Genomic DNA, 219,472 nt, shown 5'->3' with positions numbered 1-219,472 from the left:
TACCCGCCGGGGTCGAGTGGGCGGTTTTTGAAGTCTGCGACCATGTCGTCGAGTTCTTCCGACATGCGTGAGACTTGTGATTTCGACAGGTTTGAAATCCCAATCGTTGCCACTAGATCATTCATCCTGCGGGTAGAGACCCCTTTGAGGTAGCAGGTGGCGATCACGGTCGATAGTGCCCGTTCTGCTCGTGAGCGTCGCTCTAACAGCCAGTCTGGGAAGAACGCGCCGTGGCGCAGCTTCGGTACTGCCACGTCGATCGTGCCGACACGGGTATCAAGGTCGCGGTGGCGATACCCGTTGCGGTGGTTGACCCGCTCGGCAGAAGCGACCCCGTATTCAGCCCCGCAGACGGTGTCAGCCTGGGCGGAGAGGATCTGGTTGATAAACCCTTGCAGCATTTGGCGCATCAAATCTGGAGATGCTTGGGCGAGCAGATCGTCCAAATAGGTTGTCGGGTCGATAGAATGCGGTGCAGCGGTCATCGTCATGTTCCTTTCGGCGAGATGTGGTAGTTGAGTCGAAAGGTTACTGGCGGTGGCCGCCCCTGTATTTCCCAGGGTCCACCATCAGCAAGCGTTACACCACACTAAGGGACGCAACCTGGCACGCTTGTTGAAGGTGTCTCGATCTGGCTACTACAAATGGTCCCACACGCAGCAGCAACGACGCTTAGGTAACGATGATCGGGCAGCGTTTTATGACGATGTTGACCGCAAGATCCACCAGATCTGGACAGACTCCGATCAGGTCTACGGTGCACCGCGCATTACCGCAGAACTCGCCGAGCGCTACGGCATTGCGCTCAACCGGAAGACCGTGGCCAAGCGGATGCGTCTGATGGGCATTGAGGGGATTTCACCGCGTGCCTTCGTCCCGGTGACCACGATTCAGTCCAAGCGTACGTCCACGCTTCCTGACCTGGTCAAGCGCATGTTTGATGCCGGTGGGCTGAACCGGGTGTGGATGTCGGATATTACCTACCTGCGCACCGGTGAAGGCTGGTTGTACTTGTGTGCGGTCCGTGATGGTCATTCCCGCCGGGTGCTGGGCTGGGCTATGGATAGTGTGCAAGATACTTCCCTGGTCGAACGGGCCCTGCGGATGGCGTATACGCTACGCGGTGAGGTTCCTGATGGCCTGGTGTTTCACGCCGACCGTGGAGCACAGTTTACAAGCGAGCAGCTCTGGGACGTCTGCCGCGAGATGGGCATTGCCCAGTCCGTCGGGCGTACCGGGGTGTGCTTCGATAACGCGATGGCCGAGTCCTTCTGGTCGACGTTGAAGACTGAGTTCTACGACCGGCAACGCTGGCCTACCCGGGATGCTGCACGCACGGGTGTCGCCCGCTGGATTGAAGTGGTCTACAACCGCCGTCGGCGCCACTCCGCGCTCGGTATGGTCAGCCCCGTCGACTTCGAGCACCAGATCACCCAGACCACCAACGGAAAAGAAACAGCTGCCTAACCATGAGGTAGCTCCACTACGTGTCCACCATTTGCGGGCAACCCCATAGTTCCGATGGCGAGCTTCCGAGGACAAACCGGTCATCACGTCCCGCTGATTCTAACAAGTCAATCACCGGTGATGGGTACGTGTGGGTGAACGATCCCGCTTCCGGAGAACTATGCGGGCAGATCGTGCTTAGTGCAAAAGTTGGTCAATCCGAACATCAGCAACTGCTCGTTAAAGCGAAGTTTGAGTTCGTCGTGACAGACCTCGCGAGATCCCCGCAAGAGATTGTTGACCCAGAGACCGGTTCGGTGAGCGGAGTGGCAAACCAAACTCTTTACGGGCAACGGACCTGGCAGGGGCACACTTCCTCGCCCCTGCTCTACGCTGGCCAGTACTTTGATACAGAATCTGGCTGGGCTTACAACCGGTACCGCTACTACCACCCGCACGCGGGTATATACAATGCGCAGGACCCCCTCGGAGTGGCACCGCGTCTTGCCTCTGCTCAAGGTTATGTCGACCATGCGGCGCATTGGTTCGATTATCTCGGACTGCACAGTGCTCACGATGCCCTACCAGGCCCTCATCCGATCTACGAAGGACGAAACGCTAAGGGGCAATTCACGGGCACGAATCCGGACGCAAGGTACGGAACCAATGTACATAAACGTTATTCCGGTGTAATGGAAGCCAATGGCTTTACTGTGGATAGGCAGCTACCGGGATCCAAAGGAAAGTTCCGGCCAGATGCCCACACAGCCAACGAGCAAGGATTCATCACCGAAGTTCGAGAGTTTAAGCCGGATACGCCAAGCGGAAGGGCCAAAGGGAAGGCTCAGTTAGCGAAGTACGAACAGTATGCTGAGAGCTACAACCGAGGCATCGCCGAGCAATATGGGGCAACTCCGCCGACTGTTCAATACGTGCTCGATTTCTATAAGCCGTGACGAATGAGAGGATGAGCGATGAAATCTAAATGCTTTCGGGATGTGTTGCTTGATTGTTTGGACGAGCATTTTTCGCGGGTAGATAGTTCTCTTGTGGGTGGTTCGTTTGTGTGGTCGATGCGATCGGGAGAGTTGGTCTGGTTCGTGCGAATGGATTATGACAACCGGGTCAAGGAGTTTTCTTTCCTCGGTGTCTCATTCGCTCCTGTCGCGTGGGTAAATGAGGATTATTCGAACACGAAACGAGCCCCGGGCGTGTTTCTTTCGCAGTTGGTTGATTTTGATTCCTTGGATTTCGTGGTTGACTATAGTGAGTTGCCTGGTCAACGGTTGTATTCTTTCTTCGAATCGGGGCTTAATGATCAGCATGTGGAGTACCGACGTCAGGATGTTCCTGAGTACTTCGGTCTCGATGTCCGGCGACGGGACCTTGATACTTTCTTTAATGCGTTGAAGGCGAGTATGCAGGAGTTGACCTCATTGGATCAGATCAGCGTGTTGCGGTACGGCGACAATCCGGAGATGACACCTGACAAGATTGAGCAGGCGTGGCAAAAGCACAAAGCGATGATGGACAGCGAGTCCTACTAGCCCGCCTGAGACGGGGTTGCCCGCAAATGGTGGACGTGTAGTCGAGCTACCTGATGGTTAGGCAGCTGTTTCTTTTTCGTTGGCGGTCTGGGGGGTGTTAGGAAGTTTGTGTGTGAGGCTCTGATTCAGAAGGAGTTTCACCGATAATGACTACGGTGTCACCGAAGAAAAACTATGACCAGGACAAGGTCAATGAGATCAGTGCAAAGCTGATGGATAACCCTGAGATCGCCAAGCTGATTGGTGAGCTGTCGACTTCTGCCGATGATGCTAGCGATTTGGTCAAAGGGCTTTTGCAGGCCTCGATCAACGCTGGTTTGCAGGCGGAAATGGAAGCTCACCTGGGCTATGAGCATTCGGATCGTAAAGCGAAAGCCCAGATGGATGCTGTTGGTGCGGCGAACTACCGCAACGGGTCCTACACCGAAACTGTCGGCTCTGCTTATGGTGTGCGAGATATCACCATGCCACGGGATCGTGCTGGTACGTTTCGCCCGCAGATGGTGCCAAAAGGTGCCCGTAGGCTCACTGAGCTCGATGACATGATCATCTCGCTGTACGCCGGCGGGATGACGGTGCGTGATATCCAGCACCACCTCGCGACCACGCTGGGGGTGGATATGAGCCCGGATACGATCAGCACGGTGAAGCGTCCTGGTTTTCGTTCCGCTTATTGAACGCCCAACGGCTGGGCGTGTGATTGTTGATAGTAGGCGTCTTCCATCTCTTGTGGGGTGATGTATCCCAATGACTCGTGCAGGCGGTGGTTGTTCCACCAGTACACCCAGCGAAGGGTCGCGATTTCGACTTCCCCAACCGACGTCCACGGCCGGTGGGGATAGATCAGCTCGGTCTTGTAGAGACCGTTGACCGTTTCCTCCAACGCGTTGTCGTAGGAATCGCCGACGGTGCCAACGGACGGATCGATCCCAGCTTGAGCGAGCGCCTCACCGTAGCGGATGGACACGTACTGCGAGCCGCGATCGCTGTGGTGGACTAGTCCTTCAGCACGAAGATCACCTGCCTGATAAGGAGCGTGCTCAAAAGCCTCAAGAGGCAGCTCATCGGTGCGCATGCTCGCCCTGGTGGCAACCCCGACAATCTTGCGGGAGTACACATCGGTGATGAACGCGGTGCACGCAAACCCCGACAGGGTATGCACGTAGGTGATGTCAGCGACCCACAGCCGGTGCGGCGCTGACGCGGTGAAGTCACGATTCACCAGATCAGGGCGACGATCCAGGACATCAGCCCGAAGCGTTGTGATCGGAGTGCGGCCCCTTCTGCGGCCTTGGATGCCGGCGAGTTTCATCAACCGTGCCGTCTGATCCCGACCGATGTCCCAGCCAGCGCGCTGCATGGCCTTCCACATCTTGCGTACCCCGTACACGCTGAAGTTGTCCTCGAAGACTCTCACCAATTCGGGGATAAGCAGCGCGTCTGACAAGCTCCTGGCCGACGGGGCTCGTGTTTTCGCTGCTCGGTAGCCGCGAGAGGTGATAAACCCACATTCTGTCTGCCTTAACGTGCGACAGATGGCCTCGACCCCGAAGCGATCGCGATACGTGTCGATGTATTCGATCATCTTCTGGTGGGACGGTCGAGTTCCGCTGCGAAAAAAGCTGACGCGGTCTTTAAGATCTCGTTCGCTCTGCGCAGCTCTTTGTTCTCCTGCCGCAGACGCTTCAGTTCGTCGTCAACCGACTCGCCAGTGCTCCGCTGAACGTCGGGGGACGCTTTGACAGGTTTCAACCAGTTGTTGAACGTGTGCGCCGAGACGCCGAGCTTCTCGCCGATCTCCTCCGCCGCCGCCCACTTCGAACACCCCTCAAGCTCAACGAGCTCCTCGGCCAACCTCACCGCCTTGTCCTTGAACTCGTCACTGAACTTCCTAGGCATGATCCAATCCTCCTCTAGAAACGATCGGAACTAAACCCAGGACACTTCAGTAAGCGAGATTGAGCAAAACCCTGCTAAGTGCGGACTATTAGAGCCACGGTTCATTCTGATCACAACCGACTTGGCAGGTTCTCCGCAAGAACTGATTGACCCTTTGTCAGGCCAGGTCGTTGGACAAGCAACCCAAACTCTTTACGGTGTGCGCATTTGGAACGGATCAGCCTCGTCACCACTCTTGTACGCTGGCCAGTACATGGATACCGAGTCGGGCTGAGCTTACAATCGCTATCGATACTACAATCCGAAAGCTGGCGTCTACAACGCCCAAGACCCACTAGGCGTTAGGCCTGGGATCGCTTCGGCTCAAGGCTACGTCGACCATGCCTCCCACTGGTATGACTACCTCGGGTTGCACGATCCGCACAAAGCGCTTGCACGGAACTCAACACCCACAGAAAAATACCGAGATCGGCGTTGGAAAGTGGGTGACCATCACGCTGACGTCATGAAAAACGGTGATGCACCTAGCAGAAGTACGCAGCGAGCGCGGTTCTGGAAGAACGAAGCCGCCTTTAACGCCGACGCATATGGCAAGGATGCAGTGGAGCGGATGCGGAAGGGGCAAGGACCACAGCGAGTCAATAGTAAAAAGCAGGATGCCATGCCTGACAGTGGTGGTTGGGAAACCATGGAGGTCAGTCATGAGCCGATTCCTTACCGTGATGGAGGGAAAGAATTGGTTGCTCGTTGGTCCCAAGATCATGCAGCAATCGACCCGTATCGTCACCCTGGGTACTGACCATATCGCCGAAATAGAGAGGAAGACCATGTCAAAGACTTTCAATGAGATGTTTATGGAGGCCACGTCCAAGGATCCACGGGCGAGGACTATTGAGTTTGAGGGGAAGACTCTGCATCTGGGCTTGCGGGTGTTTCCGGAGCCGGGGGTGGAAACCCTGATTGAGTGGGAGTTTGATTCCCCGCATCCTGTAGGTGAGGTTGCTATCCAGTTGAGTGCAATTCGGTGTAGTTTTCGGTTCACCGGTGTTGATAAAGCCGAGACTGTTATTGGGGTTCATGGGGAGGCTAACCGGGGGTGGATTATTGTTGACAAGCTTGGTGATGACCCGGTGGTGTTGGTGACAAACGCGTGGCTTGATCCTCGTCTTGGGGACCAGTTCGAGTTTAATTATGGCAATCAGGCGATGCTTATTGATGAAACGCAGCCCGGCACGTATGTCATCCGGGCGAATAATGCTGTAACGGATGATCGTATGGCGTTTAGTGATTTCACTGCGACGGTGAAGGTGACCACGCTTGGTGCCTCTGCGGGCTATGAGCCCGGGTATGGGGAGATTCACCCTGATTATCCGATTGAGAATTATCGTTATGTTGATACTGGTGGGCAGGCGTTGAGTTCCGAGAGGTATCAGGCGATGAGTTTTGATGCTGATGATTCTGCGGTGTTGACGGATGCTATTGCGATGGTTACGCACCGTTGGGATGATGTTGCCACTGTGCTCGGCCGTGGCAGGAACTTTGTGGATTTACGTTTGAATCTTGAAGATGATTCGATGAGTGAGTTTGGTATTCGTGATGAAGCGAAGCTGTGGGGGCTTGCAGCGGTGCGTCTAAGTGATGGCACGATCTTGGAAGATGGCACCATCCGGTACCAAAATCCCAACCAGCCTTATTAGCGTTGTAACACTAGGGCCAGGTTAGACACTGCGAGACTGTTGTGGCTGTTTCCTTCCAGTTGCTAGAAAGTGTGTTCTATGAGTGAAAGCATTGCAACAGAAGTTGCCCGTTTGGTGGGGATTAAGTCCTGTGAAGATAGTGTTTTCTGAAGACCATGATCACCTGATTTTGAAAAAGGATGATGGTAATGACCTTGCCTGACATTATTGCGGTTGAGCCAACTGCAGAGAAGCTTTTGTTGCCTAGTGTGCCGCAGCGTTTGGCGCTGCCGCCTCGTTCTACTCCGGCGTTGGAGCGCTTCGGTGAACAAGTCCTTGGTGAGTACATCCCTAGTTTTGAGGTCATTGGGGATGGGATTATCGGGTTGACTGTCAACCACCCATACCCCAGTTCACTTGCAAAGAATCGGGATAAGATTGCCATTGAGAACCATGTGTGCCTTGCGGTGCCCAAATTTAGTTACGTTGTCACCCGTGGTACGGAACGTCCCACTCATCGCATTCGCACCTACGAAGATGATCTGCCGTATTATTCCCCGGAACTGGTTGATGAGAGGCTCGAGTTCATGACCAACATCACCATCCCTAAAGGGAGTGAGAGTTTTATTGTTGTTTCTCAACGCAACAGTGATGATGAGGAGGATGATTATGATGATGTGCGTACCAGTCATATCCGTGCGCGGTGGGAGGCTGAGAACCAGGACTGGGCTGTAGAATACCGCAATGCGGATACAGGTGAACAGTTCTTCACTTTCACTCCGTCGAGTGATGAAGTTGCACGTTTGATTAAAGGGTGGGTCGCCCACCAAAAGGATATCGCCAGCTTGACTACGTGGACACCACGCCAACGATAAACGCACTTGCACTGAACTGCTGTGAACTGCGCCCCATTAGTTGCCATTAGGGGGGGGAGCTTTGCCCGGTCGCGTGCCCTCAGCTCCCGGGAATTGTGAACATGGGGCCAGCGGGGCGTCGTTTAGCGGGGGCGGGGTCCTGCTCATAAGATCGACGTATGGCTCTTCAGGCCCGGGCGCTGACATTCAAGCGCCAGAAGGAACAGTCGGCGGCAGTGCGCCTCCTGCACGCTGACCATGCGCCTGTGGTCCTGGCCTTGATCGCTGATTACTTCCCGCGCGGCGCCGAGCCGAGGCCTGCCAGCGAAGTCTATGAGCGGATGGCCGCCGATTTTTCGCTGCTGCGCGACACCTTTGACCTGCCGAAGACCCCGCAGGCGTACTGCAATGATTGGGTGAAGGCGGGGTGGCTGGTCCGCAAATCGGGCACCCAGGTGACGGGGGAGACGCTGGAGCCGAGCGAGGACGGGCTGTTGGCGCTGCAGATGATGGACCGGGTTGGGGGTCCGTATTCGGCGGTGACGGCGAGTAGGGTGGCGTCGATAAGCAATGCTTTGCAGGACCTCGCGCGGGACACGGACCCGAATATTGCGACGCGTCTGGAACATCTGTATCGGCAGCGTGAGCGCGTGGATGAGCTGATCGCGAGCGTGGAGCGCGGCGAGTTTGAGCTGCCTTCGAATGCGAGCGTGCAGGAGCGGGTGGGCGATATTTTGGGCATGGCGTCGGCGATCCCGAGTGATTTTGCGCGTGTGCGGCACCAGTTGGAAGTGCTGAACCTGGATTTGCGCAGGCAGCTGCTGGATCCGGAGGGTAACCGGGGTGATGTGCTGGAGGAAATCTTCGCCGGTGTGGATGTGATTTCGGAATCAGATGCCGGGCGGAGCTTCAACGGATTTTACCGGCTGGTGGTGGACGCGGAGCATGGCGCGTGGGTGGAGTCCTGGATCGCGGAGATCTTGGAACGCGTTGATGGTGGTGTGCTGGACCAGGAGACGCGTTCGCAGTTGAGGAATCTTTTCCGCAACCTGGAAGACGCAGGTTATGAGGTTAATCGGATGATGACACGGCTGGCGCGGAACCTGCGCAACTACGTGTCGAGTGAGCAGTTCGCGGAGGACCGTCGGATGATCGAGCTGTTGCGAGACACGCGCAAGCTTGCGGCGGATGCGGCGGAGGCTGAAGAGCTTTCGCCGACGAAGCGGATGGATACACCGCTGCAGCGGATCGGCATGGCTGTGAATTCTGTCGCCCAGATCAAGTTGGCGGATCCGGGGGCGGAGGTGATCACGTCGGATGTGGAGCGCTTCGAGGCCACGGAGGGGGATGCCGAGGCGTTGCTTGAACTCGTGCGTGAATCGGAGATTGACCTTGAGGAGCTTTCCGACGCAATCGCTGAGGCCGTCCACAAACAGGGCAAACCCTCTATCGCGGATGTGCTTAGACGCCACCCCGCGACGCAGGGCCTGGCATCGGTGGTGGGGACGGTGTACCTGGCCATGCAGTTTGGTGTTCAGTTGGATGGGCGTGAAACAGTGCGCTTTGAGGAAGATGATGGGTCTGTGCGCGTAGCGGCGATCCCGCTATGGACCTTCGATGCCACATCAGTAGAGGAGATGCGATGACGGAAGCATTGTGGAGCGGGGACACGGGAACGTTGTCCTATGAGTCGCGCCGGGCGTTGGTGGATTTGCTCAAAGGGCCGCTGATCAGTGCAGACAGGAAGAAGGACACGTGGAACGCCATCTTGAGCGACAAGGAGGCGTTGCGCAGCTGGCTGCACGATGTGTTCTTGGAGTTGGTCATTGATGAGGAGGCCGGCATCGCGTTCACCCGGCACGTGCGCCCGGATAATGATGATGTGCACGTCCCGCCGGTGCTGCGCACGGATGCCCTGACGCACCTGCAAACAGCGATCCTTCTGCAGCTGCGCCATGAGCTGGGCATGAGTACGCCCGGTGAGCGCGTGGTGGTGGGTGAGGATGAGCTGTACACCGCGATTGGGTACGTCCGGGCGGTGGATAACCGCGATGAGGCTGGGTTTAAGCGCCGTTTTGATGCGGCGATCAACACGATCAAGAACAAGTACAGCCTGCTCACGGAGACAGAGACAGACGGCCGCTACGTGGTCTCACCGGTGCTACGCCATATTTTTGACGCGGACACTGTTTACGCGCTGCGCGAAGAGTACCTGCGCCTGGCTGGAGCAGAAGAGGCTGAGGGAGAAAATCAGTGACCGAGCAATTCAGGTTGGCCCGCGTACAGCTGGTGAACTGGGGGACGTTCCACGGGTACTTTGACATTCCCGTGGGCCAGAAAGGTTTCCTCATTACAGGTGCGTCGGGTTCGGGCAAGTCCACGCTTATCGACGCTTTCTCCACCATCCTCGTCCCCCAATCCAAAATCCGTTACAACGCTGCGGCGCAGCAGGATACGAACCGGGATAAGGGCCGCAGCCGCGTGTCCTATATACGTGGTGCCTGGCGGAGGAGCGAAGACCCGACCACGGGGGAGATCCGGAGCCAGTACCTGCGGGAAGGTGCTACCGCGACTGTGGTTGCGATGACGTATCGCAGCAAGAGCGAAACATACACGTTGGTGGCAATTTTCCGCCTGAATGCAGGACAGAACTCTGAAGCCCAGGTAAAAACGCTTTACGGGATTTTCCCAGACGAGGTGGACGTGGATACATTCATGCCACACCTGGTGAACTCGCTGGATAAACGCAAGCTGGAACAGCAGTTCAAAACACCAAGCAACGGTGTGACGTTCACGGACCAGTATTCGGTGTTTGCTAACCGTTTCCGCGCGCGCCTGGGCATTGATGGTGAGGATGCGCAGATGCTGCTACATCGCACCCAGTCCGCGAAGTCCTTGAGCAGCATGGATGAGCTGTTCCGGGACTACATGCTGGAGCGGCCGTCAACATTTGAATTAGCGGATGAGGCCGTGGCCACGCACGGTGATTTGCGGTATGCCTACGAGCGCCTGGAGGACCTCAACCGCCAGATTGACGCCCTGGCCCCGCTTCCGGGTTTGCAGGCCACACTCGAGGGTGCACAAGTTGAGCGCGCCCACGCGGAGGCATTAGCGGCCGCGCTGCCCTCTGTACGCCGTGCGATTGAGGCCGCTGAGCTGCGCGATGCCATCACGACATATAAGGCCCAACGAGAGGCCGTCAAGGTTGAGGAAAGTGCACTTACCCAGCGTAAAGAGGCGCAGCAGGAAGCGAAGCAACGGGCTTACGCGAAGCTTGGGGGTTTTCAAGGAGAGGGTGTCACGGCCCTCCGTGAACGCATCGACCGTGAGCAGGAGGTGCTTCAGGCGCGCACAACGAAGGCCACGCAGCTGCAGCAGATCCTTGGTGTTGATGAGCTGACCACAGACACGTTCGCGGAGCTGAAGGCGCAGGCGCGCCGTGAGGTTGAGGAAGCTCCTGCGGAGCGCGAAGTTTTAGACGCTGCGTGGTCGGATGCACGCGCCCACAAACAGCAGCTTGAATACCAGGAACACGTAATCGAGCAAGAGCTTATGGGCCTGGGGAAGCGTGAGAACAACATTGACCAAGGCTTCATTGACCTGCGCGCGCAGATGTGCCATGACACGAACATCGCTGTCCACGAACTGCCCTTCGTGGGCGAATTGATTGATGTAGTGGCGCACGAGGCGGAATGGGAGCCCGTGATTCAGCGGCTGCTGTCCAACTTTGCCATCACACTGCTGGTGCCTGAGGAACATGAGCGGGCAGTGAACAGTTGGGTCAACAGCCGACGTTTGGGCCGCAGGTTGGAGTACCGCACGGTGCCGCCCGGTGCGACGCACCCAAGGCGGCCGAAGAACACCGCCAGCCTCTTCCACAAGATCACTGTGGTGGACGGTCCAATGCAGCCTTGGCTGGAGCAGGTCCTGGCCAGCACGTTTGATTACGCGCTCGTTCGTACCGTCGAAGAGCTGGAGCAGCAAACCCAGCGCGCTGCCACCATCGACGGCTTGGAGCGCAACGTGCGCGACCGCACCATGTCCACGCGCTACATCAAGGATGATCGCCGCCCGCTCGGCCAGCGCCGTGATTACCGTCTGGGTTCCTCGAACCACGCCAAGGTGGAATCGCTACGCAGCTCGCTGAAAGAGGCCCGCCAGGAAACAACAGCAGCCTTAAACCGAGTCCAGGAACTGCAGCGCAAGCGCGATAGCCTGCAGCATCGCCTCGAGCAGGTGAAACTGATTGCGGAGACGGAGTGGGGGGAGGTGGATAAGGGGAGCGTCGAGAAACAATTGGTGCTGTTGCGAGGGGAGCTGGAGCTTCTCACATCCTCGCCCGAGGCGCGGCAGTTGAGCGAGGCCTACGAGCTTGCGCGTGCCACCTCGCAGGCCACCGAAGCGGAGCTGCAGGAGGTACAGCGCCAGATCACGGTTGCGGACACGAACATCGCTGCAGCTCAGGCGCGACTTGCGGAAGTTGAGCTCACTGACATCGAGGTCGACCCGGAACTTTTCCACGAGTTGGAGGACAAGCTGAAAAGCCGCAAGCGCCGCCTCACACGCGAGAACATCAATTCGCTTTCCGACGAAGTCCAGGCCGAACTCGACTCCACCCTCAAACGCGCCGCCCAAGCCATAACCAGCGCGAACACCAAGATTGGCAATATCTTGACCAGCTACCTCGCCGGGTGGCCCTCCGAATCCGCTGAACTGCGCGCCGAACCGGAGTTTGCGGGCGAGGCCATCAACCGCCTTGAAGCGCTACGTGCAGACCGCCTGCCGGAATTCCGCGGCCGCTTCCTCGAGCTGCTCAACGGTCAGTCCGTCATGCACTTGAGCCACATATCCACCCAGCTAGCGCGGGCGAAGGGCGATATTGAAACGAACCTTGGCCCGATCAACGCGTCCTTGAAACGGTCCCCGTACACCCCCGAAGGCGGCGGCCGCTACCTGCAAATCGAGGTCCGCGATAACCGTGGGCCGGAAGTCCGCGAATTCCAGCAAGACCTACGCGACGCAACCGCCGGCAGTCTGAGCGCCGCGGATGAAAGCGAAGCGATCGAGCGCTACCACCGGCTGGCAAAGATCATGGACCGGCTCGCCTCCTCTGAACGCGCGGATACCCGCTGGCGCAACCTGGTTCTGGATACCCGCCGTCACGTGAAATTCGTGGGCAATGAAATCGATGCGGATGGTGAGGTGTACAACACCCACGTCGACTCCGCTTCTCTGTCCGGTGGGCAGGCGCAGAAACTCGTGTTCTTCTGCCTCGCCGCCGCCCTGCGCTACCGCCTCGCCGGCGTGGACGCTGGCGTGCCCACCTACGCCACCGTTGTCTTGGATGAGGCCTTTGACCGCGCTGACCCCACCTTCACCCGCACCGCGATGGACGTGTTCACCAGCTTCGGGTTCCACATGATCCTGGCCACGCCGATGAAGCTGATCAAGACTTTGTCGCCGTACGTCGACGGGACCATCGTGGTCAACTACACCGAAACGCCACAGGCACGGTCCACCTTCGAGTTCATCGATACCCACGATGGGTAGTGCCTGATGCGTTTACCTGATCAGCTTCCGTTGAGCCTCAACATTGAGCGTGCGCTGTTGGGATCTGGCTTGCCCGGATCGATTCCCCTGCACCCGCCGACCGCCAAGAGTGTCCTGGCGGACCCTGCTTCCGCCACCTTGTTTGTCCGCGCCTGGCAAGCATACGAGCCTCAAGCCGAAGTGGAATGGGCCACCCGACGCTGGGCGCACCTGGGGCAGCAGCGCATGCCGGTACGCGTGAATATTGGCAGTTGGGAGCGGGTAGCGGAACTCACCGGGCAGGCTGACACGTTGGCGTTGGCGCGTTCGCGCTTTGCCGCACTTGTGGCGCTGTTCCCGTATTCGCCGGGTTTGCCCGGTTTTCGGGTGGCCGCCGCGCGCAGTCACAACGCGTGGCTGCCCATGGATGATGCGGACTTCACCCGCATGCTCAGTGTCCTGACCTGGCTGTATGTCCACCCTGCCTCTGGCCTTCGCCCGCGCGCCGTGCCCGTCGAAGGTGTGGACACCAAATGGATCGACCGCCACCAGGGCCTCCTATTGCGCCTGCTCAAACCGCTCGGCTACGCCAGTTTGGGGCTCTCGCTGACTGACGCCACCCTCCGCCTCCGCTTCCTCGACCCCTCCCTCGCCCCCACCCCTGATCTCCTGGACATCGCTGTGCCGGTTAACGCCCTGCGGCTCCCCCACGGTTTGACGGTGGTGGTCGTGGAGAACAAGGAGACCTTCCTCGCACTGCCGCAGGCCCCTGTTGGGTCCAACGCCGTCCTTGTGTTTGGCGCTGGGTACAGCGGGGCACAGTTGGCGGAGCTGGATTGGATCCGCACCGCCAACGTCCTGTACTGGGGTGATGCGGATGCGGACGGCTACGCCATCCTCAACGCGCTACGCAGCCACATGCCAGTACCGGGGGCTGTGAGGAGTGTGGGGATGGATAGTGCGACCGTCGAGAGGTTTTTGCACCTGTCAGTGGAAGATCCTGGCGATCCCACCCGCCACCTGCCGCACCTCACCGAGGAGGAGGAATGCGCCCGTCGTCTCCTGGTCACCCGCGGCAACCGTCGGCTGGAGCAGGAGCGAGTGGCGCTGGACTGGGTCCTCGCCCAAGATGCCTTCGCCGCGATTTGGGGCTAGTGGGGGCGGGCGCGGGCGTCGTTAAGCGAATGCACCAAGCGTTCGACGAGAAAGTGAACCGTCGTCGAAGCAGTCCCCCGCCCAACGGTGGCATCGAGCTCGGCCAAACTGACAAATTCTTCCGGTACACGCGATCGAGCGCGAGAGATCGCAGTTTTAATGTCGGTCTCAGAGAAAGACATTGGCACGTTCTTTCTGTACCCCGGCAGATAGCGCTCTAACCGGTGAAGTACCTCGGATTTCGTGCCTACGCCACGGCCGTCCTCAAAGTGGAGGAGAAGCCAATACTCGAACTGTGGAATGCAGAGCCCAACTCCTCTATCCCCTTTTTCGCTCCGCTCCCGCGACCACCGGAATACCTCTTCGAGTTGGGCATCCGCCCAGTCGTCAGCGTCGAGTACCACCCACATCTGATCCCCACTTCGTAGCTCTCCGCCACGCTTCAATTCCTCGATGAGCGCGTCAGCTGCGCGAGCTAATGCAGGTGGATCATTGGGTTTACCGGGATTGACCATCACTTTGACTGAAGGTTCATGGAAGTAATCCATGTCGAAGTAGCGTTTCTCCGTTTCCCCTTCGACCACAATGCCAAACAACGAACGGATTTTCCGGGTGCCAGACGAATGAGTTTTCCGCCCGAGCTTGTCACGGCGCCGCTGTCTACCGGACACGCTCCTTTTCCGGCTAACCATGTGCAAACTCCAGCGGATCCAGCGCGGGAACTCCTCCGAAACGCCCCTGTAAGTAGCTCTTGCGGAGGTCGGCGTCTTTGCGGGCCCCCTCGTAGTCAGAAAGCGCCGTTGCAGAAGTTTGGCCGCGGTGATCTTTTTCGATCAGCCAGATCTCGTCGCGGCGGAGTATCTGCGGATCCATAAGTAGCAGATCGTGTGTGGTGAAAATCAACTGTGCTCTGCTATCTGGCTCGCATGTGTTGAGGAACCCGCGGATGAGTGCGCGGGATAGTTCGGTGTGAAAACTACGGTCAATCTCATCAATCATGAGAACTCCGCGCGCACCCTTTGCTGCTAAGACGGAAACCAATTCCAGCAAGCGGGCTGCCGCTTTCGTCCCGTCGGATTCATCTGACCATTTCAGACGCACAGGCGTGTTTGTGCCGTTGTCGTGCTCCAGTGTCATCCGGTGCACCACCAAATTGTCCCCTTTTAGTGCTACCCGGAATCGGCCGTGTTCGTTTTCCGCCTCGATGGGCGCTGGGTAGCGTTCGAGTGCTTGCCGGTACTCACGCAAGTACTCAGGGCTCACGCCCATTGCGGAAGGTTCCACTTCCTCGGCATGGACACCGGCAATGCCAGCGTCGATGTGCGTGATGGTTTTCTGCCAGTCTCCAACACCGAACTGTCCCGTTGTCACATCCACCGCGCCTGCAGGTACTACCAGCACTGCCTTTAGGAATTCGCTCACTGCCAGCAGAGGTTCGAGCATTTGCTTATCGACGTCCCCACCAAAATTCACCTCCGCCACATACGACGCTAGTGGCACCTTCTTTGGTACGGCTTCAAGCAATGTCCGTACTTTCTCCGCGCCGGAGTCCTCTTGGTCGAGATACGGAAACGAAAACGTGTCGCCTTCCCGGGCAAACACTTCTTGATCCACGCGAGAAAGCAGCTTGGTCAGGTATTCTTCGACGACAGAATGCGCGTTGAAGCAGAGCACGTACTCATACATCATCCCGTTCCACTCAAACAGCAATTCAAACGAGGTTGGTTGCTTCGAAGCGGAGTGCTCCAAGGCGAAGGGATCGTAGGGCATCGGCTCGTTTGGGCGGGGAGGGTTAGAGACTAAATCTTTCAGCGTTTGCATCGCTTTGAGGAAATTTGACTTTCCCGCAGCGTTCGCGCCAAAGAGACCAGCAATAGGGTTGAGGGTTTTCTGGTACCGCTTCGAGAGCACCGGGTTTCGTTCCCGTAAGTGCTGTTCACGGGTGGCAACCATGTTCAGTGAGGCGGGCTGATAAATGGAGCGGAAGTTAGCAACGGTGAAGTCTAAGAGCATGAAATCATAATAAATACTCTCGGTGAAGATGCAATAGTTCTGCGTCTTCTTGTTTATATGAGAATCGTGCATGCAGCCGGGTCAGGCGGCTGGCGGGCGGAGGACGAGCACCAGGTTCGACACCGCGAACTCACGCAGGACGGGAACGTGGGTGACCCACCACGCCCAGCGCGGGTGATAGCGGGGGAAAGCGGCGACGAGTTCGGCGCGGCCGGTGGCGTCCATATGGCGGGCCCAGGACAAACCCTCGCGGGCGGAGACGGCAAAAAGGGAGGTGCCCCACACATTCTTGGGGGGATGGCCGTGCTTCTTCTCGTAGTGGCGGCGAGCAAAGTCACCGCCCACGTAGTGCTGCCACAGGCCGGTTTCGTGGCCGCCGAAGGGGCCGAGCCAGACGGTGTAGCTGAGGATAGTCAGTCCGCCCGGTTTGGTCACGCGGAGCATTTCTTCCCCCATGGCCTGCCAGTTGGGGATGTGTTCGGCGACGTTGGAGGAGTACACCACGTCGAAGGAGTGGTCCCGGAAAGGCAGCGCGGTGCCGTCACCGCGTACGGCGCCGTAGCCGGTCAGGCCGGCGGCGGACATCTCCGACACGTTGGGTTCCAGGCCGATGTACCAGGTGTCCGCAAACGCATCGGTGAAGTAGCCGGGGCCGCCGCCCACGTCCAAGACGGAACGGGTGGGGAGAGGGTGGGGGGTGTCGGCCAGGAGGGCGTCGATAAGCATGCGCGTGTCTTGGGCGAGAGCACCGTAGAACTTCGCGGGTGCGCTTTGCTCGTGGCGGAAGGAGGCGAGCAGGCGCAGGGAACGCCGCAGGGTGGCAAAACGGCGGGTCCGTGGCAGGGGCATTGGGTGGAGTATACGCGGTGCTACCATCGACAGGCGATGAAGATTCTCCTCCTCTGCTGGCGTGACACCACCCACCCGCAGGGCGGCGGCAGTGAGCGCTACTTGGAGCGAGTGGGCGCGCACCTGGCCGCGCGGGGGCATGAGGTGGTTTATCGCAGCGCAGCGCACACCGACGTCCCGCGTCGTGCCGTGCGTGATGGCATCCGTTTTGAGCGTGCCGGTGGCAAATACACCGTCTACCTGCGCGCACTGTTTGCCGTGTGGCGGCATCGGCCCGATGTGGTGGTGGATACGCAAAACGGGATTCCGTTCTTTGCGCGGCTGTTTACGCGCGCGCCGGTGGTGCTGCTCACACACCATTGCCATAAGGAGCAATGGCCGGTGGCGGGGCCGATCATTGGGCGGTTCGGCTGGTTCCTGGAATCGCGCGTTGCGCCGCGCGTGTACCGTGACGCGCCGTACGTGACGGTGTCGCAGGCCTCCAAGGCTGACCTGGTGGCGCTCGGTGTGCGGGCCCGTGACATCAGCATCATTGAAAACGGGGTCGATCCGGTGCCCATGCGCTTGCCAATGTTGCTGCCGAGTGGCCAGACCCACATAGTCACCCTCTCCCGCCTCGTCCCGCACAAACGCATCGAGCAGGCCATTGATGCGGTGCGGGACCTGCCGGGGGTGGTGCTGGACATCATTGGTTCCGGCTGGTGGGAGGACCAACTGCGTGCCTACGCTGCCGACCTGGGGGAGCGGGTGGTGTTCCACGGGCACGTCGGCGATGACCTGAAGCACGCCCTCCTTGCCCGCGCCTCGCTGCACCTCATGCCGTCTGCCAAGGAAGGCTGGGGCATCGCGGTGGTGGAAGCCGCCCAGCATGGGGTGCCCACCGTGGGCTACCGGTCAGCGGGTGGTCTCAGGGATTCCATCATTGATGGCGAGACGGGCGTGCTGGTTGACAGCGAAGCTGAGTTCACGGAGGCGGTGCGGGAGCTCATCGCTCAGCCGGAGTCTCTGGCACGTCTGGGTGATCGCGCTCGCGCCTGGTCAGGCCGCTTTTCATGGGCGGAGACGGGGCGGAAATTCGCGGAGCTGATCGAGGGGCTCTAGGGACTTTGGGCTTTAGGGCTTGCGGCGGTCCAGCAGCGCCAGCAGCGGCACCGCGAACCACAGGCTGAGTAGCGCCAATCCGCTCAGGGGCAGAGGGCGGGCCGGGATGCCGGTGTCCTCGACGATGTACCCGCCACGCCCATCCGGCCGCGCGACCAGGCCCACCTGCGGGTCGGAGAAGTACCACTGGGCTTTTTCCGGGGCTTCAGGGGAGAGCATGCCGTTGTTGAACAACACGTCCGCCACCTGCCAGCGCGGCGGCGGCCCATCCACTTCCACCCCGTCCACGGTGAGCACCCCGGATTCCACCACGTTCATGGCCTTGGTGGCGGGATCCACCACGGGCACGCCATCGGTGCGGGTGAGCAGGGTGGGTCTGTCGGGGAAGAAGACATCGCGGCCCTCGTGCGCGATGGCAGGCACGGTGACCTCCACCGGTGCGAGCACCGCCAGCGCCCGGGGCGCGTCCGGGACTTGGAGGAGCGCCAGGCCAAGTGCGGCGCCAGCCAGGTCATTGCGGGACAGGCGTGCGGCGGCGAGAACATACGCCGGCACCGCCAAGGCCAGGAACTTCTGTGCATCCCGCACGAGCCCACCACCGGGGACGTGGCTGACAATCAAGGCCTGCACGCCTGGAAGCAACCAGGACACCAGCGGCACAGCGAAGCCGATACAGGCGAGGACCAGCATCGAGCGGGGCACTCGGCGCAGCGCGAGAGCCAACACTAGGAACAACACGATCCCAGCGAGAGCGAAACCAGCCGAGCGGGAGGCCGGCACCGCATCGGCGTTCCAGATCCCGCCCAGGCCGAGGAGGGCGCCGAGCGTGCCGGTATAGGTTTCCGCACGCGGGGCGAAAGCAGCAGCAGACGAAGCGGAGGCAGCGCCGTCCACGACCTGCAGCACCGTCGCCCCCACCCACGGCAGACACGCCAACGCGGCGGTCCCCACGGCGAGCTTTGAGCGCCGCACCAGCAGTACTGTAGCCAGGGCAAACAATCCACCGGTGGGGGTCAGCGAACATCCCCAGACAGCCAGAAGACGCCCGGGACCACGGCAGAACGCCACCGCGGGCAAGAGCCACGCCACCAGGGCCAGGGACCACTGGCCCTGCAGGAGGCGTTCCACCGCGAAGGGGTTCCACACTGCCACCGTCATGGCAGCGGCGCGAGTCCAGGGGGATGAGCCTAAGCGTGAACCCATCCACGTCGCCGCCCCTGCAGCAGCCGTGACCGCGATGGCCACGAAGAACGTCGCTGGCAGAACCATCCCCACCACCGCCAACACGGCATCCTGCGGGACATTCCGGGCAGCCAAGTCCCCGAAACCCAGGGATGCGTGGGTGAGATAGGGGTGGGGCAGCACCATCATGTCGCGGGCAGCTAGAGCCGCGCCGGGTCGCGCGAAGACCAACCAGAATGGCCAGGTGAGTGCCCCAACGAGGAAGGTCCCCCAGGCAACTGTGAGGGAACGACTAAACCCGCCGGACAAGAATGATCAACCCCATGACAGCAGCCAGAACAGCAAATACTCGTCCCGCGAGGGCGAGGAATTGCAGCCACCACAGAATGCGGACGCGGGAAGCGGCCTCACGGACCAATTCATCTTGGGTACTCGCAGCAAGGGTGACCTCCCCGTCAGCGGTCGTGCGCGTAGCGGCCACGACACCGCCGGTGCGGCGCTCCACATCAAAAGTGCGGGTTACTCGATCAGGAGAGTCAGAAGAGTCAAGAGAGTCAGCCGAGCCAAACTCGCCTGAGAACCGCAGCGCGCGCAGCCCATTCACTTCCACTGGCCCAACGTAATCAAGGGGGGCGGTGGTGGCGGTGGAGACGTCGTAAAACGCAAAACTACGGTGCTCCGGCTCCCACGGGAAGAAAAACACGAGGCCTTGCGGTGTTTCCATGGAGAAGCGGGAGATTTCCATCTGCTCATCGCCCACCGTCACCATGGCATCTTTCTTAGGGCCGGTGACGTTGAACACCTCGCGGGTGCCGTCGCTCCATTCCACAACATGTTCACCGTTGGCCAGCGGTTTCATGGAGCTGATTACCGGGGGTGCCACAAAGTTGCCCAGCGCCACGCTGATCACAAATACAGCCAGGCACCACCACAGTCGCTTCATGGGTCTCCTTTACACTTGGAGTATCTCGAACCCTAGCACGCGCCTACCGGAGCTCGAGGGCCTGCGGGCGGTCGCGGCCCTCGGGATCGTCATCACGCATGTTTCCTTCCAGACGGCGCTCGGTGCCGCGATTTTGGAACGCTTCGATTACTTCGTCGCGGTCTTCTTCGCGCTGTCCGCATTCTTGCTCGCGCGCGGCACGCATGGGCGGGGCTACTATCGACGGCGCCTGGCCCGCATCGCCCCTGGTTACCTCGCGTGCGTGAGCGTGGTCATGGTGGCGTTGCCCGCGCTGAGCGGCATCACGCGCACCCAAGTATTAGCCAACCTTTTCCTCGTGCAGGTCTACGTCCCAGACGGCCTCGTCGCGGGGTTGACCCACATGTGGTCGCTGTGCATCGAGGTCGCGTTCTACCTCATTCTCCCCGCGTATCTCGCCCTGCGCACGCGAGGCCGCATCATCGCTCTCATAGTTGCGGTTGTGTGCAGTGTGCTGTGGCCTTGGCTTATCGACGCCCCCTTTCCCCTCAACCTCCAAACCACCCCACCCTCCTACATCCCCTGGTTCGCGGTGGGCTTGGTGTGCGCGGAGGTGGAGCGCTACCGCCTTGTCCGGCCGGTGAGGAACCTGCGGTGGCGGTGGATCGGGCCCGTGCTTGGCTTGGCCGTGGCATGGCTGGCTAGCCGCGAGTGGGTGGGCCCGCGTGGGTTGGTGCATCCGAGCCCGGCTGAGTTCAACGCGCGCATTCTTCTGGGTGCGGTGTTTGCCGCCTGCTTCCTGGTGCCGTTTGCGCTGTGGCCGGTGAAGACGGGGCAGCGGACTGTCCTGTCGGGTGCGGTGGCAACCGCACTCGGAAGGTGGTCCTATGGGATCTTCCTGTGGCACGTGGCGGTGTTGGACATTGCCTTCCCGGCGCTGGGTATCCGCGTTTTCTCGGGCCGGCCGGTGGACTTTGTTCTCGTGCTGGCGTTCACCGCCACCGTGTCTGTGGCGGTGGCCTACGTCAGCTACGAGCTGGTGGAAAAGCCTGCTGCGCGCTGGATCCGGCAAGGCTGGCCAACACCACGCACCCAGCCAAAGCAATCGCGAGGGAATCCCCCGCATAGTTCCCAGCCGGCCACGGTGCCCGGGCGAGCCACAGCCCCATAACCACCGCCGCACCCCAGCCAAGGAGCCAGGTGGGGATGAGAGTGAACCGCTTGATGGCCATCCCCGCTGCCCAGGCGACCAGGCCGAGGACACCCGCGCAGACACCCGCGGCCACGAGGGTGGCGGCGGCGGTGAGGTAGGGGGCCTCCACGGGTGCGGCTTCGGTTGCTTGGGGGTGGCGCCGCGAAATAAAAATGCAGAAGACTAGCGTGAGTGCGCTGAGTGCGCCACCGCCGAGCAAGCTGGCGCGGTAAAAACTTGAACCCGCGAAGCTCAAGGTGAATTCGCCGGCCACACCCGCCGGGACGATGAAGCCCTGCATGCCGGAATCCACCTTCACGGGTTCCAGCGGGGTATCGCCGATCGTGCCACGCAAGCCCTCGTTGAACGCGCGGGTGGTCAGGATGATCTGCTCCTCATCGCTGGCATTGACGGTGCCGGTGAAAGGCGCCCACGTGTCGGCTGGGACGGGTGCGCGGGTCAGCGTGACTGTCTCCGCATCACTGACCAACTCGTGGCGGCCGGAGGGAAGGGTGAGGGGGCCGGGGGGATGGGGGGTGCCGTCGATAAGCGAGTGCGCACTGAGCTCCCACTGGGAGTCCGCGGTGGTGGTGAAGGCGCGCTGGAGCACATCCGTTTCGGGGAGAAGTCGCTGGAAGAAGTACGTGTCGCCGGTGCCGGGGACCTCGACGATGCGGCGGACCGGTGCGTCGAGGCTCAATCCCACAGGGTCGTGTGGGAAGAGGGTGGCAGGGCCGGTGACGGTGACCGGTTCATTTGCGGTGAGGGACAGCTCTTCCTCGCCGTCGAGGCTGGTGACGGTGAGCTGCGTGTCCTCGGTGGCGGTGATGGTGATGGGACCTGGTGCGGCGACTTCTAACCACGGGGCCGCATCGCCCGGCGCGGGGTGCCAGAACGTGTCCTCCAGGCCGTCGACTGCGGCGGTGAGGGACTGCGCCGGGATGGCGCCGCCGAAGCTACCCGCATCCGCCGCGGAACTGGACGCGCTGACGGTTCCGCCCGTTTCCCGCACGCCTACGCGCTGGCCGGCGGAGGGGTAATCCACCTGTTTGTTGCGCACATTGCCGCCCTCGCGCGGGCTGGCGGGATCCGGCGGCAGGTGGGCGGAGACCGGGCCGCGCAGCGTGCCGTAATTGCGCTTCACCAGGGCGGGGGTGTCGGTGATGATGTCCGCTTCGTTGTCGTCGGTGAGCATGCGCGGCTGGTAGCCGATTTCCTTGTCCAGCAGTGGCAGAACCTCCCCGCCGCCGTTGACGGTGATGAGGGCGCTCGTGGGGGCGATCATCATTCCGCGGGTGGAGTCGAGGACGTGGATGTCAATGTCGCCGAATGTCACCGTCGGTTCCCCGAAAGCGTCGGTGGGTTCTGTGGGGGCCTGTTCTGGGTCGAGGTCCTTGCGCACCACCACCGCGCCCACTCCGATAGCGCGCAGGGCCTCCGGCGACAGGGCCGTGACCTGCCCGTCCAGGCCACGGATGGCCTCCGGGTCTACGAGGGGCACGGCGTCACGCACCGCGAAGGGGACGTGGGTGAGCGCCTGAATCGGCTCATCGCGTGTCCACCCCCAGGTCTGCCGGGCGAAGGAGGCCTCGGGCACGACGAGCGTCCGCGTCCCAGCCATGTTGTTGTCCAGGTACTTTGCCGCTGCCAGCCAATTCGGGGAGACCTCTTTCCACGTCCCAGTAGGCGCCAAGCGCAGGGACCACGCCGGGGCCACCGCGATGATCGCTGCGAGTCCTACCGCAACCGCTTGTGGCAGTTTCACGCGGGCGAGCACCGCCGCCACACCGATGACCAGTGGCAGGCGCACCAACGGGTCGAGCTTGTGCAGGTTACGGAAGGGCGCGCCAGGTCCGTCCAAGAAGCTGAGCCAGGCCTGCTCGAAGGGGCCATGCGCCGCACCCATGAGCGCCACACCGAGGCACAGCAACACCACGAAGTAGCCGCGCCAAGGGGAGTGCCACGCGACCAGTCCGACGATCCCGACTGCCGCGACAGCCATGGTCGCCAGCACAAAGACAGGTTCCGCGACGAGGAGGTGACCGGCGGTACGCTCCGTATCCACGAAGGGTGCCCACGAGGTTGTGCCCCGGAAGATCTCCGCCAGGTTGAGCCACCGAGTGGTCACGTAGGAGGACTCGATGAAATCCGTAAACGGCGCCGAATACTTCCCCAACACCAACAATGGGCCAATCCACCAGGCACTCACCGCAGCGGCACCGACCAGCCAACCAGCCAGGTGCTTCCACGCCCTGCGCCACAGCAGAAGCACGAAGGCGGGCAGGCACGCCATCATCGTCGCGGTGGCGTTCACAGCGCCCATCAGAGCAATGGGCACGACCGACGCGGCAACATCACGCCACGTCAATTTCGTGGTACCGAGGAGCGGCAACAGAGTCCACGGCACCAAAGCAACAGGCCAAGCTTCCGAAGAAATCGCGGTCAGCGTGGTGAGCACTCGCGGGCTCAACGCGTACAGCAGCCCCGCTGCCCAGGCCGGCCACGGAGTGAAGCCGAGCTTGCGCGCCACTAGGTATGTGCCGGAGAAACCCACCCCCATGACCACGGTCCACCACAGTCGCTGCGCCACCCAGTCCGGCAGCGGGTCCGTCAGCAGGAAGAACAGGCCGTGGGGGAACAGGTACCCGTAGGCCTGGTTCTGAATCTGCCCCAAGGTGAACGTATCGGTGTACGCGTGCCCCGCCGCAGCCAGGAAGCCCGCCGGATTCACCAGCAGATCAAACTTGGTGTCCGCTGCTGTGCGGCCAGGGGCCTGCAGGAACGCCAGCAGCCCAAGTATCAGCCACGTATATACATGCGCGCTACTGGCGCGAGCCATACTCCGGGCCACCAAGAACCGCCTGGTCAGCGGGCACAGCATTGCCGGTGGGCACACGGTTCTGCCCGGAGAAACCCGCGATGCCCACGACCGCCACGATGCCCAGCACCACGCCCGTTACGGCGCTGGCAAGAACGGGGCCGAGCGTGCGGCGCGGCCACGATGCGGTGCGGTTTGTCATGCTCACAGACCATACCAGCCGCGGGGAGTTAGGATGGAACCGTTTTCCACGTACTCCAAGGACTTTTCATGCGCGCAGTCATCACAGCCGTTGTGGCGTTGTCTGCTGCGCTCATGCTCAGTGCGTGTGCGCCCACCACGTCAGAGTCCGCGCCGGAGACATCCACTGCCACCGTGACCAACACCGTCACAGAAACGCCCGTGAGCGAGGCGCAACAGCGCGTGCCGGAGGATCTTCGCATGCGGGTGGCATCACTCATGGTGGTGGGGGTTTCTACTTACGACGACGCCCGCGCCGCCCTCGAACAAGGCGTCGGCGGCCTGATCATCCCCAGCTGGGCGGACCCAAGTCTGCTCACCGAAGAAGGCCGTAACATCAATGCGCTGCGGGAAGAGTTCAAGCGCCCGTTCATCGTCGCCATCGACTTCGAAGGCGGCCGTGTGCAACGCCACTCGCAGATCCTCGGGTCCTTCCCCAGTCCGCGTGAGCTGGCTCAACAACCCAACAGCGTCATCCAGGGTACCGGCTACGACATTGGTAATCGCCTGCGCCAATACGGCATCAACGTGGACTACGCGCCGCTGCTGGATCTTGATGTCACGGACCTCAACATCGTGGGCGACCGCGCTTTCGGCCCCTCCCCGGAACGCGTCAGCGAGGTAGCTACGCTCTTTGCGCAGGGGCTTGTCGACGCGCACGTGGCCCCCACCTTCAAACACTTCCCCGGCCACGGCCGCGCCAGCGGCGACACCCACCACACCCTTGCGGTGACCCCGCACGTGGACGAACTGAATGGGTTTGACCTTGCCCCCTACGCCACCGTGCTGCCGAAATTCCCTACCTCCTCCGTCATGGTCGGCCACATGGTCGTCCCTGGAGTAGGGGAGGACGGTACTCCTGCTTCTCTCAATCCCGCCATTTACGAGCTCTTGCGCTCCGGTTCGTACCCCGGCGGGTCTCCCTTCAACGGGGTCGCAGTGACCGATGACCTCTCCGGTATGCGTGCCATTACGGACCACATGTCCACCCCCGAAGCCGTCCGCCGGGCCATCGCCGCCGGTGCTGATCAGGCGCTGTGGTCATCCGGTACAGATCTGCCCGCGGCTATCGACGGAGTGGTCGCCGCGGTCAACAACGGCGACATCCCCGAAGAGCGCATCACCACCGCAGCCACCCGTGTCCAACAACAATTCATTGACACTGAATTTTGATCATCAACTACCCTGGATCGGGTGAGTTCCAAACAAACATCCACGAACTGGTCCGGCGGTTCCCGTGGTGGCAAGATCGCCGCGGGGTTCTTCGTCGGCTTCTTCGTGCTTCTGCTTGGCCTATATCTCGCGGATGTAGGGTTCAACCGCGGCACCGTGCCACGTGGCACCACGGTCGGTGGAGTGGAAATTGGAACAATGCAGCCCGCGGCGGCGGTGAGTTTGTTGGAGGGGGAACTGGGGGACGTCGATAAGCGTCCTGTAGTTGTGCATGCCGGCGAGATGGAGGAGACCTTCACCCCTGAAAACGCTGGTCTTGGCGCTGACTGGCAGGCAACTGTCGATGCGGCTGGCGTGGAATCCCTCAACCCGCTCTCGCGCCTGCTCGGCTTCTTCCGCACCAACGAGGTGGATATCGTATCGACGATCGACGCCGAGAAACTCCAACCCGAAATCGACCGTCTATCTGCAGCTTTGGCGCGCGAACCGAAGGATGGGACTTTGGCGCTGGACAATGGTGAGGCCAAGGTTGAGGAGCCCATCGACGGCCAACACGTCATGCGCGATGACCTTGAACGCGCGATGACGCTGAACTGGATCAACCCGGATGGCGTCACCGTTGAACCGAAGACCACTGCGCCGGCGATTAACGACGATGTGATCAAGCAAGCCGTCGATGGACCCGCGGCCGCGGCACTCAAAGGGCCGCTGACCCTGCGCGGCGGCCAGGGCGAGGAGAAGGTCGACGCCGTCATTGAACCTTCGCGCATGGGTGAGATTGTCACCTTCCGCAACGAACCGGAAAACAAAACCATCGTCCCCGAAGTCCACGCTGACAAGGCCGAAGAAATCTTCGGTGAACAGCTCAAAGACACCATCACGCAAAGCCAGAACGCCACGATTTCAGCCTCCGGTGCGGTGACCCCCTCCCAGGATGGCAACGAGATCGCCTGGGACAACGTCCTGCGTGATCTTGATCGCCGCGTGCTTGGCGGCGAGCCCCGCGAATGGGACGCCGAATACCGCGACGTGCCCGCCACCTTCACCACCGAGCAAGCGAACAATGCCACCTTCAACGAAGAAGTCGGCTCGTTCACCACCGGTGGCTACTCCGCCGCATCCGGCACCAACATCGAAATCGTGGCGCGCACCGTCAACGGCGCTGTGGTCAGCCCCGGCCAAACCTTCTCCCTCAACGGCTACACCGGCCCGCGCGGAGTGGCGCAAGGGTATGTGGAATCCGGCATCATCATCAACGGCCGCGCTGGCAACGCCGTCGGTGGTGGCATCTCCCAATTCGCCACCACCCTCTACAACGCCGCCTACTTCGCCGGCATGACCGATGTCGCCCACACCCCGCACTCCTACTACATCTCCCGCTACCCAGCCGGGCGCGAAGCCACCGTGTACGAAGGCTCCATCGACCTGGTGTTTAAGAACGACACCCCGTACCCCGTGAAGATCGTCACCGAATTCGGCGGCGGCCAAATCACCGTCCGCATGATGGGTGTGAAAGATCGCACCGTTGAATCCATCAACGGCGGCCGCTGGGCACAAACCTCCCCGTCCCCACAGACCGTCTCCGGTTCCGGCTGCATCCCGTCTGGCGGCGCCCCCGGCTTCACCACCTCTGACACCCGCATCGTCCGTGACCTCGCGGGCAACGAGATCTCCCGCGAAACCACCACCACCGTGTACAGCCCCCAACCGATCGTCCGCTGCGACTAAAACGGTGGGGTGGTCTCACCCAGTTCCCGCTCCAAACCCCAGCGGGTCAGTCGCGCGATCTCCATATCTCGTGGCATAAGAGGGTGCAGTGGTGCGCCCGGGATCTCAAGATTCACCACATCCGCGCCGTCCACAGACTCAAGCATGGAGGTACTCATCGGCGTCACAATATGATCCCGCCGCGAATACAACGACGTGTACACCACATCCGGGTGCGTATCCGGGACCACCCGTGCCAGCAACCACTCCGAACCCACCAAGTGCTGCGTGACGCTCTCCCCGAAAAGGCGGTTCACCACGGTTTTCTGTTTGTTCAATAGCGGGGAAATAAGTGCAGCGCGCCCATCCAAGTCCGTGCCATGGAACGGCGAACCCATCGTGACCACCCGCCGCACCTTCTCATGCCCACCGGCCGCAATGAACAACTTGGTCACCGTGCCACCCTGCGAATGCGCCACGATGTCCACCTTCTTCGCCCCCGTCGCCGTGAGCACCTTGTCCACATTGGCGGCCAACTCGTTGACCAGCTCATCCAAGTCCCCCGTGCCATACAACCCCGGTACCCGCATCCGGCCATAATCAAACCCCCACACCCAATAACCATGCGCGGCAAGATACCGAGCCTGTCGCGTAAAAGCACTGGTCCTGCCCTGAAAACCATGCACGAACAACACCGGTGTGGGGTGATCCACCGGTGTGGGGTGATCCGGTGTGAAGTTCGGGTTGTTGAACACGGGTTTAGGCAAGCGCACACGCGCCACGCTAGCAGGTTGAGCCTCGGGTGAGTCCGAGAAATCTGACCGGGACGCTGCCCTTGTGCGGTAAATCCCCAGGTCGAATTTTGTTGGTCGCGAGATTTCTCGACCAGCCCCCTGGAACACCCCCACTTGGAGCCGGCGACGAGAATCGAACTCGCACTCTCAGCTTGGGAAGCTGATGTTCTACCACTAAACTACGCCGGCGCAGCCACAATGAATGCAGCGGGGAACATCGTAACACCGCCACCCCTCATGCCCCCAAATGCGCGGGGTTAAGATTGGCATGTGCTTCTTTCAGATCGTGACATTTCCTCCGCCATCGAGTCCGGCCGCCTTCAGATCGACCCGTTCGACCCGGATCTGATTCAGCCATCGAGCATCGACGTGCGGATTGACAACCTCTTCCGCGTGTTCAACAACTCCAAATACACGCACATCGACCCCAAAGAAGAAATGCCGGACCTCACCACCGAGGTCGCCGTCCCCGAAGGTGAGCCGTTTGTGCTGCACCCCGGCGAATTTGTGCTCGCCGCAACACTAGAGCACTTCACGCTTCCCGACGACCTCGCCGGCCGCCTCGAAGGCAAATCCTCCCTCGGCCGCCTGGGCCTGCTGACCCACTCCACCGCCGGATTCATCGACCCGGGCTTCTCCGGCCACATTACCCTGGAACTTTCCAACGTGGCCAACCTGCCCATCACCCTCTGGCCCGGGATGAAGGTCGGCCAGCTCGCCCTGTTCAAGATGAGCTCCCCAGCCCAAACCCCGTACGGCTCCAGCAAGCTCGGCTCCAAGTACCAAGGTCAGCGTGGCCCGACCCCGTCGAAGGCGTACCTGAACTTCCGCTAGGGCCAAAGCGGACTGGCCCATCCGTTAGGGCCCATCCGTTAGGGCCCATCCGTTAGGGCCCCATCCGAGATTTCTCACATCCCCTTTTCCGCGACCTGCCCGTTTAGGTTCTGCAAACGGAGATTGTGTGAGATTTCTCGAATCCGCCATTTCATCCCACTTTTCCTGCGGCTTGCACTGCCCTGAATAGGATCCAGGGCAGCTTCCGCAGCGTCCCTGCGGAGAATCTCAGAACAGTCCAGCCCTGCAGTTGGCATTCAAGGTTGATGTCAAAGTCTTTATCGCGCTGACTTCTAGCGAGATGGTGTTCCCCGTCATACATCAGAGCAATTCTTAGCTCTGGGATAGCCAGGTCAAGCACGGTGACAAGTTGGTTGTCCAACGTGACCGGCATTTGCTCTACAAGCTGGAGTTTCAATGGTGTGAGTGCATCCACGATGTAATCCCACTGCGGCCGGAAAGCTAATGGAATGTGGCCCAGAACCGCCATGCACATGAGACGCATTTCGGTCTCCTTCGGAGACTCTGCGAGTGGGCTGGACAGACGCATTGCTTGGGTCATCCATCGTTTATTCACCCGGTAGTGTGACGCCTTGAGCAGCAGCGCTGGGGAGAGGGAGAGACGGTGGCAAGCAGCGTCAATGAGCATGACGGCCCAGTAGGTGGGACCGTCGGTGATCCAGCGAGGCTTGGGCCACATGTGAAATCCCGCACGTATGTCTTGCAACGCTTCCGTCACGGCTTCATGTGGCTCACTGACAGGCAGGTCAATGCCACGCCAAGTGACGTTCCAAGGGGTGCGAGTCTCTCGGCGCCTCACTATGACACCGGTGTCTTCTCGCTTGTAGGTGGGTGAGTTGAGCGTGGTGTCACATGAATTCACTAGGTAAGGCACGCCATAGAGCGCTAGCGCGCTAGTCCCCGCAATTGCACAGTGTGGATGCTCCAGTGATTGGGCGATGGCACGAAGGTTTGCAGGCACCTCGAAACCCCGGCCGCGTGGGTGGGCTTGAGCTTCTAATCGGGTGATCTCAGGAGGGCGGGGCGCAAACCCTGAGGCCAGGTACTTTGCTGATGCGTGTTGGCCCGAGCCAGGCACGTCCGCAGGGTGGAGATGGCCCTGTACTAGGTAAGTGATGTCCATGAAGTCGTGGACTTTCGGAAAAATAAGTTTGTTCATATTGACTTAGACTGCTGAAACTCTCGTTCGGTTCCCTCACAGTCGAGATTTCTTCCAAGCGGTTGTCTGCCACCTGCGCCTTTAATACCGACTCCTGCACCAAAGCGTCAGATTTCTCGAACGCCTTCTCGCACTCACCCTGCGTAACCTCCCCGCACGGGTCATAATGGCCGGTATGCGCATGACTGTGATTGGCACCGGTTACCTCGGCGCGACGCACGCCGCTTGCATGGCGGAACTCGGCCACGAGGTACTGGGAATCGACGTTGACCAGGCAAAAATCGACACTTTGAAGGCGGGGAAGGTGCCCTTCTTCGAGCCTGGTTTGCCGGAAGTGCTGGAGCGGAACCTCGCGAATGGTCGACTGCGTTTCACCACGGATTACAAAGAGGCCGCTGAGTTCGCCAACGTGCACTTCATCGGCGTGGGCACCCCGCAGCTGCGCGGAAGTTACGCGGCGGATACCTCCTATGTTGAGGCGGCAGTGGATAGCCTCGTGCCGCATTTGCAGGGAGAGCACGTGATCTTTGGCAAGTCGACGGTGCCCGTTGGCACAGCTCAAGCCCTCCAAGAGCGGGCTAATAAGCTTATTAATGCCCCCGCCACCATCGAGATCGCCTGGAACCCCGAGTTCCTCCGCGAGGGCTACGCGGTCAATGACACGATCACGCCGGACCGCATCGTCCTCGGCGTCCGCAGCACAAGCGACACCGAGAAACCCGCTGAAAGCCGCGCCGAAGAAATCGCCCGCGAAGTATACGCAACCCCGCTGGCGGATGGGGCACCGTTCATCGTGACGGATTTGCAGACCGCTGAACTGGTCAAAGTCTCCGCCAACGCCTTCCTGGCCACGAAGATTTCCTTCATCAATGCGGTCTCAGAGGTCTGCGAAATCGTCGGAGCGGACGTCACCCAGCTTGCTGATGCCATCGGCCACGATGAACGCATCGGCCGCAAGTTCCTCGGCGCTGGCCTCGGCTTCGGTGGCGGCTGCTTGCCCAAGGACATCCGTGCGTTCATGGCCCGCGCTGGCGAACTCGGTGCTGACCAAGCTCTGACTTTCCTCCGTGAGGTCGACGCGATCAACATGCGCCGCCGTGAGCGCGTCGTTGATCTGTCGCGCGAGATCCTCGGATCCCTCATCGGCCGTCGCATCACGGTTCTTGGTGCCGCGTTTAAGCCGAACTCGGATGATGTGCGTGATTCGCCCGCGCTCGCTGTCGCCGGTCAGCTCAATCTCGCCGGCGCGTCCGTGCGCGTCTACGACCCGGAGGCGATGGACAACGCCCGCAAGGTCTTCCCAACGCTGGATTACGCCGACTCGCTTGATGATGCGCTCACGGACGCTGAACTCGTCATTCTCGCTACCGAGTGGGACGAGTTCAAGAACCTCGATCCAGAACATGCAGGTCAGCTCGTAGCAACCAAGACGCTTATCGACGCCCGCAACGTCCTCCCCGTCCCCACCTGGCGCACCGCCGGCTGGAACCTCCACGCCCTCGGCCGTTCCCTCTAGCCACACCGCTCCCTTGAAGAATGTCGCTCCCTTGAACAGCTAATGTTTCGGCCCTGAAGAGCGAGCTCTTACGGAAAGTCCTTTTGAGCAAGCCCTTTTGAGCAAGCCCTTGCGAGGAAGCTCTTACAAGGGAAGCCCCGACAAGGGGGCGGGAGGTATGTCGGCGGGGCATGCGGACAAATCTGTCCCTTTGGTACCTGCGCTGCAGGTCAGAGCAGGTATCAAGTGTGGACGCACAGTGCGTCCACATGTAAAAGGACTATCTTCCCAGCGCAAGGGCTATCGCTGAAGACGTGCGGACAGATTTGTCCGCACCTCACAATGCCCTATATGGCGCTGGGGATTAGTGCTGGTGGTAGTCCGAGAGGAAGTTGCCCAAGCGCTCGATCGCGTTCTCCAGCTGGGATGCCCACGGCAGAGTGACCACGCGGAAGTGATCTGGCTTCGGATAGTTGAAGCCGGAGCCGCCAACCATGAGGATTTTCTCGCTCTTGAGAAGGTCGAGCATGAAGCGCTCATCGTCGTGGATCTGGTACATGTCCACATCGATCTTCGGGAAGGCATACATGGCGCCCTTTGGCTCAACAACGGAGACGCCGGGGATCTCGCGCAGCTTCTTCACCGTGATGTCGCGCTGCTCCTTCAAACGGCCACCTTCACCGGTGAGGGCGTAGATGGACTGGCGTCCGCCAAGAGCCACCTGGATGGCGTGTTGGCCAGGGACGTTCGCACAAAGGCGGGTTCCGGCGAGCAAATCCAGGCCTTCAATGAATCCGGTAGCGCGGCGTCGTGGGCCGGTGATGACCATCCATCCAGCGCGGTAACCGCACACGCGGTAGGCCTTAGAGAGGCCGTTGAAGGTGCAGGTGACCAGGTCGGGGGCGATGGTGGCCATGGAGTGGTGGACGGCGTCGTCGTAAAGCACGCGATCGTAGATCTCGTCGGAAAGCACCATGAGCTCATACTCGCGCGCGATGTCGGCGATGCCTTCGAGGATTTCCTTGGAGTAGACCGCGCCTGTTGGGTTATTCGGGTTGATCACCACGATGGCTTTGGTGCGCGGGGTGACTTTGGAGCGGATGTCCTCGAGAGACGGGTTCCAATTGTCCTCCTCGTCGCAGACGTAGTGGACAGGTTTGCCGCCGGCGAGAGAGGTCGCAGCGGTCCACAGCGGATAATCGGGGGAGGGGATGAGCACCTCGTCGCCGTTGTTCAGCAGCGCCTGGGTGGTCATGGAGATGAGTTCGGAGACTCCGTTGCCGAGGTAGACATCGTCGATATCAAAATCCGGGAAGCCCTCGATCTCCTCGTAGCGCGTCACCACAGCGCGGCGAGCCGGGATGATGCCCTTCGAAGTGGTGTAGCCCTGCGACGTTGGCAGCGCGGCAATCATGTCGCGCATGATCACATCGGGTGCGTCGAAACCGAAAATAGCCGGGTTGCCGGTGTTCAGCTTGAGGATGGAGTGCCCATCGCGCTCCATCTCCTCCGCCGTCGCCGCAACGGGACCGCGGAGGTCATACGCTACGCCTTTCAGCTTGTCCGCCTGATCAAAGTGGCGGTGCTTCTTAATACGGGGGGAAGATTTCGTCTCGGGTTGGTCGGTCATGGGGGCCATCCTACTCATCTGACTTGCGGGTCATTTTGTATCTCTCAAGGGTCCTTTGTGCGAGGTCCATCGCGGACCCTGATATTTCGTCGAGTTTTGCGGAACGTAAGGCTTTTCTGCGTTCCTCTTCTACACGTCGTTCAGCCTGAATTTCGCGGAGTCGTTCGCGCTCAAGCTGCCGTGGGCTGGGTGTGTACCAGCTGTCCGGCCCGACCTTCATCACGTAGAGCAGGATGAACAGAGTGGGAATGATGAGGAAGATGAGTGCACCAATCCCCGGAAAACCAGCTTGACCTGCCACCGATGTGAGCGCGATGGTGCCAATCGACCCGAGGCTGAAAATACCCAAACGGGTGCGTTGCCCGCTTGCCCGCGACTGTTCGATTTCGCCGCGCGTGTACACCTGGACTTCCTTCGACTGGACTGCCGGTGCGGAGGTGTTCTTGCTTGGGAGGTCCCGGAAGAGCGGGATGAGATCCCCGTGGATGGTGGCCTCCGCAACGGCATCGCAACGCCGGTCGTACTCGGCCAGATCTAGCCGGCCCTCGCCATAGGCGAATGTGAGACGAGAGAACGCGTCTGCACGGTCGGTGTCCGATAAACGCAGCTGAAGTTTCGATGCTGGCGTGTTTTCTGGCTGATAATTCACAACTCACATAATAGTGAGAAACCCCTGCTCTGGCCTAGTGGGGCACGGTCGAGGGAAGGGAACGGGAACTATCTAGGCATGGTGTGAGTGAAACTTTTTCCACGCATATGTCCGAATGTTCGATACTGTAGTGGGTATGACTAATCCGAATGATCCACAAAATGGCTACAACAGCACCGGGGGCACGGGCGAGAACCCGTACGGTGGTAACTACGGAAACCAGCAGTTCCCCCAGTACGGCAATGAAGGGGAAAGTGGCCAGTACGGTCACTCTGAGCAGTCCGGCTACGGTCAGGACCAGGGCTATGGCCAGAACTACGGCCAAGAGCAGGGCTACGGCCAAGGCCAGAACCAGGGCTACGAGTCCTACAACTCGTACGCTTCGCAGGACTCCTACGGTTCCGGCTACGTGAACCCGAATGCTGCTTCGCAGTCCGGCCAGCCGCTGGTGACCAATGCTGGTCCGCTGCCGGTCATGGAAGCGCTGTCCTTCGGCTTCAAGCGTGTGTTCACCAGTCAGTGGCACGTGTACCTGGGCTTGGCAGTGATCCCGATGGTGGCGGCCCTGCTCGGCAGCGTTCTCGTGGCTGGCCCATTGGTGGCCGCCGCCATGCAGGACCCCGAGAACTTTGTTCCGGGTGCAGGCACTTTCGTTTCGATTGGTCTGTTCGTGGTCATCGCGGCCCTTGTGACTATGGCTTTCCAGATTGTGATGGCCAAGGTGGCGCTGCGTGACACTGCGGGTGAGGCACCTGCGTGGGACAAGGCATTCAAGGATGTGCCGTGGGCTGCAGGTTTCCTGGTGTACATCCTGGTGGGCTTGGCCTTCAGTGTCGTTTCCTTCGTGGCAATGATCATTCCGATGCTGGTCCTCGCATTGGTGTCCCCGCCACTCGGTGTGTTCCTGGTGCTGGTTGTGGGTATCGGTCTCATCTTCCTGTACCCGTTCACCGCGGTGATCCCGCTGTACGCGATTGATGGTCGTACGTCTGTCACGGGTGCTTTCTCCGCTGCGATCAACGACATTAAGCCGCAGTACTGGCGCGTGTTTGGTGCACTGGCTCTGGTCGGGTTGATCTCGTTTGTTGCAAGCTCGATCACCCAGGGTTTGTCCAGCCTCATCATGTCGCCGGTGACCGCACTGGTGTCGGTGTTCGTGTACCGCTGGATCAGCACTCGTCATGAGCAGCCGACCCAGCAGGACGGCTACATGAGCATGTACTAATCTTCGCCGCTGAACTGGGATTGGTTCAGCTCGAAGTACGTTCCTCGCCGGGCAAGGAGTTCCTCATGGGTCCCTTGCTCGGCGATTTTTCCGTTTTGCATGACGATGATGAGGTCGGCGTCACGGATCGTGGATAGGCGGTGCGCGATGACGAAGCTGGTGCGATTGTTGCGTAGCGCGTTCATCGCCTTTTGGACGAGGACTTCGGTGCGAGTGTCTACGGAGCTGGTGGCTTCGTCGAGGATCAGCAGCGCGGGTTGCGCCAGGAAGGCACGCGCGATGGTGATGAGTTGGCGTTCGCCGGTGGAGATGGAGCCGGCGTCTTGGTCGATTTCGGTGTCGTAGCCATCGGGGAGTGTGCGCACGAAGCGGTCGACGTAGGTGGCCTTGGCTGCGGCGATGACTTCTTCATCGGTGGCGTCGAGGCGGCCGTAGCGGATGTTGTCCATGATGGTGCCCTTGAACAGCACAGCGTCCTGCAGCACCATGCCTACCTGTGAGCGGAGGGCGGCGCGGGACATATCGCGGATGTCGGTACCGTCGAGGCGGATCACGCCGGCGTCGATGTCGTAGAACCGCATGATCAGGTTGACCAGGGTGGTTTTGCCGGCGCCGGTTGGCCCGACGATCGCGGCGGTCTGACCCGGTTCCACGCGCAGGTTTAGGTCCTGAATGAGTGGCTCGTCGGGGTTGTAGGAGAAGTCCACGTGATCAAATTCGACGAGGCCGTCGGATACTGCGGTGCCACCATCGACGGTGTCGGGGTGTTCCTCGTCAGCGTCGAGAAGCTCGAAGACACGCTCCGCGGAAGCGACACCGGATTGGAGCATCTGCATCATGCCGGCGACTTCACCGAGGGGGTGGTTGAGCTGGCGCGAGTATTGGATGAAGGCGGTCGCGTCACCGAGCGTGAGCTGGCCGGATGCGACCTTGAGGCCACCGAGGACAGCCACGGCGACGTAGGACAGGGACCCGATGAACTGCATGATCGGGTGCATGGCATTGGCCAGGAATTGGGCCTTTTGGGCGGCAGCGGCGAGTTCTTCGTTGCGTTCGCGAAACTGCGCGCGGATCTGGTCAGAGCGCCCAAAAATGGTGGTCACGTCATGGCCGGAGAAGGCCTCTTCGACGTGGCCGTTGAGGTCGCCGGTGGCCTTCCACTGGGTAACAAACTGTTTCTGGGAGCGGGTGCCCACCAGACCCATCACGGCGCCGGTGAGTGGGATGGCAAGTAGCGCGACGAGGGCGAGCTGCCAGGAGATGACCACCATCATCGCCACGATGCCGACGATAGTCAGCAGCGCGTTGAACAGCGAGGACAGGGACTGTTGCAGGGCCTGCTGCACGTTGTCCACGTCATTGGTCGTGCGGCTCATCACATCGCCGCGCTGCCGCGAATCGAAGTAGCGCAGTGGCAAGTGGTTGATCTTCGCTTCCACGCGTTCGCGCAGGGTGTACACCGCGCGCATGGTCAGTCGGTTCAGAATCGCACCCTGCGCCCACATGAGGAACGAGGCCGCGAGATACAGCGCGAGCACCAGCGTGATCAGTTGGCCGAGCCTGTCAAAGTCAATGCCACGCCCAGGGGTCAGCTCCATCGCCGCGGCCATGTCGGCGAAGCGGTCCTGCCCCGCGGCGCGCATCCCTTCCACGGCCTGTTCCTGGGTCATGCCCTCCGGAAGCTCGCGCGACATCACGCCGGAGAAGATCACGTCCATGGCCTGCCCCATCACGCGCGGCGCCCACACAGCCAGCAGCACCGATACCGCGTTCATGAGGAACACCAAGGTCAGCGCGAATTTATAGGGCGCCAGCAGGCCTAAGAGTCGCTTCGCGGACGGCCAGAACTGCTTCGCTTTGCGGGGAGCCTTGCTCGAGTAGTCATCGCCGGACATGGAGGCTTCGTATTCGGCCAATTGCTCGTCGTTAAGCTGCTCGCTCATGCCGTCACCTCCTGCTGGCTCGCCGCGATCTCACGGTACGTTTCACTCGTGCGCAGCAGCTCCGCATGGGTTCCGCGCGCCACAATATCGCCAGCTTCCATCACAAGGATCTGGTCAGCATTGCTTATCGACGCCACCCTCTGCGCCACCACCAACACCGTCGCCCCCTCGGTGTACGCATGCATGGCCTCTTGGAGTCGGGCTTCGGTGAGGGCGTCGAGGGCGGAAAATGAGTCGTCGAAAAGCAGCACATCCGGCTTAGCCACGAGCATGCGCGCAATGCACAAACGTTGGCGCTGACCACCGGAAACATTGGTGCCGCCCTGGGAGATGGGCATGTCTAAGTCTTCCACGAAGTGAGCTTGGGCGACGCGCAGTGCTTCCCAGAGTTCCTCATCGGTGGCCTCCGGGTTGCCCACGCGGAGGTTAGTGGCCACCGTGCCGCGGTACAACCAGGGCTTTTGGGGGACCATGCCCACTTTTCCGCCGACGCGAATGTGACCGGACGTGGGGTAGTAGAGCTCCGGGATGAGGCCCATGAGGGTGGACTTTCCGGATCCTGTGGAGCCGATGATCGCGGTGAACGTGCCTGGTTGTGCGGTGAAAGAGATATCCCCCAGCACAGGTTCTTCCGCGCCGGGGTAGCGGTAGGACACGTTCTGGAATTCCACGACACCGGGTTCCACATTGGTGCTCATCGCATGGTCAGGACGACGGGTGTGCTCATAGCGCACGACCTCGCTGATGCGGCGGGCACAGACGAGCGCGCGGGGCAACATCATGAGTGCGAACACGCCCATCATCACCGCCATGAGAATCTGCATGAGGTACTGCATGAACGCGGTGAGTGAGCCAACTTCCACGAGGCCTTCATCCACGCGCTGCCCGCCGAACCACAGCACTGCTGCGGTGGCCAGGTTCAGGATGAGCATGATCACGGGGAACATGGTTACGAACACCCGCCCGATGTTGAGGCTGAGTTTGGTCAGATCTGCATTCGCGTCGCGGAACCGCTTCTCCTCGAACTCTTCCCGCCCAAAGGCGCGGACAACGCGGATGCCTGCGATCTGTTCACGCAACAGGCCGTTGATAGCGTCCAGTTTGACCTGCATCTTCCTGAACATCGGCAGCAGCAACGCGGCTGTGATGGCCACCGCCACGGCAAGCGCCAGGACCGCAACCACCACGAGCCACGACATTCCTGCATCCTGGCGCAGCGCCATGATCACTCCGCCAACGCCCATGATGGGTGCGGCAACCATGAAGTTGAGCAAAAGTAGCGTGGTCATCTGCACCTGCTGCACGTCATTCGTTGCGCGCGTGGTCAACGTGGCCGGCCCAAAGTGGCTCATGTCCTCAGCGGTGAACCGGCTGACGTTGTCATAGACCGCTCGGCGAATATCCCGGCCCGTGCGCATCGCCGCCGCGGAGGCGAACCACACCGCCGCCACCGCTGCCGCCACCTGCGCCAGGGACACCGCGAGCATGACCAGCCCGACGTGCCGGATGTACGCCACGTCCGCCTTAGCGACACCGTTATTAATGATGTCCGCGTTCAAATCCGGCAAATACAACATGGCCAGCGTGGACACCAGCTGCAGCACCACAACCGCAGCGATGAAAGGGGTGTAGGCCTTGCCATACTTCCCAGTGAGTCTGATGAACTCCACGAATTTACTCCCTGATCTAGGTTTCGCAGCCATACTAGACCCCGGGTGCGACACGCGCCTATCTCTATGGATTCCGCCAGAAACCCGCCCCAACTAGACCTTGTTTACCAGCGGAAATAACTCCTCATGTCGATTTTGGGGGAAAAAATCGACATATCGCGCGGATATGTTTATTCTTTCGACATGTCCGAGAAAACCCCGCCTGGATTCGACCCGAATCGGCCGTTTAATGATCTGCCGTCTTTGCCCCCACAGGAGGAGCTGGAGACTGCAAGGGTGCTCAAAGCTGTCATTGACGCACGGAGTGAGCTTGCCGCATTGAATACGGCATGCCGGTTGATTCCGAATCCGGAGATCATCACGTCAACGATTCCTCTGCGCGAGGCTCAGGCCTCCACGGAGATAGAGAACATCGTGACCACGAATGATGAGTTGTTTAGAGCGCAGTGGAGCGTGGATCTTGAGCCCACGCCGGCAACCAAGGAGGCTCTCCGCTACCGCGACGCGTTGCGGCGTGGGGTTGAGTTGGCAGAAGAACGGCCTGTTTCGGAGAAAGTTGCGCTGGAGGTGTGCTCGGTCCTGCAGGGAAATCAGGCTGTGGTGAGATCAACCCCGGGCACTTTCATTGGTGATCCAGTAACGGGTAAACGTGCATATACCCCACCTGAGGGGCAGGACGTGATCCAGCGACACTTGGCGGCGTGGGAGCGTTACCTCTATTCGGATCATGGCCTTGATCCGCTGGTGTTGATGGCTGTTGCGCATTACCAGTTTGAGGCGATCCACCCGTTTTATGACGGCAATGGCCGCACGGGTCGTATCCTCAACATTCTTCTCTTGTTGCAGGAAAACGTTCTTTCCTTGCCGGTTCTCTATTTGTCCGGAACGATCGTGGACAACAAGGAGGAATATTACAGGCTGCTCAGTGCAGTCACATCACGTGGTGCATGGGAGGACTGGATCATTTTCATGGTCAATGCGGTCGCCGAGTCCGCGCGCAGCACAAGCCTGCTTATCGACGATCTCCAAGACCTCCAAGACATCACCACCTCCCGCGTGCGTGCTGCAGGTGTGACACCGGCAGCCGAGCTGACGGAATTGTTGTTCGTGCAGCCCTATATCCGCATCTCTGATGTGATCGATGCCGGTTTGGCGCAACGACAGACCGCATCGCTGTGGCTCTCCCAGTTGGTGGATGCTGGTGTTTTAGATGAACAGAGAATTGGTCGGTCGAAGGTGTTCTTGAATCAGGATGCGTTGGGGATCTTGACCCGCCGATAATCTTATGACTGCCAGCGTGCATTCGGCCCGGCGGTGCGGTCGGCGTAACGCTTCTGCGCGGCTGCGTAATCCTGCTCAGGCAGCTGGTAGAAGTACACGCGCGGCATGACGGCCTCCGCGTGCTCGAGATAGGTGGTGACAAACTTATCCACGTCTTCCCGCTTCGCCGCCTCCTTGTTCACGTAGATGAACAGCGGGCGGGCGAGCGGGTAGTTGCCCTTCTTCGTCTCATCTGCGGTGGGGGCCACGCCATCGACGTTGACGTTGTCAATGAGTTTCAGGCTGTCCTCTTCGGTGGCCAGGTAGTTGCCGATGCCCATGAAGGACAGTGCGTTCTTATCCTCCGCGACCCACGTGGACAGCTCCTGGATGTCGTCGGTGGCCTGGTAGTCCTCGCGGATTTCGTCCCCCTTGAGCACCAGATCCTCGAACACGCCGAGGGTGCCGGAGCCATCCGGGCGACCATAGAGAGTGATCTCCTCATCCGGCCAAGACGGGTCAATGTCAGACCACTTCGACACCGCGGAATCCTTGGCCCAGATGTCATGCAGCTGGTCGATGGTCAGGTCCGTGGCAAAGTCATTGTCACGGTGCTTGACAATCGTGATGGCATCGAGACCGATCGGCAGCTCAACATACTCAACCTTATTGTCGGCGCACTGCTGCTGAAATTCGCCCGGAATAGCTATCGACGAATCATTGATATCAGCCTCACCGCCACAGAACTTCTCAAAACCATCCGTGGAACCGACCGCCTCAATATTGACGTCGAAGTTGTAGCGCTTAGCGATGTAGGAGGTGATCGGCTCCACCGTCGCGGAACCGGTGACCTGGATGGCGTTCTCACTCGGGGTGGTGTCCGAGGAGCAACCGGCGGCGAAAACAGCGACGGCAGTCAGGACGGCGACGAGGGATACTCGAGTTCTAGCCATCGTGCTTGCCCCCTTGCATCTCAGCGCGGAACTCGCGGAGCAGGCGGAAGAGGTTCTTCCAGGAACCATGCGAGGTGCCCCAGTACTTAGCGAAGGTCTCGTCCAGCTCCGCCTGTTGCTCAGGGGTGACGTTTGGGTTGATCTTCTTGTGCCGGTGGTGCCCATCTTCGGCGTGGTCTGTAGCGGTGTCAGTCTCCTGGTCCGCCGTCAGACTCTCCTTGTTGCGGCCACGTGCGCGCAGTTCGACGCGGAGTTCGTTGGCGGTTTCCTCGAGCTCGTCGAGAAGCGCGACGAGTGCTTCGTCTGGAGCCTCATTCTTGATGAGGTCCTGGGCCATCGGGGACAGATCTGGGGTCTCGTTCGGGTTCGTCATCGAAGGCTTCCTTACATAAGGGAGTTGGAAATGAACACGGCCAGCAGCGGGAGAGCAAAGAACACGCCGCCGATGTAGATGAAGATGTACAGCTTGTTCTTCTCGGCCAGGCCCGCCAGCCAGTCAGAGCACCTCGGCGGGACGTCGCGCAGGAAGGGCAGACCGAGAATGAGGATGGCGGCGAAGAGGTTAAACATCGTGTGCACGAGTGCACCAGCCATGGCGGCTTCGGCCTCCGCGCCGGACGCAGAGAACGCCGCGATGAGGCCGGTCACGGTGGTACCGATGTTCGCGCCGACCACGAACGGGAACAGTGTGCGCACGGAGAACTTGCCGGACGCAGCCAGCGGAACCGTCAGCGCGGTGGTGGTCGAGGAGGACTGGACCAGGGCGGTGATCAGGGCGCCGGAGAGGACACCGAAGAAGGAGTTCTTGCCCAGTGCGGCGTACAGGATCTCTTGAGCCTTACCGACGAGCAACGCATTCAGCAGCTTGCCGATGAAGCTAATGGACAGCAGCACCAGTGTGACGCCGATGATGGCAAGGAGGATGCCACCCCAGACGCTGCCAAGCGGAGAGACCAGCGCCCCCGCGACCCCGACGAGAGGTTCGGTGATGAGGTCAATGAAGTCGCCGAGCGACTCAAAGATGCCAGCAATAACACCATCGCCTGAACCGGAGAGGGACGGTGCAACCGCGGAGGCCGTCTTGCCCAGGAATCCCGTGAACATCTCCAGTGTGAAGAAGAACGTGATACCGATCAGGTTGAAGAAGTCATGCACGGTCGCCATAGAGAAACCGTTGCGGAACTGCTGCTTGTTGCCCGCCAGGCCTAACGCCACCAGCGTCGAGGTAACGGAGGTGCCCATGTTGGCGCCGAACAGCATCGGGATAGCAATCTCCAGTGGCAAGCCACCCGCGATCATGCCCACCACAATCGAGGTGGTTGTGGACGAGGACTGGATAATCGCCGTGGTCACAATACCGATGGCCAGACCCACGAACGGGTTCTCCGCAAAGGAGAACAGCTCTTTAGCCTGGTCGCCGGCGGCCAGCTTGAAGCCGTCGCCGATCATGCCCACGCCGTTGAGCAGCAGCCAGACGCCGACGAACACGGCAATCCAGTTAACAACCTGCTTAGCGGTGCCGGTGAACGGCAGAAACCCCAACGGGTCCTTCATCTGACCATCATCCTCATGGTCAGTAGCCGTGCGCGTTACTGCGTTGTCCTGGCCTTCAACCTCGGCTGATTCAGAATCTATCCGGCTGCGGTCGATGACACCCACGTCTTCTCCTTCATTAGGATCATGCTCATCGGTGAGCCCGTGGGAAAGACCCTCGCTGCTCATGAGTTCTCTCTTCTACGTACTGATAAGCCCTGACAAGGTTAGCCACAGGTTCTTGCCAGTAAGTAAACGAAGGTTGAACTCGGTGAGAACCTTTGGCATAACCAGGGGATATGCGGTGTCAAACCGAGGTGCCTGGGGGGTGGCTTGCCGCCCCTTAGAGCACTGCGGGAACCGATGTCGCGGCCGCAACTATCGCGGACCATTGCGCGATGCTCACGGTCCCGGCCGCGTGGGTGTTCGGTGTGTGGGTTGGCGTGCTCGCCTGTTTGAATGCTGGCCGGTGCCAGCCGGTCCAGGTAGTAAATGGCAGGCCACGCTTTTCCAGGAAAGCAACAATCGCCCCCGGCTGGTTCGCGGGGGACGGGTCGCTGACCACAGGAGTGCGGCTCACGGTCACGTTGTTGCCCCTGCTCAGGTGCTCGTACACGGTAACAGTTTCTGGGCTGGTGCCCACGATGGTGAGCTCCGGGCCCTCAGTGTCTTCAGTAGCAACGATTACAGTGTCGTAATAGCGGGTCAGCTCGCCGATGGTGATGTCCGTTCCTACACTCACGTTTCCAAAGAGGCGCAGGCGCGGCACCAGGGAGCCGCCGGGTTGGGTGCTCGCTGGGCGGTGTTGGCTGGCAAAGCGCAAGAGACCGATTGGTGCCGGCGCTGAATCAAAAAGATCCACAAAGAACGTGTGGTCCCCCATGCAGATCAAGGCGTCCGATGCATGAATGCCGGCTGGGCCGGCGCCGACGATGGCCACGCGGTGTGCGCGGAACTCGTGCGTCATGATGACTCCTTTGATCAGTTGGTACAGACTGCTTGGTCTGTAAATGTACGCGCTCCAGGTGTCGTGTCAAGGGGGCCGGGGGGATTATATTCACCGCAAATGGACTATGACGTGCTGAATTGGTGAGCGTGAGGAGGAGGGGTCTCGGTCTAACCGGGTATGAATGGGCGCTGCGCACGAAACAGACCGAACGGTCTGGCAATTTGTTGTGTGGGAGGGGACCTGCGGGGGCGGGTGAAGGATTTTGCACTCGATCCCGGAATGCTTGGTGCGCCCCACTTTTCACCTGCGGGTTTCCCGGATAGTGGCGGAAGGGCCACGCAAATCCTTCACCCGGCCCCGTGTAATCACCACCAAAGCCCCAGAACTGAACTGGTCGGGCTAGACTGGCCCAAGTTCATCCGCTAGACCCGCTAGTTGAAAGACAGTTGAAAGACCATCAACCATGCTCGTTAGTGAAGCACTGTTTCTCTTGCTCTCAAATAAGTCCGCACACCCGGAACTGGGAGTGAGTCACCAGCGCGTTGCCTTGAATGGTGCGTTGCTGTGTGACCTCGTGGCCACGGGCTTGGTAGAGGTCCATGGTGGTAAAAGCCCCACGCTGACCGCTGTTCCCGGCGCAACCGCCCGAGCACAGTCTCATCCGGCACTGGCCCACGGCGTTGAAAGGGTGGAGCGCAAGGGGCAGCCCACTTTGTATTCGGCCCTCAATTCACGGAAGTTCGCTGCTAAGGAAGCGATTGCGGAGCGCCTCATTGAGGAAGGCGTGCTCGATGAGGAGCGCGCTGGTTTCCTGGGGTTGAAGTGGTCCCGCTTCCCTGAGAAGGACGAGACCATTGAGGCCGCCATGCGCCAGCGCTACCGGGACATCTTCCGTGGCAAGGCGGAGCCCCGCCCGGAGGAAGCCATGCTGATTGTGCTGCTGCGCAATACTGGTGAGCTGCGCCGTCAGTTCCTCGAGGAGATTGAGGGCATCCCGTTTGATGCGCTGCGGGTGCGCGTGTATGAGATTGATAAGAATGTCCTGGACGCCGCCACGTATGAGAACGCCGAGGGCATCAACCTCATCCTCGACGGCGTAGCCAGGGTTGCCGCGATCGAGGAAGAGGCGGCCTCCAGCTAAGGCACGCGGTAGGTCCACTCGTCGGTGCTGAACTTTTCAGCCACGAGTTTTTCAGCCGCCGCCAGATCCTCATCAGACAAAGATCCCAGCTGGGAGGGGTAGCGCGCCATGAAGGTGCTGATCAGCGCGTCGATGACCTCTGAACGTGCCACACCTGTCTGGCGGCGCAGCGGGTCCACGCGCTTGGCGGCAGACTGCACGCCTTTGGAGGATAGTTTCACCTTGCCCACGCGCAGGACTTCGAGCATCTTGTCGGCGTTGATGTCGTAGCTCATGGTGGTGTGGTGCAGCACCGCACCGGGGATGCGCTTTTGGGCGGCGCCGCCGATTTTGCCGCCGTCGGAGGTGATGTCGTTGATCGGCACATACCAGGCGTTCACACCTAGGGACTGCAGGCCGGCGAGTACCCAGGTGTCCAGGTACTGGTAGCTGTCCACGTAGCTAAGTCCCGCCACCACATCGTCGGGCAGGTACATGGAGTAGGTGACGCAGTTGCCGCCCTCCATAAACATGGCGCCACCACCAGAAATGCGGCGCACCGGCACGATGTCGTGCTTCTTGATCCCTTCCGGGTCCAACTCATTTTGGAAGGACTGGTAGGAGCCGAAGACCACGGCCTTGTCGTCCCATTCCCAGAAGCGCAGGATCGGGCCCTTGCGTCCGGCCGCGACTTCCTCGAGAAGGTACTGGTCCAGCGCCACATTCACAGGGGTGGGCAGGACCGGGCAGTGGATGACAGTCCAGTCATAGTCCGTCAGGTCCTTCGCATCGAGCAGTGCGCGTCGCGCGACCACGGCCACGTCGCGGGTGGAAAAGCCGTGCAGGGAGACGGGGCCGAGGGGGGCCAGGGCGTCGTCGATAAGTTTCTGCAACTCGTCTGTACTTGCACCAACGGGTGCTCCGATGAGGGCGCCGTTGATTGCGTCGAAGGCTTCCTCAGGCTCGAGGAAGAAGTCGCCGGAGATGCGGGCGTCGGTGATATGCGCGCCGTCGTCGTCGATGTCTGCGACGACGAGCTTGCCGCCGGCGACCTTCACTTCAAAGTGGTGCTTCACTTAGCAAACTCCTCGACGATCGCCTTGTTGAATGCCGGCAGATCATCCGGAGTGCGCGAAGAAATAATTCGCTTATCCGCGACAACCTCCTCATCCACCCACTCCGCCCCCGCATTCTTGAGGTCGGTCTTCAGCGAGGGGTAAGACGTCATGCGAACGCCCCGCAGCGCGTCCGCATCGGTGAGAATCCAACCACCGTGGCAGATCACACCAACCGGCTTGCCTGCCTGGGTCAGCTCGCGGACGAAGGCGACAGCGGCCTCGTCCATGCGGATGTGGTCGGCGTTACCGGTGCCGCCGGGAAGAATCAGGGCGTCAAAGTCCGCGGCGTTGGCCTCAGCCGTAGTCAGGTCGACGTCTACGTTTGCGCCCTTCTTGCCCTCAATCGTGCCGGCCTCCGGGGCAACAACCACAGCCGTTGCGCCAGCGGCCTCGACCGCCTCGCGCGGGCCAGTCAGCTCTGAATCCTCAAAGCCGTTGGTGGACAGGATGGCAACCTTCTTGTTCTGCAATGTGTTTTCACTCATGCGTCCCTAGGGTAGAGAAAAACACCAACCCATGTGTTGCAGAAGGTCTAGGCGTCCTGCTCGGCTTCGTCCTTCTTGCGGCCGATGGACAGCATCCTGTCACGCACGGCTTGGTACGCCTCGCGCCCGTCCATGCCCTGGCTTTGTTGGGTGGCAAGCTGAATATCATCCGCCGTGATCTCCCCGGTGCGCAGGGACACCATCTCCGCCCAGTAGCGGAACCACACCGCGAAGACAGCTGCGATCGGCACAGCCAGGAACGCGCCCACAATGCCAAACAGCGTGCCACCCACCGCGACGGACAGCAGCACGATCGCGGCGTGCATGTTCATCGAACGGGACTGCAGGATCGGGGACAGCACGTTGCCCTCCAGCTGCTGCACCAAGATGACCAGGCCGAGTACCAACAGCGCATTGGTCAGGCCGTTAGACACCAGCGCCACCACCACGGCGAGGGCACCCGCGGTGAACGCACCGATGATTGGGATGAAGCCACCGAAGAACGTGAACACCGCCAGCACCGGCGCCAGTGGAACGCCAAGGATGACGAGGCCGACGCCGATAAAGACGGCGTCGACAAGCGAAACGATCGCCTGCGTCCGAATGAACCCCGCGAGCGTATTCCACGAACGCATTAGCACCTCAGAAAGATGCCAACCCGCCCGCTGACCAGCGTATTTGCGTAGCCACGGCAAGAAGCTGTCGCCGTCTTTGAGGAAGAAGAAAGTAAGCACCAGCATCAGCAGAAGCGTCGTGCCTATCGACGTCACCGCCCCCACACCCGTCACCACACCCGACGCAATATTGGAAGCCTGGCCACGGACAAACTCCCCGATCCTCTCCACAGCTTCCTGAATCTGGGCCGTATTCACATCGAAGGGCGAAGACGTCTCAATCCACCCCAGGATCCGCCGCACACCCTCCTCCGACTGGCGATACAAATCCACCGACTGCGTCTTGATCATCGGCGCCATCGCCGCAAACAACCCACCAATCGCACCAAAGAACGTGATGAGCACCAAAAACACCGCCAACGCCGACGGCACCTTATGGTTCCGCAGCCACCGCACCGGCGGCCACAACACCGTGCAGAAAATCAGCGCCAACAGCAGCGGCAGCACGCCCACCCACACGTAGCCGATGATCTTGAACAGAAACACCGACGCAATCACCACAACAATGAAGCGCAGCGCCCACGCCGAAGCCGCCTTGCCGTCCCCGGCAATCACCTTCGCGCGGTCAATGCTCTCGCCCCGGTTCACGGGCTCCTGCTCGCGCTCTTTATCTTGAGCTTTGTCTGGCTCTTGCTTCTGCGCTTGCTCTCGCGCTTGCGCCTCTTCGCTTGGCTTCTGCGCCTCTTCGCTTTGCTTTTCGCTTTGCTTATCGACCGAATCGATCAACGTCTCAGCAAAATCCTTCGCACCCTTTTCAGTCACAAAGGTGCATTCTGCCAGACATGCGTGAAAAGCAATACCAGCAATGCTGTTGTGCAGCAGGTTTGGGGCCAGGTTTGAGGGTCAGGTTTGAGGGGCAGGTTTGCGGCCGGGTTTATGGGCCGGGGTTTCTGGGACCGAGGTTAGTCGCGTGTGACTTTTGAGTCACTGCAGTTACATCCGACCTGGCCTTTTCTCAAGCTCGTTTCAGACGCGACTAACCGCGCCGGAATGAAGGCGGGTTCCCTGAGGGGGAAAGCACAAGAAACTGGGAATTTCCCTGACAAATAAATGGCAATTGCGTAGCATTCCTTATCGATCCGAAGTTTTCCCCCTGAAAGGAACCCCTGTCATGAAGGTGTCCCGTTTTTCACGCGCTGCAGCCACAGCGGCGCTAACTGTTGCGGTTGCTACTGGCGCAACCGTCGCTCCTGCGAATGCGTGGGAGAACACCTACCAAACCTATGAAGAGGTCGGGAACAACGAAGGCCTGTGCACCCTGGAGTTCACGGCCGACGAGGTTCAGCGCATCAATGACGCTTACAAGTTGATGTTTGAAACAATGGCGGATCTCTCCGCTGAGAAACTTCAGAATAGGGAGAGCGCGGACATTTGGTACCCGTGGGCGAAGGAGAACCCAGACAAGAATCCTTTGGCATGGCACCTTGGCACCAAGTACAAGGGCAAGGACGTCGGTAATGCGCAGCGGAAGCTGGCGACAATCCATCCCAGTAAGAACTCTGGCCCGTACTTCATGGCTGGCAAGTTCCTGCAGCAGTCTCGCGAGCCGATTCTGACCAACGAGACGCTGAAAGTCACCCCCTCTCAGGCTAAGGACATGAAGGGGGCCGGCGCTGTTAAGACAGGCGGTCTCATCGCGCCGGGTCTCTGGGGTCTTATCACTGGCAGCCTCAAGATCAATGACGCCACAGGTATGGCCGCTGAGGCTCTGAACAAGCTGGGGCCGCGCATCCAGCCGACGATTAAGACCTACGAAGAGGCACTCACCGCGTGCGAGGAGCGTCGCAGCACCAAGGGCCAGATCAGCAAGGGCTCCAGTCTCGATACGGACCAGTTCATTGGTGTTGTCGCCGGTGGCATTCTCGGCGGTCTTGCGCTGCTCGGCCTTATCGCTGTTGCGGTTGGCCCGCTGGTCAACGACTTCTTCACTAACTTCTGGAAGAACGCCGGCGTCCTGCGCTAACCCCCACTCAACGAAGTGCTCCCCGTCAGCTGGAACTGTCCAGCCAGCGGGGAGTTTTTCGTGGTTAGCGCCTAGTAGCGGATGCCCATCTGCTCGAACCATTGGCGAACCGGGGGCGACTGAAGCACCACCGCGGCCAGGGCGCCGAGCAGCAGAGCGAGCAGGCTGCCGCCAATCGCGAAGGAGATGGCACGGTTGTTCTCCGAGTTCGAGGCATCAGTGCTTGTCGACGATCCCCCGTCCCCCGGAGTATCTGGAGTATCCGGAGTGGTTTTCTCCGCAACAGTCACGGTGAGAGGTACGGAGCGCTCTCCCTCGGTGCCGTCCTCAGCGAGGACGTAGGCACGCACCTCGTACTGCCCTGGCTTGTCAAAGGTGTGCTTGAAGCGGGCGGTGCCGTCGGGGTCGATGGGGGCGTCGCTGAGCTTGGTGCCGTCGGAAAGCTCAAAAACCATGCGACCTTTTGTCTTCGGCGACGTGCCTGCCGTGAGCGTGATTTCGCGTCCGTCGGTGGTTTCGATTGCGCGGGAGGCGTCCACCGCGGGTGCGGCCGGAGCCTGCTTTTCAGGCTGTGCTGTGGCGGTGGCGGTGACGGTCACCGATTCGGTCGTGGTGGTGTTCACCGTGGTTGGAACAGTGGTTGTGACGGTGGTCGGCTCCACCTGGGTCGTGGTCTCGCGAACTGTTTCACGTTCAGTCTCAACCACGGTGGTGGGCTCGACCTGGGTGGTCGTGTTGGTCACGGTGACGGCGGGTTTTTCGTCGGCGACGATGGCGGAGTGGGTGGATTCGGAGGGGTTGAATGCTGCGGTGTCGGCGGGGGTGAAGGTGGCTTTGAACTGGTAGGAGCCCTTCGGCAGGTCCTTGATGGTGAAGGTGGCTTTGCCGTCCATGACGGGGGCGGTGCCGATGATGTCGGTGCCGTTGTGGAAGGTTACGGTGCCGGCGGCATTGGCGGGGGTGACAAGGGCGGTGAGGTCGATGTCCTCACCGGTGGTCACCTTGGAGGGGCCGGCGAGGAGCACGGCGGTGTCGTGTTTTTCTGGGGTGACGGGTGGTGCCGGATTGACGGTCACGGTGGTGGTGCCGGTGGAGCCGTTGTGGGTGTCGGCGGCGCCGTCGGTGGGGACGTATTCGGCCTTGATGGTTTTAGGGCCGTCGGTCTTCGGGGTGTAGGTGAAGGTGGCGGTGCCGTTGGTGACGGGTGCCCAGCCTTGAACGCCGTTGTCATCGGTGTAGGTGACTAGGCCGGTGGTGGCGCCGGCGATGGTGGCGGTGACCGTGGTGCTTTCACCAAGCGTCAGTTCGTTGGGGTTGGCGGCGAGGTCGAGGGTGGTGTCCTTCTTGTCGCGTGAGCCGATGACCAGGGTGTGTGTTGCTTCGGCCGGGGAGTAGGTGTCGCCGGCGGTGGGGGTGAACACGGCGCGGAGGTCGTGGCGGCCGGTGGGGAAGGTGTCGCTGATGGTGGCAGTGCCAGACGCGGTGCCAGACGCAGTGCCGGTGGCGGTGTCCACGGGGCTGGTGCCCAGGGACTGGTCGCCGTTGAAGAACTCGACGGTGCCGTCCACCTGCGGGGTGACGGTGGCTGTGATGGCTACGTGGTCGCCGCCCTTCTTGTTGTCCTCGGCGGTTAGTTGCAGGGTGGTTGCTTGCTTCTCCACTTCGAGTTCAAACGTGGTTTCAGAGCCTGCGAACGCGTCTGCGTCGGCAGGGGTGAACACGGCTTTGAAGGACTTGGTGCCGGTTGAATCCGGGGTGTAGGTCGTGGTGGCCACGCCGGATTCGGGTTGGGTGGGGTCGGAGAGGGGGGTGGGGGTGGCGTCGATAAGCTCGAAGAATTGCACGGTGCCCGGGGTGTCCGGGTTGACCTTGACTTTGAGCTGCGCGGGCTTGTTCACGGTGCCCGCGCGGTCGCCCATGTACGTCAGGGTCGTGGCGGTTGCGGGAAGCTTTTCGACGTTCACCGTCGTCCCCTTCCCCGTCGCCGGCGTGAACGTCGCTGGGTTGTCTGGCGTGAACTCGGCGGTGATCTCGTTGGCGCCCAGGGGCAGGGTGTGGGTCAGTTCGGCGGTGCCGTTAGCAACGGGGACGGGGTTGCCGATGTTTTCACCGTTGTTCTTGAACTGGACGGTGCCCGCAGCGTTGCCCGGGGTGATGGTCGCGGTGAGGCGCGACTCGGTGCCCTCGGTGACGGTGCCTTTGTCCGCGTTGACGGTAAGGCTGGTCTGTTCCGCCGGCAGCTCGTTGCGTGGCGGGAGTTCCTTCGGTGCGATCTTGAAGGCGGCCTCGTTCATGGGTACGAGGACGTGGAGGTTTTCCATGTACTTGTAGGCGGCGTACTGCGGGATGTGGATGCCGGGGACATCTGGTGCGATGAAGTCACCGCCGAGTTCCCAGGTTGTGCCCTTGGTGACGGTATACGAGCTCTTGTGCTGGAAGCCGATGTATCCTTCGTTGACCGTCGGCCAGGTTTGGCCATCGGTGGTCTGGCCCCACCCCGGTGCTTTAACGAGGGAACCAGACTCTGTGATGGACAAACCGTTTTCATCAGCGCGGGTCTTTACCGCTACGGAGCTATCCGCGTTGTCTGAATCAGCGTGGTAGCGCGCACCAGTGCCTTCAACGTAGGTGGAGCCGGGTGCGGGGTTGAGGCCGACCTCGAAGAGGCGACCTAACTTGGCGGTGGTCATTCGGCCGTTCAGGGTGTAGGTCTCACCCGGCTGGAGTTCGATGGGGTTGTCGGGGGTGCTGACCTGCTTGTTGATGGTGAAGCCGTCGTAGGTGTCCCCGTCGGTGCCGGTGTTACCCTTGCCGTCCATTTCGAACTTGGTGGGCAGCGGGGTGGTGAAGGTGGTGGTGCCGTCGGGGTTGACGGTGTAGTCCTGGCCATCCTTAGTGGTTAGGTACCGGCTGGTCAGGGTGTGTTCGCCGTAGGACTTCGGGGTGATCTCGGCGGTAGCAACGCCTTCGCCGTTCACGTCGGTGGTGGCTACCAGGACGCCGTCGAGGAAGAACTGCACCTTGCCAGTGGTGGCGCCTGGGACAGTGGCGGTGAAGGTGGCCGGCTGCTTCGCGGCAACGGTGCTCTCGCCGGTAACGGTCACCGCCTCAGCGGCCTGGGCGATCGCCGCAGCGATGATCGAGTTGTTCGCTGGGACGACAACAGTGGGTGTGGCAACCGCGAAGGCCGTCAAACCAGCAATAGCAATATGGAAGGGAAAACGACGGGACACGTTGAAAACCTCAAGGTTGAGGCCCTCTTTTGGGCAGAGAGCAGGGGGACAGGGGAGAGATGTAGACAGGATTCTACAATTGTTTGAACATTTCCGGGCAGTTTTAGTTGAAATTGAAAGGTTTTCCTGTCTTGAAGCTTCGTCATGTCGCCATCGCGGTCGCCACCGCCACCGCTGTTGCTAGTGCCACGCTGAGCGTTCCCGCGCACGCGTACACCGTCAGTTATGACGAGGAGACCCACAAGTGCACAATCTCCTTCACCGAGCAGGATCAGGCTCGCGTCAATGATGCCTACAAGAACGTCTATGGGCGGCTTGCGGATCAGCTAGTGCAAACGCTGAGTGAGAAGGAGTCCACCAGTTCGTATTCGCAGGAGCAGCGCAAGCAGGACCTGGATATGTACGTGGCGTGGGCGAAAACGGTGGATGACCCCAACCCGTACTCCGATGACCCTGAGGTGAAGGAGGCGCAAAAGCGTCTGTGGCGCTATGAGCGTCAGAACTACAACATCTTTGTCGCGCTGACCAGGGCGTCGAAGAAGGATATGATCACTGATTCTCAGATGGAGCTCACCCGCGAAGAAGCCAAGAAACTCGGGGAGACCCTGGGGCTGGATCTGAGTACCGTCCTTGGTGGCGGTGGTCTCGGTGGGCTCCTGGGCAGTGTCCTTGGCGGTGTGAGTGACATCAGCCATTCGGTGAAGATCATGATGCGCGAAGATGCCCTGAAGCTTGCCGGCCCCATTGCTGGCTACAACAAGGCCCTGACTTCATGCGCGGAAGGCGCGAGCGACTCCAGCTCCGTCCCGGCCGGTTCCTCTCTGTCATTCACCGAGATGTTCGGTGTGCTCATCGCCGGAATCGTTGGCCTCGTGCTCGTTGCCGCGGGCATCGGCTATGCGGTACGGCCAGCGGTGGATGACTTCTTTAGTTCGCATTAAAGGCTCCTAACCCGACCCTTAAAACCTCACTTGGCCTGCTTTAATGAAGAAAGTTGAGCGGAGTGGGAACAACTTTAAGCGTCGCGCCGTTGTAAGGATTGAGTCAGTCAGGCTCAACCTTGCGACACTGAATTCCCTTTGAGTGGTACAGTGGCTCGCAGAAGTTGAGTCGAAGGGACTTAACTTGAGAAACGAAGACACTAAAACACTTAGGAGGACATGAATTATGGGACGCGCAGTAGGTATTGACCTTGGTACGACGAACTCCGTCGTTTCCGTTCTGGAGGGTGGCGAGCCGGTAGTTATCGCCAACGCGGAGGGTGCACGCACGACTCCGTCGGTCGTCGCTTTCGCGAAGAACGGTGAGATCCTTGTTGGCCAGTCTGCAAAGAACCAGGCGGTGACCAACGTTGACCGCACCATCCGTTCCGTGAAGCGCCACATGGGCGACAACAACTGGAACGTTGACATTGATGACAAGAAGTACACCCCGCAGGAAATTTCCGCTCGCACGCTGATGAAGCTGAAGCGCGACGCGGAGGCTTACCTGGGTACTGACGTCACCGACGCGGTGATCACCGTGCCGGCATACTTCGAGGACGCACAGCGTCAGGCAACGAAGGAGGCTGGCCAGATCGCAGGCCTCAACGTCCTGCGTATTGTGAACGAGCCGACGGCAGCTGCCCTGGCTTACGGCCTGGACAAGGGCGAGAAGGAGCAGACCATCCTGGTCTTCGACCTGGGTGGCGGTACGTTTGACGTCTCCTTGCTGGAGATCGGCGACGGCGTTGTTGAGGTTCTGGCTACCGCTGGTGACAACGAGTTGGGTGGTGATGACTGGGATCAGCGTGTGGTGGATTGGCTCGTCGATAAGTTTAAGAGCCAGCACGGCATCGACCTGACGAAGGACAAGATGGCTCTGCAGCGTCTGCGTGAAGCTGCTGAGAAGGCAAAGATTGAGCTGTCCTCTGCACAGCAGGCTTCCATCAACCTGCCGTACATCACGGTGGATGCGGACAAGAACCCACTCTTCCTCGACGAGAGCCTGTCCCGCACCGAGTTCCAGAAGATCACTTCTGACCTGCTGGATCGCACCAAGCAGCCGTTCAACCAGGTGATCAAGGACGCTGGCCTGTCCGTCGGCGACATTGATCAGGTTGTCCTGGTTGGTGGTTCCACCCGTATGCCGGCTGTGTCTGACCTGGTCAAGGAGCTCACCGGCAAGGATCCGAACAAGTCCGTCAACCCGGATGAGGTCGTGGCACTCGGTGCTGCACTCCAGGCTGGCGTGCTCACCGGTGACGTGAAGGATGTGCTTCTTCTCGACGTCACTCCGCTCTCCCTCGGCATCGAGACCAAGGGTGGTGTGATGACCAAGCTGATCGAGCGCAACACCACCATCCCGACGAAGCGTTCGGAGACCTTCACCACGGCTGAGGACAACCAGCCGAGCGTGCAGATCCAGGTCTTCCAGGGCGAGCGCGAAATGGCTTCCGCTAACAAGCTGCTCGGCTCCTTCGAACTCGGCGGCATCGCACCGGCACCGCGTGGTGTCCCGCAGATCGAGGTCACCTTCGACATCGATGCCAACGGCATTGTCAACGTGACCGCGAAGGACAAGGGCACCGGTAAGGAAAACACGATCAAGATCCAGGAAGGCTCTGGCCTGTCCCAGGAGGAGATCGACCGGATGATCAAGGACGCCGAGGCTCACGCTGACGAGGACAAGGCTCGCCGCGAGGAGCAGGAGACCCGCAACAACGCGGAATCCATGGCGTACCAGACCCGTAAGTTCCTGGACGAGAACTCGGACAAGGTCACCGAGGACATCAAGTCCAAGGTCACCGCTGCTGCCGATGAGGTCGACGAGGCTCTCAAGGGCACCGACATCGACGCCATCAAGGCCGCAGTGGAGAAGCTGTCCACCGAGTCCCAGGAGATGGGTAAGGCCATCTACGAGGCGGAGGCCAACGCTGGCGCCGCTCAGGCTGACGCCCCGGCCGATGACAATGTCGTCGACGCCGAGGTTGTTGAGGACGACGCTGACGCTGACAACTCCGAGGACAAGTAAGGAGCTGCCACCATGACCAACCCGAACCAGCCCACGCCTGAGAACCCGGAAGCTACTGAGGCGACTGACGCTACGGAGGAGTTCGTAGCCGACGAGCTTACCGACACCGAAGGGCTCGACCCCCAGGTCGACCCTGACGTGGACGGCGATGGGGAGGTCTCTGACCTGGAGCTTCAGCTTGCTGAGCGCACGGAAGACCTCCAGCGCGTCAGCGCCGAGTACGCCAACTACCGTCGCCGCACGGACCGCGAGCGCACTCAGATCGCTGATCTAGCGAAGGTCAAGATTGTCTCGCAGCTGCTCCCGCTTCTCGACGATTTGGAGCTCGCCCGCCAACACGGCGACCTGCAAGAAGGTCCCCTGAAGGCATTCGCCGACAACCTGGCCGGGGTTCTGACCGGCCACGGTGTGGCTCCCTTCGGTGATGAGGGTGATGCCTTCGACCCGGAGATCCACGAGGCAGTGCAGGATTTGTCCTCCGGTGATGACAAGGTCATCGGAACGGTTCTGCGCCGTGGCTACAAACTGGGTGACAAGCTGATCCGCAACGCGATGGTGATCATCGCGGATCCTGCAGAGTAATCGCCCAGGCTGACCATGGGGGCGGGACGGGGAACCCCGCCCGCCCCTTTTGCTCGGCGGGGTCGAGAAATCTGGCACCCGAAAAATCGGCTCTTTCGGGCCTAAGGCTCTGACCAGTACTTTTAGTAACTCAACAAAATTGGCTCCCGATGGGGGCGTTAGATATATCGAATTAGTTCCGAAAGCTTCCTATTTGGAAAGGAGGAGGTGCACATGGCTATGCAACAGGAATGGTCCAACAAGGACTACTACGGTGATTTGGGTTTGAGTAAGTCGGCCACCACCGCTGAAATTAAGAAGGCTTACCGCAAGCTGGCTAGGGAGAACCACCCGGATTCGAACCCCGGCAATAAGGCAGCGGAAGAAAAATTTAAGCGCGTGGCTGAGGCGTATGACGTGCTCGGCGATGAGGCTAAGCGCAAGGAATACGACGAGTTTAAGTCGATGATGGACTCCGGAGGCTTCATGCGCTTCGGGGGGAGGGGAGGCTCGGGTTTCCCGGGTGGGTTTCGCACGACGGGCTCCCAAAACTCCTCGGACTTCAGCGGAGGATTCGACGACTTCGGGTTTGGACAAGGCGGAGGATTTTCTGCGGAAGGCGGTCTTGGTGACATCTTCGGTGGCCTCTTTAACCGCGGCGGCAATGGTGGCAGGAATGCTCGGCCGACGCGGGGGGCCGACGTCGAAACGCAAATAACCCTTGACTTCCGTGAGGCGGTGAAGGGCACGACGATCCCGGTGGAACTCACTGGTGAGGCGCCGTGTACGGATTGCCATGGCTCTGGTTCGAAGGACGGCAAAACCACGACGTGCCCGGATTGTTCCGGGAGCGGTTTTGTCAGTGAGCAGCGGGGCGCTTTCGGGATGTCCCGGCCGTGCACTCGCTGTGGCGGCACCGGGCAGATCGTGGAACACCCGTGTGGCACGTGCCACGGTGGTGGGACGGTGCGAAAGACCCGTTCGATCACGGTGCGTATTCCGGCTGGTGTGATTGATGGGCAGAAGGTCCGTCTGGCTGGCCAGGGTGAGGCGGGCCCGAATGGGACGCCGGCGGGTGACCTGTTTGTCAACGTGACGGTCCGCCCGGACAAGGTGTTCACGCGCACCGGGGATGACCTAGAGGTGACGGTGCCGGTGAGCTTCAGCGAGTTGGCTTTGGGCGGCACGGTGACTGTGCCCACCTTGGATAACCCGGTGAAGGTGAAGGTGCCTGCTGGTACGCCGAATGGTCGGACGCTGCGCGTGAAGGGCCGTGGTGTGCCACGCCGATCGGGCACGAATGGTGACCTGATGGTTACGGTGCAGATTACGGTGCCGAAGAACCTGGACACGGCAGCGACGAGTGCGCTGCGTGCCTACGCCCAGGCGGAGAAGGACTCTGGCTTCAACCCGCGTGCGGGTTGGGCCGGGGCGGTCTAAGGGGTGAGCGAAATGGCTAGTTCGGAACAGTATTCAGGCGAGTACTTTGTCATCTCCGTTGCCGCTGAGCTCACCGGCATGCACGCCCAGACCCTGCGCACGTATGACCGGATGGGGTTGGTTAGTCCTGTGCGTACCTCCGGTGGCGGTCGCCGCTATTCGGAGCGCGACATCAAGCGCCTGCGCCAGGTTCAGCACCTTTCCCAGGAGGAGGGTGTGAACCTCGCGGGGATCAAGACGATCATTGAGCTTAGCGAGCGGATTGATCAACTTGAGGATGAGAATGCACAGCTCAAGGAGCACCTCGCGCAAGCACGTGTTGCTTCTCGACGAGGTGGTGAACTCGTCCACGTTCCCCGCTCCACCGCGCTGGTGGCGTGGTCCCGTTCGACTCGTCGTGAGCGGGGCTAGGGGAAGCTGATATTTCCTGGCCACACTTGTGCGTGGTCGTGTGTGTTTGCCTCCTGCGTTGTTTCTGGCAAGATCAGTTACAGGTATGCCCTTTCGGGGCATGAAAAGAGAAGAGGACGCACCGTATTGAGGTCTGCACACCGCCGGATCACGGCCATCGCTGTCGCTATGACAGTGGGGCTTTGCGTTCCTTCGTTCACGATGCATGTCGGTGGGCCACACGGCTTTGGTCCAGCTGTTGCCCAGGCGCAGCAAGCTGAACCCCGTGTTGTGTACATCGGGGACCGCGTGGTGCTCAGGCCGATTGATTACACGCCGACGAAGCAGGAGTGGGTTGTCGGCGGAACCGTGGTGAAAAGCTGCGAGTTCCCCAACGGTTTTGATGCTTCCTCGTGTGCGCTGCGCATTGATTATCCGGCGGGCACCCGCATTGATTTGGTGAGCTATTCGCCCACGCATGAGAGCACCATCCCGCTTGTGGTGAAGGACCCCGCAGCCGGGTTTGGCTTCGCAGGTACGCAGGAGACGACGGTGAGCCGTGAGGTGGGGGAGACCGTGGCTTTGCGGGTGGACGAAGAGTTGCCGCCAGCGGCGAACACGATTGTGTGGCGCCGGGGTGCTCAGGTGGTGAAGAAGTGTCAGGTGGCTTCCGCTGCTGACGTTGCCGCCTGCTCTTACACACTCGGTGCGGAAGACGAAGGCAAGGAGGTCACCGTGGACCTTCTGTACCGCAACCGCGCTGTGTCCACTCTGACTATCAACGTGGGTGCAGTGACACCGGAGCCGGGGGAGGATGAGCCGGAGGATGCCACGTTGGCGGACACGCATGAGCCGGTGTACCCGCCGTCCTTTGCCCATGTTGGCCAAGGCGGGAGTAGTCATGCACCCACCTTCAATGTGGTCCATGGGGGTGTGACTTTTAACCGCCAGCCCACACCAGAAGGCACGAGCTTTGAGGTCGTGTCTGGGACTGCCGTCGTGGATGCGGAAGGCAAGCTGACGGTGCTTACTCCGCCGGGCATGCAGGTGGGCGAAAAAATCCCCGTGACGGTGAAGGTGACCTACGCAGACGGGTCCTTCGACACGGTGGTCGTGGAGTTCTTGCTGGTGGGCGACCTCATGGCGGAGAAGTACTCCCCGGCGTATGAGGAGAACCGCACCGCGGCAAAGGGCAAGACGATCACCGTGCACCAAGTCGGGGAAGCCAGCATGCCCGAGGTGGAGTACTTCGTGGTGGAACCCGCGGAAGGATTCCGTGGCTGGCTGGTGGGCATTGATAAAAACACCGGTGCGCTCCGCCTCACCGCACCTGAAGAAGATGCCACCCCACTGACCGTCACCGTTCATGCGGTGTACCCCGATGCATCAGTCGATGAACTTACGGCCACTGTCCGCATCAACCCTGAGGGCAGCGACGCCAGCCAGTTCCTGCCATCCCAGCCTGTCCCGATCATCGTTGCGCCGGGTGAGGCCGGAAGTTTCACCCCACAAGGGTTGCCTTCGGGAACAACGTTTGATTCTGTCAGTGACGGTGGCCTGGAAAATCTCACCGTTGACCGTGGGACAGGGCAAACTGACTTCACCATGCCGCGCGATGCTGTTCCAGATGCGCTGTACCTTCCCACCATGGATGTGCTGTACTCGGATGGCTCGGACAACCGCATTGCTACTCCGGTTCACGTTTCCTCCCTTGCGCAAAAAGCGCGGCCGAAGTGGGGCGCAATCACGGTTCGCGCAGGTCGAAGCGCCAGCGCCGCACAGACCGGCACGGTTCCTGCCGGCACCACTTTCGCGTTACCACGCAGCTTCACGCCAGAAGGGTGGCACGTGCGTATCGACGCGACCACGGGCCACCTCACCGTCACCACCACCCGCAACGCCACCCCGGAAAACCACATCACCATCCCCGTGATCGTGACCTATTCTGATGGTTCCCATCGGGAGGTAGCGGTTGAGGCGGAGATGACGGGTGGGGGCCAGGGGTCGTCGATAAGCGATAGGCTGAGATTGAGCACTCTGGACTGGGTTGGTCTGGCGATGACTCTCCTCGTGGGGATTCTGACGACACTGGCTGCGTCTCAGCGTGCACTGCAACTTGTTGAGAAAATCAACCGGCAACTGCAAGCGAGGTAACAATGCGTGCGATGCTCCCAAGACTGATAGCTGCAGCAACAGCCGTCACGCTGGCGCTCAGCGGGGCAGTTTCTCCTGCACACAGCCAAGAGATCGCACAAACTGAGACCTCACGCGCGACCGCGAGCAGCGGCAGCTTGGTTGGTGCGAAACTCCTGCCGACCAATAAAGACAGTGCTGAACTGACCTGGCGCTCCAGCGCGGGCACGCTGCTGACGCGACTGGATTCCACCGTGTACCTCAATGGCATTCCGCAACGCAGTGCTGCTGATTCTGTGACCACCCGCCGTGAAGGTGCAACCGAAATCTTTAACGTGCGCAGCATCGATCACGCAGCCGGCTCCAATACGGGCATTGAAGTCCTGCGCACCTACCGCATCGACGGCACCACCGCCACACTTGATGTGACACTGCGCAACACCACATCGCGCGAACAGAGGCTTCAGGTGGACCTACGCCACGCCGGGGTTCATTCCAGCCCGAACTTCACCGCCATGTCTGCCGACAACACGCTGGTAGCCACCACCACGCGCCCGGACTACACCGTCAGCGTGGACTTTGACGGCAACCCGCAAGCAACCGGATTCTCCGGCGACGGCACCTGGCCCGACGTGGCCTATGGTGTCGACGGCGCCAAAGGGCAGCGCGGCAGCGGTAGCGCGCGCTACCAAAACGGACGCTGGTTCAAGCCTCTACAACCGGGTGAAACGTTCACAGGCTCCATCAGTGTGACAGCCGTCCCGGCTGTACGACCCACGGACGCTGACGGTGATGGCATCCCCGACGAATGGGAACGCCACGGCTTTAAGCCCACCCCCAACGAACACTTGGACTTCCCCCGCTGGGGCGCATCCCCCGACACACGCGATGTGTTCCTCCAACTCAACTGGATGCAGCCCGAAGTGGACTCTAAATCCTGCGCACCTGGTGGCCGTTACGCACGAACGCCCCGCGGCTACACCGACTTCCTCGAGTGCGCGGAGGCCAACAAGAACGAATACCGGCCCTCCAAAAAGGCTCTCCGGGACCTCATTGACCTGTTCAAAGACAAAGGCATCAATCTGCATATCGATGCCGGAGAGTGGTTCAACACCTTCACCACCAACCCCGCCGAGATGAAGGGCGGACCGACGGTGCCGTACCGCGTCCCGTACTACGCATCCGAGGACACCATCAGTCCCACCCTCTTTGCGGACCGCGCCGACTACCTTGGCGCACGTGACGGTATCTTCCGCCTGGGCATCATCGGCGATCAGCTACTGGCCGGCGACTACTCCTCCGGTGTATCCACCACTCCCGGCGGCTCCTTTTACGTGGCGAAACAGTCCACCATGACCAGCGACGAGCAGGTACGCAACACCATCCTGCACGAGCTTGGCCACAACCTTGGTCTCACCCACGCCGGCACCTCCACCGTGCCAGCCAACCATGGTCTATCTAACCTGCCCAACTACCTGTCCACGATGAACTACCTGTACCAGTTCTCCCACTTCGGGTACTCCGACCGGGAATACCGTGATGGTGGTGCGTTGCCTTTGGTGTGCCTGGTGAAGACCTGCTACGAGGGCCCCTACACCGTGCCGGCTGACTGGGACAACCTTCTCCTCGCGGACGGCCTTGGCGGTTTTGTCATTCCTGACACCGACCAGCATGACCACCACCAGGAGGACTCCACCGTCCGCGACCTGGAAGTGATCGCCGCCGACAAGAACTCTGGCAAGGGTGGCTTCCGCCTCACCCAGGACCCGGACATCCACAACGGCATCATCCCCGCGCTGCCCGCGAACGCTATCACCGGGGAGATCACTAACCGCGGCCGGAAAGAACAAACCTTCATCCTCGAAGCCACCTACCCCGGTGGCCCCATGTGGCGGGAAAGATTCCGGGTTGAGGGCATCCCAGAGGACCTGCCTGAGGATGACTCCACCAACCCCACAGCCGGCAAACTCCCGGTGACCATCCCGATTGAGGTTGACCGGACCTTCACCGGCTCCTCTTTGCCCGTAACCATCCGCCTGTTCAACGCGGCAGGGGTGGAACAGTTCAACGAAACTTTCTCCATCCCGGTGCTGGATTACACCGCGGAGGATATCTCTAACGTTTTGACGGAGGTTCTCGCCGACCCCACCATCGACCCCAAGGTCAAGCAGGCAGCAGAACAAGCTCTCGCCAGCCTTGGCAGCGCCGACGGCGACAGTGGCGACAGTGGAGATGCTGGCGACACTGGATCAGAGCCCAAACCGGGCACGAACCCTGGCAGTGATCCCTGGGTGAATCCGCCCGCCCCAGGCACGACGACCACACCCCCGCTACCGGGGGAGGAGGGCTTGGGGTGGAAGATTCCGCTCATCGTCCTCGGATCCCTCCTCGGCCTCGTGGGATTGATCGAGGGGCTGCGTTGGATCTGGGAACAGTTCGTGGAGTTCTAGAACTCGATCGCCGCCGCACCCTTGATGTTGCGGAGGTTAGAGCGGGCAAGGGTGACCATGTTGCCAATCCCGCCGTCGAGCACCGTCTTCACCGCGGACTCCGTGAAGCCCTTGATCATGGACCAATCAAAGTTCGGCGGCAGGGACAGTGCATTCGGGTCGGTGACAATGTCCACCAACACTGGGCCGTCGTGTGCCAAAGCCTTCTTCAGGGTCTTCTTTAGATCCTGTGGCTTTTCCACACGGAAGGACGTAATGCCCGCTGCGGATGCAATATCTGCAAAGTTGACGCCCTCGTGGGAGGTACCAAACTCCTTCAGGCCAGCCACCATCATTTCGAGTTTGACCATGCCCAAGGTGGAGTTATTAAACACCATCATCTTCACCGGCAGGTTGTGTTCCTTCACCGTGATGAGCTCGCCCAGCAGCATGGCCATACCGCCGTCGCCGGAGAATGTGATCACCTGGCGGTCACGGTCCGCAGCCTGCGCACCAATTGCTTGGGGTAGCGCGTTGGCCATGGTGCCGTGGCGGAAGGAAGCCAACTCGTCCTTCTTGCCGTTCGGGGTGATGTAGCGGGCAGCCCACACGTTGCACATGCCGGTGTCGACGGTGAAGAGGGCGTTGTCGTCCGCAAGCTCGTCGATAAGCTCCGCAGCATACTCAGGGTGAATCGGGGTGGCTTTCTCGTTGTGGCCGAAGTTCTCAATGACGTTGTTGAGCAGTTTCGCGTGTTCCTTGAGCATCGAATCGAGGAAGGAGCGATCCTTCTTCTCCTCAACGTGCGGCAGGATGTTCTCAATCACGCTCTTCACATCGCCCACAACCGGGTACTGCACCTTGGTGCGGCGGCCGATGTTCTCCGCCTTGATGTCCACCTGTGCCACGTTGTTGGTGGGCAACCACACGTTGTATGGGAAGTCTGTGCCCAGCAGGATGAGCAGGTCAGCTTCGTGTGAGGCCTCGTAGCAGGCGCCGTAACCAAGCAGCCCGTTCATGCCCACATCGAAGGGGTTGTCGTGCTGGATGTGCATCTTGCCACCGAAGGAGTGCCCGATGGGGGACTTGATCTTCTCCGCTAGTGCGAGCACTTCATCCCGGGCATCTGCCGTGCCAACGCCACAGAAGAGCGTCACCTTCTTTGCCTCATTGATGGCCTGCACGAGGCGTGCTGCCTCTGTTGGATCTGGGAAGACACGCTTGCTATCACCGCGCGCGATGGTGGAATCCAGCAGCGGAACATCCGCGGCTTCCTGGCTAGCAATGTCACCGGGCAGCACGAAGACAGACACGCCCTTGCCGGCCATCGTCGATTGGATTGCGTGGTGCAGGATGCGTGCGCCCTGCTCCGGTGAGTTGACCATCTCGCAGTAGCCAGAGCACTCCGCGAAGATCTGCTCCGGGTGCGTTTCCTGGAAGAACTTCGAGCCAATCTCCTGGCTGGGGATGTGGGATGCGATGGCCAGCACCTTCGCGCCGTTGCGGTGCGAGTCATACAAACCCTGAATCAGGTGAGTATTGCCCGGGCCACAGGACGCAGCACACACGGCGAGCTCACCGGTCACGAGTGATTCGGCCCCCGCAGCGAAGGCTGCTGCTTCCTCATTACGGACGTGAATCCACTCAATGCTGGATTCAGCCACTGCGTCGGAGACAGGATTCAGCGAGTCACCCACAATGCCGTAAATACGCTTAACGCCGTTTGCCTCGAGGGTCTGGACAATCTGGTGCGCAAAATCTTTATTCATCTTTCCTCCGTCACATGTCTTCTTGTCTGTTCCCACGGTACGCTTCTTTCGTGGATCGCTTTTCTGCTTAGCGACGCACCGCCTCTCCCACCGCCCCTAGAAACTCCCCGTCCGCGAAGTAGGCGGAGTGCCCGCCGCGAATCCCGGGGATCCGTTCCGCCCCAAACTGTGGGCTTGCCGGGTTGAATCCGTGGACCGCACCAGGGCCGGAGCGCAGCGCCAAAATCGGATCGGTGGGGGAGTCCGCCACCAGTACCCGGGTGTTCGCGCCGATGAGTGTGAGCTCATCCACGTTTCGCGCCGGCACACCTGGGGAACCAGCCAAGATCAGTTCATCGGCGAACAAGCCGTGGTCCATCGCAGCTCGCGTGGCCACGACAGAGCCGTAACTATGGCCGATGACAACGTGGCGGGCATCCGGGAAACGCTCATCAAGAGCCATCTGGAAAGCCGCAAGATCATCTGCGCCCGCCCGCGCATAGTTCGGACTCGCCCCCTGCGGCAGTGTCGCTGGGGGCAGGTAGCCCTGCCACACCACCACCGCACCACCCGTGGTGGTTGCGATGTGCTGTGCCCGTGCGATCGCGCCGGGCAAATGTGCCGGATCACCACTAGAAACACCCGCTACCAGGGTGGTCACACTAGACGGGTTGATCCGCCATGAATCATCACCCGGTGGGCCCACCATGACGGTGTAGCCATCGCCGTAATTCGGGCCAGCGTCGTCCCGGAGGGGAGTGGCCTCCAAGAGCAGGCCGTCCGCACCGCGGATCACGTCCCGGACGGAAGCTGGAGCGGTGCCCAGATTGCGTTCACTGATGTGCTCAAGCGGTTCATCGGGGTGGAAGACAAGCCGGTCCAAATCAGCCTCGTGCGCCAAAAGGCACGCTCCCGAAACGGAGGCCGCGCAGGCTTGGTCCAGCAGCTGAATCTGAAGCGCAAGCGTTGCCAACGCCGCCTGATGGGCCAGCGCGAGGCCCGGTGATACCGCTGCGAGGGGAGCCACGCCCAGGCTGCCCTGCCCGGCGAGCGCCTCCCACGTCCGGTCCAATTCGCGCTGCACCTCCGCGGCTGTATCTAACACGTCAGCTATCGCGGTAAGGCGGGCAGCGGGCTCCTCCAAAGAGTTGCCCAACTTGGTCAGGAGATCTAAACCTTGGGTGGCGGTGGGGCCGTCCAAGCCGACGTCGCGAAGCAAACTGCGATGAGTCCACGTATCGGTGACCCGCGAACGAAGATCCCCGGACACCTCGCGCATTCGCGCGGCAGAACGAGTGAGTTCACTGGCTACGAGCATCAGGCACCCCCAAACCCGTGTGAAGAATCAACGTGGCGCACCGCATGGGCAAAGGCGGCGAGATCAGCCGCCTGATCCGTCACATTGCGGGAACGGGTGGCTATTCCGTTGAGCAATATTTCGTGCGCTCGGGCTAACGCAACGGCGGTGAGACTCGGAGTGGATAAACCATCTAACTGCGGTAAATGCCACTCGGGGAACGTAGGAAGACTGTGTGCTGGTGCTTGGATGTAGTTCATATTTCCGAGCAAAAACCATGACGCCTCCAAGCGCAAGGAAAAAGCCCAAAATGGCGAAACGGGCCTGTGGAATTCGTTTCAAATTCCACATACGCTGGTGCGCATGCGAATCGGAATCGTGCAAGTCACCACCACAAAAGACACGCGTGAAAATTTGTTGCTTGCCACTGAAAACATTCGGGAGGCGGCCACGCAGGGAGCCACGCTCATCGTGTGCCCGGAAGCAACATCACAAGCCTTCGACTCCGGTCGCCTAGACACCCAAGCCGAAGAACTCGACGGGCCCTTCTCTACTGGCCTGCGTGAGCTTGCTGCCGAGCTCGACGTCACCATTGTCGCCGGCATGTTCCGTCCCGCTGACACCCAGGGGAAGATCAACCGCGTGTACAACACCGCCCTGATCACCGGCAATGGCCACCACGAGGGGTACGACAAAATCCACACCTTCGACACAGCCACCTACAGTGAATCCGACACCGTCAAACCTGGCACCCGCCTGCACACCTTCACCCACGAAGGGGCCACCATCGGCGTAGCCACCTGCTTTGATATCCGCTTCCCGGAACAGTTCAAACAACTCGCCCGCGAAGGTGCACAAGTCATTCTTGTGCCCACCAGCTGGGCCGATGGGGAGGGCAAACTCGAGCAGTGGAACACCCTCGCCCGCGCCCGTGCACTCGATGCTGGGGTGTTCATCATTGCTGCTGACCAGGCGCGACCAGGTGGTGTGGCTGAAGCAGGGAAGAGCTCGGGTCCCACCGGTATCGGCCACTCCATTGCCGTTGCGCCCGACGGCACCGTCATCGCCCAAGCCGGGTACGAGCCCGAGGTCTTTGTTGTGGACATCGACCCCGAACAGTCCCTCAAGCAGCGTGCAGCCCTGCCGCTGCTCTAGCCGGCTCTAATCGGCCCGCGTCAACCTCAACCAATCTGAGGCGTCCGCCAACGCCCGCAAGCCCGGCTCGTGCGCACCGGCCGCGTCCACGAGCAGCTCCACATTCACACCACTGCCACGCTCAGCCGCACCAAACACCGCGGCCCGCACGCCCGCCAACGCCGCACCACGCGCATCCACAGTGTTGGTCAGCCACACCGGCTCACCGCTGGCGCGCCCCAACGTCCAATACTCACCCACCTGCGGAATCTGCGACGCGTCCACATCGCTAGTCAACGTCTCCGCAGGCAAGAAAAACACCAGCTCACCAAAACTATTCGGCGGAATCGCCGGGGCCAATCTATCCCACTGCGGATCCGTCCCCTCGACTTGCGCCGCTGCAGCGATCTCTGGGCGCAACACGGGGAACGTTTGCCCCGCCTCATACTCCACCGGCACGGAAGCGGACAGGTAGACGGCCCAGAAGGCGATCGCGGTGTCGTCGAAAAGCGGAAGCACCCCAATCACCTGCATCGCAGTCGCCGGCGGCACACCCGCAAGATCCGCCTCCCGCGCCGCGGCCCCCATCCGCGACAAGCCCGCAATCATATGCTCCCGCACCTCATCCATCTCCGGGTGCGCCTCCAACACCGCTTTCACAGGGCCCACCACGTCATCATAAGAATCAGCAGAAACAGCAAGCCTTCGCCTATCGACGCCCACCGCCGCCCACCCCTTCTCATCCCCCAACAACGCCTCCACTAAAGCGCGCGCCTCCGGAACCTCGGGCAGGCGACTGACCAGCTCTTCTACCAAAGACGGCGACAATTTCACGCGTGGCGACATGCAGTCCAAGATACCGTGTCCCCCGAGACGGCTAAGCTAGCCGAGACAGAACCTTGCAGATCCCACGGATCTGGCGGAGAAACCGAGAGCTGAAAGGTCCACCATGGAATTCACCCCCTACGTGTTGCTCACCGATGTCGGATGGATCTCCATCCTCCTCATCATCGGCAACATCCTCCGTCAACGGGTCCGCGTCCTCCAGCAGCTCCTGCTGCCCGCGCCGATCACCGCCGGACTCATCGGCCTGTTCCTCGGCCCCGAAATCCTGGGACTCATCCAGTTCTCCGACCACATCGGCGCCTACACGTCACTCCTCATCGCCGTCGTCTTCGCCTCCATGGCCTACTCCATGGACCTCGGCGGATCCGTGGCCAAAGGCGCACGCAACATGTGGGCATTCTCCACCACCATGTTCATGTTCCAATGGGGCCTCTTCATCCTGTTGGGCATCTACCTCTTCAAACCCGTCTTTGGCACCGAGGATTGGTTCGGCATGATGCTGCCCGTCGGCTTCGTCGGTGGCTTCGGTACAGCCGCCGCCGTCGGCTCCTCCCTCGAAGACACCGCAGGTGCCGTCGCCGCGTCCTCCCTCGGGTTCACCTCCGCAACCGTGGGCACCATCGTGGCCATCATCGGTGGCGTCATCGTGGCCAACTGGGGCATCCGCACCGGTCGCGCAACTGAACTCCAAGGTGAACTGCCCAAGGAACTGCGCTCCGGATACATCGAAGACGAATCCCAACGCCCCTCCATCGGTAAAGCGACCACCAACCCGTCCTCGATCGAACCGCTCGCCCTCCACGGCGGATTCATCGTCTTCACGGTGCTTGTGGCCTACCTGGTTAACGACCTTCTCTCCACCGTCCTCGGCAACGTATCTATCCCGCTTTTCGCCCTCTCCTTCGTCATCGGCTTTATTGGCCGCGGTCTCCTGCGCCTGTTTAAGAAACCGAACTACCTGGACAAGGACACCGTCACGGCCATTTCCGGCGCGGCGACCGACTACATGATCGCCTTCGGCATCGCCTCCATCGTCCCCGCAGCCCTCGCCGCCTACTGGCAGGCACTCGTTCTGCTCTTCGTCCTCGGTCTCGTGTTCTGCCTGTTCTACCTACTGGTCATGGCCCCGTTGTACTTCGGCGAACAGTGGATCGAACGCGGCATCTTCGGCTGGGGCTGGGCAACCGCCGCGGTGGCCACCGGTATTGCCCTGCTCAAGATGGTTGACCCGAAGCTTAAATCCGGCACCCTCAACGAGTATGGCGTCGCCTACGTCGGCTTCGGCCCCTTCGAAATCGGCATGACCATCCTCGCTCCGATCGCCGTGCTTGCGTCCTTCACCGGTGCGTTCGGCTGGGTGTCTACGCTCATCGCTGCCGGCATTTTCATCATGAGCTTCGCCCTCAAATGGGTCCCCGTCCGAGACAGCGCCAAGACTTAATCGCGCCCTAGCGGCGCCCTGATCACGCCCTAACCAGCCTCTTTGTCCCGCGTGGCCTTCGCGGCAAACCAGACGCTGATGCCCTCCCGCATCGCTTGCCTCGAAGCCGCCTCGATTCGGTCCAGGACATGCCACGGCGCCAGGTCCGTGATCCGCCGTTTCAATCCGCCGACGCGCTTTTTCAGCTCCTCATCCTCCGTGTAAAAATACGCGAACACAAGCGCCAAAAGCTCCAGCTCGTCATCATCGAAAATCAACGGTGGCATCTTCTCGCCGCGCATCAACCGGTAAGAATTCGACTCCCGCCGCGTCGTCTTAATCTCAAATCCAACGGCACGGAGTGCCTGGATGTCGCGCCTCAACGTTCGCTTATCGACGCCCAATTTCCCCACCAACTCCTCCCCCGTAAACGCCTGCCCCGTTTGCAGCGCCGCCATCAGCTCCGCCCCGCGCAGAAACGGTGGGCATTTCGGTCGTCCCTCAAAAACCGAAATTTCTGAAATCTCCACTCGCTTCATCTCGAGTGTTCCCCCCTTTTGCTCATCCCCGCAGCTGCCAATAGCTCCCTGTAGTGCCCCGTAGTTACCCCTGGTTCCCCTTTGGTTCCTCCGGGTTCCCGAAGCCCCTTTCATAAAAGGTGCCCTAAAGGTGCCTTCGACGTTAATCGTCTTCAGTGCGCCGCACCAGCAAAAACTGCCCACTTAAGTGGACACCGAAACGTTCCTTCCTTTGCTTTCGTTCTTCATGCAGCTCTGGAGCAGATAGGCGTATATAGGCGTATATATGCGTCACGGACGATGCGGACAAATCTGTCCACCGGCGCGCTTCCGTAGCTTTGGCCTGCGTCTTTGCCGCGTTTAGATGTGGACACACTGTGCGTCCGCATCGAATGAGGGAAATGTTGCTGGTGGCGGAGGTGAGCGTCGAAAAGCGGACAAATTTGTCCCCATCCCAATTCACCCATATATGTGCGCGGGAAAAGAATTTTTAGGTTGAGTGGAACAGACTCAAGTTTTAAGGCGTTGTACTGAGTGACCAATTAATTTAGAACTACAGAAAACATGAAAGGAGCACTTCAATGAGCTCATTTAATCCCACTACGAAAACGCAACAGGCGCTGCAGGATGCGCTCCAGTCAGCCTCCGCAAAGGGGAACCCGGACATTCGTCCGGCGCACCTGCTGCATGCAATCTTGACGCAGGAAGATGGCATCGCGGCACCGGTACTGAAGGCGACCGGAGTTGATCCGGAGACGGTGGCACAAGAGGCCGCTGAGATCGTCGATGGTTACCCCAAAGCTGAAGGCCAGAACATGGCCAACCCTACGTTTAACCGGGATAGTCTTAACGCGCTCAACGCGGCGCAGGAGTTAGCGGGCGAACTCGGTGATGAATACGTTTCCACCGAGGTGCTTCTGGCTGCCATCGCGCGCGGTTCGGAAGAAGCTGCTGAGCTGCTGAAGAAGCGTGGTGCTACGTACGACACGATTAAGGCAGCTTTCCCGTCGGTGCGCGGGCACCAGAAGGTGACCTCGCAGGACCCCGAGGATCAATTCCAGGCGCTGGAGAAGTACTCAACGGATCTGACGGCGCGAGCCCGAGAAGGAAAGATCGACCCGGTTATTGGCCGTGACAGTGAGATTCGGCGTGTTGTTCAGGTGCTGTCGCGCCGCACGAAGAATAATCCGGTTCTGATTGGTGAGCCGGGTGTGGGTAAGACTGCCATTGTGGAAGGTCTTGCTCGCCGTATCGTGGCTGGTGACGTGCCTGAGTCGCTGAAGGGCAAGACACTGATCAGCCTTGATCTGGGCTCCATGGTCGCTGGTGCGAAGTACCGCGGCGAATTTGAGGAGCGGCTGAAGGCTGTGCTCGATGAGATTAAGCGGGCTGACGGCGAGATCATCACGTTCATTGATGAGCTGCACACGATCGTCGGTGCTGGCGCTTCCGGTGAAGGTTCGATGGACGCGGGCAACATGATCAAGCCGCTGCTTGCCCGTGGTGAGCTTCGCCTGGTCGGTGCGACGACGCTGGATGAGTACCGCAAGTACATCGAGAAGGATGCGGCTTTGGAGCGTCGTTTCCAGCAGGTGTACGTGGGTGAGCCGACGGTGGAAGATACTATCGGTATCCTCCGTGGCCTGAAGGAGCGCTACGAGGTCCACCACGGTGTCCGCATCCAGGACTCGGCATTGGTGGCGGCAGCAACGCTGTCGGACCGCTACATCACCAACCGTTTCCTGCCGGACAAGGCGATTGACCTCGTCGACGAGGCTGGTTCGCGTCTGCGGATGGAGATTGATTCTTCGCCGCAGGAGATCGACGAGCTGGAGCGCATCGTGCGCCGGCTTGAGATCGAGGAGATCGCGTTGTCGAAGGAGTCGGACGCTGCTTCCCAGGATCGTCTGGCTACGCTGCGCCAGGAGCTGGCGGATCAGCGTGAGAAGCTCGGCGAGTTGAAGGCTCGTTGGGAGAATGAGAAGGGCGAGATTGATAAGGTCCAGCGCCTGAAGGAGGAGCTGGAGGATCTGCGTAACCAGTCCGAGATTGCCGAGCGTGATGGTGATTTCGCGAAGGTTTCGGAGTTGCGCTACGGGCGGATTCCGGAGCTGGAGGGGGAGTTGAGGGAAGCGGAGGCGTCGACAAGCGTGAAAACGATGTTGAGTGAGGAGGTGACTCCTGATGTGATCGCTGATGTTGTGTCGAGCTGGACTGGCATCCCTGCGGGCAAGATGATGGAGGGCGAGACCGAGAAACTCCTGCGTATGGAGGATGTTCTGGCTGGCCGTGTGGTTGGTCAGCGTGCGGCGGTGGAGGCTGTGTCGGATGCGGTGCGGCGTTCGCGCGCGGGCATTGCGGATCCGAATCGACCGATTGGTTCGTTCCTCTTCCTCGGCCCGACGGGTGTGGGTAAGACGGAGCTGGCGAAGTCGCTGGCGGAGTTCCTCTTCGATGATGAGTCCGCGATGGTGCGGATTGATATGTCGGAGTACGGCGAGAAACATTCCGTCGCGCGCCTGGTCGGTGCGCCTCCGGGATACGTCGGCTACGACGCGGGCGGTCAGCTCACGGAGGCCGTTCGTAGGCGCCCGTACAGCCTCGTGCTTTTCGACGAAGTCGAGAAAGCCCACCCCGACGTCTTCGACGTCCTGCTGCAGGTCCTCGACGAAGGTCGCCTGACAGATGGGCAGGGGCGGACCGTGGACTTCCGCAACACCGTGATCATCCTGACGTCGAACCTCGGCGCGGGTGGCACGCATGAGGAGATCATGGAGGCGGTGAAGCGGGCGTTCAAACCCGAGTTCATCAACCGTCTCGATGACGTGGTGGTCTTCGACCCGCTGACCCAGGAGCAGCTGGTGGGCATCGTGGATATTCAGCTGGGCGGGCTTGCTCGTCGCTTGGCGGAGCGTCGCCTGGTGCTGGATGTCACCGATGCTGCGAAACAGTGGCTCGCGGACCGTGGTTACGACCCGGCTTATGGTGCCCGTCCGCTGCGTCGCCTGATCCAGAAGGAAATTGGCGACAAGCTAGCTAAGAAGGTCCTGGCCGGCGAGATCCGCGACGGCGACACCGTGCATGTCGACGCCGCGCCGGGTGGAGACACCCTGGTGATCGAAGGTAGCGCTGGGGATTAACTTGACGCGTGGCAGTTATGACAGTTAAGTTAGTTAAGCCAGTTGCTTGATAGGTTTGTGGCAGAAAGGATGGTTGCCTCAATGAAGACACTCGATCCGACAGGATTCACTCCTGCCGATGTGGAGAAGCTCGAAGAGGTCGCCTCCAGCCTGTCGCCGCAGGCCAAGGGGTTCATCCGCGAGATCGCAGACTATGTGCGCAGCGGTGAAACTATTTACCTGCTGCACAAGGATGAGGAGCTCACCCCGAATGAGGCGGCAGAGCGCCTCAAGATGAGTCGCACGCACCTATGCAAACTCCTCGATCGTGGTGAGATTCCCTTCCGCAAGGTTGGCACCCACCGCCGTATTCTCGTCAGTGACCTCGTGGCCTTCAATGAGAAGCGCCATGCCGCTCAGCTCGAGCTTGCTGAGCGTTTCGCGCACCACCGCGAAACCACTGCGGTTTCAAATGAGGCCCTGGCAGACCTCCTCTAACTGAAGGGTTTTCCTTCAACAGCCCGCATTTAGATCGGTGCGGGCTGTTTGGCATCATAAAGGTATGCACAACCGACGGGCTCGGCCCACCTTGAGAGTTCTCGGAGAGGACTTGAATTCCGCATGGGAGGATCCAGCTCCGAAGCGAGCATTGGAGGAGGGACGTCTTGATGCTTTGCATCCCCTGAGCGAGTTACCGCATCCCATCATTCGACGCGCTAGTGAATGCTTCAGTGAGAATGAAGCCGAAGATCAATTTGAAATGCGCATTGCCTCCGCCACGGAAAAGGTTTTGCTGGAGATCAAGACTTCACAGTGGCGTGGCGCCGTATGGGTAGATCAAGATACGGGTGTGTGCTGGCTCGTAGCCGCCGGTCTGGCTAAAGGGAACCATGAAGATTTTCATGATTTCTACAAGCAGGTAGAACGACAAAATATTACGGATGGTTGTGAAAGCTGGCTTCCGACGGAAAAAGATGTCCGATTGCTCAAGTTAGAGACAGCTGCTCGCCTGAAAACCGACTGGTTTTTGGACATTCAAAAGGAAGTATTCGTTCTCCTCAAAGCATTCCACCAAGGGGGGAGTGGGAGTTTCGAGGTGGTGTTGCCCATCGTCGGCCAGAAACTGGCGGAAGTAGAGCTAACGGTCGAGCAGCATCGTGGTGACGGCGTTGATTCGGATGACATCGTCGTGGAAGTCCATCCAGCACCTCAATTTGCAGGACATGCCCACCTGTGGGACCTCATTGTTCGTGTTCTATGTTCGATCGCTCCACCCGTTCAAGGCTGGGATACAACTGGTCTCGTTTTTGCGAACATCGGTGAACCTGGTGCTTGGACCCAACGCGTCGCTGAGCTAGAGCAGCTCATAGATAGGGGAGAGCTGTCCTACCCAGAGCCAGGCCAGGGGAGCCATTACGCTCATCACGAGCATCTTGCTTTCAAAACAATTGATGGCAAGGCAGTGAGATCACTTTGTGGCGTGAGTTTTGTTCCATCGAGGGATCATGCCAATTTGCCTGTGTGCCCAGAGTGTTCTCGGCTTTATAGTGAACTGGCTTAGACTCATCCCCATGCATCAACCACTGACCACCATCTACGCCCGCACCCTGCTGCCCGGCGTGGAGAACGAGGAGTTGGCCGCCCACGATCTTGGTGGCGGCCACTTCGTGGTGGCCTCGGTGCCGTTTTTGGATACGAGCATCAATGTGGGTGACATCGTCGAATGTGTCCACGTCGGCGGCCGCCTGCACATCAACCAGGTGGTGGTGAAGGGTGGCGCGGAAACCATCCGGATCCTGGTGCAGCGGCCCGGCCCGAACGATATTGCGGAGACCCTCTTGGCTTTCGGCTGCCGCGTGGAGCTCGGCCCCGGCGGGATGCTCGGCGCCTCCCTCGGTCCCGATGCCCCGAAGGATGGGATCCGCGAATGGCTTGAAGGCCTTGAAACGCAGGGCATCATTTCGCTTGCGTAGGTAGTGTGGGCGCCATGAGCGTCTACGTTTCCTCCGAAGAGCTGCGCGAACTGATCCGCACCGGCGAAAAGCTCACGCTGTTGGCCGCGCTGTGGGATGCGCGCGCGGGCCAGGCACGGTCCACGTTTCACGCTGCGCACATCCCCACCGCCCAGTTTTGTGACATGTCGCTGCACCTCGTGGGCACACCCACTGCGCAGGTCGGCCGCAATCCGCTGCCGTCGCTGACTCGGTTGAGTGAGACGTTCCGCTTCTGGGGCATCGCGGAGGACCGCCCCGTCATTGTGTATGACGTTGGCCATGGCGTTTTCGCTGCCCGCGTGTGGTGGACTCTGCGCTGGGCGGGCGTTGAAAACGTGCGCATCCTCGACGGTGGGTTCGCCGCGTGGGAAGCCCTTGGGTACGACACAGTTGCTGGCCCGGGCCCCGTCAACGTCCATTCGGAGCTTGTCGCGCGGCGCGGCCAGGCCCCCACGATCGACGATGTGCACGATTACAAGAGCCTGCTTATCGACGCACGCCAGCCCAACCGCTACCGCGGCATCAAAGAACGCTTAGACAAGAAAGCTGGCCACATCCCGGGGGCGCGGAACCTGCCAGTCCAGGACCTTTTTGACGGTGATGACATGGTCAAAGACTCGGATGAAATTCTGGAACGTTTCGCCCAGCTCGGTGTTACTCACACCACCGATCCTGCTTCAGCCGTTGTCTATTCCGGTTCCGGCAACCACTCCGCGAAATTGCTCGCCGCCGCAGTGCACGCAGGGTTGCCGATGCTCACTCACTACATCGGTGGCTGGTCCCAGTGGGCCGCGGACGTGACCAACCCAGTGTCGCGCGAAATCTAAAGGCCCTGTGACCTGGCCCTGGCCCACGAGCTTCACTGGCTCCTGCCATTTCGGTCCCACATCTCGGGCTGTGCAGAAAGTTACATCGGCCATTCGGGACAAAAAGAAACCCGCAGGCCACGGATTTCTGCTGACAGATAGTTACCGAGGCAATGTAAAATTCTACACACCGCCACCTCAATCAGATCCGGCTCCAAACCCAACCACACGCCCGCGCCTACCCAGGAATGTCCATTCCGCCCGTTACAGTGCTAACCGATGGGTTTTCTATTGCTAACGCTTTCCGCGCTCGCCCTGGTCGGGGCGACCGTTTTGTGGCGCGCGGATTCCCAGGACAAAGCGGACAAGGCGCCTGCCACAACCAAACCCGCTAAGCCTGCGCCTAAGGCCACCCGTAAACCCAATAAGTTCCACAAGCTTTCGCGTCGTGCCCGCCGGGACTGGGCCACCACCAACGGTTTTACCTACACAGCCGAAGATGAGTTCCTGCAGGACGAATGGACCCGCGGCGCAGCGGCCAGCGGCGCTCCCATCAAAGACGTCCTCACAGGCACGAAGTTCGGCCACGAAACCCGGATTGCGGACATCGCAGGTACAACCGTCATTGGTATGGGAACAGGCATGACCAGCGACGTTGTTGTGGATATGCGCCGCCTCCCGTTGACGCAGCAGCTCTCCGATGACCTCGTCGAGGTCGCCCACATTGAAGGCTTCGCCGTCTTCGCTTCGGAGGAAGGCCCAGCAGAACGCATGCTGGACATCCGCGTTCACACGGCGCTTGAGCAGCTGCCGCCTCAGATCGGTGCCGTCTGTTTCGAATCGGAGTGGGTCCTCGCAGAATGCATCGAGGCCACGGATTGGGACACAGTATTCGCGCCACTCGCCCTCCTCGCGGACGCCGCGCGCACTCTCCCACCCGAAACGTGGCCACGCCTGGAACTTGAGGGCACGTCGCGTGAGATGGGCAAGCCCATGCTTATCGACGACCCCTCTCACCCCACCCCTTCCCACCCCTCCCATCCCCCCATCGCACGCCCCGAGGAGCCCCTGGAAATGCCAACTCGGATGACCGGCAGTGTGAAGGGAGACGTCGCGGACCATGAAGTGGGGTCTGACGAGGTCAACAGCATCGGAACCGGCCAAGAAGAGCCCCAGCCAAACGACGGGACCCGGGTTGCCCGCAAACTTGATCCGCCGTCTATTTTCGGGGACTAACCCGTAGTGGCTCACCCGGGGTGGCTAACCTTGGAGGCATGAGTGCCACATCTATTGACGCCGCCGCCAAGGCCCGCCTTGCAGAGCTCGTTGGGGAGCTCGCTGTCGTTCATGGCCGAGTGACTTTGAGCTCCGGTAAAGAAGCCGATTACTACGTTGATCTTCGCCGTGCCACGCTGCACCACGAGGCGAGCCGTCTCATTGGTTCCCTCGTGCGTGAAATGACCTCTGATCTGGACTTTGATGCGGTCGGTGGACTGACTTTGGGCGCGGACCCAGTGGCCACCGCCGTGATGCACGCAGATGGTCGCCCGATCGACAGCTTCGTAGTGCGTAAGGAGGCGAAGAAGCACGGGATGCAGCGCCGAATTGAGGGACCATCGATTCAGGGCAAGCGTGTTCTGGTTGTGGAGGACACCACAACCACAGGTAATTCACCGCTCACCGCTGTTGAGGCCTGTCGTGCGGAGGGTGCAGAGGTCGTTGCTGTGGCCACGGTCGTGGATCGTGCGACTGGCGCTGACAAAGTGCTCCTGGATGCAGGTTTGGAGTACCGCTATCTGCTTGGTTTGAACGATCTTGGCCTCGCCTAATCCAAGGGACAAGGGGCCAACGGAGTGGAATGAGGGCCGCCATGGTGTTGGGCCGTGGGAGGGTGAGTGGCCCACGGACTCGCGTTTCGACCCTCAGTTTTTGGAGCACGGCGACACCCGCAACGTTGTTGACCAGTACCGTTACTGGTCAATGGAGGCTATCCGGGCTGATCTAGACCAGCGTCGCCACCCGTTTCACGTCGCGATTGAGAACTTTGAGAACGACATGAACATCGGCACCGTCGTCCGCACCGCGAACGCATTTTTGGCGGAGGCAGTGCATATCGTGGGGCGCCGTCGTTGGAATCGTCGCGGTGCGATGGTGACGGACCGTTACCAGCACATCATTCACCATGACACCGTTGCTGATTTGATGGCTTGGGCTGCCGAACGAGACCTCGCCGTGATCGCGATTGACAACACCCCCGGCTCAGTCCCACTCGAAACCGCTGATATCCCACGAAATTGCGTGCTCCTTTTCGGCCAAGAAGGCCCCGGCGTGACCCTCGAGGCGCAAGAATCCGCGCTGATGACCTGCTCGATTGCCCAGTTTGGCTCCACCCGTTCCATCAATGCGGGGGTCGCCGCAGGTATTGCGATGCACACCTGGGTGCGCCAGCACGCCAATCTTGATGACGCCTGGTAGGCCCCACCCACTCACCACCACACCAGGCTCACGCGAGGCTTTCGCGCGGCTTTCGCGAGGCATTCGCGCAGTGTGGGCGATCTCTGCGTTGGTGTAATGCGATGCATGCGATGCGATGCATGCGATGCGATGCATGCGATGCGATGCATGCGATGCGATGCGATGCGTGCAATGAGGGCGTGGATGTATGCGTGAAAAGCGATGCGGACATAGGTGTCCGTTTGAGGGCCGGTGGGGCGCTGACCGGCTTTAATGAAGGCTAGAGAAGCGGACGCAGTATGTGTCCGGTTGAAAGTCTCGCGTTTATGCAGGTTGTAACCTTCTTGATGAACAGATGGACAGATTTGTCCGCATATCATTTCAGCTATATATGTGCTCTTGTATCGGTGCTCTTAGGGATGTGCTCTTGTATCTGTGCCTTTCGTTAGGAGGGGAGTGGGGTTTGTTGCTTCGCTGTTTTCTTCCCAGGTTGCTGGAGGAATGGGAACGCGGAAAGCGCAGGGGAAACGGTGAAAATGCGGTTGGCTCCCCGTAACAAAAGGGGGTAAAACATAGATAAAGAGCTAATAAGAGCACAACAAAACAATGCCAAGGGAAGGAGGCCAAGTGGTACGCACGAAATCATCCGTTTCCGACCCTGCGGAAATGTGGGCGTACCGCGCTGACCTCGCGGAAGCGGCAGTGGCTGAACGTCATGCGTCGCCGTTGTGGCGACTGCCGCGAACAAACTTGGCAGTCGTGGCCTGGCCGGCAACACCGCGCGAAAAGGCGTTTGTGACTTGGCACTACTGGTGGCAGGCGCATTATTTGGATTGTTTGGTGGATGCGGAGCGTCGTCAGTCGACGAAGGCTCGGCGTGCCACCATCGTGCGCACGGTACGGGGAATACGGATTCGTAACCGTGGGGATTTGACGCGCAACCGTTACTACGACGACAAAGCATGGCTGGCGTTGGCATTGGCGCGGATCGGACACGACGATCAAGCAAGTGTTGAAGATCCAGCAGTAAAAACGGCAGGCCTGTGGCGGCTGCCGGGAATATCCAAGGTGGCGCGGTTTTGGCGTCGACCGGTGACACGATTCCGCGTGCTGGAGGAACTCGAATTCAACATTCTTGCAGGTCTGGATAACGTCATCGGGGTTCTTCCATGGCGGACGGACGACAACTTTTTCAACGTCCCGGCGAATGGCCCGGCGGCGATCATGATGGCGAGGAGCGGGCGTCTGGATAAAGCTCGCGAGGTCATGGGCTGGATCTTTGACAACGTCATGGCGGATAACGGGCTCGTGCAGGACGGGATCCGTCTTCACGCGGACGGGCCACAGACGACAGGCATTACCTACTCCTACAACCAGGGCACCGTTTTGGGCGCGGCGCTGGAAATTGCCATTGCGCTGGAAAACCAAGAAGCGGAAGACGCTGAGGACGCTGGGGATACGCAGATGTTTTACATTGCGCGGATTCAGGACTTGGTTCGGGCGGTGGCTAAAAACATGGCTACGCCTGTCGGAGTGATTGATAACCAGCGGGACTGCGCACCCAATAAGGGTGGGGATGGCGCTCTGTTTCAGGGGATTCTTGCGCGCTATCTTGCTGACGTGGCTGTGCGTCTCCCGGATAGGACGGCGGCTGGACGGGCAGCAAAGAAAGAGGCAGCACGGCTGGTCTTGGCATCAGCCGCCGCGATGTGGAATAACCGCCTTGAAGTGGACGGATTGCCTGTTTTCCCGGTGCGCTGGGCCGAGGGGGCGAGGTTGCCGAGGATTTATGGGGGCGGGGAGGCGTCGATAAGCAAAGGCCCCGAAATTCCGGAACGCGATCTTTCTGTGCAACTTTCTGGCTGGATGTTGCTCGAGGCGGCAGCGCGGGTCGCGCAAAGCGGGCATACTGGATAACGTAACCGCATTCGAGTGAGAGGACTCTCCATGCCTATTGCAACCCCTGAGGTTTATAACCAAATGCTGGACACGGCCAAGAAGGAAGGCTTTGCTTTCCCAGCCATCAACTGCACTTCCTCGGAGACCATTAACGCTGCGCTGCGTGGTTTCGCTGAGGCGGGCTCGGACGGCATCATCCAGTTTTCCACTGGTGGCGCTGAATTTGGTTCCGGTCTGTCGGTGAAGAACAAGGTTGTGGGCGCGGAGGCTCTCGCGGCGTTTGCCCACAAGGTTGCGGCGCAGTATGACATCAACGTGGCGCTGCACACGGACCACTGCCAGAAGGAAGTTCTGGATGATTATGTGCGCCCGCTGATCGCGATTTCGCAGGAGCGCGTGGACCGTGGTGAGCTGCCACTGTTCCAGTCGCACATGTGGGATGGTTCCGCTATCCCGATCGATGAGAATTTGGAGATTGCGCAAGAGCTGTTGGAGAAGGCTCGTAAGGCGAACATCATTCTTGAGGTTGAGATTGGTGTTGTCGGTGGTGAAGAGGACGGCGTTGAGGCGAAGGCTGGCGCAAACCTTTACACCACGCGCGAGGATTTTGAGAAGACCATCGACGCAATTGGTACGGGTGAGAAGGGCCGCTACCTGCTGGCAGCAACCTTCGGCAACGTGCACGGTGTGTACAAGCCGGGCAATGTGAAGCTGCGCCCGGAGGTTCTGGACATGGGCCAGAAGGCAGCAGCGGAGAAGCTTGGTCTGACCGCTGGTGAGCGTCCGTTTGACTTCGTGTTCCACGGCGGCTCTGGGTCTGAGCCGGAGAAGATCGCTGAGTCCCTGACTTACGGTGTGGTGAAGATGAACGTTGACACTGACACTCAGTACGCGTTCACCCGCCCGGTTGCTTCCCACATGTTTGAGAACTACGACGGCGTGCTGAAGATCGACGGCGAGGTGGGCAACAAGAAGGCCTACGATCCGCGCTCCTACCTGAAGAAGGCTGAGCAGTCCATGTCCGAGCGCGTTGTCCAGGCGTGTGAGGATCTGAAATCTGTGGGCAAGTCTGTCTCCCGGTAAATAGCGTTTACCGTCAAGGTCAGGCCTGTTTGGGGCCTGGCCTTTTGTATTGCGAAGAACCGATGTGGTGCTGATGGATAAACAAACCAAACGCGTGCGCATGACTACGCGTGAGCGCATGGCCGCTGTGGAGGATTCGCTTGAAGCGCGTTTGAAGCGTGTGGCTCAGCGGTTCTTGCCAGCGCTCCAAGTCGGGGTTGCGGCGGGCCTTGCGTATTTCATTGCGTTTGAGTGGGTGGGCCACGGGCAGCCGTTCTTCGCGCCGATCAGTGTGGTCATCATCGTCGGTTTGTCGGGCGGTGAGCGGATCAAACGCGCGTTGGATATGTCGCTGGGGTGCATCCTGGGTGTGTTGGTCGGCGACCTCGTGTTTGCGCCTCTTGGCCCGGGAGGGTGGCAGATTGCGTTGGCGGTGTGTGGGTCGATGCTGTTTGCGTCGTTCTTCTCCAAATCCATTTTGGTGGCCAATCAGGTGGCTATTGGTTCGATTTTGATTTCTACGATCATGCCGCCCGACGCTGCTGTGACGGGCTTCGATCGCGCGGTGGACGCGTTTATCGGGTCGGCGGTCGGTCTTGCGGTTGTTGCGCTTGTGCCTTCAGCGCCGTTCGCGGCAGCGCGCCAGGAAATTTCCAAGGTTCTCTCGATTTTGAGCTCTGTGCTTGACGACGTCTCCACCGGCATCTCCCACCAAGACCCCTCCGAACTGTCCTTGGCGCTGGAGGCGATTCGCGGTACGCAGTCTGATATTGATGCGATCTCCACCGCAACGAAATCTGGCAGGGAATCTACCCAGCTGTCGCCGTTTTTCTGGGGGTCGCGCGGGTATATCCAGTCTCTCTCTCGTACGGTGCCGCCTACGGACAATGCTGTCCGGAGTACCCGTGTTCTTGCTCGTCGTGCGCTTGTGCTGGTGGAGGACCAGGGCACTGTCTCCCCAAAGCAGTTGTGGATCTTGGATCAGCTTTCTGCGGTTGTGCTTGATTTATCGGAGCTTTTTGAGATCACGTCGAAGGCCAGCCTGGCTGAGCGCATGCCTTCGGTGACGAATCGTTTGCGGTCATTGGCGGCGGAGACAGGGCTGGAGGTCCTCGACTTGGATTGCCAGCCACCGCGTGGCCCGTACTCGCCGGTTAAGGGGCTGCACTCCGGTGTGAACGTGACTGGTGAGCCCGGCCAGGCTACTTTGTCCGGCGCGGTGATCTTGGCTCAGTCGCGGTCACTCATTGTTGATCTATTGCAGATCTGTGGGTGGTCCCGGGAGTCCGCGGTTGCGATGTTGAAGCCGACGTCGGAGACGCCGGCGTACCCGCCAGAGTTGAGCGCGGGTAGCTCGAATGATGAGGAGGAGAGTGACTCCGGCCCGGACTAGTTCCGGTGCCGGTGAAGGATTTCAACGCCGCCGTGCCCTTTTACCCATCCCCGCGGACAGCTTGGATATCGCGCAGGTGCCGGTAGAACGTGACGCGTTCAACGGGGCGCTTAGCGGGGACATCATCCACGGTGACCTGGATGGCGTGGCCGCCGGATTGGAGGGCGCGGCCGGAGGGGGTGTGGGTGGCGTCGATAAGCATGTGCTTGCGAAAGCGCGGTTTGCGGATGACAGCTGCAGCGAGCCCTGGTGCGTGGGTGGTGGGCACGAGGCGTGCGCCGTAGAGGCGAGTGTGGCCCTCGCTGCGAACGAGGACGTCATTGTCAACGACGACCTCCCCGAAGAACGGCTTACCGTCTGTGTGCGTGAGTGTGGCTGATCCGGCGACGACAAGACCAGCGTCGTTGCGGATGCAGGGGATGGGGCGGACCGGCCCTGTAAGTGCGAGCGATTGCGCGTCGGTGGGGATGCCCCAGAGCACGGCGGCGGGGGAAGAAGGGTCGGTGGGGAGATAGGCGATCTCGGCCCACAGATAATCCCCGCGCATCATGCGTGTGAGGATTGCGCTCAGGGCAGCGTCTGTGCCGGACACGATGATGCGTAGGCGTTCGTTGGGCTGTTGGGGTGCGAATGTGGGCTCGCCAAGATGCGACACCGATGGTGACGCCGCGATCTCCTGCAGCGATGGGGTTGGGTCGACGGGCAGGGCCTCGCGTGCGATGTCATCGAGGAAGCGAAGATCTTTTCGCGTGGGAATGGCTGGAAGCTGATGGTTTTCGGCACCGTCGATGGTGGTGCCGGTGGCGCACGCGCAATGAACAAGCCTCATGGCGGTCACGCTACATCGGCGGATGAGTGCTGTGTTCATTGAGGCCCGTGTCCCAGGAAGCCTTGCTGGGGGAAGGTCTTTCTGGCGCTCACTGTGAAGCCGTCAGCAGGGTGGCGGTATACTGACGCTGGACTTTTGCGGGCGTGATCCCGCAATGAGCACGCATATGACAGCTGTGACACACAGCGTAAATGAGGGAGCGTTTCTATGGCGGCCATCATCATTGTCGGTGCCCAGTGGGGCGATGAGGGAAAAGGTAAGGCCACGGACATTCTTGGTGGCCGGGTTGACTATGTGGTGAAGCCAAATGGCGGGAACAACGCTGGTCACACGGTTGTTGTGGGGGGCGAGAAATACGAGCTGAAGCTTCTCCCCGCTGGTGTGCTCAGTGAGAATGCCACCCCGGTGCTGGGCAATGGCGTGGTGGTGAACCTGGAGGCGCTGTTCGAGGAGATTGATGGGCTGGAGGCCCGTGGCGCGAACGCGAGCCGGCTGAAGATCAGCTCGAATGCGCACCTTGTGTCGCCGTATCACCAGACGCTCGACCGCGTGCAGGAGCGCTTCCTGGGCAAGCGCGCGATCGGCACCACCGGCCGCGGCATTGGCCCGACGTATGCGGACAAGGTCGCCCGCGTAGGTATCCGCGTCCAAGATCTTTTCGACGAATCCATCCTCCGCCAGAAGATCGAATCCGCCCTGGACGTGAAAAACCAGATGCTGGTGAAGATGTATAACCGCAAGGCCATCGACCCGGATGAGGTGGTGGAATACTTCCTGGGCTACGCCGACCGCGTGAAGCCGATGGTGATTGATGCGGAATTTGAGCTGAACAAGGCTCTCGACGAAGGCAAGCACGTGCTCATGGAAGGCGGCCAGGCGACGATGCTGGACGTCGACCACGGCACCTACCCATTTGTCACGTCTTCCAACCCGACCGCTGGTGGTGCCTGTGTGGGCACCGGTATTGGGCCGACGAAGATCACGGCGTCCCTGGGCATTATCAAGGCGTACACCACTCGCGTGGGTGCGGGCCCATTCCCCACGGAACTCTTTGATAAGTGGGGCGACTACCTGCAGGAAACCGGCGGTGAGGTCGGTGTGAACACCGGCCGTAAGCGTCGCTGTGGCTGGTATGACTCCGTGATTGCTCGTTACGCTACCCGCGTCAACGGCTTCACTGACTACTTCCTGACCAAGCTTGATGTGCTCACCGGCATCGGGGAGATTCCCATCTGCGTTGCCTACGATGTTGACGGTGTCCGCCACGACGAAATGCCGCTGACCCAGACCGAATTCCACCACGCCGTGCCGATCTACGAAACCATGCCGGCGTGGGACGAAGACATCACCGGCTGCCGCACCTTCGAGGACCTGCCGCAGAAGGCCCAGGACTACGTCCTTCGCCTTGAGGAACTGTCTGGTGCGCCGATCAGCTACATCGGCGTTGGTCCCGGCCGCGATCAGACGATCGTGCGTAACGACGTCATGGAGAGGTAAGGCGCTCTACTCCGGGTGGGATGCGTTGACCATGTCCTCCCACTCAACGATCTTCTTGCGCTCGCGGCCTTCGGCCTCACCAAGGGCGCGCTCGGCGGCGTCGAGGTTGTGCCAGCCGTCCCAGGTTGTCGGTTTGATGCCCTTGGCGGCGAGCAGGTCGAGGATAGCCTGGTCATCGCGGTGGCTCGTGGGGGTGAGGCGGCCAGCGGTGAAGTCATCCAGCAACATGGTGGTGGTGTCCTTGGCGTCGGACTTAGTGTTGCCAATCAGGCCGATGGGGCCGCGTTTGATCCAGCCGGTGGCATATAGGCCGGGGATGATGTCGCCGCCGAATTCGGTGAGCACGTGGCCTTCGTCGTTGGGGATGACGGCACGCAGGTCGTCAAAAGGCACGCCTTCGACGGCGTCGGAGCGGTAGCCCACGGCACGGTAGACGGCCTGAACATCCCAGGTGGTGGTCTTGCCGGTCAACGTCACGCCGCCCTTGCCGTCGAGTTCGGTGCGTTCGGTGACAAAACCGGTGACCTTGCCGTTTTCGTCGCCAAGAATCTCCACGGGGGACTCGAAGAAGTGGATGAACAGCTTGTGCGGGGCGCCCTTCGGGTCGCGCATCGCGTAGCCTTCGAGGGTCTGGCAGACAAGGTCAACGCTCTTCGCTTCACGACGAGCCTGCTCTGAAGCCTCGTCATAATCAATGTCCTCCGGGTCCACGATGACCTCGATGGTGTCAGAGTGGTCCAGCTCCTTGAGCTCCAGCGGAGTGAACTTCGCCTGGGCCGGGCCACGGCGGCCAAAGATGTGAATCTCCTTGGCGGCTGAGGCATTCAGGTTGTCGTAGACGTTGTCGGGGATCTCCGTGACCTTGAGCTCATCCGCGGTCTTGGCTAGCACGCGGGCGATGTCCAGGGCCACGTTGCCCACGCCGACGATGGCGACCTTCTCTGCGGTGAGGTCCCAGTTGCGCTCAAAGTTGGGGTTGCCGTCGTAGAATCCGACGAACTCGCCAGCACCGTAGTGGCCATCGAGGTCCGCGCCCGGCACGTTCAGGTCGCGGTCGGCCACAGCGCCGGTGGCAAAGATGACCGCGTCGTAGTATTCCTGCAGCTCTTCCACGGTGATGTCCTTGCCCACATCCACGTTGCCCAGCAGGCGAATCTCCGGCTTATCCATCACGTTGTGCAGGGATTTGATGATGCCCTTGATGCGCGGGTGATCCGGCGCCACGCCGTAGCGGATGAGGCCGAAGGGGGCAGGCATGCGCTCAAACAGGTCCACGCGGACCGGGGTGCCGTTTTTAGCCAGGTCTGACTTCACCAAAAGGTCAGAGGCGTAGATGCCGGCTGGGCCGGAACCGACGACGGCGACGCGGAGAGAATCAGGGGACTTCGTGGTCATTGGTTTCGCTACATCCTTAGAAATGCTCAATTGCTTTATTGCTGAATACCTAAATATCTATCCGACATGATAGCGGGCATGACAAATAGGCCTAGCAGTGCGTTTGGTAGGGGGATGTGGGTCCCATTGTGGTGAGATGAGTGAGAAAGCCCACAGTAAACCGGCAACGTGTTGGTGGAGACATAGTTAGACTAGGGAACGTTGATAAGCGCTCATAAGCATTGTGTTGTTTTATTGAAAGGAAACGCATGGCTAACAGGTCTGTCCTGATTACCACGGTCGGCCGAAATTTTGACGGCATCGATGTTGCGGGACTCGCGGCGGAGACCAACCTGAACCTCGTCCAGCTTTCAGAGCAAGAGGCGGATGTCGCGGCGATTGTTGCGGCGGACCTGGTGGCGGGCGATACCTTGGTGCAGGGTTCCGGCGACTACAACTTTGACGCCGACGTGGCATCCGCACTTGGTCTGCCTCTCCTTGTTGTGGCGGGCTGCCCTGTGGCGGCCGAGCGTGCTCAGGCTCGCATTGAGCAGCTGGGGGCGACTATCGCGGGTGTGGTCGCGGACGTGGATAAGGCAGCGGTGTTAAAGGCGCTGGAGATTGAAACTGAGCCTGTTATGTCGGCCGCTGTTTTTGAGCATTGGCTGCTCACCCGCGCGAAGGCCGACCGCAAGCACATCGTGTTGCCGGAAGGCGAGGATGACCGCATTCTGCAGGCCGCGGATCAGCTGCTCGCGCAGAATGTTGCGGAAATTACCATCCTGGGCGTTGCTGAGGACATTCAGCGTCGCGCAGACAGCCTGGGCCTGAATCTGTCCAAGGCCCACATCATTGATCACCTGAACTCCGAGCTGCTGGAGGAGTTCGCCGCGGACTTCGCGGAGCTGCGTAAATCCAAGGGCATCACGCTGGATGAGGCACGGGAGACCATGAAGGACATCTCCTACTTCGCCACCATGATGGTGCACAAGGGCCTGGCTGACGGAATGGTGTCCGGTGCGGCGAACACGACGGCACACACGATTAAGCCGTCCTTCCAGATCATCAAGACGGTCCCGGGCGCTTCCGTTGTGTCCTCTATCTTCCTTATGGTCATGCGGGATCGCCTGTGGGCTTTCGGGGACTGCGCGGTGAACCCGAACCCGACCGCGGATCAGATAGGTGAGATCGCCGTGGTGTCCGCGAAGACCGCCGCCCAGTTCGGCATCGACCCGAAGGTGGCTATCTTGTCTTACTCCACTGGCTCGTCCGGCACCGGCCCGGATGTGGACCGCTCTGTGGAAGCCACGGCCAAGGCGCATGAGCTGGACCCGGAGCTCGCTGTCGATGGTCCGCTGCAGTTTGATGCGGCGTGTGACCCGGGTGTGGGTAAGAAGAAGGCGCCGGATTCCCCGGTGGCGGGTGAGGCGAATGTGTTCATTTTCCCTGACCTTGAGGCCGGCAACGTCGGCTACAAGATCGCGCAGCGTACGGCTGATGCGTTGGCTGTGGGCCCGATCCTGCAGGGGCTGAACAAACCCGTCAATGACCTGTCGCGTGGCGCGACAGTTCCCGACATTGTTAACACGGTGGCTATCACTGCTATCCAGGCACAAGGAGCATAAAAATGTCTTACGTCCTCGTTCTGAACTCCGGTTCCTCCTCGATCAAATTCCAGATTGTTGACCCGCAAGCTTCTGCTTCGGACACGCCGTTCGTGTCTGGCCTTGTGGAGCAGATTGGTGAGCCGAAGGGCAACATCCGCATCAAGATTGAGGGCCGTGAGGTCGGCTCCACAATGCCGATCCGTGACCACCGCGGTGGTCTGCAGCTAGCTATCGCCATGTTGGACGCCAACGGCGTAGGCCCGACGCAGATGCACATCATCGCTGTGGGGCACCGTGTTGTGCACGGCGGCCAGACATTCGGTGAGCCCGTGCTTATCGACGACTCGGTGGTGGACCAAATCCGCGAACTCATTCCGCTTGCCCCGCTGCATAACCCGGCGAACATCGACGGCATTGATGTGGCCCGCGCACTGCTGCCGGACATCCCGCACGTAGCTGTGTTTGATACCGGCTTCTTCGGTGATCTGCCGGATGGTGCCGCACACTACGCGATTGATGATGATTTGGCGCGGGAGCATCAGATCCGCCGCTACGGTTTCCACGGCACGTCCCACGAGTTCGTGTCCTCCCAGGTTCCGGAGCTTATTGGCCAGTCGCAGGAGGAGACCAACCAGATTGTTCTCCACATTGGTAATGGTGCTTCCATCTCCGCCGTTCGTGGTGGCAAGCCGGTGGACACCTCGATGGGCCTGACTCCTCTTGAGGGCTTGGTCATGGGCACTCGTTCCGGTGATATTGATCCGGGTGTGATTTTCCACCTCTACCGCACCGCCGGGATGAGCATCGACGACATCGATGACCTGCTCAACCGTCGCTCCGGCCTCAAGGGCCTGGCTGGTGTCAACGACTTCCGCGAGATCAACGCCCGCATCGCTGATGGTGATGCGAAGGCCAAGCTCGCCTATGACGTCTACGTTCACCGCCTCCGCCGCTACATCGGTGCGTACATGATTGGCCTCGGGCGAGTTGACGCGATCACCTTCACCGCCGGCGTTGGCGAAAACGCCGCGCAGGTCCGCGCCGATGCGCTGGCCAATCTCGAAGGCTTTGGCATCAAGCTGGACCCGGCCAAGAACGAGGAAGGTTCTGGCGCCCGCATCATTTCCACCGATGATTCGGCAACCAAGGTGCTGGTTGTGCCGACGAATGAGGAACTGGCCATCGCACAGAAGTCCGCGGCAATCGCGGGTTAGTTGTAGCTGCCTTTCGGCAACTACAACTAGGGGGCTGTCTTCTCGTCTTCTATCCCTCTTCCGTTACCTTTTCCTTTTCCTGCTACGTGGTTCTAGTTGCCTCCAGGCAACTAGAACCACGTAGCAGGGCGCACCTTGTTCGCCGTGTCCACCAGGGCGTACCGGTGCTTGGCAAAGGGCGCGCGGCGGGCCTGTTGCCGCAAGGTGATGGCGAGTCCGCGGCGGAGCCCTTTCACGGTGAAGGCGAACTCGAAAAGCTGCGTTTTGGAGCTCGCGGACTCTACGTTGTTGTCCATGAGGTAGGTCAGTCCCGCGCGCAGCACTGCGATCTTGATCTGCAACAGGCGTGGCTCGTTCGTGGGGATCTCCTCCAGTCGGCGCGCAGCGCGGCGGATACGGGATTCCGTCAACGTGTCCCCCACCAGGTACAAAATGCTGGTGAGTTTAGCCATTCGGTGATGGCGGGACTGCTGTGGCACCTTGTCCAGGGCAGCTACCGCCATTTCCACTTCCCGTTCAAACATGAGCTGGCGGGCTAAACCGAATGCAGAAGACACCGTGGTGGAATTCGCTGCCCACACCAAGGCATAGAGGCGCATGGCATTCATCCGCAGCGTTTGCGGGTTGAGGGAGACGTGGCTCCACTCTGGGGTGAGCACCCCATCTTTCTCGAGGCGACGGAAGTAGGAATTGGGCAGCTCGCCAAGATCGGTGCGGATGGAGGCGAGGTGGCGGGGAAGGGTGTCGTCGATAAGCTCTTCCTGCTGGTGCCCACTTTCTTGCAGCATGAGCTCATCCACCGCAGCGAGCGCGAGTTTCGGGGCGGCCTCACCCGGCACAATGCTTAGCACCTGTGCGAAATCTTCCTGAGCTGCCACGAAATCGCCGCGAGAGAGCTCCGTGAGCGCGCGGTACCAGTGGAAACGCCAGTTGTTGCGCAGGCGGTCATCGAATTGGCTGAGCCAGTGACGTGCCTGCGCTGTCAGGCCTAAGTCCAACATCGCGCGCACAACGCCGAAGGGGATCTCCGCGGAATGCTCATACTCAGGAGTCTGCATCGCCTGGCGCAGGGATTCCAGGGCCTCCTGTGGTTCCGCATAGGAGGTACCGGAGAGCAGACCGGCGCCCACATCGGAACGGTCAATCAGCGGTGTGGGCAGGGCGGAGAGCACCTCGGAGGGGGTGATTTCGACGGTGCGATCGATGCCATCAATAAGCTGATCCGTCCGGAACACCAGGTGCTTCGTGCCAAACGTGGTACGTTGCGGCGAAAACAGCGAGTGTTGCGACGGGTGAGCAATCCCATCGCGAATAGCAATGACCTCGCGCAACACGCCGAGCAGCTGCACCTCCAGCTCATCCACGGACTGGAAACGCTGCGTCGGATCCGGGTCGCAGCACCGCGCGAGTAGGCGATACAGGGAGATGTAGCGGCGCAACGTTTTCGACGTACTCGGCGTAGGCAGCTCATGCGTAAACACGCCATCGACTTTGGGTAAATCCAGGATGAGCGCAGCCAGCGTGCGGCCCACCGTGTAAATATCACTGGCTATGGACGGCCCCTCCCGCGCCACCTCCGGCGCCTGGTACCCCTTTGTTCCATAGATGTAGCCATACGCCCCAATACCGCTGACCGCGCCTAGGTCAATGAGCTTCACCTGGTCCTCGGTGACAATGATGTTGTCCGGTTTCAGATCGTTGTACACCACCCCGCGGCTGTGCAGATAGCCCAGCGCTGGAAGAACCTCCAGGATGTACGCGATGGCCAGGTCAATCGGGAGCAGGTGGTTGCGCTGCGCGTTACGACGCTCGCGTAGCGACGGCCCACCCACAAACTCCATCACAATAAAGCCACCCGCCACCCGTGGATCATCAATGAAGTTGAAGATCTTCACTATCCCGGGGTGCGTAATATCCGCCAAAAACTCCCGCTCTGCAGCCGCCGCGTTCGTCTCGTCTTCGCTCTTCTCCGACTGCAGGCCCTTCAGCACCACGACGCGCCCCGCCACATAGTGGTCCTGCGCCAGGTAAATCCAGCCCATGCCGCCATGTGCGATGACACCCTGGATCTCATACTGCCCAGCAACCACGTCGCCCTGCTGCAGCTGCGGAGCCGGAATGCCCTTGTTCACCACCGCTTCCGTGGGATCCCGCAGCGCCTCCTTCGGCTCCGACGGCGCAATCCACGGCAACTCCACCATGCCGTCGGCCACCGAACGGGCTTGGCGTTGTGCCCCGCGCAGCTCCTTGAACTTCTCCAAAGCCTCGCGCCTAGAGCGTTCCGACGTACTCGCCTGCAACTCCGCAATCTGCTGCGGCGTTAACCCCGCTAGCGTTCCGGCGCTCGTGGTGCTGCCTGCACCGGTCACTGTGCCCTGGGTGGTGTGTTCCGTGAATTCGGTGAACTCAGGTGGAGTCGCCTGTGTCGCCTGCGTCGCTTGCGTTGCCTCTGGGGCATCCCTCAACGCATCCAAGTCTTTGAGGAGGTTGGCTATTTCACCGGTGCCCTCATACAGCGTGTCCGCGTCGAACGCTTCGTCTTCCTCCTCTTCGTCCGCGAAGGGATCGAATAGGACAGCCTCGGTGTGCTCTGCCTCGTCGGGAGTGCTCTCAGTCGTATCTGTGCGCGCTGGCTCGTTGCGCAGGTGCTCAGTGGCCTGGTCAATATCCCGGTCGGGGACCCACGTGCCGTCGGTTGCGTCCGGGTCGTCCTGGGTGAGTTTGTCCTTAGTCATTGGTCTCCTCCCGGTAGACGGGCTGCGGCGCGGTGCGTGGCGCAATGTGCCTGCCAAGCCACCGGCTGAACATTGCATCCCACGTCCCATCCGTGCGTATGCGGTTAAGGGTGTAATTCACCTGGCGAGTCAGCCCGTCATACCCCTTCGGGATACCCACCGCGTAACGCTGTTCGGCAAAAGGCTCGCCAGCCACCGTGGTTAGCGGGTCCTGCGCGGCAAATCCCGCCAGAATTGTCTCATCGCCAACCAGCAGCCCCGCCTGATACTGCTGCAACGCCATCAGACAATCCGTCCACGTACGCGTGCGCAGCAGCTCCTGATGCGGAAAGTTCGAGCGCGCAATATCCACAATGTTGGACCCCGCGGCGACGCAAATGCGCTCATCAGTCAGGTCATCTGCCCCATCAATGTGAGAGCTCGTTGGCACGAGCATGCGTACCGACGAATCCAGGTACGGCGCCGAAAAATCCACCGCTTCCGATCGCTCCTTGGTAATGGACATCGTCCTAATCACAATGTCCACCTGCCCCGCGACCAAAGATTCCGTGCGCATCGAGGAATCCACAAAGCGGAAATCAACCCTATCGGGAGACCCGAAAATGTCCCTCGAGATCTCCCGGGCTAAATCCACCTCAAAACCTTTGAGCTCACCCGTCGCGTTATCGCGGAAACTGAGCAAATATTGGGACTGATCCACACCCACAATGAGGCGGCCACGTTTAAAAATATCCGGCACCCGCTTCTCCGGGGACTCCCGGTCTGGGTGCAAAGATCCAGGCCAGTTATAGGGCTCTACCTCGGTTTCCGGCGCGTGTCCCGGTGGGTCTACCACGGCGCCCGCCGGCAGTGGAAGGTCCTGCAACGCCGACGGTTCCTGCTCCTCCCCGTATCCCGGCTGCAGGGGTTGTACAGGGGTGACAGAGCAGCCAGCTAAGGTTCCCGCCACGATTGACAGTACGGCAGCCCCTTTGACTAGGGTCCTGGTTTTAACCCCCGCCTTCCGCACACGCATCCCCAGCGGACTCATCTCTTGTTTCATCACAGGTACTCCTGAATCCTCGGACGGACGCCCACCCACGCCATGAGGAAAGCCAAGATAGTCAGCACCATCACGCCAGGCGCGACACTGTCAGAGGCTTTCAAACTGTTCGTGATGTGCGCGCGCAGATCTGTTCGGGACTGGGAGATCAGATCCGTCAAGCCTTTATCCAGGGTTTGGAAGGAGGTGGCGGTGGAAGGGGAGGCGTCGACAAGCTCTGGCGATGCGGCGATGTCCACGGCGCGCGAGTAATCGCCTTGCTGGAGCGATGTCATCATGCGTGAGTGCGAGACGCGCCAATCCGTCAGTGCGCGCCGGGTGGTGGCTACGCGCTCCGGATCCGCGGTGGGGGCGACGACATCCAACGCGCGGGTGACCTCGCTGGCGGTGTCGCCCATTACTGGGCCGGAGCGATCACCGGTGCGGCGTGTGAGCAGCGTCAGCGTTTCGGTCGTGCGCGTTTCTTGCGCGGCGATTCGGGCGCTGGTGAGCTGCTCGAGTTGGTCGCTTGCCGCCTCAAAACCTCGTGTTCCCGCTATCCACGACGCCGAGTTCGCGCTGATCACCCATATTGCTGCTGCCAACATCAAGGCGGTGGACACCAGGAAGCCACGGTTCAGGCGACGCCGGAACATGCGCCACAAAACCCACTGCGTGAACACCAGCGCGGCAATTCCTGCGAGCAGGCCGGATAGCGGAACAAATTGTGGCAGGGTGAGCCGTCGCATCTCCTCGTCCACTTGGTCGCGGGTGATGTTCAGCAGGCGCTCCGCCTTGGTCAGCATCGTTTCACGCATCAGAGTGGACGCCTGCGTCATGTACGCCACGCCCAGCGGATTGCCTACGCGTTGGTTTGCCTGCGCGCGCTCCATCAGCCCGGTGTACTGCGGCAGCATCCGCTGAATGTCGCGGACAAGCGCCTGCACTTCCGCGGCATGTTCCGAATGATCGCCGGCCACTGCGCTGCCGCGCACGACTTCGTCCGCCGCAATCACAGCATTATCAATCGTGGTGACATATCGCCGGTGAGACTCCGCCGTTTGCAGCCCAGGCTGCACAAAGGACGTGGTGGCCAAGGTATCCGCTTGGCTCAAACTCGTGTACAAGGTGTGTGCCGAATCGCTGGTGGGCTCGGTGGCAGTCAGCAGTGTTGTCAAAGCGTGCTCGCGTGATTCGCCTGATTGGCTCATGGCATAGCCACTGGCCAGAAGCATGACGCTGAGCAGCACCATCAAGGCCAGCAGCCGGCCCAGACTCGTGCTGAGGAAATTCCATGCGTCGCCCATCCAGCGGCCGGTGCCGCCCAGGGACTCGTAGAACTTATCCCGCAGGCCCCGCAGGCCGGTGCGCGCCGGTGCTTCTTCGAGGGAATCCAGCCACGCATCCTCATGCTCTTGGACGTTCACCATCGGCCGTGATTTCCGGGGACTGAATCGTGGCAATCGCACGCGAGAGCGTCCTCCCGCGTTATCCCTGGCCTGACCGGCCGCCTCCGTGCGCGCCATTCCCTCAGACTACCGTGCGTCTGTGACAGGTGGGGTTAAACAACACTCGCGGGTAGGGTAGCGCTTATGGAAGGCGACGGAAACGGTTGGGTCGAAGGCCCACACGGCAAACAGGTTTGGGGCAAATACGGTGCGGCCGGACTCTTTCTCCGCGCCGGAAACACCGTTCTTCTCCAACACCGCGCGCACTGGGTCGCGGACGGTGGCACGTGGGCTTTACCCGGCGGCGCCCGCGACTCGCACGAAACGGTCGAGGAAGCAGCCCTGCGCGAAACAGTGGAGGAATGCGGTATTGACCCAGCACTCGTGCTCATCGACTCCGCTGTGGTCACCGCCGGCGAAGCCCCCGGCTGGACCTACACCACTGTCCTCGCCCGCACCGCCACCGGCGAGCCGATTCCGCTTGAACCAAACGCTGAATCTATGGAGCTGCGTTGGGTTCCACTGGAAAAGATCAGGGAGTTTGAGTTGCATGGGGGATTTGAATCGTCGTTAAGCATGCTTCTATGGCACGCTGAAAACCATGATCGAAGTTAACAGCCTGACGAAGGAGTACGGGCAGGTCCGCGCTGTGGACGACCTGACCTTCACCGTCGAACCGGGCGTAGTCACCGGATTTCTCGGGCCGAACGGCGCAGGAAAATCGACAACGATGCGCATGATTCTCGGCCTCGACACACCCACCGCGGGCACCGCGCTTATCGACGGCTCCCCCTACCGCTCCCTCCCCAACCCCCTGAACAAGGTAGGTGCGCTGCTGGACGCGAAGGCGATCCACCCGAACCGCAGCGCCCGCAATGCGCTGCTGTGGCAGGCGCAGGCCTCCGGCATTGACACTTCGCGTGTGGATGCGGTGCTGGACCTCGTCGGACTGACGTCCGTGGCGGGTAAGAAAGTCGGCGGATTCTCCCTGGGTATGGGCCAGCGCCTGGGTATCGCCGCCGCCATGCTGGGTGACCCCGAGTACCTCATTCTTGACGAGCCCGTCAACGGCCTCGACCCCGAAGGCATCCGCTGGGTCCGCGAACTCCTCCGCCGCTTCGCCGCGGAAGGCCGCACCGTGCTCGTGTCCTCCCACCTGCTCGCCGAGATGGCGCAGACCGCCGACCACCTCATCGTGATTGGTAAAGGCCGCCTTGTTGCCGCCGGTTCTGTCCACGACTTCATCAAGGAAAACTCCGCCCTCACCACAGTTGTGCGAACCCCGCATCTTGCCGAGTTTGGGTCGGCCCTGACTGCGGAAGGCATTGCTTTTACCCAGTCTGTGGACGCCGAGGGGCGTCCCATCCTGGAGATTCCCTCCCAGTCCTCCGAAGACATCGGCGCCCTCGCCTTCTCTACCGGCGTCATGCTCACCGAACTCACCGAGCGCCGCGCCTCCCTCGAAGACGCCTACATCCGGCGCACCGAGGGGGCTGTGCAGTACGCCGCCGCTGAGCTAGCCGGGGGGCGGGCGCCCGCTCCTGCCGCGCCTTCGGCTCCTTCGGCTCCTTCGGCTTCTTCTGTTCCGGCTGCTCAAGATATTCAAGGAGGCGCGCACCGTGCTTAACACCATCATTTCGGAGTGGACCAAACTCCGCACGACCGCCTCTTTCTGGTGGACATCCGGCATCGCCATTGCCCTGAGCATTGGTTGGGCCATCCTGATGGCGTCCCTGGACACCCCAGACATGCCGGCCTATGGCGGCGCCATGGTTGTCGCTGGTTTCCTCAGCTTCGGCATGCTCACGCTCATGATCCAGGCGATCATGGTGGTGACCACCGAGTACCGCTACAAAGTCAGTGCCACCAACATGACGCTGACACCCCAGCGATGGAAGGTCGCCCTGTCCAAACTCATCGTCTACGGGGGTTACGCGGCCGCACTGTCCTTCCTGATCCTCGTACTTTGCTTCGTCATCGGCGACCTCATTGCTGCTAACCCCATTGGTTGGACCTCCAACGACTACAGCCGCCGCGCCCTCTGGGCGGTCCCGCTGGCCACCTTCGTATCGGTGCTGCTCGTGCAGGGTGTTGGCTGGATTGTGCGCCAGACCGCCGGCGCCTTGGTAGCGTACCTGGGCTGGCAGTTCGCCGTCGAGCCACTGATCGGGTTCCTGCCCAAAGTGGGCAAGGACATTCAGGCCTACGCGCCCTTTGCGAACCTGCAGTACTTCACCTCCAACATCCAGAACCCCGGGCCGGAGCCGGGGGTGAGTGCCCCCATCGAACTATGGCAGTCCCTCCTCCTCTTCGGGGTGTGGGCGGTGGTGCTGTACGGCATCGGATTGCTGCTTCTAGAGAAACGCGACGTTTAGCCCCGTTTATTCGCACCCGCCGGCCGTGGTCGGCGGGTCTTTTTGTGGCCTTCTACGCGCTTCCTCGCGCCTCCAAATCCCACCTGTCACGGCAGTTGCACCTAAGTTTGCCAAACTCGCGATTTTTGGCCTGAAAACGGCCGTTTTTGGGCAGTTTGGCAAACTTATGTGAAACGCGTGGGGCGGGAGTGAATAGGCTTCAGCTGCGGCAGCTGAAAAGGCGGCAACAGGCAGCAACAGGCAGCAACAGGCAGCAAAAGGCAGCAAAAGGCAGCAACAGGCAGCAACAGGGTAGGGGTGCGACGAGGAAGGTCCACAAGAGTGGACAATTTTCCCTTGAAAACCGCTGCGCGGCCCCGCGACAATAAACGCATGCACCCAGAGTTGCCTTATTTGAATTCGTTGTTGGTGGGGGTGGGGAGGAGGGTGCCGAGGGGCGTCGAGAAGCAAATTGAGCGCGGCGAGCTGATTAAGGTGGCCAGCCGGCGCTTTGTGCGGCGGAAAGACATGATGGCGCTGCGGCGATATCAGCGGCAGATACTGATGACGTTGGCGGCGGCGCAGTCGGTGAACAGCTCGTATCTGGTGGGGAGTTCGGCGGCGCGGGTGCTCGGGATGTGGACGGTGGACGTGGCGCAGCGGATCACGCTGGCGACGCGGTCGGGTAGTGTGCCGCCGCGGACGAAGTGGCCGGCGGGCTGCGTGTATCGGAAGGAGCCGCCACCGGAGGAGGTGGTGCAGATCTTGGGGGCGGCGATGGTGGACCCGGTGAGTGCGTGGCTGCAGACCGCGTGCGCGGAGGGGTTCCGGGCGGGGCTGGTGGCGGCGGATTGGCTGCTGGCGAACAAGCACAAGCGCTCGGAGCTGGAGAAACACCTACGCGAGGTGGGCATGCGGAAGGGGATCGAGCACGCGCGGCGGAGCTTGCGGGAGGCGGTGGATTGTTCGGATGCGCCGGGGGAAAGCTACGCGCGGGCGCTGCTCATCGAGGAGGGCATCGGGCCGCTGAAGCCGCAGGCGAAGGTGGTGCCGCCGTACGCGATCGATCTGCTCGTTCGCGGGAGCGTCGCGGTGGAGATTGACGGCGAGCTCAAATACGACGAGGACCCCGAGGAGGCGATCCGCCAGGAGCGCCGGCGCGAGAAACTCATCCTGAACAGGGGTTTTCAGGTTGTTCGCTACTCCTCCACGCAGGTGTTCGCGCAGCCCAGAACGTTCATTGCAGATGTGCGTCGCGCGCTCGAGCGTGCTCAAAAAGCTTAAAAATGCTTATCGACGCCCCTACTGCACCGCCGACGTCAACTTCATCACGTTATCGATGTAGCGACGGGTCCAGGGCCGCTTCTTCCATTCCTCGAGCGTGAGTTGGTGTGAGACGGAGAGGTAGGAGGCGGCGAGATCACAGAGCTGGGTGATCAGGGGGCCTTCGAGGATAAACAGGCTGTTCTCGTAGTTGAGGGAGAAAGAGCGCATGTCCATGTTGGAGGAGCCAACGATGGCGATTTCGTTGCGGTGAGACCCAGGCTCAGGCCCAGACTCAGACCCAGCCCCAGACTCAGCTTGGGTCCAGACCGCCGGGTCCGCAATCGCGAACTTGGTGTGCAGGACATAGGGGGCGGGGAACTGCCAGATGTGTACGCCGGCTTCGAGGAGCTGCTGGTAGTAGGCAGATTGGGCGTGGTGGACCATGAACTGGTCGGCTTTTTCGCCGACGAGGAGGTCGACGCGGACGCCGCGGTAGCAGGCGGTGGTGATGGCTTCCAGCATGGAGTCGTCGGGGACGAAGTAGGGGGAGCAGAGTACGAGGCGGTGGCGGGCGTGGTGGATGAGGGTGTTGAACATCCTCAGGTTTGGTTCGGTGGAGTAGCCGGGGCCAGACGGGATGAGTTGGAGGACGTTTTGGTCGTGGTCAGCGGTGTCATCATCAAAAGGTGCGCGGATGGAGAGGATTTCGCCGGCTTCGGTGTACCAGTCCACGGCGAACATGGTTTCAAGGGAGGCGACAATGGGCCCGGTGAGCTCCACGAACGTGTCCACCCATTGGCGGGCTTTCCGCACGTGGTTGGGCATGAGGTAGGAGCGGTCGATGAGGTTGAAAGACCCCATGAACGCGACGCTGTCGTCGATAATCAGCAGCTTGCGGTGGTTGCGCAGGTCCGGCCGGCGGAAGGTGCCGCGGAGTGGTTGGAGGGGCAGCATGAGGTGCCAGTCGATGCCGGCGGCGGTCATGCGCTTTTTGAAGGCGCGGAAACCGGGGTATTTTTGGGAGCCAATGTGGTCGAGCAGCACTCGCACGGCCACGCCACGGTCGACGGCGCGTTCCATGGCTTCCCACACGGGGGCGGTGGTGGAGTCCCAGGCCATGGCGTAGATCTCCACGTGGACGTGGCTTTCGGCGGTGTCGATGGCCTCGGCCAGGCGGCGCATGGTGCCCTGGTAGTCCGTCCAAACAGCTTTGGCGTGGCCGTCCAGAGCGGGGAAGCCGGTGAGTGTGCGGTTGAGGTGCGCCATGGACGCCACCTCATCTGACACGGATGCGCCGGCGGGGTAGTCGGGGAAGTTCTCGTGGACGTCGTTAAGCAGCTCGTTGGCTTGGCGTTGGATGCGGTGGCGTCGCCGCGACAGGAACGTCGAGCCGAGGAAGAAGTACAGCGGCAATCCCAGAAATGGGATGAGCAGAATGACCAGCAGCCACGCGTTCGCGGATGAGGGTTTCCGGTTTTCCGGGATCACGCCGATCACGGCGAATTTGATGGTGTAGTCAATCACCATCAGGACGAGTTGGAGGGTGGAGAGGCTCATCGGACTTCGTCGATAAGCAGGGCGCTCAAGTCATATTCCGCGATGACTGGCGCGTGGTCGGAGGCTTTCTCGCCGGCGCGTTCTTCGAGGTCAACCCATGCGCGCGCGGGCAGTTGGGGTGAGGCGAGCTGGAAGTCGATGAGCATCCCTTCGCCACGTTGGAACCGCATGCCTTTGTAATCGAAGTAGGAGTACGGTTCCTCGTGTCTGACCTGCGTCAACCCGGATTCCACGACGCGCTGGAACGCCGCGCGCTCGGGCTCGGTCACATGCGTTTTGCCTTCAAAGAACGCGCGCTCCCACACATCCTTGTCGGTGGGTGCGATGTTGAAGTCGCCGCACAAGACCTGCATTTTTTGCTTATCGACGACCTCCCCCAACCTCCACAAAAACTCCAACTTGTAGTCATAGTGGGGATCCGCAATCTCCCGTCCGTTGGGGACGTAGAGGCTCCAGATCTCCACCCCGTTGCACGTGGCGCCGACTGCGCGGGCTTCCCGGTTCTGGGGGTTGGCCGGGTTCTTGTCAAAGCCGGGCTGGTTGGGGAAGTGGTCTTTGATGTCCTCCAGACCGACGCGGGAGATGAGCGCCACACCATTCCACTGGTGGTAGCCCACGTGTGCCACCTCGTAGCCGATGGCCTCAAACGCGGAGTAGGGGAACTTGTCGTCTGAGCACTTCGTTTCCTGCATGGCAAGCACATCAATGTCGTTGCGCTCTAAGAATGCGACGGCGCGGTCGACGCGCGTGCGCACCGAGTTGATGTTCCACGTGGCAATTCGCATGGGCACTAGCCTAGATCACAGCGCGCGTAGCGGTGCCGGTGGTGCTCGATAAATCCGAGCTTGGTGTACAGCCCGATACCGGCGTCGTTGCTGGCCAGCACTTGGAGGTACGCATCGGTAGCGCCGCGGCTTTGGCCCCAGGCGAGCATCTCCGCCCCGAGCTGCGTGCCCAGTCCACGGCGCCTGAACGCCGGTGCCACCTCAACGGCGGAGTAGCCGAGCCACACCCGGCCATCATCGGAAGAAGTGATCGTGCCGCGGGTGACGGCCACGGTCTCGCCCTGGTGGGTGAGGCGGCCGAAACCGAGCTCGCCCTCAATCTCATCGGCGAGTTCCGCCAGCGCTTCCGGTGGCAGCGGCTGCCCGCGGAAGTGATACATGGCTAGCCAGTCGGCGTCGGGGCGAGGGTCGATGTGGAACTCGAAGTCCAACGGCGTCGACGTCGGCAGGTCTGACAACGAGCGCGTCATCACCAGAATCTCCGGCCCGATCGTCCACTCCGGCCGCCCCTCAATCGCCCGCAGCGCCGGCGCACCAATCCGCTCCGGGATCAGCAGCTGTGCTGGCAGACCCCGCTCGCGGTAAAACTCCACGATCTGGTCCAGCGGCACCTGCCGGAAACCACCTGAATGGCCAATTGGGGTTGCGGAGTTGGAGCGTTCGGCGATGTCGGAGCCGGCGCGGGTGAGCCAGTCGTCGAAAAGCATGCGCGATTGGCCTGGAAACGCGCGGGCATAGGCGGTTTCAACTGCGCGAATGTCTGAATTGCGGATGCGGCGCGGGCTCATCCGGCGCACGATCAGCGGGTCGTCGATACGGATCGCTTCGGCTTCGGAGGGCAACCCGCCCACCTTCTGCGGTCGTACCACCAGCGGATCCAGCGAGACCACGTGCCCGATCACATCCGTCAAATGCGAACCCGCGCGGCGCCGCACCACCACCCGATCACCCGGTTGCGCCGGGCCCTGACGAAACACCACTAGTGACCGAACGGGTCCGGATCCGTCCCCGGCAACCATGTGTTACCCGCGTGATCCCAGCCGTTGCGCTTGACCGCGCGCTTCGCCTCGCGCTTGTAGCGGCCGGTGAGCACGTCAAGGTACACAAAGCCATCCAGGTGGCCGACCTCATGTTGCAGGCAGCGCGCGAAAAAGCCCGTGCCCTCGACCTCGACCTCGTTGCCGTTCTCGTCCAGGCCCGTGACCTTCGCCCACTCCGCGCGGGCCGTGGGGAAGGACTCGCCCGGGACCGACAGGCAACCTTCCTCATCGTCGTCGCTGGGCATCGTCTTCGGAATCTCGCTGGTCTCCAGCACCGGGTTAATCACCGTGCCCCGACGCATCGTGTCCCCATCCGGGCAGTGGTACACAAACAGCCGCTTGTTCACACCGATCTGATTCGCCGCCAGCCCCACGCCGTGCGCGGCGTCCATCGTCTCGTGCATATCAGCGATCAGCTGCTTGAGCTCCTCAATCGGCTCCGTCACCGGCTCCGTAGGGTTGTGCAAAACCGGGTCGCCGTAAATCACAATGGGTCGGATCATGGGGCCAGTATAAGGTGGGGGCGTGGAGCCCTCCGACCTGACCATCCTCGACTTCGCCGCCCGCGCGCCCCGCAGCCTCGGCGCCCGCGAGGAAGCCATCCGCGTTGAGCTCGGCATGTCGCCGTTCAGGTACTACCAGAAGCTCAACTTGCTTATCGACGACCCCTCCGCCCTCGCCGCCCGCCCCCAACTCGTCCGCCGCCTCCAACGCATCCGCGACCAGCGGGCCCTGGGGTAGGGGTTTGTGGGTCGGGGTCGATATTTCTCACGCCCCACGAGGTTGTGGGTCCGTATTCGCCCAGGTCGCGTTCGGGCCGGTGTGAGATTTCTCGGATGGGTACTTTGAGAGCTTGTGGGGCGGGGAAAGTTGGCCCACCGGCGCGTCGCTCGGGGCCTGTCGCGCGACCCACATTAGGGTGACGGTTGTGACTAATGTGAATCCTGGTAATGGCAACCGCGACAACTCCGGTAAGGGTGCTGACCGTGCCCGCGATCTGTATGAGGAGGCGGCGGACGGCTCCTTCGACGAGGCCTTCGAGGAGTTCTACGACGAACCCGCTGCTGGCCGCCACCACCGTTTGGAGCGGGTGGAAGACGCCGAGTTCGAGGACGTTGAAGGCTACGAGGATTACGACGACTACGACCAGGACGGCTACGCCGACGAACCCTACGACTACGTGGCTGAACTGGAAGAATCGGAAGAGGATGACCGCGGAGGCGTCCTCGCAGCCGGAGCCATGGGTGCGAGCATTGCGGAAAGTGATGCAGCTGCGGCTGGTGCGGCTGGTGCAGGAGCCGGTGCGGGTGCGGCTGGTGCAGGTGCTGGCACCGTATCCAGCAGTGCAGCGACCGGCAGTGGTGCAGCGCTTGCAGGCGGGGCGGCCGTTGTGAGTGGTGTGCCGAAGCGTGGGCTGGCCATGATCCTCATTGCCGTGGCCATCCTCCTTGGCCTGTGGGGTGTGTACGCAATGACGCAGTCTGGCAAGGACGGTGGGGACACGACCGCGCAGGAGCAGCAGAACCAGCAGGAACAGCAGGGCCAGAACCAAGGTCAGAACCAGGGCCAGAACCCAGGCGATACGAACCGTGGACCGAACAGCGGCAACCCAGTGGACCCGGCGGATCCGGTGGATCCGAACAACCCAGCCGAAGGGGCTGACCAGGCCGGCACGGACGGCGCAGACGGCGCCACCAATAACAACGAGCCGATGACGGCGGAGAATGAGACGGTGAACGTCTTTAACAACTCCACGGTTCCGAATCTGGCGGCGGATGTGTCTGGCACGCTGAAGGACCAGGGCACGCGTATCGGCGAGGTGGGCAATATCACCGAGGCGCAGGCGATTCTGACTGAGAACACCGTGTTCTTTGACCCGGCAACGCCGGGGGCGGAAGAGCGGGCGAGGGTGCTGGCGGAGAGAGTGGGGGGCGTCGCTAAGCCAAATGATGCGTCGGTGCCTGGGAACGCGGCGAAGCCTGGCTCTTTGACGCTGGTGCTCACGGGCCCGGTTGCCCTGTAGGAGGAATGACGTTGAACCAACACATGGATCCGTTCCGTGACTTCAACCGTTCGGCGGGTCCGACGTTGGGCGTGGAGTGGGAGATCGCGCTGGTTGATCCGCTGAGCAGGGATTTGGTGCCGTTTGCGGCGGACGTGATCGACAAAGTGGAGAAGCGTTGGCCCGGCACGCACTTGGAGAAGGAGTTTCTGAAGAACACCATCGAGCTGGTCACGCCGGTGTGCCAGAACACGGGCGAGGCAATGGCGTATCTGGCGGAGACGAAGGACAAGATCCAGCAGGTTGCGGACGATATGGGCCTGCAGTTGTGGGCGGGCGGCGGCCACCCGTTTGCGGATTTCCGTACGCAGCCGGTGGGGGATAAGCCGACGTACAAGGAAATCATCAACCGCACGCAGTATTGGGGGCAGCAGATGCTGCTGTGGGGGACGCACGTGCACGTGGGGATCCGGCATGAGGATCGGGTGTGGCCGATCATCAACGCGATCATGACGAAGTACCCGCAGCTGCTGGCCATCAGCGCATCGAGCCCCGCGTGGGAGGGCCTGGACACGGGCTACGCATCCAACCGCACGATGCTCTACCAGCAGCTTCCCACCGCGGGCATGCCGTACCCATTCGGCAGCTGGCAGGAGTGGGTCGATTTCATGCGCGACCAGACTATCTCCGGCGTCACGTCACACACAGGCTCCATGCATTTCGACGTCCGCCCCGCCGCCAAATGGGGCACCATCGAAGTGCGCATTTCCGACGCCGCCACGAACCTACGTGAGCTCGCCGGAGTCGTCGCCCTCACACACTGCCTCGTTGTGCTTTTCGACGACATGTTGGACCAAGGCCGCCCCCTCCCCACCCTCCAACCGTGGCATGTGGCGGAGAATAAGTGGCGGGGTGCTCGCTATGGGTTGGAAGCTGAGATCATCACCAGCCGCGACACCGATGAACGCCTAGTCACGGACGATCTACGCGACCTAGTGGAGGAGCTCCAGCCGATCGCGGAGCGGTTAGGGTGTGTGGAGGAGTTGAACATCGTCAACGAAATCATCGACGGTGGTGCCGCCTACCAGCGTCAACGCGCTGTGTTCGAGGCCACGGGGGATTGGCGTGGTGCGGTGGACCAGGCGGTGGAGGAACTGCGCGCCGGGCACCCGTAGGTCGGATAAGTCCGACCTACGATTAAAGCGATTTGTGAAGGTCCCCCGGGTGCTCGTTGATAGCAATGTCCTCTTCCTCACCGTAGAGTCTCTCGCGGCGGGAGACGCGGCCAAGGCGCTGCGCGGTGACCGGGTTGGTCATGAGCGCGAAGAGGACGAGCAGGAGGAGCATGCCAACGTCGCCGCGCTGGCCGACGTCGAAATGCTCATCCCCAATGAGCCGGAAGATGACTCCAATGATGACCATGATCAGGCCCACGGTCTGCGGTTTGGTCACCGCGTGAACGCGCGCCAGTGTGCTGCGGAAGCGGTTCATGCCTACGGAGGCGAAGAACACCTGGAGGGCGCCGGCGACGATGAAGATCAACGACAGGACATCGGTGATAAAAGCGAGGTTCCACATGGTTACAGTGCACCGTCCCTCTTACGGAAGCGGGCGACGGACAGGGAGCCGATGAAGCCCAGCATGGCTACCACGAACATGGCGTTGACCACGGTGGTGTCTAGCGTCCAACAGATGTAGGTGGCCAGGGCGCATTGGATGGAGGCGACGATGCCGTCCATCGCAATGACGCGGTCCAGCGAGTTCGGCCCGATGATCAGGCGCCACGTGGTGACAAAAAACCCAGCCACGAGGAGGATCGCCGCGAAGGCGAGCACGGTGTTATAAATCGCGTCATCCATGTTTGGGGCCCTTTCGCTTCTCAAAAATCTCGATCATTGAGCGTTCCAGTTTCTGCACATCAGCCAATGCCTTTTCGACGTCATCTTGCGTCCCCGCCGACAACACGTGAATGGTCCAGGTGCGATTAGCCAGATCAATATCCGTCACACACCCACCGGGCTGGAGGTTATACGCGCAGGTGGCAAAGTACAGTGCCAGCTCTGAATCCAGGCGCATGGGAACCTTGAAGATGGCGCTGCGGGGTGGGTCCGCAGGGCGAATGGCCAGCCAGGAGACATTGATGGCAGCGACGATGAGCTGCCCGACCCAGCGGATGACAAAAACAAACAGCTTGGGTAAATCCACCCGGATACCACTGGTGGGCAGCTTGGGCAGGGGCAGCAGCATCGTGATGGCGGTGCCCAGCAGCAGACCCGCCACGGCGTTAGCCCAGGTGAGCTCGCCCATGAGCAGGATCCACATGGCTGTGAGCCAGACGATGAACCACGGACGGAAGCGGTCAGCGAGGTTACGGCCAAAGCGGCGTTTGGGGGTGAATCGAGTGGGGCTCATCGGGAGGCCTCCTCTCCGGTCGTCTTCTCGGCCGGCGTCGGTACCGGAACGGTGGTCACGCCGGCACTCGGTTCCTCGATGTGGTGGCGGCGGTTGGGGAGGGCATCGGAGTCGTCGTTAAGCGATCCTTGATCGAGCGTCCGGGAGGGGTTCGACCAGTCCGTGCCTAGAACCGCGGTGCGGTAGAGGTTGGTGTCGAAGGAGGAGTCCGCGGCGCGGCCGGTGATCGCGGCGATGGGGCCGGCGAGGAACGTGATGGCCACGGATGCCGCGACGAGCGTGGCGGTGGAGGCAAGCATTCCGGCGGGCACGCGACCGGCGTCCTGGCTATCTTCCAGCGAGACTGTGTCCGAGATGTCCCCGAGTGGGCTAACGCGGACGGAGACGACATTGCCTTCGGGGGCGTCTTTGCGGTCGCGAACGAAGGCTTTGGACCACACGATCATCATCGCGTACAGCGTGAGCAGCGAGGTAACCACAGCGCCGATGATGAGCACCCAGGACAGCCACGAACCTTCTTCAGCACCGGCCTGGATGAGCAGGACCTTGCCGATGAAGCCAGAGAACGGCGGGATACCGCCCAAGTTGAGAGCCGGGATCATGTACAACAACGCGATCACGGGCGCGGTGTACAGCAGTGAACCGAGGCGGCGCAGCTGGGAGGAGCCCATCTGACGTTCGATAAGGCTGACCACGAGGAACAGGGAGGTTTGCACCAGAATGTGGTGGACCGCGTAGAAGATCGCGCCACTCAAACCGTGCGGGGTGCCCAAGGCGACACCGAAGATCATGTAACCGATGTGGCTGACCAGGGTGAAGGACAGCAGACGTTTGATGTCGTTTTGGGCAAGCGCGCCCATCACACCGATGACCATGGTGGCCAGCGCGACCCACATGAGGAGGGTGCTTAAGGAGCCATCCGGGAACATAGTCATCTTCACCCGGATGATGGAGTACACACCGACCTTGGTGAGCAAGCCCGCGAACACAGCGGTGACCAGGGATGCGGCGGTGGGGTAGGAGTCCGGCAGCCACGCATCCAGCGGGAACACCGCCGCCTTGATGCCAAAGGCCACGAGCAAAGTGGCAAAGATCGCGGTGCGGGTGCCATCCGGGATGTCCTCAAACCGGATGCCCGCCTGCGCCATGTTCACCGTGCCCACGGAGGCGTACACCAGGCCGAGGGCAAACAGGAAGACCATCGACGACGCCATGGACACCATCACGTAGCTGATGCCCGCGCGCACACGCTGGGGCGAGGCACCCATGGTGAGCAGGATGTAGGAGGCAACCAGGAAGATCTCAAAGCCCACATACAGGTTGAACAAGTCGCCCGCTAGGAAGGACAAGTTCACGCCCATGGACAGCAGCATGTACACCGGCAGGAACACCTCAACCGGGTCATTCTCATTGCCGTCCCGGATACCCTGGCTGATGGCAAACCACATCACGCAAAACAGCACGATGGCGGACACAAACAGCATGATGCCGGAGAGCCGGTCCGCCACAAACGTGATGCCAATGGGGGCGTCCCAGCCACCCATCTGCAGTGTTTGAATGCCGGAGATATCCGCCACCAAAATCATGGACGCGGCGACACCGGCCAGCACCAAGAAGGTGATGAACGCGATATTGCGCTGCAGTCCACGGTGGCCACCAGCCAACAAGATCAGCCCGGCTGCCAACGCAGGGATGAGCACCGGCAGGGGAATCAGGTACGGCATGTAGGGGAGCAGGAAGTCAACGTACTGCTCAAAAAGCGTGGGAGCGTTCACCGCGCTATTCATCGTCGACCTCCTTCACTGGGCTCTCAAAGGAGCGGGGACCAAAGGCATCACCACTACTACTCATACGGCCGGTCTCTGGGTCATCCGACGCGTCCGCATCCGGTGCCGCTGCCGGGGTGGCGGGGCGGGCCGCAATGGCCTGGTCCTCCGCGTCGTGCTCAATCACATCGTCCGTGCGGTAGCGGTACTGCCTGTACATCAGCGCCAGGATGAAGGACACCAGCGCCATGGAGATCACAATCGCGGTGAGGATCATGCCCTGGGCCAAAGCGTCTGCGGATTGCTCAGCGGCTGCGGAATCGCGGTTCACAATCGGCGGTGCTCCAGCCTCCCCGCCGGCCTGCAGCAGGAGGAGGTTCGCGCCATTACCAATGAGCATGACGCCAAGCAGCATGCGCGTCATCGCCCGGTCCAACATCAGGTACACGCCGGCGGCAATCAGCACACCAGATGCGATGAGGAGGAACAGATTCGCTTCCATTACTTCGCCTCCTCAGAGTTGATCGGGGACACAGGGGTCTGAGCGGCCTTTGCAGACTTGGCCGCTTCGCGTGCCCGTCGGCGCTCCTCATTCTTCTGCTGCAGCGCGCGGGCACGATCGCGTGCGCGTTCCTTGCGTTCCTCTTCCTCACGGTCGATTTGTGCGCCAAGGGAAGTCAAGGTGTGCATGGTGGTGCCGACGACGATGGTGTACACGCCAGCGTCGAAAAGCAGGGCTGACGGGATGGTGACTGCGCCGATAAGCGGCAACACCGGCTCGATGTACCCGCTGGTCAACGGTGGGTAGCCGAGGAACATCGGGATCACCGCTGCTAGGCCGGAGAGCAGGAGGCCCGCGCCGAGCAGTTTCGACGGATCCACCGGCAGCGCCTCTTCGAGCTCCTCCCGACCACCGGCGAGGTAGCGCAACGTCAGCGCAAGGCCCATGACCAAGCCGCCGGCGAAACCGCCGCCCGGTGCGTTGTGGCCGGAGAAGAAGAAGTAAGCAGACAGCAACACCATCGCCGGGAAGAGCAGGCGGGTGACCACATCCACCATGATGGAGCGGTTCTGTGCCTTCTCGCCTTCCACGCCGGCGGCGAGCCAGCGCGGGCGGTGGGTGGACAACGTCGGGCGGCGCGAGTCACGAGTGAAGGATTCAGTGCGGTAAATCAGGCTGGCCACGCCAGTCGCGGCGATGACCAGAACGGAAATCTCGCCGAGAGTATCCGCGGCACGCAAGTCCACCAGTAGCACGTTCACGGTGTTGCGGCCGTGGCCGATGTCGTAGGCTAGATCCGGCATGAACCGGGAGATCGGCTCGGCAATGCGCGCGGACATCGCCGCGATAGCCACCACCACAACGGAGAAACCAGTGCCCACGGCCAGCCACGCGCGCAGGCGGTTGTCGGCATCACGGACATCCACCTCGGTGGGCAGCTTGCGCAGTACCAGCATGAACACCACCATCACAAGTGTTTCCACCAGCACCTGCGTAAGTGCCAGATCCGGCGCGCCATGGAAGGCGAAGATGACGGCGGAGCCGTAGCCGGTCAGACCCACCAGGATGACCATGGACAAACGATTCCGAATGATCGTCGCCGCCACCGCACAACTGATCAGCACCAGCACCGTCATGCCCTGCCAGGGGTTGTCCCACAGCTTCATGTGAACATCCGCGGAATCCCCAAACACCAGTGACGTCAGCGGCACCACTAACAGCACACTGAAAATCACGGCCAGGTTGATGGTCAAAGAACCGCGCTGCGTCGAAGCGGTCAAGCGAAGGCTCGCTTGTCGCAGTACCCGCAACATATTGTCCCAGAGCTCATCCGCATCGCCCAGTGCCGGACGCTCAAACTGCATCTTGTTCAGCAGCTCACGCTGCCAGAACATCAGCGCACCGGTAGCAATGATCACCGCGCTTAGCGCCAGCGGGACAGTAATGCCGTGCCACAGCGCCAGATCCTGGTGCTCGCCCTGCGGGAAACGCACGTGCAGATACTGGTTGAAAATCGCCGACAGGGGCTTGGGAACCAGACCGAACACAATGGTCAGCAGCACCAGCAGGCCTGGTGGAGCCCACTGCAGGAAGTTGATGGGTTTCATGGTGGCGACGGCGGGGGAGGTGCCGTCGAAAAGCTCGATGCATACGTCTTTGTCGTGCTTGCGCGCGAAGGCGCCCCACAGGAAGTACAGCGAGTACGTCATCGTGAGGATCGAGCCCGCGACGAAACCGACGAGCAGCACATTGCGCGGCATGCCCACCAGCAGTTCCTCGTGCATCGTCGTCTCGAGCACGGCTTCTTTGGCCACGAAGCCCCACAGCGGCGGGATGCCCGCCATTGACGCCGCCGCGAGCGTGGCCAGTACCGCAACCAGTGGTTCCTTGCGCCCAAGCCCGGAGAGTTCGCGGATGTCGCGCGTGCCGGCTGTGTGGTCGATCGCACCGACGATCATGAACAGCGCCGCCTTAAACAGCGAGTGCGCAAACACGAGCGCCAGCCCCGCGAGCATCGCCTCGCGCGAGCCAATGCCCACCACCGCAGTCATAAACCCGAGCTGCGACACCGTGCCATACGCCAGAATCAGCTTCAGATCGCGCTGCTTCAGCGCCATCCAGCCACCCAGCAGCATCGTGAACACGCCCGCCGGAAGCACAACCACATGCCACACGCTTATCGACGAAAAATCCGGCGCCAACCTTCCCACCACATACACACCGGCCTTCACCATGGCAGCGGAGTGCAGGTAGGCGGACACCGGTGTCGGTGCCGCCATCGCGCCGGGCAACCAGAAGTGGAACGGTGCCTGCGCCGATTTAGTGAGTGCGCCGAGCAGGATGAGCATCACCGCCGCGGTGATTCCCGGGATGTCCGCCAGGTTGGTCAGACCGGGGATCTCCGAGAACTTCCACACATTCGTCTGGGTGCCAAACAGGATGATGCCCACCAGCATGGCCAACCCGCCAAACGTGGTGACCAGCAGTGCCTGCGTCGCCGCCCTTCGTGAGGACGCACGCTCCCCGTAATACGACACCAGCAGGAAGGAGAGCACGGAGGTGATCTCCCAGAAGATGTACATCATCAAGATGTTGTCCGAGATCACCAGCCCGTACATCACCGTGGCAAACATGGTGAGCTCCGCCGCGAAGATACTCAACCGCCGCGGATTCGAATCAAAATAGCCCCAGCAATACAGCAACACTAGCGCGCCGATACCCAGGATGATCAGGCCGAACAGCCCCGCGAACGCGTCGAGCCGGAACTCAATATTCAGGTGCATCCCCGGCATCCACGGATACGTGGCCAGGATCTCGCCCCCGTTGTGGAATGTCCCCGCCGTGAAGTGGTACACCAACCAGAAAAACCCCGCCGCCGGCACCAGAGCCAACAAACCAAAAGCGGGCCTGCCTAGCGTACGAACCAGGACTGGCGCCGCCGCAGTTGCGGCAATGAGCGCGATGAGCAGGGTGATCACGGTGTCACGGCCCTCCCGAGAAGATCGATCAATCGGTTAAGGATGCAGCAGCTAACAAACACACCCTGCCAACTTGGGAAACACGTGAAACCAAATCAAAAGGCGCGTCATGAAGGCGCGGCCAACTTCAGACAGTCTACAGATTTTTACCCGATGGTGTCGTGGCAACAAAGGGTTGGCTTAGCTTTTGGCTTAGCTTCTGGTCTAGCCGTAGATGCGCTGCGCACCAGAGGCCATTGCGGAGGCAATGGAGATCTCGCTGGTCGTACCAAAACCGACAGCCCAAGCGGTGTTGCGCTCGTTGATCTGGTGAGCGACCTTGATGGCGGTGAACTTCGCCTCAAAGATCTCAAACTGGTGGAACTCGAGGATCTCAACGTAACGATCCTCCTCCGCCAACATCGCCGCAAAAGCGTGCGCCGGGCCAGAAGCCGTGACCTCACGGTGCTCCGTCTGCGGCGGCAAGGTCTTGGATGTGCGGGTGACATCCGCAGCGTAAGTGGTGTAGCACCAGTTCTCGCGGGTAGCGGTGATGTCGGAGAACTTAACCGTCGGCGTCGGCGCGTAGGTGGCAGTGAACAGAGACCAGGACATGCCCATGGCCTCTTCACGCAGCTCGCGCGGCAAACGACGCGACGTCTCGTAGCGCAGCTGGAACGGATCCAGAGCCTCACGCTGCTGGGTGTCCTGCTGCGGTGTCGGGGTGGAGGTGAATCCCTCGAAGCGAGTCTGGGTGGTCTGCTGGGTCTGAGTCTGAGTCTCGGTGTAAGACACGAGTATGTCCTTCTACGTTTGCGGTTTGTGTTGGGGGTGTACCGACTCGCTAGTACTGGGTGGCTAAGGACCACTACCCCACACCGCAGGGAGTCGGTTACTCCGCGTTGGGGTCGGTGGCCTTAATTACCACCGCTAGCGCTAGCGGCGCTAGGGCTCGTAGAAGAATCTGCTTTTGCATGTCTGTGACAGTAGCCCACCCGTCTGGTGATGCGCAACACACTGGGGGCAACTTTTTCTGACTATTTCGTCCATTTTTGACATTGTCGCAGCTCAGACCCCTTGGTGCTGTCTCAAAAAATCTACCTCCGATCCCACTATGTGGAACGCCTTGATGGTGGGCTCGCTCTGCATTGCATCCTGCACAGCGTCCGTCCTGCGCCCGTGCTGCGTCACCCAGTTCCGCCTAGCTCCACCCAGCATCACCGCCCAACCCCCAATCACGCAAAACCCGAACTTTAGAACCCGAACATCACTGCTTTTTGGCCGAAGTTCGGGCTCTAGAGTTCGGGGTTTGGCTGGGCAAGGGGCGACGAGAGGGGGTGGCAAGGGGTAAGAGGGGGCGGGAGGGGGAAAGTGGCGGGGGGATACAGGCATGGAGTCGGTCTGACCTTTAGAGGGTCCGGCTTGGCCGGGCGGGGGTGAGGATGGGGCCGCGGTTCTGGGAGCGTCGATAAGCAGTGATGACGCGCTGGACACAGTCATCCTCATCGCGGAGGATATCGGCGGGGAACAGGCGGATGACCTCGTAGCCCTGCTCGCGCAGCCAGTTTTCGCGGCGGAGCTGTTTCATCACCGTTTCGTGGGGGAGGTCCTCGAACTTCATCGCGCCGTCGATCTCAATGACGAGCTGATCCCACAGCAGATCAACGCGCACGCGGTGCCCGATCCGCATCTGCGGCTGTGTCGTGATGCCGTGCTCGGTGAGGATGATGCGGAAGAGCGATTCATAGGGTGACTCCGACAGTGAAATACTCATCGCGAGCGCCTCCCGTGCCACCGCGATGCCCTTCTTGCCGGTCAACCGCGCGATAGTTGCTGCGATCTGATTCTGTTTTACCTGCACGTTGATCGGTGCTTCGCCCTCCAGCCAACTGTCCAGCGCCGCAACGCCGTGGCGCAGACCATGCAGACGAGCGATATCGACGATCGTCCTTTCCACCGTCGTTGCCCGCACGATGCTAGAGCCGGTGCCGTCGCTGGCCTGAAACGTGTTGTAGTCCATGTCCGGGATGATCATGTGGTGGAACATGGTGCTAGGTGGCCACTTCTGCATGGAAGGTGGCTTGCCCGAGGTGTGGGCAAGTTCGACGACCTCGTCCTGCAGTGGGAGAACCCAGTGCTCGAGGAACTGGGCGGCGGAACGTCCGACAAGGATCGCTTTGTGTGAGGCTGTCGCAATCGCATAACACCTGAGATAATTCTGCTGGTAGCGCTTGAGCTGGTTCCAGTCCTCGGCTGCGATGAATTTTGTAGCTGAGAGTTTCACGCATTCCTGGTGCTGGGCCTGCCCGCGCGGCAGGAGTAAGTCGCGCAGCTCAATATTCTTCATTGGTCCCCCCTGTGGTCCCCTTATGGTTGCGCTCCCCCGAGCGCTCTTAGGGGGACGTTAGCAGAGCTTGGGCGAGGCGGTACTCGGTATGCAAGCGTTGATTCTCCCTAGAAAACCCAAACCCCGAACCTTAGAACCCGAATACTGGCCAAAAAGCGACGAGGTTCGGGTTCTAGAGTTCGGGGTTTGCTGGAAGTGGGAAAGGGCCCCGCCCTAGCCCTACAGCGACGCCACGCGCTGTAGGAACTTGGCCTCCGCGACGGCGATGCGTTCGATCTCGTAGGGGTGGACGGACTCGTCGACCGAGTGGATGCCGGCCTGGTTGTCCTCCACGCCGTACATGGCAATCGCGGCGTTGGGGAAGTGCTCCTGCAGGGTCGCGGTGAGCGGGATGGAGCCACCGGAACCGACAGTGACCAGGTCAGTCGGGGCGGTGACGGTGGGGTCAGAGCCGGCGGTTTCTTGGTAGGCCTCCTGCAGGCATTCGCCGAGTAGGGCGATAGCTGGTTGGGAGGGGTCGGTGGCAAAGCCGTTGTTGATGTCGAAGATCTCTACGGACACCTTGGCGCCCCACGGGGTGTGGGCGATGAGGTGCTGCTTCAGGGCCTCGGCGGCAGCAGCGGGGTCCATGCCGGCGGGAACGCGCAGGTTGAGCTGGGCTTCGGCGCGGGGAACGATGGCGTTGACGGCCTCGCTGACTGGGGTGGAGGTGAAGCCGATGATGGTGACGGCGGGGCGGGCCCACACGAGGTCGGCAACACCAGGAGCACCAGCCGAAGCAACACCAGCCGAAGCAACACCAGCCGAAGCAGCGCCAGCAGCACCCGACTCCACCCCACCCAGCAGGGACACCCCATCGAGGACACCGGCGTCGGCGCGGAAGGCTTCCGCGTCGTAGGGCTGACCAGGCCAGGTGGCGGTGAGGGCGTCGGAGAGGCCGTCGATGGTGGTGTGGCCGGAGGCGTCGCGAAGCGAATCGAGGGTGCGGATCAGGGCGGCGACCGGGTCGGGAGCGGGGCCGCCGAAGGTGCCGGAGTGGATGGCGCCGCGCAGGGTCTCCACGGTGACTTTGAGTTGGGCGCCGCCGCGCAGGGCGGTGGTCAGGGTGGGGGTGCCTACGGCGACGTTGCCGGAGTCGGCGATGAGGATGACGTCAGCTTCGAACAGTGAGGGCTTTTCCTGGATGAGCTTCTCCAGGCCACCACCGCCGAGTTCCTCAGAGCCTTCGACGAGGACGATGAGGTTGGCGGTGGGGCCGTCGGTGGCGTCGATAAGCCGCAAAGCCTCGAGGTGCATGGCCACGTTGCCTTTGCAATCGGCGGCGCCGCGCCCGTACCAGCGGCCGTCGCGTTCGGTGAGGGTGAAGGGGTCGGCGGTCCATGCGACGGGGTCGCCGGCGGGCACGACGTCGTAGTGGGAGTAGAGGAGGACGGTGGGGGCGTCGTCGCTCACATGCCGGCGGCCGATGATCGCGTCAGCCTTATCGACGGTCGCGTGCCTCTCCACCTCCAACCCCCTCTCCGCCAGCGCCGCGGCCACCCAATCAGCGGCAGCTGCATGCTGATCAGCCAATTCAGGGACTGAGTGAGGGGAATTAAAGGACACGAGTGCGGACAGGTCGTTGAAGATCCGTTCGCGGTTCGGGCTAAAAGTGCTCATGTTTTTGAACGTACCACCGGGGAGCGAAACGGCAGTTGCGTGGCTAGGATCGGGCCTACTTAAAAGGACCTCAACCTAGAGGAGGCCGCGATGCTAGAGGATTTCCAGGACCTGTTCGCGCGTCTGTTCTCGGACCTACTCGAGAACAAGTTCGTGTTCGTGCTGTTCGGGTTTTTCGCGCTCTCGATTGTGTGGCCCGTGGTGCGCAAAAACTTCGACAAAGTGGTGAAGCGTGAGTACGGGCATGTGGTGGCGGTGGATATTTCGGTGACTAGGCGCCCGCTGTCCAGTAGGAACTCGGAGCCCATGCACACGCGGATGCTCGTGCGCATGGGGTCGGGGGAGGAGCTGCTGACCAGGTGGGATGACTCGACGGGGAGGCGGCGAAACGGCATCAGGAAGCAGGTATTCCAGGGCAATTGGATCAACCTGTACGCGCCGAAGATCAATGTGCCACCAGAACAGCAGGAGGCAGCTATTGAGCAGATGAAGGCGAAGTTCTACCGCTTTGAGCTCCCGCAGCCGACGTCCGTGGTGGTGCTGCGCCGGAAGAGCGGCAGGTTTGATCTGGAGTTCTAGCTCTACCGGTTTCCACCTTTAGTAGGGCAGGAGTAACATCCCACCAGTCTGAAGGCATCCCAAGAAAGGCTCAACATGGACAACCGGACGCAACTGCGCGAGCTGACGCTGCGTGGCATCATCATTGGTGGCCTGATCACGCTTGTGTTCACTGCAGCCAATGTGTACTTGGGCCTCAAGGTGGGGCTGACGTTTGCTACGTCCATTCCGGCGGCGGTCATTTCGATGGCGGTGCTGCGCAAATTCGCTGGGCACAATGTGAAGGAAAACAACATTGTGCAAACGATTGCGTCCGCAGCAGGCACGCTGTCCGCGATCATCTTCGTTCTGCCGGGCCTGGTCATGATCGGTTACTGGCAGGGCTTCCCGTTTTGGACGACCACACTCGTGTGCGCACTCGGCGGCATCTTGGGCGTGATGTTCTCGGTGCCGTTGCGTCGCGCGCTGGTCACGGGATCGGACCTGCCATATCCGGAGGGTGTCGCCGCGGCGGAGGTACTCCGCGTGGGCGATGGGGATCCGAGCAATGAAGAGAATGTGAAGGGCCTGCGCACGATCGTCGTGGGTGGCCTCGTCTCCGCAGCGTACGGTCTGCTCGCCGCAATGAAGGCGGCCGCGAGCGAAGTCGCGGGCGTGTTCAAGTTCGGCCCGGGGGCCACGATGCTCGGTGGCTCGCTCTCCCTCGCGCTTATCGGTGTGGGCCACCTCGTGGGTATGACGGTGGGTATCGCCATGCTCGTGGGTGTGGTCATTTCCTTCTTCGTTCTGCTTCCATGGCGTACATCAATGCTTATCGACGCCTCCGCTACCGACCTCGCCGACATCGTCACCACCACCTTCTCCTCCGAGATCCGTTTCATCGGCGTGGGCACGATGGCGGTGGCCGCACTGTGGACCCTGATCAAGATCGCCGGCCCGGTGGTCAAGGGTGTGAGTGCCTCCCTGGCCAGCTCCCGCAAGCGCGCGGCCGGCACGGAGGTGGATGTGACGGAGCAGGACATTCCGTTCCCGATCGTTCTGGGCATCATCTTGGTGTCCATGCTTCCTATTGGTTTCTTGCTGTGGGATTTCCAGCAGGGCACGGACATCCATGAGCATGCGGTGAGCCTGACCATTATTTCGGTTCTGTTCATTCTCATCGCGGGTCTGGTCATTGCTTCCGTGTGTGGTTACATGGCTGGCCTCATTGGTGCGTCGAACTCGCCGATTTCCTCGGTGGGCATCATCGCTGTGATTGCGTCCGCGCTGCTCATTGCGGCGTTCATGGCGGGTACGGATGCGAGTGCGTCCTCGCTGGTGGCCTACACGTTGTTCACGGCGGCGATTGTCTTCGGCATCGCCACCATTTCCAATGACAACCTGCAGGACCTCAAGACTGGCCAGCTCGTCGGCGCCACCCCGTGGAAGCAGCAGGTGGCCCTGGTCATTGGTGTGATCTTCGGTTCCGTGGTTATTCCGCCGGTGTTGCAGCTCATGCTCACCGCGTTCGGCTTCCAGGGTATGGAGGGTGCCGGTGCGGATGCGTTGGCGGCGCCACAGGCGGTCCTGATGTCGTCCGTAGCAACGGGCATTTTCGACGACTCCTTGGACTGGAACCTCATCTTCCTCGGCGTGGCCATCGGTGGTGTGGTGATCATCATTGATGAGGTCCTGGGTGTGACTACCAAGAAGAAGTACGCTCTGCCGCCGCTGGCCGTGGGCATGGGCATGTACCTGCCGGTCGCGGTCACCGTGATGGTGCCGGTCGGCGCGCTGCTGGGTTACCTGTACAACCGCTGGGCATCAGGCCAGCGCAACCCGCAGTCCGCGATCCGCATGGGCACGCTCGGCGCCACCGGCCTCATCGTGGGTGAGTCCCTCTTCGGCGTGGTCAACGCCGGCATTATCGCCGCCTCGCAGGGAGAGAGCCCGCTCGAGATTTTCGACGGTGCCCGCGGGTCCACCGCCCTCGGCGTCATCCTCTTCATCGCCGCGGTTGCCTTTATCTATAGGCGCACCGCGCACTCGGCGAAGGATCTGCCCGCAGCTGTGGCGGCGGAGAAGTAGCAGCGTCTCGCGCCCTACCTTGCACTCGGGGCCGTTGACTGCTAAAAAAGGCTTTAGCACTCCAGCCAAGTGAGTGCTAAAAAGTCAATTTCGAGCGGGTGAGGTTGGTAGCGCTCACCATCCGTGCCGTCGCGGGCGCCTGCTTGGACCTTTTAGACGTGAGAGTGGCGTCGCCTTTCCTATATAAGAGGAGCAACAAACTCACATGGCAAAGATGATCGCATTCGATGAGGAAGCACGCCGCAGCCTTGAGCAGGGTCTGAACACCCTGGCCAACGCTGTGAAGGTGACCTTGGGGCCGAAGGGACGCAACGTTGTCCTGGAGAAGTCCTGGGGTGCGCCGGCGATCACTAACGATGGTGTGACCATCGCTAAGGATATTGAGCTGGAAGATCCGTACGAGAAGATCGGTGCGGAGCTTGTTAAAGAGGTAGCGAAGAAGACTGATGATGTTGCCGGTGACGGCACCACCACCGCTACCGTCCTCGCCCAGGCTCTCGTGCGTGAGGGCCTGCGCAACGTGGCTGCTGGCTCGAACCCGATGGGCATCAAGCGCGGTATCCAGGCTGCAACGGACAAGGTGTCCCAGATTCTTCTGGAGACCGCGAAGGAAGTAGAGACCGAGGAGGAGATCGCCTCCACCGCGGGTATTTCTGCGTCCGACCCGGACATCGGTAAGAAGATCGCCGAGGCAATGTACGCCGTGGGCAACGGCTCCGTGAACAAGGAGTCCGTCATTACCGTTGAGGAGTCCAACACCTTCGGCGTTGACCTTGAGGTCACCGAGGGTATGCGCTTTGACAAGGGCTACATCTCCGCTTACTTCGCCACCGACATGGAGCGTGGCGAGGCTGTCCTGGAGGACCCGTACATCCTGCTGGTTTCCGGCAAGATCTCCAACGTCAAGGACCTCCTGCAGGTTCTGGAGCAGGTCATGCAGTCCGGCAAGCCGCTGCTGATCATCGCCGAGGACGTTGAGGGTGAGGCTCTGTCTACCCTCGTGGTGAACAAGATCCGTGGCACGTTCAAGTCTGTGGCGGTGAAGGCGCCGGGCTTTGGTGATCGTCGTAAAGCAATGCTGCAGGACATCGCGATCCTCACTGGCGGCCAGGTCATCTCTGAAGAGGTCGGCCTGAGCCTGGACACCGCTGACCTGTCCCTGCTGGGCCAGGCACGCAAGGTTGTGATCACGAAGGAAGACACCACCATCGTCCAGGGTGCTGGAGACCAGGCTCAGATCGAGGGCCGTGTCAAGCAGATCCGCGCTGAGATTGAGAATTCTGACTCGGATTATGACCGCGAGAAGCTCCAGGAGCGCCTGGCCAAGCTCGCTGGCGGTGTCGCCGTGATCAAGGTTGGCGCTGCCACCGAGGTCGAGCTCAAGGAGCGCAAGCTGCGCATCGAGGACGCTGTCCGCAACGCTAAGGCCGCTGTTGAGGAGGGCATCGTCGCCGGCGGTGGCGTCGCCCTCCTGCAGGCTGCCAAGTCCCTGGAGGACAACCTCGGCCTCGAGGGTGATGAGGCCACCGGCGTGAAGATTGTCCGCGAAGCCATCACCGCTCCGCTCAAGCAGATCGCCCTCAACGCTGGCCTGGAGCCGGGTGTCGTCGCCGACAAGGTAGCTAATCTGCCTACCGGCCAGGGCCTTAACGCCGCCACCGGTGAGTACGTGGACATGATGGCCGCCGGCATCAACGACCCGGCCAAGGTCACCCGTTCCGCACTCCAGAACGCCGCCTCCATCGCCGCGCTCTTCCTCACCACTGAGGCAGTCGTGGCCCAGAAGCCGGAGCCCGCAGCCCCGGCCATGGACCCGGAGGCCATGGGCGGCATGATGTAAGCACTTATTGCTTATCGACGAACCGGCCCCCGCGCACTGACTTATCCCCGCGCGGTGGCCGGTTTCGGCGTTTCTTAGCGTGCTACCGTTCGCGTTTTCTTACAGTCCCTCCTTAGTGTCAGGGAGATTGCGTCCTGCTCACCCCCAAAAATACCCCCGTATTGGGGAAGTAGGAAAATTAAAATGAAATAGATTAGGGGCGAAAATGCAACATCGATTTAGTGATGCCGGACGTTACGCATCCGTGACGTACTTTTTTCTCCATTAATTTTCCCTCATGAAAAGGTGCAGGTCAGCAAATGTTTCTGGCTCCTGTTAATTCAATGTTCAACTTCTTAGTGATGTCTAAGTTTGAGGAAGTTCGTTGTGGAAACTAAAAGTTTCGTTTGCGGGTCCTGTGTTTTGTGGCAGGATTGCTCCTGTGACGCCCGATCGGGGTGTCTGACACTCAGAAACCCTCATCGGTGAAAGAAACCGGTGACTTTCGTAAGGAGATACAACATGGATGTCAAGGACATCATCTGGCACCTCGAGAACTTCATCAACACCAACAAGGGTTGGAACGACTTCCTGGGTGGCCTGACCAAGTTCTTCGGCCAGTGGGATGAGTACCTGAAGTGGGTTCAGGAGAAGCCGGGTCAGGGTGAAGGTGGCTTCGCTAAGGGTGCTGGCACCCTGAAGGACCTGTTCGCCGGCTCCTCTTCCAAGTAAGTAATTCACCTTTCACGAATCGATCCACAAGGAGTTAAAAATGGAAAACTTCACCAAGTTCATTGACGGTTCTTCCAAGTTCTCTGACGGTCTTGGCGAGATCATCGAGACCACCTTCAAGTTCATCATGCCGCTGGTTAATTCCGCTGAGGGCCTCGTCAAGCTGCTGAAGCTCCTCCCGTAGTAGGAGCCAGCGCTGCTAGGTCACTAGCAAGCACATGAATCCCGTCGCTTCGTGCGGCGGGATTTTTTGTTGGGGTGGAGGTGGTGGCGATAGGCGAAAAGTGCATCCGTACTCCCGCAGTGGGGCGTGGGAAGCGATGGGTGACTACACTGGTAGGCATGGCCAACGATGACGATATGCCGATGATCGACCTCACCCAGACCGAGGGCTACTACGTCGACGATTCCGATGAAGATGACCCGGTGCTGCTGCAGGCGGACGGCACCCCGATTGAAACCTGGCGTGAGAACTATCCGTATGACGAGCGCATGACGCGCGACGAATACGAAAAGACGAAGCGCGCGCTGCAAATTGAGCTACTGAAGTGGCAGAACTGGACCAAGGACACTGGCCAGCGCCACATCATCATCTTTGAAGGCCGCGATGCTGCCGGTAAGGGTGGCACCATCAAGCGCTTCAATGAGCACCTCAACCCGCGTGGTGCACGCACGGTGGCGCTGGAGAAGCCGTCACCGCGTGAGTCCACGTCATGGTACTTCCAGCGCTACATCGAGCACTTCCCAGCCGGTGGCGAGATCGTCTTCTTCGACCGCTCCTGGTACAACCGCTCTGGCGTGGAGCGCGTCATGGGCTTCTGCACCGAGTCCCAGCACGCAGAGTTCCTGCGCGAGGTGCCCATGCTGGAGAACATGATCCTCGGTTCCGGCATCTCCCTAACCAAGTTCTGGTTCTCCGTGACCAAGAAGGAGCAGCGCACCCGCTTTGCTATCCGCCAGGTCGACCCGGTGCGTCAGTGGAAGCTCTCGCCGATGGACCTTGCCTCCCTGGACAAGTGGGATGACTACACCCGTGCCAAGGAGGAGCAGTTCCGCTACACGGACACGGATGAATCCCCGTGGATCACCATTAAGTCCAATGACAAGAAGCGCGCTCGCCTGAACGCGATGCGCTACATCCTGTCTAAGTTCGAGTACACGAACAAGGACCACAGCGTGGTCGGCGAACCCGATCCGTTGATTGTGAAGCGTGGTCGCGACCAGATCGGGGACTAGTTTCTAGGGTTTGAGGGCCAGATGCCATGTGTATCTGGCCCTTTTTCATGCGCAATTTGTGCCTGCGTTTTACGCTAATAACGTGTCTATCCGCATCACCTGGCCCGCAGAGGGCATCGCACAGCTCACGATCGATCGCGATGAGAAGCGTAATGCGCTGAGCAGCTCATTGCTGAACTCGCTTATTAGTGCCTTCCAGCACACCCTCACCTCCCACCCCTCTGCCATTGTTCTCACTGGCGCTGGCTCGTGCTTCAGTGCCGGTGCGGACCTTTCGGAGGGGAATCCAGAGGATATTTATCCCGCATTGGTGAAGCTGATTGATCTCATTCGCACTACTCCCATCGCAGTGATCGCTTACGTCAATGGACCTGCGATCGGTGCAGGCGCGATGCTCGCTGCTGCCTGCGATATTCGCGTGGTCAGTTCATCTAGTTTCTTTGCCATCCCCGTGGCGCGCATGGGTGTGAAGGTGGACCGCCAGTTGGCCGAATCGATGACAGCACTTCTGGGGGGTTCCCGTTCCCGCATGCTGCTCATGACCGGGGCGCGTCTCTCTTGCGCCGACGCTGTTTCTTGTGGCTTCGCGGCAGCGGAGGGTGATGTCGAGGCTGCCGTGGAAGTAGCGCGTGTTTGTGCATTCGGCGACCCGGAGACGATTGCCTCGATCAAGGAATCATTCGCTTAGCCCCGTAAGCGTGGCCTTTTTGTTGCGCTTTCTCGCGCGCTGGTGGCAGCGTGGGTGTGTGGGCTGGGAGCGATGTGGACAAATGTGTCCGTTTAAGCGCTTGCGATGAGCTGGCCAGTGGGAATGGGGTCATCCCGAGTGGACACACTGTGTGTCCGCTTTGAAATCAAGGTTCTTTGCAGGTCACAGTCTTGCGTGGTTGCTGACGGACAGATTTGTCCGCATGCTGATTTGCCATATATAGGCCGAAGAGAGGCCGGAGAGAGGCCGGAGAGAGGCCGAGGATAGGCAGAATGCGGGACGAATATGGGCAGAATGTGGGCCGAATATTGGACGGGCCGCTTTTCGTGTTTTAGGGGTGGTCGGAAGAGTGCATGATGGTGCGGGAGAGTTTGCGGAGGTGCTTGAGTTGCTTCGTGGTGGCGTCGTCAAGCGCGCGATCTTCAGCGGCCTCCACGAGCTTGGCTAACTCCGAGTGAATCTTGTGCCCCTTCTTCGTGGGGGTGACAAGCTGGCGGCGGCGATCCTTCGGGTCGCGCTTGCGCTCCACCCAACCTTGGCGCTCCAGGGAATCGATGAGTCGGACCATGTCAGAGGCGTCGACACTCAGGAGCTCTGAAAGCTGATTCTGGCTGGCGGCGTGCTCGAGGGTGCACGTGAGCACCCAGAACTCGCGCATCGTCGTCTTGTGCTTGGCTAACGCGGCCTCTACCTCGTCCTTCGTGGCACGACGGACCCGTTCGATCTGGAAAGAAGGGGACTGAATGAGCCCGGCGGGGAGGTCGAGATTCTTGGACATGGCCCTAATCTATCAGTAGTGGGGAAGTCCTATGGTTGGTACTGCTCGACCTTCCATCGGCGCCGCCACTCGGCGGGAGTTACTCGGAAGGGAGACCCGCTTCGGTCCACGCTTGGGTGCCACCCTCAACGTTGATGACAGGGTTTTCGGTGAGCGTGGAGAGGTACTGCTGGGCCTCCGCGGAACGCCCGCCGGCCTTACAAATCACGTACACAGGCTGGGAGAAATCAATCTTGTCCGTCAAAGCCGCAAGGTTGGACAACGGGAGGTTGACCGCGCCGAGGGCGTGGATGTGGGAGAACTCGTCGGGCTCGCGGACGTCGATAAGCTGAGCATCCTGGGGAACTTCTGTGACCTGTACTGAACGCATGGAGACAGTCTAGATGTAAAGTTTGCGGTATGTCTGGACAGTCTGGGGTGCGCAACGAGCGGCGGCGATCCCCAGCCCGGCGACCCCGCGCGAACATCGCGCCCCCACCCGAGCAACGGCGATTCAAACCGCAACCCGCGCGCGTGTACAAACGGCGCCGGTGGGGCGCGTTCTACCTCATGCTCCTGCTGGTGCTCCTGTTCATCCGCTGCTGCGTGCCCAGCGAGCACGACCGGGAAATGAAAGCCCGACAGGAATTCTTCGAATCCTTAGCGCCGACCGCGAGTGTTGAGGCCAGCGAGTCAGTAGACAAGTCCCGTCCCGTGGAGATCATCATCCCAGCGATCGGCGTGCGCGCGAACTTCTCAGACGGGGCCTGCCGCTTCCACCACGGGGTCCTGGACCCGGAATCTTCCTCGGAGGCGTGCATCTTTACCGCGGAGAACAAGCCATACCAACTCCCGGGATCCGCGGCGGAGGACATTGTGGTTGTTGCTGGTCAAGCCGATGGCGATGGGCTGGCGGTGTTTTCTAAGCTGTGGTCTGACTCCGCCGGTGAAGCGGGAGTGAGCCTGAATGATGCTCTGTACCTCCGGACCGAAGCTTCTGGAGACAAGTGGCTGAAATACCAAGCGACTGACTTCCACTCGGCGGAAGAGGAAGGCCTCTCCCAGTCCGCTGACATCTGGGGAGCCGGGCCCATGCCGGGGAGGTTGCTGACCATTAGCGCTATTCAGCCGGAGGGGGCTGGTGCTGGTTCTGGTTCCGGTTCTGGGCAGGTGCGGAATGCCGTTGTTGGGTGGCAGTTCACCGGGGTTGTGCCTGCCGAGGCGGTGAGGGAGTAGCGAGTCTGGGGGCGTGGGATCCGGGTGTCCTATGTGGGGTGGACAAAGCAAAGCGCACAGGTCGGTGGTGACCTGTGCGCTGTGGGGGCTGAGCTGGAGGGTTTAGCCCGGTTTAGCCCTTGTAGTTCTTGAGGGAGTCCTCGAGGATCTTCTCGGCCTCAGCCTTGTCGCCCCAGCCGGAGCCAGTGACTTCCTTGTTCGGCTCGAGGTCCTTGTAGTGGACGAAGAAGTGCTCGATCTCGTCTTTCAGGAAGTCGGAGACGTCGGAGATGTCCTGGTAGTGGTCGAAGCGGACGTCGTCAAGCACGCAGAGCAACTTGTCGTCGCCGCCGGCTTCGTCGGTCATCTTGAAAACGCCGAGCGGACGAGCCTTGACAATGACGCCTGGGAAGACCGGCTCGGGGGTGATGACGAGGGCGTCCAGTGGGTCGCCGTCGTCCGCAAGCGTGTGGTCAATGAAGCCATAGTCGAGCGGGTATGCCATCGGGGTGAACAGGTAACGGTCGAGGTAGACCTTGCCGGTCTCGTGATCGAGCTCGTACTTGTTGCGGGAACCCTTGGGGATTTCGATGGTGACTTCAATAGCCATGCGGTGCTCCTTGTCGTGTGAGTTGGCCTTCGTTCTGGACCTATCGTAACTATCGCGGTGAGCGGGAGGTGTATGGACTTATGGCAAGCGGTGGGAAAGGGGGCGCAGGAGGTGTCAAACTACCCCCGTTTATGGCGATTTTTCAAGCTAAGAAAACCTCGAATTCTGAGGCCGAATTATGAGAATTGGGTGTATTTAAATTATCTGGAACCTAAGAGAAAGCCCAGTTCGTATAGCGCTTACGTATTGCTGATTGGGCATAAAAGTTTGTTATGTTCACCCTATACATCCTCCTTAGGGGCCGAAAATCGGTCGCTTGATTGAATCTTGCCCTCCCCCCTTTCCTTAAGTTCCCCTTAGGAAAATGCCCTTTCTGGCCCTACAATACAAAGTTGCTCCGAGAATTTATGGAGGAAGCTGGCAGTTGCGCAGCCCCCACCATGGCCTCGCGAGAAACGCACCCTGCGGGTGCGGGGAACCTATCCAGGTTGGGGTGCTGCAAGGAAAACGCACCCGACTCGAGGAAATTCCTTGGAACATCCTTGCCGTCGGCTGAGGCAGCTTGGCGGCCTAAAAGAACAGTCTCTGAAAGGCAGACACACATGGCAACCAACTTCACTAAGAAGACTGCTGCTATTGCCCTGGCAGCAGGTCTCGCATTCTCCGGCTCCGCTGGCGCTGTTTTTGCGCCGGTCGCAAGCGCGCAGAGCCTCGCAGACATCAACAAGGCAAAGGTCTGCATCAAGATCCACAAGAAAGTCGGCGCAAAGACTCACGGTAACCCGAACCCGGACGGCTCCGCAGTGGAGAACGTTGATGGTCAGCCGCTGGCGGGCGCAAAGTTCACCCTGCGCAAGCTGAACTACGACCTGAGCAAGGAAGCTGACTTCGCTGAAGCAGCTAAGTTGCAGAAGACCGAGTCTGGTCTCGCAGACATCCCGGAAAACCGTTTGGGCGAGATCATCGGCACCAAAACCACTGATGCTAGCGGTCTTGCAGCGTTCGACAACATCCCGGCAGGTGCCTACCTGGTCACTGAGGAGCCGCCGGCAGACGCCAACGGCGCAACCTACATCCCGTCCGCTCCGTTCATCGTCTTCGCACCGATGGCTACGACAGACAACAAGTGGAACCGCGTTGTCCACGTCTACCCAAAGAACACTGAGCTGAAGGCTGTCAAGGAAGTCAAGGACAAGGGCAAGAACCCGATCCAGGATGGCACCGAGGGCACCGAGAAGAACAACGTTCTTGAGTACTCCGTTACCTCCCCGGTTCCGTACCTGCCGCCGAACCGCAAGCTCACCGAGCTCAGTGCTGTGGATATCTACAAGGCCGGCGACTTTGTTAATGGCCTGAACATCGACAAGGTTGAGATCGTTCGCGCTGACGGCACCCGTCAGGCTCTGAACGCTAACCAGTACACCGTCGCCAACGGCACTGAAGAGGTCGTTGAGAACGGCAAGGTCGTTGCTGACACCACCCGCACCGTGACCGTGAACGATAAGGCCATCATTGACTCCCTTAAGGGTGGCGACAAGCTCGTTGTTACCCTCAAGGGTGAGGTCCGCAAGATCCAGCAGAACAATGCAGGCGAGGGCATCGAGGACGGCGAGGTGACCAACTTCGCTCGTACCACCGGTAAGACCAAGGTCACCGGCCAGCCGGGCTCCAAGGACAAGCCGGAAGAGCCGTTCGAGACCCCGAAGACCCGCGTTGAGTCCTACTTCGCAGCTGTTCGCGTGATCAAGTTCGAGAAGGACGAAGAAGGCAAGGAGAAGAAGCTCGACGGCGCAGTCTTCGACGTCTACTCCGTGCCGGCTGCCAGCGCATGCACTGACACCAACAACCGCACCATGATCAAGAAGGACTTCAAGGTCACTGGCGGCGAGGCTGTCATCAACGGCCTGCACGTCACCGACTTCGTCGATGGTAAGGCTGTGACCCCGGGTGTTGAAACCAACAAGTTCTGCATCGTGGAGACCGCTGCTCCGTCCGGTTACACCCTGGACACCACCCCGCGTGAGCTGAGCGTCACTAAGAAAGATGCTCAGAACCCGAAGACCGAGAACAAGCTGACCTTCAGCTCCACCGCCAAGGTTGAGAACAAGAAGCGTCCGAAGTTCGAGCTGCCACAGACCGGTGGCATGGGTGTCGCAGCCCTGATCCTGGCTGGTCTGGCACTTCTGGGTGGCGGTGCTTTCGCAGCACGCCGCAAGAACGCCTAAACCTAGGCGGATCTAGCCAGTGAGAACTGGCAGGCTCTAGCCGGCACCGCCTGAGTAGGTCGGGCGGTGCAAGCTAGGCCAGCTGCAGCAGGTTTCCAGTAAGAGCCTGCTGCGCCCCAGTCAGGGGCTTGGCGTACCCACGCGGGGAGGCGTCGAAAAGCAAAAAGAAAATATCCCCGCCCATTTTTCAACGAGGAGACCCAATGTCATCGCTGGTGCCGGTAGACACAGATGCGCCCGAAGGCGGTGCTGCCAAGAACGCAGCCAAGCCAAACGGGGCCCGTCGCGTGCTCATGCCGTTGCTGATCATGCTGCTGGGGCTAGCTGTGTTGCTCTACCCGGTTGTTTCAACGCAATGGAACAACTGGCTGCAACAGCGATCCGTGAACGAATACAACAGTGAGCTTCTCTACACTGAGGAAACAGACCCGGCGGCGATGGAACGCGCACTGGAATCTGCCCGCGTGTACAACGAGGAGCACACGGATGGGCCAATCCTGGATCCATGGCTGGCTCGCATTTCCAAGGATAATACTGAGTACCAGGACTACCTGAAGGAACTCAGCGATTATCCGGCGATGTCCCAGGTGGCCATCCCGTCGATTAAGTCGAACATGCCCGTGTATCACGGCACGGATGAAGAAGTGCTGCAGCAGGGCATTGGGCACCTCTTCGGGTCGGCGCTGCCGATCGGTGGGGAGGGTAACCGCACTGTGTTGACGGGCCACACGGGTCTGACCAATGCGACGTTGTGGGACAACCTCATTGATGTCAAAGAGGGCGACGCGATCTACCTGAACACGTACGGGCACAAGATGAAGTACGAGGTTCACAAGATCGAAGTTGTTCTGCCGAATGAGACGGATTCGCTCAAGGCGCAGGCCGGTGAGGATCTGCTCACGCTGATCACGTGTACACCGTACGGCATTAACACGCACCGTCTGCTGGTTCATGCGCACCGTGTGCCCATGGATCAGGCCGAAGAAAGCGTGTTCAAACAGTCGAACAAGCTCATGCAGTGGTGGATGTGGCTAATCCTGGCCATCGCTGCGGTGGCAATTATTGGCATTATCTGGTGGCTGCGTAAGCAGCGTCAGCCTGGACAGGTCGAGGACTTGGAAACGGTTGATGGTGCTGCTGGGGAGCAGGTAGATGAATTTGAAACAGCAATCGATGCTGAAGGTGAAGGCGACAATGAAAACTAGGATGTTCGCGGCAAGCGCAGCCATGTCTGTCATGCTGTGCGCTGTGCCATGCGGAATCGCAGATGCGCAAACGCGTCCTGCGAACGGGAATGACCGCAACATCTCGATGAAGTCTGTGGACACGAGCCGTGGGTTGTCGCTCAAGGTGACCAAGGCGCGTGGCAATCCCTACAACGATCACCGGGAAGGCCAGTTGCCGGAGGGCCGTCTGGAGGGCGTGAAGTTCACGCTGTACATCGCCCCGGATTACCTGATCAGAAATGATGCGGACCGTGAGCGAGCTAACCGCGCGCGTACGCAGGAAGAGTGGAACCCCATCAAGCGCGAGCCGGTGGCCACTTTGACCACGGATGCGAAGGGTGAGGTCACCTTCACCAACCTCAAGCCCGCCTTGTACCTGCTTGAAGAGGTCGCCCCAGACACCGCGCATAACTATCACGTTTCTGCACCCCAGTGGGTTGTGCTCCCGCTTGCCGACGCGCACGGGAACCGCTTCGTCTACGAGAACGTCATGGTGGTGAAGCCGTCCCCGACGGTCACCACGACGCCGCCGACTACCACGACCCCGCCGACACCACCCCCGGGAACGCCGCCGGCCACTCCACCCGGAACACCGCCGGCGACAACAACCACTCCGCCGCCGGCTACCCCTCCGGCAACACCTCCCGGAACCCCACCGGAAACTCCTGGGAAACCAGGGTGGCTGCCGGAAACGGGTGCAAGTGTTTTGGGGATCGTTATTGCTGGTCTGATGCTTATTGGTCTTGGTGCCTTTATCTCTAGGAGGAACGCGAACTAATGCGTGCTCACAAGAACTTCCTGAAGAAGCGAGTCGCTGCGGCGCTCACCGCGGCAACGGTGCTGTTTGGTACGGTGCCGGCCGTCGCGCAACCCGTTGACACCACCGCTGACCCCACGTGGATGGTGACCGACGAGTCTGGCGCAACCTCTGAAGCGGCGCCAGCTGTTCCGGCCGCTGAGTTCCCGGACTTCCCTGAGGATCCGTCAGATGATGAGGCTGCTGACGCCAATGGTGAGCTGCCAGCAGTACCCACGCTCACGCAAGAGAAGAAGACGGTGACTGAGCCGGAACTGGCTGAGGAACCCACCTTCAAGCATGTGCGCACGCTTCCGGATGGCACCGAGGAATACAAGCTTGAAGCCAAGCTGAACCTCCCCGCATTTGAGGGCAGCGACCAGGCACTCCCGCTTGAGGAAATTTCCCTCATGAGCACCGAAGCTTCCCTCAACATCGAGTCCGTCGAGGACGCTGAGGTTGATGGAGCACAGCTTGATGAGGATTCTGTCGACGTTTTCAACTACCCCGAAAACCCCACCGAGGAAGAGGAAGAGCTCATCCCCGATGAGGTGACCGGTGACGTGATCACCCTGGACACCGCCGCAAAGGTTCTCGACGCTGAGACTGACCTCACCGCTACGATTTACACCACCCAAATTGCTCCCCGTAGTACCCAATGGGGGCTTTACCGTGGCGCGCGTCTCCAGCATGCGAACTATGGATCCAACCGCGGGCCTGTCCGTGCTGGCTACTCACGCCTTGTCGTGCAGGTGGGTGGGGACCAAGTTCTGCCTTCCGCAGGCAAGTACCCCCCTAACTCCACTCGTGTAAGCGGGCGCCTCAACAGTGTTGATCGTTTCACTGCTGGCGAGGGGGCAAAACTTCAGCTGTACTATCCGCTTTCCGGAAGCACATTCGGTAATGCGGAAGCACATCATCACATGACAGCCAACGCCCGCCCGGTGAAAGTCAACGAACCGTGGGCAACCTGTACTTCTGATGCGAATGGCGAGTGTGTATTCGATATTCCTCTTAGCCGTGGCTCTTCCTACTACTGGGTTGGTATGGCGGAGGCTTCACCAGGATTCAAGAACCAACCCTTCATCCGTATCGGCGGTTCTGGAAACTGGTACACCGACCCCGGAACGAAGAAGCGGTACGCTTATGCTACGCCTTACTTGGAAAGTGGACGAACCTATTTCTCCGGTGTGAACTACACACGAAATGGGTCCGCTTGGCAAGTCGATAATAAGTATGGCTCCGACTGGCAAGGTACCGGAAAGTCCGCCTCGTTCATGTACGAAGCTCGTGGTGGCCGTGCGAACGCTCGAAGCTCCCTTGGCGTGTTCCAGCAGGTACGTGACAATCCAGCCATGCCCTCTCGCTGTGGAATGAACGTCGCTATGATCGTTGACGTTTCCGGAAGTATGGGTGACAACGGTATTCGCACGATCAAAGGTGTGATTAACTCCGTCGCCGACGGTCTTCAGAATACTTCGACACATTTGGGCTTGTTCACTTTTGCATCAAACTCCCCCGCTGCGGGAAATCCCCGAAACTTCAGTGCGCCAGCAGATCTTAGCTCGCCGCAAGGCAGGGCCGCTATTGATAACTGGGTCAGGATTTTGAGTCGAGCTCCGCACGACTATGACGCAACAAACTGGCAGGAGGCGCTGTATGAGGTAGCTAAGTACAACGCTGCTAATCCGCACAACAAGTACGACGCCGTGTACATGGTCACGGATGGCAACCCGACGTACAGGATGCCGACGCCGGGCAACCCACGTTTCGATGAGTGGATGAGTGACGGAGCCTGGACTGAGTTCCGCGATGTTGAAGGAGCAATGGGCGCCGCTAACCTTGTTAAGTCGCAGGGATCCCGCATCATTGCTGTAGGAATCCCTTCCCACTGGAGTGGTGTGAGGACCAGCCGAGACCGCGAACTTGAAGTCTCTGAGGAGAACTTGCGTGCAATCTCTGGTGGTCGCGGTCACGATGGTGATGTCACGTCCCTCCGTGCAGCTGACTTCGCACACTTCGAAAACAGCGAGGTGCTGAAGCAGGCCATCATCAACTCCCTCAACACCTGTGCGGTCAGCGTTGAGCGTCGCTTCTACGAAGGTGATGATCCCAACTTCATCCCGTCGCCTGAGAACACTCGTCCGACGATCGAAGAATCCAAGAACTGGGCGTTTGACTTCACGGCTATGACCGAGGGTCGACCGGTTGTTGATAACAAGACGATCCTGCCAAAGGAAAAAGCCGGGCACGACAACCTTGTTGCGGAGTATCGCCTCAACGGAACTAGCGGTTATAGGGAAATCTCCATCGCTGGTGCGAGGCGCGACAAGGTACCGGATGGCTGGGTGCCTATCAAGGTAGCTAGCGGCAAAAATGCTGAAGGTCGATGCGGCACCGAGACGGATCTCAGGAGTCAGGACCACAACATTGAAGATATCCCTGTTCCCCCTGGTGAAGATGGCAGGCGTAATGCCTTCAGGGCAAAGAACATTCCACTCGAAGGTGGCTGTCACTACATCGTGTACTACATGAAGAAGCCAACGACCTTTAAGTTCAAGCTGAACAAGGTGGATGCTCAGGACAACAATATGGGCCTTGACGGCGCTGAGTTCAAGCTTGAAGGCCTGGATGCAGGCAACAAAGGTGAGCAGAAGCTAGCTGACGTCCAGAGCGCTGCGAAGGGTGAGTTCAACTGGGACAAGCTGAAACACGGACGCTACAAGCTGACGGAGACGAAGGCTGCGGACGGTGGCTACCTGCTGGTCAAACCGATCTACTTCCGTGTGGTGAAGGATGGAGATCAGACGAGGCTGTACATTCTTTCTGGCCCGCAGGATAAGACCGGTACGGAAGTAACGGCTGATAATGCTGGAGACATCTATGGCTTCCCTGTCGTTGGGTTTAGCCAGGAGTCAAAGGATGGCTCAGTCCAGGTGACCATGAAGCTGGCCAACACCAAGACCGGTGAGATGCCTAAGACCGGTGGGCACGGCGTGTTCATCCAGATCTTGCTTGGTGTGCTGTTGCTGCTGGCGGGTGCCTTTACGGCGCGACGTCGGATGGTGGCATAGCGCCGGGTGACGGAAGCTCCTCATCGGGGATCGAGAGATCGGTCCGGCTGATGAGGAGCTTTTGTTTGTCCGAAAGCGATTGAGGTGGCCGGTACCGCTACCCTTGAACACGATGAGTGAAAACAAGAAGCGTTGGCCTTGGGCGGTGGGTGCGGTGGCACTGGCGGTCGTGGCAGGTGTTGCCGGCACGGGTGTGTGGGTGCAGAACGAGGTGGGGGAGCTCACCCATGGCCCGGCGTACAGCATGGCGGAGCCGGGGGAGTTGCCGGTGGAGTCGGCGTCGGCGGAGCCGATCGATGAGGCGCGGCTGAAGGAAGCGTTGGCGGCGCAGGCAGCGAACCCGGAGCTGGGCACGTTGCATGTGCGTGTGAGCAACGGCACGACGGGGGCGACGATCTTTGAGCAGAAGGCAGGCGATCCACTGCAGCCAGCGAGTGCAACGAAGGTGCTCACCGCGGCGGCGGCGTTGTACACGCTTGAGCAGGATGCCACGATCACCACGCAGGTCGTGCGCCAAGGAGACGCGGTGACCATCAAGGCCGCAGGGGATGTGTGGTGGACTCCGGAGAGCATTGACAAGGTGGCACAACAGGTGGGTTCCGCCACCGCCGTGTATGTGGACACGTCGGTGTGGCCGGAAGAGGCATTCATGCCGGGGTGGGATCCGGAGGATGTTGATGGTGGCTACATCGCACCCATGGAACCGGTGATGATTCACGGCGGGCGCATCGGTGAGGCAACGGGGGATGTGCCACGCTCGCACACGCCGGCGTTGGATGTGGCACGGGCACTCGCCGACAAGGTGGGGGCGGAGACCGTTGGTTTTGGTCCGGCGCCGGCGGAGGGGGAAGTAATCGCCAGTGTGGAATCCCCGCCGCTGTCTGAGCGTCTGCGGGAGATGATGAAGGAATCCGACAACGTCATGGCGGAAGCGATTGGGCGTGAGGTGGCGCGGGCGAAGGGTGGGACGTCGCCGAGCGTGACGCTCGATATTCTGCGCGAACATGGCTTTGATGTCACGGGGGTGACGCTGGAAGATTCTTCCGGGCTGTCCCGCTTTGACCTCATCCCGCCGCGGTTGCTGGATGACATCATGCTGCGCGCCACGACGACGGATGAGCTGCGGGATTTGCTGCCCGCGCTCGCCATTGCCGGCGGCGACGGCACCCTCTACGACCGGTACGTGGACCTGCCGGGCAAAGGCTGGGTGCGTGCGAAGACGGGGACGTTGACGGGGACGTCCGCGCTGGTGGGCACGGTGACGTCGAAAGTTGGCAACGTGTACACATTCGCAATGATCAGCAACGACAGTGACATCCTGAAGGCGCGCGAGAAGCTGGATGAATTCGCGTCCACCCTCCGGGAGTTCTAGCCGTGGTGGCGGAACTTTTTTGGCCGCGGGTCTCGCCGCACTTTGTGGAATGCCGCCGGGCGGTACGGCCCTTTGATGAGCCAGCGCTGATCGGTTTGTCAGGCGGCCCTGACTCTTTGTCACTGGTGGCTGCAGCTGCTGCGGAGGGCAAGGATGTGCGGGCTGTTGTCGTCGACCACGGGCTGCAGGAGGGCTCCACGGAAGCCGGCCGTCGTGCGGTGGCAGCCGCACAGGGGCTGGGCGTGCCCGCAGAGGTGATCCCCGTCGAGGTCGGGGCCGCGCCGGGGGAGAGTGTGGAGGCGGTGGCGAGGGAGGCCCGTTACGCAGCCCTCGCGGCCGCAGCGAATCGCGATGGCCGGGAGATCTGGGTGGCCCACACCCGCGAGGACCAGGCCGAGACCTTGCTGTTGGGGGCGCTGCGGGGGAACCCAGCGGGGATGGCTGCTGTCACAGCACTTGATAGTGGTGTCCGCCTGGTTCGCCCTTTCCTCACCATTCGCCGCGCGGATACCGTCGGCGCGTGCCGTGAACTGAGTCTCGCCCCCTGGCACGACCCCATGAATGAGGAGCTTGCTTATCGACGAGTCTCCATCCGCCACTCCATCATCCCCGCCCTGACAGAACTCATTGGCGGTGATGCTGTCCCCGCTCTCGCGCGTGCTGCAGACCGTATCGCTGCTGACCAGGAACTCATCGCCTCCCTGGTCGACCTCAGTCCGACGAATGACTGCGCCGTCCTGGCCACTGAACCAGCGCCCGTGCGCCAACGCCGCATCATGGCGTGGCTGCGAGGGTACGGGGTGAGCGTTTCCGGCGGGCAACTCGCCGCGATTGAACGCTTGTGCACAGACTGGCGAGGACAAGGCCCCGCGGCCATTGGTGGTGGGCTGCAGGTGGAGCGGCGGGATGGGGAATTGAACGTCGATAAGCAAGCGTGAAACGCCACAACCTGTACCCACGAAAACATTAACTGGCTCAGCTGCATTGCCGAGCCGATCGGTTGGCTTCTGTTCGGTGTCGTTCTGGTGGCGCACGACAGGCAGAATCCCCCCCCAGCTGGGGCCGAGCGGACCCACCGTGGCAGCGCTCTAGCCCACTACTTTCTCGCCGAAATCTCCACCAACGCGAAAGGACCATGACTTGGTGACGAGAGGATCGCGGTTGATGCGATTTGACGCGCCAATTAACAGCTCTGCATTGCGGAATTCCAGCGTATAATTAATGCAGCCTTCGAGTGGGACGTCCTCGTATTCCTTGTACGTCTTGTTTTCAACCTGATAGTCGATGACGGTGGTCTCACCCGTTGGCTTGATTAGGGTCAGGCCAGGCTTAGGCACTGTGGTTTGACCCGGACTGAACGGCCCGGTGTTGAATGTGGCATGCACACACAGGTCGTGTCGTTGCTCGTCTGGCCGATAAAGGATCTGCACATCGTCGACGGTCAACGTTCCTTCGGACTCACTAGTAACAATCGTTTGCGTGGTGCCCAGCGGCGTCGTATACTCGATCATTTCCACATAGAGGCCGTATGCGATGTACGGTGGCTCTCGCGTGGCGTCCATATACGTGAGGTTGCTTTTCTCGCCTCGGTATTGCACCACGAGGTTATTCAGCTGCACAGCCATTGAATACAGTGTTTTGCACGGTGCCTTGGTTATGAGCTGAACATGAGCTAACTCTGGGGCGTCGCTCCGCATCACGCACACAGGTTTTTCCGGAGAGTAGTAAGCGGACTGTTCCCAGCCCGTGATGTCCTCCGTTGCGGGTTCCATGGGGGTGTCGCTGGTGTCCCTGCCGAACCTCAACATAGTCCAAATCTGGCCCTGCAGAGTGTCATAGTAGCCGGAGCAACCTAATTCGCCCTTATTCTCGACGTCCGTCCACCCCGTTGGGCCGAAGAACTCATCCCCCAAGTCGCAGCCGCTCAGCTTGCCCCCGGTGAAAGCTTGTTCGAGTTTCTTTGCGTCCGTTACTTTCCTGCTGGAGCTCTCGCTGAAGTAATTCCATCCCGCCGATACAACCCCGATCAGCACAAGGACTGCTAGTATCGCCCCGACGATGAGCCCAGCCGAGGTCTTCTTTGGGTGCTCGTGTGGTGGGCGGTATGGCTGTTGCGGGGGTTGCAGGGCGTAGGGGTTTGAGTTGTTCATGTTCATGCTCTTTCGCTTTTAAGAAAAACAAGTGGACGTGGGACCGGGTCTTCCAGCTCTAAAGGAGTAGATGGTTTTGCGCCTTGTCATGCAGATGAGTTAGCCGAGAAGGCCGAGCTGTCGCGCGATTCCCGCGATGATCCCCAGCACGCCCAAGACACCGAAGATGATGCCGAGGATCGGGCCCGCCCCACCGCTCGATTCACCTGCGCTGCTGGGGCCGTTGAGGTCACGCAGCGGGCCCGGTACTCCTTTTCTTAATCCCGTTGGTTTCTCACCGGGCGCTGCGGGGCGGTATAGCCACACGCGCTGTTCGCCCGTCGGCATTTTGGTGCCCTTGTGGGGCACTGTGTTTGCCTCCGCCACCGTGTATGTCCCATGCTTCGAACCCGGAATGCTCACTTGGGCGAAGCCGTAGTATCTGTACTGCGGGTTGAGCAACAAGTGAAGGTAGACACTCTCATATTTGCTATGGCCACCAACCTTATTGAGGCCGTCTAGCTGGCTGCGCCCCCAGCGGTTCAGAATGGAATCCCGCAGATTGCTACCAGCATCTAGGGCTTCCTCCACGGTTTGTGCCTCATCTTCAAAGGTGGGATTAACCATGGCTTTCCAGAAGTCCGTGCCATCTGGGCGTATGTGGTTGGCTTTGCGCGTCTGCGTGTAGTCCTTGCTGCCGGTCTCCTCCACAGCACGCTGAATGGCAATGCGGGTCAAGGTGTGATCAATGGAAAAGCCGTTGACGTACTCCTCCTTATTGTTCAGGCGGTACTCGGCTGCAATGTCTTGGAGGTGAGTTGGCTTGGAATTAAGGTGCAGGGTAAAGCGCGGGTTGAGGTCCCACATCTCGCCGCGCAGCTGACGTAATGCCTGAAGGCCGACGGTGTAGGCATCGTCAGGATTAAATTGCGCGTCAACGGCAACAGACTTATTCACGGGCCCGTTCAACCCCACGCCCGTCACCGGGGCGGGTGCGGCGTGGGCAACCACGGGGGACAACGACACTGCCACTGCTGTAGACACAGCGGCAACCGTGAGGCGAGGGCGCATAGTTCTTCAGTCTCCTTTAAGCAGATTCTTACATAGAGTAGCGCATGGAGCAGCCCTTGTTTCAACGTTTGTGAAGCTCAACTCGGCTACTACACGCCGGGTGAGGTTGAGGGGAGAGGGGGTGGGGGCCGCGCGCAAGCAATCTTCTGGCAAAATAGCCGTATGGCTGAAGGAACGAAGCTGCGCGATCACAAAGACTTCCAGGTCCCAGCACACCGCTACGGCGACGACGTTGAGGCGATACTGATCCCGGAAGACGAACTGCAAGACCGAATCCGCGAAATGGCGGACAAAGTCTCCGAACAGTACAAGGACGCCGAAGAAGACCTCATCTTGGTCTGTGTCCTCAAAGGTGCGGTGTACTTCCTTACTGACTTCGCCCGTGCACTGTCCATCCCCTCCCAGGTGGAATTCATGGCAGTGTCCTCCTATGGCAACTCCACCACCAGCTCCGGTGTCGTCCGCATTATGAAGGACCTGGACAAGGAAATCTCTGGCCGCGATGTCCTCGTCGTCGAAGACATCATCGATTCCGGCCTCACCCTGTCCTGGCTGCTCAAGAACCTCAAGGGCCGCCAGCCGAAGAGCCTGAACGTGATCACCCTGCTGCGTAAGCCCGAGGTGCAAAGTGCGCAGATCGAGCTTTTCGACGTCGGCTTTGACATCCCCAACGAATTCGTCATCGGCTACGGCCTCGACTACGCCGAGCGCTACCGTGACCTGCCCTACATTGGCACGCTGCACCCGCGCGTCTACTCCGGTGAAGAGCCGGTGCCGTCCCGCGAAGAAGGCCCGGACGCGGTAGAGATCTAGCCCCGCTGGGTTGTGGGCCGGCGGTTCGGGGTCTGTGCGCGGACCGGCTCTTTCATCCCGCCCAGTGGTACAAAAGTGGGAATGCTCCGGGTGATGGGTAGGCTGTAGGCGTTATTGACCCCTAATCCCTACGCTTGAGAACGCACGAAGGCTAGATGAAAAACAAGACCAACAAAAACGTTGTGCGCTACGGCATTTTTGCCGCCGTTGTCCTCATCCTGTTGTATGTGACCACGCTGATCGGGGACCCGTCGCGTAATTACACAGAGGTGGAAACGTCGGTCGCGATTGAGCAGCTGAACACGAAGAACGTGAAGGAAGCTCAGATCGACGACCGGGAGCAGCGCGTCCGCTTGACTCTGCGCGAGCCGATCACGGTGGAGGAGCGTGAGGGGATTGAGGAGATTCAGGCTCAGTACCCGGCACGCACCACGCCGGACATTTTCAACGCGGTGAAGGGCGCGGAGGCTGATAAGTACACCACGAATGTGACGCAGGAGTCGTTCCTGATGTCCATGCTCGGCTTTATGCTGCCGATGCTGTTGGTTTTCGGCCTTATCTTCTTCTTCATGTACCGCATGCAGGCTGGTGGCGGCATGTTCGGTATTGGTGGTTCGCGGGCGAAGCAGCTGACTAAGGACATGCCGACGAATACGTTCGCGGATGTCGCCGGCGCCGATGAAGCGGTGGATGAGCTGCAGGAGATTAAGGATTTCTTGCAGGATCCGGAGATCTACGAGAAGTTGGGTGCCAAGATCCCGCGTGGCGTGTTGCTCTACGGCCCGCCGGGAACCGGTAAAACGTTGCTGGCCCGCGCTGTTGCGGGCGAGGCGGGCGTGCCGTTCTATTCCATCTCGGGCTCGGACTTCGTGGAGATGTTCGTCGGTGTCGGCGCCTCCCGCGTCCGCGACCTGTTCAAACAGGCGCGCGAGAATAGCCCGTGCATCATCTTCGTGGATGAGATTGACGCGGTGGGCCGCCAGCGTGGCTCCGGCACTGGTGGCGGCCACGATGAGCGTGAGCAGACTTTGAACCAGCTGCTCGTGGAGATGGATGGCTTTGGCGACCGCGAAGGCGTCATCCTCATCGCCGCGACGAACCGTCCGGACATCCTCGATCCGGCGCTGCTCCGCCCGGGCCGCTTTGACCGTCAGATCCCGGTGACCAACCCGGACTTGGCCGGCCGCGAGAAGATCCTGACGGTCCACGCGAAGAACAAGCCATTGGGCCCAGACGTGGACTTGAAGTCCCTGGCCAAGCGTACGGCAGGCATGTCGGGTGCGGATCTGGCTAACGTGCTCAACGAGGCTGCGCTGCTTACCGCCCGCATCGGCGGCAACGTGATCACGGCGGACGCGCTCGAGGAGGCCACGGACCGTGTGATCGGTGGCCCGCGTCGCAGCTCCAAGGTCATCTCCGAGAAGGAGAAGAAGGTCACGGCCTACCACGAGGGCGGTCACACGCTCGCGGCGTGGGCGCTGAAGGATATTGAGCGCGTATATAAGGTCACCATCCTCGCCCGCGGTCGAACCGGCGGCCACGCGATGACAGCGCCTGAAGATGACAAGGGCATGTACAACCGCGACGAGCTCTTCGCCCGCCTCGTCTTCGCCATGGGCGGTCGCGCGGCGGAAGAGCTCGTGTTCGGCGAGCCCACCACCGGCGCGTCCGCGGACATCGAGCAGGCCACGAAGATTGCTCGCGCGATGGTGATGGAGTACGGCATGTCGTCCACGCTGGGCACGGTCAAGTACGGCGATGAAGCCGGCGACCCCTTCGCTCGCGCGATGGGTGGTGGTGTGCTGGAGTACTCGCCCGCAGTCGCCGAGACCATCGATCGCGAGGTGCATGAGCTTATCGACGTCGCCCACACCCGCGCCTACTCCATCCTCGAAGAACACCGCGACTACCTAGATGTTCTCGCCTCCAAGCTGTTGGAGAAGGAGACGCTGCGCCGCGGTGACCTGGAGGCCATCTTTGATGGCATTGAGCAGCAGGGCTCTGGTCTTCCGCCGGTGGATTCCCGCTTTGGCCGTCAGATTGGCCGCGAACCGGTGAAAACTCCGGTTGAACTCGCCGAGGAACGAGGCGAGGAACCGCCGAAGAAGTTCTCGCTGTTGGAGGCATCGCAGCAAGCTCGCGCTCGCCGTCAAGCTGAGCGTGAGGCGCAGGCCGGGCCGTACGCTGCGCCACCGAGTGGTCCGCAAGGTGGTCCGCAGAACGGCCCCATGAACCCCGGCCCGCGTGGTCCGCAACCGCGCTATGGCGGCCCCCAGCCTCCCGCCGATTGGTCCTTCCCTGGCGACAAACGCCCACCGCAGCAGCACCCGGGTAACCGTGCATACCCGGTTGGGCCTTCTGGCCCAACCGGGCCACAAGGCCCAGCACGACCGCATGACCCCGTCGCTCCTGCTGGACCGACAGGTCCAGCTGGCAACGCTGACACCGAAGTGATCGGTTTCCGCCTGCCGGAGAATGAACAGCCGGACCACGTCTGGGACGACAGTGACCAGGCGACTAGTGCTCAGCAGGACACTGAAAGCATTGAGCGTGAATCTGCTCCCCGCCACTTCAAGCCGGAGGACACTAATGATGACTGATCCTTTGAACGCGGCAATTGCCCGTGCGGTGAACCCGAATGCGGGAGCCCCGGCAGAGACGAAGAAGGCCACGCCACAGCAATCCGAGGAGCGCCCCTCCTTCGACCGGGCGCGCGCAGAGACAGCGGTGCGTGAACTGCTGCTTGCGGTGGGCGAGAACCCGGACCGTGAGGGACTCTTGGAAACGCCAGCGCGGGTGGCGCGGGCCTATGAAGAGGTCTTTGCGGGCTTGCACACGGATCCGACGACGGTGTTGGAAAAGACCTTCGCGGAAAACCATGAAGAGCTGGTGTTGGTGCGGGATGTGCCGATCTACTCCACGTGCGAGCACCACTTGGTGCCGTTCTACGGTGTCGCGCACATCGGGTACATCCCCGGCGAGGACGGGCACGTGACTGGCCTGTCCAAGTTGGCGCGCCTGGCGGATATGTATGCGAAGCGGCCGCAGGTGCAGGAGAGGTTGACTAGTCAGATTGCGGATGCGCTCGTCGATAAGCTGAATGCGCAATCCGTGATCGTGGTGATCGAATGTGAGCACTTGTGTATGGCCATGCGTGGTATTCGGAAGCCGGGGGCGACGACCACGACGTCGGCTGTGCGCGGCGGTTTCAAACGCAATGCGGCCTCGCGCGCTGAAGTGTTGAGCTTGATCAGGGGGTAAAGATGGTTACTGTTGCAGACCTGACCACACCCGGCCGCACGATGGTCATGGGCATTGTGAATGTCACGGAGGATAGCTTTTCTGACGGCGGGAAGTGGCTCGACCGCGACCGTGCGATCGCGCACGCGAAGGAGCTGGTGGCGCAGGGTGCGGACATGATTGATGTCGGCGCAGAATCCACCCGCCCAGGCGCGACCCGCGTGCCGGCGGAGGTGGAAGCGGAGCGCGCTAAAGCGGTGATTGCGGCGTTGCACGCGGAAGGAATCCGCACATCCGTGGACACAATGCGCGCGTCAACGGCGCTTGCCGCGGCGGAGGCCGGCGTGGACATGATCAACGACGTCTCTGGTGGCCTAGCTGATCCAGACATGTATCGCGTCATGGCGGAAACCGCGCTGCCGGTGTGCCTCATGCACTGGCGCACGGTGGATAATGCGGACTTTGTCAACGCATCGGGCAGCGCTGACCACGGCGGGGACGTGGTGGCGGACGTGCACGAGACGCTGAAACGACTCACGGACAACGCCATCGCGGCCGGCGTGGAGCACTCCCAGATTGTGCTTGATCCGGGCCTGGGCTTTGCCAAGACGGCTGCCGATAACTGGGCGCTGCTCCACGCACTGCCGGAGTTCATTGCCGGTGACCTGCCGGTCCTCGTGGGGGCGTCGCGCAAACGCTTCCTTACGGAGATTCGCGCGAACCGTGGGCTGGAGGCAAACCCGTCGCTGGCTGACCCGGCAACCGCCGCTGTTACCGCGATCAGCGCGCACCTCGGTGCGTGGGGCGTGCGTGTGCACGAGGTGGACGTGTCGCGCGATGCGGTGGATGTCGCTGCCGCATGGCAAGGAGGAGCTCGTGGCTGATCGCATCCAACTCACCGGCATCAAGGTCTTCGCCGGGCACGGTGTTCTGCCACACGAGGCGGAGTTTGGCCAGCCATTCTTGCTGGACATCACGTGTTGGCTCGACTTCGCCGACGCCGCGCACACGGATGACCTGACTAAAACCATCAACTACGCTGAGCTCGCCGCCGGCGCGGTCCGGATCGCGGAGGGCACGCGCCGCGAACTCATCGAGACGGTGGCCACGGAGATCGCCGACGATGCGCTTGCGCGCTACGAGCAGCTCCACGCCGTCGAGGTCACCGTACACAAGCCGCACGCGCCGGTGGGCTTGCTTATCGACGACATCGCCGTCACCGCCCGCCGCTCCCGCAAAACCCGAACCCTGCCCGGCCGGGAGGCGTAAACGTGATGCGTGCTGTGCTGTCCACCGGTTCCAACATGGAGGATTCCCGCGCCCACCTGGCCAGCGTGGTGCGCTCGTTCGCAGATGAGCTCGTCGCAGCGTCGCAGGTGTACCGCACCGCGCCGTGGGGTGGGGTGGCACAAGATGACTTCCTCAACCAGACGCTCATCGTGGACGTCGATTGCACGCCACATGAACTGTTGGCGCGCTGCCAAGCCGCGGAGAATAACGCGCGCCGCGTGCGGGATGTGCGGTGGGGGCCGCGCACGCTCGACGTGGACATCGTTGCGCTTTTTAGCGCAGCGGGGCAGGAAATCCTCGTCGACACCCCCGACCTCACCGTCCCGCACCCGCGCGCGAGTGAGCGAGCCTTCGTGTTGGTTCCCTGGTTGGAGCTCGACGAGCAGGCCACAATGGGTGGTCAGCGCGTGGACGAGCTTCTGCGCGCGCTTCCAGATACCCCCGAGAACCAGGTGAGCCCCGCATGACCCGCACGAACACGGCTGAACTCGTTGCCGTTGCCGGCTTCTTCGCCGCGGCGGCGCTCATCCTCGTGCGCCGATTCTACGGGGCGTGGCAAACCATTTCTCCGGTGTGGTCCCTGCCGTTGTGGATTATTGCTGTGCTGTGCGTTTTCCTCACTGTGATGGTGCGCCGCCGGCGTGAGGAAGGACGCGTGGGGTTGGATCGCTCGCAGATGAATCCGATGATGGTGGCTAACTTTATGGTCGTCGGTAAGGCTAGTGCTTGGGCGGGCGCTGTTGCTGGTGGCTGGTTCCTCGGTTTGGCGGTGTGGGTCGTGCCACGCGTGAACGTGTTGGCGGCTGCGGAGGCGGACCTACCTGGGGTGTTGGCGGGCACTCTTGGGGGTGTGGCGTTGGCTGTAGCTGGGCTGATTCTGGAGAGGTCCTGTGAGGTGTCGCCACCTGCTGAGGGTGAGTCGGCAGGATAAGGTAAGCACCATGACTGGTGAGGACCGATCCCGCGACAGCGGCAATTTCTGGATGATTGTTCTGATCGTGCTCGCGCTTGTTGCGACCGTGATCATGCTTTTCAGCGACTCTTCCGCATGGCTGCAGATTGCCCTCCTCGCCTCCCTGTGGGCCGCGATCATCGGCTTCCTGTTGGTTACCCGCGCACGTAAGGACCGTGAACAGGCCGAAGCCCTCCTCGCCGCCCGCGAACGCGAACACGATGCTGAGATGGAAGCTCTCCGTGCCCGCAACGAAGCCGCCCGCGCTGCCGACGGCCAGCCACCAGCCGCTGACACTGATGTCCTGCGCGAAATCCGCGCGGAACTCGCTGCGCTTCGCGCCCAGCTTGAGGATCTCTCCGGCCGCGAATTCGGTTATGAGCCCGCTGCCCTCCAGGCCGAAGCCCGTCGCATCCGCGAGATCGAAGCGCGTACGCAGCAGGCACAGCCTGCAGGGCCGTCGCAGCCAGCACAGCCTGCCCCGCAGATGTCCAACTCCACCGAGGACACCGCCCGCATTACCCCTGTGCGCGACCGGGATGAGAAAGAGGCGATCAATGCTCTGTCCCGCCCGACGCAGCCTGCGACTTCGCACATCAGTGGCGCGCCGTCGTCGGATGCTGTTGCTGGACGCGTGGGCTCCCAGCCGATACCGGAGGGCCGTAACCCGTTGACGGACCTGATCCGCGAACGCCAGGAAGAGCGCGAACGTGCAGAGCAGGAAGCAGCTCGTCAGCGTGCGGAGCAGGAAGCCCGCGAGCGTGCCGAACGCGAAGCGCGAGAACGCGCGGAACGTGAAGCGCGCGAGCGTGCAGAGCGTGAGGCTCGGGAGCGCGCAGAGCGCGAGGCCCGCGAACGTGCAGAGCGAGAAGCCCAAGAGCGCGCAGAGCGCGAGGCCCGTGAACGCGCGGAGCAGGAGGCCCGTGAACGCGCCGAGCGCAAGCAAGCCGCGCAGGCTGTCCAGGCTGAGCCGGCTGAGCAGGAGGCGCCGGAGGAGACGCACCGTGGGCGTCGTCGTGCAGATGAGCACCGCGAGGGTGCGCTGACGGTGGCGGAGATTCTGGCGCGCAGCAAGAAGAACAAGTAGGTCAATCACGATGACGCAACCGCGCCTGACTGTTGGGGTGCTCGGGGACCAGGAAACCGTCGAGCTGTTTGAGCTCGCTGGGCATACCGCGCGCCAGATTAACGGCGATGGGGACCACCTGGACGTGGACATGATTGTCTTGGACGTGCCGGGAGTGCCGCTTGAGGTGATGGTGGACCGGTGGCTCAGCGAGGTCCGTCGCGGGCAGCTGGTCATGCACACGTCGTTGGAGTACGGCGTGCAGGTGTTGGACCCGCTGGAGGTGCAGGGCGCGATCGTGATGGCGGCGCACCGGGTGTGGAAGGACTTTTGGGTCGCATCCGCCGCTGATGAGGTGGGGGAGTCGGTGCTGAGCCTGCTCATCCCGGAGATGGGTGGGAACCTCACCATGATTGAGGATGCGCAGCGCCCCGTGATCATGGCAGGCAAAAGGATGCTTGATCTCGTGGATGAGGCGCGTCTGGATGCTTTTGAGCTGCTCACCCAGGCAGTGCCGGCGATCGGGCTGGAGCTCGATGAGTACTGGACGCTGCCCGGGGAAGGCCCGAACTTGCAGGTGGACGTTCCACATCTGGAGCAGATGTACCACACCATCGAGGACCCGAGTATTGGGAGATTGTTTGTGGAATTGGAACGTAGGCAAGCAGCGCGCAGGGGGTCGTCGTCAGTTGAACTGTGGGCGATGGGGAAGAATTCGCTGTAGGGCCGTACCCTTGCGGGTATGACGTTTACACCGGGGAATGCGGTGGTCGTGACGGACCCCGCGCAGTTTGCTACGTACGGCCGGGCGTTCCGCAAGACCGGCAAGAGGGTTGTGCTGGTGCCGCTCGGCACTGGGATTCACGCTGGTCACATCGCGTTGATCCGCGCGGCGAAGTCGCTGCTGGGCAGCATTGTCATGGTCACTTTTTCCGGTGAGGAGGTTCCGGAGGACTTCGCGCGTGAGGGCGTGGACGTGGTCTTCCATGGCAGCTTCACCCCGCCGGTGCGCATTCGTCCGCAGCTGGATCACCTGGAGGATCCGGAGGAGATCAGTGCGAATATCACGCGCACTATCGCCGCGATCAACGCCGCGCACGCCTCGGACGTCGTCGTGGGGGAGAAGGATTTTGAGGAACTCGTCGCGCTGCAGCAGGCAGTCAGTGCGCTCAATATGGAGGTTCAGCTTCATAGCTTGCCGACGATCCGCGCAACCGGCGGCGTCGCCATGTCCTTGCGCAATGACCGCGTCCCCGATGACATGCAAGATGCAGCCTTGGCGCTCTCGGCAGCACTGACCGCTGGGGCGCACGTGGCGGAGCGTGGTGTGGACGTGATCTTGGAGACCGTGCGCGGTGTCTTAGAGGCTGGCGGTGTCACCCCCGATTATGTCGAGGTGCGCGACTTGAGCTTCGGTCCGGCACCGGAGACGGGCGACGCGCGTCTGCTCGCCGCCGCGACCTTCGGTCCCGTGCGCCTCATTGACAACGTGGGCGTGCCCGTCGGTGTCGGCTTTAAAAACATGGGTGAGGGGCCGGGGGTTTAAGCCTCCTCGTTCTCGCCGCCGTCCTTGACCACCCAGGTGGCGTACTCGTCGTCAGAAGAACTACCAACGAAGACAACAAATTCCTTGCTGATCACTTCTGGTGTGTAAGAGGAGCAGAAACGCAGGCCACCCTTGGTCTCACCCTCCTGCATGCGTACTGGGTAGTCCTCCGCGTTCAGCTGTAAGCGCTGGCCATTCGGGAACAACGCCACGTAGGTGTCTGGCAGGTTGAACCGGTAGGCACCCTCATTGGTGTTCCTGCCCAGCGTCACTTCGCCCTCGGCGCACACGCGTGGTGAACTGCCACTGCTGATGTTGCCGTCGGTGATGGTGAAGGTCGTGCCCTCATAATCCGGGTCTTTGATTTCTAGCGTGTCACCAAAGCCGCGGGCCTCATCCTTGGCTTGCTTGAATACAGGCACCACCAGGGACTGTGGCTCCGCCTTCACTTCAAGGAATTCTGGCGATCCGAAGTCGAACATGCCGTGAGAGGTGCGCTCCCAGTCATACTGCGTCTGCAGGTTGTTCAGCTGGCGTGCCACCGGGTACAGCGCCTCGCACGGGCCATTGGTGCTCAGCTCTACTTTCTGCAGCATGGGCTTCGAGCTAGACATGGTGCATTGCTGGCCTCGGCCGTAGCTGTCATTAGCCAGGTCCTTGACCTCATCCGGAACGGAGGACGAGTCAGTGGATTCCTTCCAGCCGGTCAGCTCCGCATCCTTGGGGGCTTTGCCGTTGCCACTCGGGGAAGCAGACGCGTCGAGAGTGACGGTGAATTCCGCACCGTCGGAGCTCGTCGCGGTGCCGATGCACTCCTCGTAATCCTTCTCCACGTCCTTGATGCCCACGGAATCATAGAAGTCAGTGCCCAGCTCACATTCCGTGAGCTTGCCTGCCTCCAACTTGGAGGACAACGTGGTTTCATCCCAACCCAGTGGGCCTGTCGGAGAGGGACGCAGCTTCTGGAAGATCCACAGTCCAGCAAACGCCAAGGCCAGCACGGCCAGGAGGGTGAGGAGGACCTTGAGAGTCGTCGGTAAGCCTCGCTTAGCTGATTGCGTGTTGAGTGGCTGCTGTGGCGGCATAGGCTGAGGTGGTCCTGCGCCATACGCCGGGGTGGGGACTCCCCAGTTGTAGGAACCTGGGTTCTGCTGCGTCATGGATGTGCTCCTTCATGGTGCGAAATCTGCCCAACAGTGCGGGTTTCACACTAGTTACCGTAGTGGTTTGTCCAGGTTTCATGTGTCCAGACTGAAAATACTTCGCTATCATTCAGCCCTAGACAGCGGAAGCCCGACGGCCTGCGCCGGGATGTGAGAAAGGACTTAGTTCAGAACATGGCACACTACGACCTCTACAACTCGCTCGGCCTCGACCGTTCAGCAGACCCCGCGACGCTGGCACAGGAGCTGGATAACCGCATCAACTCCGGCATTGCCACCAACCCGGGTGGCATTGAGGAGCTGCGCATCGCCCGCGATATTCTCGGTGATCCGCAGCGTCGCAGCCTCTACGATCAGAAGCTTAACGACGTCAACGCGCCCGACATCAACATCGCCGCCCTCCGCGACCTGGCCCAGGCCAACTTTGGGGGTGCCCCGGCAGGTGCTGCTGGTGCTGCCGGTGCGCAGGGCTTCGCGCCGGGTCAGCCGCAGAGTGAGCAGGGCCCGAGTACTTTTGACAAGGGTCGCGAGACCTTCACCGAGTACTCCAAGATGGCGCAGGACCGCCTGAACCCGGCGATGGAGAAGACCAAGTCAGAGATTGCCCGTTCCTCCAAGGGCGTCATCCTTGGTACCGCAGTGGCCACTGCGCTGGTCATGCTGCTCATCTGGGGTCTGGTCGCCGGTATCGGTGGTGGGGACCGTAATGCCTCGAAGGCACAGAAGCTGACCAATCAGTTCCTTGAACTGCGCACGAACGAGGAGACTGAGCGTTGGCTCATTGACAACTCGTTGAGTGAATCGCGCAGCGACATTCTTGATGAGCTTGAAGTGAACGACGGCTTCTCGGGCGTGGACAACTACTTCAAGGCTTCTGACCCGAAGGCTGGCGAGGTTTTGGATGCGAGGGACTTCCTCTACATCTTTACAAAGACCGATGATGAGGCCTACGAGCGTGCATTGAAGGATGAGTTGGGTGCTGATGCGGCGTACTTCGTGGAGGTTCGCAACAAGAACGGTTCTTCGTCCGGCGGTGCTGTTTTTGTGGTGATCCAGGACGGCAAGGCACGCCTTGCTGATTTCCAGTTCGCGAACCGGGACGCTAGCGATTTCTTCTCCGATTACAAGTAGCAGTACACATCCCAGTTCTCATCGGTTCACATCGAAAGCTTCACCATGGTTGATTCACAGCTTGCTCAGCTCCTGCACGAAAAGTATGCGTTGACGGAATTAAAGGAAAAAGCGGCGACAGCGGATTCCACCGTCTACTTTGCTACGAACACGTGGGGTAACAGCACCGCTGAGGTGGAGCTGTTCAACGAGGTCGTCGAAGGCGACCGGGTTACCGCCATCACTCAGCTCGCTTCCGGCCTGCGCTGGTTGGATGAGCCAGCAGTGGTGTCGTTGCGTGACTGCGGTGTCACCGAGGACGGCAAGCTCTACGTGGTGCGCGATGAGGCGAAGGGTAATACGCTGCGCTCCATCATTGAGGGGCGTGTGAAGTGGGGCACCCCGTTCTCCAACTCCGAGGCGCACAGTCTGCTCGCGCCGGTGGCCAGCGCTATTGACCACTACAACAATGCTGATCACGCTGATCTTTTGGCGCGGTCCCTGAACGTGGACAACCTTCTGGTGCAGCAGGGCAACCTGTCTGCGCCGGTGATGCTGGCAATGGTCGGCCCCACACCGGATGCCACGAGCACTGCAGCTGAGAACCGCCGTACCTTCGCGGAGATTATCTCCCAGTTGACCACCAAACCGGTGGATGAGGAGCTGCTGGAATCTACTGTATCCGCCAGCGACTACCTGGAGAAATTGGCTTTCCCCCACAAGGCTCAGCCCGAAGCAGAGGCCGACGACGCGACAGTGCAGTGGGGCCTGCCCGCCCAGCCGGTAGAAGAGCAGCCGGAGCGCCCGAAGCAGCACTTCCCAGACACCAACCCGGGTTTCCCGCCCGTGCAACCGCAATACCAGCAGCCTTACGGCTACCCGGCAGGCTACGGCCAGCCGGCGGCTTTTGAGCCACAACCGAAGAAGAAGTCCAAGGGTCTGACCTGGCTGCTCGTGTTCGTGATCTTGTTGCTGCTTGGCGGAATCGGCGCTGGTGGCTGGTGGCTCTGGAACAACCAGGGCGAGGACTGGAATGCGCAAGAGCAGAAGATGGCGGACACGTTCCCGCGGATCATTTCGGAGAAATCCGGTCAGCGTGGCTGGCTGAACATGAAGTGCCAGTCCCAGTCCCCGGAGGATGGGCAGAAGGCCCGCATCCGCTGCTCTGACCAGGACCTCGGCGTGAGCATCATTGATTACGGCGATGAGCAGACCCGCGACAGCCAGCTACCGGACGGAGACGCGGAAGTCATTGGTAATGAGAAGTGCTCTGCACGCTCCTACAAGATGGAAGACGTGACCCCACCGGCCTACCGCATCGTCCCAGAAGGCGAGGACGCACAGTACTTGTTCGTGGTCAACGGTGGTGAAGCCGAAAGCAAGCGCATGTACCTCAACCTGTGCGAAAAGTCGCGTGGTTAACCGTCCTCGCCGTGCACAGTTCGCTGTCGCCCCGCAAGGCAGACGCGATTTATGCGGGCAAAGACGGCACGATCCACCCGGGTGGTCAACTGGATGACCCGCCGGTGTGGACCCTGCCCGAGTATTGGTGAGCCAAACCGACTACGGTAGATAGCCGTGACTACCCAGGACCTTTCAGAACAGCAACAGATCCGCCGTGCGAAGCGCGAAAAGCTTCTTAGCGAGGGGCATGAGCCATACCCCGTCGTCGTGGACCGCACCACGTCGCTGAAGGATCTGCGCAACAAGTACCACGTTGTGACAGAAGAGTCGCCCAAGCTTATCGACGGCACCGTGGCCCTCCACCCCGGCGAAGAAACCTCCGACGAGGTGGCCGTCGCCGGACGCATCATGTTCCAGCGCAACACCGGCAAGCTGTGCTTTGCCACCCTCCAGGAGGGTGATGGCACGCAGCTGCAGGTCATGCTTTCTCTGGCTGAGGTCGGCGAAGAGGCGCTGGCCGCGTGGAAGTCGGACACGGACTTGGGTGACATTGTGTCGGTGAGGGGGCGCGTGATTGCGTCGAAACGCGGGGAGCTCTCTGTCATGGCGCAGTCTTGGCGCATGACGTCGAAGGCGCTGCGCCCGCTGCCCGTTGCCTTCGCGGATATGAACGAAGAGCAGCGTGTGCGCCACCGCTACACCGACCTGATCATGCGCGAAGACGCCCGCAAGAATGCCATGACCCGCATCAAGGTCATCGCGGCTGTGCGTAAGTTCCTCACGGGCCATGACTTCGTCGAGGTGGAAACCCCGATGTTGCAGACCCTGCACGGCGGTGCCGCGGCGCGCCCATTCATTACTCGCTCTAACGCGCTGGACATGGACCTCTACCTGCGCATTGCGCCGGAGCTGTACCTCAAGCGCTGCGTCGTCGGCGGCATTGAGCGCGTCTTCGAGCTCAACCGCAACTTCCGCAACGAAGGCATTGACTCCTCACACTCGCCGGAGTTCACCATGCTGGAGACCTACCAGGCATGGGGCACCTACAAGGACGGCGCGCAGACCATGAAGGAACTCGTGCAGTTCTGCGCGCAGGAAGTCTTCGGCTCCACCACCGTCACGCTTGCCGACGGCACCTCCTACGACCTCGGCGGCGACTGGAAGGTCATGGAGATGTACCCGTCTTTGAACGAGGCTTTGGCTCGCAAGTTCCCCGGCCAGCCGGAGGTCACCGTGGATTCCTCCGTGGAGGAACTCAAGGGCATTGCGGACGTCATCGGCCTGAAGGTGCCCAAGGACGAAGGCTGGCTCCAGGGCAAACTCGTTGAGGAAATCTGGGAGCACCTGTGTGCTGACCAGCTCTACGAACCGACCTTTGTGATCAACTTCCCGGTGGAGACCTCCCCTTTGACCCGCGACCACCGCGAACAGCGTGGCGTGACCGAGAAGTTCGACCTCTACGTCCGCGGTTTCGAGTTGGCCACCGGCTACTCCGAGCTCGTTGACCCGGTGATCCAGCGCGAACGCTTCGAAGACCAAGCCCGCCTCGCCGCCCACGGCGATGACGAAGCCATGGTTCTCGACGAGGACTTCCTCGCCGCCATGGAACAAGGCATGCCCCCCACTGCCGGCTGCGGCATGGGCGTGGACCGCCTGCTCATGGCCCTGACCGGCCTGGGTATCCGCGAGACCGTCCTCTTCCCGCTGGTGCGCCCCGAGGCCTAAACCTTATGCGTCTGACTCGCTGGACCGGTGGCTTTACCATGCTCGCACTGGCCGCGGGTGTGACCGCCTGCTCCAGTGAGGGGCTGGAGGAAGTAGAGATGACGCTGGTGCCGACGACGTCGACGACCACGACGGCGTCGTCGATAAGCAAGAGTGATGACTTTATTGCGGCGGTTACCCGTGATGGGGCCTCGAAAGAAGCCTCATTTCCGGCATGCGACGGGCGCAACATCCTGATTCTCATGTCTGTCATCGACGAACACGGCGCTGAAGAGACCTACAACCACCTTGCCGAAGCCGTGCTCACCGGCAGCCCCGCCGATAAAGAGTTCACCGTCCCGGGGCAGTGTTCCTCCCTGCGTAAAAGCGTCGATGGGAATCTGATCTATCCCGTCTACCTTGATTTTGGTTCCGATGAAGCGGGGATGTGCGCGGCGAAAGCCCGCTATGGTGGCAACGGCCGAACTTTGAACAACTCTGGCGATTTCCACGATCCCTGCTAGGGGGCCGGGAAAGGAACACGCATGGCTGATAGGCATGTCCTTCACGGCGTTGGTGTGGCTGGTGCTTCTGTAGTTGGCCCCGCCGTGGTCGTCGCTCCCGCCGCGGGGGTTGACCCGCACGAACCAGCTTGCACCGACGCGGAAGCCGATGGTCAGCGGGTGCGCGCGGCCCTCGCTGCTGTCGCTGCCGGCATGCTCGCGCGCGCGGAGCACGCCCCGGAGGCTGCTCCGATCCTTGAGGCAACCGCAGCATTGGCGCAGGACCGCGCGCTGATCAAAGGTGTCGATGTGGAGCTCGCCGCCGGTGCCGGCATCACCGCTGCCGTGCATGCCGCGGTGGAGGTCTACGCACAGAAGCTCCGCAGCCTCGGCGGCCGCATGGTTGAGCGCGTGACAGACCTCTACGACATCCGTGACCGCGCCATCGCCCACCTGCGCGACCTGCCGGAGCCGGGAATTCCGGCATTCGGCCGCCCATCCATCCTCGTCGCACGGGACCTCGCGCCCGCCGACATCGTGACGCTCGACCCAACGATGGTCCTCGGCCTGGTCACCGAAGCTGGCGGCACCACGTCGCACACGGCGATTCTCGCAGCTCAGCTCGGCATTCCTATGATCGTCCAAGTTGCTGGCATAAATGGTTTGCTTGACCGTGGCACTCCCATCGCCCTCGACCCCACCACCGGCACCGTCATCCTCGCGCCGACCCTTCATGACATCGCTGAGCTGCGTGACCGGTCTGCGCGCCACGCGACTGCACTGGCTGGTTCGGCCGGACCAGGAGCCACGAAAGATGGGCATCCGGTGAAGCTCATGGCCAACATTGGCACCCCGGCCGATGTTGCATCGGTAGCTGACACGGATGTTGAAGGCGTGGGTCTGTTCCGCACCGAATTCCTTTTCCTTGACCGGGCAGAAGCCCCCAGCGTTGCCGAACAAACGGAGGCCTACACCGAGGTCCTGCGCGCGTTTGGTGCGCGCACGGTGGTGGTGCGCACCCTCGACGCGGGTGCGGACAAGCCCTTGGCCTTCGTTGACTCTGGCTCTGAGGAGAACCCAGCGCTCGGTCGTCGCGGTATCCGCTTGACCCGTGTGCAGGAAGGCCTCATGGACGACCAACTCGCGGCTCTTGCCGCCGCGCACGCAGCGGTGCCGGAGGCGGACCTGTGGGTGATGGCGCCGATGGTGGGGGAGGTGGGGGAGGTTGAGTGGTTCGTCGATAAGGCGAAAAAGGCCGGGCTCCCGCGGGCCGGAATCATGGTGGAGACCCCTGCCGCGGCGATCTGTGCGGGGGAGTTGTTGGGGGTGGCGGAGTTTGCGTCGATAGGCACGAACGATTTGGCGCAGTTCACCATGGCGGCGGACCGATTGGCTGGGCCGTCGCTGCTGTCCCCGTGGCAACCAGCGGTGCTGGCGCTCATGCATGCGACGTGTCGTGGTGCGAACGGTGTTCCCGTCGGCGTGTGCGGCGCGGCTGGCGGTGATCCGCTCTTCGCGCTCGTGCTCGTGGGGCTTGGCGTGACGTCCTTGTCCATGGTGTCGGCGAACATTCCCGCTGTGCGCGCGGCGCTGCTTTTGCACGACCTGAACACCTGCCAGCAGATGGCCGAACATGCTCTTGCCGCGCGGACTGCGGACGACGCGCGCGCCGCTGCCCTCGCCCTGGCTGATCCGGGGCTGCACGCCCTGCTGTAAAACCGCACCAAAAAGGGTGTTCGCTACTGGCGAACATGCCCTTTAGCTGGGATTATGGCTTTTCCGTGCAGAAGCGTGGGAAGTGTTCCGACGACCCCGCGTTATGGTGGGTGGAACGATTTCATTTAGCCAATAAAGGGGTAGCCACATGTTCGAGCGGTTTACTGACCGTGCACGGCGCGTCATCGTGCTGGCCCAGCAAGAAGCGCGCGACCTGAACCACAATTACATCGGCACTGAGCACATCCTGCTCGGGCTGATCCAGGAGGGGGAAGGCGTTGCCGCCAAGGCCCTCGAATCCATGGGGATTAACCTTGACGACGTCCGCCGGGAAGTCGAAGAGATCATCGGCCGCGGCACCCAGCCGCACACCGGTCACGTGCCGTTTACCCCGCGCGCGAAGAAGGTCCTGGAGCTTTCCCTGCGAGAAGGTCTGCAGATGGGCCACAAGTACATTGGCACCGAATTCCTGCTGCTTGGCCTTATCCGCGAAGGTGAAGGCGTGGCTGCGCAGGTGCTGACCAAGCTGGGCGCTGACCTCCCACGCGTGCGCCAGCAGGTCATCCAGCTGCTGTCTGGTTACGAGGGTGGCGAAGGCCAGAACCCCGAAAGCCCCGAAGGCCCGCAGGCTTCTGGCATGACCGGCGCTGGTGCAGGCCCGAGCATCGGCGGCATGGGGGGCCCGCGCGGTGGCGGCGAGCGTTCCAACTCGCTCGTGCTTGACCAGTTCGGACGCAACCTCACCGCTGCTGCCAAGGAAGGCAAGCTCGACCCGGTCGTCGGCCGCGACAAGGAAATCGAGCGCATCATGCAGGTTCTCTCCCGCCGCACCAAGAACAACCCGGTGCTCATCGGTGAACCCGGCGTGGGTAAGACCGCGGTGGTGGAAGGCCTGGCACTGGACATCGCTAACGGCAACGTGCCGGAGACCCTCAAGGACAAGCAGGTTTACTCGCTGGACCTCGGCTCCCTCGTCGCGGGTTCGCGTTACCGCGGTGACTTCGAAGAACGCCTGAAGAAGGTGCTCAAGGAGATCAACCAGCGCGGCGATATCATCTTGTTCATCGACGAGATCCACACCCTCGTCGGTGCCGGCGCTGCGGAGGGAGCTATCGACGCTGCCTCCTTGCTCAAGCCCAAGCTGGCCCGCGGTGAGCTGCAGACCATCGGTGCCACCACCCTGGATGAGTACCGCAAGCACATTGAGAAGGACGCCGCCCTCGAGCGCCGCTTCCAGCCGGTGCAGGTGGATGAGCCGAGTGTGGAAGACACCATCCAGATCCTCAAGGGCCTGCGCGACCGCTACGAGGCGCACCACCGCGTCTCCTACACTGATGACGCCTTGGCAGCTGCCGCGAACTTGTCGGACCGCTACATCAACGACCGCTTCCTGCCGGACAAGGCCGTCGATCTTCTCGACGAAGCTGGCGCCCGCATGCGCATCAAGCGCATGACCCAGCCGGAAGGCCTGCGCGAAGTCGATGACCGCATCCAAGAGGTGCGCCGCGAAAAGGAAGCCGCGATCGATGCCCAGGACTTCGAGAAGGCTGCTGGCCTGCGCGACACCGAACGCAAGCTCGGCGAAGAGCGGGCGGAAAAGGAAAAGAAGTGGCGCACCGGCGAGCTGGAGGACATCGCTGAGGTCGGCGAGGAGCAAATCGCAGACGTGCTGGCCAACTGGACCGGCATCCCAGTGTTCAAGCTCACCGAGTCCGAGTCCTCCCGCCTCCTGCACATGGAGGACGAGCTGCACAAGCGCATCATCGGCCAAGACGAAGCAGTCCGCGCCGTCTCCCGCGCCATCCGCCGCACCCGCGCGGGGCTGAAGGACCCGAAGCGCCCGTCCGGTTCCTTCATCTTCGCCGGCCCGTCCGGTGTGGGTAAGACGGAGCTGTCCAAGGCGCTCGCCGAGTTCCTCTTCGGCGACGAGGACTCCCTGATCCAGGTGGACATGGGCGAATTCCACGACCGCTTCACCGCCTCCCGCCTCTTCGGCGCCCCTCCGGGATACGTCGGCTACGAGGAGGGCGGCCAGCTCACCGAAAAGGTTCGCCGGAAGCCATTCTCCGTCGTGCTTTTCGACGAAATCGAGAAAGCCCACAAAGAGATCTACAACACCCTCCTCCAGGTACTCGAAGAAGGCCATGTCACCGACGGACAGGGCCGCATGGTGGACTTCAAGAACACGGTGCTCATCTTCACCTCGAACCTGGGTACCTCTGACATCTCCAAGGCTGTCGGCCTGGGCTTCAGTGGCTCCAACGCCACCGACTCCGATGCGCAGTATGAGCGCATGAAGCAGAAGGTGCACGACGAGCTGAAGAAGCACTTCCGCCCCGAGTTCCTCAACCGTATCGACGAGATCGTGGTCTTCCACCAGCTCACCCAAGAGCAGATCGTTCAGATGGTCGAGCTGCTCGCAGGTCGCCTGGAGAAGAACCTCGCCGCACAAGACATGGGCATTGAGCTTTCTAGCGACGCCAAGAACCTCCTTGCCACCCGTGGCTTCGACCCTGTCCTTGGTGCCCGCCCGCTGCGCCGCACCATCCAGCGCGAGATCGAAGACGTGCTGTCGGAGAAGATCCTCTTCGGCGAGATCGGTGCCGGCGAGATCATCGAGGTCGGTGTGAAGAACTGGGACGGCAAGACCGACAACCCACGCGACTACGAAAACGCCGAGTTCACCTTCACCCCGAAGCCGAAGCCACTCCCGGCCGACACCTTCGGTGACCTGGACGAGGAAGAGGTCCGCGACATCGCCTCTGTCCGCGACACCACTCCGCCAGCTAATAGCGACGAAGACGGTGATGCTGACGGCGGCCCAGATGGCGGCCCGAGCACTGGCCCAGACTCAGACCCAGAGATCGAACCGGAAGCTGGCCCGGAGACTGATGGCGCGCCGGGCACCGCGGTGCTGGACCGCCCGGACCACTCGGACTCGGAGCAGCGCTAACTGCTAATAGACCCCGCCACCTTCCTCAACGAACTGCTGAGGGAAGCCGGCGGGGTTTATCTCTGCGCCAAAAATGACGTGAAGAACTGTTTATGGCGGCGCGCGCTGTTCCTCCAGTTAGAAGTTTCCCTGGCTAGAAGCTGCCGCAGTTAGACGCGTTGGGCACCCCATTGAAGCGGTCTACCAGCCACATCAGGGACGGGGCAGAGTGGGCGAACACGCCGATGGCGTGGTTGAGGCCGATTTTGTGGGGAGGGGTGAGGGCGGGGACGGCGTCGTCAAGCAAAGTGACGTTGGCTCCCGCAGTGCAGTAGTCGCGTGCAAGCTGGATGACCTGCGACGTGGGCACGAGCTGGTCACCGCCAAGCGTGGACACCATCACCGGGGCTTGCGGGGCGCGCTGACCAAGCTTCTGCTCATCGAGCTTGCGGCGGATCGCTGGGTCGCGGGTGAGCACATCCACCATCGGCTCACCCGACGCGGTAAACGTCCGCGAGTCCTGGAAACCCCACCGGACCGCACTATCCGCCATGCACGCATCACGCGTGGAGTTGAGGAACTCGCGGCCGCGTGGACTTAAATTCGCGTCCAACGCCGGCTGGAACTCCGGGTAGCGCTCCGTCCAGCCGTTGAGGGCGAAGCCAACCACGGCGAGGATAGAGGATTGGTCCACCCCGCGCATCGTCTCCACTAGGTCCGCAGGTGGCGCGCCGGAGAAAGCGCCCTTGACGTTGAGGTCCGGCGCGTAGCTGGGGGCGAGTTCCGCTGCAGCAGCCGAGGCACCTCCGCCTTGCGAGTAGCCCCAGAAACCGACGGGGTGGTGGGGTTGGGTGGTGGCACGGGCGGCGTCGATAAGCGCGTGGCCTTCTTCGGTGTGTAGCACGTATGTATGCGCGCCGGGTGTGCCCAAGCCGATGAGGTCAGAGACAACAACCCGCATGCCCATCAGCGCGGCGGCCTGGTGATGCAGGTTCTCGTAGTTCGTGCCCACGGCGGGCTGTGCTGGGTCGATCTGCCCCATCATCCATGGGCCGCGCGAAGGGGCGCACCCGTCACCCGCGCCGCGCGTACCGGGGCCGAACACCACGGTCGGGGTGGGTCCGGCGCCTTGCCACGGATTTGCGGGCTCAATCATGTAGCCCGACACCGGCACGATGCGCCCATCCACCGTGGTGGAGGTATACAAAATCCGTTGCGCATATCCGGGGAAGTTTGGACCGAGCAAGTTCAGCAGGTGCGGCGCCGGCTGGGTGCGCAGGAGCTTTCCGGGGCGATCGAGCTGCTCTGCCGGAACCGGGTCGTCATAGAACGGGTCATACTGCTTGAGCAGGGGCTTATCAGGGGGGTTCGCGGCATGAGCCAAGACACCTTGCAGCTTATCGACGCTTAACTGCGCACCAGCAGGCTGCCCACTGGCCACAAAGACCATGACGGCTGCTACCGCCCAACAGGAGAAACGAGACACGGGGTTACGCATGAGTGAATCCTAAAGTAGCCCCCGCTTTTTCGTGGCCGTTCGAGCCGAGCATCTTTTTCGCGGCGGGTGATCTAAGATTTTGAAGTTATGGGTTTGATGTACCGCGATAAGAAGAAACTGGGCAAGAACTCGTGGATCAACATCTCCGGTTCCGGGGCGTCCGTGTCCACAAAGGTGGGGCCGGTGACCTTTAACTCCCGTGGCGGAGTGTGGGTGAACTTGCCTGGTGGGATGACGTACCGGGGGCGCTGGAAGTAGCTACGGCAGGTGGAAGTGCCCGTCAGCGTTCTGGACGGCGAGGCCGTCTTTGAGCAATGAATAGAGCGCCCGCGAACGTTGCGGGGCGTCGGGCCACACCACGTCGATGGCTTCTTGCGGCACTGGCTCGGGTGCCTCGCGCAGCACTTTCATGATTTTGCCGCGCACTTGCCGGTCGGTGCCCTCGAACTTTTGCACCTTCTTGCCGGCTAGCTCTTCCGCGGTCGGTGGTGGGGAACCGGCGGCGAGCCACGCGCACGAGTCCGCGAGCGGACACGACCCACATGCCGGCTGCGTCGCAGTGCACACCAGCGCGCCCAGCTCCATGAGCCCGGCCGAGAACACGTGCGCATCCTCCTCCGGCAGCAACGCGGCGATCCATTCCAACTCTGCCTTCTGCGGCTTCGCCAGTGGCCGCCCGAGCACGGCCCGCGCATACACCCGCCGCACGTTCGTATCCACCACCGGCACTGCCTGCGCAAACGCGAACGCCGCCACCGCGCGCGCCGTGTAATCCCCAATCCCCGGCAGCTCCAAAAGCTCACTCACCTCACATGGCACTGTCCCGCCATGCTTCTCCGCGATCTCCGCAGCGCACTCCTTCAGCCTCAACGCGCGGCGCGGATACCCCAAGCTGCCCCACGCTCGCAGCACCTCCGCTGTTGGCGCCGCCGCTAGATCCGCAGGGGTTGGCCAGCGCCTCATCCACTCTTCCCACTGCGGGGCAACGCGAGCGACCGGGGTTTGCTGGCTCATTACCTCGCTGACCAGCACACCCCACGGGCTCGTTCCCGGCTTACGCCACGGCAGATCACGGGCGTTCGCAACAAACCAAGCAGAGACAATAGAAGGATCAATCACAGTACATGCAACAATAGTGGCCATGGCGTTTAGGACTATTCCGCGGGACGCGTGGACCCACCTGCTTGAGGGCAACCAGCGTTTCGCCACCGACACATCCGTCCATCCGCATTCCGGGGCGTCGCGCCGGGAGGAACTTCGCTCGGGCCAGGCGCCATTCGCGGCGGTGCTGGCGTGTTCAGATTCAAGGGTGCCCGTCGAGATGCTTTTCGACGCCGGCCTGGGCGACCTCTTCGTCGTCCGCACCGCCGGCGGCTGCGTCGACGCCGCTGTGACCGGCTCGTTGGAGTTCGCGGTGACTACGTTGGGTGTATCCCTCATCGTCGTGCTGAGCCACGAAGAGTGTGGGGCCATTGGTGCAGCAGTGTCCTCCTTCGAGGAGGGGGATTTGCCGTCCGATCTGACGCGAGTGTTCGTGGAAAAGATTGCCCCCAGCGTCATCCGCGCGAAGCACGACGGGCATGATGAACGCTCCGCCATCGAAGAAATCCATGCTGCAGAGACCGCTGAACACCTCGTTCACCGCATCCCGCCGGTGCAGGCGAGGATCGCCGACGGCTCCCTGGGGGTCGTTGCCGCAAGATATAGGCTTGAAGATGGCCGCGTCACAAGCGTCGAGGAGCATTTTGCGGGTTAGGATCGCGGTGTGACCTACCAGCCGCGAACCCCACGAACATCACGTACCCCGCGAGATTCCTACGGAGATTCCTTCGAGGAGCGCGGGGCGGAACGCTCGGCCCGTCTGCCCGAGCAGATTTACATGCGTCGCCGTGTTGCCGCGCTGGTGATCGTCTTGGCGGTGGTGGCCTTGCTGGTGTGGGCGCTCACGTCCTTCGCGCGCTCAGGTTCGAGCGAGAATGAGCCGAGCACCACAGCGCTGCCCACTACGTTGGTAACCACCCCGACCGAACCAGACCCTGGTGCCGTCGAGGAGACCACTGAGGCAACGGCCACCGAAACGGAGAAGAAGGACGAGGACTTCGATCCCACCGCCACCCGCGAACACCCCGACGATGAAGAACTCGCCGCGAAAAAGACCTGCGAGCTCAGCGACCTTCAACTGACCATCCAGGCCAACAAAACCAGCTTTGACATCAACGACCCGAAGGATCAGCCTGAGTTGAACGTGCAGGTGAAGAACCCGACGGGCGCTGACTGCGTCATTGATGCCAACGATGACAAGCTGCGCTTTGAGGTCTACTCCATCGCCCGCGAAGGCTTCCAGCCAGTGTGGGGCGACACGGACTGTTACGACCCGGTGATCAACGGTGAGCAGACCTTCGCTGCCGGAGAGTCCCGTAACTTCCGCGCCACCTGGTCCCGCTTGGCCTCCGCGCCGGGGCAGTGCTCGAACCGTCAGGCCGTGCCGGAAGGTGCTTACGTGGTCACCGCGACCCTTGGCGATAACCACGCGGAGGGTGTGACCTTCAACATCCGCTAGGCGGCAGCGCTAATCCGCAGCGCTAGGCGTTGCGCCGCAGCCCCTCCACGATGTGGCGCGCCCACAAGGGCGATACATTCTTCGCTTCCGCGAGCCGTTCTGCATCGGCAGCGCGGATGGCGTTGAGATCGCCAAATTCGGCCACGAGGTAGTCGATGAGGGATTTCTGCACCCGCGGAATACGCGACAGAGCCCGGTAGCCGCGCGGCGTCACCGATTCCATGAGGTTTTCTTCCGTCGCCGGCAGCCCCAAGACCTGCGCGAGGGTGGCCGTGTTCAGCAGTTCGCGGTCGGGGAGGTGGTCGAGGGTGTCGATGGTGGCGTCGATAAGCTCATTGCTCGGCGCACCCTCCGCGACGAGGTAGTCGCACACGAGCATGGCAATGTCGTGGTAGATCGTGCCGCGCAACTCGGTGAGCTGGAGGCGCAGCTGGCGCGCGTCGGTGCCGAGCTCCACGATCTGGTCGTCCATATCGCGCGCGGCGCGTTGCAGCAGAAGCTGACGTTGCAGCAGGTGCAAGACATCCTCGACGGCGGCATAGCGGTTCATCTCCGCCACGAAGAGGCGCTGGTTCGCCTTGTCCACGCGGATGCGGTACTGCTCCACGGTGGCGATCGCCTGGCGGGCCCGCGTGAGCAGCACCGCCGGCTCCTCGATGATGTGGCGCTTCCCGTCGGCGTACACCGTGACAATGTTCATCGAACCGGACACCGACACGACCGGCACACCCGTGTGCAGCGCCGTACGTTCCGCCGCGCGGTGGCGCGTACCGGTCTCCGACGTATGGAACGTCGGCGACGGCACTAGCTGCACATTCGCACGCGTGATGCGCGTCCCGTCCTCCGACAGCACGACGGCGCCGTCCATCTTGGATAGCTCGCGCAGCAGCGTCGGCGTGAAGGGGACGTCGAATTCAATGCCGCCGTCGCACACAGCGGCCACCTCGGGCCCGTCGCCCAGCACAATCAGCGCGCCGGTGCGCCCACGCTTGATGCGTTCGAGCCCGTCGCGCAGTTCCGTTCCAGGGGCGAGCCGCAGCAAAACATCGCGCATGGTCATAGCTTTCAGATCTTACGCATTTTGCCTATCGACGGCCCCAATCGCCTCCCTCACCGTCCCCACCTGCGTTACCCGCATCCCTGGGATCTTCTTGGTGAGTCCCGTGGGCACGATCGCATTCTCATATCCCAGGCGGGCTGCTTCGGTGAGCCTGCGCTCCAGGTTGGGTACGCGGCGCACTTCGCCGGCGAGGCCGACTTCCCCGATGACCACTGTTTTTGGGGGCAGGGGAGTGGTGTGCAGGCTTGACCACGTGGCTAGTGCCACGGCGAGATCCGTGCCTGTTTCCGTGATACGGACGCCACCGACAGTGGCCACGTATGCGTCCTGGTCGTTGGTGCGCTCCCCGCAGCGGGCTTGGAGGACGGCGAGCACCATGGGGACGCGGTTGTAATCCAGGCCCGTGACCACGCGGCGGGGCGACTTGTTCACCGGATCCACCGTCAAGGCTTGGACCTCGGCGAGGATCGGGCGCACACCGTCCATAGCCACGGTCACCGCCGAACCGTCCGGCGTCTGCCCACGGTGGGAGAGGAACAACCCCGACGGGTCCGGCACCTCGCGGATGCCGTCGGCGGTCTGCTCAAAACAGCCGACCTCATCTGTAGCGCCGAAGCGGTTCTTCATGCCGCGCAGCATGCGCAGGCTGGTCTGCCGGTCACCTTCGAAGGCGAGGACGACGTCCACCAGATGCTCCAGCACCCGGGGGCCAGCGACGTTGCCGTCCTTGGTCACGTGGCCGACGAGCAAGATCGGCAAGTTAGTCGTCTTTGCCAGGGTGGTCAGCGCCGCCGTCACTGCCCGTGATTGCGCAACACCGCCGGCTACGCCTTCGACGCCGGCGGCCTGCATCGTCTGAACCGAGTCGACGATAAGCAGGCTGGGTTTCACCTGGTCTACGTGGCCGAACACCACATCCAGGTTGGACTCGGAGGCCAGGTACAAGTTCTCGTTCAGGCCACCCGTGCGCTCCGCGCGGCCTCGGACTTGGGCTGCGGATTCCTCCGCGGTCACGTACAAAGCGGTGCGATCCCCCGTCGCCGCCCAGCGGCTAGCCACTTCCAGCAGCAGTGTTGATTTGCCCACTCCGGGTTCACCCGACAGCAGCACCACAGAGCCCGGCACAACACCGCCGCCGAGCACGCGGTCAAGTTCAGAAATCCCCGATGTCACACGCCCAGCAGCACTGGCGTTGATCTTCGTGATGGGCTGCGCCGGTGACGCTGGCGCTAACCCCTTCGGCGCACTCGCGCCTATGCCGGGGCGCGCCTTTTTACCCCCAGCGGCGCTCGTTGCAGCAGCCGCCGATTCCTCGAGCGTGCCCCACGAACCACACTCGGGGCAGCGCCCCAACCACTTCGGCGACGAATACCCACACTCAGTGCAGGTGTGGACGGTGCGCTGCTTCACCACAGCTTCAGTGGCTTAGTGCTTCGTCTCCGGCTGGCGGTCCGTCTCACCGGACTTCACGGTCGGCGCAGCAACGGTAGCCATAGCCTCAACCGTGCCGGAATCAAACGTGAAGGTGACTGGGACGTTGCCGCCGTAAGCGAAGTTGTCATTCGCCACCGAGGTCCTCACGTACTCGATGCAAGCGTCCTCCGCCTGCGGCATGTTCTGCAGACCAGCAGCGGAATCACCCACGATGGAGCAGTTGTAGGCCATCGGATCCGGGGTGGACATGCTGACCGGCTTGCCGTTCACGGTGACGGACTTCAGCTCGTGCTCATGGCGGTCATAGTCCTGGTTGGAAGCGGTGAACTTCACAGCCGCGTCACCGTTTTCTTCCAAGACAATGGTGATGTCGTGGACGGTGACAGATCCATCCTCAGTCTGAACACTTGCGCCGTTCACGGCAGCGACCTGGGATGAGGTCTGAGTAATCTGGCCTGCAGAGCATGCGGTGAGCAGCACAGCAGAAGCAGCTGCGATAGAGACGGCACCTGCGCGGCGGATAACCGGCTTCAGGGAGTTCACGTCGATGTCCTCCTGGTAGGAATTTTTAGGCGTATCAACGTATCAGCCTAGTCTTTTCTCCCCGACTATTCACAGTTTCCGGTCAGCGTGTGGGTGCAACCGGGGGTATCCATAATGGGGCCCGGTGCTTGTTTGGGGCCGGTGGTAGAATCGGGACGTTATTCGTGTGGCGGTAGTCGTCGATAAGCATGCGCGAAGGAGAGCGAATGGATTTCAAGGTCGGAGAGGTAGTTGTCTACCCGCACCACGGTGCGGCGCGAATTGCGGACATTGAGCAGCGAGAGATGGGCGGGGAGACGCTGGACTTCCTCGTGCTCAACATTCTTCAGTCTGACCTGTCGGTGCGCGTGCCTATTAAGAACGCGGAGCTCGTTGGCGTGCGCGATGTTGTCGGCGAGGAGGGCCTACGCAAGGTCTTCTCTGTGCTGCGTGAGACCGATGTGGAGGAGGCTGGCAACTGGTCCCGCCGCTACAAGGCCAACCAGGAGCGTCTCGCGTCCGGCGATATTAATAAGGTCGCGGAAGTTGTGCGTGACCTGTGGCGCCGTGACCAGGGCCGTGGCCTGTCCGCGGGTGAGAAGCGCATGCTGGGCAAAGCTCGCCAGGTGCTCGTGGGTGAGCTTGCGCTCGCCGAACCTGTCGACGAAGCCAAGGCCACCGGCATGGAAGAAGAAATCCAGGCCATCATCGCCCGCCACGTGGAGCAGGGCCTCGTGGCTAAACCGGAGGGCGATTTCGACGCGGAAGATGACGTCGACCTCGACGATCTGAGCTTCGACGACGAGGACTAGACCATCAGTGTGAACCGGCGCGTCGTCGCGCTTGTTGCGGCGGCGGGGCGCGGAACCCGGCTTGGCGCGGAGATACCGAAGGCCTACGTGTCGCTGCGTGGCCGCACGTTGTTGGAACGTTCCGTGACGGCGATGGAAACGTCGGCTGTCGTGGACCACGTCGGTGTGCTAGTCAGCCCCGACATGGAGCCACTCGCGCGTGAGTTACTGCGCGACCATGACGTCCAGTTCATCCACGGCGCAGGCGAACGCGCCGATTCCGTGTGGGCGGGCCTGCAGGCCTTGCCTTTCGGCGATGCCGTGGTCCTCGTTCACGACGCCGCCCGCGCTCTGACACCACCGGGCATGATCGCGCGCGTTGCACGCCGAGTACTCGGTGGCGCCCCAGCCGTCGTTCCGGTCCTGCCCGTTGCCGACACCATCAAGCTTGTCGACGCCTCCGGGGCCGTCCTCTCCACCCCCGACCGCTCCCACTTGCGCGCTGTCCAAACCCCGCAAGGCTTTGACCTGGCTACCTTGCGGAAGGCGAATGAGGCCTACTTCGCTGCTGTTGCTTCGAGTGATGGCGCGAACTTTGTGCCCACCGATGATGCGAGCCTCATGGAATGGTTCGGCGTCCCTGTGTCCACGGTGCAGGGCGACCCGATGGCCTTTAAAATCACCACTCCCATCGACCTTGTGCTGGCGCAACGCATCACGGACGAGGCAGAACCCACTGTTTTTGACGTGCCCGGCAACCCCGGAAAGTGAAAAACCCCATCTTACTTAGACTGCTTTAGACCCCTGTTTGGTTCCATGAAATGTGAAAATGTGGGAAATCTCAAAAACCCTTGTTAAGCAGCACTTTTGGGTAATACCTTTGGGGGCATGAACTTTAATACTGTGATCGCGGCCTTATCGGGGGGCGCAATAGAAATGTTGGAGGGGTTTGATCGCGAAGCCGCGCTGGACGCCGGGATGTCGCAGACAACTGCGAATAACTGGAAGCTCGTGCACGACGCGTATTACGGTCCGACCACGTCGCCGTCGAAGCAACGGCAGGCGCGGGAGAAAGCACGTGCGCAGGGGGTGAGCCTCGACAAACTCGTGCACATTGAGAAGAAGCTCAAGCCGATCAAGAACAACCGGACGCGCAACAAGCTTCGACTCACTTTGCTCGCGGTGCGTGGCAATTACAAGGCGCTGCTCGCCTTAGCTAGGAAACTTCTACCGGGTGCGGATACGCCGCCGGAGAAGAAGATGACTATCTCACCGTCGCGTCACGGCCGGCGTCGCGTGGTGTTCTGGGCGGATGAGCGTGATGTCGCTGACCTGGAATACGCGTTGCTGGAGGGGGTGGATCCGGACATGCCTTTAGCGCCACAGCTCCTTGAGCATTTCCTGGCGCTCATCCGGGATGGCGGGGGCGTGCCATACGCCGTCCCGCGGCCGCAGTTGCTCATCCCGTTGCCAGAGTGGGTGCGCATCATCCGCGGCGAAGGCGATGATGTTGTGCTCGGGCTTACCGACGGCACCACCACCACCGGCGCCGATTTCCTCACCACCCACACCGCCAACCCGGACAACGAATTGGAAGCAATCGTCTTCCACCCCACGGAAGGCGCAGTGAACCAGTACCGCCTGGAGCGCTTCGCCAACGCGAAGCAGCGCGACATGGCGCGTGCAACGCAGCCGATCTGCACCAGCCCTGACTGTCGCCGGGGCGCGGACCAGTGCGAAATCCACCACATCAAGGCGTGGAAGAACGGCGGGGAGACCAACGTTAACAACCTTGCGCCACTGTGCCGGTACCACAACCGCGTCAACGACGATGACGCACACCTGGCTCGCCGGGGTCACGCGGAGATGCGTGGTGGTGCGCCGGTGTGGGTCTCCCCACGCGGATTCGCCAGGACGAACAAGCTGCACCCCTTCGGCGGGATGCGGTCCCTGTTCAACCACGACCCGTCGAAGGTGCCAGCCCCTGCAAGTTAGGGCCAACTAGGATCGGGGCGCATGAAGAACTCTCAGAGCCCTCATCCGCTGTCCACTTTGCGCGTTGGTACTGCTTTCGACGCCCACCGCATCGACCCCGGCAAACCCTGCTGGATCGCCGGCCTCCTCTTCGAAGGCGTAGACGGATGCGAAGGCCACTCCGACGGTGACGTGGTCAGCCACGCCATCGTCGACGCAGTTTTGTCTGCGACCGGGCTGGGGGATCTGGGGAGCTTCGTTGGCGTCGACCGCCCAGAATACGAAGGGGTCACCGGCGTACAGCTGCTCACGGAGTTGCGCGAGCTTGTCACTGCCAACGGATATACGGTGCTCAACGCCTCAGCCCAACTCATCGGCCAAACACCCAAGATGGGCCCGGTGCGCGAAGAAGCGGAGCGCGTCCTGTCCGAAGCTCTCGGCGCACCCGTCTCCGTGAGCGCCACGACGACCGACGGGATGGGTTTCACGGGATCGGGGGAGGGGAGAGCGGCGGTGGCGACGGCGCTCGTCGATAAGCGATAGTTAAACTGGGGCGCGTGACTCAACGCATTTTTGACACCGCGACCCGCACTCTCCGCGAATTTGAACCTCTCCGTGAGGGGCACGTCTCGATGTATGTGTGCGGTGCGACGCCGCAGTCCTCGCCGCACATCGGGCATTTGCGTTCCGGCGTGGCCTTCGACATCGTGCGCCGCTGGTTCCTCGCCACCGGTTACGATGTCGCTTTTGTGCGCAACGTGACCGACATCGACGACAAAATCCTCACAAAAGCCGCCGAAAACGGTCGCCCCTGGTGGGAATGGGTGTCCACCCACGAGCGCGAATTTACACGCGCCTACAGCACGCTGGGCGTTCTGCCACCGAGCGTGGAGCCGCGCGCGACTGGGTTCGTGACTCAGATGGTCGACTACATGTCTCGGCTTATCGACGCTGGGTTTGCCTACGCCGCCGACGGCTCCGTCTACTTCGACGTTGCTGCCTGGGTGGCGGCGGAAGGCTCTGACTACGGGTCTTTGTCCGGCAACCGCGTCGAGGAGATGGAACAAGGCGAAACCGACGTGGCCGGCAAGCGCGGCGCCCATGACTTCGCACTGTGGAAGGCTGCGAAACCCGGTGAGCCAAGCTGGCCCACCCCCTGGGGCGATGGCCGCCCCGGCTGGCACCTGGAATGCTCCGCGATGTCCACGTGGTACTTGGGTGCTGAGTTTGACATCCACGGTGGCGGGCTTGACCTGCAGTTCCCGCACCACGAGAACGAACAAGCGCAATCCCACGCTGCCGGCGATGGATTTGCCCAGTACTGGATGCACAACCACTGGGTGACCATGGCGGGGGAGAAGATGTCGAAGTCGTTGGGCAACGTGCTCTCGATCGACAACATGCTGGAGACCGTGCGCCCAGTGGAGCTGCGCTACTACCTGGGGTCCGCGCACTACCGCAGCGTGCTGGAGTATTCGCCGGCTGCGCTGCAAGAGGCAGCGGCGGGTTACCGGCGTATTGAGGATTTCGTGGCACGCGCTGCTACTGGTGGCGCTTCGGTGGCTCGTGGCTCGTGGACTCCCGCCTTCGCCGACGCCATGAACGAGGACTTCAGCGTGCCCAAGGCACTCGCAGAGATCCACAACACCGTCCGTGCAGGCAACAAGGCGCTCGCGGAAGGCGACGCAGCGTTGGCGCGCACGCTTGCTGGCTCCGTGCGCGCCATGACCGCTGTGCTGGGCATCGACCCCGGCGAATGGGCGTCTTCGGGCGCTTCCGGTGCTTCTGGTGCGGCAGAGACGGCGCTGGACGTCCTCGTCCAGGCTGAACTGGAACGCCGCGCTCAGGCCCGCGCAGACAAGGACTGGGCCACCGCCGACGAGGTCCGCGACCGCCTCGCCTCCGCCGGCATTGAGGTCACCGACACCGCAGATGGTGCCACGTGGGAGCTGAAGGGATAAAGAAAAATGGCTAAACCGTACGAGCGCCCCGACAAGCAGAAGAAGAACAAGAAAGGCGCCACCAAAGGCTCCGGCGGCAAGCGTCGACGTGGCCTGGCGGGCAAGGGGCCGACACCGAAGGCCGAGGACCGCGTCTACCACTCCGCCCACAAGCGGAAGCTGGAACGCCAGCGCCGCGACCAGGGCCGTCACGAGCGGGAGCAAGCGGACCTCGTGGTGGGCCGCAACCCGGTCATCGAGTGCCTGCACGCGAAGGTGCCCGCCGAGGCTCTCATCATCGCGCATGGCACGGGCCACGACGACCGCCTGAGCGAGGCGGTCCTCATTGCCAACACCCGCCAAATCCCGGTGCACGAGGTGCCGCGCCGGGACCTGGACAACATGACCGGCAACACGCTCCACCAGGGCATCGGCCTGAAGATCCAGCCGTACAAGTACGCGGATGTCTTCGACCTCATCGCTGGCGTGAATGATCGCGGTGAGAACGGCATGTTCGTTGTGCTGGACAACATCACGGACCCGCGCAACTTAGGTGCGGTGATCCGTTCGACGGCGGCGTTCGGTGGGCACGGCGTGATCATCCCGGAGCGTCGTTCGGTGCAGGTCACGGGTGTTGCGTGGCGGACGTCTGCCGGCACGGCTGCCCGTCTGCCGGTTGCGCGTGCGACGAATCTCACGCGCACGATCAAGGAGTTCAAAAACAACGGCTACATGGTCGTGGGCCTTGACGCGGGTGGGGAGCACACCCTGGACACGTTCAACGGTGCGACGGACCCGGTGGTCATCGTCGTCGGTTCCGAGGGCAAGGGCATTTCCCGCCTGGTGCGTGAGAACTGCGACGTCATCATGTCTATCCCCACTGCGGACTGGGTGGAGTCCCTCAACGCCTCCGTCGCCGCGGGTGTTGTGCTCAGCGAGTTCGCCCGCCAGCGCCGCACGAACTAGAGCTGCCGCGTTGTGGTGGCGGGCTGTATCGTCTGCCGTGCGCAGAGGGGGTGCGGTCAGGGACGGGCGCGGCCCTGGATCCAGAAAGGACTCCAGAAGATGTTCTTCGGGGCAAGTCCCAGTTCTTCTTTGGCAAACCGGCGCGCTTGTTTCGCTAACGCGGATTCGCAGCAGGCGTAGACGTAGCGGATGCCGTCAAACTTGCGTTCAACACGGAGTTTGCAGGTCAGGCACTGCAGTAGAGCATCGACGTGCTCGGAGTAGCCGGAATACACGATGTCCATGCTGGCCACGCGCGGCCGCCAATCGAGGAACTCCGGCGAATGGTCGGCGGACGATTCGGACACGAGAACAACGTGTGTTTGAGCCAGCTCGGCAGGGTGGAATTCGTCGAGGAACTCGAGAATGCCCAGGATTGACGGGGCGGAGGTTGCGTCACCGACGAGCAGCTGCGGCTCCGCACGATTGAACGGGGCGTACGACGGCCGGTGCCACAGCCCGTTTGCCGCCACAATGCCCACCTTGTCGCCGGGAGTGGCGGAGAGTACCCATCGTAGGCCGGGGCCTTTCGCATCGGCGACGTTGTCTACTCCGTGAGTGACGATCTGTGTGGATAGAGTGTTGTCACGCCAGTTCAAGTGGCGGATTGTGTACCAGCGAAGATCGGGACGAGTAGCGCTGGGCAACGACGCGACATGGCTGCGGATGTTCGCCGTTGCCTGCGGCGGTATCGGCGTATAGTCCTGGCCGTGCTGTGGCATGAGCAGGCCGAAGAATTCGTCGGGTCCTGTGATGCCGAAACTGGCCAGCTCAGGGGCATAGAAAGTGATCTCACGGACGTGTGGCGCAATCAGCTTGTTGGACACTACCTCGGCTGTGAATATTTCTGCGCCGTCGCGGGTGGGGATGGTATTGATGTGGGGGTCGTTAAACGCCACCGATGGTGAGACAGCCATGGTGTCACTCCTTCTCCGCCGGGGCAGCGGGGATGATGAGCGGGCCGCCGACGGCAGGATCTTTTTCGACCAGCGCGTCGAGGTCGAAGACGCTGCGCAGTAGCGCAGGTGTGATCACGTCAGTGGGGGAGCCGGAAGCCTGCAGCGCGCCGTCACGCATGACAAGGAGATGGTCGGAGTAGCGGGCGGCGAGGTTGAGGTCGTGTAGCACCATGACCACGGTGCGGTCGCTCTGGGTGTTGAGCCGTCGTACGAGGTTAAGTACGTCGATGGAGGTGGAGAGGTCGAGGTAGGTGGTGGGTTCGTCGAGAAGCATAGTGGGCGTTTGTTGCGCGAGGACCATGGAGATCCAGACGCGTTGGCGCTGCCCGCCGGAGAGCTGGTTGATGTCACGGTCCGCCAGGTCGGTCGATTGGGTTTGGGCGAGCGCGTCTGCGACGACCTCGCGGTCTGTCGATGACCATTGGTTGAACCACGTTTGATGCGGGTGTCTGCCCCGCCCCACCAGGTCTTTGACCAGTAGTCCCTCGGGCGCTGTGGGGCTTTGAGGCAGCATGGACAACAGCGTGGCGAGCTGTTTGCGGGGCATCGCGCGCACGTCGCGGCCACCAAGAAGCACTTCGCCTGACGACGCCACTAGTCGCCCCACCGCCTTCAACATTGTCGACTTCCCGCACCCGTTAGGCCCGATGACCGTGGTCACTTTGCCGGCAGGGATGTTTACGTCGAGTCCGTCAATGACTGTCTTCGTTCCGTATGAGACCCGTAGGTTGCGCACGGTGATGCCGTCCATTAGATCGAATTCCTCCGGTTGTTTTGAATCAGCACGTAGATGAGGAAGCTTCCGCCAAGCACTGCGGTGAGCAGGCCCACCGGAAGGGCGACGGGCAGAGCGTGGGTGGTGACCAAGTCGGACGCTGTGACGAGCAGCGCGCCGGTGAGCGCTGAAGCGGTCAGTGGCGGTGAAGAAACCGCGCACAGACGCAACGCCACCTGCGGCGCGACGAATGCGACGAACCCGATTGGTCCTGCCGCTGCCACCGCCACGGCTGCAAGAACGGCCGAGCAGGCGATGAACGTTAATTGGTTCCGGCGGGGGTTCTGCCCCAATCCGGTGGCGAAATCAGGGCCAAGCTCCATCGCTTTGAACTGGTAGCTGATCCAGGCTATGACAGGGATAAATACTCCCAGCAGGACGAAGACGGGGGTGGCGGTATGCCAGTTGGCGGCGTTGAGGGAGCCGGTAAGCCAGACAGTGGCTGCTTGGGCGTCGCGAAGATCGGCGCGGATGAGAAGGTAGCTGACGTACGCTTGGAGCAGCGCATTGATGATCACGCCGAAGAGGACCAGACGGAAGGAATCGACATTGCGCCGGAACGCAAGCAGCCAGATCACCAGCGCCGACGCCATTGCGCCGACTGCTGCCGCAGTGGAGATGCCCAGCCCACCGATCCATGACGTGACCACGCTCGCGCTTCCCGTGCCAATCACGATCACAGTGACGGCTGCAGCGGACGCGCCCATCGTGATGCCGAGGATATCGGGGCTAGCCAGCGGGTTCCGCGTGACTGATTGCATCAGCGCACCAGATAGCCCCAGTGTGGCGCCCACGCCGACGGCTGTTGCAGCGCGTGGCATACGCCATTTGAGCACCACGAGTTTCTCTGTCGTCTCTCCCCCGCCGAGCAGAACGTTCCAAACGGCGCCAAGTGGCAGGTTGTAATCGCCCACAGCGAGCTTGAGGGCGAAGAGCACAAGCACAGTCAGCGCCAGCAGCACTGTGGCTAGGAAGACTCGCGGCCGCCACGCTGCGCTCATCTGTCCCACGCTAATCGACGCCCTAGTTTCCCTCCTCACAGCGCCATCACCTTATTCCTGTACATCATCCATATGAAAAATGGTGCGCCCACAAACGCCAGCACGATGCCCACTTGCACTTCCGCTGGGCGGGCGATGAGGCGTCCGGCGATATCGGCGTACAGCAAAAAGTTCGCCCCAATGACACTGGAGAGGGGGAGGATCCAGCGGTAGTCCGGACCGCAGATTGTGCGGCTGATGTGCGGAACAACCAGGGCGAGGAAGCCGATTGGGCCTGCCGCTGCTGTTGCGGAGCCGGCTAGTAGAGCGATGATCGCCATCCCGGCCACCCGGTGTCGTTGCACATTTACGCCTAGTGAGCTGGCTACGTCTTCGCCCAGCGTCAACAGGTTCAGCCCTGGGGCCGAAGCGAATGCCGCCACCACCCCGAAGCCGATGAACGGCAGCACACCCCAGAAGACGTCGAGGCTGCGGCCTGCCACGGAGCCTACGTTCCAGAAACGCATTTGGTCGAGGGAGTTGGCGTCGATAAGCACAAAGGCGGAGGTGGCTGCCCCCATCACCGCCGACAACGCAGCCCCGCCAAGTACCAGATTCAACGGGTTGACATGGCCGTTTCCCGCAGCGGCGAGCGCGAAAACCGCTACCGTGGCTAGCCCCGCCCCGATGAACGCCACGACCGCTGACCCGGTCACGCTTGTTACCCCGAGGAACGTGAATGACACCACCACCGCCAGCGCCGCCCCTGCAGACACCCCCAAAATCCCCGGATCCGCTAACGGGTTGCGTGTGTGCCCCTGAATCAACGCGCCCGCTACCCCAAGGGCCGCTCCCACGAGGATTGCCAACAGCGTGCGCGGGAACCGCAGCGCCGCAACAGTGAGTTCGTCCTGTGAAATCGTGTCCATGTTGCGGCGGAGGTCGCGGATGTGGGTGAGTGCGTGCCAGACGTCGACAAGCTCGATGTTGCGCGCGCCAACCGCAAGACTGAGTATGAACCCCGCCGCGAGCAACGCGAAAAGTGCTGCTAATGCACCACTTTTGCCCGTCAGGCTGAAACCGGAGCGCACCGTATGGGGTGGCGGATCCGCCTGCGTCGCAGTTTTCATGACAGGCAGTCTAGACTACCTAGCACCAGTTAGGGTAGCCTGACCTATCGAACTATTTATGGGTGGAAGGATTGACATGAAACGTATCGCTAGCCTTTTCGTAGCCTGTGCAACCGCGGTGGCACTCGCCGCGTGCTCCGGCACCGCAAACGACCCGAACGACCCCGGTTCCGCAAACGGCGCGCCCGCAGGCGACTTTAAGCCCGTGTCCATCAAACACGCGCTCGGCACCGCAGAAATCAAGGAGAAGCCCGAACGCATCGTCACCATCGGCCAAGGCTCCGCCGAAATCGCCATCGCGATGGGCCACACCCCCGTTGCCATCCAGTCCTACGCCTGGGGGTCCGACGAGTCCGGCTACCTGCCCTGGATCAAAGAAGCCGTCGAAGAACGCGGCGATGAGCTGCCCAAACAATTCGAAGGCGATGACGCGCTTAGCGCAGAGGAAATCCTCGGCTACAAACCTGACGTGATCCTCGCACCATGGTCAGGCATCACTCAGGAACAGTACGACCAGCTGTCCAAGATTGCCCCAACCATCGCCTACGAGAAAGATCCGTGGACGATCACCTGGGAAGAGCAAGTTGACGTGATTGCTAAGGCACTTGGTGAACCTGACAAGGCCCAAGCCGTCAAGGACGATGTCAAAGCTGCCTTCGAGGAACAGTCCGAAGAAAACTACGGCAACTACACCTTCAGTTATATTTATAACGACGGACCCCAGAACTTGGGTATTTTCCTTCCCGGCGAGCAGCGCGTCGCGTTCTTGTCCAACTTGGGCCTGAAAGTCGACGACGTGTACAAGCAGTTCCCGGAAGTTCCCGGCACCGACTCCGCTGAACTGTCCAAAGAGAACGCGGACGCACTAAACAGCTCTGATCTCATATTCACGTTCTACTCTGATGAAGCTAACCGTGATGAGATGCACAAGGACCCTGTCTACTCTCGCATCAAGGCCATCGAGAAAGGTGCCGAGGTCGCAGCGACGGATCAGTCGTTGGTCACCGCGTCCTCAATCATCAATCCGTTGACCGTGCGGTGGGCCGCACCACGATTCAAAGAGCTTATCGACGTCGCCATCGCCAACGCCAACAAGTAACCCCAGGCACTAGTCGCACTGGCTCGACCTGAGCTATTTATCTAGAGCCCAAAGAAGTGCGCGACGAGTTCGGCCCCCACGACCTTGTTCGTGCTGGGGCCGAGCTTTTTGTCCATTTCTTTCGGGTTGGGGACGACATGGCCCATGCCCTCGATCGTCCACAGCTCGACTGGTGCCGCTCGACCCGCGGGTGATTCTGGAGCCCCTGGGCCGAAACGGTCCACTCGTACCCCGTCGATGGGGCGAGTAGAGAGAGATTCGGCGTTGACAGGGGTCGGCGTTAGGCCGTCGGTTTCCGTGTGCGCGTGGTTGTTCGTGTCCTCCGTGCCCAGGCCGTTGAGCTGTGCGAAGAAGCGTGCCGAATCCACGGCGCAGCGCGCCACCCCGCGGTTGGAATTACCAATGCCGGAAGCACCGCCTTCATAAGGCACAAGGGGATCTGCCGTCCCTTGGACAGACAGGACGGGGACTGGGACCCAATCCTTGTAGTGGGTGGCAAGCTCCGGCAGCACGTTATCGGCCGCTGGCCACGGCGCCCCAAAACACGCGATGCCATCCAGGAAACCGGGCGCCTCCAATCCCAATCGCTGCAGCATCTGGCCTCCGTTAGAGAAACCGCAGCCGATGATCTGGCCAAAGTTGAGATCAAACTCTGCGGCGAGGTGGGAGGGGAGGGAGGTGAGGAAGGAGGTATCGTCGATAAGCGATTTGCGCGCTGCCTCGTTGAAGCCGACTCGATGGTCGTTGAAATGCCTGTCCACTCCGTCCGGGTACACGACGACGCAGCCGCGCGCGGTCAACGCGTCAAACGTGTTGCCCGTGAAGCGTCGCGCCACGGAGCCGGACTGCAAGGAGCCGTGAAGGAACAACACCAGATCCGCACCCGGTGACACCTCCCCCGGCAGGACGCAGGTGACGCGACGTTCGCGGCCGTCGTGGGGCAGGTTGAGACGCTGGACAATCACGTCCTACACACTAGCGATACAGTGTCCACATGGGTCAGAAGAAGGGCACACTCGCCTCCATTGCCGCTGAGCTGGGTGTTTCGCGTACGACGGTGTCGAATGCCTACAACCGCCCGGAGCAGCTGTCGCCGGAGTTGCGGGAGAAGATCTTTGCAGTGGCCCGCGCCCGCGGTTACACGGGGCCGGACCCGATGGCGCGTAGCCTGCGCACGCGCCGGGTGGGGGCGATCGGGGTGATTCTGACAGAGCATGTGTCGTATGCGTTTGAGGATCAGGCGTCGATAGATTTTTTAGCCGGGCTCGGCGAGAGTTCCGCCGGTGCCAACACCGCGCTCACGCTGATCCCGTTGGGTCCGAGCGAAACGGGGGAGATCAGTCCGCTCATTGCCAGCGCGCTGGTGGACGGGTTCGTGGTGTACTCCGTGCCACACGGCGAGCCGCACCTTGAGGCGGTGCAAGCGCGTGGGTTGCCGGTGGTGGTGTGTGACCAGCCGTACCCGGATGGAGATGTTGCCTTCGTGGGCATTGATGACCGGGAGGCGATCATGCCCGCCGCGCGTGCCCTCGTGGAGGCGGGGCATAGGCGGATCGGCATTGTGGGCAAGCGCTTGTTCAAGGATGCGGCGCGCGACGGTGCCGTGACCAAAGCGGAGGTCAAGGCGGCAGACATGCACGTGCAGCGCGCCCGCGTGTTGGGAGCCCTCGACGTGTTCGAGCAGGCCGGCATCAACGATGTGCCTATAGTGACCCGCCACTTCAACGACTACGGTTCTGCGATGGATGCCGCGCGTGAGCTGTTCGCGCTGGCCCCGGACCTGACCGCAGTGTTGTGTACGACGGATTCGATGGCGCTCGGCGTGCTCGAATACTGTCTCGAGCACGGCCTGGACGTGCCGGGGGACATTTCCATCACGGGTTTCGATGGCGTCGAGTGGGCACTCGCCCGCGGCCTGACCACGGTGATTCAGCCCAACAAACAGAAGGGCGCGACAGTAGGGAAGGTGCTCTCGGAGCTCGTGGAAAGCTCGCTTATCGACGCCTCCCCCCACCTCCCCCGCCTCACCCTTCCCACCCGTTTCAGCCCTGGGCAGACCGTCGGGCCGCCGCGAGCCTCAGAAGGAACTGTGCCATCTCTTCCACCGAGCTGAGGCGATGCTGCGCGCAGGTGTCGGCGGTGACGGTGCCCGTTGCCGCGCCGATCTTAATCCCTACATCCCCTCGCGCCGGGTCGAGGACGGCGAGGGCGGTTTCATCGGTGACGTCATCACCCGCGAAGAGTGTGGCGTCGAAGCGGGTTTTCTCCGCGCTCAACCATGTCCCCTTCGTGGTGGTCACGGCAGAAAACTCCACGACGTTGTGGCCTGGAGTCGGTGGAATGCGTGACGGTAGCGCGAGGGCTTCACGCAGCATCGCGGCCTTGAGCGTGGTGTCCTCCACTTTGGCTACGTGCAAAACACGCTGGTAGGGCTTCACCTCCACGAAGGCCGGTGCCACCGCAATGCGTTCCAGTTCGGCGCCGATGCGGTCTAATTCCGCATGTTCTTCGGCGGTCAGGGTCGGGCCACCCTGCGTTGGCTCCGCACCATGGGAACCCACGAGGATCACCGGCTCACGCAGCGGGCACACCTGCCGCAAGCCGTCCAGGTGGCGCCCTGAGAGCACAGCAACCGAAGTCCCCGGCAACCCCGCGAGCTCCTCCAGAGCAGCGATCGCACCCGGATGTGGATGCACGGCATACGCGTCCGGACCAAGCTCGCAGATCGTGCCATCAAAATCTACGCAGACCAGCAGGTTGTCTACTTGCGCAAGCTCAGCAAGCAGCTTGTCAACCAGTGAATCGATCATTGCGCCACAAGCCTTATCGCGGGTCTATCCACCCCATCTGTCCGCTTCGTCATCACCAACTCCTTAGGTGCATCTTCGCCGTAGGTGCGGATGTCGAACTCGGAGCCCTCGGTCAGCAGGGAGGTCAGGTGGGTGTGGAGGGTGCGGGTGCCGCCGAGGCAGTCGTCGATAAGCGGGCCCTCCTTGACCTCCACCAACCGGACAAAATCATTGGAGACCTCAGCCCGCGCCTGCAGCGGAGCGCACCCCGTCTGAACAGCGATTGATGACGGCCCGAACGCGAGCACCGCACGCCCCGCCGCATCCGTCGTCACACCGCCGGGGGTTGCTGGGTCCACGTAGACCGCGACAACTTCCCACGCCGTCTGCTCCAGCTCCCCGGGCTGCGACGCGCACCCGGCAAGCAGAACGCAGGAGGCCAACGCCAACACACGCTTCATCGACGGTCCTTCCTTACAGCGGCGAGTTCACTCAAGAACGATTCTGCCCAACGCGACACATCGTGCGCGCGGACATGCGCATTCATATGCAGCATCGCATCGCGCGCGGTGGGGGAGCCTTGCGCCTCGACGGCGGCGACGATCGAGTTTTTCACCGACTCCACATCAAACGGGTTGCACAGGTGGGCCCGGTCCAACTCCACCGCAGCGCCGGCGAACTCCGAAAGCACGAGCGCGCCAGAACCATCCGGGTGGCACGCCACGTACTCCTTAGCCACTAGGTTCATTCCGTCCTTGAATGGTGTGACCAGCATAATGTCGGCCGCCGAATAGTAGCTGCGCAACAGGGATTTTGACACCGCATGATGTTCGTAGTGCACCACCGGGTGGCCCAACTTGCCGTAGCGGCCATTGATGCGACCCACCGCTTCCTCTACGCCAGCGCGGGTGGCCTTATAACTATCGATGCGCTCCCGCGACGGAGTAGCCACCTGAATCAACGCTGCCGACTCCAAACGCCCTTCCTCCAAGAGTTCCTCGAACGCGGTGAGGCGCTGCAGGATGCCCTTGGTGTAGTCGAGGCGGTCCACCCCCAACATGAGGGTGTTCGGATTGGATACTAGGCTGCGGACCTGTGCGATGGCGGTGTCGTCAGCTTTGTCGAATTCGCCGGCATCAATCGAGATAGGAAACGTTCCCGTCCGTGGTGTCGTCGTCTCCGGGTCGCTGGCGGCAAGATCCAAGAAGTTAGTTTCATCCCGGCGCCGCTGAAACCCGATCAAGTCCGCTGCCTCCAGCCCGCGCAGCACCTGCTTGCGCCACGGCAATTGGCGGAACAAATCCGGATGGGGGAAGGGGATGTGCAGGAAAAACCCAATGGTCACGTCGGGGCGCAGCTCTCGCAGCATGCCGGGTACCAGCTGCAGTTGGTAGTCCTGCACCCACACCGTGGCGCCTTCCGCGGCGGCATCAGCAGCAGCGCGCGCGAACTTCTCATTCACCGCGTGGTAACGCTGCCACCACTGCCGGTGGTACTGCGGCGTGACAATGAGGTCGTGGTACAGCGGCCACAGCGTGGAGTTGGAAAAACCTTCGTAGAAGTCTTCGAAGTCGTCGGCGTCGAGTTCGACGGGCTGGAGCAGGATGCCGTCGTGAGTAAAAGGCGGGAATGTTGCGTCGGGCTCGCCGGGCCAGCCGACCCAGCAGCCACTGTTGCGCTTCAGTACGGGAGCGAGCGCCGCCACAAGCCCGCCGGGGGATGCCACCCACTGTTCGTCAACCCGGTCAACCGGCAGCCGGTTAGCCACGACAACGAATGCGTTGTCCCCGCTCATGATTCGTCCTCGAACTTTCTAGCTGCTCGTGGATTTTTTGGCGGTTTTCTTGGTGGTTTTCTTCGCGGTCTTCTTGGCCGCCTTCTTCACGGTTTTCTTAGCCGTCTTCTTCGCTGCCTTTTTCGCGGTCTTCTTGGCGGTCTTCTTGGCCGTCTTCTTCGCGGCTTTCTTCGTCGCCTTCTTCGCAGGTTCGCTTTCGGCCTGCGCGCCGCTGGCCAGGTCTTCTTCGAACTGCTTGTACACCAGGCCTTCAGGCTCAACGCCGAGCATGCACATGAGGGTCACGCCGTCGGTCAGATCCTCGGCGTAGGTGGCCACAACACTGCGCGCGCCCGCGGCGGTTTGTTCCTCGACCGCGTGGACGGCTTCCGGGTTCGGGCGGCTATCAGTGATCTTGGGGGGCACGGTTACCTCCATCGGTGTCGGGTTGATTGCTTATCGACGAGCCCTTCTCGACCCATTCATCCTACGCTACTGCCCAGCCGGCGGCGTGTTTGGACGCTTTGGCTGCTTGTGGGGCTTGGGATGTTGTTTTTTGGCGGGGTTGCCTGAGAGGCGTCGAGAAGCAGCTTGTTCGGCGCGTCTGATCTGCTGGAATGTGATGCGGCCGGCGGTGCGGAAGGCGTTGTACGGGTTGAACAGTTCGGGGCGACGGATGCGGCGTGTGATCCATTCGCCGAGGACAACGCCGCCGGCAAGAGCCATGCAGGTGCCGATAGCAAGGAAGAGGTTGTTCAGTCCCAGCACGGTTTGCTCGTTGAGCAGGGCGTACATGCTGCGGTACACACCGGAGCCTGGAAGGAACGGGGTGACGCCGGCGACGGCGGTGATGAGCGGCGCGATGAGGAAGCGGCGGGCCAGCAAACCACCGGCGAGTCCGACCATGACGGCGCACAGTGATACGGCGAAAAGGCGCCCAGCGCCGAAGGGGATGAGCACCGCATAGTAGGTGAAACCACCTACGAGCGCGGTGACAGCGGACACGATGATCGCGCGGACCTCCGCGTAGGCGGCGAGCGCGAAACCAGCGGCTGCCACGGCGCCGCCGATGATGCGCACGGCGGCGGAACTGTACGACGGTGTGGGCGGTTGTGTCTCGATCGGAGGAAGGCCTGCGCCCATGAGATCGGCCACTTGGATGCCGCCGGCCACACCGGCGACGATTGCGCCGGTGAACAGGATTGCTTGGAAGAAGCGGCCACTCGCTGTGACGGGGGAGCCGGTCACCCCGTCTTGGAGTGATTGCACGAGCGTTAAGCCGGCGAGCAGCACGACGATGCCGGTTGCGATGACTTGGCTTGGCACAATCGTCGTCCCCGCCCGCGCGGCCAGGGTGTAGAAGATCGCTGCCGGCACCGTGGCCAAAAAGCCACCGACAACGCAGTGGTAGAAGTACGGCAGTTCGTTCTTGCCTAGCCACAGGTTGATGGTGGTGATCAGTGCGGCGGTGATGGCGCCGAGGGCAGACATGAAGATGTCGCCACCGAGCAGAATCGCCACGGCGGCACCCAGCATGGTCCAGCCGGCGATGGAAACCCACCAGGGGTAGGGGGGTTTGGCGCTGTAGATGCCGTCAAGAATTTTTTCGGCCATCTCAGGCGGGGTGGCACCCGCGCGGATGGAGCGGATGAGCCGGTCGACTTCTTGTAGTTTGGTGTAGTTCTCGGTCATGTCGGTGACCACGCGGAACACCCCGACCGGTTGCTTGCGCGTCGTGCCGATGATCGAGTTCACGGTGATCGTGTTCAACGTGATGTCCACGTGGCAGTAGTGCAGGCCGTAGGAGGACGTGACGGCGTGGATCTGCGCTTTGGCATCGGAGCTGGTGGTGCCGTTGGCGATGAGGATTTCGCCGACGCGCGCCCCGATGGTCATCACCGCGGCGACCTGCGCTGGGTCCGTGAGGTCAACAGGAGCCAGGACAGAAGGCGGCGGAGACGTGCGTGCCTGGTCGATCGTTGCTACAGGGCCAGAGGAGCGCAAAGCGTCGCGTAAGTTCTTCATCACCGGTGCCACATCGGATACAGTATCTTGTTGGGCGTTCCCCCGTCGCCTTTTGTTGCTTGGGGTGGGCGGCTTGTATGATGGCGGGTCAGTGCCTTTTGGGGCACGGGTGCTGGAGTGGCGCAATCGGTAGCGCAACGGTCTTGTAAACCGTAGGTTGCGAGTTCAAGTCTCGTCTCCAGCTCATTTTTTCGCTTATCGACGATAAACCCATCACCCCCACCCAGCCCACGTACAGCAAACGTTCAGGGTGGGGTTGTTTACTGGTGGTCATTGCGCGCGTTTTATGAAACGCCTTAAGAATCCGAGAGAAAGCGAACCCAGAGAACATCATGGCTGAGACCACAACCCCGCAGAACGTAAAGGTGCTTGTTGTTGATGATGAGCCGAATATTGTTGACCTGCTGACTGTGTCGTTGAAGTTCCAAGGCTTTGACGTTGTTACAGCGGATTCGGGTCAGGAGGCACTGAAGCTGGCTCACGAGCACAAGCCGGATGCGTACATCCTGGATGTGATGATGCCGGGGATGGATGGCTTTGAGCTGCTGTCCAAGCTGCGTGCTGACGGTTTGGATGCTCCGGTCTTGTTCCTCACGGCGAAGGACGCGGTGGAGGACCGCATCCACGGTTTGACCATCGGTGCGGATGATTACGTGACTAAGCCGTTCTCCCTCGAAGAGGTGATCACCCGCCTGCGTGTGATCCTGCGTCGTGGCAATGTCACCGATGAGGAGTCGAAGGACGCCACGATCCGCTACGCAGACCTCACCTTGAATGATGAGACGCATGAGGTGACCAAGGCAGGACAGATCGTCGAACTGTCGCCCACCGAGTTCAACCTGCTGCGTTACTTGATGCTCAACGCTGAGGTGGTACTGTCCAAGGCGAAGATCCTGGACAACGTGTGGCACTACGACTTCGGTGGGGACGGCAACGTCGTGGAGTCCTACATTTCCTACCTGCGCCGCAAGGTGGACCAGGAGGAGCCGCAGCTTATCCAGACGGTGCGCGGTGTCGGATACGTTCTGCGAACTCCGCGCCAGTAGAGGCTAGACTCCACCTGTTATGGGGTCTCCCACGCAACGGTTCCGCGTCCAGCCAACTACTTTTCTGCGCCTTGCCACCGGTAGGGTCTCACGGACTCGATTGGCCACGCGCCTGCTGATCATCCTGATAGTGGTGTCTGGCCTTGGCCTCGTGGGCATGTCTACGGCCGTGTATGGCTTAACCCGCGGCCAGATTTATGAGCGCGTGGACTCCGACCTGAAACGCAGCCTGGATACGTGGGCGTTGAACCCGGATACCCGCTCCATCAATTCGTCGCTGCCGAGTGAGTACATGCTCATCTCTTTCGTGGGGGGCGAGCTGCGCGCGATTAACGCCTCAGGCACCATCCCTAACCTGAGTGAGCTGACCTACGACCGCCAGCCACACACCGTCGCTTCCCTGCCCACGGGGGATAACGGGGAAGAGAAGCAGTTCCGGGTGATCGCGGTGCGGTCTGTGGATGGCACCGTCACCATCGTGGCTAAACGCCTAGATGATGAGGTGCGGTTGTTGGATGGGTTGGGGGTGGTGTTGGCGTCGATAAGCATTTTTGTGCTTGCGATGATGGGCGCGGCGGGTACGTTCTTTGTGCGGCGCGCGCTGCTACCCATCAAGGAACTGGAGAATACCGCGATGGCAATTGCGGATGGCGCGACCGATTGCCGCGCCCCCAACTGGCCCCGGAGCACTGAGGTGGGGCAGCTGTCGTACGCGATGAACACCATGATTGAGCAGCTGCAGGAAACGCTCGAGGAATCGCAGGAGAAAGAGGAACAGATGCGTCGCTTTGTCGGCGACGCCTCGCACGAACTGCGCACTCCGCTGACCAGTATTCGTGGCTACACGGAACTGTATCGCGCCGGGGCGACCGACGACGCGGACATGGTGTTGAGCAAGATCGACGAAGAATCCGGCCGCATGAAGCTCCTGGTCGAGGACCTTTTGGCGCTCACCCGTGCGGAGGGCTCGCGCCTGAACATGCGCAGCGTGGACATGCTTGAACTCGTGCTCTCCGCAACTAGCTCCGCGCGCGCAGCATTCCCGGATCGCACACTGAACGTGAACAACGCGGCCGACGACATCCCCATGGTCTCCGGTGACCCCGACCGCCTGCACCAGGTGCTGCTCAACTTGATCGCCAACGGTTTTAAACATGCTGGCCCCGACGCCGAAGTCACCGTCACGGTGCGCGAATACCTCGACCGCGTCTACATCGACGTCGAAGACAACGGTGTGGGCATGTCGCAGGAAGATGCCGCGCACATCTTCGAGCGTTTCTACCGCACCGACACCTCCCGCAACCGCTCCAAAGGCGGCGGCGGTTCCGGGCTGGGATTAGCTATTACGAAGTCACTCGTCGAGCAGCATGACGGCGCGATCACAGTGTCCACTGAGCTGGGCAAGGGCACGAAGTTCACCGTCAGCCTGCCCAAGCTCTGATCGTTTACCTGCGCCCGTCATCCCCCGTGCCCAACTTCTCCCGCAGCTTCGCCGCTGCTTCGTCCATCTGGGCTGGGTCAGTTTCGTCGTGGCGCATGACACTAGCCAGGTTGTAGCCGGACATGTCATCGGCGGGGAAGACGTGGATGTGGGCGTGCGGAACCTCAAAACCGGCGATGAGGTAGCCGGCCCGCTGGGAACCGAAGGCGTCGATGACAGCCTTGCCAATTTCTTGCGCGACCTCGTTGGCATGAAGCCAGACCTGCGGGTCAAGGTCAGTCCACTTGTCCACCTCGGCGACAGGAATGACCAGGGTGTGGCCGTAGGCGATGGGCTCGATGGTCAAAAACGCGGCGACGGTCTCATCGCGGTAAACGAAGCGACTGGGGATCTCGCCGTTCAGGATCTTTGTAAATACTGTGCTCATGCCAGCCCAGGGTAGCGATACAATCACAGGCATGCGCATCCTTGTCATCGGTTCGGGCGGCCGCGAACACGCCCTGCTTACTGCACTGTCCCGCACGTCAGCCGGCGAGCACGAGCTTCACGTCGCACCAGGAAACGCTGGTATGCGCGCAACAAGGCACGATGTGGCTGTTGATGATCCGGCGGCCGTGACCGCCCTGGCCCGCGAAATCGGGGCGGATTTGGTGGTCATCGGCCCGGAACAGCCGCTGGTGTCTGGTGTGGCAGACGCGCTGCGTGAGGCAGGTATTGCGGTCTTCGGCCCGTCGCAGGAGGCGGCAAAGCTGGAAGGTTCCAAGACGTTTGCCAAGGAGGTCATGGCTACTGCCGGTGTGCGTACTGCGCGCGCGAAGCAGGTGACGGACCCGGACATGGTGAAGGTGGAGCTGCGTGAGTTCGGGCCGACCTTCATTGTGAAGGACGACGGCCTGGCTGGAGGCAAGGGTGTTGTGGTCACCGACGACGTGCGTGAGGCCGTGGCCCATGCGAAGGCTGTGATTGAGGGAGGTAACCCGGCGTTGCTCGAGACCTTCTTGGGCGGCCCGGAAGTCTCGCTGTTTTGCCTTGTCGACGGCGAAACCGTCGTCCCACTATTGCCCGCCCAGGACCACAAGCGTGCCTACGACGGCGACGAAGGCCCCAACACTGGCGGCATGGGTGCCTACACTCCGCTGCCATGGCTGCCGGAAGATGGCGTGCAGCGCATCGTCGATGATGTTGTTGTACCTGTTGCTCGTGAAATGGTGCGCCGCGGCACCCCGTACTCAGGCTTGCTGTACGCCGGCTTGGCATGGGGCGACGAAGGCCCGGCAGTGATCGAGTTCAACGCTCGCTTCGGCGACCCGGAAACCCAGCCGGTGCTGGCACTGCTGGAGTCCTCGTTGGCGGATGCGCTCTACGCCACTGCGACGGGCACGCTGGCGGACCTGCCACCGCTGAAGTGGAAGGATGGCTACGCCGCTACCGTCGTGTTGGCTGCCGAGGGTTACCCGGCCAACCCGCGTAAGGGCGGGGAGATCACGGGTGAGGGGTTGGAGGATCCGCGCATAGTCCTTCACGCCGGCACCGCAGAGGGCGAAAACGGCGGCTACGTTGCTGCAGGTGGGCGTGTGCTCAACGTCGTGGGTACCGGCGCAACCCTGGAGGAGGCCACGAAGGCAGCGTATGACGTGATTGAGAAGATCTCGCTCGACGGCTCCTTCTACCGCCACGACATTGCGCGCCCCGCGATTGACGGAAAGATCACGGTAGGCCCTTCCCGCTAGGACTCATGCGATAATGGGCCGCGTGAGTAACGCGAAGCCCCATAATGCCAACGTCCTGTCCAACCGCTACGCCTCGCCGGAGATGGCGCGGCTGTGGAGCGCCGAGCACAAGATCGTGCTCGAGCGCCAACTGTGGATCGCCGTGATGCGCGCCCAGCGCGACCTCGGCGTGGACATCCCCGAAGATGCCATCGCGGCCTACGAGGCCGTGGTGGACCAGGTGGATCTTGGTTCCATCGCGAACCGTGAGCGCGTGACGCGCCACGATGTAAAGGCGCGTATCGAGGAATTTAATGCGCTGGCGGGCCACGAGCACATCCATAAGGGCATGACCAGCCGTGACCTGACGGAGAACGTGGAGCAGCTGCAGATCTACCGTTCGCTCGAGCTTGTTCGTGGCCGCGCACTCGCGGTGCTCAACGCGGTGGGCAACCGCGCGGTGGAGTACCGCTCCCTGGTCATGGCGGGCCGCTCCCACAATGTGGCGGCCCAGGCCACCACGCTGGGTAAGCGCTTCGCTTCGGCTGCCGATGAAATGCTGGTCGCCCTCGACCGTGTCGAAGACCTGCTGGGCCGCTACCCGCTGCGTGGCATCAAGGGTCCGATGGGCACGGCGCAGGACATGCTCGACCTCGTTGGTGGCGATGAGGCGAAGCTGAACCAGCTCGAGCGCGCGATTGCACAGCACCTCGGCTTTGAGCGCATCTTCGATTCGATGGGACAGATCTACCCACGCTCGCTGGACTTCGACGCTGTGTCCGCGCTCGTGCAGCTCGGCGCTGGCCCGTCGAGCCTGGCCACCACGATCCGCCTCATGGCGGGCAACGAGACCGTCACTGAGGGCTTCAAGGAAGGCCAGGTCGGCTCCAGCGCTATGCCGCACAAGATGAATGCGCGTTCCTGCGAGCGCGTCGGTGGCTTCCAGGTGATTCTGCGTGGCTACCTCACCATGGTCGGTGACCTTGCTGGCCAGCAGTGGAATGAAGGCGACGTGTTCTGCTCTGTTGTGCGCCGCGTGGCGCTGCCGGATGCGTTCTTTGCCATCGACGGAATGATGGAGACCTTCCTTACCGTCCTCGCCGAATTCGGCGCGTTCCCGGCCATGATCACGCGTGAGCTGGACCGCTACCTGCCGTTCCTGGCTACTACTCGCATCCTCATGGCCAGCGTTCGTGCCGGTGTTGGCCGCGAGACTGCGCACGAGGTGATCAAGGAACACGCCGTGGCCATGGCGCTGGATATGCGCGAAAACGGTGAGGAGCAGAACCTCGTGGAGCGCCTCGCCGCGGATGATCGCCTGCCGCTCAACCAGCAGCAGTTGGAAGAGGCGCTCGCGGACCGCCACGCGTTCATCGGTGCTGCGGAGTCCCAGGTAGACAACGTTCTGGCGCGGATTCAAACGTGGGCCGAGAAGTACCCGGAGGCGGTTGCCTACACTCCTGGAGAGATCTTGTAGCGAAAGGCGTAACATCTCTCGCATGCGTCCAGAGCTTTCTGACTATCAACATCTCTCCGCGGGCAAGGTCCGCGAGATCTACGAGATCGACGATGACACCCTCTTGATGGTGGCCACCGACCGGATTTCCGCGTTCGATTTTGCGCTCGAGCCGGAGATCCCGGACAAGGGCAAGATTCTCACCTACACCAGCGATTTCTTCTTTTCGCTTCTCAGTGGCGTGCCCAACCACCTCGCCGGCCCCCTCGATGATGAGAGGATCCCGGAAGAGGTGCTGGGTCGGGCGATCGTCGTGAAGCGTCTGCAAATGATCCCCTTCGAGTGCGTTGCCCGCGGTTACCTGACGGGCTCCGGTAAGAAGGAATATGACGCTGGCGGTGCCGTCTGCGGCGTTGCGCTGCCGGAGGGGCTCAAGGAAGCTTCGAAGCTGCCGGAGCCGATCTTTACGCCTGCCACCAAGGCGGAGCAGGGGGATCATGATGAGAATGTGCGGTTTGAGTACGTCGTGAAGCATCTTGGTAGTGAGCTCGCGGAGAAACTTCGCGCGGCCACCCTGGATATTTACACGCGTGCCGCGGAGTACACCGAGTCGCGCGGGATTATTCTTGCGGACACGAAGTTTGAGTTCGGCCTGGACAAAGACGGCACGCTCGTGCTTGCCGACGAAGTCTTGACCCCCGACTCCTCCCGCTACTGGCCCGCTGATTCCTACGAGGAGGGGCAGGTTCAGCCCAGCTTTGACAAGCAGTACGTGCGCAACTGGCTGACCGGACCGAAATCCGGCTGGGACCCAGCAGAAGGCACCCCGCCGCCCGAGCTGCCGGGTTCCGTCGTGGAGGCCACGCGTGACCGTTACATCGAGGCGTACGAGCGCCTGTCGGGCCGCAAGTTCGTGTGATCTAGCGGGGGCTAGACTCGGTGGGCATGACTGATAAGCCCACTGCGCCTTTAGCTCCTAAGCACCCCATCACGCGTTCCTTCCACGGCCGTGACTTTGTGGATGACTACGAGTGGCTGCGCGATAAAGAGTCGCGGGAAACCCTCGCCTACCTCGAGGCGGAGAATGAATACACGAAGCAGTGCACGGCGCACCTTGATGGTCTGACGGAGCAGATCTACACCGAGATCAAGTCCCGTGTGAAGGAGACGGACATGTCCGTGCCCGTGCGCCAGGGTAACTGGTGGTACTACGGCCGCACGGAGGAGGGGAAGAACTACGGCATCAGTTGCCGCGTTCCTGTCGCTTCAGGTGGAGATCCGTGGCTGCCACCCACCCTGCCGGAGGACGGTTCGGGCTTGCCAGGGGAGCAGATCCTTTTGGATCTCAACGAGTTAGCGGAGGGGCATGACTTCTTCGCTGTCGGCGCATCCAGCGTGACCACATCCGGCCGCTTCCTTGCCTTTTCGACGGACACCGCCGGCGACGAACGCTTTGACCTGCAGATAAAGAACCTGGAGACCGGCGAGCTGCTGCCTGACACCATCCCGGGCATCTTCTACGGCGCAACGTGGGCGGGGGAGGACTACCTGTTCTACATCCGTGTTGATGAGGCGTGGCGCCCGCACCAGATCTGGCGCCATAAGGTCGGCACCCCAGCCAGCGACGATGTGCTGGTGTACGAGGAGGAGGACGCGAAGTTCGGTGTGGGCATCGCAGCGGATCGTTCGGAGTCTTACCTACTCATCTTGTCTTCGTCTTCGCTGACCACCGAGTATCGTGTCCTGCCCATGTCCACCCCCGAAGGTGACTTCGAGGTTCTCTGGCACCGCGAATCGGGCGTGGAGTACCACGTCGACTACGCCGCTGTCGCCGGGGAGGAGTACTGGATTGTCACCCACAATGCGTGTGGGGTGAACTCGGGGGTGGGCGCGACGCGCATAGGCAATCTTGTGCCGCTGCGCGAGCTGGACGAGCTGATTCAGCACAACGATGAGGTGCGCATCGAAGGCGTTGACGCCTACCGCGATTTCGCCTTCGTTGCTTATCGACGCGGTGGCATCGGGCGGCTGGCGGTCGCCGATCTACGCAACGGCTTCGGTGAGTTCCGGGAGCTGGACTTCGACGAGGAGCTGTACACCGCCTCTTTGGGCGGCAATCCCGAGTGGGACGCACCTGTTGTGTGCGTGGTCTACACGTCGTTTACGCAGCCCGCGCAGGTGCTGAACTACCGCGTGGACACCGGCGAGTTCACGCTGCTCAAGGAACAAGAAGTGCGCGGCGGCTACAACCCGGAGGACTACGTGGCTACCCGCATGTGGGCGACGGCCGCGGACGGCACGCGCGTGCCCATGTCTGTCGTGCGGCGCGCGGACCTGGACATGACGCGGCCTAACCCGACGCTGCTCTACGGCTACGGCTCCTATGAGGCGTCGACCGATCCTGGCTTCTCCGTCGCGCGGCTGTCGCTGTTGGATCGTGGCATGGTGTGGGTCTGCGCACACGTGCGCGGCGGTGGCGAGATGGGTCGCCTGTGGTACGACAACGGCAAGATGTTGGCGAAGAAGAACACGTTCACGGACTTCGTGGCCTGCGCAGATGAGCTGATTAGCGCCGGCGTGACCGCCCCTTCCATGCTCGTTGCCGAAGGTGGCTCCGCTGGTGGCCTGCTCATGGGTGCCGTGGCGAACTTGGCGCCGGAGAAATTTGCCGGCATTCAGGCGATCGTGCCGTTCGTGGACCCACTGACGTCGATTCTGAAGCCGGAATTGCCACTAACTGTTGGTGAGTGGGAGGAATGGGGCGACCCGTACCACGACCCGGAGGTCTACGACTACATGGCTACCTATGCGCCGTACGAGAACGTGGAGGCCAAGAACTACCCGAACATTCTGGCGGTGACCAGTATTAACGATACGCGTGTGTTGTATGTGGAGCCGGCGAAGTGGATCGCAAAGCTACGGGCAACTGCGACGGGTGGCCAGTTCCTGCTTAAGACCGAAATGGCGGCCGGCCATGGCGGCGTGTCCGGGCGGTACGCCAAGTGGAAGCAGACAGCGTTCGAGTACGCGTGGACGCTACATACCGCCGGCGCAGTGAGATGAGTCACGTATGGCCCGCCTGATGTACGAAGCGACAATACCCAGGAGTATTAATGACCTTAGAGGATTCCATTTCTAAGGGAGGACCCGATGCCCACTGTCACGCCCACGAGCGGACCGCAGATTGCGGAACCGAAAAGGCGTAAGGACAACACTCACTGGCTCTACATAGGCGTCATCATTGCCGTGGTCGCGGGTATAACCCTCGGCCTGGTCGCGCCGGATGTCGCTGTTCAGCTGAAGCCACTGGGTGACACCTTCGTCTCGTTGATCAAGATGATCGTGGGGCCGGTGATCTTCTGCACCATTGTTCTGGGCATCGGTTCGGTGCGTTCGGCTGCAACCGTAGGTAAAACCGGTGGCCTGGCACTCATCTATTTCACCGTCATGTCCACCTTCGCGCTGGCCATTGGCCTGGCGGTGGGTAACTTGATCAAGCCAGGTGAAGGCTTGGGCCTCCACGGCGATGCTGCTGCCGGTGCCAGGTACGCCGAGCAGGCCACGGAATCCGGTGGCCTCGTTGGCTTTGTCCAAAGCATTGTTCCGGATACGTTCTTCTCCGCGTTCATTTCGGGGTCAATCCTGCAGGTGCTGTTCGTCGGACTACTGGTGGGCTTCGCGGTGCAGTCGATGGGTAAGCATGGCGAGCCGATCCTCGGCTTTGTGGCGCACTTGCAGAAGCTGATCTTCAAGATCTTGAGTTGGATCCTCTGGCTCGCCCCCATCGGTGCGTTCGGTGCGATGGCAGCTGTGGTGGGCAAAACCGGTATCCAGGCCGTGGTGCAGATGCTGGTGCTCATGGTGGCTTTCTACACCACCTGTATCCTCTTCGTTTTCGGTGTGCTTGGCACGGTGCTGTGGGTTGTGGCGAAGGTGTCACCGTGGTCCCTGTTCAAGTACCTGGGGCGCGAGTTCCTGCTCATCCTGGCTACCTCGTCGTCGGAGTCGGCACTGCCGAACCTCATGCGCAAGATGGAACACCTGGGTGTGGACAAGTCCACGGTGGGCATCGTCGTGCCCACGGGCTACTCCTTCAACCTCGACGGCACTGCTATCTATCTGACTATGGCCTCCATCTTCATCGCGGACGCCATGAACATGCCGATGAGCATGACAGAGCAGGTGTCCCTCCTGGTCTTCATGATCATCGCGTCTAAGGGCGCTGCCGGCGTCACCGGCGCAGGTCTGGCCACCTTGGCCGCTGGTCTGCAGGCTTTCCGTCCGGACCTGCTGTCGGGCGTGGGCATCATCGTGGGTATTGACCGCTTCATGTCTGAGGCGCGCGCCCTGACCAACTTTGCTGGTAACTCCATTGCCACCCTCGTCGTAGGCACTTGGACGCACACCGTCGACCACGAGCAGGTCAAGCGCGTGCTGTCCGGCCAGGACCCATACGTAGCCATCGAGGGTGATAGCGACGTGGACATGAGCAACCCAACAGTGGACAATCCCGCTACGGCGCACCTGCAGCCGACGCCGCAGGTGGATCTGTCGCAGTACACGAAACCGACGTCCTAAGCCCTCACATCTCGCCCCCGCTTGCTTGTCCAGCGGGGGCTTCGTCGTCGCAGTAGAATGAGCGCCATGCCCGGCCACCTGCTTGTTTCCGTCTCCTCGATTTTCGACGAGACCTGCAAGGACGTCCAGAAGCTCGTGTCCACCCTGGACCGGGAGGGGATTCCGGTGTCGTTGTTGGTGGCGCCGCACATCGATAAGTCGTGGCGTCTGGCCAAAGACGACAAGACCCGTGGCTGGCTCAAGGAGCAGATGGAGGGCGGACGCGGCCTCATCCTTAACGGCTTTGACCAGGCTGTGCAGGGCCGGCGGGCGGAGTTTGCGGCGTTGGAGGTGCATGAGGCGTCGTTACGCTTGAAGGGCGCGACCCGGCAGATGCGGAAGTTGGGCTTCGACCTTGATGCTTTCGCGCCGCCCCGCTGGCGGATGTCGGAAGGCACGCTGGTGGCGCTGCAGGATTTTGATTTCAGGCTGGCCGCGTCGACGAAGGGCATTCATTTTCTGCGCACGGGTGAAATTGAGCAGGCGCGCAATCTCTCCGTGGGCGAGGGTTTCGGTGCTGCGGGCTGGTGGCGCCGCAACATTATCAACGCCGCGGTGCGTAACGCGGAGCGCGGGAACACTGTGCGCCTGTCTGTTTCCGGCCGCAACCTGGGTAAGAAGAAGGTGCGCACCGACTTCATCGCTGCCGCTGTCGCCGCTGCTAGCGAGGGTCTGAAGCCGGTGAACTACCGAGACCTCTGAAGTTGCGTGCGCGCTGCACCCGCCCGATGAGGCGGCACAGCAGGTAGATGCCGAAGGAGATAAACGCCACGAACACGCTCACCGGGATGCCGGGGGCGAGCGAGATGATCATGCCACCCACAGCGGAGATTTCGGCGAAGATCACCGACCACAGCACTGCGCGCGCCGGGTTCGCGGTGATCTGTGCGGCCGCGGCACCGGGTGTGATCATGAGCGACATGACCAGTAGCGCGCCCACGATCTGCACGGATTGCGCGGACGCGATGCCCACGAGCACCGCAAACGCGATGGCCATGCCGCGCACGTTTACGCCGGTTGCAGCCGACATCACAGGGTCCGCTGAGGCAAAAATTAGTGGGCGCCAGAGCACCACGACGGTGACCACCACAGCCACGGTTGTCGCCGCCAGAAGCCATACGCTTGAGCTCGACACCCCCACTATCTGCCCCGTCAACAACGCCAACGCCCGGTTCGAATTGCCGGGATAGAGATGGATGAACAAGACAGACAGGCCCATGCCGAAGCTCATGACCACGCCGACCGCGGAGTCCTGCTGTCCCCGGAAACCCAAGACGGCAAGGGTGAGCGCAGCGACGATCGCTCCGGCCACAGCGCCCAACCCCACGTTGAGTCCAAACAGCAGTGCAGCGGATGCTCCCATGAGCGCGAGCTCCGCGGTGGCGTGCACGGAAAAGGACATCTGGCGCAACACAATGAGCGGCGCCATCACGCCGGACAGGATGCCCAGCAGTGCGCTGGCCACGAGTGTTGCCTGCACGAAGTCGAGGCCGAGCAGGTATTGCGTTGTTGCGATTGCCTCGCTCACAGGACCACCATCCGTCCGTTGGCTTCGACGACGTCGACGTGGGTGCCGTAGAGCTCACTGAGTACGTCGGAGCGCATGACGTCGCGCACTGGCCCAGTGACGTGGCCTTGGGGGCCGAGGTAGAGCACGCGGTCGACGGCATCCAAGAAGGGGTTGATGGAGTGCGTCACGCACACCACCGCGGCACCTTCATCGGCGAGTGTGCGGAAGCGGGTGACGGTGTCGCGTTCGCGGGCGATGTCGAGGGAGAGGAGGGGTTCGTCGGCAAGCAATAAAGAGGGGTTGTTGACTAGGGCCTGGGCGTGGCGCACGAGCTGCTGCTGTCCGCCCGACAACAGGCCCACGCGTTGATCTGCGAAGGGGAGTGCCCCCACTCGATCGAGGGCCTTATCCACGTCCCCTTTCTTCGGCCCGCGACGCAGCACGCGATGCTCCAGCGCTAGCGACACTAAATCACGCGGGCGCACCGGCAGGTCCTGCGGAAACATGGACTGCTGCGGGATGAAGCCCACGCGACCATTCACTGCGACAGTGCCGTGTGTGAGGGCTTGGGTGCCCAAAATCGTGCGCAGCAACGTCGATTTGCCCACCCCGTTGGGGCCGAGCACGCACACGATTTCGCCGCCGTTCACCGCCAGGTCGAGGTCGGACCAGAGCGGCTGAACAGCGGCGTCGTTGAACTGCAGAATCACGGTGAAATTCTAACCGGCAAAGTTGCCCAGCTGGGCATCAGTGCGCGGCTCTGCCTCATCGACGATCTTCTGCACATCATCCACGATCTGCTCGAAGTAGTCGAGGAAGTCCATGTCGGTCGGCGGGGTCTCATTGATCTCGACGATCGGCAGGTGCTTCTTCTCCGCCGCCTCCTTCAAGCGCTGCGTGGCGTTGTTCGTGGACTGGGAGTTGACCACGAGGAAGTCCAGAATCCCGCTGTCGATGAGCTCGAGGAATTCCGCGACCTCACCCGCAGACGGCTCGCTCTCATTGAGGGTGGTCAGCAGGTACTTCTCCGGGGTCAGATCGTGCAGCTCAGTGCCCCAGATCATCGGCGCGGCGATCGGCTCCGTCATGGCCAGGTGCACGTGCGGCATCGCGTTGAGCTTCTCGGTGATCGCGTCCATGCGGCGGTCAACCTCGCTCGCATCACCGCCAGTTCGCTTAGCGACGGCATCCGCCACCTCCTTCACCTTCCCCGGCGCCAACCAGATGTGCTCGAGGTCGTTGATGTCCGTGGGGATCTCGGTGAAGTTGTGGCCGTGATCATGGCCGTGGTCGTGGCCGGCGTGATCATGGTCGTGATCATGGTCGTCGTGGGCATGTTCACGATCGTGCTCGTGGTCGTGCTCGTCATGGGCATGGCCGTGCTCGTGCTCGTGGTCGTGCTCGTCGTCGGAGAGCGGGATGGCGTGGATGATGCGGTCTTGTTCAGCGACGCGGTACAGGTTGGCGTCGTAATGCCCGCCGTTGGCTACTACGGTGCCGGCCTCGCGGATCTTGGCTAGGTCGGCTGCAGAAGCTTCGTAGGTGTGCGGGTCAATGGACTGGCCAGAGATGATGGCGGGGACTTCTTTGCGGGTGACGACGGAGGCGACATCGGCCCACACGCTGGTGGTGGCGATGATGTGGGTGGGGTCGGCGGCGGAGGTGGCGTCGACAAGCTTTGTGTCGGTGGAGTCGGAGGAGCAGGCAGTGAGTCCGGCGCCGGCGAGGGCAAGCGCGGCGAGTGTGGCTGCGGTGCGGTGAGTTTTCGTGTTTCGCATAGGGCGATTTAACCAATAATGAAAACTGTTTTCAACTCTTTTGTTGGCTGTAGGTCGGGTGTCCGGTGCTTCCGATATACTAAACCGCGTCTTCAGACCTCCAAGACTGTGAAGGATTCTCATGGCACGAGTCGTTGTTAATGTCATGCCCAAGGCTGAAATTCTGGATCCGCAAGGACAGGCTGTGCACCGTGCGCTGGGGCGCATTGGTGTGAACGGGGTGACGGATGTCCGCCAAGGTAAGCGTTTTGAGCTTGAGGTAGAGGACTCCGTGACCGATGAGCAGCTGCAGCACCTGGCGGAAACGCTGCTGACCAACACTGTGATCGAGGACTTTGTTGTCGTGCGGGAGGACGCCCAGTGAGCGCGACCATTGGTGTAATCACCTTCCCCGGCACTCTCGACGATGTGGATGCGATTCGTGCGGTTCGTCTTGGCGGAGCAACCCCAAAGGAGTTGTGGCACGCAGACGAGGATCTGTCGGGCGTGGACGCTGTCATTGTTCCCGGTGGTTTCTCCTACGGTGACTACCTGCGTTCCGGCGCGATCGCGGCGATGGCCCCGATGATGAAGGCTGTTGTGGAGGCCGCGGGCAAGGGTATGCCCGTGCTGGGTATCTGCAACGGTTTCCAGATTCTCACGGAGGCGGGCCTGCTGCCGGGTGCTTTGACCCGGAACAAGGGCCTGCACTTCCATTGCACGGACACGTATTTGGAAGTGGCTAATGCGGAGACTTCGTGGACGAACCAGTTTGAGTCCGGCCAGAAGATCCTTGTCCCGGCGAAGCATGGGGAGGGTCGCTTCCAGGCGGACCAGGCCATCATTGATGCGCTGGAGGCTGAGGGGCGTGTGGTGTTCCGCTACACGGATAACTTCAACGGCTCCATGAACTCCATTGCGGGTGTGACGAGTGAGAACCGTCGTGTTGTTGGCCTCATGCCGCACCCGGAGCATGCGATTGATCTGTTGACTGGCCCATCTGAGGACGGCCTGGGTCTGATTCATTCGGTGCTCAACGACATTTCAAAGATCGGAGCGTGATCCACGTGCACGTGAAAAATGACACCGTCGAGGCGGCGAAGGGCACTCCGGAACTGGAGCAGCCGTACGAAGCGCTGGGCTTGAAGGACGATGAATACGCCCGCATCCGTGAGATCTTGGGCCGCCGTCCGACGGATGCGGAGCTCACCGTGTACTCGGTGATGTGGTCGGAGCACTGCTCCTATAAGTCTTCCAAGGTGCACCTGCGCTACTTCGGCGAGACGATGACGGAAGAGATGGCTTCCAAGATCCTCGCCGGTATCGGTGAAAACGCTGGTGTGGTGGATATCGGTGGTGGTGACGCGGTGACTTTCCGTGTGGAAAGCCACAACCACCCCTCCTTCGTAGAGCCGTACCAGGGTGCCGCTACCGGTATTGGTGGCATCGTGCGCGACATCATGGCCATGGGTGCACGCCCGATCGCCGTGATGGATCAGCTGCGCTTCGGTGACATGGACGCCGAAGACACCAAGCGCGTACTGCCGGGTGTTGTCGCCGGTATTGGTGGCTACGGTAACTCGCTAGGCCTGCCCAATATTGGTGGGGAGACCGTCTTTGACGCTGCTTATGCCGGCAACCCACTTGTTAACGCACTGTGCGTGGGCACGTTGAAGGTGGAAGACCTTCACCTCGCGTTCGCATCGGGCACCGGCAACAAGGTGATTCTCTTTGGTTCCCGCACGGGCCTTGATGGCATTGGTGGCGTGTCCGTTCTGGGTTCCGCTTCCTTCGAGGAGGGCGAGGAGCGCAAACTGCCGGCAGTGCAGGTGGGCGACCCGTTCGCGGAGAAGGTTCTCATCGAGTGCTGCCTTGAGCTGTATGCCGCTGACGTTGTTGTGGGCATCCAGGACCTTGGTGGCGGTGGCCTGTCTTGCGCCACCTCCGAGCTCGCAGCTGCCGGCGACGGTGGCATGCGTATCAACCTCGACGCCGTCCCGCTGCGCGCCGAGAACATGACCGCCGCGGAGATCCTTGCCTCCGAGTCCCAGGAGCGGATGTGCGCGATTGTCGCCCCGGAGAACGTGGAGCGCTTCAAGGAGATTTGCGCCAAGTGGGACGTCACCTGCGCTGAGATCGGTGAGGTTACGGACGAGGACGATCGCCTTGTTATCACCCACAACGGTGAGGTCGTGCTTGATGCACCACCGTCCACCATTGCGGATGAAGCACCGGTGTATGAGCGTCCGTGGGCGCGGCCGGAGTGGCAGGATGAGGTGCAGGGAGGGGGAGACGTCGATAAGCCTGAGCAGCTGCGTGAGGCCTGGCTGAAACTCGTGGCATCCCCCGCGCTGTGCTCGCGCGATTGGATCACGGAGCAGTATGACCGCTACGTGCGCGGCAACACGGTGCAAGCTCGCCACGCAAACTCCGGCGTCTTGCGTATCGACGAATCCACCGGCCGCGGCGTAGCCATCTCCGCCGACGCATCCGGCCGCTACACCTACCTGGACCCGAACATGGGCGCGCGCCTGGCTCTGGCGGAGGCGTACCGCAACGTGGCCGTGACGGGTGCTCGTCCGGTGGCGGTGACCAACTGTCTGAACTTCGGCTCCCCCGAGAACCCGGACGTGATGTGGCAGTTCCGTGAGGCCGTGCATGGTCTGGCGGATGGTTCCCGTGAGCTGGGTATCCCGGTGTCGGGCGGCAACGTGTCCTTCTACAACCAGACCGGTGACACCCCGATTCTGCCGACCCCAGTGGTGGGTGTTCTCGGCGTGATTGAGAATGTGGCGAACTCGGTCACTAACCGCGTAGTGAACAACGAGGACAAGGACATGCTCGTAATCCTCGGTGAGACGAAGGATGAGTTCGGCGGTTCCGTCTGGCAGGAGATCTCCGGCGCTGGCCTGTCCGGTCTGCCTCCACAGGTGGACCTGGCTAATGAGGCACGCCTGGCAGATTTCTTCTGCGACAAGGCCGAGGGCCTCACCGCTGCCCACGACCTGTCCGAGGGCGGCCTGGGTCAGGCTGTCTTCGAGATGATCAAGGACACCGAGAAGGGAGCGGAACTGGACCTGTCCGGCGTTGATGCTGATGCATTCACTGCGCTGTTCTCTGAGTCCGCGTCCCGCGTCCTCGTGGCGTGCAGCCCGGACCGCGTTGACCGCGTCGTGGCCGATGCGACCGAACTGGGCATCCCGGTGGCCATCGTTGGTTCCACCAACACCAGTGGCACGATCACCTTCGCTGACGGCACCCCGGCTGCGGGCCAGTCCGTGGGGGTCGCTGAGCTGCGCGAAGCATGGTCCGCAACCATGCCGGGCTACTTCGCTCACGCAGACGCGCCGAACGCCGCGGTCTAACTGGCAAACAGCAGTGGCCTCCGCGTCTAAGCGGAGGCCATTCGCATTATTTGACACCCCAGAAATCGCGACCTGGGGAAACGGATGTAGGCAACCCCACGGCGGTCAGAAATATCGAATGGGAGCGGTGACACCTAGTCGATGGTCTGGGTTGCCGGCACCGGCTCAATGAGCGGCATCGGCTGGTACTTCTCGCGCAGCTTACGCAGCGTGCTGGTGTGCTCCCACAGCGCCTTGTCTTCGGTGGTGACGGGGGTGAACTGGCGGGCAGGGAGAGGATTGCCGTCAAGGTCCGTGCTCACGTAGGTGAAGGTGGCGTGGATTGCTGTTTCCAGGTTTTCACGGCCGCCGCGCGGGTTGCCGGCGCGGACGTGGGTGGTTACAGCCATGCTGCGCTTACCGGTTTGGGTGAGGCGTGAATCCACCTCGATGAGGTCACCGATGGAGATGGGTTTGTAGAAGCGGATACCGCCGGCGTAGACAGCGACGGTGCGCTCACCTGCCCATTCCATGGTGATGGAGGTGCCGGCGGTATCGATCCATTCCATGGCGGTGCCACCGTGGACTTTGCCGCCCCAGTTGATGTCCGTCGGCTTAGCCATGAAGCGGTGGATGATGCGGGGTGCGTGCGATTCACCGTCGTAGGTGTGCTTGAGCATCTCCGATTCAATTTCGGACCGCAGCTGGATGCGGGATTTTGCGGCGTGCTCGGCGCGGCGTTCCTCCTCGGTGGTGGGGATGAACGTGGGTACGGCCATGGACTTGCCGGTTTCGGTGTCCTTGGCCACGAAGATGACTAGGCAGTCGCAGGCGCGGGTGAATACGCCTTCGCGTGGGTCGGCGGAGAGCACTTCGTTGACAATGTGCATGGAGGAGCGCCCTGTCATGGCGATGCGGGAGCGCACTTCCACGATGTGCCCCGATGGGATGGGGCGGGTGAAGTGGATGTGGCCGACGTACGCGGTCACGCAGTAGGTGGAGGACCATTGAACGGCGCAGGCGTAGGCGGCTTTATCGATCCATTCCAGTACGCGCCCGCCGGAGACACCTTGGGCGCCGGCGAGGATCACGTCCGTCGGTGCGGCCATGAATCGCAGGGTGATGGAGGGGGATTTTTCTACGGTCACACGAGGTGTTTCGGTTCCAGTGCTGTGCGTCATTGGCACAACACTACTCGCTTGGTCGTGTCCTTTTAGGATGAGCGTATGGCTGCTAAGAATGATCCGCTGGCGACACGTGAGGCGATTGTGGCGATTGCGGGGTGGATTGTGGATCCGGAAAGCGCGGAAAAGCCTTCTCGCACGTTGATCGCAGATGCTTGTCGACGTTCCGTGCGCGCCCTCGCCGCCGAACTCCCCGGCCACACCGTGGAGCTGCGCGTGCCCCCGTTCGTTGCGGTGCAGTGTGTCGAGGGGCCACGGCACACCCGTGGGACGCCGCCCAACGTGGTGGAAATGGCCCCTGAGGTGTGGTTGCAGTTGGCCACGGGGCTGATTGATTTTGAGGATGCTGTGGCCGATGGGCGAATTCAGGCATCCGGCTCCCGTGCGGGTGAGGTTGCGGCGGGTCTTCCGGTGATTGCCCTCCCGGCCAGCTAATCAACTAGGGTTGAGGCCGTGCAAAGCGTGAACAACGGTACTCCTACTGGTGTGCCCGTGAACCTGGATGTTCTGGAAGCTGATGAGCAGGAGCCACGCGAAGAGTGTGGTGTGTTTGGTGTGTGGGCGCCGGGAGAAGACGTATCTAAGCTGACCTACTTTGGCTTGTTCGCCCTGCAGCACCGCGGCCAGGAGGGCGCGGGTATTGCGGTGGGGGACAAGGGCCGGATCGTGGTGTTCAAGGACAGCGGTCTGGTGTCCCAAGTTTTTGATGAGACGATTTTGGGCGCACTCCAAGGCGACGTGGCTATCGGTCACACCCGTTATTCCACGGCGGGGTCCCAGAACTGGGAAAACGTGCAGCCGATGTTCCGCACCTCGCCCGATGGCACGGACGTGTCCTTGGGCCATAACGGCAACCTGACCAACTACGCCACATTGCAGGCTGAAGCGATTGAGCGCCACCTCGTTCCCGCTGAGGGGGTGGAGGGCCAAGGTTCCTCGTCCGATACGGCGGTTGTGTCGGCATTACTTGCGGACGGCGTCCGCGATGGTCGCACCCTCCTCGACTCCGCACGTGAACTGCTGCCGAAGCTGCAGGGCGCATTCTGCCTCGTCTTCACCGATGGCCACACGCTCTACGCTGCGCGTGACCCGCATGGCGTGCGCCCTTTGTCCCTGGGCCGTCTGGAGCAGGGCTGGGTCATCGCCAGCGAAACCGCCGCGTTGGACATCACCGGTGCTTCTTTTGTGCGTGACATCGCGCCGGGTGAGCTCATCGCTATTAGCGCCTCCGGCATCCACACTGAGAATTACGCCAAGCCAGCGCCGAAGACCTGCGTCTTTGAGTATGTGTACATTGCTCGCCCGGATTCCGTGGTGGAAGGCAAGACCGTCAACGCGGCCCGTCTGGAGATTGGGCGCCGTCTGTCGAGGGTGGCGCCGGTGGACGCGGACGTCGTTATGCCAGTGCCTGAATCCGGCACACCCGCGGCGATTGGTTATGCGGAGGCCTCTGGCATTCCTTTCGCGCAGGGGCTGATGAAGAACGCCTACGTGGGCCGTACTTTTATCCAGCCGTCAGACACTCTGCGTCAGCTGGGCTTGCGTCTGAAGCTCAACCCGGTGCGTGAGATCATTGAGGGCAAATCGCTAGTGGTGGTGGATGATTCCATCGTGCGAGGCAACACCCAGCGCAAACTCATCCGCATGCTGCGCGAGGCTGGCGCCGGGGAAGTTCATGTGCGTATCGCCTCCCCGCCAGTGAAATGGCCGTGCTTCTACGGCATTGACTTCGCTAGCCCCGGCGAGCTCATTGCCAACAACGCGGGCGGTGATGACGATGCTGTGGCAGAGAACATCTGCCGCGTCATCGGCGCAGATACACTCGCGTTTGTGTCTATTGATGACATGATTGCTGCCACCGAACGCCCGGCCGACAGCCTGTGCGCCGCCTGCTTTGACGGCCACTACCCGCTGGGACTGCCGGAAAACAACGTCAACGCTGACGCCGTCCGGCGTATTCAGGAAGGGATGTTTTAAGCCATGACCACCCCGGAAAACACCAACCCCGTTTCCTACGCCGCCGCTGGCGTGGACATTGAAGCTGGTGACCGTGCCGTCGAACTGTTCAAGGACCACGCGAAGCGCGCCTCCCGCCCGGAGGTCCGCGGTGGCCTGGGCGGTTTTGCTGGCCTGTTTGCCCTGGGTAAGTACAAAGAGCCGCTGCTGGCCGCTGGCTCGGATGGTGTGGGCACCAAGCTCGCCGTGGCGCAGGCCATGGACATTCACAACACCATCGGCATTGATTTGGTGGCAATGTGCGTCGACGACCTCGTGGTGTGCGGTGCGGAGCCACTGTTCCTGCAGGACTACATCGCCATTGGCAAGGTCGTGCCGGAAAAAGTCGCGCAGATCGTCGAAGGCATCGCTGAAGGCTGCGTCCAGGCTGGCTGCGCCCTGCTGGGAGGTGAGACCGCGGAGCACCCCGGCGTCATGGGTGAAAATGACTATGATGTCTCCGCTACCGCCGTCGGCGTCGTCGAGGCTGATGAGCTGCTCGGCCCGGACCGCGTCCGCGAGGGTGATGTGATCATCGGTATGGCATCCTCCGGCCTGCACTCCAACGGCTACTCCCTGGCGCGCCACGTGTTGCTGGAGAAGGCTGGCTTGCCTCTTGACGGCCACATTGATGAGCTCGGCCGCACCCTCGGTGAGGAGCTTCTAGAGCCCACCCGCATCTACGCCCTTGACTGCCTGGCCCTGGCCAACGAGTGCGAGGTGCGCACTTTCTGCCACGTCACCGGTGGCGGACTGGTGGGCAACATGGAGCGCATCATCCCCGAAGGCAAGGTTGCGGAGATGCACCGCGCCACCTGGTCCCCGGCCCCGGTCTTCCGCACCATCGCGGAAGTGGGCAACGTGCCGGTGGAGGAGATGGAGAAGACCTTCAACGCCGGCGTAGGCATGGTGGCTATCGTCGCCCCTGAGGACCGTGATCGTGCACTGGCTATGCTCACCGCACGTCACGTGGACTGCTGGGAGCTCGGTGTTGTCCGCGGTGCAACCGAAGCGGATGAAGGCCAGCGTGCGACGCTAGTAGGAACCCACGCGGGTTAAGCACGGCTACATGCCTGCGCATTCCTCCTGGCACAGGCGATGTCGCGCATAATTTGACTCGCACGCTATAGTGGCTGCAGGACAAATTTCACGGATATTATTTGGGGCCGCCGACTATTTCGGCCGCCCTTTAGACACCTCAAGGGGGTCACTGCCATGGGTCGCGGACGCGCCAAAGCAAAGCAGACCAAGGTTGCACGCCAGCTCAAGTACAACACGCCCGAGATGGACCTGGAATCTCTCCAGCGTGAACTCGCTGGGCAGAGCTCCAACTCCCGGTGGGATGACAATGATGACTATGAGGTAGATGACCAGTACGCGGAGTACGCGGACTGGGACGACGAAGACGCTGAAGACGCCGAGGACGACGCGCGTTAACCACCCTCGCTCCACTACGGGTGTAGTCTCCGCAGCATGGACAAATTAGGCAGCATGGCAGACATGCGCTCCGGTCAGTGGTACCTCCCTGATTCTGAGGAGGCCCAGGAGCAGCATCGCATTACGTGGGCGCGGACGCGCGAGTTCAACGCGTTGGGTAACACTGATCCCGCCCGCGCGCAGGAGTTGCTGGGGGAGATGTTCTCGCCTCAGTCAGCTGTCCCGGAGATTTGGGGCCCGCTGCACCTTGAGTTCGGGGTGAACACCACGTTCGGTGAAGGCTGCTTTGTCAACTTCAATTGCGTGATTCTGGACATTGCGGAGATCACCATTGGCGCGGGCTCGATGTTTGGTCCTGCGTGTCAGTTGATCACGGTGGGCCACCCGGTGGATGACGTAGCGAAGCGCGCGGAGGGCTGGGAGCGAGCTCAGCCGATCACGATTGGCAAGAACTGTTGGTTCGGGGCCGGCGCGATGGTCATGCCTGGTGTCACCATCGGCGATAACTGTGTGGTTGCCGCCGGGGCTGTGGTGACGAAGGATGTTCCCGCAGGTTCCCTCGTTGCCGGTGTGCCCGCACGCGTGAAGCGCGAGATCAGTTAGTACGTCCGCGCAGCTTATCGACGGCTACCCTTCCCGCCCGTTCCCCCTCATCCTTCGGCATGGAATCCGGGTCCACGGTGGCGGAGACGTTGATCTCCTGGACGACCTCGTTGTCACCGTCCGTGCCTTCGGCGCGGACGCTCGCGATGACTTCCAGCTGCTCACCCAGCTCGAGTACTTGGTTGAGTGCGGAACGCTTCACCAGGGCGAGGGCAATGGGGCCGTAGTCACAGTCGTGGACGATGGACCCAACGTGGCCGACGGTGCGCCCACCGAAGACAACGGGGTCGCCCGGCTTGGGCTCCAGGGGTGCGGAGCCGTCGATGTGCAGCAGTACGAGTAGGCGCGGGGAGCGCCCCAGGTTCTCCACCCGCGCGACGGTTTCTTGGCCGCGGTAGCAGCCTTTCTCTAGGTGCACCGCGCCGAGGTTATCCCCGCGGCGGATAAGCGTGTGGGCTTCATGGGGAATCGACTTATCATCCAAGTCTGCGCGCAGTTCCGGCTCGAGAGCCTTGATGCGCTCGGCGGTAAACGCCATAAGACCAGCGCGCTCCAAACCGGCGCCGTCGGCGGAAGTCAAGGCTTTGTATGCCGTGGCGAGGTCGGGGCGGGGCACGGCGACGTCGATACGCCGAGCAGCAGACCATGGGACGGTGCGTTCAAAGGTGACCTCGATGCCAGCACCATCCAGGAATTCAGCAGGAGAGAAGCTTGAGGGCGCGCCTAACACGGTGAGGATTCCCAGGTCCGCCTCCTCGACGGTGACGTCGGACCAGAAGACCATCTTGGTCAAAAAGTCGCGGAAGGAGTCGAGGGAGTAGGAGGGGGTGTCGAGGTAGAAGGTTGGGGTGGCGCTGATAAGCGAAACATCTGCGTGATGCAGGATGCGGCCCTGCATGTCCAGATCGAGCGCGGCGGCGGAAAAACCCGGCTCCACATCATCGAGTTTCTGGCTGAGCAGGTTGTTCAAAAACGTGGCGGCATCAGGCCCAGTGACGCGCAGGACACCGCGGTGGCTGCGGTCAACCACGGCCCCGCCGCGAGAGATGAGGCGTTGTTCCCGCAGGGGGTCGCCGTAGTGCCAGGGCACACCGGCGGCGTCGAAAGGTGAGGTGGCGGCGTCCGGCAGTTCGGTCGCGCCACGGAAAGCAAGCATCGGTGAACGGTACGTATGCACGCAACCGATCATACGTGGGCATAATTGGGGGCATGCTTCCAGTACAACCTGCTCACGCGCCTGCTATTTATCTCGTGGAACCATTCGGGGGTTCCATGCGCAGGCAGAACGTGAATCTGCCGCACGTGTTTTGGGATGATGCGGCGGTGACACGCGGTGATGGATGTTTTGAAACGATCCTCGTGCACGGTGGCAAGCCCGTAAACCTGGACGCGCATATTGCGCGCTTTACGCGGTCCGCAGCACTGATGGACTTGCCGGAACCGGCGGCGGAGACGTGGCGCACGGCCACCCTGGAAGCCGTGGGGGAGTACGTGCGGGAATCCGGCCTTGACCCGCAGGACGTGGAGGCGAAATGCCAGTGGACGTACACCCGTGGCCGTGAAACCACGGGTGTGCCCACCGCGTGGGTGTCTGTGCGGCCGATTCCGAAGGAGCAGCTCAAGCAGCGCAAGAAGGGCGTGAAGGTGATCACGGGATCGCGCGGCTACACGCTCACCCCCACGGATGACACACCATGGCTGACAGTCGGCGCGAAATCGCTCAACTATGCCGCGGCGATGGCGGCGCTGCGCTGGGCGAAGAAACAGGGCTGCGACGACGTCATCTTCGTTGATCCCGCTACCGGCCGCGTGCTCGAAGGTGCCACGTCCACGGTGATCACGGTCAAAGGCGACAAATTGCGCACGCCGGTCACCGGTGGGGACGTGCTGCCAGGCACAACGCAGGCGGCCATTTTCCGCCTCGCCGAAGAGCGCGGTTGGCGCTGTAAAGAAAAGGACCTCACGGTGGAAGACCTGCTTGGCGCAGACCAGGTCTGGCTGGTGAGCTCCGTGCGCGGTGGCGTTCGCGTCACAGAGATCGACGGCACAGCAACGAAGGCCCCGTCCAAGAAGGACGAGGCCACAGTTGCTTTGCTTATCGATGAGGCCCGGACAACCGTGTAGCCTCCCTAGCCCGCAATCCTCTTCAGCTCCCCGGACATGTAGGGGACAAAAGCGATGTCATCCTGCGTGGAGCCAGGGGCTACGCGCTCATCCACCCAGCCGAGGTTGTTGTTAGGCATGAGGCCGTAAATGCGCTTGCCGGGGCCGTGGGTGGAAGGGCCCGTTTCCGTCGCGATGGTGGAGGCAGAGGTCAGCTGCCACGCACGCTCATTGACGGGTTCGCCGTAGAGGACCTCCACGAGGCCACGGGAGTTTGTCAGGGTGACCTCAATCTCGTCCTTAAGCGAGATGCGCCAGAAGCCGGTTTCGCGCTGGTCAGCGCCAATGGCGTTGCCATCGGAGTCAATGCGCCAGATGCGCGAATCAAAACGCAGGTAGTTCTCCCCATCGTGGGAGATGACCAGCTGCTGGCCAAAGGCGTACTCGGTGTGGTTGCCGTCCTCCGCCAAGTCGACGGCCTGGCCGGTGCCCTGCCACACGCCCACGAGGGGCAGAAGGCCCAAGAGGCCATCGTGCAGGTTGGGTCCCTCGCGCAGGTTAGCCGTGTCATCCGGCAGGGGGATCTCGTCCAATCCCAGGGCCGGGATATTACGGTGCGCCGTGTTCTTCGACTGCTCCGCGGCAAGGTTTACTGCGGCATTGCCATCCAGGGCGGTGCGCTCGGGGGCGTCTGGAGTGTCAGGGGTACCAGCGGTTTCTGGGGTGTTGTTTTCATTCGTTTCCATGTCCGCCCAGCGTAGTCCTCTTACCGCGCGGGCGGGGCGACGGGCGATAGATCAGCAGACGTCAGTGTCACATTGCGCTGCGCGGCGGAGAAACGGATGGAGCCACCAGCGACTTCGACTTTGTCGGCTTGGCCACCAATCGGCAGGTCCCGGGTGTCCAACGTCAGGGTGAAGGCGCGGGAGATGGAGTCGGCGTGGGTGGGGGAGACGTCGATAAGCGAAATGGGCTCCATGATGAACTGCGGCCCCTTCAAGCGAAGGGTGACCACCACGGTGGATTTTTCTTCCATGCCGGGAACAGTGCCGGTGAGCTGGGCTTCGCTGGCGGATCCGCCGGTGGGGGAGATGTCGTAGGGGTTGGAGATGTCCAGGTCCGTCATGTTCAACAGCTCACCGAAAGCAACCCCGTCGAGGGACAGCGTGCGGTCCACGCGTTTGGCGGCCGCGCCCACAAAATCACCTGCATAGGCTTTGTCCACAGGAATGGTGATCTCATAAATATCGGTGCGCGAATTCACCGTCAGCCCCGCGGCATCCACATCGAGGGCCTGGAAACTCACGCGGGGCACCTCGTCGCTGCGCAGCACCTGTGCGAAGGGAAAACCACCTACGTACGTGTCCGGATCTGCGGGCAGATCATCCTGCGTCCGAGCTTGCACCGCAAGGTGCCGTTCGACTTTTGCTGCCGTCGCAGCATCCACCACGAAAGCCACAGCGGGCACTGCCACAATCACCCCGGCGGCAACATAGGCCTTCACATTCATGCCCTCACCGTAGTCTACCCGTAGCCTTGAACCATGAATGAACCACAGTTCCACATCACTGAAGCCCGCGAGCTCCTTGACCGCGTCGCACAGCACGACGGGGTGGCGGCTTTCAGCGAAGCTTTCCTGAAAGGCCTCGACGGTAGCCACGAGCATTTCGCAGTGCGCGAGGCGGACGCGCTCATCGCTCTAGCCGGGCTCGCCTCTGACGGGTCCGCGGAGGTTGCGGTGGATCCTGCTTATCGACGTCACCGCCACGCCACCACCCTCATCACCCACATCCTGTCCCACCGCCCTGATGCTGGTTTCTGGGCGCATGGGAACCTTCCTGCGGCGCGGGCTCTCGCGGAGTCTTTGGGGCTGGAACCGACCCGGGAATTGCTGGTCATGGCGGTGGAAGGGGAGGAGCTTGCGGCTATTGGCGCGCCGGGTTCCACCGCGAAGGCGCTCACCGAGCAGGAGGGGATCAGGGAGAGCAGTTATGCCGGGGAGCCCGCGGATGAGCAATGGCTCCAAGTGAACAATGAAGCGTTCCATTGGCACCCCGAGCAAGGTGGCTGGGACATGGCGCGACTGCACGAGGCGATGAACACAGAGTGGTTCGACCCGGAGGGCGTGCGCTTCCTGTTCGATGGTGACGCGTTGGCGGGTTTCCACTGGACAAAGCGCCACTCGGACACCCTCGGGGAGGTGTACGTGGTGGGCGTGGCTGATGCATACCGCGGGCGGGGACTTGGTGACCCGCTTATGCGCACAGGAGTGGAACACCTCGTGGCCGGGGGTACCCAAAAGGTCATTCTTTATGTCGAAGCTGACAATGAACCAGCCGTGGAACGCTATGAACAACTCGGGTTTTCCGTGGTCGAACGCCATGTTGTGTACAAATCCGCAAAGTTAACGCATTGTTCACCGATTTAGGCCTTTGCTATTAACACTCGGTCCGTACCTTCGCTCGTTGTGAGCACTCAGGCACCATTTGTGGTGCGTGAGACCGATGCTCAGAAGAAAATCTGAATTCGCACCGGAAAGGTATCCCCCCGTGATCCGTAACATCAAGCGCTCCGCCGCTATCGCCGGCGTTGCAGCCATCGCTTCTGTCTCCCTGGTTGCATGCGGCGACTCCAACGACACCGCTGCTAACGGCGGCAACGCATCCGAGGCACAGGATGCAACCAACATCGAGGGCCTGTCCGGCGAGACCGGCCAGCTCGTTGCTGAGGGCGCTACCTCCCAGGCCAACGCAATGGACTACTTCGGTTCCCGTTACGCCGAGGCTGTCCCGGGCGCTAACCTCGCCTACAACGCAAACGGCTCTGGCTCCGGCATCAAGAACTTCATCGGTAACCAGGCAGTCTTCGCTGGCTCTGACTCCCCGCTGAAGGAAGACAAGGGCGAGGTCGAGCAGGCACGCGAGCGTTGTGGTGGCAACGACGCATGGCACCTGCCGATGGTTATCGGCCCGGTTGCTATCGCCTTCAATCTCGACGGCGTGGATGATCTGAACCTCACCGTTGACAACCTGGTGGAGATCTTCGACGGCACCATCACCAAGTGGAACGACCCGAAGATCGCCGAGAACAACGAGGGTGCAGAGCTGCCGGACCAGGACATCTCCGTCATCTACCGCTCTGACGAGTCCGGCACCTCCGACAACTTCCAGAAGTTCCTCTCCGCTGCTTCTGACGGCAAGTGGGAAGGCGAAGGCAAGGCATTCCCGCAGAACGTCGGCGCTGGCGCTAACGGCTCCACCGCTGTGGCAGAGCAGGTCAAGGCAACCTCCGGTGCTGTCACCTATGTTGAGGCTGGCTACGCGCACGACCTCGACCTCGGTGTTGCCAACATCGACTTCGGCAACGGCGCTGTTGAGCTGAACAACGAGTCCGTGAACCAGGCTCTGGCTAACGTCCAGTTCAAGACCGAGGGCCACGACATGGTCGTTGACTCCTCCTCCCTGTTCGCCTCCAACAACGAGGGCGCATACCCGCTGGTTCTGACCACCTACGAGATCGTCTGCTCCAAGGGCTACGACGAGACCACCAAGAACATGGTCAAGGACTTCCTCAACGTCGTCCTGGAGTCCCAGGATGAGGAGCTCGAGGACGCTGGCTTCATCCCGGTTTCCGGTGAGTTCGCCGACAAGCTGAAGGCTGCAGTCGACGCAATCGCCTAAGCGGAAAACCTCCGCAGACTTTTCAGCTCACAGTCTGAAAAGCTCCACCCACTTCCCCCGGTGTCACTGTGAACCGGGGGAATGTTTATGCGGTGGAAGTGCCACACTCTGAACAATACGAACCATAAGGAAACGTCACCATGGCAGACCAAGAACTGTCGGTTGCGGAGAAGGACGCCCCCGCTGGCCCACCAGCTTCAGGCGCAGGCGTTAAGCGCCCGGGCGACCGTGTCTTCGAAACCCTGTCCACTGTCTCCGCCGCACTGATCACCGTTATCATCATTGCGGTTGGCTTGTTCCTGCTGAAGCAGGCTTTTGAACCACTGCGCCTCAACACTGAGAACTTCCTTACCTACAAGGGGCAGTGGCAGACCTCCAACCTGGACAACATGAAGTTCGGTATTCCGAACCTGTTCTTCTCCACGGTGACGGTGTCCATCATCGCGTTGATCATTGCCATGCCGGTGGCACTGGGTGTGGCGATCTTCCTGTCCAACTATGCACCCAAGAAGCTAGTGAAGCCGCTGGCTGGGCTCGTGGACATGCTCGCTGCGGTGCCGTCGATCGTGTACGGCCTGTGGGGCGCGCAGGTGCTCGGCCCGAAGCTCTCCGGTTTCTATGAGTGGATCAACTCCTGGGGCGGAGATTTCTTCCTGTTCCAGCGTTACGCAAACTCGCCGTCCTTCGACACCGGCCGCAACATCCTTACAGGTGGCATTGTGCTGGCCATCATGGTGTTGCCGGTCATCGCGGCCACCACACGTGAAGTGTTTGTGCAGACCCCTCCCGGACAGATTGAGTCCGCGTTGGCGCTGGGTGCAACCCGCTGGGAAGTCATCCGCATGACGGTCCTGCCGTTCGGTATGTCCGGCTACATCGCTGGCTCCATGCTCGGCCTCGGCCGCGCGCTGGGTGAGACGATGGCGCTCTACATGGTGGTCTCTCCAGGCCCGGAGTTCCGCGCATCGCTTTTCGACGGCGGCACAACCTTCGCCACCGCCATCGCCAACGCCGCTGCCGAGTTCAACAACCCCACCTCCGCCGGTGCCTACATCGCTGCGGGCCTGGTGTTGTTCCTCCTGACCTTCCTCGTCAACTCGATCGCCCGCGCGATTGTCAATAAGAAGTAGGTGTGTGAGACATGACTAACCCTGAAAACGTGCAGGCTGCCGAGGGTGCCACCACAACCGAGTTGCGTGCACCCAAGCGCGAGAAAATGGCTCCGGTGGGGCAAACCCCGTTCACGCACATCTCTTCTGGCCGTAAGACCACCAACTCATTTATGGGCGGCCTGATGTGGGTAGCTATGATCCTGGCCCTCATCCCGCTGGGCTGGCTTCTGATCACCCTGGTCTCCCGTGGCTACGAGGCAATCCTTAGCCCGGAGTGGTGGACGCAGGACATGGTGGGTGTCCGTGCTCGTCGTGAAGGCGGCGGTGCCCTCCACGCGATCGCCGGTACGCTGATGCAAACCTTGATCGCCTCCCTGTTCTCCATCCCGATCGGCATTTTCACCGCGATTTACCTGGTGGAATACGCCAACGGCAGCAAGCTGGGCAAGCTGACCACCTTCATGGTGGACATCCTTTCCGGTGTCCCGTCGATCGTGTCCGCACTGTTCATCTACGCTCTGTGGATCACTATTCTGGGCCAGCAGCGTTCCGGCTTCGCCGTGGCACTGTCGCTCATCCTGCTGATGGTGCCCGTGGTGGTGCGCAACACTGAGGAGATGCTCCGTGTTGTCCCGATGGACCTGCGCGAGGCCTCCTACGCCCTCGGTGTGCCGAAGTGGAAGACTATTGCTCTCATCGTTCTGCCGACGGCGCTGTCCGGCATTGTTACCGGCATCATGCTTGCCATCGCCCGCGTCATGGGTGAATCCGCACCTGTGCTGATCTTGGTCGGCTCCACTCCGCAGACGAACTGGTTCGGTTTGTTCAACCAGCCACAGTCCTCCCTGCCGCTGTTCATGTTGGACATGTGGAAGTCTGGTTCTGCGGAGCCGGTTCTCAACCGCCTGTGGGGCGCAGCCCTCACACTGGTCATCATCGTCGTTGTTCTAAACGTGCTTGCGCGGTTCATTGCCGCGAAGTTCTCGGTCAAGAAGTAACGCCTCCACCAATCAATCCCCATCTAGGAGAAAACAATGCCTACCAAGCTCCAGCTCAACGACCTGAATATCTACTACGGTGATTTCCACGCTGTGCAGAATGTCAACATGGACATCCCGGCCCAGTCCGTCACCGCATTCATCGGCCCGTCCGGCTGCGGTAAGTCCACGGTGTTGCGCACACTCAACCGCATGCATGAGGTCATTCCGGGTGCCTACACCAAGGGCGAAGTGCTTCTCGACGGCCACGATATCTACGCCAAGAACGTCGACCCCGTAGCTGTCCGCAACACCATCGGCATGGTGTTCCAGAAGGCCAACCCATTTCCGACCATGTCCATCGAGGACAACGTTGTTGCCGGCCTGAAGCTGTCCGGTGAGAAGAACAAGGCCAAGCTGAAGGAGGTTGCGGAGCGTTCCCTGCGCGGTGCGAACCTCTGGGATGAGGTGAAGGACCGCCTGGATAAGCCCGGTGGTGGCCTCTCCGGTGGTCAGCAGCAGCGTCTGTGCATCGCTCGTGCGATTGCTGTGCAGCCGGAGGTGCTTCTCATGGATGAGCCGTGCTCCGCTCTGGACCCGATTTCTACCCTCGCTGTGGAGGACTTGATCCACGAGCTGAAGAATGAGTACACCATCGTGATCGTGACCCACAACATGCAGCAGGCTGCGCGTGTGTCTGAGAAGACCGCGTTCTTCTCACTCGAGGCCACCGGCAAGCCGGGCCACCTGGTTGAGTTCAACGACACGACCACGATCTTTGAGAACCCGAGCCGCAAGGAGACCGAGGACTACATCTCCGGCCGCTTCGGCTAGATCTTCTCTTTCACACTGCTCCCCTGCACAGCGGCTGAAAAGCTAGCTGGTGGGGGAGTGGCTGTTTGTGTGGGGGTACCCGATATCTATACAAAAGATGCATGTGCTTAAGATGGGCCTCACTTTGTGTCCAACTATTGATTGAGAGGTTCGCTTTGAATGCTTCCTTCCGGCGCCGTCTTGTCATCGGTGCCACCGTGCTCGCACTTTGTGTCCCTGCAGCCACCAATACTGTGGCGCAGGCCGTGCCCACCATCGACGCCGCGGACGCTCCGGGCTGCACCGGAGAGTTGGACACTCGCTACCCCAACATTGGCGTTGACTTGGACATCACTGGTCCGGATGAGATTGATGTGACTAAGGACATGACCTTCACCCTCAAGGGCACCGGCATCAACCCGGCCACCACCCCCGGTGCTTCCAACGGCGTGTACGTGGTGCTCACCCCCACGAACGTGTGGCGTATCGGGCACTGCAACACGATGACGGGTGACGGTGACGCGCTCATCGCACGTTGGATCCCAGCCGGTGCTTTTACGCAAAACGGCGGCAAGCTCGACTTGAGCCTGCCGGTGAAGGCCAACACTCTCCAGCCGGGGCAGACATACTCGCTTGGATTCATGGCTGCCCACGGTCTGGCGCTCAGTGAGCGCTACTTCGACCGTGGCATCACCTTCAAGGTCCCAGCGGTTGGGGCAGACAAGGTGGAAACTCCTTACGGGGTCCGCGCGGACGTCAACGATAAGCGCGACATTACCGTGAAGTGGGACTACTCCCAGACCATCCCCGAAACCGCATGGCGCGTCCAAATCGACTGTGTTGAGCACTGCACCCACTGGCGGACCACCCGCACCTTTGACATCTCCAACGACCCCAACGCGCGCTCCTACACGTTCGAAGACAGTGATGCGGGTGTTTACCAGGCTTCCGTCAACGCGAGCCGGTGGGTGAACGGTGAGCGTGTGACCACGGAGTTTGGGGTGTCAACGAGGTTTGTGGTGGGGGACGTCGATAAGCCAATGAGTCAGCGACTCCACGCGACCGGAATCGCGCATGACTACGGCGAGTACATCGCCCCCGGCACTGAGGTCACCCTGAAGTCCCCGGTTGAGGGCAAGACGAAGTGGTCGGTCACCGGGGTGAATGACTACGCGGTGGACCCGGAAACGCAAGCACTGAGCTTCACCATGCCCACCAACCCGGTGCAGGTCGAAGCGGTGGAAGTTGTGGAGGAGCGAAAGGGGCTACCGGATTGGGCACTGGCGCTGATCAGTATCTTTGCGGCTCTTACCGCGATCGGCGTCGCAGTGTTCAGCCAGTTCCCTGTGCTTGAGCAACTGCGCAAGCACCTCAACGTCTAGCGCCTACTTGCGCCAGTACTGCTCCAGGTTGCGCAGGCGCTCTTCCATCTCCGAAGTGGGGGTTTCATCGCGGCTTTGCGCGTACACCTCAGAGGTCAGGCCGGTGACTAGGTAGACGATGCGCGCGGCCACGTTGACGCAGTGATCGGCGTAACGCTCGTAGAACCGGCCGATGAGGGCGGCATCCACGGCCGCGCGACTGGTGCCCTCCCAGGTCTTGCCGGTCACGGTGGATAGAAGGTAACGGTGGAGGTCATCGACCTTGTCGTCGATCTCATTCATCTCCAGCGCAAGGTCCGCGTCGGGACTGATGAGCTGGTCGTGGATCAACTCGCTCATTGTGTCCACCATCCGTGCCATCTCTTTGACCGTCGATTGCAAGTGCTTATCCACGACCTCCTCCGGATACCTCAGCCTCGCCGTATTTGCCACGTGCTTGGCTAACGCTCCCATCCGGCTGAAGTCCTCCACGATGTAGATGGAAGTAAACACCTGGCGGAGCTCGGTGGCCACGGGGTTCTCCCTGGCAAGGAGCTGCATACTGCGCTGCTCACAGCGCTCGCGGATCTCCTTCAGGGAGTCTGCTGCGGTGAGTGCATCTTCTGCATCCTCCAGTGATGCTTCGAAGAGGGCTTTTGTGGCAGATGCCATGATGCCGCGGACGGTATCGCTCATGATCTGGAGGTCATGGGCAAAGTTATCCAAATGTTCGCGGTACACAGTGCGCATGGGGGCTTCTTTTCCGTTCACCTTGTCTAACCTCCGTTGTTTTCAATCTCCGCACCGGCGGGGACGGTGGGGTCGTTGGGGTCGTCGAGCCAGCCGTCGGGAAGCGCGACCTTAGCTGCGGATCCCTGGCGCCCACGGGCTTCATCCGCAGCTTCAGCGCGCGCGGGGTTGTCGGCGATGGTGGCGAGCTTTCCGCGGAGCTCATCGAGGGTGGATACGCGTGCCAGTTCACTGCGGAACTGCCCGCCGACCGGGAATCCACGGAAGTACCAGCCGATGTGCTTGCGAATATCGCGGCACCCACGCTCTTCGCCTTCGTGCGCGGCGAGCAGCTCCGCGTGACGCAACACAATGCGTGCTACCTCACCCAGCGTTGGCTCCTCCGGCACAGGCTCCCCGCGAAGCTGTGCAGCGAGCTGTGCGAACAGCCACGGGCGACCCAGGCAGCCGCGGCCAACGACGACCCCGTCGCATCCCGTCTGATCCATCATCGCCTGCGCGTCGCCGGGCGCGAAAATATCACCGTTGCCCAACACCGGAATGCCGTGGCCGTCCATGTGCTCCACGAGACGGGCGATCTCATTCCAATCCGCCTGCCCGGAATAGCGTTGCGCCGCGGTGCGCGCGTGCAGGGTGACGGCGGCGGCGCCTTCTTCGGCGGCGATGCGGCCGGCGTCGAGATGCGTATGGTGCTCATCATCGATGCCCACACGGAACTTCACGGTCACCGGAATTCCAGACCCCTCCGCCGCGCGCACAGCCGCCGCGACGATATTGCGGTACAGCTCGCGCTTATACGGAATCGCCGAACCGCCGCCCTTGCGCGTCACCTTCGGCACCGGGCAGCCAAAGTTCATGTCCACGTGATCAGCCATCTGCTTATCGACGATCCTCCGCACCGCCTCATACGTATACCTTGGATCCACCGTGTACAGCTGCATGGAGCGAGGCGATTCTTCCGGCGCGAACGTGGTCATATGTAGCGTCTTCTCGTTGCCTTCCACCAGGGCGCGGGCCGTAATCATCTCGCACACGTACAGGCCCGACACACTACCGACGAGCTCTTGCTCAATCTCTCGGCACAGCACGCGAAACGGCATGTTGGTGACCCCTGCCATCGGAGCAAGGATGACAGGGGAGGCGACGTCAAGGTCGCCGATGGTCAGTGTTTGCCGGTTGCCTGGAAGGGTCATTGTCACGGCAGCCATTGTTCCCTGTGCAGGTGGGGGACACAAACCGCGTGGAAAATGTTCACACGCAAAACTTTTTTCCGCTTTGGGTGGGGTAAGTGGTGGCGAGGAAGTGTCGCGTGCGCCACAATGGGAGGAAATCGTTGTGAATACCCCAGACTTTTAAGGAGAGACGATGAGCGATCGCATCGACAGCGCCCAACTGCGCGACAAGGTCATGACCGCGGAAGAGGCCGTGCAGTTTGTCAACCACGGCGACAAGGTTGGTATTTCCGGCTTCACCGGCGCCGGCTACCCGAAGGCCCTGCCGGGCGCGATTGCTGAAAAGGCGAAGGCAGCGCACGCGAAGGGCCAGGACTTCAGCATCGATCTGTTCACCGGTGCGTCCACTGCTCCGGAGTGTGACGGCGTCTTGGCGGAGGCCAACGCACTGCGCTACCGCATGCCGTACCAGTCCGACCCGACCATGCGTAACAAGATCAACGCTGGCGAGATGAAGTTCCAGGACATCCACCTCTCCCACTCCGGCATGATGGTGGAGCAGGGCTTCTTCGGCGACGTGGACGTGGCCATCGTGGAGGCTGTCCGCATCACCGCTGAAGGCAACATTGTCCCGTCCTCCTCCGTGGGTAACTCCGTCGAGTTCCTCAACGCTGCTAAGAAGATCATCATCGAGGTCAACGAGTGGCAGTCCTTGGACCTGGAGGGCATGCACGACATCTGGCTGGTGCCGCCGCTGCCGAACCGCATCCCGATCCCGATCACCAAGTGCGGTGACCGCATTGGTACCACCTACATTGAGATCGACCCGGCCAAGGTTGTCGCAGTAGTCAAGACCGATGCGCCGGACCGCAACGCGCCGTTCAAGGCGCCGGATGAGATCTCCGAGCAGATCGCCGGCAACTTCCTTGACTTCCTCGAGAACGAAGTGAAGGCAGGTCGTCTGTCCTACGACGGCTACGTCATGCAGTCCGGCGTGGGCAACGTGCCGAATGCCGTGATGGCGGGCCTCATGGACTCCAAGTTCGAGAACATCCAGGCCTACACCGAGGTCATCCAGGACGGCATGGTCGACCTCATTGACGCTGGCAAGATGACCGTTGCTTCCGCCACCTCCTTCTCCCTGTCCCCTGAGTACGCGGAGAAGATGAACAACGAGGCAGCGCGCTACCGCGAGTCCATCGTGCTGCGCCCGCAGTCCATCTCCAACCACCCGGAGGTCATCCGCCGTACGGGCCTCATCGCCACAAACGGCATGATCGAGGCGGACATCTACGGCAACGCCAACTCCACCCACATCAACGGCTCCCGTCTGATGAACGCACTGGGTGGCTCCGGCGACTTCACCCGTAACGCCTACATCTCCTCCTTCATCTCCCCGTCGGAGGCGAAGAATGGCGCTATCTCCGCCATCGTGCCGTTCGTGTCCCACGTGGACCACACCGAGCACGACGCCATGGTTTTCATCACCGAGTACGGTGTGGCAGACCTGCGTGGCCTGGCACCGCGTGACCGCGTGGCCAAGATGATCTCCATCGCTCACCCGTCCTACCGTCCGCTGCTGGAGGAGTACGTCGAGCGCGCCGCGAAGTGCAAGTACCAGTCCACCCCGCACGACCTGCGCCACGCCTTCGACTTCCACCTGCGTATGGAAGAAAACGGCTCCATGAAGTAGCCCAATTAGCGGCCCGGGCCCACCAACGTCTAGCATGTGTGGGCACGGGCCTTTAGCTCAGTTGGTAGAGCTACGGACTTTTAATCCGCAGGTCGCGGGTTCGAGCCCCGCAGGGCCCACGCACTGACACCCCACGCCAATCGGCGCGGGGTGTTTTTGCTTGTGTGGGGCAAAGGATGGGAAGGGGCGTATCGTTGCGGCTATGGCTGCACACCCTGATAAACCCTGGCTGAAGTACTACCCCGAGTGGACTGCCCACTCCCTTGATTACGGGGATGAGACGCTTGACGACATTTACCAGGCCAACCTGGCCAAGAACTCCGCCAAGCCTGCCACGCGCTTCTTTGGCAAGGGGCAGACCTACGGGGAGCTCGACGACCAGGTTCGCGCAGCGGCAGCGGGTCTGCAGAAGCTCGGTGTGGGCAAAGGGGACCGGGTAGCGATCTTGCTGCCGAACTGCCCGCAGCACGTCGCTGCTTTCTTCGCGGTGCAGAAGCTTGGTGCCGTCGTGGTGGAGCACAACCCGCTCTACACGGCCAATGAGTTGCGCCCCCAGTTCATCGACCACGGCGCCAAAGTTGCCATTGTGTGGGACAAGATTGCCGACACGGTGCAGAAGCTGAAGAAGGACACCCCGCTCGGAACTGTCGTCAGCGTGGACATGACCAAGGCCATGCCCGCTACTAAGCGCTTGGCGCTGCGCCTGCCCATCAAGAAAGTCAAGGAGGCCCGCGCCGCACTCACCGGTCCATCCACGGGCACGCTGCCGTGGGAGAACCTGCTTGGGGTGGGGGCGGGGGAGGCGCTGGGGGCGTCGAGAAGCATTGCCGATGACCCCGCGCTCATCTTGTACACATCGGGCACGACGGGTGCCCCGAAGGGCGCTGTGCTCACGCACCGTAACCTGCTGGCCAACCCGCAGCAGGGCGTAGCGTGGGTGAAGGACCTGCAGAAACCCGGGCAGCGGATGCTGGCCACTCTGCCGTTCTTCCACGCGTATGGCCTGACGTTCTCGCTCACGCTCACGCTGCTCATCGGCTCCGAGCTGATTTTGCTGCCGGCGCCGCAGATGGAGCTGATCATGAGCGAGATGAAAAAGAAGAACCCGCCCACCTTCGTGCCGGGTGTGCCCACGGTGTTTGAGCGCATCGTTGAGACTGCCAAGGAAGAAGGGGTGGATCTGTCCGCCGTCCAGACCGGTTTCTCTGGCGCCTCGTCCCTGCCCGCGGAGGTCATTGAGGGCTGGGAGGAGCTCACCGGCGGCCGCCTCGTGGAGGGCTATGGGCTGACGGAGACCTCGCCGATCCTCATTGGTAACCCCGCCAGTGATGACCGTCGCCCCGGTTACATCGGCGTGCCCTTCCCGGATACGGAGATTCGCATTGCCAACCCGGAGAATCTCGACGAGGACATGCCGTACGGTGAGCCCGGCGAGATCCTGGCCAAGGGGCCGCAGGTCTTCGGCGGCTACCTGAATAACCCCGAGGCCACGGAGAAGGCCTTTCACGACGGCTGGTTCCGCACCGGCGACATGGGTGTGATGGGGGAGGACGGGTTTGTGAAGCTGGTCAGTCGCATCAAGGAGCTCATCATCACTGGCGGCTTCAACGTGTACCCCGCCGAGGTGGAGGAGACGCTGCGCCGCCACCCGGACATCGTGGAGGTCGCTGTGGTGGGCCGCCCGCGCACGGATGGGTCGGAGGACGTCGTCGCGTGCGTGGTGCTCGGCGAGGGCACCAAGCTCGACCCGGATGGCCTGAAGGACTTCGCGCGCGAGAACCTGACGCGTTACAAGGTGCCGCGCACGTTCTACCACTTCGAAGTGCTGCCAACGGACCAGCTGGGCAAGATCCGCCGCCGCGAGGTGCGTGACGCGTTGCTCGCACGGCTCGAGCAGAATTAACGCATGGTCGCATTCGTCATCTGCGCTCTCGCAGGCTTATCGACGGCCCTTGGCGGCCTCATCGTCGCCCTCCAACGCCACCCCCAGCGAACGCTTCTTGGCTGCTGCCCTCGGATTCTCAGCCGGTGTGATGTTGTACATCTCCCTAGTGGAGCTGCTGCCCACCGCGATTGCCACCGGCCGCCACCACGCCGCTGTCTACGGAGTTATCGGCGGAATGGCCGTTATGGCTGTGAGTCTTATTTTGCTCACCTAAGATTCGGGCATGGGAATCACACGACTCTTTTCCACCCCGCAGCTTCCACCCGTCGGCCCCGGCGACCTCGCCGTGGTCACTGGCGCCACCTCCGGTATCGGGGAGGCCACTGCCCGGCTCCTCGTGGAGGAGGGCTTTCGGGTGGTGGGGACGACGAGGAGGCCGGAGGGCGTCGATAAGCGAATTGAGGGCGTGACATACGTGGGCCTTGACCTCGGGGACCCGGCGTCGATTGAGGCGTGCGCGGCTGAGATTTTGGCGCTGGGCACGCCCGCGGTTCTGGTGAATAATGCCGGCGAATCGCAGTCCGGGCCGTTTGAGGAGCTTCCTCGAGACGCGCTGGAGCGACTTTTTCAGGTCAACGTGATCGGGCATGTGGACCTCACACAACGCCTCCTGCCAGCCATGCGCGCGGCGGGGCGCGGGCGCATCGTGATGGTCGGCTCCATGTTGGGCAGCTTCCCGCTCGGCTACCGCTCCTCCTACGTCGCATCGAAGGCCGCCATCAAAGGATTCGCCTCCGCCGCCCGCCGCGAGGTCGCCCCATACGGAATTTGCTTCACGACGCTCGAACCCGGCTCCATCTCCACCGGCCTCTCCACCCGCCGCACCACCTACATCGACGAGTCAGGGCCGTACGCTGCGGAATTCGGACGGATGCTGCGGCGTTTGAACCGCAACGAGGCACGTGGCATCAGCGCTGAGCGAGTTGCGCGCGAGGTGCTCCGGCCCATTCGCGCGGCGCGCCCCCGACCGCACTACGCGGTGGGATCCATGGCGCCCGTGGCCTTCGCGCTATCGCGCGTGCTGCCACAACAAGCCATGCTCAACGTGATTTCCGCCAAGCACGACCTGTAGACCCGCATCTATGCTTGCGGTATGCAACTTATCCGACTCATACTCAACATCATCTGGGTTGTCACCGCTGGGCTTTGGCTCTTCCTGGGGTACGTCCTGGCGGGTGTGGTCGCCTGCCTGCTCATCGTGACCATCCCCTTTGGGGTGGCCTCCTTCCGTATTGCTGGCTATGTGCTGTGGCCCTTTGGGCGTTCAGTCGTAGACACCGGGCGGGGCGGGGGTGTGGGCTTGATTGGCAACATCCTCTGGTTCATCGTTGCTGGCCTGTGGCTGGCTGTGGGGCACATTGTGACGGCAGCTGCGCAGGCTATCACCATCATCGGACTGCCTTTGGCCTGGGCCAACCTGAAGCTCATCCCCGTGACCTGCTTCCCCTTCGGCAAAACCGTGGTGGATTCCCGCGATGCATTCTGAGGTCACCCGCTACGGCGTATCCACCGTCGCCGCCGCAGTGCTCGCGGTGCTGGTCATGGGTGTTTTCCTGCGTGGAGTTTTCACCGAAGCTCAAGGCATCAGTTTGGTCGTCTACTACCTCCTGTACTGGGTGCTCTACGTACTCATCTTCTGTGGATGGACCGTCGCGCACCTATCGGGGAGGGGCGCGGATGAACTCTCGTCCTACGTCGTTGCCGAACGACGCTCAGGGCAAAAACGTTGGGTCAAAGCATTCGGAATTAAAGGAGCCGCCAACCTAGCCAGCATCGGTGCCTTCGTGGCCATGGGCGTAGCCATCGTGCTCAGCCGCATCGACTACTTCCGGGAAGACTGGCGCTGGCTCATCCTCGCCGGCGTCGCCGTCGTGGGCGCCTGGGCCTTCATGGTGCTGGCCTACGCCGCCGAATACCTCGAATTCGACTACGCCGCCCGGGCAAGGCAGGGCGCCCCTCTACCAATTCGACCACGTGCGCACACCCTTGTTTGAGGACTACATCACCCTCGCCCTCATGACCTCCGTCATGGGCGCCACCCTCCCCGCCACACCAACTAACCGCGAAGCCTGGCGCAAAATCCGCATGAACACAGCATTCGCCTACGTGTTCAACACCATGATCTTTGCCATGGTTGTCTCCGTTTTAAGCGCTTCCCTTTCCGCCGGATAACCAGCCTATTTGGCTGTGAGGGAAAAGCTGGCTTATGATAGGCGAGCTGTCTAGCGCCCCCATCGTCTAGAGGCCTAGGACTCCGCCCTTTCACGGCGGCAACACGGGTTCGAATCCCGTTGGGGGTACCAAGGCCCTGTGGCGCAGTTGGTTAGCGCGCCGCCCTGTCACGGCGGAGGTCGCGGGTTCAAGTCCCGTCAGGGTCGC

The 219,472-nt window shown here is 61.4% G+C and carries 194 protein-coding genes, 5 tRNA genes and 4 pseudogenes; 125 read left to right on the top strand and 78 right to left on the bottom strand.

What is annotated here, in order from left to right:
* Window positions 1–485 (bottom strand): transposase (locus tag QP968_RS04925; RefSeq protein WP_284855293.1); only part of this gene is annotated, 485 nt, incomplete at its 3' end.
* A 118-nt stretch (window positions 486–603) separates the two neighbouring features.
* On the opposite strand from QP968_RS04925, the pseudogene QP968_RS04920 reads away from it, so the two are divergent.
* From QP968_RS04920 to QP968_RS04905, 4 genes and pseudogenes are all read left to right on the top strand, one after another.
* Window positions 604–1,467, top strand: a pseudogene (locus QP968_RS04920) (IS3 family transposase); the annotation flags it as partial.
* A 134-nt stretch (window positions 1,468–1,601) separates the two neighbouring features.
* A complete protein-coding gene (locus QP968_RS04915) occupies window positions 1,602–2,402 on the top strand; it encodes an RHS repeat-associated core domain-containing protein (protein ID WP_284855292.1) in 801 nt (266 codons plus the stop codon).
* Between the two features lie 255 nt (window positions 2,403–2,657).
* Entirely contained in the window at window positions 2,658–2,993 is a 336-nt protein-coding gene (locus QP968_RS04910) for a hypothetical protein (RefSeq protein WP_284855291.1), read from the top strand.
* A gap of 146 nt (window positions 2,994–3,139) precedes the next feature.
* Window positions 3,140–3,640: pseudogene (locus tag QP968_RS04905) on the top strand (transposase); the annotation flags it as partial.
* Window positions 3,641–3,663: 23 nt separating this feature from the next.
* On the opposite strand, the gene QP968_RS04900 reads toward QP968_RS04905, so the two are convergent.
* Window positions 3,664–4,892 (bottom strand): IS3 family transposase gene (locus tag QP968_RS04900; RefSeq protein WP_284855290.1). Its coding sequence is split into 2 segments (ribosomal slippage): window positions 3,664–4,616 and window positions 4,616–4,892, totalling 1,230 coding nucleotides; the frame shifts between segments, so codons are not numbered across the junction.
* A gap of 442 nt (window positions 4,893–5,334) precedes the next feature.
* Window positions 5,335–5,595, bottom strand: coding sequence for a hypothetical protein (locus tag QP968_RS04895; protein ID WP_284855289.1), 261 nt, complete (start codon window positions 5,593–5,595; stop codon window positions 5,335–5,337).
* Between QP968_RS04895 and QP968_RS04890 the strand changes: the two genes are divergently transcribed.
* From QP968_RS04890 to QP968_RS04865, 6 genes are all read left to right on the top strand, one after another.
* Window positions 5,594–6,589 (top strand): hypothetical protein, encoded by a 996-nt coding sequence (locus tag QP968_RS04890; RefSeq protein ID WP_284855288.1) that lies wholly within the window; start codon window positions 5,594–5,596, stop codon window positions 6,587–6,589. The genes QP968_RS04895 and QP968_RS04890 overlap by 2 nt on opposite strands.
* Before the next feature lie 188 nt (window positions 6,590–6,777).
* On the top strand, window positions 6,778–7,443 hold the full coding sequence (locus QP968_RS04885) for a hypothetical protein (RefSeq protein ID WP_284855287.1): 666 nt from the start codon (window positions 6,778–6,780) through the stop codon (window positions 7,441–7,443).
* 158 nt (window positions 7,444–7,601) lie between these two features.
* On the top strand, window positions 7,602–9,068 hold the full coding sequence (locus QP968_RS04880; protein ID WP_284855286.1) for a DUF3375 domain-containing protein: 1,467 nt from the start codon (window positions 7,602–7,604) through the stop codon (window positions 9,066–9,068).
* Window positions 9,065–9,679, top strand: a complete 615-nt coding sequence (locus QP968_RS04875) for a DUF4194 domain-containing protein (RefSeq protein ID WP_284855285.1) — start codon at window positions 9,065–9,067, stop codon at window positions 9,677–9,679. Before QP968_RS04880 ends, QP968_RS04875 begins: the two co-directional genes overlap by 4 nt.
* The gene (locus tag QP968_RS04870) at window positions 9,676–12,972 is read left to right on the top strand and encodes an ATP-binding protein (RefSeq protein ID WP_284855284.1); all 3,297 of its coding nucleotides are present in this window, start codon (window positions 9,676–9,678) and stop codon (window positions 12,970–12,972) included. The genes QP968_RS04875 and QP968_RS04870 overlap by 4 nt, the downstream gene beginning before the upstream one ends.
* A gap of 6 nt (window positions 12,973–12,978) precedes the next feature.
* Window positions 12,979–14,106 carry a DUF3322 domain-containing protein gene (locus QP968_RS04865; protein ID WP_284855283.1) on the top strand — a complete coding sequence of 376 codons (1,128 nt, stop codon included), beginning with the start codon at window positions 12,979–12,981 and terminating at the stop codon, window positions 14,104–14,106.
* Here QP968_RS04865 and QP968_RS04860 read toward each other — a convergent pair.
* The 3 genes from QP968_RS04860 to QP968_RS04850 are packed head-to-tail and all read right to left on the bottom strand — an operon-like array spanning window position 14,103 to window position 16,968.
* The gene (locus QP968_RS04860; protein WP_284855282.1) at window positions 14,103–14,777 is read right to left on the bottom strand and encodes an RloB family protein; all 675 of its coding nucleotides are present in this window, start codon (window positions 14,775–14,777) and stop codon (window positions 14,103–14,105) included. The two genes, QP968_RS04865 and QP968_RS04860, sit on opposite strands and share 4 nt — an antisense overlap.
* Before the next feature lie 13 nt (window positions 14,778–14,790).
* On the bottom strand, window positions 14,791–16,191 hold the full coding sequence (locus QP968_RS04855) for an AAA family ATPase (protein ID WP_284855281.1): 1,401 nt from the start codon (window positions 16,189–16,191) through the stop codon (window positions 14,791–14,793).
* A gap of 9 nt (window positions 16,192–16,200) precedes the next feature.
* Window positions 16,201–16,968 carry a class I SAM-dependent methyltransferase gene (locus tag QP968_RS04850; RefSeq protein ID WP_284855280.1) on the bottom strand — a complete coding sequence of 256 codons (768 nt, stop codon included), beginning with the start codon at window positions 16,966–16,968 and terminating at the stop codon, window positions 16,201–16,203.
* Between the two features lie 36 nt (window positions 16,969–17,004).
* On the opposite strand from QP968_RS04850, the gene QP968_RS04845 reads away from it, so the two are divergent.
* Window positions 17,005–18,069, top strand: a complete 1,065-nt coding sequence (locus QP968_RS04845) for a glycosyltransferase family 4 protein (RefSeq protein ID WP_284855279.1) — start codon at window positions 17,005–17,007, stop codon at window positions 18,067–18,069.
* Between the two features lie 12 nt (window positions 18,070–18,081).
* On the opposite strand, the gene QP968_RS04840 is transcribed toward QP968_RS04845, so the two are convergent.
* Together QP968_RS04840 and QP968_RS04835 are read right to left on the bottom strand one after the other, a co-directional pair.
* A complete protein-coding gene (locus QP968_RS04840) occupies window positions 18,082–19,560 on the bottom strand; it encodes an MmpA family trehalose lipid delivery protein (protein ID WP_284855278.1) in 1,479 nt (492 codons plus the stop codon).
* On the bottom strand, window positions 19,544–20,194 hold the full coding sequence (locus QP968_RS04835; protein ID WP_284855277.1) for a porin PorA family protein: 651 nt from the start codon (window positions 20,192–20,194) through the stop codon (window positions 19,544–19,546). The genes QP968_RS04840 and QP968_RS04835 overlap by 17 nt, the downstream gene beginning before the upstream one ends.
* Between QP968_RS04835 and QP968_RS04830 the strand changes: the two are divergent.
* Window positions 20,109–21,134, top strand: a pseudogene (locus QP968_RS04830) (acyltransferase family protein); the annotation flags it as partial. The gene QP968_RS04835 and the pseudogene QP968_RS04830 overlap by 86 nt on opposite strands.
* 64 nt (window positions 21,135–21,198) lie before the next feature.
* Here the strand turns inward: QP968_RS04830 and QP968_RS11285 are convergent.
* Window positions 21,199–24,204 carry an alpha-(1->3)-arabinofuranosyltransferase domain-containing protein gene (locus tag QP968_RS11285; protein WP_350309331.1) on the bottom strand — a complete coding sequence of 1,002 codons (3,006 nt, stop codon included), beginning with the start codon at window positions 24,202–24,204 and terminating at the stop codon, window positions 21,199–21,201.
* Window positions 24,188–24,385, bottom strand: coding sequence for a DUF2613 domain-containing protein (locus QP968_RS04820; protein WP_034662727.1), 198 nt, complete (start codon window positions 24,383–24,385; stop codon window positions 24,188–24,190). Before QP968_RS04820 ends, QP968_RS11285 begins: the two co-directional genes overlap by 17 nt.
* A gap of 68 nt (window positions 24,386–24,453) precedes the next feature.
* Here QP968_RS04820 and QP968_RS04815 point away from each other — a divergent pair, with 68 nt between their 5' ends.
* Both QP968_RS04815 and QP968_RS04810 read left to right on the top strand, forming a co-directional pair.
* A complete protein-coding gene (locus QP968_RS04815) occupies window positions 24,454–25,596 on the top strand; it encodes a glycoside hydrolase family 3 N-terminal domain-containing protein (protein WP_284855275.1) in 1,143 nt (380 codons plus the stop codon).
* A gap of 21 nt (window positions 25,597–25,617) precedes the next feature.
* Entirely contained in the window at window positions 25,618–27,324 is a 1,707-nt protein-coding gene (locus QP968_RS04810) for a VanW family protein (RefSeq protein ID WP_284855274.1), read from the top strand.
* Here QP968_RS04810 and QP968_RS04805 read toward each other — a convergent pair.
* Together QP968_RS04805 and QP968_RS04800 are read right to left on the bottom strand one after the other, a co-directional pair.
* On the bottom strand, window positions 27,321–28,076 hold the full coding sequence (locus QP968_RS04805; RefSeq protein ID WP_284855273.1) for an alpha/beta fold hydrolase: 756 nt from the start codon (window positions 28,074–28,076) through the stop codon (window positions 27,321–27,323). The two genes, QP968_RS04810 and QP968_RS04805, sit on opposite strands and share 4 nt — an antisense overlap.
* 136 nt (window positions 28,077–28,212) lie before the next feature.
* Window positions 28,213–28,286 (bottom strand) — tRNA-Gly (locus tag QP968_RS04800).
* Between the two features lie 81 nt (window positions 28,287–28,367).
* Here QP968_RS04800 and dcd point away from each other — a divergent pair.
* Entirely contained in the window at window positions 28,368–28,931 is a 564-nt protein-coding gene (gene dcd / locus QP968_RS04795) for a dCTP deaminase (protein ID WP_284855272.1), read from the top strand.
* 151 nt (window positions 28,932–29,082) lie between these two features.
* On the opposite strand, the gene QP968_RS04790 is transcribed toward dcd, so the two are convergent.
* On the bottom strand, window positions 29,083–29,631 hold the full coding sequence (locus QP968_RS04790) for a putative endonuclease domain-containing protein (protein WP_284855271.1): 549 nt from the start codon (window positions 29,629–29,631) through the stop codon (window positions 29,083–29,085).
* Between the two features lie 655 nt (window positions 29,632–30,286).
* On the opposite strand from QP968_RS04790, the gene QP968_RS04785 reads away from it, so the two are divergent.
* Window positions 30,287–31,627, top strand: a complete 1,341-nt coding sequence (locus QP968_RS04785) for a UDP-glucose dehydrogenase family protein (RefSeq protein WP_284855270.1) — start codon at window positions 30,287–30,289, stop codon at window positions 31,625–31,627.
* Window positions 31,628–31,970: 343 nt separating this feature from the next.
* Here the strand turns inward: QP968_RS04785 and QP968_RS04780 are convergent, their stop codons facing one another.
* Together QP968_RS04780 and QP968_RS04775 are read right to left on the bottom strand one after the other, a co-directional pair.
* Window positions 31,971–33,236 (bottom strand): pyridoxal phosphate-dependent aminotransferase, encoded by a 1,266-nt coding sequence (locus QP968_RS04780; RefSeq protein WP_284855269.1) that lies wholly within the window; start codon window positions 33,234–33,236, stop codon window positions 31,971–31,973.
* 10 nt (window positions 33,237–33,246) lie between these two features.
* A complete protein-coding gene (locus QP968_RS04775) occupies window positions 33,247–33,885 on the bottom strand; it encodes a DUF1707 SHOCT-like domain-containing protein (protein ID WP_284855268.1) in 639 nt (212 codons plus the stop codon).
* Between the two features lie 136 nt (window positions 33,886–34,021).
* On the opposite strand from QP968_RS04775, the gene QP968_RS04770 reads away from it, so the two are divergent.
* Window positions 34,022–35,110: a transporter permease gene (locus QP968_RS04770; RefSeq protein WP_284855267.1), complete on the top strand. Its 1,089-nt coding sequence runs from the start codon at window positions 34,022–34,024 to the stop codon at window positions 35,108–35,110.
* Here QP968_RS04770 and QP968_RS04765 read toward each other — a convergent pair.
* Together QP968_RS04765 and QP968_RS04760 are read right to left on the bottom strand one after the other, a co-directional pair.
* Window positions 35,107–37,053 (bottom strand): ABC transporter ATP-binding protein, encoded by a 1,947-nt coding sequence (locus QP968_RS04765; RefSeq protein WP_284855266.1) that lies wholly within the window; start codon window positions 37,051–37,053, stop codon window positions 35,107–35,109. The two genes, QP968_RS04770 and QP968_RS04765, sit on opposite strands and share 4 nt — an antisense overlap.
* Entirely contained in the window at window positions 37,050–38,723 is a 1,674-nt protein-coding gene (locus tag QP968_RS04760) for an ABC transporter ATP-binding protein (protein WP_284855265.1), read from the bottom strand. The genes QP968_RS04765 and QP968_RS04760 overlap by 4 nt, the downstream gene beginning before the upstream one ends.
* Before the next feature lie 126 nt (window positions 38,724–38,849).
* Here QP968_RS04760 and QP968_RS04755 point away from each other — a divergent pair, with 126 nt between their 5' ends.
* On the top strand, window positions 38,850–40,004 hold the full coding sequence (locus tag QP968_RS04755; protein WP_284855264.1) for a Fic family protein: 1,155 nt from the start codon (window positions 38,850–38,852) through the stop codon (window positions 40,002–40,004).
* Window positions 40,005–40,006: 2 nt separating this feature from the next.
* On the opposite strand, the gene QP968_RS04750 is transcribed toward QP968_RS04755, so the two are convergent.
* From QP968_RS04750 to QP968_RS04735, 4 genes are all read right to left on the bottom strand, one after another.
* Window positions 40,007–40,936 carry a substrate-binding domain-containing protein gene (locus QP968_RS04750; protein ID WP_284855263.1) on the bottom strand — a complete coding sequence of 310 codons (930 nt, stop codon included), beginning with the start codon at window positions 40,934–40,936 and terminating at the stop codon, window positions 40,007–40,009.
* Window positions 40,929–41,309, bottom strand: a complete 381-nt coding sequence (locus QP968_RS04745) for a hypothetical protein (protein WP_284855262.1) — start codon at window positions 41,307–41,309, stop codon at window positions 40,929–40,931. Before QP968_RS04745 ends, QP968_RS04750 begins: the two co-directional genes overlap by 8 nt.
* A gap of 11 nt (window positions 41,310–41,320) precedes the next feature.
* Entirely contained in the window at window positions 41,321–42,658 is a 1,338-nt protein-coding gene (locus tag QP968_RS04740; protein WP_284855261.1) for a Na/Pi symporter, read from the bottom strand.
* Between the two features lie 154 nt (window positions 42,659–42,812).
* Entirely contained in the window at window positions 42,813–43,436 is a 624-nt protein-coding gene (locus QP968_RS04735; RefSeq protein ID WP_284855260.1) for a hypothetical protein, read from the bottom strand.
* A gap of 445 nt (window positions 43,437–43,881) precedes the next feature.
* Here QP968_RS04735 and QP968_RS04730 point away from each other — a divergent pair, with 445 nt between their 5' ends.
* Window positions 43,882–44,559: a GOLPH3/VPS74 family protein gene (locus tag QP968_RS04730; protein ID WP_284855259.1), complete on the top strand. Its 678-nt coding sequence runs from the start codon at window positions 43,882–43,884 to the stop codon at window positions 44,557–44,559.
* Here the strand turns inward: QP968_RS04730 and QP968_RS04725 are convergent.
* The 3 genes from QP968_RS04725 to QP968_RS04715 are packed head-to-tail and all read right to left on the bottom strand — an operon-like array spanning window position 44,556 to window position 47,577.
* On the bottom strand, window positions 44,556–45,614 hold the full coding sequence (locus tag QP968_RS04725; protein WP_284855258.1) for a lipoate--protein ligase family protein: 1,059 nt from the start codon (window positions 45,612–45,614) through the stop codon (window positions 44,556–44,558). The genes QP968_RS04730 and QP968_RS04725 overlap by 4 nt on opposite strands.
* Window positions 45,611–46,141, bottom strand: coding sequence for a type 1 glutamine amidotransferase domain-containing protein (locus tag QP968_RS04720; RefSeq protein ID WP_284855257.1), 531 nt, complete (start codon window positions 46,139–46,141; stop codon window positions 45,611–45,613). Before QP968_RS04720 ends, QP968_RS04725 begins: the two co-directional genes overlap by 4 nt.
* A 47-nt stretch (window positions 46,142–46,188) precedes the next feature.
* On the bottom strand, window positions 46,189–47,577 hold the full coding sequence (locus QP968_RS04715; protein ID WP_284855256.1) for an AI-2E family transporter: 1,389 nt from the start codon (window positions 47,575–47,577) through the stop codon (window positions 46,189–46,191).
* A 349-nt stretch (window positions 47,578–47,926) separates the two neighbouring features.
* Here QP968_RS04715 and QP968_RS04710 point away from each other — a divergent pair, with 349 nt between their 5' ends.
* Window positions 47,927–48,778: a hypothetical protein gene (locus QP968_RS04710; protein WP_284855255.1), complete on the top strand. Its 852-nt coding sequence runs from the start codon at window positions 47,927–47,929 to the stop codon at window positions 48,776–48,778.
* A 71-nt stretch (window positions 48,779–48,849) separates the two neighbouring features.
* Here QP968_RS04710 and QP968_RS04705 read toward each other — a convergent pair whose 3' ends face one another.
* Window positions 48,850–52,011, bottom strand: coding sequence for an Ig-like domain-containing protein (locus QP968_RS04705; RefSeq protein ID WP_284855254.1), 3,162 nt, complete (start codon window positions 52,009–52,011; stop codon window positions 48,850–48,852).
* Window positions 52,012–52,142: 131 nt separating this feature from the next.
* Here QP968_RS04705 and QP968_RS04700 point away from each other — a divergent pair, with 131 nt between their 5' ends.
* The 7 genes from QP968_RS04700 to QP968_RS04670 all read left to right on the top strand — a co-directional run bounded on the left by QP968_RS04700 (window position 52,143) and on the right by QP968_RS04670 (window position 61,997).
* Window positions 52,143–52,952, top strand: a complete 810-nt coding sequence (locus QP968_RS04700) for a hypothetical protein (protein ID WP_284855253.1) — start codon at window positions 52,143–52,145, stop codon at window positions 52,950–52,952.
* Between the two features lie 226 nt (window positions 52,953–53,178).
* Window positions 53,179–55,023, top strand: a complete 1,845-nt coding sequence (dnaK, locus tag QP968_RS04695; protein WP_284855252.1) for a molecular chaperone DnaK — start codon at window positions 53,179–53,181, stop codon at window positions 55,021–55,023.
* A 12-nt stretch (window positions 55,024–55,035) separates the two neighbouring features.
* On the top strand, window positions 55,036–55,605 hold the full coding sequence (gene grpE / locus QP968_RS04690) for a nucleotide exchange factor GrpE (protein ID WP_284855251.1): 570 nt from the start codon (window positions 55,036–55,038) through the stop codon (window positions 55,603–55,605).
* A gap of 213 nt (window positions 55,606–55,818) precedes the next feature.
* Window positions 55,819–57,024, top strand: a complete 1,206-nt coding sequence (gene dnaJ, locus QP968_RS04685; protein ID WP_284855250.1) for a molecular chaperone DnaJ — start codon at window positions 55,819–55,821, stop codon at window positions 57,022–57,024.
* A 12-nt stretch (window positions 57,025–57,036) separates the two neighbouring features.
* Window positions 57,037–57,435 (top strand): heat shock protein transcriptional repressor HspR, encoded by a 399-nt coding sequence (locus tag QP968_RS04680; protein ID WP_284855249.1) that lies wholly within the window; start codon window positions 57,037–57,039, stop codon window positions 57,433–57,435.
* Window positions 57,436–57,561: 126 nt separating this feature from the next.
* A complete protein-coding gene (locus QP968_RS04675) occupies window positions 57,562–59,568 on the top strand; it encodes a Rib/alpha-like domain-containing protein (protein WP_284855248.1) in 2,007 nt (668 codons plus the stop codon).
* Window positions 59,569–59,579: 11 nt separating this feature from the next.
* Window positions 59,580–61,997: a zinc metalloprotease gene (locus tag QP968_RS04670; RefSeq protein ID WP_284855247.1), complete on the top strand. Its 2,418-nt coding sequence runs from the start codon at window positions 59,580–59,582 to the stop codon at window positions 61,995–61,997.
* On the opposite strand, the gene QP968_RS04665 is transcribed toward QP968_RS04670, so the two are convergent.
* Window positions 61,994–63,745, bottom strand: coding sequence for a pyruvate dehydrogenase (locus QP968_RS04665; protein ID WP_284855246.1), 1,752 nt, complete (start codon window positions 63,743–63,745; stop codon window positions 61,994–61,996). The two genes, QP968_RS04670 and QP968_RS04665, sit on opposite strands and share 4 nt — an antisense overlap.
* A gap of 67 nt (window positions 63,746–63,812) precedes the next feature.
* The gene (locus QP968_RS04660; RefSeq protein ID WP_284855245.1) at window positions 63,813–65,042 is read right to left on the bottom strand and encodes an alpha/beta hydrolase; all 1,230 of its coding nucleotides are present in this window, start codon (window positions 65,040–65,042) and stop codon (window positions 63,813–63,815) included.
* Between the two features lie 342 nt (window positions 65,043–65,384).
* Here QP968_RS04660 and QP968_RS04655 point away from each other — a divergent pair, with 342 nt between their 5' ends.
* Window positions 65,385–66,176 (top strand): carbon-nitrogen hydrolase family protein, encoded by a 792-nt coding sequence (locus QP968_RS04655; protein WP_284855244.1) that lies wholly within the window; start codon window positions 65,385–65,387, stop codon window positions 66,174–66,176.
* Between the two features lie 6 nt (window positions 66,177–66,182).
* Here the strand turns inward: QP968_RS04655 and QP968_RS04650 are convergent, their stop codons facing one another.
* On the bottom strand, window positions 66,183–67,001 hold the full coding sequence (locus QP968_RS04650; protein WP_284855243.1) for a ferredoxin reductase domain-containing protein: 819 nt from the start codon (window positions 66,999–67,001) through the stop codon (window positions 66,183–66,185).
* A gap of 103 nt (window positions 67,002–67,104) precedes the next feature.
* On the opposite strand from QP968_RS04650, the gene QP968_RS04645 reads away from it, so the two are divergent.
* Window positions 67,105–68,442, top strand: coding sequence for a sodium/glutamate symporter (locus tag QP968_RS04645; protein ID WP_284855242.1), 1,338 nt, complete (start codon window positions 67,105–67,107; stop codon window positions 68,440–68,442).
* 29 nt (window positions 68,443–68,471) lie between these two features.
* Here the strand turns inward: QP968_RS04645 and QP968_RS04640 are convergent, their stop codons facing one another.
* Entirely contained in the window at window positions 68,472–68,960 is a 489-nt protein-coding gene (locus QP968_RS04640) for a helix-turn-helix transcriptional regulator (RefSeq protein WP_284855241.1), read from the bottom strand.
* Between the two features lie 560 nt (window positions 68,961–69,520).
* On the opposite strand from QP968_RS04640, the gene clpB reads away from it, so the two are divergent.
* From clpB to QP968_RS04585, 11 genes are all read left to right on the top strand, one after another.
* Window positions 69,521–72,079 (top strand): ATP-dependent chaperone ClpB, encoded by a 2,559-nt coding sequence (gene clpB / locus QP968_RS04635; RefSeq protein WP_284855240.1) that lies wholly within the window; start codon window positions 69,521–69,523, stop codon window positions 72,077–72,079.
* Between the two features lie 81 nt (window positions 72,080–72,160).
* Window positions 72,161–72,556, top strand: coding sequence for a helix-turn-helix domain-containing protein (locus QP968_RS04630; RefSeq protein ID WP_284855239.1), 396 nt, complete (start codon window positions 72,161–72,163; stop codon window positions 72,554–72,556).
* Between the two features lie 112 nt (window positions 72,557–72,668).
* Window positions 72,669–73,619 carry a DUF3039 domain-containing protein gene (locus tag QP968_RS04625; RefSeq protein WP_284855238.1) on the top strand — a complete coding sequence of 317 codons (951 nt, stop codon included), beginning with the start codon at window positions 72,669–72,671 and terminating at the stop codon, window positions 73,617–73,619.
* Between the two features lie 10 nt (window positions 73,620–73,629).
* Entirely contained in the window at window positions 73,630–74,031 is a 402-nt protein-coding gene (locus QP968_RS04620; RefSeq protein ID WP_284855237.1) for a DUF4265 domain-containing protein, read from the top strand.
* Between the two features lie 14 nt (window positions 74,032–74,045).
* The gene (locus tag QP968_RS04615) at window positions 74,046–74,879 is read left to right on the top strand and encodes a sulfurtransferase (protein ID WP_284855236.1); all 834 of its coding nucleotides are present in this window, start codon (window positions 74,046–74,048) and stop codon (window positions 74,877–74,879) included.
* Window positions 74,880–75,137: 258 nt separating this feature from the next.
* Window positions 75,138–76,094, top strand: coding sequence for a TtfA family protein (locus QP968_RS04610; RefSeq protein ID WP_284855235.1), 957 nt, complete (start codon window positions 75,138–75,140; stop codon window positions 76,092–76,094).
* A gap of 38 nt (window positions 76,095–76,132) precedes the next feature.
* Window positions 76,133–76,687, top strand: coding sequence for an orotate phosphoribosyltransferase (pyrE, locus tag QP968_RS04605; protein WP_284855234.1), 555 nt, complete (start codon window positions 76,133–76,135; stop codon window positions 76,685–76,687).
* A complete protein-coding gene (locus tag QP968_RS04600; protein ID WP_284855233.1) occupies window positions 76,674–77,333 on the top strand; it encodes a TrmH family RNA methyltransferase in 660 nt (219 codons plus the stop codon). Before pyrE ends, QP968_RS04600 begins: the two co-directional genes overlap by 14 nt.
* A 645-nt stretch (window positions 77,334–77,978) precedes the next feature.
* Complete coding sequence (locus QP968_RS04595) at window positions 77,979–79,229, top strand: glycoside hydrolase family 76 protein (protein WP_284855302.1); 1,251 nt, start codon at window positions 77,979–77,981, stop codon at window positions 79,227–79,229.
* A gap of 30 nt (window positions 79,230–79,259) precedes the next feature.
* Window positions 79,260–80,294, top strand: a complete 1,035-nt coding sequence (gene fbaA, locus QP968_RS04590) for a class II fructose-bisphosphate aldolase (protein ID WP_284855232.1) — start codon at window positions 79,260–79,262, stop codon at window positions 80,292–80,294.
* 100 nt (window positions 80,295–80,394) lie between these two features.
* The gene (locus QP968_RS04585) at window positions 80,395–81,666 is read left to right on the top strand and encodes an FUSC family protein (RefSeq protein WP_284855231.1); all 1,272 of its coding nucleotides are present in this window, start codon (window positions 80,395–80,397) and stop codon (window positions 81,664–81,666) included.
* A gap of 40 nt (window positions 81,667–81,706) precedes the next feature.
* Here QP968_RS04585 and QP968_RS04580 read toward each other — a convergent pair whose 3' ends face one another.
* The gene (locus QP968_RS04580) at window positions 81,707–82,495 is read right to left on the bottom strand and encodes a hypothetical protein (RefSeq protein WP_284855230.1); all 789 of its coding nucleotides are present in this window, start codon (window positions 82,493–82,495) and stop codon (window positions 81,707–81,709) included.
* A 207-nt stretch (window positions 82,496–82,702) separates the two neighbouring features.
* Between QP968_RS04580 and QP968_RS04575 the strand changes: the two genes are divergently transcribed.
* Complete coding sequence (locus QP968_RS04575) at window positions 82,703–83,992, top strand: adenylosuccinate synthase (protein WP_284855229.1); 1,290 nt, start codon at window positions 82,703–82,705, stop codon at window positions 83,990–83,992.
* A 6-nt stretch (window positions 83,993–83,998) separates the two neighbouring features.
* Here the strand turns inward: QP968_RS04575 and QP968_RS04570 are convergent, their stop codons facing one another.
* Window positions 83,999–85,387 carry an FAD-dependent oxidoreductase gene (locus tag QP968_RS04570; RefSeq protein WP_284855228.1) on the bottom strand — a complete coding sequence of 463 codons (1,389 nt, stop codon included), beginning with the start codon at window positions 85,385–85,387 and terminating at the stop codon, window positions 83,999–84,001.
* Window positions 85,388–85,635: 248 nt separating this feature from the next.
* Here QP968_RS04570 and pta point away from each other — a divergent pair, with 248 nt between their 5' ends.
* Both pta and QP968_RS04560 read left to right on the top strand, forming a co-directional pair.
* A complete protein-coding gene (pta, locus tag QP968_RS04565; protein ID WP_284855227.1) occupies window positions 85,636–86,991 on the top strand; it encodes a phosphate acetyltransferase in 1,356 nt (451 codons plus the stop codon).
* A 2-nt stretch (window positions 86,992–86,993) separates the two neighbouring features.
* On the top strand, window positions 86,994–88,187 hold the full coding sequence (locus QP968_RS04560) for an acetate kinase (RefSeq protein ID WP_284855226.1): 1,194 nt from the start codon (window positions 86,994–86,996) through the stop codon (window positions 88,185–88,187).
* A 110-nt stretch (window positions 88,188–88,297) separates the two neighbouring features.
* On the opposite strand, the gene QP968_RS04555 is transcribed toward QP968_RS04560, so the two are convergent.
* The 3 genes from QP968_RS04555 to QP968_RS04545 are packed head-to-tail and all read right to left on the bottom strand — an operon-like array spanning window position 88,298 to window position 93,373.
* Window positions 88,298–90,922, bottom strand: coding sequence for a serine/threonine protein kinase (locus tag QP968_RS04555; RefSeq protein ID WP_284855225.1), 2,625 nt, complete (start codon window positions 90,920–90,922; stop codon window positions 88,298–88,300).
* On the bottom strand, window positions 90,915–91,937 hold the full coding sequence (locus QP968_RS04550; protein WP_502870911.1) for a glutamate ABC transporter substrate-binding protein: 1,023 nt from the start codon (window positions 91,935–91,937) through the stop codon (window positions 90,915–90,917). Before QP968_RS04550 ends, QP968_RS04555 begins: the two co-directional genes overlap by 8 nt.
* 26 nt (window positions 91,938–91,963) lie before the next feature.
* Window positions 91,964–93,373, bottom strand: a complete 1,410-nt coding sequence (locus QP968_RS04545; protein WP_284855223.1) for a GlnX family signal transduction membrane protein — start codon at window positions 93,371–93,373, stop codon at window positions 91,964–91,966.
* 162 nt (window positions 93,374–93,535) lie between these two features.
* Between QP968_RS04545 and QP968_RS04540 the strand changes: the two genes are divergently transcribed.
* From QP968_RS04540 to QP968_RS04525, 4 genes are all read left to right on the top strand, one after another.
* Complete coding sequence (locus QP968_RS04540; RefSeq protein ID WP_284855222.1) at window positions 93,536–94,006, top strand: NUDIX domain-containing protein; 471 nt, start codon at window positions 93,536–93,538, stop codon at window positions 94,004–94,006.
* Window positions 93,993–95,018 (top strand): ABC transporter ATP-binding protein, encoded by a 1,026-nt coding sequence (locus QP968_RS04535; protein WP_284855221.1) that lies wholly within the window; start codon window positions 93,993–93,995, stop codon window positions 95,016–95,018. Before QP968_RS04540 ends, QP968_RS04535 begins: the two co-directional genes overlap by 14 nt.
* Window positions 95,011–95,766 carry an ABC transporter permease gene (locus QP968_RS04530; protein WP_284855220.1) on the top strand — a complete coding sequence of 252 codons (756 nt, stop codon included), beginning with the start codon at window positions 95,011–95,013 and terminating at the stop codon, window positions 95,764–95,766. The genes QP968_RS04535 and QP968_RS04530 overlap by 8 nt, the downstream gene beginning before the upstream one ends.
* 321 nt (window positions 95,767–96,087) lie before the next feature.
* A complete protein-coding gene (locus QP968_RS04525) occupies window positions 96,088–97,029 on the top strand; it encodes a putative endonuclease domain-containing protein (protein WP_284855219.1) in 942 nt (313 codons plus the stop codon).
* 18 nt (window positions 97,030–97,047) lie between these two features.
* Here the strand turns inward: QP968_RS04525 and QP968_RS04520 are convergent, their stop codons facing one another.
* Genes QP968_RS04520 through QP968_RS04505 form a run of 4 tightly spaced genes read right to left on the bottom strand, consistent with a single transcriptional unit; the run spans window position 97,048 to window position 100,896 of the window.
* On the bottom strand, window positions 97,048–98,568 hold the full coding sequence (locus QP968_RS04520) for a phospholipase D-like domain-containing protein (protein ID WP_284855218.1): 1,521 nt from the start codon (window positions 98,566–98,568) through the stop codon (window positions 97,048–97,050).
* Entirely contained in the window at window positions 98,565–99,353 is a 789-nt protein-coding gene (locus tag QP968_RS04515; RefSeq protein WP_284855217.1) for an exodeoxyribonuclease III, read from the bottom strand. The genes QP968_RS04520 and QP968_RS04515 overlap by 4 nt, the downstream gene beginning before the upstream one ends.
* A gap of 5 nt (window positions 99,354–99,358) precedes the next feature.
* A complete protein-coding gene (locus QP968_RS04510; RefSeq protein WP_502870909.1) occupies window positions 99,359–100,372 on the bottom strand; it encodes an N-acetylglutamate synthase, CG3035 family in 1,014 nt (337 codons plus the stop codon).
* Window positions 100,333–100,896 carry a peptide deformylase gene (locus QP968_RS04505; RefSeq protein ID WP_284855216.1) on the bottom strand — a complete coding sequence of 188 codons (564 nt, stop codon included), beginning with the start codon at window positions 100,894–100,896 and terminating at the stop codon, window positions 100,333–100,335. The genes QP968_RS04510 and QP968_RS04505 overlap by 40 nt, the downstream gene beginning before the upstream one ends.
* 22 nt (window positions 100,897–100,918) lie before the next feature.
* Here QP968_RS04505 and QP968_RS04500 point away from each other — a divergent pair, with 22 nt between their 5' ends.
* The 3 genes from QP968_RS04500 (at window position 100,919) to QP968_RS04490 (ending at window position 103,570) form a co-directional block, all read left to right on the top strand.
* Window positions 100,919–101,134: a DUF3263 domain-containing protein gene (locus QP968_RS04500; RefSeq protein ID WP_284855215.1), complete on the top strand. Its 216-nt coding sequence runs from the start codon at window positions 100,919–100,921 to the stop codon at window positions 101,132–101,134.
* Between the two features lie 187 nt (window positions 101,135–101,321).
* Entirely contained in the window at window positions 101,322–102,416 is a 1,095-nt protein-coding gene (locus QP968_RS04495) for a LytR C-terminal domain-containing protein (RefSeq protein WP_284855214.1), read from the top strand.
* A gap of 23 nt (window positions 102,417–102,439) precedes the next feature.
* Complete coding sequence (locus QP968_RS04490) at window positions 102,440–103,570, top strand: glutamate--cysteine ligase (RefSeq protein ID WP_284855300.1); 1,131 nt, start codon at window positions 102,440–102,442, stop codon at window positions 103,568–103,570.
* Between the two features lie 22 nt (window positions 103,571–103,592).
* Here QP968_RS04490 and QP968_RS04485 read toward each other — a convergent pair whose 3' ends face one another.
* The 9 genes from QP968_RS04485 to QP968_RS04445 all read right to left on the bottom strand — a co-directional run bounded on the left by QP968_RS04485 (window position 103,593) and on the right by QP968_RS04445 (window position 114,038).
* The gene (locus QP968_RS04485; protein ID WP_284855213.1) at window positions 103,593–103,973 is read right to left on the bottom strand and encodes a monovalent cation/H(+) antiporter subunit G; all 381 of its coding nucleotides are present in this window, start codon (window positions 103,971–103,973) and stop codon (window positions 103,593–103,595) included.
* A gap of 2 nt (window positions 103,974–103,975) precedes the next feature.
* Window positions 103,976–104,254, bottom strand: a complete 279-nt coding sequence (locus tag QP968_RS04480) for a monovalent cation/H+ antiporter complex subunit F (protein ID WP_284855212.1) — start codon at window positions 104,252–104,254, stop codon at window positions 103,976–103,978.
* Window positions 104,247–104,807 carry a Na+/H+ antiporter subunit E gene (locus QP968_RS04475; protein WP_284855211.1) on the bottom strand — a complete coding sequence of 187 codons (561 nt, stop codon included), beginning with the start codon at window positions 104,805–104,807 and terminating at the stop codon, window positions 104,247–104,249. The genes QP968_RS04480 and QP968_RS04475 overlap by 8 nt, the downstream gene beginning before the upstream one ends.
* Complete coding sequence (locus QP968_RS04470; protein WP_284855210.1) at window positions 104,804–106,594, bottom strand: Na+/H+ antiporter subunit D; 1,791 nt, start codon at window positions 106,592–106,594, stop codon at window positions 104,804–104,806. Before QP968_RS04470 ends, QP968_RS04475 begins: the two co-directional genes overlap by 4 nt.
* A complete protein-coding gene (locus tag QP968_RS04465) occupies window positions 106,587–107,075 on the bottom strand; it encodes a Na(+)/H(+) antiporter subunit C (RefSeq protein ID WP_284855209.1) in 489 nt (162 codons plus the stop codon). The genes QP968_RS04470 and QP968_RS04465 overlap by 8 nt, the downstream gene beginning before the upstream one ends.
* Entirely contained in the window at window positions 107,075–110,053 is a 2,979-nt protein-coding gene (locus tag QP968_RS04460; protein WP_284855208.1) for a Na+/H+ antiporter subunit A, read from the bottom strand. The genes QP968_RS04465 and QP968_RS04460 overlap by 1 nt, the downstream gene beginning before the upstream one ends.
* A gap of 204 nt (window positions 110,054–110,257) precedes the next feature.
* The gene (locus QP968_RS04455) at window positions 110,258–110,827 is read right to left on the bottom strand and encodes an acetyl-CoA acetyltransferase (protein WP_284855207.1); all 570 of its coding nucleotides are present in this window, start codon (window positions 110,825–110,827) and stop codon (window positions 110,258–110,260) included.
* Between the two features lie 613 nt (window positions 110,828–111,440).
* Window positions 111,441–112,379, bottom strand: a complete 939-nt coding sequence (locus QP968_RS04450; protein WP_284855206.1) for an endonuclease domain-containing protein — start codon at window positions 112,377–112,379, stop codon at window positions 111,441–111,443.
* Between the two features lie 219 nt (window positions 112,380–112,598).
* Window positions 112,599–114,038, bottom strand: coding sequence for a M20/M25/M40 family metallo-hydrolase (locus QP968_RS04445; protein WP_284855205.1), 1,440 nt, complete (start codon window positions 114,036–114,038; stop codon window positions 112,599–112,601).
* Window positions 114,039–114,128: 90 nt separating this feature from the next.
* Between QP968_RS04445 and QP968_RS04440 the strand changes: the two genes are divergently transcribed.
* The 7 genes from QP968_RS04440 (at window position 114,129) to QP968_RS04410 (ending at window position 121,138) form a co-directional block, all read left to right on the top strand.
* Window positions 114,129–114,617 carry a hypothetical protein gene (locus tag QP968_RS04440; protein ID WP_284855204.1) on the top strand — a complete coding sequence of 163 codons (489 nt, stop codon included), beginning with the start codon at window positions 114,129–114,131 and terminating at the stop codon, window positions 114,615–114,617.
* A 75-nt stretch (window positions 114,618–114,692) separates the two neighbouring features.
* Window positions 114,693–116,663, top strand: coding sequence for an OPT family oligopeptide transporter (locus QP968_RS04435; protein ID WP_284855203.1), 1,971 nt, complete (start codon window positions 114,693–114,695; stop codon window positions 116,661–116,663).
* Window positions 116,664–116,868: 205 nt separating this feature from the next.
* Window positions 116,869–118,503, top strand: coding sequence for a chaperonin GroEL (groL, locus tag QP968_RS04430; RefSeq protein ID WP_269965974.1), 1,635 nt, complete (start codon window positions 116,869–116,871; stop codon window positions 118,501–118,503).
* 501 nt (window positions 118,504–119,004) lie between these two features.
* Window positions 119,005–119,214 (top strand): hypothetical protein, encoded by a 210-nt coding sequence (locus tag QP968_RS04425; protein WP_284855202.1) that lies wholly within the window; start codon window positions 119,005–119,007, stop codon window positions 119,212–119,214.
* Window positions 119,215–119,254: 40 nt separating this feature from the next.
* Complete coding sequence (locus tag QP968_RS04420) at window positions 119,255–119,398, top strand: hypothetical protein (protein ID WP_284855201.1); 144 nt, start codon at window positions 119,255–119,257, stop codon at window positions 119,396–119,398.
* A 158-nt stretch (window positions 119,399–119,556) separates the two neighbouring features.
* Window positions 119,557–120,450 (top strand): polyphosphate kinase 2, encoded by an 894-nt coding sequence (gene ppk2, locus QP968_RS04415; protein ID WP_034662138.1) that lies wholly within the window; start codon window positions 119,557–119,559, stop codon window positions 120,448–120,450.
* A gap of 82 nt (window positions 120,451–120,532) precedes the next feature.
* Window positions 120,533–121,138, top strand: a complete 606-nt coding sequence (locus QP968_RS04410; RefSeq protein ID WP_284855200.1) for an enoyl-CoA hydratase-related protein — start codon at window positions 120,533–120,535, stop codon at window positions 121,136–121,138.
* Between the two features lie 352 nt (window positions 121,139–121,490).
* Here QP968_RS04410 and QP968_RS04405 read toward each other — a convergent pair whose 3' ends face one another.
* On the bottom strand, window positions 121,491–121,937 hold the full coding sequence (locus tag QP968_RS04405; protein WP_284855199.1) for a MarR family winged helix-turn-helix transcriptional regulator: 447 nt from the start codon (window positions 121,935–121,937) through the stop codon (window positions 121,491–121,493).
* Between the two features lie 79 nt (window positions 121,938–122,016).
* Window positions 122,017–122,307 carry a rhodanese-like domain-containing protein gene (locus QP968_RS04400; protein ID WP_284855198.1) on the bottom strand — a complete coding sequence of 97 codons (291 nt, stop codon included), beginning with the start codon at window positions 122,305–122,307 and terminating at the stop codon, window positions 122,017–122,019.
* Between the two features lie 29 nt (window positions 122,308–122,336).
* Here QP968_RS04400 and QP968_RS04395 point away from each other — a divergent pair, with 29 nt between their 5' ends.
* Window positions 122,337–123,152, top strand: a complete 816-nt coding sequence (locus tag QP968_RS04395; RefSeq protein ID WP_284855197.1) for a hypothetical protein — start codon at window positions 122,337–122,339, stop codon at window positions 123,150–123,152.
* 112 nt (window positions 123,153–123,264) lie between these two features.
* On the opposite strand, the gene QP968_RS04390 is transcribed toward QP968_RS04395, so the two are convergent.
* A complete protein-coding gene (locus QP968_RS04390) occupies window positions 123,265–123,741 on the bottom strand; it encodes an inorganic diphosphatase (RefSeq protein WP_284855196.1) in 477 nt (158 codons plus the stop codon).
* Between the two features lie 602 nt (window positions 123,742–124,343).
* Between QP968_RS04390 and QP968_RS04385 the strand changes: the two genes are divergently transcribed.
* The 6 genes from QP968_RS04385 to tilS all read left to right on the top strand — a co-directional run bounded on the left by QP968_RS04385 (window position 124,344) and on the right by tilS (window position 133,372).
* A complete protein-coding gene (locus QP968_RS04385) occupies window positions 124,344–125,966 on the top strand; it encodes a SpaH/EbpB family LPXTG-anchored major pilin (RefSeq protein ID WP_284855195.1) in 1,623 nt (540 codons plus the stop codon).
* Window positions 125,967–126,169: 203 nt separating this feature from the next.
* Window positions 126,170–127,171 carry a class C sortase gene (locus QP968_RS04380; protein WP_284855194.1) on the top strand — a complete coding sequence of 334 codons (1,002 nt, stop codon included), beginning with the start codon at window positions 126,170–126,172 and terminating at the stop codon, window positions 127,169–127,171.
* On the top strand, window positions 127,161–127,970 hold the full coding sequence (locus tag QP968_RS04375; protein WP_284855193.1) for a pilin N-terminal domain-containing protein: 810 nt from the start codon (window positions 127,161–127,163) through the stop codon (window positions 127,968–127,970). Before QP968_RS04380 ends, QP968_RS04375 begins: the two co-directional genes overlap by 11 nt.
* Complete coding sequence (locus QP968_RS04370) at window positions 127,970–131,062, top strand: SpaA isopeptide-forming pilin-related protein (protein WP_284855192.1); 3,093 nt, start codon at window positions 127,970–127,972, stop codon at window positions 131,060–131,062. Before QP968_RS04375 ends, QP968_RS04370 begins: the two co-directional genes overlap by 1 nt.
* Window positions 131,063–131,174: 112 nt before the next feature.
* Window positions 131,175–132,434 carry a D-alanyl-D-alanine carboxypeptidase/D-alanyl-D-alanine endopeptidase gene (dacB, locus tag QP968_RS04365; protein WP_284855191.1) on the top strand — a complete coding sequence of 420 codons (1,260 nt, stop codon included), beginning with the start codon at window positions 131,175–131,177 and terminating at the stop codon, window positions 132,432–132,434.
* A gap of 5 nt (window positions 132,435–132,439) precedes the next feature.
* Window positions 132,440–133,372: a tRNA lysidine(34) synthetase TilS gene (tilS, locus tag QP968_RS04360; protein ID WP_284855190.1), complete on the top strand. Its 933-nt coding sequence runs from the start codon at window positions 132,440–132,442 to the stop codon at window positions 133,370–133,372.
* Window positions 133,373–133,522: 150 nt separating this feature from the next.
* On the opposite strand, the gene QP968_RS04355 is transcribed toward tilS, so the two are convergent.
* Together QP968_RS04355 and QP968_RS04350 are read right to left on the bottom strand one after the other, a co-directional pair.
* Window positions 133,523–134,584, bottom strand: coding sequence for a hypothetical protein (locus QP968_RS04355; protein ID WP_284855189.1), 1,062 nt, complete (start codon window positions 134,582–134,584; stop codon window positions 133,523–133,525).
* A gap of 99 nt (window positions 134,585–134,683) precedes the next feature.
* Window positions 134,684–135,634 (bottom strand): hypothetical protein, encoded by a 951-nt coding sequence (locus tag QP968_RS04350; protein WP_284855188.1) that lies wholly within the window; start codon window positions 135,632–135,634, stop codon window positions 134,684–134,686.
* 162 nt (window positions 135,635–135,796) lie between these two features.
* Here QP968_RS04350 and hpt point away from each other — a divergent pair, with 162 nt between their 5' ends.
* The 10 genes from hpt to QP968_RS04300 all read left to right on the top strand — a co-directional run bounded on the left by hpt (window position 135,797) and on the right by QP968_RS04300 (window position 144,541).
* Window positions 135,797–136,447 (top strand): hypoxanthine phosphoribosyltransferase, encoded by a 651-nt coding sequence (gene hpt / locus QP968_RS04345; RefSeq protein ID WP_284855187.1) that lies wholly within the window; start codon window positions 135,797–135,799, stop codon window positions 136,445–136,447.
* A gap of 155 nt (window positions 136,448–136,602) precedes the next feature.
* The gene (ftsH, locus tag QP968_RS04340) at window positions 136,603–139,047 is read left to right on the top strand and encodes an ATP-dependent zinc metalloprotease FtsH (RefSeq protein ID WP_284855186.1); all 2,445 of its coding nucleotides are present in this window, start codon (window positions 136,603–136,605) and stop codon (window positions 139,045–139,047) included.
* Window positions 139,040–139,708: a GTP cyclohydrolase I FolE gene (gene folE / locus QP968_RS04335; protein WP_284855185.1), complete on the top strand. Its 669-nt coding sequence runs from the start codon at window positions 139,040–139,042 to the stop codon at window positions 139,706–139,708. Before ftsH ends, folE begins: the two co-directional genes overlap by 8 nt.
* Before the next feature lie 2 nt (window positions 139,709–139,710).
* The gene (gene folP / locus QP968_RS04330) at window positions 139,711–140,571 is read left to right on the top strand and encodes a dihydropteroate synthase (protein ID WP_284855184.1); all 861 of its coding nucleotides are present in this window, start codon (window positions 139,711–139,713) and stop codon (window positions 140,569–140,571) included.
* On the top strand, window positions 140,564–140,956 hold the full coding sequence (gene folB / locus QP968_RS04325; protein WP_284855183.1) for a dihydroneopterin aldolase: 393 nt from the start codon (window positions 140,564–140,566) through the stop codon (window positions 140,954–140,956). The genes folP and folB overlap by 8 nt, the downstream gene beginning before the upstream one ends.
* 5 nt (window positions 140,957–140,961) lie before the next feature.
* Window positions 140,962–141,444, top strand: coding sequence for a 2-amino-4-hydroxy-6-hydroxymethyldihydropteridine diphosphokinase (gene folK / locus QP968_RS04320; RefSeq protein ID WP_284855182.1), 483 nt, complete (start codon window positions 140,962–140,964; stop codon window positions 141,442–141,444).
* Window positions 141,441–141,908 (top strand): DUF3180 domain-containing protein, encoded by a 468-nt coding sequence (locus QP968_RS04315; RefSeq protein ID WP_284855181.1) that lies wholly within the window; start codon window positions 141,441–141,443, stop codon window positions 141,906–141,908. The genes folK and QP968_RS04315 overlap by 4 nt, the downstream gene beginning before the upstream one ends.
* A gap of 10 nt (window positions 141,909–141,918) precedes the next feature.
* Window positions 141,919–143,016: a DUF6779 domain-containing protein gene (locus tag QP968_RS04310; protein WP_284855180.1), complete on the top strand. Its 1,098-nt coding sequence runs from the start codon at window positions 141,919–141,921 to the stop codon at window positions 143,014–143,016.
* 10 nt (window positions 143,017–143,026) lie between these two features.
* The gene (locus QP968_RS04305; RefSeq protein ID WP_284855179.1) at window positions 143,027–143,719 is read left to right on the top strand and encodes a 6PGD fold domain-containing protein; all 693 of its coding nucleotides are present in this window, start codon (window positions 143,027–143,029) and stop codon (window positions 143,717–143,719) included.
* A gap of 18 nt (window positions 143,720–143,737) precedes the next feature.
* Window positions 143,738–144,541, top strand: coding sequence for a pantoate--beta-alanine ligase (locus QP968_RS04300; protein WP_284855178.1), 804 nt, complete (start codon window positions 143,738–143,740; stop codon window positions 144,539–144,541).
* Here the strand turns inward: QP968_RS04300 and QP968_RS04295 are convergent.
* Entirely contained in the window at window positions 144,538–145,701 is a 1,164-nt protein-coding gene (locus QP968_RS04295) for a hypothetical protein (protein WP_284855177.1), read from the bottom strand. The genes QP968_RS04300 and QP968_RS04295 overlap by 4 nt on opposite strands.
* A gap of 177 nt (window positions 145,702–145,878) precedes the next feature.
* Between QP968_RS04295 and QP968_RS04290 the strand changes: the two genes are divergently transcribed.
* The 6 genes from QP968_RS04290 to QP968_RS04265 all read left to right on the top strand — a co-directional run bounded on the left by QP968_RS04290 (window position 145,879) and on the right by QP968_RS04265 (window position 155,094).
* Window positions 145,879–146,835: a hypothetical protein gene (locus QP968_RS04290; RefSeq protein WP_284855176.1), complete on the top strand. Its 957-nt coding sequence runs from the start codon at window positions 145,879–145,881 to the stop codon at window positions 146,833–146,835.
* 45 nt (window positions 146,836–146,880) lie between these two features.
* Window positions 146,881–148,236 (top strand): hypothetical protein, encoded by a 1,356-nt coding sequence (locus tag QP968_RS04285; RefSeq protein WP_284855175.1) that lies wholly within the window; start codon window positions 146,881–146,883, stop codon window positions 148,234–148,236.
* Between the two features lie 156 nt (window positions 148,237–148,392).
* The gene (gene lysS / locus QP968_RS04280; RefSeq protein WP_284855174.1) at window positions 148,393–149,943 is read left to right on the top strand and encodes a lysine--tRNA ligase; all 1,551 of its coding nucleotides are present in this window, start codon (window positions 148,393–148,395) and stop codon (window positions 149,941–149,943) included.
* A gap of 5 nt (window positions 149,944–149,948) precedes the next feature.
* The gene (locus tag QP968_RS04275) at window positions 149,949–150,446 is read left to right on the top strand and encodes a hypothetical protein (protein WP_284855173.1); all 498 of its coding nucleotides are present in this window, start codon (window positions 149,949–149,951) and stop codon (window positions 150,444–150,446) included.
* 21 nt (window positions 150,447–150,467) lie between these two features.
* A complete protein-coding gene (locus QP968_RS04270) occupies window positions 150,468–152,141 on the top strand; it encodes a phosphoenolpyruvate--protein phosphotransferase (protein ID WP_284855172.1) in 1,674 nt (557 codons plus the stop codon).
* A gap of 148 nt (window positions 152,142–152,289) precedes the next feature.
* Complete coding sequence (locus QP968_RS04265) at window positions 152,290–155,094, top strand: AAA family ATPase (protein ID WP_284855171.1); 2,805 nt, start codon at window positions 152,290–152,292, stop codon at window positions 155,092–155,094.
* 133 nt (window positions 155,095–155,227) lie between these two features.
* Here the strand turns inward: QP968_RS04265 and QP968_RS04260 are convergent, their stop codons facing one another.
* Window positions 155,228–156,571, bottom strand: a complete 1,344-nt coding sequence (locus tag QP968_RS04260) for a lipase family protein (protein ID WP_284855170.1) — start codon at window positions 156,569–156,571, stop codon at window positions 155,228–155,230.
* A gap of 87 nt (window positions 156,572–156,658) precedes the next feature.
* Here QP968_RS04260 and QP968_RS04255 point away from each other — a divergent pair, with 87 nt between their 5' ends.
* Window positions 156,659–156,829, top strand: coding sequence for a DUF4236 domain-containing protein (locus tag QP968_RS04255; protein WP_284855169.1), 171 nt, complete (start codon window positions 156,659–156,661; stop codon window positions 156,827–156,829).
* Here the strand turns inward: QP968_RS04255 and QP968_RS04250 are convergent, their stop codons facing one another.
* Window positions 156,830–157,714, bottom strand: coding sequence for an iron-sulfur binding domain-containing protein (locus QP968_RS04250; protein ID WP_284855168.1), 885 nt, complete (start codon window positions 157,712–157,714; stop codon window positions 156,830–156,832).
* Here QP968_RS04250 and QP968_RS04245 point away from each other — a divergent pair.
* Entirely contained in the window at window positions 157,713–158,327 is a 615-nt protein-coding gene (locus QP968_RS04245) for a carbonic anhydrase (RefSeq protein WP_284855167.1), read from the top strand. The two genes, QP968_RS04250 and QP968_RS04245, sit on opposite strands and share 2 nt — an antisense overlap.
* Before the next feature lie 9 nt (window positions 158,328–158,336).
* A complete protein-coding gene (locus tag QP968_RS04240; protein ID WP_284855166.1) occupies window positions 158,337–159,131 on the top strand; it encodes a hypothetical protein in 795 nt (264 codons plus the stop codon).
* A gap of 22 nt (window positions 159,132–159,153) precedes the next feature.
* Here QP968_RS04240 and disA read toward each other — a convergent pair whose 3' ends face one another.
* Genes disA through QP968_RS04225 form a run of 3 tightly spaced genes read right to left on the bottom strand, consistent with a single transcriptional unit; the run spans window position 159,154 to window position 162,168 of the window.
* Complete coding sequence (disA, locus tag QP968_RS04235) at window positions 159,154–160,191, bottom strand: DNA integrity scanning diadenylate cyclase DisA (RefSeq protein ID WP_284855165.1); 1,038 nt, start codon at window positions 160,189–160,191, stop codon at window positions 159,154–159,156.
* A gap of 12 nt (window positions 160,192–160,203) precedes the next feature.
* Window positions 160,204–161,604 carry a DNA repair protein RadA gene (radA, locus tag QP968_RS04230; protein ID WP_284855164.1) on the bottom strand — a complete coding sequence of 467 codons (1,401 nt, stop codon included), beginning with the start codon at window positions 161,602–161,604 and terminating at the stop codon, window positions 160,204–160,206.
* A 12-nt stretch (window positions 161,605–161,616) separates the two neighbouring features.
* A complete protein-coding gene (locus QP968_RS04225) occupies window positions 161,617–162,168 on the bottom strand; it encodes a hypothetical protein (RefSeq protein WP_284855163.1) in 552 nt (183 codons plus the stop codon).
* Between the two features lie 206 nt (window positions 162,169–162,374).
* Between QP968_RS04225 and QP968_RS04220 the strand changes: the two genes are divergently transcribed.
* The 6 genes from QP968_RS04220 (at window position 162,375) to rlmB (ending at window position 167,818) form a co-directional block, all read left to right on the top strand.
* Entirely contained in the window at window positions 162,375–162,959 is a 585-nt protein-coding gene (locus tag QP968_RS04220; protein ID WP_284855162.1) for a CarD family transcriptional regulator, read from the top strand.
* A gap of 9 nt (window positions 162,960–162,968) precedes the next feature.
* Window positions 162,969–163,709 carry a 2-C-methyl-D-erythritol 4-phosphate cytidylyltransferase gene (gene ispD, locus QP968_RS04215; RefSeq protein WP_284855161.1) on the top strand — a complete coding sequence of 247 codons (741 nt, stop codon included), beginning with the start codon at window positions 162,969–162,971 and terminating at the stop codon, window positions 163,707–163,709.
* Window positions 163,710–163,826: 117 nt separating this feature from the next.
* Window positions 163,827–164,933 (top strand): HNH endonuclease signature motif containing protein, encoded by a 1,107-nt coding sequence (locus QP968_RS04210; RefSeq protein WP_284855160.1) that lies wholly within the window; start codon window positions 163,827–163,829, stop codon window positions 164,931–164,933.
* A gap of 21 nt (window positions 164,934–164,954) precedes the next feature.
* Window positions 164,955–165,455, top strand: coding sequence for a 2-C-methyl-D-erythritol 2,4-cyclodiphosphate synthase (gene ispF / locus QP968_RS04205; protein ID WP_284855159.1), 501 nt, complete (start codon window positions 164,955–164,957; stop codon window positions 165,453–165,455).
* A gap of 14 nt (window positions 165,456–165,469) precedes the next feature.
* A complete protein-coding gene (cysS, locus tag QP968_RS04200; RefSeq protein WP_284855158.1) occupies window positions 165,470–166,873 on the top strand; it encodes a cysteine--tRNA ligase in 1,404 nt (467 codons plus the stop codon).
* Between the two features lie 6 nt (window positions 166,874–166,879).
* A complete protein-coding gene (rlmB, locus tag QP968_RS04195; protein ID WP_284855157.1) occupies window positions 166,880–167,818 on the top strand; it encodes a 23S rRNA (guanosine(2251)-2'-O)-methyltransferase RlmB in 939 nt (312 codons plus the stop codon).
* A 56-nt stretch (window positions 167,819–167,874) separates the two neighbouring features.
* On the opposite strand, the gene QP968_RS04190 is transcribed toward rlmB, so the two are convergent.
* From QP968_RS04190 to QP968_RS04175, 4 genes are read right to left on the bottom strand one after another with little or no spacing between them, the layout of a single operon-like run.
* Complete coding sequence (locus tag QP968_RS04190; RefSeq protein WP_284855156.1) at window positions 167,875–168,774, bottom strand: siderophore-interacting protein; 900 nt, start codon at window positions 168,772–168,774, stop codon at window positions 167,875–167,877.
* A gap of 4 nt (window positions 168,775–168,778) precedes the next feature.
* Window positions 168,779–169,567 (bottom strand): ABC transporter ATP-binding protein, encoded by a 789-nt coding sequence (locus tag QP968_RS04185; protein ID WP_284855155.1) that lies wholly within the window; start codon window positions 169,565–169,567, stop codon window positions 168,779–168,781.
* Window positions 169,567–170,592: a FecCD family ABC transporter permease gene (locus QP968_RS04180; RefSeq protein ID WP_084576421.1), complete on the bottom strand. Its 1,026-nt coding sequence runs from the start codon at window positions 170,590–170,592 to the stop codon at window positions 169,567–169,569. Before QP968_RS04180 ends, QP968_RS04185 begins: the two co-directional genes overlap by 1 nt.
* A 35-nt stretch (window positions 170,593–170,627) precedes the next feature.
* Window positions 170,628–171,701 carry a FecCD family ABC transporter permease gene (locus QP968_RS04175; protein ID WP_284855154.1) on the bottom strand — a complete coding sequence of 358 codons (1,074 nt, stop codon included), beginning with the start codon at window positions 171,699–171,701 and terminating at the stop codon, window positions 170,628–170,630.
* Between the two features lie 76 nt (window positions 171,702–171,777).
* On the opposite strand from QP968_RS04175, the gene QP968_RS04170 reads away from it, so the two are divergent.
* A complete protein-coding gene (locus tag QP968_RS04170; RefSeq protein WP_284855153.1) occupies window positions 171,778–172,800 on the top strand; it encodes an ABC transporter substrate-binding protein in 1,023 nt (340 codons plus the stop codon).
* A gap of 41 nt (window positions 172,801–172,841) precedes the next feature.
* Here the strand turns inward: QP968_RS04170 and QP968_RS04165 are convergent, their stop codons facing one another.
* Window positions 172,842–173,765, bottom strand: coding sequence for a CE1 family esterase (locus QP968_RS04165; protein WP_284855152.1), 924 nt, complete (start codon window positions 173,763–173,765; stop codon window positions 172,842–172,844).
* Between the two features lie 29 nt (window positions 173,766–173,794).
* Here QP968_RS04165 and QP968_RS04160 point away from each other — a divergent pair, with 29 nt between their 5' ends.
* Window positions 173,795–174,913, top strand: a complete 1,119-nt coding sequence (locus tag QP968_RS04160) for a LacI family DNA-binding transcriptional regulator (protein ID WP_284855151.1) — start codon at window positions 173,795–173,797, stop codon at window positions 174,911–174,913.
* Here the strand turns inward: QP968_RS04160 and QP968_RS04155 are convergent.
* The 5 genes from QP968_RS04155 to thrE form a co-directional block, all read right to left on the bottom strand.
* Complete coding sequence (locus tag QP968_RS04155; protein ID WP_284855150.1) at window positions 174,843–175,610, bottom strand: trehalose-phosphatase; 768 nt, start codon at window positions 175,608–175,610, stop codon at window positions 174,843–174,845. The two genes, QP968_RS04160 and QP968_RS04155, sit on opposite strands and share 71 nt — an antisense overlap.
* A complete protein-coding gene (locus tag QP968_RS04150; protein WP_284855149.1) occupies window positions 175,607–176,050 on the bottom strand; it encodes a putative periplasmic lipoprotein in 444 nt (147 codons plus the stop codon). Before QP968_RS04150 ends, QP968_RS04155 begins: the two co-directional genes overlap by 4 nt.
* Window positions 176,047–177,384, bottom strand: a complete 1,338-nt coding sequence (locus QP968_RS04145) for an alpha,alpha-trehalose-phosphate synthase (UDP-forming) (protein WP_284855148.1) — start codon at window positions 177,382–177,384, stop codon at window positions 176,047–176,049. The genes QP968_RS04150 and QP968_RS04145 overlap by 4 nt, the downstream gene beginning before the upstream one ends.
* An 18-nt stretch (window positions 177,385–177,402) precedes the next feature.
* Window positions 177,403–177,789, bottom strand: a complete 387-nt coding sequence (locus tag QP968_RS04140) for a histone (protein WP_284855147.1) — start codon at window positions 177,787–177,789, stop codon at window positions 177,403–177,405.
* Between the two features lie 66 nt (window positions 177,790–177,855).
* The gene (gene thrE, locus QP968_RS04135) at window positions 177,856–179,388 is read right to left on the bottom strand and encodes a threonine/serine exporter ThrE (protein ID WP_284855146.1); all 1,533 of its coding nucleotides are present in this window, start codon (window positions 179,386–179,388) and stop codon (window positions 177,856–177,858) included.
* A 111-nt stretch (window positions 179,389–179,499) separates the two neighbouring features.
* Here thrE and QP968_RS04130 point away from each other — a divergent pair.
* The 3 genes from QP968_RS04130 (at window position 179,500) to QP968_RS04120 (ending at window position 181,875) form a co-directional block, all read left to right on the top strand.
* Window positions 179,500–179,572 (top strand) — tRNA-Thr (locus tag QP968_RS04130).
* A 148-nt stretch (window positions 179,573–179,720) separates the two neighbouring features.
* Window positions 179,721–180,434 (top strand): response regulator transcription factor, encoded by a 714-nt coding sequence (locus tag QP968_RS04125; protein ID WP_284855145.1) that lies wholly within the window; start codon window positions 179,721–179,723, stop codon window positions 180,432–180,434.
* Between the two features lie 100 nt (window positions 180,435–180,534).
* A complete protein-coding gene (locus QP968_RS04120) occupies window positions 180,535–181,875 on the top strand; it encodes a sensor histidine kinase (protein ID WP_284855144.1) in 1,341 nt (446 codons plus the stop codon).
* Between the two features lie 4 nt (window positions 181,876–181,879).
* Here QP968_RS04120 and QP968_RS04115 read toward each other — a convergent pair whose 3' ends face one another.
* Window positions 181,880–182,302, bottom strand: a complete 423-nt coding sequence (locus QP968_RS04115) for an HIT family protein (RefSeq protein ID WP_284855143.1) — start codon at window positions 182,300–182,302, stop codon at window positions 181,880–181,882.
* Window positions 182,303–182,333: 31 nt separating this feature from the next.
* Between QP968_RS04115 and purD the strand changes: the two genes are divergently transcribed.
* The 6 genes from purD to QP968_RS04085 all read left to right on the top strand — a co-directional run bounded on the left by purD (window position 182,334) and on the right by QP968_RS04085 (window position 190,359).
* A complete protein-coding gene (purD, locus tag QP968_RS04110; protein ID WP_284855142.1) occupies window positions 182,334–183,605 on the top strand; it encodes a phosphoribosylamine--glycine ligase in 1,272 nt (423 codons plus the stop codon).
* 13 nt (window positions 183,606–183,618) lie between these two features.
* Window positions 183,619–185,061: an adenylosuccinate lyase gene (gene purB / locus QP968_RS04105; RefSeq protein ID WP_284855141.1), complete on the top strand. Its 1,443-nt coding sequence runs from the start codon at window positions 183,619–183,621 to the stop codon at window positions 185,059–185,061.
* A gap of 22 nt (window positions 185,062–185,083) precedes the next feature.
* Entirely contained in the window at window positions 185,084–185,959 is an 876-nt protein-coding gene (locus tag QP968_RS04100; protein ID WP_284855140.1) for a phosphoribosylaminoimidazolesuccinocarboxamide synthase, read from the top strand.
* 26 nt (window positions 185,960–185,985) lie between these two features.
* On the top strand, window positions 185,986–188,103 hold the full coding sequence (locus tag QP968_RS04095) for a S9 family peptidase (RefSeq protein WP_284855139.1): 2,118 nt from the start codon (window positions 185,986–185,988) through the stop codon (window positions 188,101–188,103).
* A gap of 87 nt (window positions 188,104–188,190) precedes the next feature.
* Window positions 188,191–189,618 (top strand): cation:dicarboxylate symporter family transporter, encoded by a 1,428-nt coding sequence (locus QP968_RS04090; RefSeq protein ID WP_284855138.1) that lies wholly within the window; start codon window positions 188,191–188,193, stop codon window positions 189,616–189,618.
* A gap of 66 nt (window positions 189,619–189,684) precedes the next feature.
* On the top strand, window positions 189,685–190,359 hold the full coding sequence (locus QP968_RS04085; RefSeq protein WP_284855137.1) for a DUF2334 domain-containing protein: 675 nt from the start codon (window positions 189,685–189,687) through the stop codon (window positions 190,357–190,359).
* Here the strand turns inward: QP968_RS04085 and QP968_RS04080 are convergent.
* The 3 genes from QP968_RS04080 to QP968_RS04070 are packed head-to-tail and all read right to left on the bottom strand — an operon-like array spanning window position 190,319 to window position 192,945.
* Window positions 190,319–191,185: a metal ABC transporter permease gene (locus QP968_RS04080; RefSeq protein ID WP_284855136.1), complete on the bottom strand. Its 867-nt coding sequence runs from the start codon at window positions 191,183–191,185 to the stop codon at window positions 190,319–190,321. The genes QP968_RS04085 and QP968_RS04080 overlap by 41 nt on opposite strands.
* Window positions 191,182–191,877 carry a metal ABC transporter ATP-binding protein gene (locus QP968_RS04075; RefSeq protein ID WP_284855135.1) on the bottom strand — a complete coding sequence of 232 codons (696 nt, stop codon included), beginning with the start codon at window positions 191,875–191,877 and terminating at the stop codon, window positions 191,182–191,184. Before QP968_RS04075 ends, QP968_RS04080 begins: the two co-directional genes overlap by 4 nt.
* Window positions 191,878–191,886: 9 nt before the next feature.
* The gene (locus QP968_RS04070; protein WP_284855134.1) at window positions 191,887–192,945 is read right to left on the bottom strand and encodes a metal ABC transporter solute-binding protein, Zn/Mn family; all 1,059 of its coding nucleotides are present in this window, start codon (window positions 192,943–192,945) and stop codon (window positions 191,887–191,889) included.
* A gap of 121 nt (window positions 192,946–193,066) precedes the next feature.
* Here QP968_RS04070 and purS point away from each other — a divergent pair, with 121 nt between their 5' ends.
* From purS to purL, 3 genes are read left to right on the top strand one after another with little or no spacing between them, the layout of a single operon-like run.
* On the top strand, window positions 193,067–193,309 hold the full coding sequence (gene purS / locus QP968_RS04065) for a phosphoribosylformylglycinamidine synthase subunit PurS (RefSeq protein ID WP_034662264.1): 243 nt from the start codon (window positions 193,067–193,069) through the stop codon (window positions 193,307–193,309).
* Window positions 193,306–193,986: a phosphoribosylformylglycinamidine synthase subunit PurQ gene (gene purQ / locus QP968_RS04060; protein ID WP_284855133.1), complete on the top strand. Its 681-nt coding sequence runs from the start codon at window positions 193,306–193,308 to the stop codon at window positions 193,984–193,986. The genes purS and purQ overlap by 4 nt, the downstream gene beginning before the upstream one ends.
* Before the next feature lie 5 nt (window positions 193,987–193,991).
* Window positions 193,992–196,289 (top strand): phosphoribosylformylglycinamidine synthase subunit PurL, encoded by a 2,298-nt coding sequence (purL, locus tag QP968_RS04055; protein WP_284855299.1) that lies wholly within the window; start codon window positions 193,992–193,994, stop codon window positions 196,287–196,289.
* Between the two features lie 134 nt (window positions 196,290–196,423).
* Here purL and QP968_RS04050 read toward each other — a convergent pair whose 3' ends face one another.
* Window positions 196,424–197,449, bottom strand: coding sequence for an acyl-CoA thioesterase (locus QP968_RS04050; RefSeq protein WP_284855132.1), 1,026 nt, complete (start codon window positions 197,447–197,449; stop codon window positions 196,424–196,426).
* A gap of 45 nt (window positions 197,450–197,494) precedes the next feature.
* Here QP968_RS04050 and QP968_RS04045 point away from each other — a divergent pair, with 45 nt between their 5' ends.
* From QP968_RS04045 to QP968_RS04025, 5 genes are all read left to right on the top strand, one after another.
* Window positions 197,495–197,887 (top strand): sterol carrier family protein, encoded by a 393-nt coding sequence (locus QP968_RS04045; protein WP_284855131.1) that lies wholly within the window; start codon window positions 197,495–197,497, stop codon window positions 197,885–197,887.
* Window positions 197,888–197,914: 27 nt separating this feature from the next.
* Entirely contained in the window at window positions 197,915–199,429 is a 1,515-nt protein-coding gene (gene purF / locus QP968_RS04040; protein WP_502870910.1) for an amidophosphoribosyltransferase, read from the top strand.
* 3 nt (window positions 199,430–199,432) lie between these two features.
* Window positions 199,433–200,506 (top strand): phosphoribosylformylglycinamidine cyclo-ligase, encoded by a 1,074-nt coding sequence (gene purM, locus QP968_RS04035; RefSeq protein ID WP_284855130.1) that lies wholly within the window; start codon window positions 199,433–199,435, stop codon window positions 200,504–200,506.
* Between the two features lie 156 nt (window positions 200,507–200,662).
* Entirely contained in the window at window positions 200,663–200,884 is a 222-nt protein-coding gene (locus tag QP968_RS04030; RefSeq protein WP_284855129.1) for a DUF3073 domain-containing protein, read from the top strand.
* A 54-nt stretch (window positions 200,885–200,938) separates the two neighbouring features.
* Window positions 200,939–201,487 carry a sugar O-acetyltransferase gene (locus QP968_RS04025; protein ID WP_284855128.1) on the top strand — a complete coding sequence of 183 codons (549 nt, stop codon included), beginning with the start codon at window positions 200,939–200,941 and terminating at the stop codon, window positions 201,485–201,487.
* Here QP968_RS04025 and ygfZ read toward each other — a convergent pair.
* Window positions 201,480–202,676, bottom strand: a complete 1,197-nt coding sequence (ygfZ, locus tag QP968_RS04020) for a CAF17-like 4Fe-4S cluster assembly/insertion protein YgfZ (protein ID WP_502870908.1) — start codon at window positions 202,674–202,676, stop codon at window positions 201,480–201,482. The genes QP968_RS04025 and ygfZ overlap by 8 nt on opposite strands.
* Window positions 202,677–202,696: 20 nt before the next feature.
* Between ygfZ and QP968_RS04015 the strand changes: the two genes are divergently transcribed.
* Window positions 202,697–203,611: an aminodeoxychorismate lyase gene (locus tag QP968_RS04015; protein WP_284855127.1), complete on the top strand. Its 915-nt coding sequence runs from the start codon at window positions 202,697–202,699 to the stop codon at window positions 203,609–203,611.
* 5 nt (window positions 203,612–203,616) lie between these two features.
* On the opposite strand, the gene QP968_RS04010 is transcribed toward QP968_RS04015, so the two are convergent.
* On the bottom strand, window positions 203,617–204,336 hold the full coding sequence (locus QP968_RS04010; RefSeq protein ID WP_284855126.1) for a heme-binding beta-barrel domain-containing protein: 720 nt from the start codon (window positions 204,334–204,336) through the stop codon (window positions 203,617–203,619).
* A gap of 20 nt (window positions 204,337–204,356) precedes the next feature.
* Window positions 204,357–205,100 carry an LmeA family phospholipid-binding protein gene (locus tag QP968_RS04005; protein WP_284855125.1) on the bottom strand — a complete coding sequence of 248 codons (744 nt, stop codon included), beginning with the start codon at window positions 205,098–205,100 and terminating at the stop codon, window positions 204,357–204,359.
* Between the two features lie 33 nt (window positions 205,101–205,133).
* Between QP968_RS04005 and mshD the strand changes: the two genes are divergently transcribed.
* The 6 genes from mshD to QP968_RS03975 all read left to right on the top strand — a co-directional run bounded on the left by mshD (window position 205,134) and on the right by QP968_RS03975 (window position 211,554).
* Window positions 205,134–206,018: a mycothiol synthase gene (gene mshD / locus QP968_RS04000; RefSeq protein ID WP_284855124.1), complete on the top strand. Its 885-nt coding sequence runs from the start codon at window positions 205,134–205,136 to the stop codon at window positions 206,016–206,018.
* Between the two features lie 76 nt (window positions 206,019–206,094).
* Entirely contained in the window at window positions 206,095–207,270 is a 1,176-nt protein-coding gene (gene pstS / locus QP968_RS03995) for a phosphate ABC transporter substrate-binding protein PstS (RefSeq protein WP_502869995.1), read from the top strand.
* A 140-nt stretch (window positions 207,271–207,410) separates the two neighbouring features.
* Window positions 207,411–208,400, top strand: coding sequence for a phosphate ABC transporter permease subunit PstC (gene pstC, locus QP968_RS03990; RefSeq protein ID WP_284855122.1), 990 nt, complete (start codon window positions 207,411–207,413; stop codon window positions 208,398–208,400).
* Window positions 208,401–208,486: 86 nt separating this feature from the next.
* The gene (gene pstA, locus QP968_RS03985; RefSeq protein ID WP_284855296.1) at window positions 208,487–209,380 is read left to right on the top strand and encodes a phosphate ABC transporter permease PstA; all 894 of its coding nucleotides are present in this window, start codon (window positions 208,487–208,489) and stop codon (window positions 209,378–209,380) included.
* A 36-nt stretch (window positions 209,381–209,416) separates the two neighbouring features.
* Window positions 209,417–210,193 (top strand): phosphate ABC transporter ATP-binding protein PstB, encoded by a 777-nt coding sequence (gene pstB, locus QP968_RS03980; RefSeq protein ID WP_284855121.1) that lies wholly within the window; start codon window positions 209,417–209,419, stop codon window positions 210,191–210,193.
* A gap of 137 nt (window positions 210,194–210,330) precedes the next feature.
* The gene (locus QP968_RS03975; RefSeq protein ID WP_284855120.1) at window positions 210,331–211,554 is read left to right on the top strand and encodes a hypothetical protein; all 1,224 of its coding nucleotides are present in this window, start codon (window positions 210,331–210,333) and stop codon (window positions 211,552–211,554) included.
* A 3-nt stretch (window positions 211,555–211,557) separates the two neighbouring features.
* Here the strand turns inward: QP968_RS03975 and QP968_RS03970 are convergent, their stop codons facing one another.
* Together QP968_RS03970 and dusB are read right to left on the bottom strand one after the other, a co-directional pair.
* Window positions 211,558–212,283: a phosphate signaling complex PhoU family protein gene (locus tag QP968_RS03970; RefSeq protein ID WP_284855119.1), complete on the bottom strand. Its 726-nt coding sequence runs from the start codon at window positions 212,281–212,283 to the stop codon at window positions 211,558–211,560.
* A gap of 26 nt (window positions 212,284–212,309) precedes the next feature.
* Window positions 212,310–213,476 carry a tRNA dihydrouridine synthase DusB gene (gene dusB / locus QP968_RS03965; protein ID WP_284855295.1) on the bottom strand — a complete coding sequence of 389 codons (1,167 nt, stop codon included), beginning with the start codon at window positions 213,474–213,476 and terminating at the stop codon, window positions 212,310–212,312.
* A 172-nt stretch (window positions 213,477–213,648) separates the two neighbouring features.
* Here dusB and scpC point away from each other — a divergent pair, with 172 nt between their 5' ends.
* The 10 genes and pseudogenes from scpC (at window position 213,649) to QP968_RS03915 (ending at window position 219,471) form a co-directional block, all read left to right on the top strand.
* Window positions 213,649–215,148 (top strand): succinyl-CoA:acetate CoA-transferase ScpC, encoded by a 1,500-nt coding sequence (gene scpC / locus QP968_RS03960; RefSeq protein ID WP_284855118.1) that lies wholly within the window; start codon window positions 213,649–213,651, stop codon window positions 215,146–215,148.
* Window positions 215,149–215,194: 46 nt separating this feature from the next.
* Window positions 215,195–215,267, top strand: a tRNA-Lys gene (locus QP968_RS03955).
* Between the two features lie 83 nt (window positions 215,268–215,350).
* Window positions 215,351–217,051 carry a long-chain-fatty-acid--CoA ligase gene (locus tag QP968_RS03950; protein WP_284855117.1) on the top strand — a complete coding sequence of 567 codons (1,701 nt, stop codon included), beginning with the start codon at window positions 215,351–215,353 and terminating at the stop codon, window positions 217,049–217,051.
* Window positions 217,052–217,172: 121 nt separating this feature from the next.
* Window positions 217,173–217,307, top strand: a pseudogene (locus QP968_RS03945) (zinc transporter ZupT); the annotation flags it as partial.
* A gap of 9 nt (window positions 217,308–217,316) precedes the next feature.
* On the top strand, window positions 217,317–218,165 hold the full coding sequence (locus QP968_RS03940) for an SDR family oxidoreductase (RefSeq protein ID WP_284855116.1): 849 nt from the start codon (window positions 217,317–217,319) through the stop codon (window positions 218,163–218,165).
* A gap of 30 nt (window positions 218,166–218,195) precedes the next feature.
* Entirely contained in the window at window positions 218,196–218,579 is a 384-nt protein-coding gene (locus QP968_RS03935) for a YccF domain-containing protein (RefSeq protein WP_284855294.1), read from the top strand.
* Window positions 218,569–219,087, top strand: a complete 519-nt coding sequence (locus tag QP968_RS03930) for a hypothetical protein (RefSeq protein ID WP_284855115.1) — start codon at window positions 218,569–218,571, stop codon at window positions 219,085–219,087. The genes QP968_RS03935 and QP968_RS03930 overlap by 11 nt, the downstream gene beginning before the upstream one ends.
* Complete coding sequence (locus QP968_RS03925; RefSeq protein ID WP_284855114.1) at window positions 219,068–219,265, top strand: hypothetical protein; 198 nt, start codon at window positions 219,068–219,070, stop codon at window positions 219,263–219,265. The genes QP968_RS03930 and QP968_RS03925 overlap by 20 nt, the downstream gene beginning before the upstream one ends.
* Before the next feature lie 55 nt (window positions 219,266–219,320).
* Window positions 219,321–219,396, top strand: a tRNA-Glu gene (locus tag QP968_RS03920).
* A 1-nt stretch (window position 219,397) separates the two neighbouring features.
* Window positions 219,398–219,471, top strand: a tRNA-Asp gene (locus QP968_RS03915).
* Window position 219,472 lies beyond the last annotated feature (1 nt).

It is taken from the genome of Corynebacterium sp. MSK041 (assembly GCF_030232265.1).
GTDB lineage: Bacteria > Actinomycetota > Actinomycetes > Mycobacteriales > Mycobacteriaceae > Corynebacterium.
The sequence above is the reverse complement of the archived record's forward strand: the minus strand, read 5'-3'. Positions and strand labels throughout refer to the sequence as shown.

Coding starts and splice junctions, on each gene's coding strand:
- QP968_RS04890 (WP_284855288.1), top strand. CDS start 5,594: ATGAGCCGATTCCTTACCGTGATGGAGGGAAAGAATTGGTTGCTCGTT.
- QP968_RS04895 (WP_284855289.1), bottom strand. CDS start 5,595: ATGACTGACCTCCATGGTTTCCCAACCACCACTGTCAGGCATGGCATC.
- QP968_RS04885 (WP_284855287.1), top strand. CDS start 6,778: ATGACCTTGCCTGACATTATTGCGGTTGAGCCAACTGCAGAGAAGCTT.
- QP968_RS04880 (WP_284855286.1), top strand. CDS start 7,602: ATGGCTCTTCAGGCCCGGGCGCTGACATTCAAGCGCCAGAAGGAACAG.
- QP968_RS04875 (WP_284855285.1), top strand. CDS start 9,065: ATGACGGAAGCATTGTGGAGCGGGGACACGGGAACGTTGTCCTATGAG.
- QP968_RS04865 (WP_284855283.1), top strand. CDS start 12,979: ATGCGTTTACCTGATCAGCTTCCGTTGAGCCTCAACATTGAGCGTGCG.
- QP968_RS04855 (WP_284855281.1), bottom strand. CDS start 16,191: ATGCACGATTCTCATATAAACAAGAAGACGCAGAACTATTGCATCTTC.
- QP968_RS04850 (WP_284855280.1), bottom strand. CDS start 16,968: ATGCCCCTGCCACGGACCCGCCGTTTTGCCACCCTGCGGCGTTCCCTG.
- QP968_RS04845 (WP_284855279.1), top strand. CDS start 17,005: ATGAAGATTCTCCTCCTCTGCTGGCGTGACACCACCCACCCGCAGGGC.
- QP968_RS04835 (WP_284855277.1), bottom strand. CDS start 20,194: ATGAAGCGACTGTGGTGGTGCCTGGCTGTATTTGTGATCAGCGTGGCG.
- QP968_RS11285 (WP_350309331.1), bottom strand. CDS start 24,204: ATGGCTCGCGCCAGTAGCGCGCATGTATATACGTGGCTGATACTTGGG.
- QP968_RS04820 (WP_034662727.1), bottom strand. CDS start 24,385: ATGACAAACCGCACCGCATCGTGGCCGCGCCGCACGCTCGGCCCCGTT.
- QP968_RS04815 (WP_284855275.1), top strand. CDS start 24,454: ATGCGCGCAGTCATCACAGCCGTTGTGGCGTTGTCTGCTGCGCTCATG.
- QP968_RS04790 (WP_284855271.1), bottom strand. CDS start 29,631: ATGTGGCCCAAGCCTCGCTGGATCACCGACGGTCCCACCTACTGGGCC.
- QP968_RS04785 (WP_284855270.1), top strand. CDS start 30,287: ATGCGCATGACTGTGATTGGCACCGGTTACCTCGGCGCGACGCACGCC.
- QP968_RS04780 (WP_284855269.1), bottom strand. CDS start 33,236: ATGACCGACCAACCCGAGACGAAATCTTCCCCCCGTATTAAGAAGCAC.
- QP968_RS04770 (WP_284855267.1), top strand. CDS start 34,022: ATGACTAATCCGAATGATCCACAAAATGGCTACAACAGCACCGGGGGC.
- QP968_RS04765 (WP_284855266.1), bottom strand. CDS start 37,053: ATGAGCGAGCAGCTTAACGACGAGCAATTGGCCGAATACGAAGCCTCC.
- QP968_RS04755 (WP_284855264.1), top strand. CDS start 38,850: ATGTCGATTTTGGGGGAAAAAATCGACATATCGCGCGGATATGTTTAT.
- QP968_RS04750 (WP_284855263.1), bottom strand. CDS start 40,936: ATGGCTAGAACTCGAGTATCCCTCGTCGCCGTCCTGACTGCCGTCGCT.
- QP968_RS04745 (WP_284855262.1), bottom strand. CDS start 41,309: ATGACGAACCCGAACGAGACCCCAGATCTGTCCCCGATGGCCCAGGAC.
- QP968_RS04740 (WP_284855261.1), bottom strand. CDS start 42,658: ATGAGCAGCGAGGGTCTTTCCCACGGGCTCACCGATGAGCATGATCCT.
- QP968_RS04735 (WP_284855260.1), bottom strand. CDS start 43,436: ATGACGCACGAGTTCCGCGCACACCGCGTGGCCATCGTCGGCGCCGGC.
- QP968_RS04730 (WP_284855259.1), top strand. CDS start 43,882: ATGCTCGTTAGTGAAGCACTGTTTCTCTTGCTCTCAAATAAGTCCGCA.
- QP968_RS04720 (WP_284855257.1), bottom strand. CDS start 46,141: ATGAGTGAAAACACATTGCAGAACAAGAAGGTTGCCATCCTGTCCACC.
- QP968_RS04710 (WP_284855255.1), top strand. CDS start 47,927: ATGAAGGTGTCCCGTTTTTCACGCGCTGCAGCCACAGCGGCGCTAACT.
- dnaK (WP_284855252.1), top strand. CDS start 53,179: ATGGGACGCGCAGTAGGTATTGACCTTGGTACGACGAACTCCGTCGTT.
- grpE (WP_284855251.1), top strand. CDS start 55,036: ATGACCAACCCGAACCAGCCCACGCCTGAGAACCCGGAAGCTACTGAG.
- dnaJ (WP_284855250.1), top strand. CDS start 55,819: ATGGCTATGCAACAGGAATGGTCCAACAAGGACTACTACGGTGATTTG.
- QP968_RS04680 (WP_284855249.1), top strand. CDS start 57,037: ATGGCTAGTTCGGAACAGTATTCAGGCGAGTACTTTGTCATCTCCGTT.
- QP968_RS04670 (WP_284855247.1), top strand. CDS start 59,580: ATGCTCCCAAGACTGATAGCTGCAGCAACAGCCGTCACGCTGGCGCTC.
- QP968_RS04665 (WP_284855246.1), bottom strand. CDS start 63,745: ATGAATAAAGATTTTGCGCACCAGATTGTCCAGACCCTCGAGGCAAAC.
- QP968_RS04660 (WP_284855245.1), bottom strand. CDS start 65,042: ATGCTCGTAGCCAGTGAACTCACTCGTTCTGCCGCGCGAATGCGCGAG.
- QP968_RS04655 (WP_284855244.1), top strand. CDS start 65,385: ATGCGAATCGGAATCGTGCAAGTCACCACCACAAAAGACACGCGTGAA.
- QP968_RS04650 (WP_284855243.1), bottom strand. CDS start 67,001: ATGTCGCCACGCGTGAAATTGTCGCCGTCTTTGGTAGAAGAGCTGGTC.
- QP968_RS04645 (WP_284855242.1), top strand. CDS start 67,105: ATGGAATTCACCCCCTACGTGTTGCTCACCGATGTCGGATGGATCTCC.
- QP968_RS04640 (WP_284855241.1), bottom strand. CDS start 68,960: ATGAAGCGAGTGGAGATTTCAGAAATTTCGGTTTTTGAGGGACGACCG.
- clpB (WP_284855240.1), top strand. CDS start 69,521: ATGAGCTCATTTAATCCCACTACGAAAACGCAACAGGCGCTGCAGGAT.
- QP968_RS04630 (WP_284855239.1), top strand. CDS start 72,161: ATGAAGACACTCGATCCGACAGGATTCACTCCTGCCGATGTGGAGAAG.
- QP968_RS04620 (WP_284855237.1), top strand. CDS start 73,630: ATGCATCAACCACTGACCACCATCTACGCCCGCACCCTGCTGCCCGGC.
- QP968_RS04615 (WP_284855236.1), top strand. CDS start 74,046: ATGAGCGTCTACGTTTCCTCCGAAGAGCTGCGCGAACTGATCCGCACC.
- QP968_RS04610 (WP_284855235.1), top strand. CDS start 75,138: ATGGGTTTTCTATTGCTAACGCTTTCCGCGCTCGCCCTGGTCGGGGCG.
- pyrE (WP_284855234.1), top strand. CDS start 76,133: ATGAGTGCCACATCTATTGACGCCGCCGCCAAGGCCCGCCTTGCAGAG.
- QP968_RS04595 (WP_284855302.1), top strand. CDS start 77,979: ATGTGGGCGTACCGCGCTGACCTCGCGGAAGCGGCAGTGGCTGAACGT.
- fbaA (WP_284855232.1), top strand. CDS start 79,260: ATGCCTATTGCAACCCCTGAGGTTTATAACCAAATGCTGGACACGGCC.
- QP968_RS04585 (WP_284855231.1), top strand. CDS start 80,395: ATGACTACGCGTGAGCGCATGGCCGCTGTGGAGGATTCGCTTGAAGCG.
- QP968_RS04580 (WP_284855230.1), bottom strand. CDS start 82,495: ATGAGGCTTGTTCATTGCGCGTGCGCCACCGGCACCACCATCGACGGT.
- QP968_RS04575 (WP_284855229.1), top strand. CDS start 82,703: ATGGCGGCCATCATCATTGTCGGTGCCCAGTGGGGCGATGAGGGAAAA.
- QP968_RS04570 (WP_284855228.1), bottom strand. CDS start 85,387: ATGACCACGAAGTCCCCTGATTCTCTCCGCGTCGCCGTCGTCGGTTCC.
- pta (WP_284855227.1), top strand. CDS start 85,636: ATGGCTAACAGGTCTGTCCTGATTACCACGGTCGGCCGAAATTTTGAC.
- QP968_RS04560 (WP_284855226.1), top strand. CDS start 86,994: ATGTCTTACGTCCTCGTTCTGAACTCCGGTTCCTCCTCGATCAAATTC.
- QP968_RS04555 (WP_284855225.1), bottom strand. CDS start 90,922: ATGACTAAGGACAAACTCACCCAGGACGACCCGGACGCAACCGACGGC.
- QP968_RS04550 (WP_502870911.1), bottom strand. CDS start 91,937: ATGCGTGTGCGGAAGGCGGGGGTTAAAACCAGGACCCTAGTCAAAGGG.
- QP968_RS04545 (WP_284855223.1), bottom strand. CDS start 93,373: ATGGTGAACGTCCAAGAGCATGAGGATGCGTGGCTGGATTCCCTCGAA.
- QP968_RS04540 (WP_284855222.1), top strand. CDS start 93,536: ATGGAAGGCGACGGAAACGGTTGGGTCGAAGGCCCACACGGCAAACAG.
- QP968_RS04535 (WP_284855221.1), top strand. CDS start 93,993: ATGATCGAAGTTAACAGCCTGACGAAGGAGTACGGGCAGGTCCGCGCT.
- QP968_RS04520 (WP_284855218.1), bottom strand. CDS start 98,568: ATGAGCCTCTCCACCCTCCAACTCGTCCTGATGGTGATTGACTACACC.
- QP968_RS04515 (WP_284855217.1), bottom strand. CDS start 99,353: ATGCGAATTGCCACGTGGAACATCAACTCGGTGCGCACGCGCGTCGAC.
- QP968_RS04510 (WP_502870909.1), bottom strand. CDS start 100,372: ATGGTTGCCGGGGACGGATCCGGACCCGTTCGGTCACTAGTGGTGTTT.
- QP968_RS04505 (WP_284855216.1), bottom strand. CDS start 100,896: ATGATCCGACCCATTGTGATTTACGGCGACCCGGTTTTGCACAACCCT.
- QP968_RS04490 (WP_284855300.1), top strand. CDS start 102,440: ATGGATCCGTTCCGTGACTTCAACCGTTCGGCGGGTCCGACGTTGGGC.
- QP968_RS04485 (WP_284855213.1), bottom strand. CDS start 103,973: ATGTGGAACCTCGCTTTTATCACCGATGTCCTGTCGTTGATCTTCATC.
- QP968_RS04480 (WP_284855212.1), bottom strand. CDS start 104,254: ATGGATGACGCGATTTATAACACCGTGCTCGCCTTCGCGGCGATCCTC.
- QP968_RS04475 (WP_284855211.1), bottom strand. CDS start 104,807: ATGAGCCCCACTCGATTCACCCCCAAACGCCGCTTTGGCCGTAACCTC.
- QP968_RS04470 (WP_284855210.1), bottom strand. CDS start 106,594: ATGAATAGCGCGGTGAACGCTCCCACGCTTTTTGAGCAGTACGTTGAC.
- QP968_RS04465 (WP_284855209.1), bottom strand. CDS start 107,075: ATGGAAGCGAATCTGTTCCTCCTCATCGCATCTGGTGTGCTGATTGCC.
- QP968_RS04450 (WP_284855206.1), bottom strand. CDS start 112,379: ATGAAGAATATTGAGCTGCGCGACTTACTCCTGCCGCGCGGGCAGGCC.
- QP968_RS04445 (WP_284855205.1), bottom strand. CDS start 114,038: ATGAGCACTTTTAGCCCGAACCGCGAACGGATCTTCAACGACCTGTCC.
- QP968_RS04440 (WP_284855204.1), top strand. CDS start 114,129: ATGCTAGAGGATTTCCAGGACCTGTTCGCGCGTCTGTTCTCGGACCTA.
- QP968_RS04435 (WP_284855203.1), top strand. CDS start 114,693: ATGGACAACCGGACGCAACTGCGCGAGCTGACGCTGCGTGGCATCATC.
- groL (WP_269965974.1), top strand. CDS start 116,869: ATGGCAAAGATGATCGCATTCGATGAGGAAGCACGCCGCAGCCTTGAG.
- QP968_RS04425 (WP_284855202.1), top strand. CDS start 119,005: ATGGATGTCAAGGACATCATCTGGCACCTCGAGAACTTCATCAACACC.
- QP968_RS04420 (WP_284855201.1), top strand. CDS start 119,255: ATGGAAAACTTCACCAAGTTCATTGACGGTTCTTCCAAGTTCTCTGAC.
- ppk2 (WP_034662138.1), top strand. CDS start 119,557: ATGGCCAACGATGACGATATGCCGATGATCGACCTCACCCAGACCGAG.
- QP968_RS04405 (WP_284855199.1), bottom strand. CDS start 121,937: ATGTCCAAGAATCTCGACCTCCCCGCCGGGCTCATTCAGTCCCCTTCT.
- QP968_RS04400 (WP_284855198.1), bottom strand. CDS start 122,307: ATGCGTTCAGTACAGGTCACAGAAGTTCCCCAGGATGCTCAGCTTATC.
- QP968_RS04395 (WP_284855197.1), top strand. CDS start 122,337: ATGTCTGGACAGTCTGGGGTGCGCAACGAGCGGCGGCGATCCCCAGCC.
- QP968_RS04390 (WP_284855196.1), bottom strand. CDS start 123,741: ATGGCTATTGAAGTCACCATCGAAATCCCCAAGGGTTCCCGCAACAAG.
- QP968_RS04385 (WP_284855195.1), top strand. CDS start 124,344: ATGGCAACCAACTTCACTAAGAAGACTGCTGCTATTGCCCTGGCAGCA.
- QP968_RS04380 (WP_284855194.1), top strand. CDS start 126,170: ATGTCATCGCTGGTGCCGGTAGACACAGATGCGCCCGAAGGCGGTGCT.
- QP968_RS04375 (WP_284855193.1), top strand. CDS start 127,161: ATGAAAACTAGGATGTTCGCGGCAAGCGCAGCCATGTCTGTCATGCTG.
- QP968_RS04370 (WP_284855192.1), top strand. CDS start 127,970: ATGCGTGCTCACAAGAACTTCCTGAAGAAGCGAGTCGCTGCGGCGCTC.
- dacB (WP_284855191.1), top strand. CDS start 131,175: ATGAGTGAAAACAAGAAGCGTTGGCCTTGGGCGGTGGGTGCGGTGGCA.
- QP968_RS04355 (WP_284855189.1), bottom strand. CDS start 134,584: ATGAACAACTCAAACCCCTACGCCCTGCAACCCCCGCAACAGCCATAC.
- QP968_RS04350 (WP_284855188.1), bottom strand. CDS start 135,634: ATGCGCCCTCGCCTCACGGTTGCCGCTGTGTCTACAGCAGTGGCAGTG.
- hpt (WP_284855187.1), top strand. CDS start 135,797: ATGGCTGAAGGAACGAAGCTGCGCGATCACAAAGACTTCCAGGTCCCA.
- ftsH (WP_284855186.1), top strand. CDS start 136,603: ATGAAAAACAAGACCAACAAAAACGTTGTGCGCTACGGCATTTTTGCC.
- folE (WP_284855185.1), top strand. CDS start 139,040: ATGACTGATCCTTTGAACGCGGCAATTGCCCGTGCGGTGAACCCGAAT.
- folP (WP_284855184.1), top strand. CDS start 139,711: ATGGTTACTGTTGCAGACCTGACCACACCCGGCCGCACGATGGTCATG.
- folK (WP_284855182.1), top strand. CDS start 140,962: ATGCGTGCTGTGCTGTCCACCGGTTCCAACATGGAGGATTCCCGCGCC.
- QP968_RS04315 (WP_284855181.1), top strand. CDS start 141,441: ATGACCCGCACGAACACGGCTGAACTCGTTGCCGTTGCCGGCTTCTTC.
- QP968_RS04310 (WP_284855180.1), top strand. CDS start 141,919: ATGACTGGTGAGGACCGATCCCGCGACAGCGGCAATTTCTGGATGATT.
- QP968_RS04305 (WP_284855179.1), top strand. CDS start 143,027: ATGACGCAACCGCGCCTGACTGTTGGGGTGCTCGGGGACCAGGAAACC.
- QP968_RS04300 (WP_284855178.1), top strand. CDS start 143,738: ATGACGTTTACACCGGGGAATGCGGTGGTCGTGACGGACCCCGCGCAG.
- QP968_RS04295 (WP_284855177.1), bottom strand. CDS start 145,701: ATGACGCAGCAGAACCCAGGTTCCTACAACTGGGGAGTCCCCACCCCG.
- QP968_RS04290 (WP_284855176.1), top strand. CDS start 145,879: ATGGCACACTACGACCTCTACAACTCGCTCGGCCTCGACCGTTCAGCA.
- QP968_RS04285 (WP_284855175.1), top strand. CDS start 146,881: ATGGTTGATTCACAGCTTGCTCAGCTCCTGCACGAAAAGTATGCGTTG.
- QP968_RS04275 (WP_284855173.1), top strand. CDS start 149,949: ATGCGTCTGACTCGCTGGACCGGTGGCTTTACCATGCTCGCACTGGCC.
- QP968_RS04270 (WP_284855172.1), top strand. CDS start 150,468: ATGGCTGATAGGCATGTCCTTCACGGCGTTGGTGTGGCTGGTGCTTCT.
- QP968_RS04265 (WP_284855171.1), top strand. CDS start 152,290: ATGTTCGAGCGGTTTACTGACCGTGCACGGCGCGTCATCGTGCTGGCC.
- QP968_RS04260 (WP_284855170.1), bottom strand. CDS start 156,571: ATGCGTAACCCCGTGTCTCGTTTCTCCTGTTGGGCGGTAGCAGCCGTC.
- QP968_RS04255 (WP_284855169.1), top strand. CDS start 156,659: ATGGGTTTGATGTACCGCGATAAGAAGAAACTGGGCAAGAACTCGTGG.
- QP968_RS04245 (WP_284855167.1), top strand. CDS start 157,713: ATGGCGTTTAGGACTATTCCGCGGGACGCGTGGACCCACCTGCTTGAG.
- QP968_RS04250 (WP_284855168.1), bottom strand. CDS start 157,714: ATGGCCACTATTGTTGCATGTACTGTGATTGATCCTTCTATTGTCTCT.
- disA (WP_284855165.1), bottom strand. CDS start 160,191: ATGACCATGCGCGATGTTTTGCTGCGGCTCGCCCCTGGAACGGAACTG.
- QP968_RS04220 (WP_284855162.1), top strand. CDS start 162,375: ATGGATTTCAAGGTCGGAGAGGTAGTTGTCTACCCGCACCACGGTGCG.
- QP968_RS04210 (WP_284855160.1), top strand. CDS start 163,827: ATGAACTTTAATACTGTGATCGCGGCCTTATCGGGGGGCGCAATAGAA.
- ispF (WP_284855159.1), top strand. CDS start 164,955: ATGAAGAACTCTCAGAGCCCTCATCCGCTGTCCACTTTGCGCGTTGGT.
- rlmB (WP_284855157.1), top strand. CDS start 166,880: ATGGCTAAACCGTACGAGCGCCCCGACAAGCAGAAGAAGAACAAGAAA.
- QP968_RS04190 (WP_284855156.1), bottom strand. CDS start 168,774: ATGGCTGTCTCACCATCGGTGGCGTTTAACGACCCCCACATCAATACC.
- QP968_RS04185 (WP_284855155.1), bottom strand. CDS start 169,567: ATGGACGGCATCACCGTGCGCAACCTACGGGTCTCATACGGAACGAAG.
- QP968_RS04180 (WP_084576421.1), bottom strand. CDS start 170,592: ATGAGCGCAGCGTGGCGGCCGCGAGTCTTCCTAGCCACAGTGCTGCTG.
- QP968_RS04175 (WP_284855154.1), bottom strand. CDS start 171,701: ATGAAAACTGCGACGCAGGCGGATCCGCCACCCCATACGGTGCGCTCC.
- QP968_RS04170 (WP_284855153.1), top strand. CDS start 171,778: ATGAAACGTATCGCTAGCCTTTTCGTAGCCTGTGCAACCGCGGTGGCA.
- QP968_RS04160 (WP_284855151.1), top strand. CDS start 173,795: ATGGGTCAGAAGAAGGGCACACTCGCCTCCATTGCCGCTGAGCTGGGT.
- QP968_RS04155 (WP_284855150.1), bottom strand. CDS start 175,610: ATGATCGATTCACTGGTTGACAAGCTGCTTGCTGAGCTTGCGCAAGTA.
- QP968_RS04150 (WP_284855149.1), bottom strand. CDS start 176,050: ATGAAGCGTGTGTTGGCGTTGGCCTCCTGCGTTCTGCTTGCCGGGTGC.
- QP968_RS04145 (WP_284855148.1), bottom strand. CDS start 177,384: ATGAGCGGGGACAACGCATTCGTTGTCGTGGCTAACCGGCTGCCGGTT.
- thrE (WP_284855146.1), bottom strand. CDS start 179,388: ATGAAGAACTTACGCGACGCTTTGCGCTCCTCTGGCCCTGTAGCAACG.
- QP968_RS04125 (WP_284855145.1), top strand. CDS start 179,721: ATGGCTGAGACCACAACCCCGCAGAACGTAAAGGTGCTTGTTGTTGAT.
- QP968_RS04115 (WP_284855143.1), bottom strand. CDS start 182,302: ATGAGCACAGTATTTACAAAGATCCTGAACGGCGAGATCCCCAGTCGC.
- purD (WP_284855142.1), top strand. CDS start 182,334: ATGCGCATCCTTGTCATCGGTTCGGGCGGCCGCGAACACGCCCTGCTT.
- purB (WP_284855141.1), top strand. CDS start 183,619: ATGGGCCGCGTGAGTAACGCGAAGCCCCATAATGCCAACGTCCTGTCC.
- QP968_RS04100 (WP_284855140.1), top strand. CDS start 185,084: ATGCGTCCAGAGCTTTCTGACTATCAACATCTCTCCGCGGGCAAGGTC.
- QP968_RS04095 (WP_284855139.1), top strand. CDS start 185,986: ATGACTGATAAGCCCACTGCGCCTTTAGCTCCTAAGCACCCCATCACG.
- QP968_RS04090 (WP_284855138.1), top strand. CDS start 188,191: ATGCCCACTGTCACGCCCACGAGCGGACCGCAGATTGCGGAACCGAAA.
- QP968_RS04085 (WP_284855137.1), top strand. CDS start 189,685: ATGCCCGGCCACCTGCTTGTTTCCGTCTCCTCGATTTTCGACGAGACC.
- QP968_RS04070 (WP_284855134.1), bottom strand. CDS start 192,945: ATGCGAAACACGAAAACTCACCGCACCGCAGCCACACTCGCCGCGCTT.
- purS (WP_034662264.1), top strand. CDS start 193,067: ATGGCACGAGTCGTTGTTAATGTCATGCCCAAGGCTGAAATTCTGGAT.
- QP968_RS04050 (WP_284855132.1), bottom strand. CDS start 197,449: ATGACGCACAGCACTGGAACCGAAACACCTCGTGTGACCGTAGAAAAA.
- QP968_RS04045 (WP_284855131.1), top strand. CDS start 197,495: ATGGCTGCTAAGAATGATCCGCTGGCGACACGTGAGGCGATTGTGGCG.
- purM (WP_284855130.1), top strand. CDS start 199,433: ATGACCACCCCGGAAAACACCAACCCCGTTTCCTACGCCGCCGCTGGC.
- QP968_RS04030 (WP_284855129.1), top strand. CDS start 200,663: ATGGGTCGCGGACGCGCCAAAGCAAAGCAGACCAAGGTTGCACGCCAG.
- QP968_RS04025 (WP_284855128.1), top strand. CDS start 200,939: ATGGCAGACATGCGCTCCGGTCAGTGGTACCTCCCTGATTCTGAGGAG.
- ygfZ (WP_502870908.1), bottom strand. CDS start 202,676: ATGATCGGTTGCGTGCATACGTACCGTTCACCGATGCTTGCTTTCCGT.
- QP968_RS04015 (WP_284855127.1), top strand. CDS start 202,697: ATGCTTCCAGTACAACCTGCTCACGCGCCTGCTATTTATCTCGTGGAA.
- QP968_RS04010 (WP_284855126.1), bottom strand. CDS start 204,336: ATGGAAACGAATGAAAACAACACCCCAGAAACCGCTGGTACCCCTGAC.
- QP968_RS04005 (WP_284855125.1), bottom strand. CDS start 205,100: ATGAATGTGAAGGCCTATGTTGCCGCCGGGGTGATTGTGGCAGTGCCC.
- mshD (WP_284855124.1), top strand. CDS start 205,134: ATGAATGAACCACAGTTCCACATCACTGAAGCCCGCGAGCTCCTTGAC.
- pstS (WP_502869995.1), top strand. CDS start 206,095: ATGCTCAGAAGAAAATCTGAATTCGCACCGGAAAGGTATCCCCCCGTG.
- pstC (WP_284855122.1), top strand. CDS start 207,411: ATGGCAGACCAAGAACTGTCGGTTGCGGAGAAGGACGCCCCCGCTGGC.
- pstA (WP_284855296.1), top strand. CDS start 208,487: ATGGCTCCGGTGGGGCAAACCCCGTTCACGCACATCTCTTCTGGCCGT.
- pstB (WP_284855121.1), top strand. CDS start 209,417: ATGCCTACCAAGCTCCAGCTCAACGACCTGAATATCTACTACGGTGAT.
- QP968_RS03970 (WP_284855119.1), bottom strand. CDS start 212,283: ATGCGCACTGTGTACCGCGAACATTTGGATAACTTTGCCCATGACCTC.
- dusB (WP_284855295.1), bottom strand. CDS start 213,476: ATGACCCTTCCAGGCAACCGGCAAACACTGACCATCGGCGACCTTGAC.
- scpC (WP_284855118.1), top strand. CDS start 213,649: ATGAGCGATCGCATCGACAGCGCCCAACTGCGCGACAAGGTCATGACC.
- QP968_RS03950 (WP_284855117.1), top strand. CDS start 215,351: ATGGCTGCACACCCTGATAAACCCTGGCTGAAGTACTACCCCGAGTGG.
- QP968_RS03940 (WP_284855116.1), top strand. CDS start 217,317: ATGGGAATCACACGACTCTTTTCCACCCCGCAGCTTCCACCCGTCGGC.
- QP968_RS03930 (WP_284855115.1), top strand. CDS start 218,569: ATGCATTCTGAGGTCACCCGCTACGGCGTATCCACCGTCGCCGCCGCA.